209 protein-coding genes, 2 pseudogenes, 3 riboswitches and 1 other annotated feature (2 of these 215 only partly in view) are annotated in these 230686 nt (G+C 41.6%); of the genes and pseudogenes, 37 read left to right on the top strand and 174 right to left on the bottom strand.

The window, feature by feature from the left end; all coding sequences use genetic code 11:
- The 19 genes from xylB to DESACI_RS04925 form a co-directional block, all read right to left on the bottom strand.
- Nucleotides 1–1016: the 5' portion of a xylulokinase gene (xylB, locus tag DESACI_RS05015; RefSeq protein WP_014826085.1), read on the bottom strand. 490 nt of this gene lie to the left of the window's left edge; only the first 1016 of its 1506 coding nucleotides appear in the window; it begins with the start codon at nucleotides 1014–1016; its stop codon lies off the left edge, out of view.
- A gap of 4 nt (nucleotides 1017–1020) precedes the next feature.
- The gene (locus DESACI_RS05010) at nucleotides 1021–2214 is read right to left on the bottom strand and encodes an ROK family transcriptional regulator (protein WP_014826084.1); all 1194 of its coding nucleotides are present in this window, start codon (nucleotides 2212–2214) and stop codon (nucleotides 1021–1023) included.
- Between the two features lie 8 nt (nucleotides 2215–2222).
- A complete protein-coding gene (xylA, locus tag DESACI_RS05005) occupies nucleotides 2223–3545 on the bottom strand; it encodes a xylose isomerase (protein WP_014826083.1) in 1323 nt (440 codons plus the stop codon).
- A gap of 283 nt (nucleotides 3546–3828) precedes the next feature.
- A complete protein-coding gene (locus DESACI_RS05000) occupies nucleotides 3829–4800 on the bottom strand; it encodes an ROK family glucokinase (protein ID WP_014826082.1) in 972 nt (323 codons plus the stop codon).
- Between the two features lie 176 nt (nucleotides 4801–4976).
- Nucleotides 4977–6200, bottom strand: coding sequence for a sugar ABC transporter permease (locus DESACI_RS04995; RefSeq protein WP_014826081.1), 1224 nt, complete (start codon nucleotides 6198–6200; stop codon nucleotides 4977–4979).
- Nucleotides 6197–7696 carry an ATP-binding cassette domain-containing protein gene (locus DESACI_RS04990; RefSeq protein ID WP_041276284.1) on the bottom strand — a complete coding sequence of 500 codons (1500 nt, stop codon included), beginning with the start codon at nucleotides 7694–7696 and terminating at the stop codon, nucleotides 6197–6199. Before DESACI_RS04990 ends, DESACI_RS04995 begins: the two co-directional genes overlap by 4 nt.
- Nucleotides 7697–7815: 119 nt before the next feature.
- Entirely contained in the window at nucleotides 7816–8964 is a 1149-nt protein-coding gene (locus DESACI_RS04985; protein WP_014826079.1) for a sugar ABC transporter substrate-binding protein, read from the bottom strand.
- Between the two features lie 385 nt (nucleotides 8965–9349).
- Complete coding sequence (locus tag DESACI_RS04980; protein WP_041276283.1) at nucleotides 9350–10408, bottom strand: sugar ABC transporter substrate-binding protein; 1059 nt, start codon at nucleotides 10406–10408, stop codon at nucleotides 9350–9352.
- The gene (locus tag DESACI_RS04975) at nucleotides 10395–12005 is read right to left on the bottom strand and encodes a response regulator (protein WP_014826077.1); all 1611 of its coding nucleotides are present in this window, start codon (nucleotides 12003–12005) and stop codon (nucleotides 10395–10397) included. The genes DESACI_RS04980 and DESACI_RS04975 overlap by 14 nt, the downstream gene beginning before the upstream one ends.
- Nucleotides 11998–13551 (bottom strand): sensor histidine kinase, encoded by a 1554-nt coding sequence (locus DESACI_RS04970; protein WP_014826076.1) that lies wholly within the window; start codon nucleotides 13549–13551, stop codon nucleotides 11998–12000. The genes DESACI_RS04975 and DESACI_RS04970 overlap by 8 nt, the downstream gene beginning before the upstream one ends.
- Nucleotides 13548–14573, bottom strand: a complete 1026-nt coding sequence (locus DESACI_RS04965) for a substrate-binding domain-containing protein (RefSeq protein WP_014826075.1) — start codon at nucleotides 14571–14573, stop codon at nucleotides 13548–13550. The genes DESACI_RS04970 and DESACI_RS04965 overlap by 4 nt, the downstream gene beginning before the upstream one ends.
- Before the next feature lie 161 nt (nucleotides 14574–14734).
- Nucleotides 14735–16246, bottom strand: coding sequence for an IS5 family transposase (locus DESACI_RS04960; protein ID WP_049804021.1), 1512 nt, complete (start codon nucleotides 16244–16246; stop codon nucleotides 14735–14737).
- Between the two features lie 416 nt (nucleotides 16247–16662).
- Entirely contained in the window at nucleotides 16663–16998 is a 336-nt protein-coding gene (locus DESACI_RS04955; protein WP_014826074.1) for a MazG-like family protein, read from the bottom strand.
- A 168-nt stretch (nucleotides 16999–17166) separates the two neighbouring features.
- Complete coding sequence (locus DESACI_RS04950; RefSeq protein WP_014826073.1) at nucleotides 17167–19464, bottom strand: xanthine dehydrogenase family protein molybdopterin-binding subunit; 2298 nt, start codon at nucleotides 19462–19464, stop codon at nucleotides 17167–17169.
- A gap of 3 nt (nucleotides 19465–19467) precedes the next feature.
- Entirely contained in the window at nucleotides 19468–19917 is a 450-nt protein-coding gene (locus DESACI_RS04945; protein ID WP_014826072.1) for a (2Fe-2S)-binding protein, read from the bottom strand.
- Complete coding sequence (locus DESACI_RS04940) at nucleotides 19902–20705, bottom strand: FAD binding domain-containing protein (protein ID WP_014826071.1); 804 nt, start codon at nucleotides 20703–20705, stop codon at nucleotides 19902–19904. The genes DESACI_RS04945 and DESACI_RS04940 overlap by 16 nt, the downstream gene beginning before the upstream one ends.
- A 222-nt stretch (nucleotides 20706–20927) precedes the next feature.
- A riboswitch (purine riboswitch) is annotated at nucleotides 20928–21029 on the bottom strand.
- A gap of 191 nt (nucleotides 21030–21220) precedes the next feature.
- A complete protein-coding gene (locus DESACI_RS04935) occupies nucleotides 21221–21889 on the bottom strand; it encodes an SdpI family protein (RefSeq protein WP_014826070.1) in 669 nt (222 codons plus the stop codon).
- Complete coding sequence (locus DESACI_RS04930) at nucleotides 21876–22166, bottom strand: autorepressor SdpR family transcription factor (RefSeq protein WP_014826069.1); 291 nt, start codon at nucleotides 22164–22166, stop codon at nucleotides 21876–21878. Before DESACI_RS04930 ends, DESACI_RS04935 begins: the two co-directional genes overlap by 14 nt.
- Before the next feature lie 239 nt (nucleotides 22167–22405).
- A complete protein-coding gene (locus tag DESACI_RS04925; protein WP_014826068.1) occupies nucleotides 22406–22675 on the bottom strand; it encodes a hypothetical protein in 270 nt (89 codons plus the stop codon).
- Between the two features lie 434 nt (nucleotides 22676–23109).
- Here DESACI_RS04925 and DESACI_RS04920 point away from each other — a divergent pair, with 434 nt between their 5' ends.
- Complete coding sequence (locus DESACI_RS04920; protein ID WP_014826067.1) at nucleotides 23110–23517, top strand: hypothetical protein; 408 nt, start codon at nucleotides 23110–23112, stop codon at nucleotides 23515–23517.
- A gap of 55 nt (nucleotides 23518–23572) precedes the next feature.
- On the opposite strand, the gene DESACI_RS04915 is transcribed toward DESACI_RS04920, so the two are convergent.
- The 7 genes from DESACI_RS04915 to DESACI_RS04885 form a co-directional block, all read right to left on the bottom strand.
- The gene (locus DESACI_RS04915) at nucleotides 23573–24037 is read right to left on the bottom strand and encodes a MarR family winged helix-turn-helix transcriptional regulator (protein WP_014826066.1); all 465 of its coding nucleotides are present in this window, start codon (nucleotides 24035–24037) and stop codon (nucleotides 23573–23575) included.
- A 314-nt stretch (nucleotides 24038–24351) separates the two neighbouring features.
- Entirely contained in the window at nucleotides 24352–25923 is a 1572-nt protein-coding gene (locus DESACI_RS04910) for an ASKHA domain-containing protein (RefSeq protein ID WP_014826065.1), read from the bottom strand.
- 59 nt (nucleotides 25924–25982) lie between these two features.
- Entirely contained in the window at nucleotides 25983–26753 is a 771-nt protein-coding gene (locus DESACI_RS04905; RefSeq protein WP_014826064.1) for an NRDE family protein, read from the bottom strand.
- A gap of 37 nt (nucleotides 26754–26790) precedes the next feature.
- Nucleotides 26791–27663, bottom strand: a complete 873-nt coding sequence (locus DESACI_RS04900; protein WP_014826063.1) for a GNAT family N-acetyltransferase — start codon at nucleotides 27661–27663, stop codon at nucleotides 26791–26793.
- Nucleotides 27664–27750: 87 nt separating this feature from the next.
- Nucleotides 27751–28674: a uroporphyrinogen decarboxylase family protein gene (locus DESACI_RS04895; RefSeq protein WP_014826062.1), complete on the bottom strand. Its 924-nt coding sequence runs from the start codon at nucleotides 28672–28674 to the stop codon at nucleotides 27751–27753.
- Nucleotides 28675–28784: 110 nt separating this feature from the next.
- Nucleotides 28785–29402 carry a DsbA family oxidoreductase gene (locus tag DESACI_RS04890; protein ID WP_014826061.1) on the bottom strand — a complete coding sequence of 206 codons (618 nt, stop codon included), beginning with the start codon at nucleotides 29400–29402 and terminating at the stop codon, nucleotides 28785–28787.
- Nucleotides 29403–29446: 44 nt separating this feature from the next.
- Nucleotides 29447–30076 (bottom strand): hypothetical protein, encoded by a 630-nt coding sequence (locus DESACI_RS04885; protein WP_014826060.1) that lies wholly within the window; start codon nucleotides 30074–30076, stop codon nucleotides 29447–29449.
- A gap of 553 nt (nucleotides 30077–30629) precedes the next feature.
- Here DESACI_RS04885 and aspD point away from each other — a divergent pair.
- Nucleotides 30630–32276, top strand: coding sequence for an aspartate 4-decarboxylase (aspD, locus tag DESACI_RS04880; protein ID WP_014826059.1), 1647 nt, complete (start codon nucleotides 30630–30632; stop codon nucleotides 32274–32276).
- Nucleotides 32277–32416: 140 nt separating this feature from the next.
- Here aspD and DESACI_RS04875 read toward each other — a convergent pair whose 3' ends face one another.
- From DESACI_RS04875 to DESACI_RS23450, 11 genes are all read right to left on the bottom strand, one after another.
- Nucleotides 32417–32761 (bottom strand): hypothetical protein, encoded by a 345-nt coding sequence (locus tag DESACI_RS04875; protein ID WP_014826058.1) that lies wholly within the window; start codon nucleotides 32759–32761, stop codon nucleotides 32417–32419.
- 43 nt (nucleotides 32762–32804) lie between these two features.
- Nucleotides 32805–33263 carry an MFS transporter gene (locus DESACI_RS04870; protein ID WP_049804030.1) on the bottom strand — a complete coding sequence of 153 codons (459 nt, stop codon included), beginning with the start codon at nucleotides 33261–33263 and terminating at the stop codon, nucleotides 32805–32807.
- 167 nt (nucleotides 33264–33430) lie between these two features.
- A complete protein-coding gene (gene aroF, locus DESACI_RS04865; RefSeq protein WP_014826057.1) occupies nucleotides 33431–34567 on the bottom strand; it encodes a 3-deoxy-7-phosphoheptulonate synthase in 1137 nt (378 codons plus the stop codon).
- A gap of 132 nt (nucleotides 34568–34699) precedes the next feature.
- Nucleotides 34700–34950, bottom strand: a binding site (T-box leader).
- Between the two features lie 120 nt (nucleotides 34951–35070).
- Nucleotides 35071–35625, bottom strand: a complete 555-nt coding sequence (locus DESACI_RS04860; protein WP_014826056.1) for a GDSL-type esterase/lipase family protein — start codon at nucleotides 35623–35625, stop codon at nucleotides 35071–35073.
- A gap of 406 nt (nucleotides 35626–36031) precedes the next feature.
- A complete protein-coding gene (locus tag DESACI_RS04855; protein ID WP_014826055.1) occupies nucleotides 36032–36268 on the bottom strand; it encodes an acyl carrier protein in 237 nt (78 codons plus the stop codon).
- Between the two features lie 116 nt (nucleotides 36269–36384).
- Nucleotides 36385–38529, bottom strand: coding sequence for an ATP-dependent helicase (locus DESACI_RS04850; protein ID WP_014826054.1), 2145 nt, complete (start codon nucleotides 38527–38529; stop codon nucleotides 36385–36387).
- 129 nt (nucleotides 38530–38658) lie between these two features.
- On the bottom strand, nucleotides 38659–39813 hold the full coding sequence (locus DESACI_RS04845; RefSeq protein WP_014826053.1) for a TIGR04053 family radical SAM/SPASM domain-containing protein: 1155 nt from the start codon (nucleotides 39811–39813) through the stop codon (nucleotides 38659–38661).
- Between the two features lie 145 nt (nucleotides 39814–39958).
- The gene (locus DESACI_RS04840; protein WP_014826052.1) at nucleotides 39959–40597 is read right to left on the bottom strand and encodes a nitroreductase family protein; all 639 of its coding nucleotides are present in this window, start codon (nucleotides 40595–40597) and stop codon (nucleotides 39959–39961) included.
- Nucleotides 40598–40601: 4 nt separating this feature from the next.
- Nucleotides 40602–41126 carry a MarR family winged helix-turn-helix transcriptional regulator gene (locus DESACI_RS04835; protein WP_014826051.1) on the bottom strand — a complete coding sequence of 175 codons (525 nt, stop codon included), beginning with the start codon at nucleotides 41124–41126 and terminating at the stop codon, nucleotides 40602–40604.
- Nucleotides 41127–41251: 125 nt separating this feature from the next.
- The gene (locus DESACI_RS23455; RefSeq protein WP_174270317.1) at nucleotides 41252–41395 is read right to left on the bottom strand and encodes a hypothetical protein; all 144 of its coding nucleotides are present in this window, start codon (nucleotides 41393–41395) and stop codon (nucleotides 41252–41254) included.
- A gap of 115 nt (nucleotides 41396–41510) precedes the next feature.
- Nucleotides 41511–41789 carry a hypothetical protein gene (locus DESACI_RS23450; protein ID WP_202947866.1) on the bottom strand — a complete coding sequence of 93 codons (279 nt, stop codon included), beginning with the start codon at nucleotides 41787–41789 and terminating at the stop codon, nucleotides 41511–41513.
- A gap of 718 nt (nucleotides 41790–42507) precedes the next feature.
- Between DESACI_RS23450 and DESACI_RS04825 the strand changes: the two genes are divergently transcribed.
- Nucleotides 42508–43335, top strand: coding sequence for a TrmH family RNA methyltransferase (locus DESACI_RS04825; protein WP_014826050.1), 828 nt, complete (start codon nucleotides 42508–42510; stop codon nucleotides 43333–43335).
- 148 nt (nucleotides 43336–43483) lie between these two features.
- Here DESACI_RS04825 and DESACI_RS04820 read toward each other — a convergent pair whose 3' ends face one another.
- Nucleotides 43484–44038 (bottom strand): DUF2284 domain-containing protein, encoded by a 555-nt coding sequence (locus DESACI_RS04820; protein ID WP_242833123.1) that lies wholly within the window; start codon nucleotides 44036–44038, stop codon nucleotides 43484–43486.
- Nucleotides 44039–44342: 304 nt separating this feature from the next.
- Between DESACI_RS04820 and DESACI_RS04815 the strand changes: the two genes are divergently transcribed.
- From DESACI_RS04815 to DESACI_RS04795, 5 genes are all read left to right on the top strand, one after another.
- Complete coding sequence (locus DESACI_RS04815; protein ID WP_014826048.1) at nucleotides 44343–44564, top strand: helix-turn-helix transcriptional regulator; 222 nt, start codon at nucleotides 44343–44345, stop codon at nucleotides 44562–44564.
- The gene (locus DESACI_RS04810; RefSeq protein WP_014826047.1) at nucleotides 44561–44992 is read left to right on the top strand and encodes a hypothetical protein; all 432 of its coding nucleotides are present in this window, start codon (nucleotides 44561–44563) and stop codon (nucleotides 44990–44992) included. Before DESACI_RS04815 ends, DESACI_RS04810 begins: the two co-directional genes overlap by 4 nt.
- 544 nt (nucleotides 44993–45536) lie before the next feature.
- The gene (locus tag DESACI_RS04805) at nucleotides 45537–45836 is read left to right on the top strand and encodes a VOC family protein (protein ID WP_014826046.1); all 300 of its coding nucleotides are present in this window, start codon (nucleotides 45537–45539) and stop codon (nucleotides 45834–45836) included.
- 146 nt (nucleotides 45837–45982) lie between these two features.
- Nucleotides 45983–46669 carry a SanA/YdcF family protein gene (locus DESACI_RS04800; RefSeq protein WP_014826045.1) on the top strand — a complete coding sequence of 229 codons (687 nt, stop codon included), beginning with the start codon at nucleotides 45983–45985 and terminating at the stop codon, nucleotides 46667–46669.
- Nucleotides 46670–46688: 19 nt separating this feature from the next.
- Nucleotides 46689–47330, top strand: a complete 642-nt coding sequence (locus DESACI_RS04795) for an HAD family hydrolase (protein ID WP_014826044.1) — start codon at nucleotides 46689–46691, stop codon at nucleotides 47328–47330.
- A gap of 250 nt (nucleotides 47331–47580) precedes the next feature.
- Here DESACI_RS04795 and DESACI_RS04790 read toward each other — a convergent pair whose 3' ends face one another.
- The 7 genes from DESACI_RS04790 to glgB are packed head-to-tail and all read right to left on the bottom strand — an operon-like array spanning nucleotide 47581 to nucleotide 56887.
- Nucleotides 47581–48324 (bottom strand): MerR family transcriptional regulator, encoded by a 744-nt coding sequence (locus DESACI_RS04790; protein WP_014826043.1) that lies wholly within the window; start codon nucleotides 48322–48324, stop codon nucleotides 47581–47583.
- A 45-nt stretch (nucleotides 48325–48369) separates the two neighbouring features.
- Complete coding sequence (locus DESACI_RS04785) at nucleotides 48370–48681, bottom strand: 4-alpha-glucanotransferase (protein ID WP_041275967.1); 312 nt, start codon at nucleotides 48679–48681, stop codon at nucleotides 48370–48372.
- An 18-nt stretch (nucleotides 48682–48699) separates the two neighbouring features.
- Nucleotides 48700–50130 carry a glycogen synthase GlgA gene (gene glgA / locus DESACI_RS04780; protein WP_014826042.1) on the bottom strand — a complete coding sequence of 477 codons (1431 nt, stop codon included), beginning with the start codon at nucleotides 50128–50130 and terminating at the stop codon, nucleotides 48700–48702.
- A gap of 21 nt (nucleotides 50131–50151) precedes the next feature.
- A complete protein-coding gene (gene glgD, locus DESACI_RS04775) occupies nucleotides 50152–51288 on the bottom strand; it encodes a glucose-1-phosphate adenylyltransferase subunit GlgD (protein WP_014826041.1) in 1137 nt (378 codons plus the stop codon).
- A gap of 24 nt (nucleotides 51289–51312) precedes the next feature.
- Nucleotides 51313–52506: a glucose-1-phosphate adenylyltransferase gene (locus DESACI_RS04770; RefSeq protein WP_014826040.1), complete on the bottom strand. Its 1194-nt coding sequence runs from the start codon at nucleotides 52504–52506 to the stop codon at nucleotides 51313–51315.
- A 44-nt stretch (nucleotides 52507–52550) separates the two neighbouring features.
- Nucleotides 52551–54983, bottom strand: coding sequence for a glycogen/starch/alpha-glucan phosphorylase (locus DESACI_RS04765; protein WP_041275966.1), 2433 nt, complete (start codon nucleotides 54981–54983; stop codon nucleotides 52551–52553).
- Nucleotides 54911–56887: a 1,4-alpha-glucan branching protein GlgB gene (gene glgB, locus DESACI_RS04760; RefSeq protein WP_014826038.1), complete on the bottom strand. Its 1977-nt coding sequence runs from the start codon at nucleotides 56885–56887 to the stop codon at nucleotides 54911–54913. Before glgB ends, DESACI_RS04765 begins: the two co-directional genes overlap by 73 nt.
- Nucleotides 56888–57520: 633 nt before the next feature.
- On the opposite strand from glgB, the gene DESACI_RS04755 reads away from it, so the two are divergent.
- Nucleotides 57521–58816, top strand: coding sequence for a S1C family serine protease (locus DESACI_RS04755; protein WP_014826037.1), 1296 nt, complete (start codon nucleotides 57521–57523; stop codon nucleotides 58814–58816).
- A 382-nt stretch (nucleotides 58817–59198) separates the two neighbouring features.
- On the opposite strand, the gene DESACI_RS04750 is transcribed toward DESACI_RS04755, so the two are convergent.
- Together DESACI_RS04750 and DESACI_RS04745 are read right to left on the bottom strand one after the other, a co-directional pair.
- Nucleotides 59199–60131: an alpha/beta hydrolase gene (locus tag DESACI_RS04750; RefSeq protein ID WP_014826036.1), complete on the bottom strand. Its 933-nt coding sequence runs from the start codon at nucleotides 60129–60131 to the stop codon at nucleotides 59199–59201.
- A gap of 81 nt (nucleotides 60132–60212) precedes the next feature.
- The gene (locus DESACI_RS04745; protein WP_014826035.1) at nucleotides 60213–61748 is read right to left on the bottom strand and encodes a L,D-transpeptidase; all 1536 of its coding nucleotides are present in this window, start codon (nucleotides 61746–61748) and stop codon (nucleotides 60213–60215) included.
- A 157-nt stretch (nucleotides 61749–61905) separates the two neighbouring features.
- Between DESACI_RS04745 and DESACI_RS04740 the strand changes: the two genes are divergently transcribed.
- The 7 genes from DESACI_RS04740 to DESACI_RS04710 all read left to right on the top strand — a co-directional run bounded on the left by DESACI_RS04740 (nucleotide 61906) and on the right by DESACI_RS04710 (nucleotide 68713).
- On the top strand, nucleotides 61906–62658 hold the full coding sequence (locus DESACI_RS04740; protein ID WP_014826034.1) for an ABC transporter ATP-binding protein: 753 nt from the start codon (nucleotides 61906–61908) through the stop codon (nucleotides 62656–62658).
- The gene (locus DESACI_RS04735; RefSeq protein ID WP_014826033.1) at nucleotides 62639–63559 is read left to right on the top strand and encodes a SufB/SufD family protein; all 921 of its coding nucleotides are present in this window, start codon (nucleotides 62639–62641) and stop codon (nucleotides 63557–63559) included. The genes DESACI_RS04740 and DESACI_RS04735 overlap by 20 nt, the downstream gene beginning before the upstream one ends.
- Nucleotides 63560–64074: 515 nt before the next feature.
- Nucleotides 64075–65331, top strand: a complete 1257-nt coding sequence (locus DESACI_RS04730; protein WP_014826032.1) for an ABC transporter substrate-binding protein — start codon at nucleotides 64075–64077, stop codon at nucleotides 65329–65331.
- A gap of 72 nt (nucleotides 65332–65403) precedes the next feature.
- Entirely contained in the window at nucleotides 65404–66282 is an 879-nt protein-coding gene (locus DESACI_RS04725) for a branched-chain amino acid ABC transporter permease (RefSeq protein WP_014826031.1), read from the top strand.
- A gap of 16 nt (nucleotides 66283–66298) precedes the next feature.
- Nucleotides 66299–67297: a branched-chain amino acid ABC transporter permease gene (locus DESACI_RS04720; protein ID WP_014826030.1), complete on the top strand. Its 999-nt coding sequence runs from the start codon at nucleotides 66299–66301 to the stop codon at nucleotides 67295–67297.
- Nucleotides 67284–68027: an ABC transporter ATP-binding protein gene (locus tag DESACI_RS04715; protein WP_014826029.1), complete on the top strand. Its 744-nt coding sequence runs from the start codon at nucleotides 67284–67286 to the stop codon at nucleotides 68025–68027. Before DESACI_RS04720 ends, DESACI_RS04715 begins: the two co-directional genes overlap by 14 nt.
- On the top strand, nucleotides 68021–68713 hold the full coding sequence (locus tag DESACI_RS04710; RefSeq protein WP_014826028.1) for an ABC transporter ATP-binding protein: 693 nt from the start codon (nucleotides 68021–68023) through the stop codon (nucleotides 68711–68713). The genes DESACI_RS04715 and DESACI_RS04710 overlap by 7 nt, the downstream gene beginning before the upstream one ends.
- Nucleotides 68714–68988: 275 nt before the next feature.
- Here the strand turns inward: DESACI_RS04710 and DESACI_RS04705 are convergent, their stop codons facing one another.
- From DESACI_RS04705 to DESACI_RS04685, 5 genes are all read right to left on the bottom strand, one after another.
- Nucleotides 68989–69786, bottom strand: coding sequence for a DUF4405 domain-containing protein (locus DESACI_RS04705; RefSeq protein ID WP_014826027.1), 798 nt, complete (start codon nucleotides 69784–69786; stop codon nucleotides 68989–68991).
- Between the two features lie 694 nt (nucleotides 69787–70480).
- Nucleotides 70481–70849, bottom strand: a complete 369-nt coding sequence (locus DESACI_RS04700; protein ID WP_014826026.1) for a hypothetical protein — start codon at nucleotides 70847–70849, stop codon at nucleotides 70481–70483.
- Nucleotides 70850–71042: 193 nt separating this feature from the next.
- Nucleotides 71043–72329: an NPN-dependent 2-hydroxyacid racemase, LarAH10 family gene (gene larAH10, locus DESACI_RS04695; RefSeq protein WP_014826025.1), complete on the bottom strand. Its 1287-nt coding sequence runs from the start codon at nucleotides 72327–72329 to the stop codon at nucleotides 71043–71045.
- A 65-nt stretch (nucleotides 72330–72394) separates the two neighbouring features.
- On the bottom strand, nucleotides 72395–73678 hold the full coding sequence (locus DESACI_RS04690) for a (Fe-S)-binding protein (RefSeq protein ID WP_014826024.1): 1284 nt from the start codon (nucleotides 73676–73678) through the stop codon (nucleotides 72395–72397).
- A gap of 4 nt (nucleotides 73679–73682) precedes the next feature.
- Nucleotides 73683–75071, bottom strand: coding sequence for an FAD-binding oxidoreductase (locus tag DESACI_RS04685; RefSeq protein WP_014826023.1), 1389 nt, complete (start codon nucleotides 75069–75071; stop codon nucleotides 73683–73685).
- Between the two features lie 267 nt (nucleotides 75072–75338).
- On the opposite strand from DESACI_RS04685, the gene cax reads away from it, so the two are divergent.
- Both cax and DESACI_RS04675 read left to right on the top strand, forming a co-directional pair.
- Nucleotides 75339–76373 (top strand): calcium/proton exchanger, encoded by a 1035-nt coding sequence (cax, locus tag DESACI_RS04680; RefSeq protein ID WP_041275965.1) that lies wholly within the window; start codon nucleotides 75339–75341, stop codon nucleotides 76371–76373.
- 70 nt (nucleotides 76374–76443) lie between these two features.
- The gene (locus DESACI_RS04675; RefSeq protein ID WP_014826021.1) at nucleotides 76444–76857 is read left to right on the top strand and encodes a YidH family protein; all 414 of its coding nucleotides are present in this window, start codon (nucleotides 76444–76446) and stop codon (nucleotides 76855–76857) included.
- Between the two features lie 809 nt (nucleotides 76858–77666).
- On the opposite strand, the gene DESACI_RS23445 is transcribed toward DESACI_RS04675, so the two are convergent.
- Nucleotides 77667–77894 (bottom strand): glutaredoxin family protein, encoded by a 228-nt coding sequence (locus DESACI_RS23445; RefSeq protein WP_014826020.1) that lies wholly within the window; start codon nucleotides 77892–77894, stop codon nucleotides 77667–77669.
- Nucleotides 77895–78494: 600 nt separating this feature from the next.
- Between DESACI_RS23445 and DESACI_RS04670 the strand changes: the two genes are divergently transcribed.
- Entirely contained in the window at nucleotides 78495–79484 is a 990-nt protein-coding gene (locus tag DESACI_RS04670) for a 2-hydroxyacid dehydrogenase (RefSeq protein ID WP_014826019.1), read from the top strand.
- 144 nt (nucleotides 79485–79628) lie between these two features.
- Here DESACI_RS04670 and DESACI_RS04665 read toward each other — a convergent pair whose 3' ends face one another.
- A complete protein-coding gene (locus tag DESACI_RS04665) occupies nucleotides 79629–80978 on the bottom strand; it encodes an MFS transporter (RefSeq protein WP_014826018.1) in 1350 nt (449 codons plus the stop codon).
- A gap of 172 nt (nucleotides 80979–81150) precedes the next feature.
- Between DESACI_RS04665 and DESACI_RS04660 the strand changes: the two genes are divergently transcribed.
- The gene (locus DESACI_RS04660) at nucleotides 81151–81693 is read left to right on the top strand and encodes a transcription repressor NadR (protein ID WP_014826017.1); all 543 of its coding nucleotides are present in this window, start codon (nucleotides 81151–81153) and stop codon (nucleotides 81691–81693) included.
- A 290-nt stretch (nucleotides 81694–81983) separates the two neighbouring features.
- Here DESACI_RS04660 and hprK read toward each other — a convergent pair whose 3' ends face one another.
- The 14 genes from hprK to DESACI_RS04590 form a co-directional block, all read right to left on the bottom strand.
- A complete protein-coding gene (gene hprK / locus DESACI_RS04655) occupies nucleotides 81984–82850 on the bottom strand; it encodes an HPr(Ser) kinase/phosphatase (protein WP_049804029.1) in 867 nt (288 codons plus the stop codon).
- A 104-nt stretch (nucleotides 82851–82954) separates the two neighbouring features.
- The gene (gene ptsP / locus DESACI_RS04650; protein ID WP_014826014.1) at nucleotides 82955–84652 is read right to left on the bottom strand and encodes a phosphoenolpyruvate--protein phosphotransferase; all 1698 of its coding nucleotides are present in this window, start codon (nucleotides 84650–84652) and stop codon (nucleotides 82955–82957) included.
- A gap of 9 nt (nucleotides 84653–84661) precedes the next feature.
- Complete coding sequence (locus tag DESACI_RS04645) at nucleotides 84662–84931, bottom strand: HPr family phosphocarrier protein (protein WP_014826013.1); 270 nt, start codon at nucleotides 84929–84931, stop codon at nucleotides 84662–84664.
- The gene (locus DESACI_RS04640; protein ID WP_014826012.1) at nucleotides 84931–86193 is read right to left on the bottom strand and encodes a zinc-binding dehydrogenase; all 1263 of its coding nucleotides are present in this window, start codon (nucleotides 86191–86193) and stop codon (nucleotides 84931–84933) included. Before DESACI_RS04640 ends, DESACI_RS04645 begins: the two co-directional genes overlap by 1 nt.
- Before the next feature lie 105 nt (nucleotides 86194–86298).
- Nucleotides 86299–87231 carry a 1-phosphofructokinase gene (gene pfkB, locus DESACI_RS04635; RefSeq protein ID WP_014826011.1) on the bottom strand — a complete coding sequence of 311 codons (933 nt, stop codon included), beginning with the start codon at nucleotides 87229–87231 and terminating at the stop codon, nucleotides 86299–86301.
- On the bottom strand, nucleotides 87232–87672 hold the full coding sequence (locus DESACI_RS04630) for a PTS mannitol transporter subunit IIA (protein WP_014826010.1): 441 nt from the start codon (nucleotides 87670–87672) through the stop codon (nucleotides 87232–87234).
- The gene (locus tag DESACI_RS04625) at nucleotides 87669–89714 is read right to left on the bottom strand and encodes a BglG family transcription antiterminator (RefSeq protein ID WP_014826009.1); all 2046 of its coding nucleotides are present in this window, start codon (nucleotides 89712–89714) and stop codon (nucleotides 87669–87671) included. The genes DESACI_RS04630 and DESACI_RS04625 overlap by 4 nt, the downstream gene beginning before the upstream one ends.
- Before the next feature lie 11 nt (nucleotides 89715–89725).
- Entirely contained in the window at nucleotides 89726–91132 is a 1407-nt protein-coding gene (locus DESACI_RS04620; RefSeq protein WP_014826008.1) for a PTS mannitol transporter subunit IIBC, read from the bottom strand.
- Between the two features lie 522 nt (nucleotides 91133–91654).
- A complete protein-coding gene (locus tag DESACI_RS04615; RefSeq protein WP_014826007.1) occupies nucleotides 91655–92830 on the bottom strand; it encodes a DegT/DnrJ/EryC1/StrS family aminotransferase in 1176 nt (391 codons plus the stop codon).
- Nucleotides 92831–92877: 47 nt separating this feature from the next.
- Nucleotides 92878–93996 carry a DegT/DnrJ/EryC1/StrS family aminotransferase gene (locus DESACI_RS04610; RefSeq protein ID WP_014826006.1) on the bottom strand — a complete coding sequence of 373 codons (1119 nt, stop codon included), beginning with the start codon at nucleotides 93994–93996 and terminating at the stop codon, nucleotides 92878–92880.
- A 225-nt stretch (nucleotides 93997–94221) separates the two neighbouring features.
- Nucleotides 94222–94995 (bottom strand): DeoR/GlpR family DNA-binding transcription regulator, encoded by a 774-nt coding sequence (locus tag DESACI_RS04605; RefSeq protein WP_014826005.1) that lies wholly within the window; start codon nucleotides 94993–94995, stop codon nucleotides 94222–94224.
- A 142-nt stretch (nucleotides 94996–95137) separates the two neighbouring features.
- The gene (locus tag DESACI_RS04600; protein ID WP_014826004.1) at nucleotides 95138–96541 is read right to left on the bottom strand and encodes an FMN-binding glutamate synthase family protein; all 1404 of its coding nucleotides are present in this window, start codon (nucleotides 96539–96541) and stop codon (nucleotides 95138–95140) included.
- 24 nt (nucleotides 96542–96565) lie between these two features.
- A complete protein-coding gene (locus tag DESACI_RS04595) occupies nucleotides 96566–97954 on the bottom strand; it encodes a cbb3-type cytochrome c oxidase subunit I (protein ID WP_014826003.1) in 1389 nt (462 codons plus the stop codon).
- Nucleotides 97951–98346, bottom strand: a complete 396-nt coding sequence (locus tag DESACI_RS04590; protein ID WP_014826002.1) for a c-type cytochrome — start codon at nucleotides 98344–98346, stop codon at nucleotides 97951–97953. Before DESACI_RS04590 ends, DESACI_RS04595 begins: the two co-directional genes overlap by 4 nt.
- A gap of 296 nt (nucleotides 98347–98642) precedes the next feature.
- Here DESACI_RS04590 and DESACI_RS04585 point away from each other — a divergent pair, with 296 nt between their 5' ends.
- From DESACI_RS04585 to DESACI_RS25645, 3 genes are all read left to right on the top strand, one after another.
- On the top strand, nucleotides 98643–99818 hold the full coding sequence (locus tag DESACI_RS04585; RefSeq protein WP_014826001.1) for a pyridoxal phosphate-dependent aminotransferase: 1176 nt from the start codon (nucleotides 98643–98645) through the stop codon (nucleotides 99816–99818).
- A 461-nt stretch (nucleotides 99819–100279) separates the two neighbouring features.
- On the top strand, nucleotides 100280–101584 hold the full coding sequence (locus DESACI_RS04580) for an aminotransferase class I/II-fold pyridoxal phosphate-dependent enzyme (RefSeq protein WP_014826000.1): 1305 nt from the start codon (nucleotides 100280–100282) through the stop codon (nucleotides 101582–101584).
- 82 nt (nucleotides 101585–101666) lie between these two features.
- On the top strand, nucleotides 101667–101939 hold the full coding sequence (locus DESACI_RS25645) for a universal stress protein (protein WP_345788490.1): 273 nt from the start codon (nucleotides 101667–101669) through the stop codon (nucleotides 101937–101939).
- A 98-nt stretch (nucleotides 101940–102037) separates the two neighbouring features.
- On the opposite strand, the gene DESACI_RS22965 is transcribed toward DESACI_RS25645, so the two are convergent.
- From DESACI_RS22965 to DESACI_RS04470, 21 genes are all read right to left on the bottom strand, one after another.
- Nucleotides 102038–102937, bottom strand: a complete 900-nt coding sequence (locus DESACI_RS22965) for a hypothetical protein (RefSeq protein ID WP_014825999.1) — start codon at nucleotides 102935–102937, stop codon at nucleotides 102038–102040.
- A 1436-nt stretch (nucleotides 102938–104373) separates the two neighbouring features.
- Nucleotides 104374–105339 carry an MBL fold metallo-hydrolase gene (locus tag DESACI_RS04565; RefSeq protein WP_014825997.1) on the bottom strand — a complete coding sequence of 322 codons (966 nt, stop codon included), beginning with the start codon at nucleotides 105337–105339 and terminating at the stop codon, nucleotides 104374–104376.
- Nucleotides 105340–105394: 55 nt separating this feature from the next.
- Nucleotides 105395–107089: a M3 family oligoendopeptidase gene (locus DESACI_RS04560; protein ID WP_014825996.1), complete on the bottom strand. Its 1695-nt coding sequence runs from the start codon at nucleotides 107087–107089 to the stop codon at nucleotides 105395–105397.
- A 159-nt stretch (nucleotides 107090–107248) separates the two neighbouring features.
- Nucleotides 107249–108610: an IS1182 family transposase gene (locus DESACI_RS04555; protein WP_014825334.1), complete on the bottom strand. Its 1362-nt coding sequence runs from the start codon at nucleotides 108608–108610 to the stop codon at nucleotides 107249–107251.
- Between the two features lie 256 nt (nucleotides 108611–108866).
- Complete coding sequence (locus DESACI_RS04550) at nucleotides 108867–109403, bottom strand: GNAT family N-acetyltransferase (RefSeq protein ID WP_014825995.1); 537 nt, start codon at nucleotides 109401–109403, stop codon at nucleotides 108867–108869.
- A gap of 164 nt (nucleotides 109404–109567) precedes the next feature.
- On the bottom strand, nucleotides 109568–110002 hold the full coding sequence (locus DESACI_RS04545; RefSeq protein ID WP_014825994.1) for an acyl-CoA thioesterase: 435 nt from the start codon (nucleotides 110000–110002) through the stop codon (nucleotides 109568–109570).
- Between the two features lie 119 nt (nucleotides 110003–110121).
- Nucleotides 110122–110787, bottom strand: a complete 666-nt coding sequence (locus DESACI_RS04540) for an NUDIX hydrolase (RefSeq protein WP_014825993.1) — start codon at nucleotides 110785–110787, stop codon at nucleotides 110122–110124.
- Between the two features lie 250 nt (nucleotides 110788–111037).
- The gene (locus DESACI_RS04535) at nucleotides 111038–111325 is read right to left on the bottom strand and encodes a hypothetical protein (protein WP_014825992.1); all 288 of its coding nucleotides are present in this window, start codon (nucleotides 111323–111325) and stop codon (nucleotides 111038–111040) included.
- Between the two features lie 238 nt (nucleotides 111326–111563).
- Complete coding sequence (hisIE, locus tag DESACI_RS04530; protein ID WP_014825991.1) at nucleotides 111564–112235, bottom strand: bifunctional phosphoribosyl-AMP cyclohydrolase/phosphoribosyl-ATP diphosphatase HisIE; 672 nt, start codon at nucleotides 112233–112235, stop codon at nucleotides 111564–111566.
- Between the two features lie 46 nt (nucleotides 112236–112281).
- The gene (gene hisF, locus DESACI_RS04525; RefSeq protein WP_014825990.1) at nucleotides 112282–113046 is read right to left on the bottom strand and encodes an imidazole glycerol phosphate synthase subunit HisF; all 765 of its coding nucleotides are present in this window, start codon (nucleotides 113044–113046) and stop codon (nucleotides 112282–112284) included.
- 1 nt (nucleotide 113047) lies between these two features.
- Entirely contained in the window at nucleotides 113048–113809 is a 762-nt protein-coding gene (gene hisA / locus DESACI_RS04520; RefSeq protein ID WP_014825989.1) for a 1-(5-phosphoribosyl)-5-[(5-phosphoribosylamino)methylideneamino]imidazole-4-carboxamide isomerase, read from the bottom strand.
- Entirely contained in the window at nucleotides 113787–114416 is a 630-nt protein-coding gene (gene hisH / locus DESACI_RS04515; protein ID WP_014825988.1) for an imidazole glycerol phosphate synthase subunit HisH, read from the bottom strand. The genes hisA and hisH overlap by 23 nt, the downstream gene beginning before the upstream one ends.
- Before the next feature lie 32 nt (nucleotides 114417–114448).
- Entirely contained in the window at nucleotides 114449–115033 is a 585-nt protein-coding gene (hisB, locus tag DESACI_RS04510; RefSeq protein ID WP_014825987.1) for an imidazoleglycerol-phosphate dehydratase HisB, read from the bottom strand.
- 95 nt (nucleotides 115034–115128) lie between these two features.
- Nucleotides 115129–116202, bottom strand: a complete 1074-nt coding sequence (hisC, locus tag DESACI_RS04505) for a histidinol-phosphate transaminase (protein WP_014825986.1) — start codon at nucleotides 116200–116202, stop codon at nucleotides 115129–115131.
- A 70-nt stretch (nucleotides 116203–116272) separates the two neighbouring features.
- Nucleotides 116273–117565, bottom strand: coding sequence for a histidinol dehydrogenase (hisD, locus tag DESACI_RS04500; RefSeq protein ID WP_014825985.1), 1293 nt, complete (start codon nucleotides 117563–117565; stop codon nucleotides 116273–116275).
- Nucleotides 117562–118254 carry an ATP phosphoribosyltransferase gene (gene hisG, locus DESACI_RS04495; RefSeq protein ID WP_014825984.1) on the bottom strand — a complete coding sequence of 231 codons (693 nt, stop codon included), beginning with the start codon at nucleotides 118252–118254 and terminating at the stop codon, nucleotides 117562–117564. Before hisG ends, hisD begins: the two co-directional genes overlap by 4 nt.
- A 298-nt stretch (nucleotides 118255–118552) precedes the next feature.
- Nucleotides 118553–119632, bottom strand: coding sequence for a 6-phosphofructokinase (locus DESACI_RS04490; protein WP_014825983.1), 1080 nt, complete (start codon nucleotides 119630–119632; stop codon nucleotides 118553–118555).
- Complete coding sequence (hisZ, locus tag DESACI_RS04485; RefSeq protein WP_014825982.1) at nucleotides 119625–120797, bottom strand: ATP phosphoribosyltransferase regulatory subunit; 1173 nt, start codon at nucleotides 120795–120797, stop codon at nucleotides 119625–119627. The genes DESACI_RS04490 and hisZ overlap by 8 nt, the downstream gene beginning before the upstream one ends.
- Before the next feature lie 81 nt (nucleotides 120798–120878).
- On the bottom strand, nucleotides 120879–121181 hold the full coding sequence (locus DESACI_RS04480) for a YerC/YecD family TrpR-related protein (RefSeq protein ID WP_014825981.1): 303 nt from the start codon (nucleotides 121179–121181) through the stop codon (nucleotides 120879–120881).
- Nucleotides 121182–121284: 103 nt separating this feature from the next.
- The gene (locus tag DESACI_RS04475; RefSeq protein WP_014825980.1) at nucleotides 121285–123243 is read right to left on the bottom strand and encodes a PAS domain S-box protein; all 1959 of its coding nucleotides are present in this window, start codon (nucleotides 123241–123243) and stop codon (nucleotides 121285–121287) included.
- Between the two features lie 288 nt (nucleotides 123244–123531).
- The gene (locus DESACI_RS04470) at nucleotides 123532–123996 is read right to left on the bottom strand and encodes a pyridoxamine 5'-phosphate oxidase family protein (protein WP_014825979.1); all 465 of its coding nucleotides are present in this window, start codon (nucleotides 123994–123996) and stop codon (nucleotides 123532–123534) included.
- Nucleotides 123997–124148: 152 nt separating this feature from the next.
- On the opposite strand from DESACI_RS04470, the gene DESACI_RS04465 reads away from it, so the two are divergent.
- Nucleotides 124149–124853 (top strand): hypothetical protein, encoded by a 705-nt coding sequence (locus DESACI_RS04465; RefSeq protein ID WP_014825978.1) that lies wholly within the window; start codon nucleotides 124149–124151, stop codon nucleotides 124851–124853.
- A 10-nt stretch (nucleotides 124854–124863) separates the two neighbouring features.
- Here DESACI_RS04465 and DESACI_RS04460 read toward each other — a convergent pair whose 3' ends face one another.
- From DESACI_RS04460 to DESACI_RS04435, 7 genes are all read right to left on the bottom strand, one after another.
- The gene (locus DESACI_RS04460; RefSeq protein WP_014825977.1) at nucleotides 124864–125796 is read right to left on the bottom strand and encodes a 3'-5' exoribonuclease YhaM family protein; all 933 of its coding nucleotides are present in this window, start codon (nucleotides 125794–125796) and stop codon (nucleotides 124864–124866) included.
- 71 nt (nucleotides 125797–125867) lie between these two features.
- Nucleotides 125868–126827, bottom strand: coding sequence for a helix-turn-helix transcriptional regulator (locus DESACI_RS04455; RefSeq protein WP_014825976.1), 960 nt, complete (start codon nucleotides 126825–126827; stop codon nucleotides 125868–125870).
- Complete coding sequence (locus DESACI_RS04450) at nucleotides 126814–128010, bottom strand: helix-turn-helix transcriptional regulator (RefSeq protein ID WP_014825975.1); 1197 nt, start codon at nucleotides 128008–128010, stop codon at nucleotides 126814–126816. Before DESACI_RS04450 ends, DESACI_RS04455 begins: the two co-directional genes overlap by 14 nt.
- A gap of 303 nt (nucleotides 128011–128313) precedes the next feature.
- Nucleotides 128314–128922 carry a hypothetical protein gene (locus tag DESACI_RS04445; protein WP_014825974.1) on the bottom strand — a complete coding sequence of 203 codons (609 nt, stop codon included), beginning with the start codon at nucleotides 128920–128922 and terminating at the stop codon, nucleotides 128314–128316.
- 251 nt (nucleotides 128923–129173) lie between these two features.
- Nucleotides 129174–130535 carry an IS1182 family transposase gene (locus tag DESACI_RS04440; protein ID WP_014825334.1) on the bottom strand — a complete coding sequence of 454 codons (1362 nt, stop codon included), beginning with the start codon at nucleotides 130533–130535 and terminating at the stop codon, nucleotides 129174–129176.
- 268 nt (nucleotides 130536–130803) lie between these two features.
- Nucleotides 130804–130944: a hypothetical protein gene (locus DESACI_RS24745; RefSeq protein WP_014825973.1), complete on the bottom strand. Its 141-nt coding sequence runs from the start codon at nucleotides 130942–130944 to the stop codon at nucleotides 130804–130806.
- 353 nt (nucleotides 130945–131297) lie between these two features.
- Complete coding sequence (locus DESACI_RS04435; RefSeq protein ID WP_014825972.1) at nucleotides 131298–132506, bottom strand: S1C family serine protease; 1209 nt, start codon at nucleotides 132504–132506, stop codon at nucleotides 131298–131300.
- Nucleotides 132507–133122: 616 nt separating this feature from the next.
- Here DESACI_RS04435 and DESACI_RS04430 point away from each other — a divergent pair.
- The gene (locus DESACI_RS04430; RefSeq protein WP_014825971.1) at nucleotides 133123–133389 is read left to right on the top strand and encodes a hypothetical protein; all 267 of its coding nucleotides are present in this window, start codon (nucleotides 133123–133125) and stop codon (nucleotides 133387–133389) included.
- A gap of 449 nt (nucleotides 133390–133838) precedes the next feature.
- On the opposite strand, the gene DESACI_RS04425 is transcribed toward DESACI_RS04430, so the two are convergent.
- Together DESACI_RS04425 and DESACI_RS04420 are read right to left on the bottom strand one after the other, a co-directional pair.
- Nucleotides 133839–134807 carry a DUF4825 domain-containing protein gene (locus tag DESACI_RS04425; RefSeq protein WP_014825969.1) on the bottom strand — a complete coding sequence of 323 codons (969 nt, stop codon included), beginning with the start codon at nucleotides 134805–134807 and terminating at the stop codon, nucleotides 133839–133841.
- Between the two features lie 308 nt (nucleotides 134808–135115).
- Nucleotides 135116–135382: a hypothetical protein gene (locus tag DESACI_RS04420; protein WP_014825968.1), complete on the bottom strand. Its 267-nt coding sequence runs from the start codon at nucleotides 135380–135382 to the stop codon at nucleotides 135116–135118.
- A 176-nt stretch (nucleotides 135383–135558) separates the two neighbouring features.
- Here DESACI_RS04420 and DESACI_RS04415 point away from each other — a divergent pair, with 176 nt between their 5' ends.
- On the top strand, nucleotides 135559–136551 hold the full coding sequence (locus DESACI_RS04415) for a DUF3231 family protein (protein ID WP_014825967.1): 993 nt from the start codon (nucleotides 135559–135561) through the stop codon (nucleotides 136549–136551).
- A 165-nt stretch (nucleotides 136552–136716) separates the two neighbouring features.
- Here DESACI_RS04415 and DESACI_RS04410 read toward each other — a convergent pair whose 3' ends face one another.
- The 15 genes from DESACI_RS04410 to DESACI_RS04345 all read right to left on the bottom strand — a co-directional run bounded on the left by DESACI_RS04410 (nucleotide 136717) and on the right by DESACI_RS04345 (nucleotide 154590).
- On the bottom strand, nucleotides 136717–137025 hold the full coding sequence (locus DESACI_RS04410; protein WP_282434168.1) for a GrpB family protein: 309 nt from the start codon (nucleotides 137023–137025) through the stop codon (nucleotides 136717–136719).
- Nucleotides 137026–137287: 262 nt separating this feature from the next.
- Nucleotides 137288–137968: a response regulator gene (locus DESACI_RS04405; protein WP_014825966.1), complete on the bottom strand. Its 681-nt coding sequence runs from the start codon at nucleotides 137966–137968 to the stop codon at nucleotides 137288–137290.
- 116 nt (nucleotides 137969–138084) lie between these two features.
- The gene (locus tag DESACI_RS04400) at nucleotides 138085–139935 is read right to left on the bottom strand and encodes an APC family permease (RefSeq protein ID WP_014825965.1); all 1851 of its coding nucleotides are present in this window, start codon (nucleotides 139933–139935) and stop codon (nucleotides 138085–138087) included.
- Between the two features lie 601 nt (nucleotides 139936–140536).
- On the bottom strand, nucleotides 140537–141226 hold the full coding sequence (locus DESACI_RS04395; protein ID WP_242833121.1) for a response regulator: 690 nt from the start codon (nucleotides 141224–141226) through the stop codon (nucleotides 140537–140539).
- Nucleotides 141213–143918, bottom strand: a complete 2706-nt coding sequence (locus tag DESACI_RS04390) for a sensor histidine kinase (protein ID WP_014825963.1) — start codon at nucleotides 143916–143918, stop codon at nucleotides 141213–141215. The genes DESACI_RS04395 and DESACI_RS04390 overlap by 14 nt, the downstream gene beginning before the upstream one ends.
- Nucleotides 143919–144076: 158 nt before the next feature.
- Nucleotides 144077–144658 (bottom strand): potassium-transporting ATPase subunit KdpC, encoded by a 582-nt coding sequence (gene kdpC, locus DESACI_RS04385; RefSeq protein ID WP_014825962.1) that lies wholly within the window; start codon nucleotides 144656–144658, stop codon nucleotides 144077–144079.
- Between the two features lie 13 nt (nucleotides 144659–144671).
- Nucleotides 144672–146729, bottom strand: a complete 2058-nt coding sequence (gene kdpB / locus DESACI_RS04380) for a potassium-transporting ATPase subunit KdpB (RefSeq protein ID WP_014825961.1) — start codon at nucleotides 146727–146729, stop codon at nucleotides 144672–144674.
- Nucleotides 146730–146763: 34 nt separating this feature from the next.
- A complete protein-coding gene (gene kdpA, locus DESACI_RS04375; RefSeq protein ID WP_014825960.1) occupies nucleotides 146764–148461 on the bottom strand; it encodes a potassium-transporting ATPase subunit KdpA in 1698 nt (565 codons plus the stop codon).
- 74 nt (nucleotides 148462–148535) lie between these two features.
- Nucleotides 148536–148622: a K(+)-transporting ATPase subunit F gene (kdpF, locus tag DESACI_RS25720; protein ID WP_083845542.1), complete on the bottom strand. Its 87-nt coding sequence runs from the start codon at nucleotides 148620–148622 to the stop codon at nucleotides 148536–148538.
- 99 nt (nucleotides 148623–148721) lie between these two features.
- The gene (locus DESACI_RS04370; RefSeq protein WP_014825959.1) at nucleotides 148722–148964 is read right to left on the bottom strand and encodes a hypothetical protein; all 243 of its coding nucleotides are present in this window, start codon (nucleotides 148962–148964) and stop codon (nucleotides 148722–148724) included.
- A gap of 656 nt (nucleotides 148965–149620) precedes the next feature.
- Nucleotides 149621–150553 (bottom strand): bile acid:sodium symporter family protein, encoded by a 933-nt coding sequence (locus DESACI_RS04365; RefSeq protein ID WP_014825958.1) that lies wholly within the window; start codon nucleotides 150551–150553, stop codon nucleotides 149621–149623.
- 136 nt (nucleotides 150554–150689) lie between these two features.
- Nucleotides 150690–151028, bottom strand: a complete 339-nt coding sequence (locus DESACI_RS04360) for a P-II family nitrogen regulator (RefSeq protein ID WP_014825957.1) — start codon at nucleotides 151026–151028, stop codon at nucleotides 150690–150692.
- 85 nt (nucleotides 151029–151113) lie between these two features.
- A complete protein-coding gene (locus DESACI_RS04355) occupies nucleotides 151114–152082 on the bottom strand; it encodes a serine/threonine protein kinase (protein ID WP_014825956.1) in 969 nt (322 codons plus the stop codon).
- The gene (locus tag DESACI_RS04350; protein ID WP_014825955.1) at nucleotides 152069–152875 is read right to left on the bottom strand and encodes a PP2C family protein-serine/threonine phosphatase; all 807 of its coding nucleotides are present in this window, start codon (nucleotides 152873–152875) and stop codon (nucleotides 152069–152071) included. The genes DESACI_RS04355 and DESACI_RS04350 overlap by 14 nt, the downstream gene beginning before the upstream one ends.
- A gap of 191 nt (nucleotides 152876–153066) precedes the next feature.
- Entirely contained in the window at nucleotides 153067–154590 is a 1524-nt protein-coding gene (locus DESACI_RS04345; RefSeq protein WP_014825954.1) for an APC family permease, read from the bottom strand.
- Nucleotides 154591–155289: 699 nt separating this feature from the next.
- On the opposite strand from DESACI_RS04345, the gene DESACI_RS04340 reads away from it, so the two are divergent.
- Complete coding sequence (locus DESACI_RS04340; protein ID WP_041275964.1) at nucleotides 155290–155469, top strand: cell wall-binding repeat-containing protein; 180 nt, start codon at nucleotides 155290–155292, stop codon at nucleotides 155467–155469.
- Nucleotides 155470–155592: 123 nt separating this feature from the next.
- A complete protein-coding gene (locus tag DESACI_RS04335) occupies nucleotides 155593–156324 on the top strand; it encodes a GNAT family N-acetyltransferase (RefSeq protein ID WP_014825953.1) in 732 nt (243 codons plus the stop codon).
- A gap of 80 nt (nucleotides 156325–156404) precedes the next feature.
- Here DESACI_RS04335 and DESACI_RS04330 read toward each other — a convergent pair whose 3' ends face one another.
- The 3 genes from DESACI_RS04330 to DESACI_RS04320 form a co-directional block, all read right to left on the bottom strand.
- Entirely contained in the window at nucleotides 156405–157739 is a 1335-nt protein-coding gene (locus tag DESACI_RS04330) for a cytochrome b (RefSeq protein WP_014825952.1), read from the bottom strand.
- Complete coding sequence (locus DESACI_RS04325; RefSeq protein ID WP_014825951.1) at nucleotides 157736–158194, bottom strand: QcrA and Rieske domain-containing protein; 459 nt, start codon at nucleotides 158192–158194, stop codon at nucleotides 157736–157738. The genes DESACI_RS04330 and DESACI_RS04325 overlap by 4 nt, the downstream gene beginning before the upstream one ends.
- A gap of 315 nt (nucleotides 158195–158509) precedes the next feature.
- A complete protein-coding gene (locus DESACI_RS04320; RefSeq protein WP_014825950.1) occupies nucleotides 158510–159385 on the bottom strand; it encodes a cupredoxin domain-containing protein in 876 nt (291 codons plus the stop codon).
- Nucleotides 159386–159559: 174 nt separating this feature from the next.
- Between DESACI_RS04320 and DESACI_RS04315 the strand changes: the two genes are divergently transcribed.
- A complete protein-coding gene (locus tag DESACI_RS04315) occupies nucleotides 159560–160258 on the top strand; it encodes a response regulator transcription factor (RefSeq protein ID WP_014825949.1) in 699 nt (232 codons plus the stop codon).
- Nucleotides 160255–162012 (top strand): HAMP domain-containing sensor histidine kinase, encoded by a 1758-nt coding sequence (locus tag DESACI_RS04310; RefSeq protein WP_014825948.1) that lies wholly within the window; start codon nucleotides 160255–160257, stop codon nucleotides 162010–162012. The genes DESACI_RS04315 and DESACI_RS04310 overlap by 4 nt, the downstream gene beginning before the upstream one ends.
- A gap of 370 nt (nucleotides 162013–162382) precedes the next feature.
- Here DESACI_RS04310 and DESACI_RS23430 read toward each other — a convergent pair whose 3' ends face one another.
- The gene (locus DESACI_RS23430) at nucleotides 162383–162649 is read right to left on the bottom strand and encodes a manganese catalase family protein (RefSeq protein WP_242833166.1); all 267 of its coding nucleotides are present in this window, start codon (nucleotides 162647–162649) and stop codon (nucleotides 162383–162385) included.
- A gap of 18 nt (nucleotides 162650–162667) precedes the next feature.
- Nucleotides 162668–163105 (bottom strand): annotated as a pseudogene (locus DESACI_RS23965) (citrate lyase subunit alpha); the annotation flags it as partial.
- Nucleotides 163106–163276: 171 nt separating this feature from the next.
- On the opposite strand from DESACI_RS23965, the gene DESACI_RS04300 reads away from it, so the two are divergent.
- A complete protein-coding gene (locus DESACI_RS04300; RefSeq protein WP_014825947.1) occupies nucleotides 163277–164503 on the top strand; it encodes a cell wall-binding repeat-containing protein in 1227 nt (408 codons plus the stop codon).
- A 575-nt stretch (nucleotides 164504–165078) separates the two neighbouring features.
- Nucleotides 165079–165309: a winged helix-turn-helix domain-containing protein gene (locus DESACI_RS04295; protein WP_041275962.1), complete on the top strand. Its 231-nt coding sequence runs from the start codon at nucleotides 165079–165081 to the stop codon at nucleotides 165307–165309.
- Between the two features lie 479 nt (nucleotides 165310–165788).
- On the opposite strand, the gene DESACI_RS04290 is transcribed toward DESACI_RS04295, so the two are convergent.
- From DESACI_RS04290 to DESACI_RS25640, 4 genes are all read right to left on the bottom strand, one after another.
- Nucleotides 165789–167186, bottom strand: coding sequence for an MATE family efflux transporter (locus DESACI_RS04290; RefSeq protein ID WP_014825946.1), 1398 nt, complete (start codon nucleotides 167184–167186; stop codon nucleotides 165789–165791).
- Nucleotides 167179–167907 carry a TetR/AcrR family transcriptional regulator gene (locus DESACI_RS04285; protein WP_014825945.1) on the bottom strand — a complete coding sequence of 243 codons (729 nt, stop codon included), beginning with the start codon at nucleotides 167905–167907 and terminating at the stop codon, nucleotides 167179–167181. The genes DESACI_RS04290 and DESACI_RS04285 overlap by 8 nt, the downstream gene beginning before the upstream one ends.
- A gap of 211 nt (nucleotides 167908–168118) precedes the next feature.
- Nucleotides 168119–168370, bottom strand: coding sequence for an HlyD family secretion protein (locus tag DESACI_RS04280; protein ID WP_041275961.1), 252 nt, complete (start codon nucleotides 168368–168370; stop codon nucleotides 168119–168121).
- 287 nt (nucleotides 168371–168657) lie between these two features.
- Entirely contained in the window at nucleotides 168658–168966 is a 309-nt protein-coding gene (locus DESACI_RS25640; protein ID WP_345788485.1) for a manganese catalase family protein, read from the bottom strand.
- Between the two features lie 965 nt (nucleotides 168967–169931).
- On the opposite strand from DESACI_RS25640, the gene DESACI_RS04270 reads away from it, so the two are divergent.
- On the top strand, nucleotides 169932–170648 hold the full coding sequence (locus DESACI_RS04270; protein ID WP_083845539.1) for a GGDEF domain-containing protein: 717 nt from the start codon (nucleotides 169932–169934) through the stop codon (nucleotides 170646–170648).
- Between the two features lie 89 nt (nucleotides 170649–170737).
- Here DESACI_RS04270 and DESACI_RS25715 read toward each other — a convergent pair.
- From DESACI_RS25715 to DESACI_RS04190, 18 genes and pseudogenes are all read right to left on the bottom strand, one after another.
- Nucleotides 170738–170863: pseudogene (locus DESACI_RS25715) on the bottom strand (ATP-binding protein); the annotation flags it as partial.
- Nucleotides 170864–171295: 432 nt separating this feature from the next.
- Nucleotides 171296–172786 (bottom strand): UbiD family decarboxylase, encoded by a 1491-nt coding sequence (locus DESACI_RS04260; protein WP_014825941.1) that lies wholly within the window; start codon nucleotides 172784–172786, stop codon nucleotides 171296–171298.
- Between the two features lie 45 nt (nucleotides 172787–172831).
- The gene (locus DESACI_RS04255) at nucleotides 172832–173254 is read right to left on the bottom strand and encodes a MarR family winged helix-turn-helix transcriptional regulator (protein ID WP_242833120.1); all 423 of its coding nucleotides are present in this window, start codon (nucleotides 173252–173254) and stop codon (nucleotides 172832–172834) included.
- A 165-nt stretch (nucleotides 173255–173419) separates the two neighbouring features.
- Complete coding sequence (locus DESACI_RS24885) at nucleotides 173420–173644, bottom strand: hypothetical protein (protein ID WP_202947864.1); 225 nt, start codon at nucleotides 173642–173644, stop codon at nucleotides 173420–173422.
- Between the two features lie 9 nt (nucleotides 173645–173653).
- Nucleotides 173654–173800, bottom strand: a complete 147-nt coding sequence (locus tag DESACI_RS25635; protein ID WP_345788484.1) for a hypothetical protein — start codon at nucleotides 173798–173800, stop codon at nucleotides 173654–173656.
- A 47-nt stretch (nucleotides 173801–173847) separates the two neighbouring features.
- Nucleotides 173848–174009: a hypothetical protein gene (locus DESACI_RS24110; RefSeq protein WP_158310145.1), complete on the bottom strand. Its 162-nt coding sequence runs from the start codon at nucleotides 174007–174009 to the stop codon at nucleotides 173848–173850.
- 117 nt (nucleotides 174010–174126) lie between these two features.
- Nucleotides 174127–174681, bottom strand: coding sequence for a manganese catalase family protein (locus tag DESACI_RS04245; protein WP_014825939.1), 555 nt, complete (start codon nucleotides 174679–174681; stop codon nucleotides 174127–174129).
- A 227-nt stretch (nucleotides 174682–174908) separates the two neighbouring features.
- Entirely contained in the window at nucleotides 174909–176177 is a 1269-nt protein-coding gene (gene purD, locus DESACI_RS04240) for a phosphoribosylamine--glycine ligase (protein WP_014825938.1), read from the bottom strand.
- 38 nt (nucleotides 176178–176215) lie between these two features.
- Nucleotides 176216–177757, bottom strand: coding sequence for a bifunctional phosphoribosylaminoimidazolecarboxamide formyltransferase/IMP cyclohydrolase (gene purH / locus DESACI_RS04235; protein WP_014825937.1), 1542 nt, complete (start codon nucleotides 177755–177757; stop codon nucleotides 176216–176218).
- A gap of 17 nt (nucleotides 177758–177774) precedes the next feature.
- Nucleotides 177775–178371, bottom strand: a complete 597-nt coding sequence (gene purN, locus DESACI_RS04230) for a phosphoribosylglycinamide formyltransferase (RefSeq protein WP_014825936.1) — start codon at nucleotides 178369–178371, stop codon at nucleotides 177775–177777.
- Nucleotides 178368–179381, bottom strand: a complete 1014-nt coding sequence (purM, locus tag DESACI_RS04225) for a phosphoribosylformylglycinamidine cyclo-ligase (protein ID WP_014825935.1) — start codon at nucleotides 179379–179381, stop codon at nucleotides 178368–178370. Before purM ends, purN begins: the two co-directional genes overlap by 4 nt.
- Before the next feature lie 33 nt (nucleotides 179382–179414).
- Nucleotides 179415–180815: an amidophosphoribosyltransferase gene (gene purF, locus DESACI_RS04220; protein ID WP_014825934.1), complete on the bottom strand. Its 1401-nt coding sequence runs from the start codon at nucleotides 180813–180815 to the stop codon at nucleotides 179415–179417.
- Between the two features lie 98 nt (nucleotides 180816–180913).
- Nucleotides 180914–181633: a phosphoribosylaminoimidazolesuccinocarboxamide synthase gene (gene purC, locus DESACI_RS04215; RefSeq protein WP_014825933.1), complete on the bottom strand. Its 720-nt coding sequence runs from the start codon at nucleotides 181631–181633 to the stop codon at nucleotides 180914–180916.
- Between the two features lie 197 nt (nucleotides 181634–181830).
- Nucleotides 181831–183126, bottom strand: a complete 1296-nt coding sequence (purB, locus tag DESACI_RS04210) for an adenylosuccinate lyase (protein WP_014825932.1) — start codon at nucleotides 183124–183126, stop codon at nucleotides 181831–181833.
- Nucleotides 183127–183155: 29 nt separating this feature from the next.
- Nucleotides 183156–183653: a 5-(carboxyamino)imidazole ribonucleotide mutase gene (gene purE / locus DESACI_RS04205; RefSeq protein WP_014825931.1), complete on the bottom strand. Its 498-nt coding sequence runs from the start codon at nucleotides 183651–183653 to the stop codon at nucleotides 183156–183158.
- A gap of 151 nt (nucleotides 183654–183804) precedes the next feature.
- Nucleotides 183805–183906: riboswitch (purine riboswitch) on the bottom strand.
- 288 nt (nucleotides 183907–184194) lie between these two features.
- Nucleotides 184195–185019, bottom strand: a complete 825-nt coding sequence (locus DESACI_RS04200; protein WP_014825930.1) for a 3'-5' exonuclease — start codon at nucleotides 185017–185019, stop codon at nucleotides 184195–184197.
- Nucleotides 185020–185157: 138 nt separating this feature from the next.
- Entirely contained in the window at nucleotides 185158–185328 is a 171-nt protein-coding gene (locus DESACI_RS04195) for an aspartyl-phosphate phosphatase Spo0E family protein (RefSeq protein ID WP_014825929.1), read from the bottom strand.
- Between the two features lie 300 nt (nucleotides 185329–185628).
- A complete protein-coding gene (locus DESACI_RS04190) occupies nucleotides 185629–186210 on the bottom strand; it encodes a hypothetical protein (RefSeq protein ID WP_014825928.1) in 582 nt (193 codons plus the stop codon).
- A gap of 270 nt (nucleotides 186211–186480) precedes the next feature.
- On the opposite strand from DESACI_RS04190, the gene DESACI_RS24425 reads away from it, so the two are divergent.
- Nucleotides 186481–186639, top strand: a complete 159-nt coding sequence (locus tag DESACI_RS24425) for a hypothetical protein (protein WP_014825927.1) — start codon at nucleotides 186481–186483, stop codon at nucleotides 186637–186639.
- Between the two features lie 320 nt (nucleotides 186640–186959).
- On the opposite strand, the gene DESACI_RS04185 is transcribed toward DESACI_RS24425, so the two are convergent.
- From DESACI_RS04185 to nudC, 14 genes are all read right to left on the bottom strand, one after another.
- On the bottom strand, nucleotides 186960–187277 hold the full coding sequence (locus DESACI_RS04185; RefSeq protein ID WP_014825925.1) for an SHOCT domain-containing protein: 318 nt from the start codon (nucleotides 187275–187277) through the stop codon (nucleotides 186960–186962).
- 585 nt (nucleotides 187278–187862) lie between these two features.
- Entirely contained in the window at nucleotides 187863–189395 is a 1533-nt protein-coding gene (gene guaA / locus DESACI_RS04180; protein ID WP_014825924.1) for a glutamine-hydrolyzing GMP synthase, read from the bottom strand.
- A gap of 23 nt (nucleotides 189396–189418) precedes the next feature.
- Complete coding sequence (gene hpt, locus DESACI_RS04175) at nucleotides 189419–189961, bottom strand: hypoxanthine phosphoribosyltransferase (protein ID WP_014825923.1); 543 nt, start codon at nucleotides 189959–189961, stop codon at nucleotides 189419–189421.
- 253 nt (nucleotides 189962–190214) lie between these two features.
- Complete coding sequence (locus DESACI_RS04170; protein ID WP_014825922.1) at nucleotides 190215–190877, bottom strand: LolA-like protein; 663 nt, start codon at nucleotides 190875–190877, stop codon at nucleotides 190215–190217.
- Between the two features lie 173 nt (nucleotides 190878–191050).
- Nucleotides 191051–192460, bottom strand: coding sequence for an MFS transporter (locus tag DESACI_RS04165; RefSeq protein WP_014825921.1), 1410 nt, complete (start codon nucleotides 192458–192460; stop codon nucleotides 191051–191053).
- Between the two features lie 467 nt (nucleotides 192461–192927).
- The gene (gene trpA, locus DESACI_RS04160; RefSeq protein WP_014825920.1) at nucleotides 192928–193707 is read right to left on the bottom strand and encodes a tryptophan synthase subunit alpha; all 780 of its coding nucleotides are present in this window, start codon (nucleotides 193705–193707) and stop codon (nucleotides 192928–192930) included.
- Nucleotides 193700–194884, bottom strand: coding sequence for a tryptophan synthase subunit beta (trpB, locus tag DESACI_RS04155; RefSeq protein WP_014825919.1), 1185 nt, complete (start codon nucleotides 194882–194884; stop codon nucleotides 193700–193702). The genes trpA and trpB overlap by 8 nt, the downstream gene beginning before the upstream one ends.
- Nucleotides 194877–195473 (bottom strand): phosphoribosylanthranilate isomerase, encoded by a 597-nt coding sequence (locus DESACI_RS04150; protein ID WP_014825918.1) that lies wholly within the window; start codon nucleotides 195471–195473, stop codon nucleotides 194877–194879. The genes trpB and DESACI_RS04150 overlap by 8 nt, the downstream gene beginning before the upstream one ends.
- Nucleotides 195470–196258: an indole-3-glycerol phosphate synthase TrpC gene (gene trpC / locus DESACI_RS04145; protein ID WP_014825917.1), complete on the bottom strand. Its 789-nt coding sequence runs from the start codon at nucleotides 196256–196258 to the stop codon at nucleotides 195470–195472. The genes DESACI_RS04150 and trpC overlap by 4 nt, the downstream gene beginning before the upstream one ends.
- Nucleotides 196255–197277, bottom strand: a complete 1023-nt coding sequence (gene trpD / locus DESACI_RS04140) for an anthranilate phosphoribosyltransferase (protein WP_014825916.1) — start codon at nucleotides 197275–197277, stop codon at nucleotides 196255–196257. Before trpD ends, trpC begins: the two co-directional genes overlap by 4 nt.
- The gene (locus tag DESACI_RS04135; RefSeq protein ID WP_014825915.1) at nucleotides 197274–197849 is read right to left on the bottom strand and encodes an anthranilate synthase component II; all 576 of its coding nucleotides are present in this window, start codon (nucleotides 197847–197849) and stop codon (nucleotides 197274–197276) included. Before DESACI_RS04135 ends, trpD begins: the two co-directional genes overlap by 4 nt.
- Complete coding sequence (gene trpE / locus DESACI_RS04130; RefSeq protein ID WP_014825914.1) at nucleotides 197849–199318, bottom strand: anthranilate synthase component I; 1470 nt, start codon at nucleotides 199316–199318, stop codon at nucleotides 197849–197851. Before trpE ends, DESACI_RS04135 begins: the two co-directional genes overlap by 1 nt.
- Nucleotides 199319–200099: 781 nt before the next feature.
- Nucleotides 200100–200429, bottom strand: coding sequence for a hypothetical protein (locus DESACI_RS04125; protein ID WP_014825913.1), 330 nt, complete (start codon nucleotides 200427–200429; stop codon nucleotides 200100–200102).
- An 84-nt stretch (nucleotides 200430–200513) separates the two neighbouring features.
- Complete coding sequence (nudC, locus tag DESACI_RS04120; RefSeq protein ID WP_014825912.1) at nucleotides 200514–201329, bottom strand: NAD(+) diphosphatase; 816 nt, start codon at nucleotides 201327–201329, stop codon at nucleotides 200514–200516.
- Nucleotides 201330–201613: 284 nt separating this feature from the next.
- Between nudC and DESACI_RS04115 the strand changes: the two genes are divergently transcribed.
- On the top strand, nucleotides 201614–202201 hold the full coding sequence (locus DESACI_RS04115; RefSeq protein ID WP_014825911.1) for a hypothetical protein: 588 nt from the start codon (nucleotides 201614–201616) through the stop codon (nucleotides 202199–202201).
- A 130-nt stretch (nucleotides 202202–202331) separates the two neighbouring features.
- Here the strand turns inward: DESACI_RS04115 and DESACI_RS24740 are convergent, their stop codons facing one another.
- From DESACI_RS24740 to DESACI_RS04055, 13 genes are all read right to left on the bottom strand, one after another.
- Entirely contained in the window at nucleotides 202332–202493 is a 162-nt protein-coding gene (locus DESACI_RS24740; protein ID WP_014825910.1) for a hypothetical protein, read from the bottom strand.
- A 408-nt stretch (nucleotides 202494–202901) separates the two neighbouring features.
- Nucleotides 202902–203303: a response regulator gene (locus tag DESACI_RS04110; protein WP_014825909.1), complete on the bottom strand. Its 402-nt coding sequence runs from the start codon at nucleotides 203301–203303 to the stop codon at nucleotides 202902–202904.
- 66 nt (nucleotides 203304–203369) lie between these two features.
- Complete coding sequence (locus tag DESACI_RS04105) at nucleotides 203370–203840, bottom strand: chemotaxis protein CheD (RefSeq protein ID WP_014825908.1); 471 nt, start codon at nucleotides 203838–203840, stop codon at nucleotides 203370–203372.
- On the bottom strand, nucleotides 203841–204911 hold the full coding sequence (locus DESACI_RS04100; RefSeq protein WP_014825907.1) for a protein-glutamate methylesterase/protein-glutamine glutaminase: 1071 nt from the start codon (nucleotides 204909–204911) through the stop codon (nucleotides 203841–203843).
- 47 nt (nucleotides 204912–204958) lie between these two features.
- Nucleotides 204959–205771 (bottom strand): CheR family methyltransferase, encoded by an 813-nt coding sequence (locus DESACI_RS04095; protein WP_014825906.1) that lies wholly within the window; start codon nucleotides 205769–205771, stop codon nucleotides 204959–204961.
- 67 nt (nucleotides 205772–205838) lie between these two features.
- A complete protein-coding gene (locus DESACI_RS23415) occupies nucleotides 205839–208358 on the bottom strand; it encodes a HAMP domain-containing methyl-accepting chemotaxis protein (RefSeq protein ID WP_014825905.1) in 2520 nt (839 codons plus the stop codon).
- Between the two features lie 20 nt (nucleotides 208359–208378).
- Nucleotides 208379–208864 (bottom strand): chemotaxis protein CheW, encoded by a 486-nt coding sequence (locus tag DESACI_RS04085; protein ID WP_014825904.1) that lies wholly within the window; start codon nucleotides 208862–208864, stop codon nucleotides 208379–208381.
- A gap of 62 nt (nucleotides 208865–208926) precedes the next feature.
- Nucleotides 208927–211011, bottom strand: a complete 2085-nt coding sequence (locus tag DESACI_RS04080) for a chemotaxis protein CheA (RefSeq protein ID WP_014825903.1) — start codon at nucleotides 211009–211011, stop codon at nucleotides 208927–208929.
- A gap of 88 nt (nucleotides 211012–211099) precedes the next feature.
- Entirely contained in the window at nucleotides 211100–211696 is a 597-nt protein-coding gene (locus tag DESACI_RS04075) for a TetR/AcrR family transcriptional regulator (RefSeq protein WP_014825902.1), read from the bottom strand.
- Nucleotides 211697–212205: 509 nt separating this feature from the next.
- Nucleotides 212206–212562 carry a NifB/NifX family molybdenum-iron cluster-binding protein gene (locus tag DESACI_RS04070; protein ID WP_014825901.1) on the bottom strand — a complete coding sequence of 119 codons (357 nt, stop codon included), beginning with the start codon at nucleotides 212560–212562 and terminating at the stop codon, nucleotides 212206–212208.
- 269 nt (nucleotides 212563–212831) lie between these two features.
- Nucleotides 212832–214973, bottom strand: coding sequence for an ATP-binding protein (locus DESACI_RS22960; RefSeq protein WP_148271375.1), 2142 nt, complete (start codon nucleotides 214971–214973; stop codon nucleotides 212832–212834).
- Nucleotides 214974–215247: 274 nt separating this feature from the next.
- Nucleotides 215248–216279 (bottom strand): ATP-binding protein, encoded by a 1032-nt coding sequence (locus tag DESACI_RS04060; RefSeq protein ID WP_014825898.1) that lies wholly within the window; start codon nucleotides 216277–216279, stop codon nucleotides 215248–215250.
- 285 nt (nucleotides 216280–216564) lie between these two features.
- Nucleotides 216565–216649, bottom strand: a riboswitch (cyclic di-GMP riboswitch).
- Between the two features lie 345 nt (nucleotides 216650–216994).
- Nucleotides 216995–217384 (bottom strand): pyridoxamine 5'-phosphate oxidase family protein, encoded by a 390-nt coding sequence (locus DESACI_RS04055; protein ID WP_014825897.1) that lies wholly within the window; start codon nucleotides 217382–217384, stop codon nucleotides 216995–216997.
- A 124-nt stretch (nucleotides 217385–217508) separates the two neighbouring features.
- Here DESACI_RS04055 and DESACI_RS04050 point away from each other — a divergent pair, with 124 nt between their 5' ends.
- A complete protein-coding gene (locus tag DESACI_RS04050) occupies nucleotides 217509–217862 on the top strand; it encodes a winged helix-turn-helix transcriptional regulator (protein WP_014825896.1) in 354 nt (117 codons plus the stop codon).
- Here DESACI_RS04050 and DESACI_RS04045 read toward each other — a convergent pair.
- The 6 genes from DESACI_RS04045 to DESACI_RS04025 form a co-directional block, all read right to left on the bottom strand.
- On the bottom strand, nucleotides 217835–219040 hold the full coding sequence (locus DESACI_RS04045) for a multidrug efflux MFS transporter (protein ID WP_014825895.1): 1206 nt from the start codon (nucleotides 219038–219040) through the stop codon (nucleotides 217835–217837). The genes DESACI_RS04050 and DESACI_RS04045 overlap by 28 nt on opposite strands.
- 271 nt (nucleotides 219041–219311) lie before the next feature.
- Nucleotides 219312–222383 carry an efflux RND transporter permease subunit gene (locus DESACI_RS04040; RefSeq protein WP_014825894.1) on the bottom strand — a complete coding sequence of 1024 codons (3072 nt, stop codon included), beginning with the start codon at nucleotides 222381–222383 and terminating at the stop codon, nucleotides 219312–219314.
- Nucleotides 222384–222395: 12 nt separating this feature from the next.
- A complete protein-coding gene (locus DESACI_RS04035) occupies nucleotides 222396–223541 on the bottom strand; it encodes an efflux RND transporter periplasmic adaptor subunit (protein ID WP_014825893.1) in 1146 nt (381 codons plus the stop codon).
- 73 nt (nucleotides 223542–223614) lie between these two features.
- The gene (locus tag DESACI_RS04030) at nucleotides 223615–224223 is read right to left on the bottom strand and encodes a TetR/AcrR family transcriptional regulator (protein WP_014825892.1); all 609 of its coding nucleotides are present in this window, start codon (nucleotides 224221–224223) and stop codon (nucleotides 223615–223617) included.
- A gap of 131 nt (nucleotides 224224–224354) precedes the next feature.
- Complete coding sequence (locus tag DESACI_RS25050; RefSeq protein ID WP_242833119.1) at nucleotides 224355–224474, bottom strand: hypothetical protein; 120 nt, start codon at nucleotides 224472–224474, stop codon at nucleotides 224355–224357.
- A gap of 286 nt (nucleotides 224475–224760) precedes the next feature.
- Nucleotides 224761–225252, bottom strand: coding sequence for a hypothetical protein (locus tag DESACI_RS04025; RefSeq protein ID WP_014825891.1), 492 nt, complete (start codon nucleotides 225250–225252; stop codon nucleotides 224761–224763).
- A gap of 517 nt (nucleotides 225253–225769) precedes the next feature.
- On the opposite strand from DESACI_RS04025, the gene sfsA reads away from it, so the two are divergent.
- Complete coding sequence (sfsA, locus tag DESACI_RS04020; RefSeq protein ID WP_014825890.1) at nucleotides 225770–226456, top strand: DNA/RNA nuclease SfsA; 687 nt, start codon at nucleotides 225770–225772, stop codon at nucleotides 226454–226456.
- Between the two features lie 76 nt (nucleotides 226457–226532).
- On the opposite strand, the gene polC is transcribed toward sfsA, so the two are convergent.
- A protein-coding gene (polC, locus tag DESACI_RS04015) for a DNA polymerase III subunit alpha (protein ID WP_014825889.1) crosses the window boundary here: on the bottom strand, nucleotides 226533–230686 show its 3' portion. Its footprint extends 181 nt past the window's final position; only the last 4154 of its 4335 coding nucleotides appear in the window; the start codon falls outside the window, past its right edge; the stop codon is at nucleotides 226533–226535.

Here is a 230686-nt window from a genome sequence, read left to right as displayed (position 1 = left end):
GGTAAAAATAAGAGGCCTTCTCCACCAGGTTTTACCTCAGCCGCTTTTTCCGTTAATACATCGTAAGAATCCCCTGGTGCCAGTTTGTTCCGGAACCATTGTAACGAAGCTCCCGCGGAAAGCATAACCCCCATTAGATGCCATTTATCAGGAACTGCATGGCAGAAGGCATGTAAACTACTATCACTATTGACAGTTAATTGATTCGTCGCTGCAAACACCACTCCTGAAGTCCCCAAGGCAACGGAAAATAAGCCTTCTTCCACAATTCCTGAACCAACGGCGCCGGCCGCTTGGTCTCCGCCACCCCCTGCAACGGGTGTTCCTTCTCGCAAAGATGTTGCTAAAGCAGCCGACTTGCAGACCTGCCCGCTGATTACTGCAGATTCAACGACACGGGGAAACCAATCCTCTGACAGCTCTAAGGCGCTAAGCATTTGCTTTGACCAGTCTCGCTTGGAAACATCTAAGAGAAGTGTACCGGATGCGTCCGAAACCTCGGTGGCCAATTCTCCCGTTAAACAATAACGGATATAATCTTTGGGCAAAAGTACATGTCTGACACGCGAATAAATTTCCGGCTCATGTTTTCGCAACCAAAGAAGCTTTGGTGCCGTGAATCCGGGCAGAGCATGATTACCGGTCCAAGCAACAAGTTTTTCAGCACCGATCATCTCGTTTATCCAATCGCATTCAGCGCCTGTTCTCTGATCGCACCAAAGTATTGCCGGTCGCAAGACTTGGTAATTTTCATCCAAGAGGACAGCCCCGTGCATTTGCCCGGAAAGGCCGATTGCTTTAATCTCATTGCCATCAATCCCGCTCGTGCTTAGAATTTTCTTAATTGCCGACACGGTCGCCAGCCACCATTGCTGGGGATCCTGTTCTGCCCACCCTTCTCTGGGTTGCAGCAGCGGATATTCGATATTAGTTGATACAACTATCTTGCCACTATCTTGCGCAAGAATAACTTTCACACAGGAAGTTCCAACATCTATCCCCATTAAATATGCCACGATCTCACCTCACTTTAATCCTTTCATCATTGAAAAATGACAGTAACGGAAGTAATGACGCACCTAAAATTGAAGCATCTTCCTCAAGCTTCGAGAAAGAAATTTTTGTCTCATTAGTTTTAAATAAGCTATCCGGTTTAAAAACTCTGTTAAGCAAATCTTCAAAATATAAGTCTTTATAGGTAGTAATATTTCCACCTAGAATAAGATAATCGGGATCTAAAAAGAGAATAATGTTTTGAATTCCGATTGCCAAATAATCAAGATATTTATCGAATACCTCTAGCGCAGATGCTTCTTTGCGCCTGATCTTTTCAAATATCGCAGAAATACCAGGCACTATTTCCCCGTTTAACTCCTGATATAAATCTAATAGGCCCCTTTCTGAAGCGTAGACTTCCCAACATCCTTCTCTGCCACAATTACAAGGTTTGCCATTTGCGACAATTGTCATATGTCCGAATTCACCGGCACGCTTAAAAGTGCCCTTATATAAAGAACCTTTAATGACGATTCCGGTTCCGATACCTTTTGTGATTGAAATATACACGAGATTATTTATGTTCTTTACTGCTTCAAGCGATGATTCGGCAAAAGCTGCAGCATTAGCCTCATTTTCTATATAAACAGGCATACTAAGTATTTCGCTAAAGTTTTTGAAACTAACGTTGGTAATACCTAGATTAGGAGCGTTCAGCAACAACATTTTTTCCTCATCAACGGTTCCGGGCAGGGAAAATCCTACACCCAGCACTTTTTCTAAAGATAGATTATTCTTACAAATCATATCTTGAGTGATTTTAAAAACCTGTCGCACAATATAACTGTCTTTACATACCTCAGCAATAGAAAAGCGCTCGTCGGCCAAAATTCTGTTATCGAGATCCGTTAAAATTACTCTGCCTTCCGTCGGGTTAATATCAACTCCAAAAGAATAGCGCGCTTTGGGTTTACATCGAATAATAACCGGTTTTCGTCCACCGGTAGACCCGGCAACTCCAGCCTCTTCTAATAACCCCTCCTCGATTAGTTCATTTACATTACTAATTACCGTGGGTATACTCAACCCTAACTGTTGAGCTATTTCTTGCTTGGTTAACTGTCTCTCAGTGTACAAAAGTTTCAGGATTCGTTTTGCGGTTGAATCTTTAATTGTGTCGTGTCCAATATTACCAAACGAAAAAATTGTTATCACCACTTACTAGCTTAGTTTTGAGCTTGAATAATATAACGATTGAGAATTGATTCCAGAACTTCTTGGCATCCAGATTGGTTCTTAACTGAGTTTGCTAAGGCATACTCTTCTAATTCCGAAAAACCAATTCTGCCTTCACAGATCTTTTGACCAATCCCATAGGTGTAACTGCAATACCTTTCTTCGATAACGTTTTCCAATGCTCTGTTCTTGAGAAGCTTATAGGCAGCTTTTAAGCCAAGGGCAAAGGCGTCCATCCCAGCGATATGCGCTTGGAATATATTTTCAGCGGTAAATGAAGCTCTTCTGACTTTTGCATCGAAATTTAGTCCACCCTTGTGCAGCCCGCCATTTTTTAGGATTTCATACATAGCCAACGTTGTTGTGTAAAGGTTCGTGGGAAACTGATCTGTATCCCAGCCCAACAGTTCGTCACCTTGATTAGCATCGACACTGCCTAAACTTCCGTTAATACGAGCATAATGCAGCTCATGTTGGAAAGTATGCCCCGCTAACGTTGCATGGTTTGCTTCAATATTCACCTTAAAGTCCTTTTCTAAGCCATACTTGCGCAGAAACGCCAAAACTGACGCGACATCAAAGTCATATTGGTGCTTTGTCGGCTCTTTGGGTTTTGGTTCTATCAGGAGCTGTCCTGTAAACCCAATCTTCTTGGCGTAATCTACAGCCATATGAAAAAACCTGGCTAAGTTATCCAATTCTAATCCCATATCTGTGTTGAGCAAGGTCTCATAGCCCTCACGTCCACCCCAAAATACATAGTTCTGACCGTCTAATTCTTTAGTTACTTCCATCGCTTTCTTAACCTGGGCTGCTGCGTAAGCAAAAACATCAGCATTGGATGACGTTGCCGCACCGTGCACATAGCGCGGATGGCTGAAAAGGTTAGCAGTACCCCAAAGAAGTTTAACATGGGAAGTCTGCATTAATTCTTTTACATATAAGGCAATTACATCAAAATTCCGATTGGTCTGGGACAAATTCTCCCCCTCGGGTGCTATATCCCTGTCATGAAAGCAGAAAAAAGGCACACCTAATTTTTCAAAGAATTCAAAAGCACCTGTCATTCTTGATTTTGCTTTATCCATGGGGTCAACGTATTTATCCCAGGGGCGAGAAATAGTGCCATCACCAAAGGGATCAGCTCCGGCAGCATTAAACGTATGCCAAAAGGCTGCTGAAAAGCGCAAATGTTCTTCCATTGTCTTATCGCCAAGTATTTCAGTTGGGTTATAGTACTTGAACGCTAAGGGGTTATTAGAGTCAGGTCCTTCATAATGAATTCGAGGAATTCCTTTGAAAATTTCACTCATCCTATTTTCGCCTCTCCTGTTTTAATTTTCAGTCAAATAATCTGCTTTAAATTATAAACTTATGAGTTAACTTTTTCAATCTATTTTATAAAGTGCATTTATAAAGTTATCAATAACTTTGTGATAGGTAAAAGATAAGCTACAATCCATTCAATTCGTTTTAGTTGTGATATTGTCGTTATACAAAAAACCCTATCTCAACAAATAAAGACGAGATAGGGTTTTTGGAGTTAGTTCTGCTTTCTATCAATAAACAGGATCTAACAAAGTAATTTTGCTGCCGTCATGATTCTAGTAGATCATAATGATGGATCAATGAGGCGGCACCAACAATCCCGGCCTGATTTCCTAATTTAGCCTGTACAATAGAGGTGTTTTCCCGAACTCTTGGTAAGGCAAAGTTGCGAAAGGATTCCGTTAGGGGCTTAAACAGAATTTCTCCAGCGTAGGAAATTCCCCCGCCAATAACAATCAACTCAGGATTAAGCAAATAACACATATTGGCCAAAGCCTTCCCCAAAACTGTTCCAGCATCCGCAATGATTGTCTGACATGTTGGGTCTCCCAGCTTAGCAAGTTCTACAACTGATTTTGCGGTAATGCTATTCCCTTGCTTGGCATATTCTTCTTTTAAGAGCCCTGAAGCTCCCTTCACCTGTTCCAAGGTTTTCAGAACGATAGCTGTGGCGGAAGCTTCAGTTTCCAAGCAGCCCTTTTTTCCGCAATTACAGGGTCTCCCGCCCTGTTCTTTTACAGTAATATGGCCAATCTCTCCCGCGCTTCCGTTAGCTCCGTGATAAATGTCGCCATTAATTATAACGCCCCCGCCGATTCCAGTACCTATTGTTAAACAAATTATATGCGAAGCCCCTTTGCCGGCCCCAGTCCACATTTCTCCCAAAGCCGCTGCATTAGCGTCATTTTCCAGCAGTACGGGGACATCCCATATCCGTTCCAATTCTTCTTTTAAAGGCACCTGATGCCAACCAAGATTAACAACCTCAAAAACAGAACCTGTGGAAAAATCCAGAAAACCTGGTATGCCTATGCCTACGCCCAAGATGTCTCGCCAACTATAGCTGCTTTCTCGTAAGAGTTGTTCAGACATCCGTTCAAAAGCTGCGATCACTTCATGATAGCTCTTATTTTTGGGAGTAGGCCATTCTAAACTTTGGACAATTTGTCCTGAGATATTGACTAGCCCTAACTTAATTGAAGTTCCGCCCAAATCAATCCCCATAATCACGGATTTCATATCAACATCTCCTCGCAGCTTTTCCATTCCGTAAATTTGTATGAATCCAATTTATTTCTGTCCCGCTTCGGAATTCCGCAATTCAAAGGAACTATATTTTTTGAATTGCCTAGCCGACACTCATCGAAGACATGAAATCATAGGAGAAGGCACTGCCATCTGCTACCTCCAAATTATTAGCCATTTGAACGTGATTTGCGAGTCATAATGTCAAATACAACAGCTAAAACTAAGATCAGGCCTTGTATTACATATTGAACAGAACTTCCAAGTCCCATTAAATCCATACCGTTGGTTAGGGATGCCATAACTAAAGCACCTATCAGTGATCCTGAAACTTTACCAACTCCGCCGCTGGCAGAGCATCCGCCGATAAATGCTCCAGCGATTGCCAGAAGCTCAAATCCTGTACCACCTGTTGGTGAAGCGCTTTGCATTCTGGAAGCAAAAAGTATTCCTGCAAGAGCTGTTAAAACTTCCATAATAATAAAGACATAGATTGTAACTTTGGCAACACTAACACCAGAAAGTTCAGCTGCTTCAGGATTACCGCCAATACCATAAATATGACGGCCCAGTGCCGTTTTGTTCAATATTGTCGAGAATATGAAAATAACAACTGCCACAATAACAAGAGTCCAGGAAATACCGCTGTTTATTGCCAAAACAAGTATTAATGCTGAAATCATGGCCGAAATTAAAACAAGTTTTGCAATAAAGAACGGAATTGGCAGAACCTCAAAATGATATCTTTTCTTAGTGTTGCGCTCTTTAATCTGAAAGTAAATAAATAATATTATACCAACGAGACCAATCATGACACTCGAGACGTCGAATCCGGCGATTGTGCCGAAACTTGGTATGAATCCGTTTCCTATTTCATTGAAGAACTTATCAGTGATATTAATAGTCCCGCCAGATTGGGTGGCAAATAAGAGTAACCCGTGGAAAGATATCATACCTGCAAGAGTTACAACAAATGACGGGATCCCCAGTTTAGCAACCAACACGCCGTAAAGTAAACCAATAACCCCACCTAAAGCCAGGATAATAATGATGGCGAGAATAGCCGGGATATTATAACTTGTCATTAGCAGTGCAGCAATGGCCCCTAAAAACCCAGCAAGAAAACCAACCGATAAGTCAATATGACGAATAATGATGACAAGGGTCATACCGGCAGCTAAAACCGCTATATAACCTGTTTGATTTATCAAATTTGATATGTTATTAGGAGAAATGAAGGTACCGCCTGTTAGGACTGTAAATAAAATAAATATTACACCTAAAGCGATAAACATACCATATTCACGTATGTTATTTCTGAAAATTTTACTTAACTCGTTCATAATTAACCCCTTTCCGCCTCTATCGCTTGATGATTCAGTTAATGTTTTCACGCCGTAGCCATTTCCATAATTTTTTCCTCTGTCGCATCTTTAGCGTCTATAACACCGGTTATATTACCATCAGACATAACATAAATCCTATCGCTCATGCCCAATATTTCCGGCAATTCCGAAGAGATCATGATAATGCTCATGCCTCTTTTAACAAGTTCATTCATGATTGTGTATATTTCAAACTTAGCTCCAACGTCGATACCACGAGTCGGCTCGTCTAAAATCAACAAGTTTGGGGCGGAAAACAGCCATTTTGCCAATGAAACTTTCTGTTGATTACCACCGGATAATGTCCCCACAATTTGCTCGATAGACCGAGCTTTCATTTCAACTTCGTTAAATAACTTATTGGCGACATTTACTTCTTCATGTTCATCAATAAAGAAGCCTTTTAATAACTGTTTTAGATTAGCGAGGGTTGTGTTAAATTTTATATCCTGAATTAACACAAGACCATTGACTTTTCTATCCTCGGTGACATAGGCTATTTTTTCTTTAATAGCTTTCTCGGGAGAGTTTAAATTCTTTTTGATTCCATTAAGGTATAAATCACCTTTTAAATCATAATGCTTGGGATTGCCAAAAATGCTGAGAGCCATTTCGGTGCGTCCCGCACCCATAAGTCCGGCAATGCCAACAATCTCCCCCTGATAGACATGAAAATCAATATTGTGAAGTATTTCATTGCCTTTGCTCGGATCAAAGGCAGTCCAATTTTTTAATTCGAAACATATATCTCCGAACTTAAGGTCTTTCCTTTTAGGATAAATATCTTCTATCTCCCTGCCAACCATATGCTTAATGATTTCGCTTTCCTCAACTTTGCGTTCGGTAGCATCAATTGACACAATTGTCTTTCCATCTCTTAATACGGTGATCGTATCTGCGATTGAGATAACTTCTCTTAATTTATGAGAAATCATGATACAAGTAACGCCTTGTTCCTTTAAATCCCTTAAAATCTGCAATAAATTATCACAATCAACTTCACTAAGCGCTGCCGTGGGTTCGTCCAAAATCAAGAGCTTAACATTTTTACTTAAGGATTTTCCTATTTCGACCAGTTGTTGAACTCCCACGCCTACATCTTTGACTTTAGTTTCCGGGTTGATATTGACGCGGATTTTTTTAAGCATTTCTTTTGCTTGAACAATGGTTTCGTTCCAATCAATAAACTGACCCTTTTTTAGTTCATGTCCAAAAAAGATGTTTTCGTAAATTGTAAGTTCTGGTATTAAAGCAAGTTCCTGGTATATTATAGAGATCCCTGCTTTTTCACTATCCGAAATGTTTTTATAATGTTGTTCTTCAGAATTTAAAATAACTTTTCCGCTAAATGTACCTGCTGGATAAACACCGGAGAGAATCTTCATCAATGTTGATTTTCCTGCGCCATTTTCACCGACTAAACAATGAATTTCGCCACGTTTAACTTTGAAGTTGACACCATCTAGTGCTTTAACACCAGGAAATTCTTTCCCTATATTATCCATTTCAAGAATATAATCAATATTTTTCAAAAGATTACTCCTCCTAAATGAAATTTAAAAGGGTAAGATAGCCTGCGGTATCCTACCCTAATAAATTCTTATGTGTTATGATTTTCTGTCGATTATTTTACAGGGCTGACCTTACCGTTTGATACAGTATACATTCCTGAAGAATTGATAGTGCTTTCAGCATTATCTTTGGTAACAATCGTTAAAGGAGCTTTTGTTGAAGGAACATCAGCCTTGCCATTATTGTAGGTTGTTACGATAACTGATGGCTTTGCATTATTTTGAATTGCATCAACGATTTGTTTTACATCGTCAACGAGGACTTTATCTGATTTCCAAACTGTCATGCTTTGTTTGCCATCTAAAATGTATTGCAGTGAAGCTTGGGTGAAGTCTTGACCTGTTGAGTAAATTTGGGTAACTGCTTTATCGGCTCTGAATGTATCTGTGATAGAACGTGACGTGTCATCATTTGGAGCAAGAACGTAACAAGCACCTTTTTGAGCAGCTGTTGCTTTTGCCAGATTAGCTTGTGCTAATGTTTTGGCAGTTGCTGGATCCCAGTTTGTTGTGATTTGACCAATAATTTGAGCTAATTGATCATGTGAAAGTGTTGCTGTATTCTTCAAGGAATTTGCAACACTTGAGTTTTCAATTTCGAACGTGCCATCAGCAATTTTTGGTTGAAGAACGCTCCAAGCACCTTGGAAGAACAGGAAGGCATTGTTATCAGAAAGAGCACCGGCATACAAATACAGATGATTCCCCGTACCTTTAGCATTATCGACTAAATATTTAGCTTGAGCTGCACCAACAGCTACGCTGTCAAAGGTTACGTAATAATTAACATTGGGTGTATTCATGATAAGTCTGTCGTAAGAAACAACTTGGATGCCTTTAGCATGTGCTTCGTTAACTTCAGCCGCGGCTGCTGTGGCATCTTGCGGGCAGATAACAATAACTTTAACGCCCTTGGATATAAGACTTTCAACGTTAGTTTTTTCAGTAGCTGTATCACCGTTGCTGTACAGAATTGTTGCGCCTGGTACTGCTTGTTCAAATTCTTTTTGTGCCATTGGCCATCTTGATTCAGCCTTGGTTGGCAGAACAATACCAACACTTGCCTTTGTGCTTGGGCTGCTGGCGTTCGAGTTGTTTGGAGCTGCACTATTTGTACTTGCGCTATTTCCGCAACCTGCCAATGCTACAGTTGCGAAAATAACTAAACCTGATAGAAGACTTGTTTTTAAATTTCTTTTCACTTTTACTTTCCCCCTATAGTTTTGTTAAATTCGTTTGGGTCCTGCCTTTTACACCTGAACGGTCTCCCCCCGGCAGGGAACTTCCCTCCCTTTAACGTTTCTCTAATATTTATTATTATAACGGGGAGATTATTTCGGCCTCCTTTAAATATTTTTTATACAGTACGAGTCTAAGTTTGATTCATTTGTTTATTTTTAATATTCGTGAAGAGAGTCCTTTTGCCTCTGGTTAATTTTTTTGTATACAGAACAGATTTGTCAAAATTTTTAAAAATATGACCAGTAAATTTTTGCGATTTACTGGTCATATTTAACCTAAGTCTTTAACTTAAGGAAATTCTCTGGGCGAACGCGCCAATAGACTTTTCCGTATTCATTATCTAAATCAACGATAAACATCCTCTCGGTTTTGGTAGCCGTCTTTGAGCACAGTGTCATCCAGGTTGGACCGATTAACTGCGATGGGAGTAATATATTGATATGGCACGAGGTACTTACCGTCCGACACCTTATCATAAACACCGAGAGATTGGTTATTGGCCATTTTCAAAGCCATTCTAATCGCAAGAGCTGCCAGCTTATCGATGGGTTTATAAACCGTCATCAACTGAGTCCCCTGGACAAGGCGCCGGCAGGCGGCCAGATCTGCGTCCTGTCCAACCACCTCAACCTTGCCGGCCAAACGGTATTCGGATAGAGCTTCAATCGCCGCTCCGGCTAGACTGTCGTCTCCTGCCAAGACGGCTTGAATATTCTTATTGGCCTGCAAAAGGTTGTCAATCTTTTTATAAGCTGATTCCGCCAGCCAATCCGGAGTAAAATACTCCGTCAGGATCTTTATTTTACCTTCCTTCTCGCTCTGGCTAAACACACTATCATAACCGTCTTTTATTTGCAGGGAGTTATTATCGTTGGCCGCACCATTAAGAATAACATAGTTTCCTGTAGGCTGGGCAGCCAGGATGGCTTTGGCCATGAGCCTTCCAATCTCTCTGTTATCGAAAGAAAGATAAAGGTCTACCCCTGCATTGAGAACCAAACGGTCATAGGAAATCACTTTAACGCCTGCTTTGTGAGCCATTTGGACAATTTCCGCAGCCTTTTCCATATCATTGGGTACAAGAATCAGGACTTTAATCCCTTTATCGATAAGATATTTCACTTGATCAAGCTGATCCGTATCATCGTTGTTGGCATTTTGGACATATACTTCAGCCCCAGCCTCTTTGGCCTTTGCCTCCAAAATATCCCGGTCATGCACCCAACGTTCTTCCTTCAGCGTCCCTAACGAGATTCCGATCTTAATCTTTGGCTTTTCCGTTTGCGGTTTGGCAACATTAGGGGGTGTGTTATTCCACCAGACCCCATAAACATTGAATCCTGTTAAAGTTATCAGGATAACCAAAACAATATAAATGAAGTAGTCCTTCTTAAGGCGCATCATTTCCTCCACCGCTTAACTCCCGGTACTCTGACGGAGTTAGACCCGTTAACTTTTTGAATATTTTGCTGAAATAATTAGGATCTTTATAACCCACAAAACTGCCGATCTCTTTAACGCTGTTCCTGGAAGTGAGAAGCTGTTTCTGGGCCTGTTGGATTCTTATGCCAGCTAGGTAATCTGTAAACGTTTGTCCCGTACTTTGTTTAAAAAACTTGCTGAAATAGTGATAACTCATATTCATCATTTTAGCAGCTTCATCCAGTTTAAGCTCGGATGAATAATTCTTTTCCATGTATTGAACTATACGCAAGGAAGCCTTAGCCATCTTCTCCTGTTGTATTTTCTTTAGCTTCTGAGTTATTGCCGCCAATCTGCTGCCAAATTCGTTATAAATAAGATGTGGGTCGTCATGCTTAAGGCTCGTAAAAAGTTGTTCTTCCCTTTCGGACTCAAACAGTCCCTGATAAGACAGCGTACGTGTCAGGACAACGGCAAATTCGCTCAAACGCTGCTTATAACCTGTCATTTCCTGAGTCGTTTGCCCTTTATCAAAAAGTTCCTTGTATAGCTCTTGAACCCCGGGACTATCCCCAAGCATTACCCTTTCAATGAGCAGCCGCTCTTTCTGTATCGGATAATAAGCAGCGGTTTTAAGAAAAGGCAAGGTATCGCTTATGTGATAGATTTCCTCTCCTTGCTGGCCTTGGAGTGCGCCGCTTTGGACCGCACGCTCCGCCTCTTCAACCCCCTTTAAAAAATCGCTCAGAGAATAGGCACGTCCTATCCCTATCATATAGGATAAAGGCCCTGCGGCCTTAAGTTCCGACTTGACTGCTTCCGCCAGTTCGATAGCCCGGTTGCGCAGAGCATATTCGTCTGTGCCTTCGGAAACGGGAATGAAAGCGACAATACGATTCAAAGTGGCGCCCCCAACTAAACAAGAAATGCGGCTCTTCAGAGAAAGTCTAAATGCATGGAAAAGAGCATGCCGGTGTATGGAAACCTCGACAGGGTCATTCCCTTTATCATTATCTGCCCCTAGCTGGAGCAAAAACAAATATCCCCGTTTCAGATTCATGGCAAACGTTTCTTCATAAAATACCAGATCCGAAGCGACTTGATTGCCCAGGAGGAGTGAATAAAGGAATTCGTTTTCCAAGTGTACGGACAGCTTGGTGAACTTCTCTTTCATAGCCACCGTCCGCCGGACCGCCTGGAGTTTTTCTTCCAAGAGGCCAAATGCTTTAGTTAATACCTCCAAAACCCGTTCTTTAAGAATAGGCTTCACAAGATAATCCAAAACATTTAACTGAAGGGCCTCTCGGGCATAATTAAAATGGTCATAGGCAGTTATGATTACAAAAATCATATCTTTGTGGCGGGAACGAATTTCCCGAATCGCTTCCATTCCATCCAAGCCCGGCATGCGAATATCCATAAAGATCAAATCCGGTTTAAAGGTTTCTGATTTCTCGATGGCTTCCGAGCCCAAAAAAGCCCCTTCCACTAAGCAGGTATTAGGCAGATAGCGATCAATGATGAAGCGAATCGAGTCCAAGACAATAGGTTCATCATCAACCACAAGTATCTTATGCATCTCTTTCCCTCCCCAGGTCCGATATATATTCCATTCCCTCAGATCTCGATCCTCGATCTTGAGGCAGGTTTAGACGAACTACGGTTCCCCATCCGATTCTTGACTCTATCTCCAGCAGTTGTACTCCCTGATTTTCTCCATAAAAAATCTCCAGACGCTGCCTGACATTATGAAGTCCGATTCCTGTTTGGTTAAGGCCATCCTCTCGCTCGGGCGCACCTTTGCGCAGGTCTTCCAGTCTTTTTTCGGAAATACCTTCCCCATTGTCGATCACCTCAACCTTAGTCAGCCCTTCTTCCTGGTAAACACGCACTTTGAGCAGCCCCTGATAAGTTATGTGTTCCATTCCGTGAATAAAAGCGTTCTCGACCAACGGCTGCATGATTAACACTGGAACGGGCTGATTCAAAACGCCCTCATCGATCTCAAATTCAAATTTGATTCTGTCTTTAAAACGGGCCTTAATAATATTGGCGTAAGTTGAGACATTTTCCACCTCATCCTTAAGGGTTACCGGATTTTCTCCGCCTTTAAGGCTATAGCGAAAAAGTGCCGAAGCTTGGTGTATAAAACTGTACGTCTCTTCTGCTTCCTCCAACATGGCTAATTGAGCGGCATGGTTTAAGGTATTGAAAAAGAAGTGCGGGTTAATTTGGGCCTGCAAGGCTTTGTACTCGGCATCTCTGAGCAAAGACTTCATGCGCAGGTTATGCATCTCCGTTTCTTTCAGGCGGTTTTCCGTCTCGGCCTTTTGCTGCATATTTGTAATATAATTCCGCAGGCTTACTACCATTTGATTGAACGTTTTCGTCAGAATCCCAATTTCATTATTGGGAGTATCTTCTTTCAGCTTAACATCAAAATCCTCATGAGCAATTCGTTGGGCCGCCTCAGCTAATTCCACCACAGGTCTCGTAATCCGGTAGGTAAAAACTAAGATGAGAATTATACTAAGTCCCAGAGCGAAGAGAATAAAACCTGTTCCAAACAACATACTGACTTGAGTATTCTTTTTCATTTTTTGGTATTTCTGGGTTTCATCTTTTAAGGTATTATCCACGAGATTATTCATTACCTTATGAATATAATCCCCTATCTGCTTACTCTGGGCCAGATGGTTCAAGCCCACGGTTATCATATTTCCACGACGGGCATAAACCGCAGTATCTGCCTCCTTGAGGAAAGCTTCCGTCATGTTATGAACATCTTCCAGCTGCAGACTCCGCTCATCGGTACCCACATTAAACTTTCTCTGTTCCATAAGGGCCTGCAGCTTGTTATTCGCACTGTAATAGTTCATCAAAGAGTATGATGATTGCGTCGCCAGATAATCCTCCAGATCTCCTTCCACGTTGATAATAGCCGCATTCAGATTATTTACGTATTCATAGTCTTGAAAAATATTATTAGCTTGTCGATTGATTAAGCCAGCATTGTAATAGGAGTAGATGGAGCTGGAGGCTAAAATAATAACAACAGCCAGGGCAAATAAAACAAGTTGTCTTCTTAATCCGGTCAGATGAAAGTACTTTCGCAAGTCAATCATGTCTGGTCACCCGTAGTCAGCGCGGCTGACTTCTTTTGGTAATTAGCCAGCGTATCCCTGTTTACAATTGTTATGCCGGTATCAATCACGGATGAAGTGTGATTCTTTTCTTTCAGTTCTAGCAAGGCCTTAATGCTGTCGGATCCGATCGTTAACGGATTGCCGGCAACGATACCGTAAATAACACCTCGCTGAATATAGCTTTCAATTTCCGGCGATATACCATAACCAACGATGGTTAATCTTCCGACCTCATTGTCATTGATAACGGTCTGAGCCACACCAACTGAAAACAGAGGATCCACGCTATAGATAGCATTGATGTTTTTCTGCCGAAGAATCGTTTGGGCTATCTCCTCCGTATTGAGAATCCCGGGATTTGCAGTATAAATCTTAACCATTTGGGCATCTGGCGCATCTCTTAAGGTCGTCAAAAATCCATTAAGCATACTATTTTGAGCTGCGGTATCCGTTTGGGCATTTCCGCTCATAATGACCGCCACTCGAGCTCTGCCGCGGGTTCCTTGAATCACTAATTTGGCCGCCTGTTCTCCGATCAGGTAACTATTGGCGCCGATAAAGGCCTGCCGTTTACTGTTCTTGGCATCGGTCTCTAATGTAACAACGGGAATTCCTGCTTCAACCGCTTCATTTATCGCTTGCTCGATCTGAGAATCACCGGAGCCCTGAGTAATAATTCCATCAACCTGGGAAAGCCTGGCGATGTTAAGATAGTCCAAAGTACCGACATTGTCTCCCGGATTTAACTGATTGAACTCAATCGCTACCTTCGAGGAGGCTGCCGCCTGCACTATGCCCTGTTTCACATCAGCCCAAAAGGGATCATTGCTTCCTGGAAAGATAGCGTAAAAATGATAGCGGGGAAGAACTGCATTTTTAGAACCCGTATTTTGCCAATGCATGCTCAGAAGGATGATATTGGCAAAAAACAAACTCATTATAATCCCATAAATAAAACCATTGGCATGCCCCTTAAACAGACCTTTGATAAATCGTCTCATAACATTCTCCCTTTTGCTTTGCCGATGCAACGGACATCCCGATAATAACTACCTCAAGAAGTGATATTCAGAAGTTCCTTTTTAGTCATAAAATTCAACTTAGTCTTTTTTATTATGTCTCTCTTTAGAAAGCATGTCCACCATTAAATTTTAATTAGGGATTACTGAACAGTCCCCATATTTTTAGTTTCTAGGCAACAAACAAAATCTCCCAACTCGAAAAAAGGCGTTTCCCAAAAAAGGTACAAAAGATCCCGGAGGCGCTTCCCCAGGTTCATGATGATGAACTGTAAGCCAATGACCGTCTCACTCGTTTCTTTGAGACGTACCATTATTCGACCTAGTCCATAACGACGTTTTCCTTCACCGAATTTCGCCTCGACTGCATTTCTTAGGCCTGCCTCTTGTTTCTCTAGCCGCCTTTGTTCTAAATGCTCTTTTTTATCCTTCGAGGGTCGACCTAGTTTGGGCCCGTTAAGCCGAATGCCATGTAACTTGCAGTACTGCAGGTTGTCTCGGTTCCGATATATTTTATCGGCAATCACGGATTCAGGATAGTTTCCATGGCGCTCCTTATAGGTTTCTACCGAATCAATCAGGGTGGTGCCCTCATTAAAGGCTTCCCAACTCAACTTCTCGATCCAAGCAAATCCGTTGACGATACTTATGGCAACTTTCGCTCCAAATTCTGTGGCTGCTGTTTTTTTACCCCTCACAATCGGGCGAACATGCGGTTGGCTAATGCTCACGATACGCTCTTCTATAGTGTGGACTCGTTTGTCATACATGGTTTTTTGCTGTTCAAAGAGTGTTTGTATGGTTTCTAAGTCTTTTTGCTGCCGTTTACTGAGTCCTTCTGGGTACTTGGCTGATAGTTTCAAGACGATCTGAAGGTCTCTTGTAACGAAGCTCAGCTGTTTCCGAATGGCCTTGCGGATTTCACGACTTCTGGGTTTCCGATTCTTTTCTAACTTCAGATAGAGTTTACGTGCCTTTTGTCGATAGGTTCTTGGCTTGAGCTCTTTCCCTATTTGATTCTCATGCAAGGTGTCCACCATGGCCTCTAACTTTTCCCGTGCGTCATTTAGTAGAGAAAAATCCGTGGGATATTTCACATCGGCCGGGGTGCATGTGGCATCCAAAATGAGTTTTCCGTGGTTTTGTTGGGGTGGTTGCTCACTGCTTGCTTGATCTTCACGACGATTGTCGTCTGTACAACCTGAACTTGGTGGGGGAGTGTTTTGATCTTTATGATCTTCAGTTTCCGTCTTTGTTTCTCCCTTACATAAGGCTTCGTTCAGTTCAGCAATTACCTTAGCGTCGAGGCGTTTCCGAAAATGGACCATACTCGATGAATCGAACGGTGGAGTGGTTTGAAATTCCTCCAGCCCGATGAAGTATTGCAAATAGGGGTTTTCCATGATTTGTTGGACGGTTTCTTCGTCGGAAAATCCACACTTTTCTTTGATGATGAGGGCACCCAATGCGACACGAACTGGTTTCGCAACATTTCCAGTATGCTTTGGGAAATGAGAAGCATATCGCTCTTCAACAACGTTCCAGGGAATCAAATCGGCCATCTTGACCCAACGGTTATTCGCATCAAGTTTGCCGCCTGCAAAAAATCTGAAGTCTTCGAGTAAGCTAATTTGACCTGTAGGTTTTCGGTACATTTTCGTCCCCCATCTGCAAGGTTTTTCGACCATATTCATCCTTTATCTTGCTTTATTATACCACGAAAATGGCCTTAGTTCCTACTCCCATGCAGGTTTCGAGGTTATTCAGTAATCCCTAATTAATATTAACTATAAATCAGACCTTTAAAATCGGATAAAAAAAAGATAAGCCTCGGAAACCTATTGAAGGACCGCGAGAAACATCAGTTTCAACACGGCCCCACCTCTCTTAGAACAAGGTCTATTCAGTAAGTTTGAACCATAAGTCGTTTTGCTGCTCAGCGGTATGTCTGCCCATCCCATGACTTGGTTTTTCTTCATCAGAACTTGGCAAAGGCCCACTGACTCTAACCTTCTTAGAGGATAGATATAAAAATTGAGAAGTTTTGATGAATACTTCTCTCAAAACTTCTCTAATCACAATAGCCCTTTTGACGCAGCTTCATTATATGCTCTTGCAAAATAGTCTCCAGATTAATTCCATACTGTTCCTCAAGGACAAACATCATCGTAACAGCTGTCTGGGCCACGTCTACCAATTCGCAGGCCACTCTCTGCATAGCTTCTTCTTCCTCGAGGCGTTGTCGTTCACCACTAAGTCCTCTGAATTTGCCGATTGCCTGAGCTAATTCCCCAGATTCCTCCATGATCTTTAACGCTGTACTCTCCAAGGAAGGACTTAAGCGATTCAAGCGAGGTAAGGTTACAGTTTTTGTGGCGAATTGTTCAGCTCTAGGTTTATAATCCATGTCACTCTCGCACCTCCCCTGCTCTCAATCCTATTGAAATATTATACCATTCTTCCGGATTGAACGCATTAACTATACCGGGGGTATCCTTTGTTGGAAATCCTATAAGTTAACTCAGACAGATCCTTACTTCGCTTTGAAGCAGAGGATCTGTCTGAAACAATGTCCTTATTGCTGTTTCTGCATTTCCAAAAAAACCTTCTCCGGAGTGACCGGCAAATGATGGACCTGAACTCCAACGGCGTTATATACTGCATTGACTATTGCAGGTGAAGGGGTATTCGCCACTACTTCGCCTATCGATTTCGCTCCGAAAGGACCCGATGGTTCATAGCTTTCTTCAAAGGCAATGCGTACCCTGCCAACGTCTTTGCGGCAAGGTATTTTGTATTGCATAAACGTATTTGACTCCATCTTGCCCAAGCTGCTATATCTGACCTCTTCATAAAGAGCCATGCCTATGCCTTGGGCAATCCCCCCTTCGGCTTGTATTCTAGCCAAATTAGGATTAATCATTGTCCCGCAATCTACAACGGCAACATAGTCGAGCAAGTCAATTTTACCTGTTTCCAGATCCACTTCCACCTCTGCAAACCCCGCCACATAAGGAGGAGGAGAAACTTCGCTGCCATGGGTGGCCATAGCTGCCAACTGAAGGTTTCCCATTCCCAAAATGGTTTGTTCCGCAATTTTGTCAAAAGTAATCCCTTGATCCCCACTGACTGTTCGCACTGCAAGTTCTTCGAAAACAACGTCTTCTTTAGATACTCCCAAGAACTTTGCACCTTGGGCTAAGATTTTATCTTTTAATTCTTCTGCCGCTTTAATCACTGCAGTTCCGGCTAAATAAGTCGTACTTGAAGCGTAAGAACCGGGATCAAAAGGGGCAGTATCCGTGTCTCCGGCGCTGACAATAATCTTATCCATGGGAACCTCTAAAACCTCAGCGGCCATTTGAGTTAAGATGGTGTCACAGCCTGTGCCCATGTCTGTGGCTCCGATCAACAGAGCGAAATTGCCGTCATCGTTTAAGCGTATCTCAACGGAGGCTGTGCCTAGATTGGCGATGCCCGAACCCTGCATGGTAACAGCCATTCCTATGCCCCTGACCTTTGTTTGGTCAATGACCTGGCGGGGAAATTTTTGCTTCCAGCCGATCATTTCCTGGCCCTTTTTAATGCAGCGGTCTAAAGCCGTGCTTCCCAGTGGAACCCCTTCACCGGTAAGAAAGGTCTCGCCCACTTTGCTTATATTTTTAAGGCGAAGCTCCGCAGGATCCATAGCTAAACGTTCCGCCAGCTTATTAACAGCTGGTTCTAAAGCAAAAGTCCCCTGGGTCGCCCCATATCCCCGAAAAGCCCCGGCAGGCATTTTATTGGTATAAACGGCATTTCCCCGCATTCTTACCGCTCTCGTTTTATTGTACAAAGGAAGCGTATATTCACCGACACAGCTTAAAACTGTGGGAGCATGTTCACCGTAAGCTCCCGTATCCGATAACACTTCAAGGTCAACAGCCCGGATATAACCTTCCGAATCTGCTCCGACTCTTACCTTAATTCTCATGGCATGGCGACTGGTTGTACAGCTAAAGGTTTCTTGCCGGTCATAGATAATCATGGCCGGTTTTCCCGTCCTCAGAGTGACAATTGCAGCAAATACATCACCGGCTCCAGTCTGCTTGCCCCCAAACCCGCCTCCGATTCTTGGCTTTATAACACGTATTTTGCTAGCCGGAATCTGCAGGGCCCTGGCCAATTGTCTCCTGATATGAAAGGGAACCTGGGTTGAACTTAATACCACCAGTCTTCCCATATGATCAAGATTGGTAAAGGAACGGTAAGTTTCCATCATAGCATGAGCTTGAGCCTGAGAATAATAGACATCTTCAACAACGACGGCGCATTCCTTTAAGACTTGGTCTACATCTCCCTCAGCTCTTTCGTGGGTAGAGACAATATTTTTCTCCTTATGCAAACCTATTTCAAAATTACAGCTTAAATCCTCTTCTGGATGAACGACCGACGGATGCCCTATGGCCTCCTCAAAATCCAAAACCGGTTTCATAACCTCATATTCAACCTTGATTAAATTCATAGCTTTCTGGGCTGTTTTCTCGTCCACTGCGGCGATAATGGCAACCTCATCGCCGACATAACGGACCATATCCTCGAGGATTAAACGATCATAAGGTGAGGGTTCAGGATAGGATTGTCCTGCTAAGGTAAAGCGTACTTGGGGGACATCCTTATAGGTGAGTATACATTCCACACCTTTGACCCTCTCTGCTCGAGCAGTATCAATGCTTCTAATTTTAGCAAAAGCATGAGGGCTCCTGAGAACCTTTACCACGAGAGCATGAGCCATAGCCAGGTCTTCCGTATAAGCGGGCTTGCCCATAGCTATAGACATCCCGTCAATCTTAGAAATACTGTGACTCACACTTCTTAAATTATCCGGACGCATACTTTATGCCACCCCCAGAAAGGTTTTTACGGCTCGCAGCTGACCCATATAACCGGTGCAGCGGCATAAGTTTCCCGTCAGATAGTGAATAATATCCTCTTCCGTAGGATTGTCCAGTTCATTTTTCATGGCTAAGACATTCATAATAAAACCTGGGCTGCAAAATCCGCATTGTTCTGCCCCTTCAGCAGTTAGAACACGGGCAAACTCCTCGGCAGCCTGGGTAACTCCCTCAATGGTTGTGATCTTTTTACCTTGAGCTCGTACGGATAAAATGGAACAGGACAAAACCGGTTTGCCGTCCATCCAGACCGTACACAATCCGCAGCAGCTTGTATCACAAGCCTTCTTAACGCTTAAAAAACCATGGGCTCGAAGAGTATCGGCCAAAAACTCGTCACTTTCAACATCCCAAATTACTACTTTATCATTGATCGTTAGTTCGATTTGCATAGTATAACCTCCCTAATTCCTCGTTTAACCAACACTCGGCAAAGAGCCTTGCGGTAATCTGCCGTCCCTCGGGCATTCGTTCCAAAAGATAACTCATCAGCTGCAATGTTCGCCGCTTCTTCGATATCCTGAGCTCTCAGATTTTCTTTGTTCAGAGTCCTCGAGGCACGTTCTGCAATCATTGCCCTTCCTGGTCTGGCCCCAACCGCTATGGTCCATTGATCGTCTAGTTTGGAGACAGCCACATTCAAAACTGCAAAATCACTGGCCGATTTTCTGAAACTGATGAAAGCTGCTATTCGCTGGCTTTTCTTAATTCTTAATTGTACTAATATGTCTTTTTGGCAAGGCCTCTTTAGAAACTCACCCAGGGGCATTCTGCCCTGATGATATAATTCGACCTCAGTATCTAAAACTAACAAGGCCGTAAGGAGATCAGAGAAGCCGTATCTAGAATACACTGAAGCACCTATCGTAACGCCATTCCTGAATTGCACTCCAATAATATTACTTACTGCTTGCGAGAGAATACTATTAAAAGACTCCCGAAGAAGAGGATTCGTTTCCAGTTCCCTCAAAGTGGTCATAGCTCCGATGGCTACAAACCCATTGTCTTCCCTGATATAATCCAGCTTTAGTTTTGATAGGTCAATGCCTGTTCTAATCTGTTTTTTGCTCATCTTTAAAAAAGCGCAGCCGCCAAGAATTGTATTATTTCGTCTCTTCAGCAAAATTTCGTAGGCCTCTTCCAGCCTGTCTGGCTGAGCCATATCAAGTATTGTAAACACTCTGGTCAGTCCTCCCTGAAATCTATTTTCAACAAAAAAATTCCCCAAAACAAAAACTCAGGCGAGCGGTATTCAACTCAAAATTACTGAGAGAAACCTCGCTCGCCTGAGCTTAGCCCAATGACTTAGCGCGCCGGCTCTTCATCTGATGGTAAATAAGTGAAGGTCGTCGTGTAAAATTAAGCCTCTGGATAAGTTCAACTAACTTAACGTTAGTGTCCATTTGCTAGGTACTTCGCTCATAGTCGGACCATTTACGGCAGTCCGGTAGAAACTTGCAGACCCTATCTCTGCGACTATATGAACATATTAAATTATTTTATCCAAGAGCTATTCTACTAGAATTTTGGAAACAGGTCAATACATATTTCGAACGATCCCTGTTCGAAAACAAGAATCGTTCGGTCCTTGGTTGAATAGGTTATAAACTTACAAACGGCTTATAAAATCTTCATAATCCATTCTAATACTTTATCCCAAGCTATGAGAATTCCTTGACAAACAAATGTGGAGATTTAATGATCATTATGAATGCCCAGCTCACGATAGGCCAAATATGAGTACCCAATCGGTACCAAGCAGATAACAGCCAAAACAAAGATCAAACCGCGTCCGTTAAAAGTCATCCCGAGAACCGCCAAAAGGATGTTAACAATACCGCCACATACCCACAACGGGGCTGCCAATCGGTGGGTTTTGCGCCAAACTTCTTCATTGGCGAGAGTCCAAGGCGTTCTAATACCCACAAAATAATTATGCTTAAATCTTCCCATAACATTTCCCAGCAAAATGAAGAGCAAGGAAACCATAACTTGAATTAAAAGCGGTTTATTCATAACCGAACCGGAAGCGATTAACAAACTTATTAGTTCCATGCCCAAGAAAAAAACAACAAGCAAATACTTGAGAAACTGATACGTCGGCTCAAAGGCACGATAATTGTTTCGTTTGGGATCGATAAAAGGAAGGGCCACAAACATAATATATAACGCCAAAATAATTACAGGGATTCCGAACGTACCAAACAATTTACTTCCATAACCATTGACCTGTCCTTGAGTATTCCAATGGATGGGAATCCTATTGGGAAGAGTCGGATAAAAATAAATGCCAATGACAAATCCCAGAACAATGAGAATCAAAATCGGCCAATCTTTTTTTAGCAAACTACTAATGTTCTTCATGCTTAATTCCTCCTTCATTGACATGACCAGCATTAAAAAACCAATTCACAACTTCTTGAAAGACCGTGGTATTTAATGAATAGTATATATTTTGACCCTTACGTTCATCCGTCACTAACTGGGCCTGTTTTAAAGTATTTAGGTGATGCGAAATGCTGGGTTTCGTCATGTTAAATTGTTCTGCGATTTCTCCAGCTGTCATATCATGTTCCTTCAGCAGAAGAATAATCTTCCGTCTCGTGGGATCTGCCAGTGCTTTAAATGGTAGATTAAGCATTACATCACACTCCCTAGATATGTTCCCTTAGAAAAGTTTCTTTAGATGCTTAGATAATTATCTAACTGTTGAAATGTATTATACTCTCTTTTCGCAAAAAGAAAAGAGCTTTTTAACTATCCCGCAAATTAATAAAATAACTTGCATCAGCTATTCCGCTTATAATGCAAGTAATTTTTAACAAGAACTTATTTAAAGGTTTAGTTATCATTTGGTTATCTGCCGATGACTCCTTGAAATTAGAGCAGGCAGCCTAACAAAAGCCGCTGAATCTTAAGATATTTGGCCTCAGCCTCATCCTCATCAATAAACCATTCGATTCCTCGCTCAGCTGATTTAATATTATAGGTATGGATTAAACCACCGGTAAGTATTTCTTTACCCCAAGCCACGAAAAACTGGGCCGGTGAATTTACCGGATTTACTCCCGTGCCGAAATAGATTGGCATACCTTCTATTTCTGTACTTTCAAGAATATTGGCTTTTGTCGTTCCACAAGGATTTTCCATAAAGTCCTCCTTATCATCAGAATCTGAACGAACGCATTGAGCCCTTTAACAGCTCTAGATATCCTAAAGGTAAAACCTTGCTCTAGACAACAGATATCTATAAGATTATTCAATTTAACTGCTCTTTTTCCTTCAATTAATAAAACATCTTCTATTAAGAACGTACGTATTTATGATAAAATTCAATTGAAGCTTAGCTTGAGCCAAGCCTAAACGAAAGTATTTGGCATATCTCTTCCGTTTGAGTAAACTCGTTCAACTAAAGCTGAACCGCAGGGCTTCGACGGGAGACTCTAAAACCATCGAAGAAGACGAAGGATAACCCCACTCAGAGCAGTGAGGGCTTCGATGGGATCAAGTATACTCAAGCAGAAAAGAAAATAGCTTGAAAGTTACGAATGAAACCGATGATCTCAGATAAAAGGGGGATTTGAATGTTCACTCAGGCATACTCACCTGAACAATCTGCCTTTGGCCAACTGGAAAATGGCCGCGATGTCCTTATTCTCTATGTTAAGGAATTCAAAGATAAGATTAGAGCCGTAAATCAAGCCGGTTTATCGAATTATACTTATGATTGGTTTGCGACGGAACATCAAGACGCGTACGTACTTCAAATAGTTTATACGGATGACTTACATATTGCCATACGTTTTAATACCCAACACTTTAAGTTAATAGCCCAGTTAATGGAACCAAAAGATGTCATCCTTACTTTTATCCCTCTCTCCGAACTCATGGAAAATGCGCAAAAAAACTCCTATAACTTTCTTGAATTCGGGGATGTCCTGACATTTAGCCAGTTAACTTTTTCAGTCCCTACTCCTCAATACCAGAACTAAGGCTAAAGGAGATATTTGAGGAAAATTTTTTAGGAAAGCACTCGGGAAAATACTATTAGACAGGAAGGTTACATCGTCGTAAATTCGCTAATAACTCATTATGGGTTTTCATCAATTCTTGGATTTTTTCTTCAGAAATATCTTCTAAGGCTGACATCATTGCTTTATAGGATGAGGCATTCTGACAAGATTTCTGCGCTAACGTTACCCCCTTTGCTGTCAGAGTTAAATTAATCTCCCGGCGATCTTCTTCACTTATTTTTCTTTCAATAAGCTCTGCCTTAACAAGTTCGTCCACATTGACACTGACAGTGCTTTTTGACATTTGCAATTTTTCCGTGATCGCTTTGAGCGTAGCACTGGGTGTAGAATAAATTGTGTTGATGATCCCCATCTGCTGAACTGTTAAACCTAAACTGGAAGCATTTTGCTGAGTAAACCTCACGAGGGTTTTACTAATGGTCATAAAGGATTGAACAACCTCAGCAGCAAGTTTGACGTTTTTATTGGAATAATCCATAAATGCACCTCTCTAATAATAGTTTATGTATAAACTGTTTAGTTGTGGATAGTTTTTATATGAACCATTATATTAAGAGTATGGTACTATGTCAATCACCCACTAACTAGTACAAAGCATCTGGATGTACAAGACACAGAAATTTATGGTTATTGCCATGCCTTATTCCTTCGATCATAATATCTATAAATGAAGAACCGGCAGGCATTGTTAGTGAATCTGACTTAAGAACGATGAACAGTTTAAAAAGCAGCATTTCCAGTTATCGACTTAGGGAGATGCTGCTTTTCTACGTTTATGATTTTTGCTGTTCATTATAACCTATCAAGTCGCTTTTTGACACTTGGATACCGCTCGAGATCCGTGTGAGGAAGGAATTTACTGCTTACGAATTTTTCCATAAAGGAGGAATTTGCATTGAGTTCAAAATAAGTGACTTTGGAAGCGATCGTCTCAGCCTCCCTGCGCTTTGAGCGTGAGATGAGAACCTGTCGTGCTGCTTCGCCCGAACTGTTTCCTAAACGCACGATGGAAGCACGCGGGAGATCAGGATAAAGCCCAATAGTAATAGCTGACTCCACAGGTAAGTATTGGCCAAAGGCTCCTGCTGCATAAAAGTGGCTGATTTCCTGCCAAGGACATCCTACGTTTTCCATCAAAAGATCCGTTGCCGCATTGACGGCCCCTTTCGTAGCCATAAAGTTGTTGATATCAATTTGAGTTACCACAATGTCTTTGCCTATAGCTGACTCCAAAGCCGGGACAATCACGTACTCATCTCTGCCATGGGTAAAGCGGGCTGTGCGGTCAATAATTCCATTCAGAAAAAGCTCAGCCAAGGTATCCACCAAGCCTGAACCGCAGATTCCCCGCGCAGGCATCCCTCCTATCGTCGTATACCGAACTCTGCCGCTCTTTCCATCGATCTCGACATGATCGACTGCTCCGGACTCTGCCCGCATGCCGAAGGAAGTAACCCCGCCTTCCAAGGCTGGTCCGGCAGCTCCGGCACACGCAACAAGCCATTCCTCATTGCCCATAACAATTTCTCCATTCGTGCCAATATCAACAAATAAAGAGACATCGGGCTTCGTATGCATACCACTGACCAAAACCCCGCCGATAACATCTCCGCCTAAGTAACTGCCGATACTCGGAAGACAATATACCGGTGCCAAGGGATGAATTTTCATTCCAAGCTCTCCGGCCGGAATCAAGCCCGGATTGTTGACGATGGGAGTATAGGGAGCACGGCAAAGCGAAGCCGGATCGAGACCAAGGAGAAGGTGAACCATTGTTGTATTGGCTCCAATGGCTGCAGCTGTTATTTGACAGGGCTTTAAAGAAGTCAGACAAACAGTTTCAATTAATTCATTAAGAGTATCCAGAATTAAAGTCTGCAGGTGTTTTAATCCCCCCGGTTCTGCTGCCTGACGAATACGGCTTAAAATGTCCTCACCCAGACTAATTTGCCCGTTGTAATTTGCTGCATGCCCCAGGACCTCCCCATTGCCCAAATTTATTAGATAAACGACTACAGTCGTTGTTCCGATATCCACAGCCAGGCCAAATTGCTGCTGAGTCGTATTCCCCGGTTCAACTTCAATAAGATCCCATCCCAAACCCGTTTCCGCCATAGTTGCTGTAATTTGCCAATCAGCATCGCGGCAGAGGGTTGGAATTTTAGACATTAACGCTAAGGGGACACGTACTGGACGGAAATCACGTTCTAATAACTGGCGGACCTGATCCACAACGGCCCTGTTATCCAAAGAACTAGGAGGTACTAAGGTTAGAAATACTTTCCTCGAAAGTGGTTCAAGGCTGGTGAGAGTCGTTTGCATCTGATCGGCCAGAATAACAGGCTTTTCATATTGGTTTACCATAACCAAACCCCCCATTACTGAATTTTCCGAAAATATAATTCACACTTACCATACGCTCTTCAAGACAGTTTAAACTGATATATTGCTTCATTCCAGGACTTATTATCTCCCCGAAAACTCCTCTCCTGGAAAAGAACGTTATAGTTTCTATCAAGGCAGAGTACTGTGGAAGACCTGGTCCCGTAATCGTTTCCTTCAATAAAAATGGGTGAAAGCATCCTTTCTCGCTCAAGGCTTATCCCTGTATTGGGCAGCTCATGATCTTGAGCCCGCTCTGTATCCGCTAAAATTTCAAAAAGCTTCTGAGGAACGATTTCTTCTTGGGTTAATTCCAGATAATTGACCAAAGCTTGTTTGCTCTTGCGGACTTTGGGCCAGGGTGTATCCAAAAAATGATTGCTAAGACCATAAAGTCCCGGCTTAAGTTCTTGGAATTCCCGTGCTTGGTTACTAAAATACATTAAACAGGAAAGGTTACCTACAAGAAGATTAAACGGATTGTAAAGAGACTGGTTATGCTTGACCTTCTCTATGTATTCTGCAGGTGATTCCTTAGAACTAAGATAATCCCTCACAAGAAATCCCCGGGATTTCGGCTCTCGGATTTGTGAAGATGGATCTCGAAAATTTGTCAGCGCAGCAAACCGGCCTGATCGGGTTATACCCATCCAGGTTCCCATCATTTCCAGATCCCGCCCGGCCAAAATCTCGGGGTCCGAATCCCAAAAGTGTGCAGCCTCTGTCGGTCGATGATAGAATTCGTCCCGATTAGCTGCAAGAACAAGGCGATAATTAGGGTGAATGTCATAAGCGAAAATAATCAGACACATCTTTGCCACCTCCATTCTGCTCAAAGTTAGATCCAACTCAGCAAAAGTCACTTACTTGCTTGCGATAATAGTCATAAGCTACTTCAATGCGAAATCCCATCCTTTGATAAAGAGCAAACGCGCGGTCATTTTCGCTGTCAACCTCCAAGGTGATTTGCTGCTTACCCAGTCTCCATAAGTCTTTGAGAATTAAACCGAGGAGTTCCTTGCCATAACCGAAGCTTCTATATTCGGGCAGAATTCCCAAACCAAAGATTGATGCCTCTTCATCACTTAAATGATTTACCGAAACCATTCCCATAGGTTTATCGCCTAGAATGGCCAGGTACTGATCCCGGCTTTCTGAATTAAGGCAGTTCTCAATAAGACTCCTGGCATCTTCATCATTATCGTCAAAAATCTTGCAGCTGAGCTGAATAATTGTTTCCAGGTCCCGAAGAGTGGACTTAGAAAGGACCAAGCGCTGATTTTCTATATCAGCCTTTCCACCCCTATTCAAACTCATATAATATTCGCTGTGCTCAAATACTGCTTGTAAACGGTTAAGAACCTGTTTCCCCGAATCTGAAGGCCTTTCACAGACAAAAAGAATGTCTGAGATGTTATGGAGGCAAAGTTCTTCGACGGCTTGGAACAACAAAGCCTTAAAATATCCCCTCTTCCGATACTCCGGTCTCGTCATTGCGGAAATTTCGACTTCCTGGTGACTCGGTATGAACATCGATAGCATGCTGATCAGCATCCGGCCCTCATAAAGAAGAAAAATGCTCTGTATCATTTGATTAAAATTTAAGGAAGTATCTAAAAAAACACTTCCCCTAAGCTCGTCATAGTCGTTGCAATCCTTCTCTAGATCAAGAACTTCACTCATAGTTGTCTCGTTTAAACTGCGATATTTTTTGATGATCATATAGTGCTCCTCGTCAAAAAATAATTAGCCCCCACCATTCCGCCCCATTAAACAACTCACAGATTTGAAATTCTTCTTCCGGACGGATCATACCTTAAAATTATTAACAAACTGATAGACTTCCATAACATGTTGAGGAGTTTGACCCATCCCAAGGATTCCTGCACTGCTGCCAAAGATATATCCCCCGCCTTTAGCAGTCACCTCCAGCAAATTCAAGGCTTTTTCTGTTCTGTTCTCTTCTTCAAACCACCCCAAATCGTAGCCGCCCATTAAGCAAGCCGTATTTGCGGTTGCTTTTCTAACCTTGTCAATCTCACTTAACGATGGAAAATCAAGGGAATGTAACCCATCCACACCTAAATTGATAATATCTTCTAAAACCTTCTTTAAATCTCCATCCGCGTGAAAGAAAACCGGAACTTTTTCGCGTTGTAACGTTTCAACCTGTTCTCGAAGAGCAGGAAAAAAATTCATGCGCAAGGCCGTTGGCGAAACAAACGTCCCGCCATTATAGGCGATATCATCAGCAATAATAATCCCGTGAGCACCCAAAGCCAAGGCATTTAACCCTAATTCAATATTGGTGGCTACTCCCGCTTTAACCACTTCCGGTATTGCCGGATCCCCTTGAGCAATGGCTAACAGATAGTTAGTGAATGATGAAAAAAGTTTTGCCGTTCCTTGAAACGGCCCATCTATCAAGGCGAAAATAAAAAAGTCTGTTTCTTTCCGCCAAAGTTTCAACTCTTTCCAGACCTCAAACTTGTCAGCTGGGCTTTCGGTAGCTGTGGAGCCTACAGAAGGTGAGGCTGCGAACGGTTCCGGAGAAAAAGCCAAAGCATCAAGTCCACAAAGTTCACAGGCCTTTACTCTGTCTTCAAATTTTACATTCTCTTTAAGACCCAGTAAATTTCCTACAAAGTTGTCATCGAGATTAAATTCTCCTCTCGGAATACGATCCACTTTCTCAAAGTTAATTGCCGCCATCATTCGTTCAACTTTTGTCACGTGGTCACATCCTCTCAAACAACTACAAGGCTGCAAAGGTCTTTTGCAGCCATTTTCCATGCGGCTTGTTTATTGGTCACTTTCGACGCAAGTCAAGAATCTGATACTTACTATTTTAGTTTCAAATCTCGGGACAGTCCTTCAGCACCCGATTCCGTGCCAAGAAGCAATTTCTCCAAGTCTTCGTAGCTTTGAGCCCCAAAAGCAGTTCGTCCATCAACCATAAAATAAGGTACACCAGGGATTCCTAAAGCTTGTGCTTCACTAATATCTTGTAAAACCGCTTGTTCATACTTCCTCAAGACCAGGACTTCCCTAAATTTCTCAGGATCTAAGCCGATTTCAGCAGCTACTTCAATTAATACCGTTAGGTCGTTAATATCTTTCTGTTCTTGGAATTGAGCAGCAAATACTGCATTGTGATACTCATCACCCTTCCCGCATTCTTCAGCAAATTTAGAACCTTGCAATGCTAAACGGGAATGTTTGCTTTTGTCATTAAAAACCATTTTTACGCCATATTTACGTCCCAGGACTTCAATGCCTGCTTTGGCTTGTTCAATATACTCCGGTGGTTTAGGTGGAATTTCCATACCTTCCGGTCTCAATTCAAAAGATTTCCATATAACTTCTAAATTTCTATCCTTGGCCAACTGGTCAAGGGGGACTTTCCCTATCATACAAAAAGGTCATAAAAAGTCCGAAAAAACTGTAATTCTGTTAGCCATGTTGTCTCTCTCCTTGTTAAGTCTTCAATCTTTAACAGTTAAAATTAAAGTTCCGTATAAAAAGGCAATTGTTCCCCAGTCACTACGGCAATTTTCCAAAGATAATCATTGCCCATATTCTCTCGCCTATCTTCTTGAAATCCCATGCCTTTGAAAATGGCCAGCGTGCTGCGATTGGCGGCATAACCGGATAAGTACCTGGCGCCCTGCTCTTTAGCGAAGATCTGTAAATTATTAAGCACTTGAGCAATAATCTCGTCACTTAAAATATCAAAATCTTCATTTTTGACCAACACGATATCATTGATGAAGATTTCTTGTTTATTGAGTTTGGTAATATGCAGGCTAATCAACTTATCTTCATAGCCCAAGTTGTCCTCCCAAAGAATTTGCGGTAATTTTACTCCCAGCAAATCCTCAAGCTCAGGTTTTGTTTTGTTTGTCTCATAATATTCATGCAGCAGTTCGACTAACCCGAGATTATAGGCCCTTGCTTGAACTGAAATATTGAACTGAGCAGGATACTTCGCTTTTACCTCTTCGTCGCGGAATACCTTGATATCGGGATTCCTGCCTATTTCTGAGGTTATTTTATCCAAAGGAAATATACTGTTAATCTGCTCCTCTGAAGGACTCCACTCTTCAGTATAGATACGTCTTGGTTTTAATGACATTTAAACTTCACGCCTTTCAATCATGATAACTCCGATTATCTGCTCTGATCAACTTTATTAACGGCTTTTTAAATTTGGAGACTGCTCCGCTATTTTTTCTAAAGTAATTCGGTTAAAATCTCAATAATTCCTTCCTTTCCTACAAAAGAAGTTAAATTGGTTATAGAAAACTTTCATTCATCATTGATACCGCTCAGAGGTATGAGGTTTTGATAGTGAAAGAAACACGAACTGGATGTAGTATATCCAGCTCGTCCTCATTCCTAATGATGCATGAAAATTATACCCTAAAGATAGAGTCTGTCCCCCTATGTCCCAGCATCCCCTGCCAAGGTGATACTCCAAAGCTATTTTATCTATATGGGCAATTGACTATCCATATTCAACAAAAAATAAAGGCAGTATAGACGGGGTATAAATGAAGTAATTAGCGCACAGAGTACCATTAAGAGCACAAGAATGTCCGTTATTACTAACGAAGTGCTCCTATAAATACCTATGGTTAACTATATAACCAGTGTAATCAAAAAGCAATTGTAGGACTGGGGAAGGAATGATTACTATTAATAACGATCAAACTCGTCGCGAGATGGAAATTGAGTACGAAAATCTTAGTCCCTTCGAGCTTAAAAACAAATTGATAACTCTTGCTGATAAACACCATGACAAGAGTTTATGGGCAATGCTTAATGCAGGAAGAGGAAACCCTAATTGGATTGCCGCGACACCACGTGAAGCATTTTTCACTCTTGGGCAATATGCAATTGAAGAAACACGTAAAACCTGGCAAGACAAGGATCTCGCAGGAATGCCGCATAAAGAAGGAATTGCTCTTCGCTTTACAGATTATCTTAAGACCCATCAGGATGCACCAGGGATCACGATGCTTGAAAACATCCTGGATTATGGCACCCGCAAGATGAGATTTGACCCAGACGCCTGGATTCACGAGCTGGTGGATGGAATTATCGGGGATAATTATCCAGTACCGGATCGCATGCTCAGGCACCTGGAACAAGTAGTTCACGATTACCTAATCCAGGAAATGTGCGATGGCAGCCCTCCCGCCGGACGCTATGACTTATTCGCTGTAGAAGGCGGGACCGCAGCCATGTGCTATATTTTTGACTCCTTAATTGCTAATAAGCTTTTGTCCAAAGGAGATAAAATTGCCCTTATGGTTCCAACATTTACACCTTATTTGGAGATCCCCCATTTATCCCGCTACCAATTTGAGGTTGTAAAAATCAATGCGTCTGAGATGGACGAAGAAGGCAATCACCTTTGGCAATATCCAAACTCTGAACTCGATCAGCTGAAGGATCAAGCAATTAAAGCACTCTTTACCGTTAATCCCAGCAACCCGCCATCGGTAGCCATCAAGTCCAAATCTAAAGAACATTTAATAGATATTGTTAAAAACCATAATTCCAAGTTAATGATCATTACTGATGATGTTTATGGAACCTTTGTCAATGAATTTCGTTCGCTGATGGCCGATTTACCTTTTAATACTCTGGGAGTTTATTCATTCTCCAAGTATTTTGGAGCCACAGGCTGGCGGTTGGGGGTCATCGCCTTACACCAAAACAATGTCTATGATCAGTTAATACGAGAACTGCCTCCTGATGAAACTAAGGCGCTTGCAGAACGCTATGGAATTATGTCCCTCCATCCGGGAAAGCTTCGCTTTATTGATCGAATGGTTGCAGACAGCCGTCAAGTGGCACTTAATCACACAGCCGGCTTATCCACTCCGCAACAAGTTCAAATGGGACTCTTTGCCCTTTTCTGCTTGCTTGACCGCGAGAACCGTTACAAAAAATTAACCCAAGATATTTGCCGCCGGCGCCAACGACTGTTGTTTGAGGGCTTTGACCGAACATTGCCCGATGATCCCTACAACGCTGCTTATTACAGTCAGATTGACTTATTGATATGGGCAAAGCAAAAATACGGAGATGAATTCGTCGAATACCTTGAGAAAACCTATGAACCCACGGACATTCTTTTCCGGTTGGCAGAAGAATCTTCGATTGTATTGTTAAACGGCAGCGGGTTTGGCGGGCCCGAATGGTCAATTCGGACCTCTTTAGCCAACTTAAACGACGAGGCTTACTGCGAAATCGGAACCACAGTTCAAAAGACCTTTGAGAAGTACGCCAGCACCTGGCGGGAGCAAAGGGAAAGAAAACATTAGGCATCCAGAAAAGCACAAAAATCAGCACTCTCCATTAAAGAGTTGCTGATTTTTTGTATCTCTAACGAGATACCCATGAGACATGTATTTTGGGCTTGCCGGAAGCCCTTAGCTCTTAACGAAGTATAGGCAGGGGAGGTTCACTTTGGATAATGAGCTGTCTCCTTCGCATCCGCTCCTTCGGGCAAATAAATTCTTGTTCGAATCATTCCGGCAAACTCCCCATCCTTGAAGTAGCTGCTATAGGTAATAACCATCCCGAAAGCAACTTTGGTAAAGGATTTTAATTCCCCGGCTTTAAACCGCGCTATAAAGTCGGCAATCTTTTGGCGATTTTCTAGCATGTGACAGTCTAAAGCCCATAAGCCCATAACCGGTTTCCCGTAGAACTGTTCCTCGAATTTATTGGCCCAGATCACATTGAAATCTGCGTCCGTAACTAAAAGTCCCGCAGAAATATCCTTAAAAACCTCACCAAAATCCATTTCCATACACCTCCAACGACCTTGTTTATCTTCTGTTGATTGTTCATTGGCAGATCCGCAAATTAATAGTCTTGATATAAATACCCATGGCAACTCCCAAGGCCCCCGGTTCAATTTCCTCACTCAAGTAAGTCATAGCGATAGCAGGAAGGCCGGCAAGGGCAATCCCTAATATAACCCTAAGAACGAGCAAACCATGAAAACTTGGGGTGACCGCAGTCAAATTTGCCAGAATAGATGCTGCAAACAAGGAACAGATCATCACCGGTTTTCTTCCCCAGGAATCTGATAATGAACTCACAAAAAGCATGCTTACAGCCATGGCTACAGTAGTTAAAGACAAAGAAAGGCTGGCCAAGGTTGGGGAAATATGAAAGTCATTAGAAAGATCCGGCATCAACGGTTGTATATCATACAATATCGCAAAGGTATTAAACCCTCCTGCAAATAATGCCAGAAGGGCTAAATAAAAGGACTTCGTACCTTGTTTTATGTAGTCCACTCTGAAATCTTCTTTCCACAGGCTAACCGAAACAGCCAATTTTTACTCAGGCTTAGTTCAGAAAACTGAACTAAGCCGTTTCACTTATTTTCATAGACCATAAGAACCAACACCGACCAGGTTTTTTTCTTTAAGGAAAAGCAGAGTTGTCTTAAAATTACACTACACTATTTACTCCCAAAATAATAGCATGAGGGATCAAGTCTTTTATCTTGTTCTATTTTACTTTTGATTTGAGTTTGAATCCCATACTCAAATATAATGGGATAAATCTTTTTAACTAATTCTGCTGGAAGATCCAATTCCTCCGCCAGACTCATTAAACGCTGGATTATCTCTTTTTCACGGTTTGCATCCTTGACTCGGTCCAGTCGTTTCTGATCGCTTAACTTCCTGACAATTTGCATACGTTCCGCTAAACCTTCTACAATACTGCGGTCAACCAAGTCGATCTTAGAACGCAGGGCTTCAAGGGAATCATCAGTGCCAAAATCAAAAAACCTCTGGACAGATTGTGCAACCATGCCCAGCTCTTGAGCTAAATTGATAAATTGTTCCGGGGTAAGAGACTGTGGCCCATCACTAACAGCCTCATCCGGGTTAGGGTGCATTTCAATCAACAAACCGTCAGCACCCGCAGCTATAGCAGCTTTCGATAAGGAAGAGATTAAGTCTCTTCTCCCAGCGGCATGACTTGGGTCAATAATGACCGGAAGATGAGAGAGTTCTTTAGCCACACCTACGGCACTCACATCCAGAGTGTTTCTCGTACTGGGTTCATAGGTGCGAATACCCCGTTCACAGAGAATTACTCGAGGATTGCCGGCTGACAAAATATATTCTGCGGCCAGCAACCATTCCTCGATGGTGGCCGACAAACCCCTTTTAAGAATAATGGGTTTGTTAGTCTTGCCTGCTAATTTTAGCAGTTCGAAATTTTGCATGTTGCGGGCACCTATTTGCAAGAGGTCTACTTTATCCACCACTAACTCCAAGCTCCGAGTGTCAACGACTTCGGTGACGCAGAGCAGACCATATTCCTTGGCCGCCTGAACCATATAATTTACGCCTTCCATACCTAAGCCTTGAAAACTATAGGGTGAGGTGCGGGGTTTAAAAACTCCCCCGCGCAGAATTTTTCCGCCTGCTTTCTTAACCACTGCGGCAGACTCTTGCATCTGAATACTTGATTCAACAGCACATGGGCCGCCCATCAAGATAATTTCCTTTCCGCCAATGCTTACCCCGTCCACTTCAATGATGCTTCGTTCTGAGTCAAGTCCTGCCAATTTCAAGTCTTTCATCATCATTTCCTCCCTCAAATTCAAAATTTGCGGGTAATTTCTCTGCACGTTTCAAGCTTCTGCGTCGTTTCAAAAGTTTCACAGAGAACCAAAACCGAGAGTGGACTCAAAAATAAGACGTCTGCCCCTAACAATAAGGACAGACGTAAATCTGCGGTACCACCTTAATTGATGCACCAATTAATGCATCCTCTCATGCAGAGTGCCAACACACCCTTTGCCTCATAACGCGGGCTCAGCGTCGGAAACTACTAAAGCAGCGGCTGCTTTTTCGTTCCGCCCTCAGGGGCCCATTTACTCGCTCCATTACCTGTCGAGATTCCACCTTACCCGACTCTCTGTGAGGTTGGTTTGCGCTTTTACTTCCCCTTCAACGGTTTATACAATCATAGCACTCCAGTCAATAAATTACAAATTAATTTTCTGTTATTTGGCGTTAATTTTATGTTCCTATTATGAGTCTTCTTTAGTTATCCCTCTAATACGAAGAAATATAAGGGAAACTAAACTTTAATAATTTCCCATCTATTCCAGGTTTGAGAAGCAATCTCTCCCATAAAAGCATAACCCCGAATACTTGGATGGACTTCATCTACAAAAAACTCTGCAGCTTGACCCGACTTGATTTTATGTTGAAAAGGTGAAAAAAAGTCAATGATACGTATAGACTTTTTAGTTGCATAGTCTGCGAACCATTTTCTGTAATCCTCCAAAAAACGTTCCTCTTCAGCCATTAATGATGGTGTCGGCATACCTAATATGGGGATAGCACCTTGCTTGTGACACATTTCAATCATTCGCACAAAATTCGAACTAACTTGTTCTAAACTAATTTCCTCATAAGCGTCGTTTGCTCCTCCAAGGATAATGACGTGAGTGGGTGCATAAGAAAGCACATCTCGCTCAAATCGATGAAGCATGCCTTTGGTAAAATCTCCGTTATTGCCTTGATTTATTACCTCACATTTTAATTCTTTGGCCAAGTATTCCACCCAAGATTTCTCCCGGCCAAAAGGGTATCCTTCTGTGATCGAATCACCTATTGCAACTAACTTCACGTTATTACACCTCAAACTTATTACTAAGTCACAACTTTATTCTTTTTTACTTTTTATTTATCAATGGTTTAATACAACCTGGTAAACTAATTTTAAGACTAAGCAAAAATTAAATTTTAGCTTGCTATTATATAAATTAAGTGAGGGATTATTCGTCCCCTTTCAAGGAGAGACTCTACTTCCCCGCAAGGCATTGCCCCCATCTTAAGATAAAATTCCCTAGCCTGGGGACTTGTAACTATGTCAAAAATTAAACGTGCGTATTTCGGTGTATTCGTTCAGTTTTACAGACTATAAGAAATAACCGCAAACCTAGTCGGAGCGGTTATTTCTTTTTTCTGATCATAAATTAAGCCGTCAATAACTGGGAACGGAGGTTATGAAATTACAACGAATTTATTATCGATCAGTAATCGGATAAACCTCTCGCTTTCAGTTTTTCTACAATATCATTGACGGTAACCACATCTGCAAACTCGTCATCAGTAATCGTTATCTCGAATTCATCCTCCAGGTCCCCAATAATCATCGACATATCTACCGAATCAACAAATAAGTCTTCCCGCAAACGGCTCTCCAGGGTTATCTTTCTCTTCTTCTTTTGTAAAATATGATTTAAAGTGAATAGTACTCTGTCTTCCATTTTTAGTCACACTCCTTCTCTCAACGCTTATGTAATATTGTGTGGGTTGATTCAAATTCTAATTCGCCGTTTAAAACGAATAGACCATGGTATGATTTTACAACGGATAGCCCAAATTATATAGCCCAAATCAACCTCTGCTTGGCACAGATATCTTTCATGAACGAACGCTGTGAACCGTTCTTAAAACGAACTACAATTACATTTCCCTCATCGTTAACAATGACTCCCTCTCCAAATGACTTATGTTGTATAACCAACCCTGCAACTAAATCGCTCATAGGGCTTGATACTTCCTGTTGGGTCACCTCTTGAGGGTTTTTACCTTGCATCACAAGATTGACCTCACGGATAAAACGGGAAACTTTCACTCGTTTATGATGATAATAATTCATAGAGCATAAGGTTAACTGGCGTTTAGCTCTGGTCATGCCGACATAGAAAAGACGTCTCTCCTCTTCTAATAATTCGTTCTTTCCACCTTTCTCAGCCTTAATCGTCTCCCGTTCAGGAATAATCCCTTCGACAAGATCAATTAGGTAGACCTGTTCCCATTCTAAACCCTTGGCAGAATGGATGGTTGAAAGGGTCACGGCATTTTTGTGTTTATTTTTATGCGAAGACGTCATCTGCTCTTCAAGATACGTTAAACGATTGGCAAAATCCACAATTGTACATTCATTCTGTGCGATTGAACTCAGAAGATCTAAGAGACTTCCGACATATTCTTCAGAAAAACCTAAGGACTCACATATTCTCTTCATTGCTTTATCATAATCCAGTTGGTTTCTGATATAATGGATCGCCTGAGCAGGTGAAAGAGTATTAAGCTCCTTAAACCACTTTTTGAGGTCTAAGTACTCTGATCTTCCCTTTAAGGTCACTCCCGGTTGTTCAGCCAAGATTTCGAAGATTGAACGATTGATTGGCATTTGCTTCAGTAAATCAAGATGTTGCTTACGTATAGGACAACTCAACTTAGACCAAATTCGCTCCAAAACGGACAAGCTTTTATCGTTAAATGAGAAGCGAAGAAAATTCAACATATCGTTAATGGCCCAGTGGGTGAAAAACCTCTGTTTACCTGATTCACGCATATAAAAGGAAATATTAGCCCGATCTAACGCATCTGCTAAATAAATGGCGGATAAATTATTTCGGTACAAAACCCCTACCTTTGTCAAATCCTTTTGACTCTTGAGTTTCTGAATAATAAATTGATTTTGTTCTCTAATCCCTTCAAATTGCCCAATCCGAAGAGCGTCTCCCTTGGGATTCTCAGTAAACATATCTTTATCAAATCGCAGTTTATTAGAACGAATAAAACCACAGGCAGCGTCCACAATCTGCGGAGTCGAGCGAAAATTTTGCTCCATGCGAAGGATCTTTGCATCGGAGTAAGTCTGTTCAAACTCTAAAAGGTACTTTGGTTCAGCCGCTCGAAACCCAAAAATTGACTGATCATCATCCCCCACTACAAAAATATTGCTCTTGGGTTTAACGATCATTTCGATGATTTTGTGCTGTAGAAGAGACGTATCTTGGCTTTCATCCGTAAGAATATAGTCAAATCGCTTTCGATAACACGCTAAGTACGTCGGATTTTCCATTAACTCTTGAAAGGCAAGGGAAAGCATATCGTCATAATCAATCAGACGCGGCTGGCTGCTTTGCTTATAGTTCTCATAATCCTTATAAATAAGGGAAAAATTCTTAATGTCACAATTTAAAAGCTCTTCAGGTTTGCTTAAGGTATTTTTTACGTAACAAATGCAATTCTGCAACCCTTCCAGCTGCTCATCGGTAATTGCGGAAATATTATGCTTTTCGTAGATTTTACGAAGAACTCCCATCTTGCTATCAGCGCCTGTTTGTTCCTCAATAATTTCAAATCTGGTACCTCTTTGTCGAAAAGCGGTTCGAACTATTTCATAAGCAAAGCTATGAATCGTAGAAAATTGAATTTCCCCACAGCCATTATTTTGACTGCTGACCATTGCCCCAAAATTCGCAACAAACCGTTCACGCATTTCCCTGGCTGCTGCCCGTCCGAAGGTTAGACAAAGAATCCTTCGAGGATCTATGTTTTTGACAAGAATCAAATAGGCTAAACGAACAGTGAGAACCGTCGTCTTGCCTGCACCGGGAACAGCTAAAAGTAAAAGAGGGCCATGGTTATGGACCACAGCCCGTTTTTGCTGTTCAGTTAAATCAAAACCTCTAGCCTTGATCTCTGCAAAGAAATCCTTCTCGCTAATCACCTTATATCTCCCACTATGTATTTGTAACACCTTTAATGCTTCTTGATGCCTTAGAAATTGAATTCATGCACCAAGAATTATATCATATTAAAAACGCCCGCGAAAATCGCAGGCGTTCACACTATAATTCTATTTCTTTCTCATCTTCTCTGGAATATACACGCAGAATGGCTCTGATGCCATATAGTTTCCAGTTGCGCCGTAGGCACGTGCTCTTGACCCACCACAAACTTTGTTGAACTCACAAATACCACATTTACCTTCGTACTTATCTGGCGAACGCAAGTCTTTTAAAATAGGGCTTTCACGGTAGATGTCGCGCAGTCTATTTTCCTTAACGTTACCAACTACTAATGGTAAAAATCCACTTGGTGAAACGTCACCAGTGTGTGATACGAAGATGAAACCATTTCCATCGTTAACTGCTTTTGGTGCTCTTGCTAAACCATCAATGAACTGAGCCATGTCTCGTGTCTTAGTACCTTCGAACGTGATTTCCTCACCTGTAGTACCGTTTTCCTTAGCACGTTGTTGGAATACAACACGACGATAGTGCTGACCTGCAGTTGTTTTTATATCATAAGGCGCAACTTTACTTAACTCGTATAACCACTTGAATACTTCTTCGTGCTCTGCAGCTGTTATGCAATCATCCATTGAAGCACGTCCGGTTGGAATCATCATTATAATGTACCAAACCGAAGTCTTCAACTCTTTCATCAATTCCGCCATTTGCTCCAGTTGGTGTAAATTTGCTTTGTTAATGCAAGTATTGATTTGGTGAGATATACCAATTTCATTTAAATACTTAACTTTCTCGATTGTTAAGTCAAAAGTTCCATCGATTCCACGGAAAGCATCATGCGTCTTAGCATCTGCACCGTCAATTGAGAAACTCCAACGAGAAATCCCAATTTTTTTCGCCATGTCCATGCGCTCTTTTGTTACTTCAACAGTAGCACTGGGGCTCATCGAAACACGCATTCCTTTTTTAATAGCGTAGTCTGCCAATTCAAAAAGGTCTTTTCGAAGCATGCAGTCCCCACCAGTGAAAACTAGCATCGGGTTGTCCATTTCGTAGATTTCATCGATTAGCGCGATACCTTGCTCGTGCGTTAACTCCTCCGGATGCGGATCAGGTTGCGCATCTGCACGACAGTGTTGGCACTTAAGCCCACATGCACGAGTAGTTTCCCAGATTACGATGAAAGGGTTCTTATCGTAGTCAACGTTCATTCCTGGGTGTCCACCCGGATGACCACCCATTTTCACTTTATTTTCCATCTCAAATCACTCAATCCATTTTAGTTTTCCAAATATTGATTTTACACAAAAATCTGGCGAAAGTCCATTGATGGGCTTACCGCTATTATCCAACAAAACTTTCAGTTTGAGTCCATTCCGAAAAAGTTATATCAGAAAAAGATTCTTACAGAAACCAGGTGGTCACGTCATCTATGCTGGAACGTATTGGTTGGGGAGGATTTTGTGCTGGAAATCCAATTGCACATCCGTCTAATCTGTACTCTCCAAACGGGAGACTAAGTAGATTACAAAACTCATTATCTTGCTCCATTTGGGTAGTGATTGTAACTAAATGAAAACCTAACCCTAATGCCGTTGCTTTTAACCACATATTTTCCATGCAATGGGCAAGTGATTTGTGTTGTACATCGGGTATTCCTCTTTTTTCTGCGACCACTATATAATATGGTGCACTTCCAATACCTAAAGGTCCTTGCTGAGCAGTCATTTCCAAACGTTTTAAGAATCCCTGTCCCTGAGCCCGGAGTATTGGATTTGAATTTGTTTGGGCATTAAATTGTTCGGCAAAGACACCAGCCCGATTCTTTACTACGCTTGATAATTGGTTAATAAGTGGATTGTTTCTGGAAACAACAATAAATTTGCGTCCATCCTTACCTGTATTTGCTAAACCTGCAAAGGGAGCTAAAACTCCAGCTTGTATAATGGCTTTAATGTCCTCTTTAGTAGGCATCTCAGAAGTAAACAGACGAATAGAACGGCGAGCTTTAATGATCTCATCAAGATTTTGGTCAATTGACATTTAATCATTCCCCCTGAATTGTATTTGGTAAATTTAATCTTAAGGCATTTAATAAAGACATTAACTCGTTTAACTGACTTTGTTCTAGTCCAGACATAATCGAAGCGTTCAACATATAATGATTGGGCAGAATTTCATTCAATAAATCTAATCCCTTTTGACAAAGATGAACTAAATAACCTCTCTGGTCATTAGGATTAGGGACTTTTTCTATGAAACCTTGAGTTTCAAGACCACTAATAAGTCCTGTCATGGTTGCTCTGGTAACTTCAGCCTTCTGACTCAGCGATGCGGGAGACAGCAAATGATTGTCCTGACGATACAAAAGCATTAAAATTGTAAATCTACCTTCGGACAAACCATGTTTTGCAAAGTTACTCTCAAAAAGTTTAGATATGTCAGAAGCAGTTCTTAATAAAGCAATGCAGCTCTCAACTGATTCTTTATTTAGATTTGGAAAACGTTTTGAAAATTTATCTAATATATCCCGTTGCGGTAGGTCCCTTAAACTAAATCTAAATCCTTCCAAATAATATCCTCCTTTTGTTAGCCACCTTACTATATAGTAAGTCGCCTTACTACCTTTGTAAAGCTATTACTTTTTGCAGTATCTCTTGTGCCACCACTGGCCCCTCTTTTTCTTGATATTTGCCATTAATAGACCTGGACTTTTTTTTGGGCTTTGACTGCCCCTATATCATGTAGAAATGCGACAATTGTGATTATTTCTTCCGTATTTTGTAATACCTTCAGAGTGTGGTCAACTCCGTAAGGAATTTCTACAAAAACTTTTTTCATTTCTTCAAGTATCTTTTTCTTTCCTGAGTCAGCGGAGGGACGGCATCTTCACTGAAGAGTTTAAGAACAATTAGACGTTGGTTGTTAATTTAAGCCCTGGTTTTTTCTCATCTATTTAATCGTTGTTCCACTGGGAAATTTCATCAACGGGCCGGGGCAAACGCCCCTCAAGCCACTTCAAGCAAATGTCTGGTGTGAAGTCTTTTTCTCTGCATTCAATAACCCATGCTAAAAAGTCTTTAGGTCCTCCATTCATATATGGTGGAGGAGAAACGGGCTTAAAAATAGTAGGTAATGGTTCACTGATAGAAATATAATTCAATACATAGCCTAATTCCTGGACTACATGCCATGAAAGTGGATGGTCTATGTCTATATAAATTTTACCCACCATCCATCATCAAAGAGGCCGTACCCTACTGTTCCAGTTATGCCAGGTATGCGAGACAAATATTTTCCTAGTGTTTCAAAGTAAGTATTATTCATTTTCCGCGCCCTCTCAAAGTGTCCGAACAAGAATTAGCGAAAGCAAGGACAAAAAGGTTCGAATGTCGATAATGTTTAATGGTATTATTTTGGAACTGTAGTTAAATCTTCTTGCAATTTCTTCAAAAGGGATTTGACTAATTTCGATTGATAAGATGTATCTGCAGAGGTTACTGGTATAGTAGCTTAGCCAGAACGTTTTTTGGTAAACAACCCTGGAATTTATCTAAAGTTGAAGTAAATTATGGCAGGAATATACAGTTGACATAAGGAATATGAAATTATATTTAGTACATTAAAAGATAACAGATGGGATGTTGGTTATGATGTTATATGGTAGGCTATTGCTTTTACCAAAATTTCTTAATAAAATATTGTTTTCTCGCGGCAGTCAATGCTTACAAGAATTGATTAAACCATGCTGGAGCCACTGTGCATGTAGAAACACACGCTTTGGGGTTACCTATCTAGTGTAGAAAGATGTGTCTTATAAGCAATATAGTGTAGTTAATATTATAGTATATTGATGGTGGTGTAATTCTTACTTACGGTAAAAAAGGATTTTATGTTGCAAAAAAAACAAGGTTGATATGTTACCACTAACCTCGAACATAAAAGGAGATAAGATGTCAAATATCATTGAGATAAGCGATTTTTCATCGTCCAATTTGGATGTCTTTGCTCGCCTGACGGAAACGCAGCTGCGCAACCGGTTGGAGCCGGAGATGGGCATCTTTATTGCGGAGAGTACCAAGGTAATTGGACTTGCCCTCGACGCTGGATGCGAACCTATTTCACTTTTGATGGAGCGCAAATACATTGCAGGGCAGGCGCACGGTATAATCACCCGCTGCGGAGATGTCCCCGTCTATACTGCCGATAGCAACATGCTAGCAGGGCTGACTGGCTTTCAGCTGACCCGCGGTGTGCTGTGTGCCATGCGGCGTCCTCATCTACCCAGCGTTGAGGAGGCGTGTGCCGGTGCAAGTCGAGTGGCTGTGCTTGAAGGTATTGCGGACTCTACCAACGTCGGTGCCATTTTTCGCTCGGCTGCGGCGCTAGGCATCGATACCGTGTTGCTTACCCCCTCATGCTGTGACCCACTGTGCCGGCGTGCGGTGAGGGTGAGCATGGGTACCATCTTCCAAGTGCCATGGGCCCGTATTGGCAGCGAGCCCTCGCAGTGGCCGCAGCAGGGCATGAAGAGTCTGCGCAAGCTGGGTTTTAAGACCGTTGCCATGGCTTTAAATGATAACGCTGTCAGCATAGACGATCCGCAGCTTATGGCAGAGGAAAAGCTTGCTATCGTATTGGGTTCAGAAGGTAATGGACTGGCGCCCTGCACGATTGCTGACTGCGATTACACCGCGTGCATCCCCATGTCCCATAACGTAGACTCTCTGAACGTTGCTGCAGCCAGCGCCGTGGCCTTTTGGCAACTCAGGGTCCGGTAAGCTTTTATATTCACATAATACGTCGTAAAATAAGAACAATGCGAAGTAATAAAGAAAACGGTAAAAAACGTTAATAGGCTCTGTTCCTAAATAATGTTGCTTTAGGGTTGCATTGCACTTTAGACCCAAATACACTTGTAGTAAGGCCCTATTCAGAAAAAAATATCATACTAAAATAAGTTACTGAGTCGGGTCCATTGTTGTAACGAATGCCCACTGAGGGGGCCAGTTTCATCACTAGGATGCCATAGCTCTCAGTTGCCGGGAACATACGCTTCGGAAAGCGGCAGGGATTCTCCGGATAAGTACATTTTGGACAGATAGTACAACCTTCTGTGGAAAGAATTATTGGATTGCTGAATTCCTTACGAAAAATCTCCGCAACTTTTTCAGTAACTGCCTCGTGTGCAATTCTTGCTTCTCGCCAACCAGCCATGTCATACTTCTTTTTTAGCTGAGTCGCTGTTGTAAAAATTAGAACATGCTTATATCCTAGGCATTGCTTTTTGCCGTCTTCGATACTGCCGGTTGCCGGTGGACATGCCCATGAAGTACCATACATTCGACAGGAGTTCTTTTCACATAATCCTCTTACTTCTTGAGAAAATATAACGTCCTCAGCATTAATAAAAGCGTATTCATGAATTTTGAGGGCCTCTTTTACTCCGGATATAATTTCCTCTATTTGCATCGTATAATCCACCTCTCACCTCCAAAAGTCTATTTATTATATCAACAAACCCAATTTTTATATTCTCCATAATTATTCGAATGCCGTAAGACATAGAAGGGCGTCATTTTTCACTGAATATTTTAAGAATAACTAGAAGCTTAAAAATGTTCTAATAAAACCTTATCATCAAGCTGAACAGACTGACATCCTTTCCATCTAGTTCTTAGGGTTGACTTTATGTTTCATACGAAGTATACTTCATGTGAAGTCAGCTTCTTGTGAAGCATACTTCGTGTAGAGCTCCTCATTACTGAATTTAGGGGGGATTCATTAATTGGATAATCGTGTAAGAGAGTTTCGAATTAACCTTGGATTAACTCAGGAACAGTTAGCAGAAAAAGTAGGTGTATCATCTCGAACTATAATTTCTCTAGAAAAAGGAATATATAAGCCATCAATAATGTTAGCTTATAAATTATCGCTTATTTTTAACGAAACTATTGAGTGTATTTTTAAACTTGATGAAAATTTAAAAAAAGAGGAGAAAAAACGATGAAAATGAAGCACTCTGTAGTAAGGCTGTTAATGATAATATTTTTTGGAGGTGCTATTGCTTTATTAATATGGGATGTTATTCACCGTAAATCAGATACGGCATCAATAATAAGCCATATAATTGCATCGCTATTCGTTCTATTTGGAGCTATAGGAGCTTTCACGACTAATACAGATAAAAAATCGAAAAATAATTATAAGAATATAAAATTAGATGAAAGGGATGACCTTATTAAACTAAATTCAGGGAATACAGTAAGTAATATCTTGTTTTGGATATTTGTATCTCTAGAAGCAATATCTATTACCTTGTATACTTTATTTGGAACTAATGAATTCCTTATATTAGTAGTCATATTTGGTCTATTAATACCAATTAAACTCATTTTATCTATTATGTGTTCAATATACTATGAAAAGAGAATTTAGAATGTCTTTCCAAAGCTATCTTTATTTCTCTGTTTGCTAAATCCGTTTTATGATTGTGATAAACTCAAGCCCATAGAGCTTGGGTTTATTGTTTTTTTCCAAACGTTTGCAACAATAATCCGGAAATAAACTTCCGCTAATCCTACTTATGTGATTTTCTCTCTTTCCTGTCATTCTAACACTTTCAGCATTTTTCCTCGATTCCCTTCCCCGGATAATACTCTATGAAAGCTCAAAAGTATAGATCGTCCAATAAGACGTCATGGCTATCTATTCGCCAGATTCTCACCATTAGTAGAGTCGCAAAAACTCTCCCCTGTTACCCTGGTCTTTTAAAAAATTGGCTGGATATTGCAGTAATAGCTCAAAAGTCTTATATTGAACCTTATAACCTTTCTCCTAATGCATATAATCTTCGATCCCATAAAGGAAAAAAGCGGCAAATGAAGAATAATGAGATATGAATTACCAATTATTTAAAGTAGCAATTAATGTAAAACTAATAAAGACCCCCTGCTTAATCTAACCGTTCTATGGAGGTATCATGAAAGTTCACAAGATGGATCATTTTGTTTTAACAGTAGAAGATTCAGAGCGCGCTTGCGAATTTTACTCCGGAGTCTTGGGCATGAAAGTTCTTTCGTTCGGTGAAGGACGAAAAGCACTTTCTTTTGGGGAATATAAAATTAACTTGCATGAAGCTGTGAAAGAGTTTACACCAAATGCCTTAATGCCTACGCCTGGTTCAATAGACGTATGCCTTCTAACGGAAACCCCATTAGATAATGTTATTCAGCACTTGATAGATCACGGAGTTCCGGTCATTGAAGGGCCTGTATTATAAAATGGAGCTTGCAGCACCCTAAATTCAGTTTATATTAACGATCCGGAAGGTAATCTCATTGAAATATCTAATCCGAATTAACAATAATAACTAATATATTTATATTAATGAAAGAAACGATTAATAAGATTGTGGTGAGTGATTAAATGGATTTATTAAAATTAAAAAAGTGGCTGCCAAAACTAGTCATCATTTTTCTTATTATCTCTGGGCTTTTGGGGTGTACGGCTTTGTCCATTAACCATTATGTTGAAGGAGTAGGCTCAAAGTACATCCTTAAGGTTAACGATATTCCTTCCGTCGATGCTATCCTTGTATTAGGAGCTTATGTCGCTCCAGACGGAACTCCCTCGCCAATGCTGGGTGACAGGCTGAGCGAAGGATATGAACTTTACGAACAAGGGAAAGCACCAAAGCTATTAGTAAGCGGGGATCATGGGCGGAAAAATTATGATGAAGTTAATGCCATGAAAACTTATCTCATGAACAAAGGAATACCCGGACGAAATATATTTATGGACCACGCAGGCTTCAGCACCTATGAAAGCATTTATCGAGCCAAGGATATTTTTGAAGTCCGAAAGGTAATCATCGTAACCCAAGAGTATCATCTCATGCGGGCAGTTTTCTTAGCTCGGGCAATGGGACTGGAAGCTTACGGAGTAGCTTCCGACAAACATAATTATGGAGAAGTCATGGCCTATTATAACCTTAGAGAAATCGCCGCACGGAACAAGGACTTCCTTTGGGCTAAAGTATTTAAACCTAAACCAACTTATTTAGGAGATACTATCCCCGTATTCGGCGACGGCGACGCAACAAACGATAAATAGCACCTGAAGGAGTTAACAGATGAAACTAAAAGGATTCATTTTTGATTTAGACGGTACATTGACCAATACATTGCCCGTTTGCTACATTGGATTTCGCAAGGTCTTGCAAAAGTTTTTGGGCCGTGAGTTTACAGATCAAGAAATTACTGCCCTACTTGGACCCTCGGAGGAAGGAGTATTCAAAAAAATTCTTCCAGATAACTGGGAAGTCTGCCTTAAGAGCTACCTTGATGAATACGATAAAGCACACACCGAGTACGCAAAGCCTTTCCCGGGGATAGAAGAAGTATTGGAATTGCTGAGGCAGCGGGGAATTAAGCTTGCTATCGTTTCCGGCAAAGGCCCTGGTAGTATGGATATTTCTTTAAGGCATTCAGGTCTGGGGCAATATTTTGAGTTAGTGCTTACGGGCTCTGAACAAGGTGCAGATAAGCCAACGCACATTAACGAAGTTCTCAGGATCTGGAATTATTCACCTCTCGAGGTTGCTTACATTGGGGATACAGCTTATGATATTATCGCAGCAAAAGATGTTGGCACGTTCTCTGTCGGAGCTGTCTGGGCTAATACAGCACAGGTCCAAAAGGTGATGAACGAGAAACCGTCTGTCTGTTTCACAGATGTAGACTCATTTAATAATTGGATTAAGCAGACAACTTAGGCAATATGACAAAAAGCACCTATCTCTTCAACGTAAACACATCTATTGTAAACTTAACAAGGGGTTGTAAAAATTCAGCTCAAAAAACTGAAGTATGTTCAAATAGCCAAAGGCGTTATCATTTCATTGCTATAGTGGAGTGACAACGCCTTTCTTTAATGATTAGGGAAGCAAAAGTATGCGTCATGACTTGAAGTGTGACGATAAGCTCGTCTGCTTATCGTGTAGCCGACGGTTGCCTGGCTGCCCTCTAGGTTAGGGCAGCATATGATTCGGCAGCAAGGCAAAGATAATAGCAGAGTCCTACCTGCATGTTTTCTAACATATTCCTATGGAATTCATCCTCTAAAAAAAACCTGGTTTGTTTTTTAAAAGAAGTCTTATCCATAGGGGTCCCATGGCAATTTAAAAAGTTAAGATGTTCATCGAATAAATCATATAATCTATGCTCAGTCACCGCCCAGCCATTCTTAAGAGCCTCAGCAATACTTACCAGAAACCGTTGAGCTTCCTTAGCTTTTTCGTTTAAATCTTCAACATTAATTTCTTGTTTCATAAGATCATGATTATACGTCTCTTTAAGGTATTCATTTTGTTCCGAAAGGGCTTTTTCCCATTCTTCACGGTTTAACCCTTGAAACATGACGTTTTTATCCATAATTTCTCCTCTCTTTGCGTGGACGATCGATTCTTCAAGCGTTTTCAGCAAACAATCCAGACGCTGCCTGCGCGCTATAAGCAGTTCTTGTTGTTTTCTTAAACACTCGATTCTGCTCGGTTCATCCTCCAGTGCCTTTTTAATATCTTTGAGGGGAAAATCCAATTCACGATAAAACAAAATTTGCTGCAACCGTTCCAACTCTTGAATTCCATAGAGTCGATAGCCGGCCTCACTGATCTCGTGAGGTTGCAACAAACCTATTTTGTGATAATGATGAAGAGTTTTCACTGTTGATCCTGTCAAATTTGCAATTTCCTGTACCGTGAACAGCATTCATCTCACCTCAAGAATATGATAAAGCCTTACCAAAGGTCAGAGTCAATAGTTATCTCTCCAAAAGCAATGGACATTATGACCTTCCTCTACGATGACAACGTTCTTTGATGTATACCACCCCAGCAAAGTGTCATTGTCATGGGTACCGGAGTAAAAAACAAAATTCATATCACCTTCGGATATAGCATCTTGAATTGACGTAAATTGAAGCACCTTCATACCCAGAAAACCAAAGATCCTTTTAAGGTTATTCACTTCCGGCGTAATAATTCCCAACTCCTCTGCTATGAAAGGAAGCCTTCCGAATTCCTCTGCCAGACTTTCAAAAAAACGTTTTCCAAGTGGGAGTCTCACGCTTGGATAAACCTTTGCCTACATTAACGATTTATAAATATTGATATAAGCGGAGGCTGATGACTCCCAACTGAAATCACGCTTCATAGCATTGTTTTTCAAACGAGCCCAGGCGGTTTTATCTGAATCAAAGATTTCTACAGCCCGCTGCACTGCAAAGAGTAATTCGTGTGCATTATAATTGGCAAAACTAAAACCGTTGCCCTCACCAGTATATTCATTATAGGGAATTACCGTATCCTTTAACCCTCCTGTTTCTCTTACGATGGGAATCGTTCCATAACGCATGGCAATCATTTGGGATATACCGCATGGTTCAAACAAGGAAGGCATTAATAAAATATCAATTCCTGCATAAATCTGGTGAGCTAATTGATCGTCAAATCCATTCTTAAAGACAAACTTATCCCGATATTTCTCGGCAAAGGTTTGTAATTTCTCCTCATATTGACGTTCTCCAGTCCCTAGGATAACTATTTGCACATCAAGCATCAGGATTTCTTCCATTATGAAGCAAAGAAGGTCCAGTCCTTTCTGATCTACTAAACGGCTTACCATCCCCAAAAGAGGACGATTCACTTGTTCGGCAAGCCCTAAACTTCGCTGCAGATTGCCTTTATTCATTTCTTTCGCTTCAGGAGAGGAACGATATGGTACTGCAATCAGGGGATCCGTATCAGGATCATAAACTTGATAATCAATCCCGTTAAGTATGCCAAGCAAAGAATCTTTGCGTTTCTGTAAAATTCCTTCCAGTTTCTCTCCATAAAAAGAATATTGGATTTCCTGAGCGTAGGTTGGACTCACTGTTGTAATCTGGTCAGCATACAAAAGTCCTGCTTTCATAAAGTTGACTCTGCCGTGAAATTCCAGATTCTCTTCTGTAAAATACCTTTGATTCAGTCCGATAACATCCGTCAAGACCTCTTTAGGAAAAATCCCTTGATACTTAAGATTATGAATTGTAAATACCGTCTTAAGCGAATAATAAAGAGGCTCCTTGGCATAAAACTCACTTTTCAATAAGGGAATCAAACCCGTGTGCCAGTCATGACAATGAAGAATATCGGGCTTGAATTCAGGCAGGTGGGTCAGACTTTCTAACACGGCACGTGAAAAAAAAGCATACTGTTCTGCCTCGTCGTACTCACCATAGACACGGGAACGCGTAAAATAATACTCATTGTCAATAAAATAATAACGAATTCCGTTATAAGTGAATTCCTCTAGCCCACAATATTGTCTGCGCCAAGCTAAAGGGACATGGAAGTGATTGATGTAGTAAAACTTTTTACGGAATTCTGCGGGGATAACACTATACTTAGGCATTATGACGCGAACATCAGCACCCTGTCTTTGCAAGGCACCGGGTAATGAGCCTCCGACTTCACCCAGTCCACCCGTCTTGACAAAAGGATCTGCCTCAGCAATAGCGAAAACAATCTTCATCTTATCCCTCTTTTCTCAAGCCTAGACCAAAGACCCTTTGAGGACGACCAATGGAGAATTTTTGTTGCCCTTTAATACATTTCCAGGATGAACTTGAACAAACTTATCCAGGATAACATGATCTAAATTCGAACCCTTAGCAATTTTACAGTTCTGCATAATGATGCAATGGCTTATTGCGGCTCCTGCTTCGACAATCACTCCCCGAGAGAGAATTGAATTTCTTACCTCTCCTTCAATGATGCAACCACTGGAAATTAAAGAATTTGACACGTTCGCCTGAGCGCTATGCTTGGTGGGAGGATTGTCCACAATCTTGGTATGAATTCGATCGTGTCCCATTAATACTTCCCTGCTAACCGCCGGATTAAGTAATTCCATGCTCCGATCAAAGTAATCTTTAACTGAATTTAAGATTCCAAAATAGCCATTAAAAGGAACTCCGATAATTTTTAACGAACTAATATTGTCACGTATAGCCTCGATTAAATTCATCGTTTCAATGGATCGATAACCTTCGACAATTTTCAAAAGGAGTGTTCTCCGGATAATTAACATATCCAGGAAATAATTCCGGCTTCTCTTTGACACCGATCCCGGTTTCTTTTCAATAATATCTTGATCTTGAATTTCTTGAACTTCTTGATTTTCCGTGATAACAAGGCGTTCTCTTCCGAGCATAGCGGAAGAATCTTCGCTTTCTTTATAAATTAACGTAATATCCGCTTTCTTTGTTTTATGAGTTTCTAAGGCTTCATGGTAGTTAATATTAAAAATATGGTTGCAGCCGCTGATAATAATATTTTCCGATAAATCTTTCTGCAGATACTCTATATTCAGCTGTAAATCCTTAAGCCTAAATTTTCCGTTTTCGCCAGATAACCCATGAATTGCCCCAGGTAAAATAAATAATCCTCCTGCTTTTCGATCCAGAAACCAGTCTTTACCGGCCCCCAAATGGTCAAGTATTGACCTATAATAACGAGGGGTAATTAACCCGATAGTCCATAATCCTGAGTTAACCATGCTTGAGAGGGCAAAATCCAGGATACGGTAACGACCGCCAAAGGTGACCGCTGCTAATGCCCTTTCGAAGGTTAACCCTTGCAAATTATCTGAACCGTTATTTCCAAATAGGATGCCAATTGCATTATGCATCTGCTTCCCTCCCCTCAACTGATCTTAGCGAGTAGAATACAGATTACTGCCCGCATTGACGACAGAGCCTTTTCCTACGACATAATGGTCCTCAACCACAGTTATTCCTGCCTGGTGTACAATAGTGTCTTTTTCGATGCCTATGGAACAATAGCTCATAATTTTAGCGTTTTCTCCGATAATAGTTTTATCAATCTTGGAATGGACACTTACCCTGGCATGAGGCAATAAAATTGAATTCTTCACAGAGGAACCTTCACCGACGTAGGCGCCGGGGGCTAGAATCGAATAACTGACGTCTCCTAGCACCACACAACCATTACTAATGAGGCTGTTGCTTATTTTGGCCTTCGGGCCGATAAATTGGGGCGGTAAAATGTCTTCATTGGAAAACACCCTTAGGGCGGGATCAAAGAGATTGATCGCTTCTTCTCCTTCAAGAAATTCCATATTAGCGTTGTAATAACTTTCGATGGTGCCTACATCTCTCCAATAGCCTTGAAAGTTATAGGCATATAATTTTCTGCCTTGTTCAATTTGCTTAGGGATAATATTTTTCCCGAAATCATTTTCGGAGTTCTGATCCAGAGCATCTTCAAACAACGCCTGTTTTAAAACCGGCCAATTAAAAATGTAGATTCCCATGGATGCTAAATTGCTGTCCGGATTCGCTAGCTTTTCAGTGAACTTAATAATCCGCCCGTCCTTATTCGTGGTCACGATTCCAAAACGCGCAACTTCCTCCCAGGGTACTTCAATCGTTGAAATAGTAATCTCTGCACCCTTTTCCTTATGATAATTCAGCATGGAAAGATAATTCATCGTATAAATATGATCCCCTGAGATAATGAGCACATAATCCGGATCATAGAAGTTGATAAAATTTAAATTTTGATATATAGCATTTGCTGTCCCTTTGTACCAACTTAATTCATGTTCGCCTACATAGGGGGGTAAGATATGAACGCCGCCGAAAGGATTATCGAGATTCCAGGCAGAACCCAAGCCAATATACGAATTAAGCAGGAACGGTTTATATTGAGTGAGAACTCCTACGGTATGGATATTAGAATTCGCGCAATTACTTAAACTAAAATCAATAATTCGGTACTTGCCGCAAAAAGATACCGCGGGTTTGGCAATATTACGTGTCAGGCTCCCTAATCTGCTTCCCTGTCCGCCTGCCAAAAGCATGGCAATACACTCTTGCTTTTGCATACTTCTTCACCTTTCTCTCCGCTTCCCGCACCTACAATACTAACTCAAATATAAGAATCAAAACGACGAGTATTAACCTTCCAAATCTGTTTGGCATATTCTCTGATAGTCCGATCACTGGAGAATATGCCTGATTTGGCGATATTGAATAAAGACAAACCCTGCCAATGCTTTTTATCAGTGTAAGAACATTGCAGCTTTTTATAAGCTTCGAGGTAAGTATCGAAATCTCGCAAAACAAAGTAGTCATCATTGTACAGCAGCAGGGAATCAAAAATTACCCTGAATTCTTCACCGGCTGTTTCAAAAAAACCGTTGACCAATTGATCAACACAGAGCCGCAAACTCTGATTTGAATAATAAAGATCTAAGGATTTGTACCCCCCCTCACTGGAATAGCGCAAAACTTCTTCAGCCGCTAAGCCAAAGATAAAAATATTTTTTTCTCCCACAGCTTCTTTGATCTCTACATTTGCTCCATCTAAAGTCCCGATGGTAATGGCGCCATTCATCATAAATTTCATATTCCCGGTACCTGAGGCTTCTTTGCTGGCGGTGGAAATTTGTTCACTGATATCGGCGGCCGGATATACCAACTCTCCTAAAGAAACATTGAAATTCTCCAAAAATACAATTTGCAGTTTTTCCCTAACTCTTGACTCCTTATGAATCTTTTCAGCCAGAGTATTGATGAGTTTAATGATGGTTTTAGCGTAGTGATAACCCGGAGCTGCTTTTCCTCCGAAAATAAAGGTATGAGAGCCTGGCAAAGAATTGGGGTTCTCCAGAAGTTGATTATACAGATGCATTATTTTCAAAATATTAAGCAGCTGCCGTTTATAAGCATGGATTCTTTTGACCTGGACATCAAACATTGACTGAGAATCAAGGTCTGAGCCCTGGTTCTCCTTAACATACTTAACCAATTGAGTTTTATTATGAGATTTTACTTGGGCGAGCTTCTCTAAAAAACTTGCATCCTCCCGATAAATAAGAAGGTTCTCTAACTCCTCAGCGTTTTTCTTCCAACCGGGTCCTATGGCTTCCGTAATAAGAGCGGATAACAAAGGATTCGCCGCTAAAAGAAATCTCCGATGGTTAACACCGTTCGTTTTGTTGTTAAACTTATAGCCAAAAATCCGAAAATAATCGCTGAAGACCCGTTGCTTCAAAATCATGGTATGTAACGAAGCAACACCGTTCACTGACGAACTGCCGATAACCGCTAGGTTAGCCATTTGAATATGACCGTCGGCAATGATCTGGGTGTTTTGGATAAGCTGTACATCGTCTATAAATTGTTTAGCTGTACGTTCTTTAAATCTTCGGTCGATTTCTTCCACAATCATATAAATTCTCGGCAACAGATTCTTAAATAAATTCACCGGCCACTTTTCCAAAGCTTCTGGCATAATCGTATGATTGGTGAAAGAAATTGAATTCACGGTTATATTCCAAGCCTGGTCCCATCCCAAGCCCTCTTCATCAATTAGGATACGCATCAATTCGGGAATACAAAGCACTGGATGAGTATCATTGATATGGATTGAGACCCACCGGGAAAAGTCTCCCAAGGGAAAATTACGTTTTTTAAAGCTGCGCATGATTGACCCTAATCCTGCCGCTACAAAAAAATATTCCTGTTTTAATCTTAACTCCTTGCCTGACCGGCTGCAGTCATCAGGATAGAGAATATAAGATATAGCTTCAACTCCGGATCTTAAACTGACTGCCTGATTAAAATCCCCGCGATTGAAGGAAGCGAAGTCCAATTCATTGCTGACCGGCTCAGCGCTCCATAGTCTAAGATTATTGATATTAGAGGGATTATCATAGCTCATGACAGGGATATCATAAGGAACAGCTAAAACTGGTTCATAGTCTTCATGATAAAAGACTAATTTTCCGTCAGCACATTCCGTTTGAACATTACCTTTAAACTTCACTACAACACTCTTATCTGCCCGTCGTATCTCCCAAGGATAGTCATTTTTCAACCAATTGTCGGCCAGTTCCGTCTGAAAACCATTTCTGATCTTTTGCTCAAACAACCCGTATTTATAGCGAATACCATTGCCATGTCCAGATATCCCCCCAAAAGCCATGGAATCTAAAAAACAAGCCGCTAATCTGCCAAGGCCGCCGTTGCCCAAACCGGGATCAGCTTCCTGCTCCAGCAAGTCGTCAAGATTAATGTGTAATTCGGCTAAACTTTCTCTAACTAGTTCCTCTACTTCCATATTGACCAAGTAATAACGGAGAAGCCTGCCGATCAAAAACTCCATGGAAAAATAATAAACTTGTTTCGTAGATATTGAATTCTTAGTCAAGGCCCGGTTAAAGCTGATCGTTTCTTTCAGCAGCAAAACCAACGTTTTATACTTATCCCACAACGAACTTTCATCTAGGGTAATACCTTCTGATTCGCTGATTTTTGTAAGGTATGCCAGTTTAAAACTTTCCTTGCTCGCAAACATGAAACGCCCCCCCGCCTTAATTTGTATTTATATTGAGGTTTGAATATGACGGTTGCCAACGGAGGAACTTTTATTCTTAAAGAAACAGCCCGACCATGCCACGGCACCTTCTCTGAGGCAATAGGTTTTTTATTCAGACAGTTGGAACCTCCAAAGCTATCCTGATCTGAATTGAAAAGTTCCTGATAGATTCCTCTTTGGGGAATTCCTATACGAAAATCCCTATAACTAACCGGCTGAAAATTGATCACTATAATAAGAAGATCCTTAGGATTCTTCCCTCGGCGACAGAAGGCCAAAATGCTTTGGTTCTTGTTATCCGCATCAATCCACTCAAAACCCGACCATTCCCGCTCATTTTCCCAGAAAGCCTTTTCCCGCTGATAAAGTTTATTTAGCTCTTTAACATAGGCCTGAAACTTTTTGTGCATCTCGTAATCTAAAAGCAGCCAATCTAGTTCCGCATCATAACGCCATTCAATGAACTGGGCTATCTCACCCCCCATAAACATTAACTTTTTTCCAGGGTGCCCCATTTGGTATCCCAGCAAATTTCTTAAACCGGCAAATTTTTGCCAATAGTCCCCAGGCATTTTATTGAGAAGAGACTGTTTCCCGTGAACTACTTCGTCATGAGAAAGGGGCAAGACAAAATTCTCCGAAAAGGCGTAGGTTAAGGAAAAATTCAAGAGGTTATGGCAATCTTTCCGGCAGAAAAAATCTTGCTGCATATAACGCAGGGTATCGTTCATCCACCCCATATTCCATTTGAAGTTATAGCCTAAACCATTGACATAGGTAGGATAAGTTACTAAAGGCCAATCCGTCGCTTCTTCGGCAATCATAAGGATTCCGGGGAAATCCCGAAACACAACTTCATTTAATCTTTGCATAAAGGCAATGGCTTCCAGGTTTTCTCTCCCTCCATTGCTATTGCGTTCCCAACCTTTATCCGGCTTTTCAAAGTCAAGATAAAGCATGCTGCTGACGCCATCCACACGAAGACCGTCAAGGTGGAATTTTTCCAACCAAAAAACTGCATTGGAGATAAGAAAACTCCAGACTTCGGGTTTAGAAAAATTGAAGTTATACGTTCCCCATTTTCCATGTTCATCTTTCTCATAAAGCGAGGACCCATTGAACTTTCCCAAGCCATGACTATCCTTGCAAAAATGTCCGGGAACCCAGTCCAAAATGACCCCAATCCCTGCTTGATGACAACAATCAATAAAATACATAAAATCATGAGGAGTTCCATAGCGGCTTGTACAGGAATAATAGCCGGTTGCCTGATAGCCCCAAGAACCGTCGTAAGGATGCTCCATCAGAGGCATAAGTTCAATATGGGTATAGCCCATCTCCAGAACGTAGCACAACAATTCTTCCGTCAAGTCTGCCCACTGAAAAAAACTTCCATCTGTTTTTCGGCGCCAAGATCCTAAATGAACTTCATAGATAAGCAATGGTTTTTCTTGGGGGCAACTTTTTTCCCGTTGCGAAATCCAGGCTTGATCCTGCCAAGGATATCCCTCCAGGGAGTAAATCCGAGACGCCGTTAACGGCCTATGCTCAGAATAGAAGGCAAAAGGATCTGATTTGAGAAATAAATCACCATTTGGGGTCACGATTTCAAACTTATATAATCCCTTGAGTCGCTTAGGAATAAAAAGAGTCCATACGCCTGTAATTCCGGTTTCCAACATGGCATCCCGTTTTGACTGCCAAAGGTTAAAATCTCCTACAACGCAGACCGCTTTAGCCCCCGGTACCCAAACCACAAAGAAGGTTCCCGTCTTCCCCTTCTGTTCGATGATATGAACCCCAAACTTTGTATAAGCGTTGTAAAGTTCTCCCCTGTTAAACAGGTATATTTCTTCTATATTTAGAAAAGGCAAATTTTCCATAGTTCACAACCCAGCATTGTTTGTTATTAAATGTATTCTACGATTTTAAAAATATTAGTTTTTATAGTAGTTAACAGAAACTTAAGACCCCCCCTTAGTGTCTTTTCAATATCTCCTGATTACTCCCTTATTCACAGTAATTCATTTTCTTTGGATTAGGTAATGGTGTGACCTAACATGATACTTAGCTGGCGCTAATATTATTACGCTATAACTTATTCAAGAAATATATGCCTCATCGCTAAGCTATAAATATTAAACTTAAAATCTATATTCTTCCTAATTAAATCCTAATATTTACACAAATGTAAGTCTATAGATTGTCAATAGCTTGGTAATTTATCCTTTAGATCATTAACATATAAGCGAAAGACAAAAGAAGGCCAAATCCTTATTATTTGGCCTTCTTTTGTCTTTCAGAATCGAGTTTTGCTAAGCATCTTCACACTTTCTCAACGTATACTCCAAAAAAAATTCACATTTTGAACCTTTTTGCTTCACAACTTTGAGTTATCCTTGAGTAGTAATCAACAACGTCGATTTTAAAAACTTATATCTGCAAGGTAATAAAATTTATGACTTATGAACCACTCGGATCGACATATAGCTAATTTTAATTGGGAGGAATTAATCATGGACGAAGAAATCCGCTTAACTAAAACAGATGAGGTGCAGCCTGAAGTGCAGCCTGCAGAAAGCACTAACCTAAATCAAGATACTAACTTAAATCAACCGAACAATTCAAACCAGGAGTATAATTCACGATTTACTCCGCCTCTGTCCGGCAAGAAAAAACTTCCCGGAAGATTTGCTGTTACGGCTGGGCTTTGTGTCATGAGTGCCGTCATTGGAGCACTGAGCGCAGTGGCTGTAGTTCCGGCGATTTATCCTACAAACGCTTTAACTACCACCGCCGCTCCCTCTGCTTCTGCAAAAACAACGAGCTCCATTGCTCAAGTTTCTACTGCTTCTTCCTCAAATCAGACTAATTTTCCCGTTTCTGAAATCGCTAAAGAGGTAGGTCCCGCAGTGGTAGGGGTTTCCAATTTCCAGTCCAGCCAAAGTGTCTTCGGCAGCAATACAAATCTCCAGGAGGCCGGCAGCGGTTCAGGATTTATTATTGATGCCCAAAAAGGATATATTGTTACTAATAATCATGTCATCGATGGGGCACAGAAGATCACCGTGAGCTTAAGCGACGGACGCAATGAAGTGGCAAAGGTCGTGGGAGCTGATCCGCGCACAGATCTTGCTGTTTTACAAATTCCCGACACGAAAAACCTGACTGCAGTCAAGTTAGGAGATTCGAGCAAACTAGAAGTCGGAGAACCCGTTGTGGCCATCGGTAATCCCGGAGGTGCCGAATTTGCCCGTTCTGTGACCGCTGGCGTTGTTTCAGCTACAGACCGTACCCTTGACATCCAAGGAGAGTCCAGTTTTAATCTCATTCAAACGGATGCGGCAATCAATCCTGGAAACAGCGGCGGACCTCTTGTAGATTACCAAGGAAACGTTATCGGCATAAATTCTGCCAAATACGCAGAATCCGGCTTTGAGGGAATGGGCTTCTCAATCCCCATTTCCGATGCTCTGCCCACAATACAACAATTGATTAAGACCGGTGTGGCAACACATCCTGCCCTTTTAGTGACCACAAATGATCAATATCTTTCTTACGCTCAAGACAATAACCTTCCTCTGGGTGCCTATATTTCCAGTGTAACCCCCAATGGTCCTGCTGATAAAGCCGGAATCATCAAAGGTGATGTCATCACAAAGATCAATGATGCCCAAGTTCAAAGTTCTGCGGACCTGGTTCATGAACTCTATAAATATTCTGTGGGCAGTAAAATATCAGTAACCTTCGTGCGTGACGGCAAAACAAAAACCGTTCAAGCAACTCTTGGGGAAATCTCTTCAAATCAATAAGTAAATTAACTGACAACTCTATCCCACCGAAAAAAGTGAGACGGTAAACCCAATTATTGAAGATGGTCTTTTGATGAATGTATACAGCCCAAGGTTATATTTTCTGACAGTATAAAGTAAAGCATGGTACTGTGCCAAAACTTGTTTGCCCGCATTGCATTCCAACTATTGCTTCCCTAATCACTAAAGAAAGGCGTTGTCACTCCACTATAGCAGTGAAATGATAACGCCTTTGGCTATTTTGCCCCACCTTTTGTTTTCCGAGTTAAGTTTTTACACAACCCCTTAAACTTTTCAGCCCTCATGAACGTTCCTCAATTTTCTTCCTATTATTATGTCGCATGTGCTCTGGAAACCCAGACTATATGACCTATAAAGTTTCCTAACGGCAATGCTCATCTAACCAAAGGATGATATCATTCATAACTTCTTCCCGATTGGTCTCATTCAGCATCTCATGACGTCCATCTTTATACAATCTGTAGGTTACATCGTGAAGACCCAATTTCTTATACGTATTGAATAACTTTAAAATTCCCCGACCGTTTTTACCGACAGGATCTTTTTCCCCTGATACTATATAAACCGGCAACTCTTTAGGCACCAAGGCCAGATTAGGCTTATGTTCAATTTCTTTAAGTCCTGTCAGTAAATCCTCAAAGAAGCCTGCAGTAAAAGTTGTTCCGCAGAAAGGGTCTTGGATGAACTTATCTACTTCCGCCGTATCCCTGCTTAACCAATCAAATTTCGTTCGATTAGGTTTAAAACTCTTGTTATAACTCCCTAAGGTCAAATTAGTAAGTTTCTCGCTGCGGGCCTTTCGTCCGTGTTTCTTAGATTCAGCTTTGGCAAGGCATATCCCCAAGGAAAGCAGGATTCCTTGCCTGCCGTTGGAGCCGGATATGATTACCCCCTTTAGCCTCCGGCCATAGAGCATGATATATCTTTGAGTTACGAAAGAACCCATGCTGTGACCAAAGAGAAACAAAGGCAATTCAGGATGATTCTGTTTGATAATCTCACTTAGTTGATAAAGATCTTCAACAAGCCATTTAAACCCTTCCGATTCGGCCAGAATACCAAGATTCTCAACGGTCTTTGCGGTTTTTCCATGGCCGCGATGATCATGGATATAAACAATATAGCCGTGATCCGTCAATTTCTCAGCAAACCTTTCATACCTCGCGCCCGTTTCTGCCATACCATGAGCTATTTGCACGATGCCTCTGGCATTGGTCATTTTATCCGGCATCCATGTATAAACAAAGATTTCTGTTCCTTCTTGGGACTTGAAGGTAAAATTCTGCGAAATCACAAAGATTCCTCCGATCTATTAAACATCAACTCCTTAATTCGCTTTTCTTAATATATTTCCTTCAAAATAATACTTTTTCAATTATCCACCCCAGTGATAAAAATTCGAATCCTCTTCTTTGGCGATGTCAGAATGTCCGTAAAGCGCTAAACAGGGCCTAGGATCACTCTCAAGATTCACTTCCGGCGTCGGGGCCTTGGAAATATTAACTGAAGTATAGAGAGGCGTTAGGGCATAAAGGTCTTCCATTTGAGGATTGTCTAAACGAATGCAGCCTAAAGATACATCCTTACCAATACTATCGGGGGAATTCGTACCATGAATAGCAAAGTTGGGATTCGACAACTCCATACCCCTTGACCCATAGACGTTGTCCGTCTTAGGCACCCATTTATCAGGATTCACAATTTTTTTAGTAATTTGTAATCTTCCTTCAGGAGTTAAATCGTTTTTCCCCAAAGCGACCGTATACTTCCTTATTGGTTCGTCCCCCGACATAACGCAAAGCTCATGGTTTATCTTATTAATACTGATCTCCAGCGGAGCAAAGGGAAGGTTTATACCTTTGGGAATACTGGGTTTAATCGCTTGTTGAACGACAGAAACTAAATCCATATTAGAGGAGACCACGGAAGGGAAAAAAAGCCACCCCGCATCTCCCGAGGGAGAGGTTGTGACGTTATTTTTCATGTTATAAGGGTTTTTCGGCAGCTCTGATAAATAATTATTAGGATAGGCTTGGGTTAAGATCGTCAAATCTTTGGGCATATATCCATTCTTTCTGATAAATTGGTATAAAGCACTTCTAATGACCGTCGTTGCCTCCAACAATTGAGAGTTTTCTTCTGTCTTCAGGTCAGTAATAGGGTCAGAAGGATAGACATAGACTTCGATCTCCTTATCTTCGCCCTCCCAATAAGCAATTCCTACGTCTTTTTGATCTTCGTCCACAGCCACTACCAGCTTACCGGCCTGGGGGTTTTTATCATAATCTCGTTTCATGGTTTCCATAAGCTGATTTACTAGGAGTTGTTTACTTATATTCCGTTTTACCTGAATAGTGATCGGCTCAAAGTCTGTCTGCGGGAGGACTAAATCCTTTTTCTCAACGACTTCATAGGGCAGCAAATATGTATATCGCTGATTCTCAAGATAGGTAGTTGAAGACCTGTTGTAAATTAGGAAAGCTATTAATAATAAGAGTCCGATAATTACAGATAAAAAGAAATATATAAGCGCCTTACTACCCCGAGTTGATTTTTTGTTTAGTACCGTTAATCTTTTTTCAGTCGTTTTAATTTCTTCTTGCATTCTTAAAGTCTCTGCCCTAGCCTTCAAATATCCCTTGCCAAAAGATTTCTTCAGTAAATCAAAAGCCTCATTAATCACTCTGCGATAAGTGCTTAAATATGCTTCCGTATTGGTTATCATGTATTTTTCTAAATTGTTTTTAGCAATTTGCTCAATTTCCAAAGCCACGTGATACATGGCCTCTGCATCTTCTGGTTTTCTTTTTAAGAGTTTACGCCAAAATAACGGATCGCTCTTTGCCAAGAAGTAACCAGGGGATACCGGTATAAGGTTGTCCTTTATCTTGAGTCTGGAAACAGGTTCCAAAAATGCCCCCTCCTCATTCATACGTCACTCATAAACATTATTCAAGAGCTCGTACAATAAGAACTTGGGTTTTTTTTGAAAATAATTACGATATCCTCTACAATATAATGTCGGATTATGTTATTGTTGAACCTAGATAAACTAAGGAGGAATAACAATGCTGGAAATCCAGAATGTGTCTCTGGGCCTCAATGAGGATAAAGGGGTCGAAATCCTCAAAGAGATTAATTTGAAGTTTTTTGAGAAAAAAATATATGTTATTACCGGACCCAATGGTGGGGGGAAATCTTCTCTAGCCAAATTAATTATGGGAGTTTATAACCCTACTGCAGGAAAACTTTTACTTGATGGACAAGATATTACGAACCTGAGTATTACCGAAAGAGCCCGTTTGGGAATAGGATATGCCTTCCAAAATCCACCCCGCTTTAAAGGGATCAAAGTAAAAGAACTCCTTAAAATGGCAGCTTCGCATAACCCCGAAAACATAAATATTTGTGATTTGCTCTTTGATGTAGGGCTATGTGCCCAGGATTATCTCAACAGAGATGTTGATACCAGTCTATCCGGCGGCGAAATGAAACGAATTGAAATCGCCACGGTACTCGCCCGAAACCTTAAGCTGGCGGTGTTTGACGAACCGGAAGCTGGTATTGATTTATGGAGCTTCCAGAAGCTTGCCGAAACATTCAAAAACATTCATCTGAAATACGATACCACAATCGTGATTATCTCTCATCAAGAACGCATTATGGAATTGGCTGATGAAATTATTTTATTGTCTGGCGGAAGGATTAGTGAGCAATCCGAACGTGACACAATTTTAGCCAAAATCCTAAATAACGATTCTTGTCTTTGCGGTTCAAACTGCGCGAAAGGAGTTAATCAAAATGCTCAATGCGCTGGATAAACAAATGTTAGAGAAGGTGGCAGACCTTCATGAAATACCACAGGGAGCTTTCAATATTCGCAAGAATGGTGCTGGCGTTCAGAGAAATACTACCGCCAATATCGACATCGTTACGAAAACGGATAAACCCGGCATTGACGTAATCGTTAAACCGTATACTAAAGGCGAAAGTGTCCATATTCCTGTAATTGTCACTGAAGAATCAATCAATGATGTCGTCTATAACACCTTTGAAATCGGGGAATACTCTGATGTCGTAGTTGTTGCAGGCTGCGGAATTCATAATTGCGGAAGCCACAAGTCCCAACACGACGGAATCCACAATTTCTTTGTCCGCCGCGGAGCAAAACTTAAGTACGTCGAAAAACACTACGGCCAGGGAGAAGGAACCGGTGAACGGGTTCTTAATCCCAAGACAATCATTGAAGCCGAAGAGGGTGCTGTGGTGGAACTTGAAATGGTTCAGATCAAAGGAATCGACCACACAAAAAGAGACACCGAGATTCGGCTTATGGATAAGGCTAAGCTTGTCATCACTGAACGTCTTCTTACTAACAAGGACCAAGATGCGGAGTCTAACATCACCGTTGAATTAATAGGGGCAGATTCTTCGGCCCAGATTATCTCTCGCTCCGTCGCCCAGGACAATTCCAAACAGGAATTTTATTTTGACTTAGTTGGACGCAATAAGGGCCGAGGTCATATTCAATGTGATGCTATCATCATGCACAATGCTCAAGTCCTCTCTACTCCGAAAATTTCCGCCCATCACAGTGAAGCACAATTGATCCATGAAGCCGCCATCGGCCGAATTGAATCAGAACAATTAATTAAGCTGATGTCCCTGGGATTCTCAGAATCGGAAGCAGAGGATACCATCCTTAACGGTTTCCTAAAGTAACCAGCCTTAACTGAATTAATTGCATTATAAGCGGTTGCCCCAAAAACAGGCTGAAGAACTTTTTTAGTTCTCCAGCCTGTTTTTTCTCTAGTTAAGCAGAGCCCTATCCCGCAAATACAGTAGTTGCCCTAGGCTATAAGTGCGTGGGCAGTTTTTCGGGCGCAGTCGCTGGGCTTTTCTGGGCTTTTCTGGGCTTTTCTGGTCCTTTCTTTCTTTTCTTTTCTTTGTTTTGCTCTTTATTGCTTTTAACTATTTGTTTAAGAAGTTGGTTTGAGAAATTAGGGTTTGAGAAATTGTAGTATTACACAGTAAAAAAGTATTGTCTGTTTCAAACTCACCTGTTATAATCTTAACAAGCTTGCTAGCCAAAACTTAACAATTTATTGCAAGTCCCTAGAAGTTCACTGGTAGAAAGGAAGGATGGTAGAACGGAAAATCCGATTGCCTTTTGATCTTTAATAACTAAAAGACAAAGCAATTCTCTAAAGCTGAGAATTAGGATGGAGGAAAATAGTATGGTTAGAATGGTAGGAAAAGCAAGAGGAAAATCCAGCAGTTTAATGCGTATAGGTTCTTTACTGTTAACGACGGCCTTGCTGGTAACAGGGTGTGGAAATACTCCAACCTCATCATCGGGCCAAAAGGCTGTTAAAGTGGGAATCGTCGATACATATACCGGAGGGGCCTCCGTCTATGCCAAAGATTCTTTAGATGGTTTTAAGTTGGCCGTCAAGGAAATTGAGGCTAAAGGCGGACCTAAGATTGATTTTGTAACCCGCGATGATGAGTTTAAACCTGACAAAGCAACAAGCTGGGCAAAAGAGTTAGTTATGCGTGATCAAGTTGACTTCCTGGCAGGAACCACTAATAGCGCAGGCTCTTTAGCTGTTTCTCAATACGCCAAGGAAAACAAAGTTCCGTTCATTGATTGGGGCGGGATGAGTGACAAAGTAACCGGGGCAGACGGTCACCGCTACGTCTTTAGTACTTTGCCCAATACGGCCATTATCGGCAAAGCAGGAGCTGTCCAAATCTCCAAGACACCCTACAAAAAGATTTGGTTTGCCGGCAGCGATTATGAATACGGTCACTCAGTCATTAACAACCTTTGGTCAAACTTGCAAACAATTGATCCGGGTATTCAAAAAATGGGGGAAACTTGGTGGCAGGTCGGTGAAACAGATTTCACCCCTTACATTAACGCCATTCGCAGCAAGAAACCCGATCTTCTCGTGGTAGGCACCGGAGGAGCCGATATGGTGGCCTTTATGAAAGCTGTCAAGGCAACCGGCTTAGTTCAAGATATACCGGTCTGGGCTCATACCTGTTATGACCCTGCAACCTTGAGACCCTTGGGCGACCAGGCCCCCATTGGAGTCTTAGGGACAAATCCCTATCTCTACAACTACCCGGACACTGAGGCCAACAAAGCTTTCGTTGCCGCCTTCAAAAAGGAATACAACCGTGAACCCGCAGCCTTTGCTTTATACGGTTATATGGCCGGCCAGTTCTTAGGCCAGGCCATTGAAAAAGCCGGGAGTACTGACAAAGAAAAGATCATCGATGCCCTGGAAGGCTTAACGATTGATACACCAGTCGGCAAGGCCACTATTCGTAAAGAAGATCATCAGGTGGAGATTCCCATGTCCTATGGGGTCATTGGCAAAGTGGACGGAAAAATCGGTGCCGTAGACCTCCACACGTTAAGTGCCGATGAAATTATGCCTACCCTTGATGATATTCAAAAAGCAAGAGCTAATACGAAGAAATAGAGAGAACGTATTCATGGGTGGTACCGCAAGGTACCGCCCATTTCTCAACCTTAGAAGACAGGGGATAGACACATGGATATAGCAACTCTTTTAAACCAGTTGTTAATAGGCCTCAGCCGAGGAATGATTTTCTTTATCGTCGCCGCGGGACTTACTCTTATCTTCGGAGTTCTGCGGATTACAAATTTTGCTCACGGATCGCTTTATATGCTGGGAGCATTTATCGCATACACCGTCTCGACCTCCTTAGGTCAAGGTCATTATGGCTTCTGGCTGGCTCTGCTTGTCGCTCCCCTTATCGTGATGATTATAAGTCTCATCATAGAACGGGGCTTGCTGCGTTTCATTTATAATCGAGATCACTTAACTCAAATGCTCTTAACCTATTCCCTTGTGCTTATTACCGGCGACGCAGTTAAAATTATTTGGGGAGCCGAATATAAATCCATGAATATCCCGGCAGGGCTAAGAGGTTCTATATCCTTATGGGGGACTTCTCTCCCAGTGTATAATGCTTTCCTGCTGTTCATCGGGCCTCTGGTGGCACTCGGATTATGGTTCTTCTTAGCCAAAACTCATCTGGGCAAAATATGCCGGGCAACGGCAACTGACCGGGAGATGGTAGACATTCTGGGCATCAACAGCACTCGCGTCTTTGCTTTGGTTTTTGCTTTGGGAGGATGGCTGGCAGGATTAGGAGGAACCCTAATTGCTCCTACAACTGCTATTTCTATGGGGATGGATGCTAATATTCTCATTTATGCCTTCTTAATTGTAGTCATTGGTGGCTTAGGTAATATCTGGGGAGCCCTTATCAGTTCAATCATTATAGGAGTCGGGGAGGCCATCGGAGTTTTGTTCATCCCCAGTGTCTCTATTGTTCTTCCTTATATAATCGCAGGAATTCTGCTTATTTTCAGGCCTTCCGGTTTATTGAAATCTGTCTGGTAGAGAAAGGAAACCATGTATGTCAGAAAATAATAGCCCCTTAGTAAAAACAACCCAAAGCAAAATTCCAAACCTTCTGGGTTTTGGACTAGCTATGATTGGAATCATAATTCTCCTCTTTATTCCAACGATGGTTCCACCTTATTATAGTTATTTGTTAGCCACCATTTTCACGACAGCGTTGCTGGCAACTAGCTTGAATCTAGTATTAGGCTACGGAGGACTGCTTCACTTACACCATGGAGTGTTTTACGGCATCGGAGCTTATACTGTCGCTGTCGTTATGACCAAAACCACTTGGCCTTTTGCCGTGGCAGTCATCCTGGGACCTATCCTGGCGGCAGTGGCTGCCTTAGTGATTGGCTGGTTTTGTGTCCGTTTGAGAGGACTATATTTTGGTATGCTCACCTTAGCCTTAGGGCAGTTGGTTTGGGCGATTGTCTACCGCTGGAATGCCCTTACCAACGGCGATAATGGAATTCATGCTGTTCCTGTGCCGGATTTTCTGACGTCAATTAACTCTGTTTATTACACAACTCTTTTGGTTCTGCTCCTTTCGCTGGTTATTCTCTATCTGATCACTAAATCTCCTTTTGGTCTCACTTTGTTGGCAACCCGAGACAATCCGGTGCGCTCGGAAAGCATTGGGATCAATGTCAAACAACATCGTCTCATCGCCTTTGTGATAGCAGGTTTCTTCGCCGGAGTAGCCGGGGTACTTTTTGTACTGATCGAGCGTTCCGTAGCACCCTCCCTCTTGTTCTGGAGTAAGTCAGCCGAAATATTAATTATGTGTCTGATGGGGGGATTGACAGTTTTCCTCGGACCAACATTAGGTGCCGCTATCCTGGTTCTTATCTCCATGATCGTGGGACTTTACACTGAATATTGGCTTTTAGTCCTCGGCTTTCTCTTGCTGATCTTAGTACTATTCTTACCTCAAGGAATTCTCGGTTTTGTTGCTGACAAAATTCAAGGGCAAAGACAGAGAGGAGAAAGTTCTGATGCTCCAAATTGATCAACTAAAAAAATCCTTTGACGGTTATCAAGCCATAGCAAATGCTAACCTTTCTGTTCCCCCGGGAGAAGTCGTTGCTGTCATTGGGCCCAACGGTGCCGGGAAATCCACGCTGTTTAATCTTATTACAGGTCATTTAACTGCCGATTCAGGCTCTATCCGTTTCCAGGATACAGATATCACGAAATGTACCCCTTATCAAATTTGTCACTGTGGTATCGGGAGATCATTTCAGCTTATTAATATATTTTCTAGTTTAACAGTCTTGGAGAACATCCAAACTGCTGTCCTAGCCCGACATCGTCTTGAGCGAAAATTGTTTAAACCGGCCAAAAGACTTCTGAGGGAAGAGACTCTGGAAGTTCTCGCTAGCTTTGGACTTGTAAGATTTAAGGATCAATTATGCAGCTCTCTTTCCTATGGCGACCAAAAGGTTCTGGAGATTGCCATAGCACTTGGAAGCAAGCCAAAACTCCTTCTCTTGGATGAACCTACGGCTGGAATGTCTCCTGATGAAACCCAAAAAATTGTTCATCTCATTAAACGATTGTCTCAGGATGAAGGCCTGACCATACTGCTTACTGAACACGACACAGATCTTGTCTTCGATGTTGCCCAAAAAATCATGGTCCTGCACCAAGGGCAGACCATTGCTCAAGGCCTGCCCGAAGATATACGCAACGATAAATCTGTGCAAAATGCCTATTTGGGGGAAACTGGAGTATGCTAGAAATCAAGGACATTCACAGTTATTACGGTATGAGTCATATTTTATTCGGCTTATCCTTAAACGTCGCTCAAGGAGAAGTGGTAGCTCTTCTGGGTCGAAACGGTGTGGGCAAAACAACCACACTTAAAAGCATCATGGGAATCGTTCCGCCCAAATCAGGTCAAATAACATTTCGCGGTCAGAATATCACTAAAACCCCCACCAATCGTTTGGTTAAATTAGGAATTTGTTATGTTCCTGACAGCCGCAGGATATTCTCCGATCTCTCTGTCCGGGAAAATCTTGAGATTGCTGCCGGCATTCGAACCGGCAGCTGGACCATTGATAAAGTACACGACTTATTCCCGGTACTTAAGAAATATGAAAATCGCCGCGGCGGCAATTTAAGCGGCGGTGAGCAGCAAATGCTCAGTATTGCCCGTGCCTTGCTTGGTAATCCGGACCTTTTGCTTTTAGACGAACCGACAGAAGGACTTGCCCCATTAATTGTCCGAGAGCTTGAAGGGCAAATTTCGGAACTTTGTTCCACAGGGATGTCAATCCTCTTAGCTGAACAGAATCTAAAATCCGCCCTCAAATTAGCAAATCGCTGTTACATCCTTGAACGCGGTCAAGTTCGTTTCGAGGGAACGGTTGAAGCCCTATCCGAAAATGAAGAAATAAGGACAAAATATTTGCTTGTATAATGAATAAAGCAGAGCAGAGGCTACCTTAGACATAGTAAACCGTCACGCTTCTTCTTGAAAAGTGCTGACGGCATACTATGTTGCTTCATTAATCCGAAACACAACTAAATCATTCTTTTGATAAAACTGCTGCCTTATTCTCATCAGACTAATAAAACCAAAACCCTAGCAAAGCTTACAAATTATGTTCCTCAAGCGTCATAATCTAAAATAATAATGACTCTGTCAAAACTATTGCTTGATATCCGAAGACTTCATAGTATATAGTTCTATGCTCAGGTCCTTTTAATGACTTGCTTTTCAAAATAACGTGTGAGTACTGCTATTCCACCAATTACACCTAAATAGGTTATTATCGCACCTGTCGTATTTGCATTTCCGTCCCGTCCTCTATCACCGCTCACGCCCTCCGCGTGCCTATCCCCCCCATGAAGGTTACCGTCAAATGTATTATTCTCATTGAATTGGCCACTAACTTTATTGGTCGGCACTTGTTGTGACGTACTAATGCTCGTTCCTATCTGTGCTATATCGCTGCCAAATTGGCTTGAAAGTAATTGGGTACCCTCAAGCAATATAACCAGGGCTAAGGCGACTTTAACCCCGACAATAATTTTGTTTGATTTTTTCACATTTAATGCCTTTTTAATTATAGTCATTATCCATTGCCCATGAAGTCCAACATGAACTCCAACGATTACAAGGGTTAGATAGGAAAAACCAACATGCAAGCCATGAAACGTTCGTTGATTCGCTAAACCTAACCCGGGAAATAATATTCTTGAGATCATAAGTCCGCTTATGATAGTAAATGCCATCGAGAGCAACAGCAAAACGTTTATGACGCAGCTAAGGCGGGTTTTACTCGGCAAGTTACGATCAAATAATCTTCGTGTAACTTTTCTAACCCATTGCAAGTTAAGCAGGACATGCACCAGAAATATTACCCCTATTCCTAATCCCATTATTTCGTGGAAAGCTAATCCTCCAAAAACGCGTGTATTATAAAGCAATGCGAAGATTAGAGCGATAATAATATCCAGCCCAAATTTAATGTAATCCTTTTTCAGCATAATGAAACTCCCTTACCCTTCACGTATTTCATATCCGAATCAATTCATATGACTAAAAATTGTATTGATAACACCCTATAGATAAAAATTAGTGAATGTCACTACATAGTAGTTTTCTTCATTGAAATAACTAAATATGAAATTGATTCTGTAATAAAATTATAATAATCCAATTACCTGAATTTAATCTGAAAAGCACATGAAGATTCGCTGAAAATCGTCGTGTCTCTACTTAGATAATTGGGGCTTTTGGCAAGGCCCCTGCATTAGAGTCCGATAATGGATTATGAAAAGAACTGCCATATACATTGTGGCAGCTCTCGAATTCTATTTGATAAATGGGCACTTACACCAAGACTATATAAAAATCAAATTTTTAGCTGGCTACTGTATAAATTAATTGAGGGATTATTCGTCCCTTTTCAAGGAGAGACTCTACTTCTCCGCAAGGCATTGCCCCATCTTAACATAAAATTCCTTAGCCTACTATCATACTCGTTTGCTTTAGCACTTCTTATTTTTACCATTTTCCTGAGAACCCCTTTACGATATCATGTGAACGCTGGCATTCCGAGTTATTTCCACCTGTTGCTTTAATCTTACGAGTACCTCATGGTTTAAAATTCTGGAAACTCAGATTGTGACGCTATATAGGAAGAATACATGGTATTCTTAATCGTTTTACTGTATATGTTTAGTTGTCTTCTTTAATTCCATTTTTAATCTTTCTCAAAATATAAATCCAGATTGTAAATAAAATAGTTAGAACAAGAAAAGGTATATCAACTAAATAGTAAGTTATAAATAATTCACCGGTATATGGAAACTTAAAATGATAAATCAAGTCAAGAAGGAACACTACTATTGGTATTATCCACAATTTTGTTAATTGATGGAGAATAAGCACAAGTAAAAATGATAAAACAATGCCCACTAACCAGAACTTTTTAAGGTCAATCGAAAATGCAAGATTTAACCAAGAATATATACCTATCAAAATACCAACCAATAGGATTATCCAAAATATTTTTAGCAGTTTGCAACTTTTTAAAGCTATAAACAACTAAATTATCCCTCCTCCCTATTAAAAAACATTATCCTACTTTCGTTCATGGTTAAATTCGTGCGTCTCGCCAGTGCCATTTTTATTAAGTTCGTAAATCTTTGTGTCAAGTAAAGTCGTGCGCTCCCTTATTCAGAGGCAGCCATGGACGGCGTCCTCTAAATAAAGGGAAATCGAGGAAAATTTAAAAAAATTACTCTCTTATAATAGGGAAAGTGCTTCCTCCATAAGGCATTACATAAACAAGTTCCGGCTTCCGCCCCAATAGCTCTGCAGCCATTTGCCAAGCCGTCTCCGGTAGAGATGCAGGGTGCATCCCCATTCCTCTGACTACATCTTCCTGCAGGGAACTGATTAAAATCACCGGGGTCTTACGACAGATACTTGCCGTTCTCAAACTGACAAAACCCGGCATTATGAAGTCTTGATGAAGCTTAGCACTCATTTCTTCCACATCACCATACTTAAAAAACTCCTCGAAGGGATGGGAACCTATTCCATCGGAACATTCACTGAGCAAAACAATGACACCGCCTTCTTTTACGGCATAAGAAGCATTATCTAAAGCTTTAATTGCTTGGTAAAGCTGAATATCTTTAGGATATCCCCCACAGGAGACAAAAACGACGTCTGCTTTTGCAGCAATTTCAATGCCAAAAATATCTTCAACCACGCGGCATCCGGCAAGATGAGCTTCATAAAGGTCCCCTGCCGCTAAGTAGACAAACTCCTTTTGTTCGTTAACAACCACATTGAGAATAAAATCCACGCCAACTTTACGGGCGATTTCTAACATATCTTCGGAAACCGGATTGCCTTCCATGATTCCCGTCTTAATATTCGGATGCAATCCACTAGTTCCGGCCGCCGCCAGAGCCAAGGCATGGTTTTTCTGAATCATTTCATAACCGCACACTCCTGGGGCAATGGATTTACGCCCGCCGCCAAACCCTGCCAATAAATGGTAGGCTATGCCACCGGTTAAAATCACTTTATCTGCTTCCCACACTCTGCGGTTAACTTTTATAGGAGTCCCTCTTGAGGACAGACCTAAATCTACAAGATCCTGGGCCTGACATTCATGGTCATAGATCGGAACACGAGCTAAAACCATAGCGCCGCAAATGGTCCTATGTTCTTCATCCGATTGCAGGCGATGGTCTCCAGTGGCAGTGACAATGGAAATATCCTGATCCGGAATACCTGCCTCGTTCAGAACATCCAGTAATACTGGCAGAAAAACGTCGGTACGAACCCATAATCGAGTGATGTCGCTCACAATAATAACCACTTTGTCCCCGGAATTAACGACTTCTCTAAGGGGAGCAGTGCCCAGCGGATGAGCTAATACATGGCGAATGCTCTCTTCAATGTTCGTTATAGGCTGGCTTTTTTTAGCCTCAATCTGCTGAATTTTGACCTCAGACGGAAGTTCAAACTTTAACATTTCTTTACCAAAAGCTAGATTTACGAAATTCATCAACGCTCCCCCTTTGAACCTCTGAGCTAGACTTAATTATCCGAACTACGGAGTAACTAAACCTGTCATTCCTTTTTATTTTCTTTAGCTTCATAAGCCATCTCCAAAAGTTGAGCAGTATGCATCACTCTAATGGCAGCCTCTTGTCGATGAAATCCGTCCAAAATGTGCATGCGGCAAGCTGAACATCCCGTAACTAATACTTCCGCACCGGTTTGCCGGATATCTTCGACTTTGTGATTATTAATCTTTGTCGCAAGTTCATAATGAGCTAAACTGAAGGAACCACCGCTGCCGCAGCAAGTGTCCGGTTTCGTCATTTCTATAAATTCTATCCCGGGGATTTGCTTAATAATTTCCCTGGGTTGTTCTCTTACTTTCAATCCACGCACAAGATGACAGGGATCATGATAGGTAACTTTGAGAGGAAGTTCACCTAGGTTTTCTTGATAGTCTTCCATGGGAACCACCAGTTCCGTGAAATCCTTGACCATCTTTCCCAGAAGTTTTGCCTTTTCCGCATAACGTGGGTCATCCTGCAATAACTCTGCATATTCCTCTTTAAGGGCTAAACCACAGGTCCCGCAAGCGACGACCACTCCATCCGCCTTTTCCTTCAAGAGGACGTCAATATTAGCCCGAGCCATTTCTCGCGCCGTTTCGTAATCCCCGTTCATCCGCACCGGGGTTCCGCAGCAATTTTGAAGTCTGGGAATGATAACATCCACTCCCAAACGATTCAGAACGTTAATCACCGCTCTTCCGCTGTCCGTGTATATATAATTAATCATGCATCCGGTGAAAAATGCCACTCTCATCCGTGGATTGGGAACTGTAACAACTTCCGGATACAATGCCTTTAAGGGTTTTGGAGCAAGCGGGGAGAGCAGCCTTCTTTGATCAATCCCCAAGGGCATCCTGGGCAGCATTCCCTGCCCGCCCGGACCTGGGCGAAAAACAAGCTTCTGGAGGATTCTCCCTGTACTCATTCCGGTCTCAAAGATCCACCGGTTTTTAAGTACCCACCGAAAAACCAGCTTTTTAAGAGGAGAAAGCCCTTTTTGGTTCACGATTTCCCTGCGGGCAGCTTCTACTAGCTTGTCAACCTTGACGCCGCTTGGACAGTTAGCTACACAAGCTTTACACATTAAACATAAGGACATCTTGGAAATAAACCCTTCGGTTAAGGAAAGGTCTTTGCTGATAGCCCCTCGTATGAGCTTTACTCTCCCCCTGGCCACAGTAGATTCTGCCTGAAGTTCTCGAAAGACAGGACAAACATTTTGGCAGGAGCCGCAGCGTATGCAGCGGATGACTTCTTGTTCCCAAGTCTCAAATGAACGATCCATCTTCTCACGCTCCAAACATAACGCCAGGATTTAGAATATTGTTCGGGTCTAGAGCAAGCTTAATCCTCCGCTGGACTTCCAGACCTATTTCGCCGGTTTGCAAAGCGATAAATTTAGATTTTGCCCGTCCGATGCCATGCTCTCCGCTTAAGGAACCACCTAATTCTACTGTGAGAACGAAAATTTCTTCAATGGCCTTTTCAACTCTTAACGCTTCCTCCTGATCCATCTCATCGGTTAGAATAGTAGCATGAAGATTTCCATCTCCCGCATGGCCTAGAATGGCAATAATTATATTGTACTTTGCAGCAATTTCTTGGATTCTTCGTACTGCAACCGGAATTTGGCTGCGCGGAACCGTTGCATCTTCCCCGATAATCGTGGGTTTCACCCGAGAAACCGAAGCAAAGGCGGATCGCCGAGCAAGCCATAAGTCTTCCGCCTCTTCCTTCGTGGTGGCGACCCGAATTTGAACCGCTCCAAGGCGGCGGCAAATCTGTTCAATCTTGCCAATCTGTTTAGCCAGAATCTCAGAGTCCCCATCCACTTCGATTAAGAGTACAGCTCCGGCTTCGATGGGAAGCCCCACTTTGGCATACTCTTCAATATTTTTAATGTAGATATTATCCAGTAATTCAAGGGAACAAGGAACCAGACCGCCGGCTATGATTTCCGACACTGTCTCCGAAGCCTGCTCTATCTCAGAGAAAACAGCCATCATAGTGCTCTTGGCCTCAGGCAGGGGAATAAGCTTAACAATAATTTTTGTGACCACACAAAGCGTTCCTTCCGAACCGGTAAAAAGTTTTGTCATATCATAGCCTGTGACATTTTTTATCGTTCTGCCGCCGGTAGTCATGATTTCACCCGTCGGCAAAACCACCTCAAGACCTAGAATATAGTCCCTGGTTACACCGTATTTTACGCCCCGGGGGCCGCCGGCACATTCTGCCACATTCCCTCCCATGGTTGAGACAGCCAAGCTTGCCGGATCAGGGGGGTAAAAGAGGCCGAGTTTTTCCACTTCTCTTTGGAATTGCCCGGTGATTACTCCCGGTTCCACCACAGCAATAAGATTCTTTCTGTCGATCTCCAAGATTTTATTCATTCTCTTCAGAACAAGGACGATGCAGTCACCGATTGAAACGCTTCCTCCGCTGACATTAGTGCCTGCTCCCCGGGGAACTACGGGAATTTTTTCACGATTAGCCAGTGTAAGAATCTTGGAAACTTCTTCGGTTGTCCCCGGATACACCGCGACACCCGCAATATTTTTCATATCAGCTTTTATGAAAGATGCATCATAGGTATAGCAATATAAGTCCTCTAGAGTCGTATAAAGATTTTCTTCTCCTACTATTGCGTTTAGTTCTTGAATGATTTCAGGTTTCAATGTTTTGCCCCCTCTGCTAGGCTCCGGCTCTTCAGCAATATCCTTTATAATTCGCCGTATTCATAAATATTTCTCCATTCGTACTAAATATCCTTTAAAACACTTAATTATTTTACGATCTGTTATATATTATTGTAAATAGGACATTGCACGCAGGAATAAGGTGCTGCATAATGTGCTTGATGAGATATTTACTAACTTGATAAAATATCCTTTTAATAAATGCGTCTATGGCAGACCTTAGAAAACATCGAGGAGGATACCGGTTTGAAGCTTCTTAATTTTTTACTTTTAGCTATCCCTGTCAGTATCTTTTTCCATCTTACCAACAGCTCGCCTGTCTTGGCATTTCTGGCGGCTTGCTTAAGTATTATTCCTCTTTCCGGCTACATGGGAAAAGCCACAGAAGAAATTGCTATTTATGTCGGCCCAAGTATTGGAGGACTATTAAATGCCACCTTCGGAAATGCCGCCGAACTCATTATCACACTCTTTGCCTTAAAATCCGGTCTCGTCGAAGTTGTTAAGGCATCCATAACCGGATCAATTATTGGCAATCTGCTCCTCGTTTTAGGTCTGAGCATGCTGTTGGGAGGTTTCAAATTTAAAACACAGAAGTTCAACAGGGCCGCCGCAGGCATGCACACTTCCATGTTGCTCTTAGCTGTTACCGGCTTGATTATTCCCGCAATTTTTCTCAGTAAACATACCAGTCCTGCTGCCGAACCCTTAAGTCTCGGGGTGGCCGCAGTTTTAATCCTGGTGTATTTACTAAGTTTGCTCTTTTCCCTGCATACTCATAAGGATGTCTTTCGTCCCAGTCAAGAGCATTCAGGTACTCCTCAGTGGACAAAGTTAAAAGCATTGCTTATTCTCCTAACCGCTACCATCCTTGTTGTCATGGAAAGCGAATTTCTGGTGTCGGGAATCGAACCCGTCGTTAACACCCTAGGAATCAGTGAACTTTTTATCGGAGTTATTATAATCCCTATTATCGGCAATGCTGCCGAACATACAACCAGTGTTATGATGGCTCTAAAAAACAAAATGGAAATCAGCTTGGAAATCGCCATCGGGTCCAGCACTCAAATTGCTCTCTTTGTTGCTCCCTTGCTGGTCTTTATTGGCTATTTTATCGGGAAGCCAATCGACCTTCTTTTTACAAGTTATGAGCTCGTTGTCATTATTTTAGGAACTGTGATTACAGCCATTATTAGTATGGATGGCCGCTCAAATTGGCTGGAAGGCGCACAGCTATTGGCATCTTATGTAATTATGGCTTTAGCCTTTCTTTTTGTGTAATAATGAAAACATGCTATATCTGAGCAGCATTTGAAAGATACTTGTGGCAATGACTATAAAGGAGGAAATCATGCTGAAATTGACAAAAGATACCCCCGCTTTAGAACCTAATATTAATCGACGTCTTCATCTTGCCAATGAAAGAACGTTTTTGGCCTGGATTAGAACGAGTATCGCAATTATGGGCTTTGGTTTCGTTGTCGAGCGCTTCGCCTTGTTCCTTAAGCAAATGTCCTATGTTCTCGAAAAGTCAAATATCGATGTCCCCTTACCCCCTTCTCATGGGTATTCATCAATGATTGGGATCTTTTTGGTTGCCCTTGGCTCCTTAATGAGTATCTTAGCCTATCTAAAATATAGGAGTATTGATGCCCAAATCAGTGCCGATACTTATCAGCCATCGTCCTTTCTCAATATTTTACTCAGTATTTCGGTTTTAGCCGTTGGCACATTCTTGATATTCTATTTACTGCAAAGTGTGTAAGGGGGATAAGGGGGGCGGTCCTATTAACACGTTTGTGTTAATAGGACCGTCCCCCTTACACACCCCTTACACATTCCAAAAAAGAGGCCGTTCTTGGCAACGGCCCCACTGATTTTATAAAAATTAAAAGAGTACGTAATGGTCTTATCTAGCACCAATAGAGATAGTTTATCACCTAACAATAATCTTCCGACTAAGGCTAAGCAAGTTCCCACCTAGACTGATGGTTCGTTCGACTAAACAAGGTATCTACTGAGCTAGACACAACCTCACGGCTATACCTAACCGACGCATTCTTATACATGCATATATCTAGTGATATATGATTGTACAAGTTTCAACACCTTGCAAAATCTTAGCTCAACTTTTTCTGATAAGTTGGAACCATAAAACAATCGTTAGACTGCCTTAAAGCTTTTCCCTACCAAAAAAAATCTTCCCGCCGACTATAAACAAGCGTCTTTAGCACCTGACTATAATCTTTGGCCGACTTATATACACCATTTAAGCATATATAAATCTTGGCTCGACCATTACGTACCCTTATGACTGTAGTATGGCCCGAATTCACTGATTTATCCTGGGAAATAGTTCCTGGAAATATGTAAGTTGCGTACTAACCTCACAGACTTAAATAGTACTCTTCCTTGCTGAGAGTATTGATTTAAATATAAACAGTATTTTTTACGCAAAAAAACCATATTCATAAGGTCTTTTTTGAGTCCTCATAATATGGCAATGTCTTTATTTTGAGATGCTGTACTTAAATTAAAAGCTAAGCAACCATTCGCTCTTTCTAAATATCATCTTTAATGGAGCAAGGAGAGAATTTTATTCTTATTGAAGCCAACCACCGTGTCATTACCGACGATAAATGCCGGAACTCCTCGAATGTTCCTTCTTTCCAGCTCGTTCAGGGCCTCCTGATCGGTGCTGATATTTCGTTCTTGATACGAAATATTATGCTGCGAAAGAAACTCCTTCGCCATAGTGCAATAAGGTCAGGTATCGCTGCTAAACATCGTTACATTTTTCATTCGACTTCCTCCTTATTTTTCCTAGACTAAGTATAAGTATTGCATCATGGGTAAATTTTTATCCATGATGCAATACTTAGGTAAATATCTTGTCAGTTCTCAATCGTTCTATCCGGCAACAGTGCAATACTTCGTAATCAGACCGCCTCGTAAGGCCATAACAACAGCTTGAATTCGGGCCAAACGTTTCTCTGACGACAACGTATGCCAGGCAAGTGCAATGGTCCAAATTCAAATATGACTGCACTTGACTGAAGACAGTTTAAGGTTCATGATTTAGACTAGCAACTCATTAAACCTTCGTTCCAGTTCTGTTCGATTAACAGTCTTTTTTAAAACGAACCTCGTTTTAGCCTTAATCCGCGATAGCACGATAGTAGATGCCTTACTGTTTCTTACTGTTTTTCGCTATTTCTAACTCTCCTTTATTCTACCGATGAGCACTTAACTTCATGTAATTTATAGCAAAATAAATTGATGATTTAGACAAGGACTTTCGGGAGACATAAACTTAAGTCTTTAACCAATAATACCTATATCGAAGATTGCTTTTGAAGATATAACTTCCAAATAATGAAATTTTACAACCGGAGGTCTAACATGAATAAATGGAATGTTTACGTAACAAATGAAATTCCCAAACCAGCTTTAGACATGCTGGCAGAACATTGCGACCTTGAAGTAAATCGTCTGGGGAAACCTCTGCCCAAGTCAACTCTTTTAGAGAAAGTTCAAGGACGGGACGCCGTTTTATGTTTGCTGACAGATCAAATCGATAATGAAGTGTTCAAGGCAGCCAGCCAGGCTAAGATTTTTGCCAACTATGCTGTTGGCTATAACAACATCGACATTCCTGCGGCTACCGAACGGGGAATTATGATCTCCAACACACCAGGAGTTCTCACGGATACTACTGCCGAGTTGGCTTGGGCTTTATTATTTTCTGTTGCCCGAAGAGTTGCCGAGTCAGACAAGTACACTCGAATGGGCAAATATGAAGGCTGGGGACCGATGCTGTTTTTAGGACAAGACGTTATGAACAAAACTGTAGGCATCATAGGCCCGGGAAGAATCGGTCTATCCTTTGCTAAAAGAGCTAAAGCCTTTGACATGAAAATACTCTACACCGGCAGAGCACCCAATCCCCAGTTTGAAAAGGAAACCGGCGGGCAGTATGTAAGCTTGAATCAACTTCTCCAAGATTCAGACTATGTTTCGATCCATACCCCCCTTCTTCCCGAAACATTTCATCTCATCGGCGAGAAAGAGTTCAAACAAATGAAAAAGACAGCCATCTTAATTAATACTTCCCGAGGCCCCGTCGTTGATGAGTTAGCCCTTGTCAAAGCGTTACAGACCGGGGAGATCTGGGGAGCAGGCCTGGATGTTTACGAATGGGAGCCAAAATTAGCTGAAGGGTTAAGTGAACTGAACAATGTTACTCTCTGCCCGCATATCGCCAGCGCTACTATAGAAACCCGAACTAAAATGGGCACCATAGCCGCCTCCAACATTCTTACTGCCATGAAAGGTGAACTACCTCCCAACTGTCTGAACCCTGAAGTGTTCAAGTCTAAATTCGACAAATAATATCAGCGGGTTAATCAGCGGGGACGGTCCTTTTAACACACTTTTTGTGTTAGAAGGACCGTCCCCTATGGTTACTATGGTTACATGCTCACCCGATGCTCAGTCTCCTCTGATCAATGATCACCCTTGATCATTCTGGGGAATCTATTCGGAGGCAAGTTCTTCTAATGACTGTCCTTTGGTCTCTTCACCCAGAATTACGACATCCAAAACTACGGCCACTAAAACAAGGGCAAAAAGTATAAACACTGCCTGAGCTCCGTTTTGAAACTTCCCAATCATTTCACCGACGACAATAGGAGCCAAAATGCCCCCTATTCGTCCGAAACCTGCCGCCCAGCCTGAGCCAGTAGCTCTTGTCCGTGTTGGATATAGTTCAGGGGTATAGGTGTAAATAATTCCCCAGGCCCCTAGATTAAAGAAGGACATTAGAGAACCCATGGTAAGAATGACCGCAGCTGTTGTTCCCTGTCCAAAAAAGTAAGCAGTAATAGCCGTTCCCATAACATAGAGGGCAAGAGTTGTTTTGCGTCCGATTTTGTCCACCAAATAGGCGGCACTAAAATAGCCGGGAATCTGGGCAAGAGTCATAATCATAACGTAGCTAAAGCTCTTTGTCAGAGAAAAACCTTTAAGGGCTAACAGTGAGGGCAGCCATGTGAAAATTCCATAGTAAGAAAAGACGATTCCAAACCATAAAAGCCAAAGAAAAACCGTTCGCCTAAAGAGTCCGGCAGAAAACAATTCCGCAAACTTCGCTTGATCAGCCTGAGTCACCGATTCCTTCATCTGCTGAGCATCTGTACCGGGTGATAATTTCTTACTTGAAGTAACATTGCATTCCCGTTCTATTTTAAGCACAATAGCTTCAGCTTCCTGAATTCGTCCTTTGCTTAAAAGGTAGCGGGGCGATTCTGGGATTGACCGCCACAGGTATAGCACATATAAAGCGGGGAGAAAGCCGATAAAGAAAGCAATTGGCCAACCGAACTTGGGAATGATCAGGTAAGAAATTACCGAAGCCAGCAGCCAGCCAAAAGCCCAAAAACTCTCCAGTAAGACAAGAAACTTACCCCGGTGTTTAACCGGTGAAAATTCACTGACTAACGTAACCGCAACTGGCAGCTGCCCGCCAAGTCCAAAACCGACGATGAACCGGAAAACCAGCAAAGAGGTTAAATTCCAAGAAAGTCCACATAATCCTGTGGCAATACTATAAGTCAGCAAAGTAAAGGCAAACACCTTCTTGCGTCCTATCCTATCTGCAATAGTCCCGGAAATAACTGCCCCGATGGCCATGCCAAGGAGTCCGATGCTCCCAATGTTTCCTATTTGTTCCGGGCTCAAATGCCAATCTTTCATCAATACCGGAAGAATAAACGATACAATTCCAGTGTCCATGGAATCAAACATCCATCCTAAACCCGCTGTAATAAGTAGAACATAATGAAACCTTGAAACCGGCAACTGTTCCAGCCGTTCACTAATTTTCATACTACTTCCTCTTCCTCCATAAAATTCGGGACTGCATATACTGCACCCTTATTAAAGCAAACTGCTAAATTTATATTTATTTTGTTTTACCATATCATCTTGTCACGTGTCAAGACACCATTTGACAACTTCTCAGACCTCGTATTAAAATCAGATAGAAGTAGGTGATTAAATGAGCCAAAAAGAGGGTTTATCCGGTCAAGAACGCCGAGATCACTTGTTAAAACTATTAAAAAACAGCAAAGAACCCATCAAAGCAGCCGCCCTAGCAAAACTTACAGGGGTCAGCCGCCAGGTTATTGTTCAAGATATAGCCCTTCTCCGGGCCTCAGAGGAACCGGTGATTGCTACTCCTCACGGTTATCTATATTCTTCAGATTTTGGCCCCAAGGGTCTGCAAAGAATTATATACAGCCGTCATTCACCCTCAGACACTGAGAAAGAATTGAACATCTTAGTGGATCATGGCGTTAGTGTACTCGATGTCGGCGTAGAGCATTCCGTATATGGCAATATTTTTCGTCCCCTCCAACTAAGAAGCCGCTTGGATGTTAAAAAATTCTTGGTCCAAATGTCCGAGAACAATGCTTACTTACTATCTTCGTTAACCGGCGGCCTGCATCTTCATACCATCGAGGCTCCGTCAGAGGAAGTATTGAAACAAGTTTATGAAGCTCTGAAGCAAGAAGGATTTCTAGTTGATATTAAAGAATAAGACATGTGCTTTCATCAGCGATGCCGCCGCTAAGCGGCATAGGGGGCTGATAACACAAAAAACGCCTGTTATAAACATATCATCATGATACGTTTATAATAGGCGTTAATTGTTTAAACCAATATTATCGCTAGGAAACTTAACAAATAGTTTGCCTAATTCATTTTTATCGGGCTTTTGTAGTCACTTTGCCTCTTAAAGTAAACTCCCCCAGTGTAATTTGAATATCACTTGAATACTTAGCGGGCGAGCCTCAGTCGCAGGCAACTGGCTGGGTTGAGCCAATCCTCTCATTTCCGCCTGCTTCTCAGGCGGTTCTGCATAACCGCTACCTCGATGATGGAGGCGAGATGACGGCCTGGGCGAACCGGAATTGTCACTTTGGGGACAGGGATACCTAAAATTGTTGAGGTTTGAGGAGGATCAAGACCCAAGCGGTCATAATACTTCCCTTCTTCCCATTCTTCTAATTCCACGAGAAGATTGATTTCCTTTTCTTCACGAACAGACCCTGCCCCAAAGAGTTTCGTGACATCTAAAATGCCAAGGCCCCTTACTTCGAGAAGATGGCGAATGGATTGCGGTGCTCTGCCATGCAAATTTTCCTCATCAACCCGCTGCACTTCAACGGCATCATCAGCCACTAATAAATGCCCGCCGCGAATTAACTCCAAGGCAGTTTCACTTTTCCCAATGCCGCTGTCTCCGGTAATCAAAACCCCCACGCCAAAAACATCCACCAGAACCCCATGAACCAGAGTTGAAGGCGCCAAGCGATTAGCGAGAAAGCGAATCAGCAAATAATAAAGCTGCGTGGTGGAGCGATCACTGGCCAACAGCGGTATATCTCTTTCCTCCGCTAACTGGATAAATTCCGGGGGAATCGGCAGCCCTCTTGTAACAATGAGGCAGGGTACTTCCCCAATCATAACCTTGGCCAAATTATCATAACGCAGGTGAGGAGAAAGCTCTTCAAACAAGCCCAATTCAGTGCGTCCATAAATCTGAATCCTCTGGGGAGTCAAATAGGTTAGATAACCCACCAGTTCGGCGCTGGGTCGTTTAAGACTGTAGTCAGTAATTTCCTTCTCCAGACCCCTTTTGCCTGCTATGACTCTAAACTCAAATTCCTCCACTAATTGTCTAACCGTTACCAGTTTGATTCTCCTCCCGAGTTCGCAAATATTCCAAGTTCATCCAATCGTGGAACACCACTTCTCTAAGCATGAGTAGTCTCAGTTCCCTGCTATTCCGTTATTTATCAGATTGCCTTATAGGCTTGAAGGGTATTTACAACTTCAGCAGTAGATGCGCAATCCAGAACAGAACTTACCAATCTTTCTTGTTCTTCCTTTGACTGCTCCAGCTTTGCTAAGGCGGTTCGAACTTTAGCTAAAGACCCCGGTGCCATACTTAACTCTTTGATACCGACTGCTTTGAAGAAAGGCGCTAGAAGCGGGTCTCCTCCGGCTTCACCGCAAATCCCTGTCCAAATCCCGTTTTGCAGGGCAGCCTGACTGACTCGGGCGATCATAGCCAAAACTGAGGGATGATAAGGCTGATTGAGCTCAGCCAGTTCAGGGTTTTCCCTGTCTACAGCCAACATATACTGAGTCAAGTCGTTGGTGCCGATTGAGAAAAAATCAACCTTAGGAGCGAATTTGTCCGCCAGCCAGGCTGCCGAAGGAATTTCAATCATCATCCCGACCTGAAGCTCTCCGATCTCATAACCTGCCTGCAAAACTTCCTCTCGCGCTGCCCAAAGGTTTTCCTTGGCTCTTTCAAGTTCCTCTATCGTTGCAATCATGGGAAACATAATCGCCGTTGGTCCTGCTGCAGAGGCTCGCCAAATGGCCCGCAGCTGCTGCCGAAAAAGTTCAGGACGCCGTAAAGTAAGCCGCAGGGCACGAACGCCGAGAAAGGGGTTTTTCTCTTGGGGAAGATGCAAAGCCGGGGCTTTTTTATCTCCCCCGATGTCTAGGGTCCTAATGACCGTCAAATGGGGTGAACAGGCAGCAACGACTTGACGATAGGCTTCCAGCTGCTCTTCTTCACTGGGAAGTTCTTCTCCCATAAACAAAAATTCTGTTCGATATAATCCGATCCCCTGAGCCTTAAACTTCTCGACAAGAGGCAAGTCACCGGGGCTGCCGATATTCGCTGCAAAAATCATTCCCCTAAGCAAGGGACTTTCGCCAGAAATATCGTCGTTCCCTTCGCCGTTATTGGCAAAAGCAACCTGATTCTCGGCAGATGGCCGAGCCCAGCCTTCGTCACCGTCCAATTCAAGCCATTTCTGCTGGGTTAAGGCATCCCAGCCTTCCGCCATGCCGACGAGAGCCGGAATACCATAGGTGCGGGCCAAAATTGCTGCATGAGAAGTTTTCCCACCCTGGCGCACGATAAAACCCAGAACTCTGTCTTTAGGTAAAGCAATGGTTTGGGCTGGGGTCAACTCATCCGCCAAAACCACATAATTTCCCGTTGGGGGGAAGAGATCGGCCGCATCCTCTTGTACATTCTGAAGGCTCTTTAATAGTTGGCCTAAAACATCCTGGACATCGACTGCGCGCTCTTGAAAATAGGGGTCATCAAGACTGCGCAGCATCTGCACTGCTTCGGCCGCTACTTCCTGAAGAGCCTGTTCCGCGCTTAACTGCCCTTTTTCTAAGCGTTGATAAGCTTCGCCAACAAACGAAGGATCGCTGAGTAAGAGTTTGTGGGCCACGAATATTTGAGCTACTTCCTCGCCTTGTTCAGCCTTTACTTTCTCTTCCAGAGCGGTTAAATTCTTTTCGGTCCGGGTTACGGCTTGCTGCAACCGGGCCATTTCCTCGTCCGCCGAACGCACCCCGGAAATTTCCCCTGCAGCATCTGTATGGAATTCCTTCATATACCAGATTGGTCCGGCGGCACGTCCCGCCGAGACCCCAAGTCCGTGCCAAATATTATTTTCCATACGATCAACCTACTTATCTTGAGTTTCAAGATCACTCATTAATTTTTCCAGAGCGGCAACAGCTTCTGCTTCATCCTCGCCCTCAGCAGAAAGCTCAAAAACGCTGCCCGTGGACAGACCTAAGGAAAGAATTCCTAAAATACTTTTGCCGTCCACCACGGAATTTCCGTGCTTAATTTTAATTTTACTGCGGAAACGACTTGCAGTTTGAACCCATAGGGATGCCGGACGAGCGTGAAGCCCTGATTTGTTATTTATCACCAACTCACGGGTCAGCATTATTTATCCCTCCATTTTTCGAGCAAATAACGTTCTGCTTCAGCACACCAAAGTCCTTTATTATTGGCAACAATATCCGCCAGGCAGGCAAAATGCGTATTATTAACTCCCAGCTTGGCAAAATCCTCGATGGCCGTTAATTCCATATTAATATGAGTATAAATTAATTTTTTTCCGCCGGGAATTTTAGGCAGATTCAGAACTGTTTCTGCCACGGCATCCAAACCGCCAACATGTGTGACCATTACGGCAGGATTAATTTTCTTTTCTTCCGTCAATTTCAGCGATTCCAAAAGATCATCCGTATTCCCGCCGGTTGTACCCATGACATGAGTCGAGCCGTAATGGACATTATACAAGTTCAAATGTGCTCCGAATTGAGGATCCGTCGGACCGGCAAAAAAGTTAAGACATCCGTCACGGCCTAAGATCTGATCTCCTTGCTCTACGACAGGTTTAATCGGAGTAAAAACGAAAACGTCATCAAAGCCTGTGTCACCGGTCAAAGCGCGCAACTTCGCCGGAGCGTCGTCCATATCTTTGGTATTGACAAATATTAATTCAACCCCGCATTTTTTTGCTTCCTGTTCCGTGAAGATGGTACGGGCCCGGGAAAGTTTCTCTTCATCGATATCTGTGACAACTAACAATGAGGGACGACGATCCGTATGCAGAGCATAGTCGATAGCGCCTAAGCCCATGGGGCCGGCAGCAGCCAGCATGGCCATTTTACCGCCCTCTACAATTCCCATGCGGTGCTCATAACTGCCCATGCTCGTATGATAGCTGGCATGAAAAGCTCCGATGATGCAAGACATAGGTTCTGCCAAGGAAGCTTCGTAATAGGATTCTCCCGAATAGTTAAGAAAACAGCCGATTTCCATAACCTCCCGGGGAATAACATTATAGGTGGCATCCCCGCCGAAATAGCGGTACGAATAGCCCGGTGACCACATAGATCCTTTGTAATTTAAAGCCGGCTGCAGGGCAAACTTATTCCCTTCCTTAAATTGGCCCTTTAGTTTTTCACCGACCTTGACAATATTGCCTGCAAACTCATGACCCACGATAATTGGATGAACATCAATGTCTTGAGGTACCCGTTTGTGCTTCTTCCCTAAAATTGCCGCTTTATACGTGGACATGCAAACACTGTCTGAGATGACTTCCACCAAAATTTCCTCATCGGTAATCTCCGGGAGTTCAAACTCCTCTAAACGCAGATCATTTTCATCGTATAAGCGCACAGCTTTTGTTTTCATTACATTACTCCTCCTGCTCCTGATGTCAAAATGCATAAACTCCACACTTAAGCAAAGTCTGTTTTTATTCGAACTATCATATCTTATTCTTCTCTTAACTACAACTTAGGTCAACCTGCGATAACGAACCTGATTCAAATAAGCAAGCACTGTATCTAACTCCGGCGGCTGAGTGCCCGGTGTGGTCACTTGAGCCGCACTTGTAGCAATAGCCCAGCGGGCCGCCCGCTGCAGATAATCCTCACCCGGCGGAACCAGGGACAGGGCAGCTACCATAGAATCTCCCGCTCCAACCGTACTTTTGACGTCAACTGATAAGGCTTCGGCCTGAATGACCTGATCCTCATAAGCGAAGAGCGCTCCCTCCGCACCCAGTGAAACTACTAGAACCTCAACCCCTTGGTGCAGTATATTCCGAGCAGCTTTAACCACGTCCTCTAAATTAGGAAGCCTTTGTCCTACCAGTTTTTCCAGCTCGTGGAGATTGGGCTTGACAAGAAAGGGTTTTGCTTTAATCCCTTCACGCAGCAACTCACCGTCGGCGTCTAAAAACGTTTTTCCCCCCAGGGCTTTGGCCCGTTCCAGCCAGCGCCGGTAAATGGAAGGAGTTACATAACTGGGGACACTGCCGGAAAGAACCAAGCTCGTCTCAGAAGTGAAGCCTTGAAATATTTTAGCCTCTATTTGCTCAAGCTCACTTTCAGAGATCACGATTCCCGGCTCGTTGATATCCGTAAAGGTTGAATTCACCGGATCCACAACTTTTAAGTTGACCCGCGTTTCCCCTTGCACGAAAAGAAAATCGTGAACAATCCCTCTGCGCTCCAGTTCTGCTTGAATGAATTCGCCATTTCGCCCGGCCAAAGCACCCAGGGCTATGCTTTCTCCCTTTAATGCTTGAATAACCTTGGAGACGTTAATACCTTTTCCTCCGGCATCCAATTGAAGTTTAGAGATTCGATTGACAGCCCCCAAGCGAAAATCCTGTACTTCAACGGTTTTATCCACTGCAGCGTTCAAGGTGACAGTTTTGATCATTTAATCATCACCACCGGCCAGAATTTCCAGAACTTCCTGTTTGCTTGAAGCTACTTTCAGCTTCGTTACATTCTCTTCCTCTTGACAGACCAAAGCAATGGTCGACAGCAGCTCAAGATGTTCGTCATCTTTGCCGGCAATTCCAATGACAACGTAAGCTGTATTCCCCTCGCCAAAATCGACACCTTCGGGATATTGGAGCATTACCAGGCCGGATTTCACGATATATTGGATATATTCCGGCAGTCCATGAGGAATTGCAACGCCATTTCCCACATACGTTGTTAAACTCTCTTCCCGCTTTTCCATCCCTTCCAGATAGTCATGCTGCACGTAACCGTTCTTTTTCAGAAGTTCACCCGCTCTTAAAATAGCCTCTCTCTTGGACTCAGAAGCCAGGTTTAAAATTATATTGTTTTCGTTAAATATTTCCTGATTCACGACTCTTCCTCCTTGTTTAGGATTTCAACTAATTCGCTGCGTATATCTTTCAAATCTCCGAAACGCAAAACCTCAGCAAAATAATCATTCTCCAGCAAAGCTACGCTGATTTTCCCCAGCAGCTCAAGAATATAATTGCTTTCATCTTTGCGTGCCAGCATTACGAGAAACGTATCAACTTCTTCAGAAGAGTACCCGACTCCTTTGATTTCTATAAAGTCTTTGAGGCGATAAGCACTCACAAACGGACCGGCGGTGTCCTCCGCCCGAAAGTGAATGAGGGCTATATGACGTCCGGGAATAATGACATTCCCTTTTTCTTCTCGTTTGGTGATTAACTCATAGATTCTTTCTTCATCATCCATTAAATGCGTAGCATTTATTTCTTGGGCAATTTCTTTAATGATCTCCTGATAACTTTCAGCCTCCAAAGGTATCAGCTGAAAATTCTGGAGCATGATATTGGCCGTGTTAAAATCTTTTTCTATTTCACCAGGCTCACTGACAGGTAAGGAAGGGTTCTTTTTTAAAGCCCCCTCTTTTCCTGCTCTCGCTAATGTTTCCCTTACTTTTTCGATATCTTCATTAGGCAGAAAAGGAGAGATGACTGTCAGGTCCGGTAGGATTTTAGGCTCGATATTAACCGTTGAAACCACCATGGTATAACCATCTTTGATCTTATCGTGCATATCCCGCAAAGAACAGATATCGATGGTTTCGAATTCAGGAAATTCATTTCTGATTTTGTGATAAAGCATTTTGGCTGTACTCATGCCATTGGGGCAAATGATCAGCATACTGTTTTTTTTCTCATGCTTATTCTGCCGTTCGAGAGCAGCGCCAATATGCATAGTAAGATAGCCAATTTCATTACTAGGAATTGTTAAATTATATTTAGAGAAAACATGCCGACATGCATAAGAAACCGCATTATATAGCTGTTCGTAGTAGTGCCTGATGTCATTGATGATCGGATTTCTGACTTCCAGCCCCATTGTCAAACGGTATAAGGCCGGATTAAGATGCTGGATTAGCCCCTTGAGAAGAGTTTCATCACAAATGATCTCCTGATTAAGTTTTTTTGCCGTCAGATGAATCATTTCGCGAATCAAATCATCCAGTTCGAACCCCAGCCTCTTGGCTTCATCTTCATTCTCAAGTAACTTCCTGTCCCCCTGTAAGTGAATCGCTAAATAGGCAAGTTCACTCTTAGGAAGATTGATATCGTAGTTGTGGAGAATTTCCTCCACTTGAGTCATAAAGCCAAATTCCTCTGAAGTGAGAATATCCTGTACCAGTTGTGCGGGCAATTCAATTGGGTTCTTACTCTCAGCTCGTTTAATGACCAGAAGCAAGTGGATATAAGCGCTGAAAAACTTAAGGTCATTTGTCAGAGACACGTTTTCATAAATTTCATCGATTATTTCTTTGGTTAAGGAGGTTAACTTTTCCCCAAATGTTACTTTAAAAAAGGCTAGTAACAAATAATCTTTGCTGTCTTCATAGAGAAACGTCAATAATTCACTAAGAGGTTTATAATTGTAGATTAAATCAACAAACGCATTGCGCTTAAACCAGTCCGTACCTTTAACTTCCAGGCCATAGCCCCTTTTGCGAACTAACGTCAGGTTTTTTTCCTGCAGCCAGCTTTGAATTTTGTCCAGGTAGAAACCTATAGTTCCTTCAACAACGTTAAATTGATGACTAAAATAAGCCGATTTAATAGGCTCATCCGCCAGTAAGAGCTGAGCTGTGATCAGAACCTGACGCTGCTCTTGGGTAAGAAGCCAGAGAGGAGGGATTTCTTTAAAGCTTTCCCTGACTTTGCCTAAATCCCGTTCAGCTCCGTCGACATAGAGCTTTCCCCCGCTTTCCGAGATTCGCACTTTGTACTGTTTAAGCCAATCATTCAGAGCAGAAGTCTCCCGGGAAATCGTCCTCTCGCTGACGTCAATCTGTTGAGAAAGGCCCTTAAGTGTAAAGGGACCTTTCTCCATAAGATTATTCAATATGAACTTTTGCCGAACAGTTAATTCTTCCACATTCTCACAACCTATTTAATTAAACTGTTGACATACTCCACATACGTTGCTTTATCTAAAAAGTTTTTGACAGTGACAATTTCCGCATTTGGGGCAACCTCAGCAGCACGACTTGCCAGTCCCTCCTGGGTAAAGACAACATCAGCTTCCGCGGGAATCTGGTTGACTGCCGAATGATGCACTTCAATACTTAAACCTGCATCTTTAATTGTTTTCTTGAGAATAGACTCTCCCATAGCCGATGAACCCATACCCGCCTCGCAGGCAAAGATGATCAGCTTTGGCATTTGGGTGGATTTTTGGCCTTTACTTTCAGCTTTCAATTGGGAAACCTTTTGCTGAGCACTGAAAAGATCGTCATCGCTGGCTTCAGTTTTATCCCGTTTTAAAATAACTGAAGCAATCAGGAAGGAAACCACCGCACCGACTGCGATGCCAAGCATAACTGGCAGGAAGCCGCCTTTAGGGGTCATTGTCATTTCGGCAAAAATACTGCCCGGTGAAGGCGTAGCCACTAATCCAGCATGGGTTACTACGAAGGTAAAATCAGCGGCCATGCCTCCGCCGATAACGGCAAGCAATAAGAGGGGTTTCATAAGAACATAAGGGAAATAGATTTCGTGAATACCGCCAAAGAACTGAATGATAATTGCGCCGGGAGCTGATTGTTTAATCATACCCTTGCCAAACATCCAATAGGCGGCTAAGATTCCCAAGCCAGGACCAGGATCTGTTTCCAGGAGGAAGAAGATCGATTTGCCGACTTCTTTAACTTGTTGAATTCCTAAAGGCGAGAGAACCCCGTGATTAATCGCGTTATTTAAAAATAAGATCTTACCGGGTTCGATAAAAATTGCAATCAGGGGAAGTAATCCTGCATTGGTGACAGCAACAGCAGCACCGCCTAAGACATTGGAAAAACCTTGCACAACAGGTTCGATGACAACATAGGCTAGGATCGCAAGTAAGGCACCCAAGATTCCCGCCGAGTAATTGTTAACTAGCATTTCGAAACCAGTAGGCACTTTTCCTTCAACCAATTGGTCAAACTTTTTAATGATCCAGCCGCCAAAGGGTCCCATAATCATACCGCCGAGAAACATTGGAATCGAAGCTCCCACTACGACACCCGTGGTGGCAATGGCCCCGACAACTCCGCCCCGGACACCATAGACGAGTTTGCCGCCCGTATAACCGATTAAGAGGGGCAGCAGATAGGAAATCATCGGGCCGACCATTTTCGCTAAATAAGCATTAGGCCACCATCCCGTTGGAATAACAAAAGCTGTGATCAACCCCCAGGCAATAAAGGCGCCGATATTGGGGATAACCATTCCGGCCAGGAAACCGCCGAACCGCTGGATCTTGGCTTTTGTCTTTCCGCCGCTGTTGACAAAGGAACTTGCATTTGCTGACATGTCCATACCTCCTTTGATTTGTTGAATTCATCTTAAGCCCGGCCACCTGAATTTACAATTCAAAGAAAACCAATCTTGACACCGCATTTTACTGACAATTTTAACAATTATTTTGTTGCCAATTTTCGGAAAATACTGTAAGTCATAATTTCTCGAAATCGACTGCCTCTTCTAGCTATTCCGATAGTCTCTCATAGAGGGTATCGCACTTTTTTGGCTTCAGAGAAACTCGACCAAATCCGCACGGCAAGAGTATATGAAATGAGTTGCAGTGTAGCAATAAGCTTGTCCGCTTATCGTCGTGGTCAGCGGTATGGCAAGGTTGCATTGACGCTAAAGATCTCAAAGGTACTCAGCTTCGCCCACTAGAGTGAACTCATGACCTGGAGAGGCGGTAAAGCTTACAAAGATTTTCATAATATGCTGATGCTGCGCAGCGGCATGGGGGGCTCTTATAGTACAAAAAAGCAGCCTTAATAGGCTGCCCACTTGTAAAATCTATAATTACCTTCGATGATAACTTTATAACGAATCAATACACTCAATGAGTTCTTGGGCAACATATTCCGCATCATCCAGAGACAATTTAGAATAGAGCGGTAAAGAAATCTCATTGGCATACTGAGCATGAGCATTTGGATAATCCTCAATTCTGTATCCCAGGTTCCGGTAGAGTGTAAACATCGGCAGAGGCATAAAATGCACATTGGTGGCAATGTCTTTTTCACCCATCTTTTGGATTAACCGGTCCCTCTTCTCTTCAGTGAAGCCTTTAAGTCTGAGGGTATATAAGTGATGACAGGATGCCATTTCTTCGCTTTTATCAAAGGGAAGGATGGCCCAGTCTTTTTCTCCCAGCACTTTACTATAGACCTGATGAAGTTCTGCCCGTTTTCGTAACATTTCATCATAACGCCTAAGTTGGACCCGGCCAATAGCTGCCATGATATCCGTCATATTGCATTTAAAACCATCGGTTAAGATATCATATTTCCAAGCACCGGCTTGCATTTTAGAGAAAGCATCCTTATTTTGGCCGTGCAAAGAAGTATACTTAAACTCTTTATACAAATCCTCTTTTCCCTGGAAACCATTGTCATTATAGGTAATGGCTCCGCCTTCTGCCGTTGTTAAATTTTTGATGGCATGGAAAGAGAAAACATGAAAATCCATCTGGCCACCGACTTTTTCACCTTTGTACATTGCTCCGAAAGAGTGGGCCGAGTCAGAAATCAGCACAATATCCTGCCGGTTTTTAGCTTTCAGAACGTCCCTGATTGCTTTGTAGTCAACAGGAACCCCGCCTATGTCAACGGTCATAATTGCCTTTGTTTTCGGAGTGATGGCTTCATAGACTTTTTGTTCATCAATCATGAAACTGTCTCTTTTAACATCCACAAAGGTTGGCATAATTCCCCTGTGAATAAGAACATTCGACGTAGCGGTATACGTATAAGGGGTGGTAACTACTTCGTCGCCCCGATCTATGCCCAAAACCTTTAAAATCAGTTCCAAACCTGCTGTGGCGCTATTTAAAGCAACTGCATGCCCAGTCCCGCAGTAATGAGCAAGTTCTTCCTCAAAGAGCCTAGAGTTCGGCCCCGTGGTAATCCATCCGGATCTTAATACTTCAGCCACTGCATTAATTTCTTCTTCTGTTATATCCGGCGGAGAAAAGGGAATCTTCTTCGTTGTCATAATCAAGTTCCTTTCAATTCAATGTTTTGTCACAACCCAATTTGCGATTATTTATAAAAAGATTTAATGGTACTGCAAACAAACTCTACTTCGTCCGCAGTTATTTCCGGATAAATCGGCAAAGCAATAATATTTTCTGATACTCTCTCAGCGATCGGAAAATCCCCTTTGCGATAGCCGAGATAGCTGAAACATGGCTGCAAGTGAAGCGGGCGTGGATAGTAAATGCTGTACCCAATTTCATTTTTAGCTAGATGCTCTGCTAATTGATCGCGACTTTCTGCTAAAATGTTAAAGACATAATATACTTGTTTCTGATCCCCTTTTACTTTAGGAAGAGTTATTGCCTCACAATCGCTGAGGTTTTCAATATATTGCTTGGCAATCTTCTCTCGTTTAGCGATGGCATCATCGATATACTTAAGTTTAACAGACAAGATTGCTGCCTGGAGAGTATCTAAGCGCGAATTGTAACCGATGTAATCATAGTGGTACTTTTTCGACGCCCCGTGTACCCGAAAAAACTTTGCTTTGCGCGCAAGCTCATCATCATTCGTAACCATCATGCCTCCGTCCCCGTATCCCCCCAGAGTTTTGGTAGGGAAAAAGGAAAATACCCCAAAATCACCGATGGTCCCGGCATGGCGATACAGTCCTCCTTTGCCTTTCCATCGCATACCGAAAGCTTCGGCCGCATCTTCCAACACCTTCAGTTGATGTTTCTCGGCAATCTCCATAATTTTGTCCATATCGGCCATCTGATCAAAGAGATGGATAGGAAGAATTCCTACGGTCTGTTGATTAACCTTTTCTTCGATCTTGTTTACGTCCATAGCAAAGGTTTCTTCGTCAATATCTACAAATACGGGACGTCCCTTATGCTTAGTAATGCAGGAGGTAGAAGCAAGAAAGGTAAACGGAGACGTAATAACCTCTTTGCCGTCTTTAAATCCGAGAATATCTGACGCTATAGTCAAAGCATCAGTTCCGGAGGCAACTCCGATCGCATATTTAGCTCCGGTATATTGTTGAATACCCTGTTCCAACTGAGCAACCTGTTCGCCCAGGATAAAATTCCCTTTTTCAATCACCGCCTGAATAGCAGTGTTAAACTCGTCCTTTTTAGCCGAATACTCCCTTTGGGAGGTATAAAAACTCACCTTCATAGTTTAAACCCTCTTTTCCTTTTTAAGATAATTTGAGCAAAAGTGAACTCGTTCAGGAAAACTGAACATCGGAACTTCAGATACAATAATGTCCAGTGGACATTATTGCCGAGCCGCCTTTCCCAATAGGGTTACTTCGCGGCGAAGGAGGACTCTACCCCACCTGAGGTTTACGAAGGACCCACTCCCACATATAGAAGTAGGGGGCTTATAAATTCTCTTCACTTAATACTCCTCATTAGCTATTAAAACTTTTACACCCTTCTGCTGAATTCTTTCAAGCTCTTCATCAGGTGCTTCCCAATCGGTAATAAGAACATCCAGGTCTCTTAAATCTAAGGTTCGGGCAAAGAATTCTGTTCCCACCTTGTCAAAATTCGCCAGACATATTTTTCGCCGGGAAACCTCCGCCACAACCCTCTGAAAAATTGCCCCTTCCGGTGTTGAACTGCTCAGGCCATGACTGGCTGAAATCCCCCCTCCGGTTAAAAAAGCTTTATCAATCCTTAATGTTCTGATAAATTCTGTCGCCAGAGGATCAACAATTCCTTCCTCGCTTTTTATCTTGCCGCAAACAATATAGGGTTCAATGTTGGCAAAGTTTTTTAGTTTTTCAGCAATCAGCAGGGAGTTTGTAATCACTGTAAAATCCCGATCCACCGGCAAATATTTCAGTAATACATAATGAATACTAGCCCCGCCGATAAAGATTGTATCTCCCTGTTCGATGAAAGAAGCGGCAAGTTTAGCTACAGCATTCTGGTGCTCTGTCCCCTCACTAAACCGTATCTTCTCATCCATTGGGAACCGTCTGACCTTTGATAATAGAACGGCTCCTCCATGAGTCCTTTTGAGAAGGCCGTCCTCTTCCATTTGGGTAAGATCTCTGCGGATTGTATCGATGGAAACTTGAAATTCATCCGCAAGTTCTTTGGCGAATACCCTTCTCATGGACTTAATTTTAGAGAGGATTTTATCTCGGCGTTCCTCTGCAAACATATTATGTACCCCTTTTCCATTACCTAAGAAAATAATAGCACTTTTATGCTGTTTTGTTAAGCATTATTTTCAGCTTAATGCCGTTTCTTGCGTGAAAGGAAAGGGTGATTTTTAGGTACAATTCTGTTAGTCCATAGACCACTCAGTAAATTCTTTTGGCACCGGTCACTTCTGCTGTCAAAGTATCCAAGGCTACAAGATCATCCGGCGAAAGTTCTTTTAACGATGATTTTCCCAGGGCACGCATTCCTTCCTCCATTTCCAGAACCATAGAGGTTATGATGTTAACGACGCTGGTTGCCGCCTGATCGATGTTAAGTTTCCCTTTGGCAGGGGAATCGTAAAACACTAGGGTCGTCGGCGGTTCCCAGGGAATTACTTTCTTGACTTGGTCGTGGGTCAGCGCAATGAGGGGAACCGTAGCCATGTAAATAGCATCCGCCCCCAGAGCAATCGCTTTGAGACACTCTCCGGGAGTAAAATACCCCCCAGCCGCAATTAGACTCATTTGCTCACGAACCCCCTGTTGCTGTAAAAACCGCACAGCCCGGCATAAAGCGTAGAAGCTGGGAATGCCAAAATCATCCTGCTTAATGGGGGTTGTGGCATGAGAACCCCCTTGAGCGCCGTCAATAACAACGGCATCAAAACCCAATCGGATTGCAGCGGCTAAATCATCTTCAAGATGACCTGTCGCCATAATTTTCAAGGCAATAGGTATTCCCCTGGCTTGTTTTCGCAACTGTTTCATAAACCCCGGCCAATCACCGTTTTTTTGTACTCCCGGCGGCGCCGGAAAGGCTATAGCCGGCTCGTCGGGTGCCAATCCTGAGAGTTCTTGGGCCCTGCCCTGAAATTCTTTGGCTTCGATACTGACAGTTCCCATGTCAGCGCCTTGACCCATTTGGACCTCCAACATGTCGGCAGCCTCAATCTGCTCTTGAGTCCTGGCCCCCCAAGCCCAACGGGAAATTTGCAGCGTATAGTTCCCTGCTTCTTGTCGTTCTTCCGGCAAGAAGGGACCTTCGCCGGAACAGGTAGATGTTTGCAATGTTTTGGCGGCCCTGGCTAAAGCTCTTTTGGCTTCCTCACTCAAAGCGATTCCGTAAGCCATAGCTCCGATCATAATAGGAATTTTGATAACCATCGGTCTATCAGCTTTGGGACCGATGGTCACCTGCATATTCATCGGCGTATTTTCAGGAAGTGATAAGCGTCCCATGATGTTGGGAGCGAACATCAGATTATCGAACCCTGGGAAATGTTTTGGGGAACCAAGGGGCCTCGTAATAATTTTTCCATGCTGGGCACGGAAACCTATCTCCAGAATATTGAGTACTGATATTCGTTTTCCTGCGGGCCAAACTTCCATGAGGTTCTGCGTGTATTTGTCCGAAAGGAGCCTGTCCATAAAATCGGAGATCTGTTGTCCCACTAGATAACGGATCATCGGTCTAATGACCAAGGGCAGTACCAAAAGCAACTGTAGAACAAGCAGCAAGATTAATAATAACGACCAATAGGAGCTTGGCATTGTAATCTGCATTTTTAAACCCCATTTGAATTGTAATTATTTTTTAACTTTGGTTTGCTTCCACGTTTTGTAAAAAAGCCAAAACAAAAGCAGATCACCAAGGGCGAAAATTCCTCCGCCTAAGGCCCGAATCATTAAATAGGGATTTAGGAGCATCCGAACCTTCTCAAAATTCATGCCCAAATATCGCCAGAGGTAGGTCTCTACCGAGCCGGCAATCAGTAAAGCCACAGCCATGCTGACTAATCCAACATTGAGTAACCCCACCGCTAGAACACCGCTTTTATAGCCTTTATTGGTGGGTTCACTCCCCCAGCTAAGGATGTAATAACACCCTGACAACACCACAAAACCGAGGCTTCCAAATAAAGCCAGGTGCGCGTGGCCTGAAGTAACATAGGTTCCGTGCATATACAGGTTAACCCATGGTATGGTTATAAACAGGCCCAAGAGTGATGCGCCGGTGATATGATAAAAGATACTGCTAAGCAACAGCCAAAGGGTCAGTTTTTCTCGCCTGCTTCTAAGATTTTTAGATTTTAAACCCTTATAAGTCATATGAACTAACAACCCTACGGGAATGACTTCTACGATACTAACTAATGAACCAAGGACTAACCAGATCGCAGGAAACCCAATCCAATAGTAATGATGCCCAGTTCCATATAAGCCGCCGACAACTGCTAATGAAGCCTCAAGATAGAGCCACTGTTCTACTTTGTTGCGATCTGCCAAGCCGGAAACCACATAAAAACCGGCAATAAAACCAGCAGAAGTAAGTTCGAAGGCCATCTCCTCCCATAGGTGAACAATCCAGAACTTTGTTGCTTCATCAGTAATAGGATTATGATAAGTAATCGTATTTGGCAGCATTAAAAGCAAGAGAAAAACTATCCCAACGGTCATCACTGCTGCCGCCGGCGTAACATTCCTTTTATCGATTAACAATGTCCGAACCAGGTTATAAGAAGCTATCGCCAAGGATATGCAGATCCCTAAATAAAGAACAGGCAACCCTTCGAGAAATTCCCGCCCGTTACCTATCTTTAAAGAGAGACTCGCAAAAATTGCCAAACTGAAAACCACTACAATCCAATACTGCCAACGCGCTAAAGGAGGAGAATAGATTTCTCGATTAAGTTCAGCGGTGATGAAAAAGTAGACCATCCCCATCGTACCAATGAGAGGCCAGAGATCAGCCAGACCCAAATGAATTGCTCTGCCGAATTCAAAAGGAATGGGCGACGGTAAATCAGGCATCACCAAATCTAAGGCACCGGCCACTGCCACTACACTTTGCAGGGCAAATAAACTTACAGCCGTTAAACAATATCTGCGGCTGATTTTCTGAGCTAAAAACTGCTGTTTGCGGTTCACGGATTTATGAGTCTTTCCGGCAAATGGTAAGAAATTTAGCAGCTTCATGAGTTCTTCCCCGCCTTTTTCGGTTCCGGTGGCCACCCCAACGTTGGTATAGTGTGAACAAACTCCAGATAGGACACTAGATTTTGGGCATCCCTTTTATCGAGCCCTGGGTGATGAGTGTATTTGTTGGGGGGAATCACCGGCGGCTTGATAAGATAATTGACGAGAAAGGACGGAGTCTCTTGGCCTGTGATATGAGTTAAGTCTTCGCCGGCATATCCTCCATTGCCAAACAGGGAATGGCAGCTAATGCAGTTATGTCTTTGCCAAACAAGCTTACCCGCAACGGCCTGCTCCGGCATAGGAAAAGGAAGTCGAGCCGATATGAGAGTTATCCCTACAAACAAAACTAAGGACAAGCTGCTAAATAATAAAAATGTTCGCAGTTTCAAAATCTTTTCCCTTCCAATTCTGTCCATTTTGATTTATGGTAGTGTTAGCTATTGTTTTAAAAGTATACGGAAGCAATCACTTAACATAGAGTTTGCGAAATGGTTTCTTAAGAAAGCGCGGCAAAGCTCAGGCCAAATAACATAATCCTGCGAATAAGGGGAAACTATACTTCATAGCAAAACCGATGATTCCCTTTAGTCAGGGTGAGTAATAAAGAATTTATAGATACGTATGCCCAAGTAAAACTCCCAAAGGGAACTCTACATAAAAGACCAATTGTAAAGGAGCTATCGTTATGAAATCCGTATTTGCTGAGAGGATGTCTTTGTTAGGTACCGAAACAGCTTTTGAAGTTTTAGCTAGAGCCAAAAATCTTGAAGCTCAGGGGAAAGATATCGTTCATTTGGAAATTGGTGAACCGAATTTTGAGACACCTAAAAACATCATCGATGCGGCTTGTTTTGCCTTAACAAAAGGGTATACCCACTATACTCCTGCTCCAGGTATACCTGAAGTAAGAGAAACCATCGCCGGTTATATCCGGAATCATAAACAGGTGGAAGCTTCATTCGAGAATGTTGTAATAGTGCCCGGCGGAAAGCCCATTATGTTTTTCTCCATTCTGGCAACTGTCAATCCCGATGATGAAGTAATTTATCCAAATCCCGGCTTTCCGATTTATGAATCCGTTATTCGATTTGTCGGCGCAAAACCTGTCCCAATACCCCTGAGGGAAGAAAAACAATTTCGTCTGGATGTCAATGAACTGGCACAGTTGATTACACCTAAAACAAAAATGCTCATCATTAATTCCCCCGGCAATCCAACAGGCGGAGTTCTCACCCATGAGGATGTTGAAGCCATCGCCGACTTAGTGAGAGGCAAAGAAATCCTTGTCTTATCCGATGAAATTTATGATCGAATCATCTATGGGAATACACATCCCCTTTCCATTGCCTCTTTACCAGGCATGAAGGATTGGACAATCATTCTTGACGGATTCTCAAAAACATATGCCATGACAGGCTGGCGTTTAGGTTACGGAGTCATGCACCAGGAGATTGCTGATAAGATTTCTCAGCTTATGGTCAATTCAAATTCCTGTACTTCCGCTTTTACACAAATGGCAGGCAAAGAGGCACTAACCGGGCCCCAAACAGATGTCGACCGGATGGTAGCTGAGTTTAAACGACGCCGCGATATTATGGTAAATGGTTTAAATTCGATCCCCAAAGTAAGCTGTCTGTTGCCGGAAGGTTCTTTTTACGTTTTCCCTAACTTTAAATCTTTCAACAGGAACAGTAAGGAAATTGCGGACTACCTCTTGAACGATGCAGGGGTCGCCTGTTTAGGAGGTACTTCATTTGGTTCTTATGGTGAAGGATACCTTCGATTCTCTTATGCCAATTCTGTGGAAAATATCCAAAAGGCTTTAGAACGAATTGAAACTGCCTTAGGCAAACTGAAATAGCAATCTTTTATTTCTTTCTTTAAATCATATCTTTATGGGATCTCTTCAGAGCCTGTGTGTGAAAGCCTACTGAGCAAACCCAAAGCTGGGACAAATAACCAAGGGCGTTGTCACTTCACCATTATATTGTGAGATGACAACGCCTTTCTTTAATGATTATACAAGCGAAAGCAGATGCGATTTTTTGAAATGCATCAAGCAAACAGAAAAATTGCCATTTTCATTTTTATCCTTGATTTTAGTGGAGGAAACCGACATTTTAGTGTAGAATTTAGTTACCTGCAAATCCATGATTTGCCGCGAAAATATGGGTTAAATATAATATCCTCAAAACTGATTCCCGAAAGAGTATCAAACCAAATTAATTTATTTTAGTTCATACATGATTTTTCAGTCTAAAATAAATCCGTTTACCTGCTTTAGGTAAGTTGATCGGCTGCTTAAGAAAGGGAGAAGAGTTCATGAATGAAATTGCTCAAGAGTTAAATAGCCAAATACAAAAGGAAAATCCCCATGTTTATGACTTATTGTCGGACCTGGGCAAGAATTTATATTTTCCTAAAGGGATCTTGACTCAAACCGCAGAAGCGAAGCAAAAGGCTCATCGTTTTGATGCAACCATCGGAATTGCCACCGAGCATAATCGTCCGATGTTCTTGCCTGTAATTCAGGATACATTACCTGATTATGATCCTAAAAATCTGTATCCCTATGCCCCCCCTGCAGGCAAACCTGAGTTAAGGCAGCTCTGGCGCAAAAAAATGCTAAATGAAAATCCTTCTCTAAAAGATAAAAGCTTCAGTAACCCCATTGTCACAAATGCTCTGACCCATGGTTTAAGCATTGTTGCCGATCTTTTTCTAAATGAAAACGATCCCCTAGTTTTACCTGATAAATTATGGGGTAATTATAATCTTATTTTTGGAGTTCGCAGAGGGGCTAAGAACATCGTCTATCCTTTTTATACCGAGCAGGGAACCTTTAATACTAAAGGCTTAAAAGATGCTCTGCTTTCCCAAAAGGATCATGGTAAAGCCCTCGTACTACTTAACTTCCCAAATAACCCTACTGGTTATACTCCCAGTGAGCAGGAAGCCTCTGAGATTGTAGAAGTACTGAGGGAAGTTGCTCAGCTCGGTATGAATTTAGTGGTTGTTACTGATGACGCCTATTTCGGATTATTTTATGAAAACTCCATTAAGGAATCCATGTTTGCCCGAATTGCTGATCTCCACCCTCGAATATTAGCGATCAAGGTTGATGGAGCCACTAAAGAAGATTTTGTTTGGGGCTTTCGGGTTGGATTTATTACGTTTGCCAGTAAATATCAGACGGTATTAAACGCTTTAGAAAACAAAGCCTTAGGCTGTATTCGGGGAACTATTTCCAGCGCGTCTCATCCATCTCAATCGTTCGTTTTAAATGCCCTTCAATCATCAGAGTTCCAAGCTCAAAGGAATGAAAAATTCGAGCTTTTAAAAAACCGGGCCGTTCAAGTCAAGCAAATCCTCAATCTGGGAATCTATAACGATGCCTGGGACTATTATCCATTTAATTCCGGTTACTTTATGTGTTTAAAACTAAAACAAGGTGTAAAGGCTGAGGCTTTACGTCTGCACCTTCTTGATCAATACGGCGTAGGGGTCATTTCACTGGGCGAGAGTGATGTGCGCGTTGCCTTCTCCTGCGTTGAAGAGCAAGAGTTAAAACAGCTTTTCGACCTCATTTATCAGGGATTTCAAGATATGAAGGCACAACGCTTATAACAATAACTATTGAAGTTGAACTTTTCCATGCAACTCCCACTTCAGAAGCATACCTGGGCTATAATCTTGGTTATGATTTTTTCTGCTGACACCTGAGCAAATAAAAAAGACTGGGGAATTAGTCTTCGAAGCTACTTTAAATGATCAAAAGATAGCAAACATACACTTAATAAAGAAACAAACATCTGGTTCCCCTGCCAAGGCTATCTTAGATGAAATGAAACGAGAGTTTGACTTAGTCGTTATGGGTACTCGAGGGCATGGGGTTCTCACGGGAACTATCATTGGGAGCGTTACTCAGCGAGTATTAGCTCATTCCCATTGTCCCGTTCTGATTATTAATTATCGCGATTGACGAGAACAACCTCTGATAGCACAAGAAGAAAGAGAGAACCCGCCTTTATTGGGTTCTCTCTTCTATAATGGAGACTACTTTAACATACTTATTGCACTCTACTTGTTAAAGACAGAATTCTCTTGGGCTTGAGTAATTGTACCGTTTGCTACGAGAGCATCGACAGCAGTCTTAATTCCGTTGGAAACCCCTTGTTTAAATTCACCACGAGATTTACTTGTCTTCACGGCAGATGTTACCGCATTTTCAACAGCAGTTTCTTGATCTGAAGTGATAGTCCCCGAGGTTACGAGACCATCCAGAACGGTTTTAAATCCGTCGGAAAGGTCCTTCTTAAATTCGCCGTTGGCTGCGCCGGTCTTCATGGCAGCTTGGACTGCGTTTACAAGGGCTGTTTCTTGGTCTGAGGTGATGGTCCCGGCTGTTACTAGCCCATCCAGGGCAGTTTTAACTCCATTCCCAGGACCTCTCTTAAACTCACCTTTAGCTGCGTTCGTCTTCACAGCGGTTGTAACTGCGTTTTCGATGGCTGTTTCTTGATCTGAAGTGATAGTCTCCGAGGTTACGAGACCATCCAGAACGGTTTTAAATCTGTCGGAAAGGTCTTTCCTAAATTCGCCGTTGGCTGCGCCGGTCTTGATGGCAGCTTGAACTGCGTTTACAAGGGCTGTTTCTTGATCTGAGGTGATAGTCCCGGCTGTTACTAGACCATCCAAAACAGTTTTAAATCCGTGGGCCGGGCCTTTCTTAAACTCGCCCTTAGACGCCTTTGTCTTCATGGCTGTTGAAACTGCGTTTTGAATTGCATCTTCTTGAGACTGAGTCAAAGTACCTGAGGAAACTAAGCTATCCAGATGGCTTTTAAAACCACCTTTTTGATGTACGGGACTGCTGTTGGTCGAAGCTGCATATACAGCCGTTGCCGATAGAAGGGTAGTAATAGCAGTAGCTACAACAATAGTTTTCGTTTTGCTCCCTTTCAACATAACAGGAACCAAACACCTCCTTATGTTTTACAATAACTCAATGCTTCCAGGGAAACCGGAGTTATTGCCTGCCTATAATTTACTACTTTTTTACGTCAGAGGTATGTGGTTCCTATGAATAAAGTATGGGAACTTTGTGAAAAAGTTGTCAGGAGACACCGTTAGCGTTATAGCGCCCTAGCCCCTGCTAACTTCAGCCGCTTAAAAAACAACAGTTTACTGAGTTTAATTTCAATTTCCGAATATCCGTTAGCAACTCCGATCCTCGGCGAACAATATATTTTTAAGTTACCTACTTTTTGAACGTTATATTTGAAAATTTCACTGGCTTCAGGTTCTCTTAAATAAATGGTAGGAACGTAACTACCTGTTACGTGCTCTACGGAACAAGCTCATCCACCCAGAGATGGATTGAAATCCAAGTCGATAACGATAGATGTCGTTCTTTCCTCAAGATACTGAAGGGCCTCAATATCAACTTTGACCATCTTCTCACCCCTTTGAATACTTGCCTCATACCTGTCAGACCATACGTTTTCATAACGTTTTCCTAGGCACTAATCTTACCGGCAACATACGCCAGCAACCTTAGATTAAGATTTTTTGCGGCACAAAGGTACATTGGTAATACAATTCGCTAATTACTTGACATACTCCTCCCTCCATGATTTTAAATATCAACGTTAAAATAAGTAAATATGATGAATTGACCATATTCCCCGTCATAAGGACATCATAGAAAATATCATTCGAAAAAAATTAAAACCAGAATTGCTCTCTTTTAATGACGAGAACCATTAATCCAAAAATGTTCCTGTATATGCTTGGCAGGAACAGTTTTCTTAGTCAGTATAAAGAGTCCTTACTTATGCCAAATATATTAGCTTGATAATCGTTAAGCAGGTCCATAGAAAAAGCATGTAACATAAAAAACAACTTATTAACTTTTGGCTCCGCCGAATTAACAAATCCGAACAGAAGACTATACCTATAATTGTTAAAATCAAGTCCAAAAACAAAAACATCGTGTATATCGCTAAAGAATCACCTCTAAGTGAAGCAACCAATAAATCCAAAGCTGCTAATATGAACATAGTCATTAAAAAGACATTTATAAGGACGGTCGGCTTAGCCCTAAGTGCAATAGGCGAATTTATATTTGATGAGCTTACTTTTAAAATTGACATTGTTTCATCTCCTTTTAATTGTTTAATAACTTTACTATACTCCTACCTTTAGACATTCTTTTGTTTTAGGGCCCAATTCATTCAACAAAAAGAGAGCGTCTCAAAACCAGTTGAATGGTTTTATGACGCTCCCCAACAATTCACATGAATATTGTGATCAAGTATAAACAAATCCAGGCAGGCACCCGAAGACTTTCTTCGCACTTGTTAGCATCTGGCGGAGGTGACTGCCTAATAATCTCTTAAAATTTCATACAAAAGTTATTTTAATTGGTAAAAGAACACTCCATCTTCCTCAATTCGCTCAACTTTCCCAGTATGAACAAGATGTTCCAAATGTGACAATGCTTCTCCTGAGGCAAACCACTTCTGCGGGACAGGGAAATCCTCCCATCTATTATAACTCAAATCCCAATGCATAGAAGCCGCCATCTCACTGGTAGTCTTTCTTCCGCTGCGGAGAATATCAAGGATTTCCCGGAGCCGTTCATCATGATGGTTGATGAGCTCTTTAATTCTTGTTTGGTGATTTCTGATAATCTTCCGATGAGCTGTAAAAAGATAATCGATTGGATACTGGCTAACCTTATGTAGACTCTCAAAATAAGTTGCTAAAATATCCTGTTCAAATCCCCAGAAGGTTATATTCGGGGTGATTTCATCAAGAATATGATCGCCGCTGAAAAAGAGCCTATGCCTACGATCATAAAGGCCTATATGGCCTGGGGTGTGTCCTGGTATATCCACCACTTCCAGCTTATAGTCTCCTATTACCAGTTCATCCCCCTCTGATAAAGGTGTAAATTCCAGAGGCTCAACAAGCCTTGTGCCAAACTCTTTGCCAAAACCTGAAGCAGTATCATTTGTAAGCCCGAATATTTTGTTTAGTGTATGAAAGAAAGCGTCTCGCTTTGATGTTTGGTTAAAAAGGCCTCCATCGATCTCACTAAAATAGACAGTTTTTACTCCAAGCTTTTTGAGGACCGGGGCTAAACCTGAATGATCGGTATGCATATGCGTGATTAATAGCTCCGTCTTGCTCAGATCAACATTCAATTCTTGGAGACCTTCCAGCAAGGCGGCCTGGCATTCTTGGGTGTTAAAGCCCGTATCTATGACTAAATTTCTTGTATCAGAAAGCAGGATATAACTATTTATAGCTCTTAAGGGATTTTTAGGTAATGGGATTTCGTTTTTATAAATCCCGGGATAAACTTCCGTAATCAAAATAAAAGCCTCCAATTAATAAAGTATCTTATTTTTCAACTCTAGGGAATTATTCTTATAACCGGCTGTCATCAACTTTATCAAGCCATTCCTCAATGGCTTGGATGACACTCCGAACACATCCATTTTCAAATGGTGAGGTTAAATTTGCTTCTTTGACTAAACCTAAAAAGGATTGGCTGCCGCCTATGCGACACAATTTTAAATAATCTTGCCAAGCAGACTCCCGGCTTTCCCCGGATTTTTTCCAGAACTGAAAAGCGCATATTTGAGCAAGAGTATAATCGATATAGTAGAAGGGAGCACTAAAGATATGGCTTTGTTGATGCCAGTAACTGCCTTGCTCCAGATATTCATTGCCTGCATAATTACGATGGGGAAGATATTTGCTTTCGATTTTTCTCCAAGCTTCTTTTCTCTCTTGGGGAGTTGCTTCAGGTTTTGAATAAATGAAATGCTGAAACTCATCGACAGTTACTCCATAGGGTATAAATAAAAGGGCCTCACTTAAATGAGTAAAGCGATATTTGTCTGCCCCTTCTTTAAAGAACAAGTCCATCCAGGGCCAGGCGAAAAACTCCATGCTCATGGAATGAATTTCACATGATTCATAGGTTGGCCATTGATATTCAGGCAAGGAAAAATTTTGACTGCTATAAACCTGGAAGGCGTGCCCCGCCTCATGGGTCAAAACATCAACGTCTCCTGAGGTCCCATTGAAATTAGAAAAAATAAAAGGCGAACGATATTCGCTAATAAAAGTGCAGTAGCCGCCTCCGGCTTTGCCCTTTTTGCTTACCAAATCCATAAGCTCATGATCTGTCATAAAGGTAAAGAATTCATCAGTCTCGGGAGACAGTTCTTTATACATCCTTCGCCCGTTGTCCAGAATCCATTCCGGATCGCCCTGAGGTTTGGCGTTTCCCTTCGGAAAATTAATCTTTTCGTCATAATACATAAGATTATCTAAGCCAAGCCGCTTCCGCTGCCGTTCACGCAGCTTTGTTGCAACGGGAACAATTTCCTCTGCAACCTGCCGGCGGAAATTAGCCACCATTTCCGGGTTATAATCCGAACGTAACATTCGAGCATAGCCAAGTTCAATATAATTCTCATAGCCAAGTTTTCGGGCAATCTGAGTACGAATTTTAACCAGATCATCATAGATTCTATCTAATGTATCTTCATTTTCGGCAAAAAAAGTGTAACGGGCTTCGTGGGCCCTTTTCCTCATCAACCGGTCTTCCGACTGTTGGAAGGGACCGAGACCGGGCAAGTTGCGTTCTTCGCCCTCAAACATAATACTGGCTGAAGCGATGAGTTTTGTGTATTCAGTGATTAACCTATTCTCAAGCTGTAATTCTTCAATAATCTCCGGCTTAAACGTTTTCAACATTAACTCGGCAATCGTAAATAGCTGTTTGCCCCACTTTTTCACTAAAGAACTGCGAAATGAAGAGTTCACTAAAGCCTGATAGAATTCAGAAATTAACCCTTCGTATATGGGCATCGTTTCATCAAAATACTCTTGTTCCTGTTCATAATATGTATCCATCGTGTCAATGGTATGTCGGATTGAGGCCAGCTGTGACATTGACTCGAATTCCCTGCGTAATGCGTTAATTTCAACCATCGCTGCATCTTGCTCGTCCAAACTCTCAGCTTGCTCAAATTTCTCCAACAGAGAAGAGAACTTAGATTTTATAACCTCTAAGTCAGGCCGATGGTATTTATAATCTTGAAATTTCATGACTAATAACACCTTCCCTCAAGTATGATTATTTATTTTGGCTCAAAAAGAAATATTTTAATTCTCTAGTCAAAATATAAAACAATTGAGTCAATTTCATAATGTTTAATTGTTAAAGCTCAGACCTTCAGAATTTCGTTAGTAACATTTTTTGAAGATTTATGCTGCAGCTATACGTTTGAACTTGTTCAATCGGTCTACGGCTAATTTGCAGAGGGTATAGGTCAGGATAGAAAACTCGAAGTCGATTTTGGCTACGTTTCCTCGATGTCGAATGTTGTTTAACTGAAAGTACTCTTTGAGATAAGCATTAACACGTTCTACGGCTGTTCTCTGTTTATAGAGTTCAAAGTAGCGCCCACTTCCTCTGGCTGGAACGGTGTATTTTCTGGGGTCTGAGGAAACCTTAACCTTGAATACCTTTTGACACTGGTTGTTTTCTTTCAGAGGACACTCTTTGCACTTCTTGGGTTGAGTATATTTCAACGTGTCGTATCGGGAATCATAGCTATCATATCGGTAGGAATGACCTTCTTGACACTTAGGGCAAAAGTATTTGTCCTTGTCTTCGGGTAGTTGTTCATTGCGTGGATTGTAATCAATCAGGGCCCTTGACCCCATGGCTTTTGCTTGTTGGTAAATTGGGCTGTAATCGTAACCAGCATCCAAAAGCGAATAGGAAGGCTTCAGCTGGGGGTGAAGTTCATGAAGAGCCTTGAGTAGAGGAATCGCCATTTTGCCATCATTGACATTTCCCGAGGAAAGTAAGGACTTTAAAATGTATTGGCTTTTACAGTCCACGAGAAGATGACCTTTGAACCCGAACCAAAAGACGTTTTTGCCCTCGGAGTTTTTCTTAATTCCCCAGTGAGGATCTTGCGGGATTTGCTGTTCGATCGTCTTGAAATCAAGAGGAAGTTGAGCTTCAATTTTCTTCTCAAAGAGGGGTCGATTCTCTTCCAGTTCCTGTTGTTCTTTGAGCCATTTCTCCCGTTCCGATTTGGGTTTTCGTCCGCGTTTTTTGGAGGTTTGCTTGACTGGAACCTCTTCGTCTTTCTTTTTCTCAGGTTTACGGTCTCTCGCTTCAATATGAGTAGCATCGATGGCTATAACATCCCCATCGATGAAGCCTTCTTGAAACGCCTGAGAGACTAGTTCATTTTGAATTTTTTCCAAAGCAGAAGAACCCTTGATTTTTTGAATCATTCGAGTATAAGAGGACTCGCTAGGAACTGCATCAGCCATCGTAAAGCCGCAGTCGAAACGGAATTCCAAGCTGTTTTTTAATCGTTTTCGTAAATCTTTGATCGTAGGAATTCGTTCGATCACTCGAATGAATAAAGAATAGATCATGGCTGAATAGTTAAGCGTGGTTGGAGCTCCCAAAAATGCCTTTTTTGAAACCACTCTCAACAAAGGAGTAATATTCAGCGGATCCAATAGAAGCGGATACGATTCTTTCGGTGACATTTCTAAGATTTCTTCCAAGGAAAATAGACGTTCTTGGCGAATACTAAACATTGGGAGTTCTCCTTTCAACCTCTCGGTGTTTGTTTGGTCACTTACACTTTCGAGATTTTGGGGAGGTACTCCTTTTTTTACGGGTAAAAAGCCCGCTTATATCAAGGGGTATGAATTATGAAACTAACTCAATTAACTAGTCATTCGGCAAAATCAAGCCTAGACCTTCCACTCCTAAAAATATATTTCTTTACGTAAACCAAAAGGCTATGTCATATTCGTCATAGCCTTTTTAGATCAGTATTACATAAACTCTTCATTCTTTCATTGTCTCTTCCTCATGACTCCGAAAAGTTTCTCGCAATTTATGCAGTGCTTCGTCACAAACTCTATAGACTGTCCAGTCATCCATTGGAACTGCACCTAACTGTTTATAAAATTCTATGGAAGGCTTGTTCCAGTCTAAACACCACCATTCTAAGCGTCCACATTTACGCTCAATAACCAATTGGGCAAGGAAAGAAAGTATTATTTTGCCCAATCCCTTGCCGCGCATTTCCGGTTTTATATAAAGATCCTCAAGATATATTCCAGGCTTCCCAAGAAATGTAGAAAAGTTATGAAAGAATAAAGCAAAACCTACTGGCTGATTTTTATATTCCCCAATAATAACCTCAGCCATCTTGCGTTGGAACAACGATTCCTTTAGATCTTCCTCTGTTGCTACTACTGCGGAGAGCATTTTTTCATACTCGGCCAGCTCTCTGATGAAACTTAAAATTAGCGGAACATCGTCAATTTCGGCAAATCTTAAAGTAAAGTCATTTAATGTCGTATTTATTATTTGCGACATACCTTATCCCCAATCTATTTTCAATCGATCGTAAGTTCGCAACAGCATGATGCGATGAGCCCTCTTAGTTTCACATGATCTTTAAAACAGTTTTTAAACCGTACAAGTCTGTAGTTTACGGATCTTACGGATATTACAGAGATCATTTATGACACTTTGACACTTTAATTTGTGAACGTTTTTTTCTCAAATTCCTCAATTTGACTTCTAATGGTGGCGGGTATTTCTGCCTTCTGTGCCGCATTGTAATCATACATGACAATTACCCCTTCTCCAGAAGCGGCAACTCCAATCTTTTCGCTGACGATCAGGTGTTCCATCACAAAACTTGACTTACTCATTGATTTTATCTTCGCCCCTACGACGATTTGATCCGGATATTGTAATGGTTTAAGATACTTACATGTCGTCTGAGCCAAGATTGGACCAAGTCCTGTCTCTAGTTTCATATCCATTAAGCCCATTTCACGAAAATACTGAATCCGGGCTATTTCGAAATATCTTAAATAATAGATGTTATTAATATGGCCATAGGAATCCATCTCGCCCCAAGCGATTGGTATGGTTACCTGAACAGGGAAATCTGATAATTGCTCCATTTTTTGAAACACCTCCAAATAATAGTTAGCTTCAATAATCCAGTTACTTCAATACACTTAAAATTCTCTAAAAATACACACGATTCCTGCTTTGTTCACTAATTTTGCCTTCCTGAGGATTAAATTTCCTTAATCTTTCTTACAACATCCCTGATCAGCCGAGCCGTAATCCCCCAAATTGTAACGTCATTGACCTTATAAACATAAATATTGCTTTTCACATTTCCCCACTGTTTATGATAGCGTTCGGGGAGGCCCAATTCCTTGGCAGGAAATGTTACCACTTCTTCGCCTGCTTGATTGAGGTGAGAAGGATGAACTTCAAGGATTACTTGATATACATCAGGTTCATTAGCTTCGAAATGCGAAACAGGTACTGTAAAAATCCGCTCAACTTCCGGGATGTTTATACTTAAGTTCTCTAAGCTTTCTACATCAAGAATACCCAAAAAGGCATCCACTGTTGTTCCAATGGTGGAAATCACGGTATCCAAAGGCCCGATAATTTTTATCCGGTCAGCCGTTATGCCCAGTTCCTCTTCGGTTTCTCGAACGGCTGTTTCCTGATAGTTTTTATCCTTCTTCGGATCAAACTTCCCCCCCGGGAAACAAATCTCACCTGCCTGTCTAATTAAGGCCGCTCTTTTCTCAAAGACAAAATGGTACTGACCATCTATTAACATCAATAGTACTAAGACGGCAGAATTGAAATATTCATCTTTCCCATTAATTCCCGGAACCAAAGGTAACTTTTTCGTTACCCCTTCCAGATTAACTTCATCCATGTTTCCCACTCCTTTTCCAATATAAAAAAACTATATAACCCCCGTCCAACTTATATAATATAGGAACTCTCCATTGGAAACTATCGCCATCGAAGCCCTGATGTTCAGCTTTAGCTGAACAAGTTCACTTTCAGATTAGTCCTTGGGGATTATACAAACAAAGTCAAAAAATAACATATTATAAGAATAAGGCCAGAAGCATTGCCTCTAGCCCTTTTTCCTAACTCTTACAAACTTCGTTCAAACCAAACTACAATCGCACATATTCACCCTGATCATTAAGATACTGGATATCAAAGCAACCATAGTACTCTCCATACATATCAAACGGATCAAAGCCTCTTTTTTTGGTATTATCGTCTGAATACCCAATAAAATAAACTACTTCATCAACATCCCGCATCCGAAATTTATACTGAGGTCCCGCTTCAAATTCCTTAATCAATTGTTCAAACTCTTCCGTACCCTTTTTAGCATCAGAACTAAAATACTCAACAAATTGTTTGTTTTCAACACAATCTTCTGTAATCTTAAACACAACAGCCACCTACGCTTATCTTCAAGTATCAGGACAGACTTCATGTTTCTATTGATAAGTTCTCTTGTGCTGATCTGATTATATAATACTACATTATTCTCTAAATCCCAATCCCTTAAAATCCTTCATAGATTTCCAAAGACTTTTTAGGACAGAGTTTCTTAAAGTTAACACCCCAAAAACAGCTCATTTCCCTCAAAACTTGGCACCGTTTTAATGCCATGGGGTCTAATTATTGTTACTTTCGCCTCTTGTAAAGCTCCTTACTGATCTCTTCAACCTTAACCCCGCGCTCTTCCAACATCACTAAAACATGATAGAACAAATCCGAGACCTCATAGCGAATCTCATCCGGATCTGAGTTTTTAGCCGCAATAATTACCTCAGCACATTCTTCCCCGACCTTCTTGAGAATTTTATCAATCCCTTTTTCAAAGAGGTACGTGGTATAAGCACCTTCCGGCCGCTCAAGATTTCGCGAGTGAATCACCTCAGTCAATAATTCCAAAGTTCTTCCTAAAGGCACGTCGGGTTTCACGTCAGGTTCTCCAACCTTCTTAAAACCATTCTTTTCCAAATCATAGTGAAAGCATGAAAAATGATTTTCATGACACGCCATCCCTGTCTGTCTTACCGTCAAAAGCAGAGCATCTTGATCGCAATCAAATTTAATATCCACAACCTCTTGAAAATGCCCCGAGGTTTCGCCTTTCAGCCAAAGAGCTTGCCTGCTCCTGCTATAATAGCAAGCTTTTCGTTCCTTCATCGTCCTTCTCAAGGATTCCTCATTCATATAGGCAAGCATAAGAACTTCTTTAGTCTCCACATCCTGGGCAATCGCAGGGACAAGCCCATGAGCATCCCAGCGGATTCCTGATAAATCGAGAAGTTCCATTTGATTTTCTTCCATGTTACATCGCTACCTTCCAATTTTATGGGCATGTCACACAAGTCCCCTACCCAAGTCCCCTTACTAAGATTCCCCGATCCGCCAAATACCTTTTTGCCTCTTTTATGCTGTATTCCTTATAATGAAAAATCGAAGCCGCTAAAACAGCATCAGCCTCTCCTAAAGTAAGTCCCTCCGCCAAATGTTCCAGAGTACCCACACCGCCGCTGGCAATCACGGGAAGAGAAACCGCTCTGCTTACAGCTCTTGTCAATTCTAATTCATAACCAGCTTTCGTTCCATCCCGATCCATGGAAGTTAAGAGAATTTCCCCGCCCCCGAGCCTTTCGGCTTCCTCGGCCCATTCTAAAACATCCTTGCCTGTTGGTGTTCTTCCCCCGTGAATATAAACTTCCCATTTTCCCGGAGCTGTACTGCGCGCGTCAATAGCAACAACAATACACTGGCTTCCAAAGGCATAAGCACCTTCTTGGATCAATCTGGGATTCTGCACTGCAGAAGTATTCAAAGATACTTTGTCCGCCCCGGCCCGCAGCATCTTGCGGATATCCTCAATGGTACGCAATCCTCCTCCGATAGTAAAGGGAATAAAAACTTGTTCCGCCGTTCGCCGTACCACATCCACCATGGTCTCTCTTTTATCGGAAGAAGCAGTAATATCTAAAAACACCAGCTCATCTGCACCTTCTCGATCATAGAGGGCGGCAAGCTCCACCGGATCACCGGCATCCCTTAATTGCACAAAGTTAGTGCCTTTGACGACACGTCCGTCATGAACATCTAAACAGGGAATAATTCGTTTGCTTAACATCTCATTCCCCCCTTTTTTCTGTTAACTGCGGCTTATAATTTGCCGCTTCTAAAGCTTCTTTCAGCGTAAAGGCACCGCTATAGAGGGCCTTTCCCGTTATGGCACCCTCAATGGGAATCCCTTTTAAGTGTTCCGTCTGCAGCCGCCTTATGTCTTCTAAGGTCGAAATTCCCCCAGAAGTAATAACATTGATGCCCGTCTCTTGGGCCAACTGAACCGTACTTTCAATGTTAGGCCCGCTAAGCATTCCATCCCGGGCTATATCGGTGAAAACGATGTGTTTAACCCCCACATTCTTCATGGCTTGTGCCAGATCAACAGCCTGCATCTCTGTGGCTTCGGCCCAGCCCTGGACGGCAACCCGCCCCCCTAAGGCATCAATTCCAACAATGATCCGTTCACCATAGCGGCGGGCAGCCTCAGCAACTAATTGCGGGTCTTTGACTGCAATAGTTCCTAAGATAACCCGTTCCACTCCTAATTCCAATAGTTCGGTAATTCGTTCCATCGTTCGAATGCCGCCTCCCACTTGGACCTTCAGGGAAACACTCCCCACGATTTTGCGAATTACCTCATCATTGACCGGCTGCCCGGTAAAGGCCCCATTTAAATCAACAACATGCAAGTGGGAAGCCCCTTGCTTTTTAAAGTTCTCAGCCACCTCAACAGGGTCATCAGCGTAAACCGTGGAGTCTTCCATGCGCCCCTGCAATAAACGCACAGCTTTTCCCTCTTTGAGATCAATTGCTGGAAAGAGCAGCATACTCGTTCACCAACTTTCCGAAATTAGACAGTAACTGAAGCCCCCAAGGACTTGACTTTTCCGGGTGGAACTGAGCTCCCCAAACATTATCTTTGCCGACAACGGCCGGAAAAACAATTCCATAATCGCTGGTACCAAGGATATCCTGCGAATCCTCAGGCAGAACATAAAAGGAATGCACAAAATAAAAGTAGGATTCGCTGGGAATCTCTTCTAACAAGCGCGAAGGTTGAAGCAAAGAAACACTGTTCCACCCCATGTGAGGAACTTTTCTGCCCGGCGGAAATTTAACCACCCGTCCGGCGAGGAGTCCTAAGCCGGCGTGTTCGCCATGTTCTTCTCCAACCTCATAGAGCACCTGCATCCCGAGACAAATTCCCAAAAAGGGGCGGCCGGAACGGGCAAATTCAACGATTGGCTCAATCCATTCCCCCTGCTTCAAGCCTTCCATAGCATCAGCAAAAGCCCCTACTCCCGGCAGGATAACACCATCAACAGTTTGCAAGTCTCGCGGAGCAGTCATAATCTTAGCTTCAAAGCCCACTTTTTCCAAAGCTTTTTCGACACTTCTCAAGTTTCCACGCCCATAATCCACAATTCCTATCACTTTCCATACCTCCCGGAACGCAATTGAGTCTTTTAGAGAACCCCTTTTGTTGAAAGAATACCGCTAAAGCGTGGATTTTCACGCAGAGCCAAACCTAGGGCTCTCCCCACACCTTTAAATACTGCTTCAAGGATATGATGAAGATTTTTTCCGGAAATTTGCCGAATATGCAGCGTTAATCCGCTATGTACAGCGAAGGCCCGAAAGAATTCCTCTGCCATTTCAAAGGGAAACTGGCCGACCATTCCTTCAGAAGGCTTTATATCCCATACTAAATAGGGTCTGTTGGAGAAATCAAGGGCAACTTGAACCAAGGCCTCGTCCATGGGGAGCAGCGTCTCGCCAATCCGTTCAATTCCCGCCTTGTTGCCGCAGGCTTCCTTCAAGGCCTGCCCCAATACAATTCCACAATCTTCAATGGTGTGGTGGGCATCGACTTCCAAATCGCCGCTGGCTTTTAACTCAAGATCGAAATAAGCAAATCGGGCAAAGGCTGTCAGCATATGATTAAAAAAACCAATCCCTGTCTCTGCCTGAGCGTCTCCCGCCCCATCAAGGTTCAGTCGGACACGAATCTCAGTTTCTTTTGTTTTTCGTTCAATAAACGCTTCCCGCATAATGTTCTCCTCTCGAAACCCATGTTAAACAAGACGGATACGAATAATTTCATTAACACCTGTTATTTCATTTCTCAACTTCTTAACCCTAAAACCTAGAGCCGATTAATTTCTGCAACAGCCTTTAAAAACTTCTCATTTTCTTCCGGCAAACCGGCACTGATACGCAAACAACTGCCAAGGACCGGCAGATTGCCCATATTGCGGACAAGAAAACCTCTCTGCAAAAGTTCCTTAACCCAACGATCCGCATCCTTCGGTTGAAAGAGAATAAAATTAGCCTTTGTCGGAAATACCTTAAGCCCAGGAACCAGGGATAACCCTTGATAGAGTTTTTGAATTTCCAACGTAACAATCTCAATTTGCTTATGATATTCCGGCAGATATTCTAAGGCAAGAATCCCGGCCTTCTGACTCAGAGAGTTTACATTAAAGGGGGCCCGGGTACGATTCACTAAGTCGATCGTTCCGGGTTGACCGAGCAAGTACCCCAAACGAAGGCCTGCCATACCAAAAGCCTTGGAAAAAGTCCTCAGGATTACTAAGTTAGGGTAATTCGCCAGCTCAGGAATTAGAGTTTCCCCGGAAAATTCTGCGTAAGCTTCATCAACCACCACAATTTTGCCGCTTTCCCTCACAAGCTTTAAAATATCTTCCCGTGGAAACAGAGAACCTGTTGGATTATTAGGATTACAAATAATCAGCACATGAACATCCGGAGACTGTGCCGCTTTTAACATTTTCTCCACGTCCAAATAAAGGCCCTCCAGCAAAGGAACTTCTAAAACCGCCGTACTTGTCAAACGAGCAGCAATTTGATACATACTGAAGGTCGGCGGATGGATAACCATTGATTTTCCGCCTCCGCCAAAGGTGAGAAGGAGGAGCTGAATTAATTCATCAGAACCGTTGCCAACCAAGATTCCTTCAGGAGATAGCCGTACGTACCCCGCAATTGCCTGTTTCAGCTCTTGTGCCATTCCGTCGGGATAACGGTTAAAAGGTATGTTGGCGGCATATAATTTTTCCCGCATACCCTCCGGCCAAGGAAAAGGGTTTTCATTAGCATCAAGAGTAATGCACTGGGGCATATGATTTGCTTTATAAGGAACGAACTTCCGCACCTCCGGACGCACAAGTTCCTCAATTTGGTTTACCATCATTCCCATAGGAGTATGGCTCCTTCCTTAATCCGTCTTTATGAACTCTTCTCAATTGATACTTGTTCCATTTATGCAATTACAAGGAAAGGTTGCGCTTAACTCGCACTTCAACAGCACGGGCATGAGCTTCCAGACCTTCGCGGCGGGCAAGCAGAGCTATCTGTTGAGCATCTCGCTTGAGAGCTTCTTCGGAATACGAAATAACACTCACCTTCTTCATAAAGGTATCAACATTGAGGGGAGAATAAAATCTGGCTGTTCCGCCGGTAGGTAACACATGATTAGGTCCGGCAAAGTAATCACCCACCGGTTCTGGGGAATACCTGCCTAAAAACACTGCCCCGACGTTTTTCACCTGTCCTAACCAAGAGTAAGGATCTTTGACCACCAGTTCAAAATGCTCAGGGGCAATTTCGTTCGCTAAAGCCAGACCTTCACTCACATCGTTAACCCAAATAGCTGCACCATAGGTTTCCCAAGATGCACGGGCGATTTCCCCCCGCGGCAAATCTTCCAGCTGCCTCTCTACCTCTTTCACGGTTTCCTCCAGAAGATCACGGGATGGTGATACTAAAATCGCGGAGGCAAGACGATCATGCTCGGCCTGAGACAACAGATCAGCGGCTAACTCTTCAGCTTTCCCGCTTTCATCGGCTAAGATCAGTATTTCACTGGGTCCCGCCAGCATATCAATATCCACGGTGCCAAAAACCTGCTTTTTAGCTAAGGTCACGTAAATATTACCCGGTCCGGTAATTTTATCAACCCGGAAGATGCTCTCAGTCCCGTAGGCCAAAGCCGCAATCCCCTGAGCTCCTCCAACTTTATAGATCTCAGTCACTCCTGCCTCTGCGGCAGCTACTAATACTTCAGGCAGCAGCGTACCGTCCGGACGGGGCGGACTGACCATTACAATTTCTTTAACACCCGCAACAACTGCCGGCAACGCATTCATCAGTACCGACGATGGATAGGAAGCTGTGCCGCCGGGCACATAAATCCCAACCCGCTGGAGCGGCAATAAAAGCTGTCCCAAAATGCTTCCATCAGAATCCGGTTCTAACCAAGAGATGCGCTTTTGTTTCTCATGGTAGCGCAGGATGTTCCCCTTTGCCCTGCGTAAAGCCTGCAAAAAATTGTCACCAACGTCACGGTAAGCCCCTTGAAGTTCCTCAGCGGTAACCTTTAACCCCTCATGGCGCAGGTTGACATGATCAAATTTCTCTGTCATCTCATAAAGTGCCTCATCTCCCTTTTCACAAACGCTCTCTAAAATCTCAGCAACACGCAGTTCAAGGGCTTTATCATCTCCATAAGATTTTCGTGTGAGACGTTTTAAATTAATGTCTTTTAAATTCTCTACTTTCACGTACTGCTCCCTCCCTCATTAGCTACTTCATTCATATCATTGCGCAGCTTTCCCGCAATATCCATAATTCTTTCATACTTCATACGATAAGCTACTCTATTAGCGATCAAACGCGAGGTGGCATCAAGTATCGGCGCAACCTCCACCAGATGGTTCTCTCGCAAGGTTTTACCCGTTGATACAATATCAACAATCATTTCTGCCAGACCGACACAGGGAGCAAGTTCAATGTTGCCATGAAGTTTAATGGGATTTACTTGCATGCCTATCTCGCTGAAAAATGTTTCCGCCACTCTCGGGAATTTCGTTGCGACTCTTTGATGGTTCAATCCGCTCAAATCGTACTCCCCGTTAGGAAGTTTCGGCGGAACACTCCCTTCCGGCATAGCTACAACGAAGCGGCAATAGCCAAATTTTAAATCCAGTAATTCAATGACATCTTTATTTTCCTCTAAAAGCGTATCTTTACCGGCGATTCCCAGATCGGCAGCCCCATATTCAACGTAGGTCGGTATATCGGTCGCCCGGCAAATAATAATCTTCACTTTACTCTGGGGAAGATCATAGAAAAGCTTTCTAGAGTCTTCGTTAACATGATCACAATCTATTCCGATACGGCTCAATCGTTGGATCGAGTCGATAAGCAGTTTTCCTTTGGGTAAGGCAATTGTTAAAAAATCATTTTCCACTGGGCTTCCCCTTTCTCCGGCTCTTCATTCTTTAGCGCTTTAGTTTGGTAAAGCGCTAAAATATAATAGTATTATACCAATCATCCTACTTCCTGGCAACACCTTTTATAAAAGTTAAGGAAAACATTATGTTGACCTAAGTTGACCTCGATTGTAAATGTTTTTCCCACCTCTACCATGCTTAGATGTGGAAGTTAGTAGCAGCTTCTATTTGGTTAGTAAAGAGCAGAAAAAGGGTACTGCTAAACGAACACTGAAGTTCTTTTGGCAGCACCCCTTGGCTTATCCAACATCTATTTTAGTCTCCCATTTCAATTCCCATAGCGCGCGCTGCTATCAGGATAGGATCATTAAGAGGTACAAGCTTTAATTGGTCTACCGCTTGATGCAGCGGCACGTGTACAATTTCCCTTCCCTGAAGAGCAACCATTATCCCGAATTTACCCTCCAGGGCAGCATCCACCGCGGCTACACCATAGCGTGTAGCTAATACCCTGTCATAAGAATTGGGGGAACCTCCCCGCTGAAGATGCCCAAGCACCGTTACTCGGGTTTCTAAACCAAAATGCTTTTCCAAATCCTCACCTATTTTAACGCCAATTCCCCCTAATTTAACCGGATCAGTACGTCCTGGAAACAATCGTTCAACGACCATTTCACCGCCGGATGGTTTTGCCCCTTCAGCCACAACAATAATACTAAATTTCTTTCCTTGTTTGGCCCGCTGCTGAACAGAATAGGCGATTCTGGCAAGATTATAGGGAATCTCCGGAATCAAAATGACATCAGCACCTCCTGCAACTCCTGCGTAAAGGGCAATCCATCCGGCGTAACGTCCCATAACTTCAAGAATCATAACCCTATGATGGGATTCTGCAGTGGTATGAAGGCGGTCTAAGGCTTCCTGAGCCGTTTCTACAGCCGTCTGAAAGCCGAAGGTTTGATCTGTAGCCATGAGATCATTATCAATGGTTTTAGGGATTCCAATAACGGGAAACCCCTTGTCCGCAAATTTCAAGGAGATATTCAAACTTCCATCTCCACCGATGGCTAATAAGGCATCGACACCGGCACCCTTGAGATTTCTGAGAACATCCTCGGAACGATCAAGGGGCTGACTTACCCCATTGACTTTAGTCATATACTGAAAGGGATTATCCCGGTTCGTCGTGCCAAGAATCGTGCCTCCCCGCGGCAGAATTCCTGAAACATCGGCCAAACTCAAGGGAACAAAATCACCTTCCACTGCTCCGTGAAAGCCGTCTCTAATTCCCAAAACTTCAAGGCCATACTGGTTTGCGCTTCTGACAACGGCACGAATTACCGCGTTTAACCCCGGGCAATCCCCTCCGCCTGTGAGAACTGCAAGTTTATTCATTCTCTATCACGTCCTCTCCCGCCCGTTGAATTTGGAAAATATTTTTCAACCTGGCGATTTTTTCAGCCGCCTCTCGATCCATCGTTTCCAGAACCATCTCTACCTTTTTGCCCTTTGCTCTCAGTTCTCGAGAGTCGCGGATTATTTGTTTGGGATCAGATCCATACACTAAAATATCCGCTCCTGCAACGGAAGGCAGAGGGAAGAGTTCCAGCATACTGCCTAAGTGTATAGCAAATCCTGTTGCAGGATGAGAAACTCCAAAATCAGAATATAAAGAATCATAGCGTCCGCCCTCAAGCACAGGAAAACCAATCCCAGCCACATACCCTTCAAATACTGCTCCCGTATAATAAGAGAAGCCTCTTAGGATTCCTAAATCAAGAGAAACATACTCCTGAACGCCAAAATCATTCAAATAACGATAAATACGCCTTAAACTCTCCACAGCCTCCCGAATAGTCGAACGCGAACTCCAGTCCAGAACTTCGTCCAAAATTTCTTCGCCTCCCCGAAAATGGGGCAAGCGAAGCAATAAGTCTTGAACACGTTCAGGCAAAGCACTTTGTTGAACTAACCGTTCTACGCCCACCATATCTTTTCGAGCCAAAGCCTCTTCTAATTTCTGCCGGAAACTTTCATCCACTCCCGCTTCTAATAAGAGTCCCGAGAAGATGCCCATATGGCCGAGATTAAATTGGTAATTCTTGAGACCTAAGCCGGCTATGGACTCAACAGCCAAGGCGATCACTTCTGCATCAGCCAGTTCCTGGTCTGCTCCTATCAGTTCAACTCCCACTTGACGGAACTCCCGAAACCTAACCAAAGAATTGCGAAAAACATCAGCACCGTAGCACAAACGAAGAGGAAAATTCGCCCCACGCATACGCGTATTGACCAGACGGGCAATAGGAATCGTCAACTCCGGGCGTAAAGCCAACGTTCGTCCTTCACGATCAAAAAACTTGTAGAGCGAATCAGCCTGTTCAGCATCCGGCTGAACACAAGCTGTGAATTCCAGCGTTGGAGTTAACACTTTCTGGTATGACCACTGCCGGAAAAGGGCGAGAACTTCACTCTCAAGACGATCTTGCAAAGCAATTTCCTCAGGCAGCAGGTCTCTCATCCCCTCAGGAATACGTTGTCCTAAATTCGTTCTAAGCATTGTAGTAGTCTCCTTTATTATGGCGCTAATTATAGGCAATTTTGCTCAGGCTTAAAATCGCTAATTCCTTTATTTCAAACCTTAGTCCTTTTGTTCTTGTAAACGGCTCAAAATTAACTGATATCCGTCCGCTCCAAAATTCAAACAGCGCTTAACTCTGCTGATCGTAGCTGTGCTTACTCCGGTCTCTTTCTCAATGACTGTATATGTCTCATTTCGGTTTAACATCTTAGCTACTTCCAAACGCTGTGCCAGGGCTTTAATTTCAGCGATCGTTGCAATATCTTCAAAAAAGCGGTAACACTCTTCTTTTGTTCTTAACAAGAGTATTGCCTCGAACAAGGCGTCGGTTAAAGGATTTCGCAAACGCTCATCGCTTGACATTAATATACCCACCTCCGTTACTTTCTTCCTTTAATTTATTAAAGCAATGGCACGTTGTCAAGCATCTTTTGATTTTGCCTTGTAAAACTTCGAGGACGAATCCCTACCTTGGAATTTCGTCCTCGTGGTTTTTAACCTTTTTACTTGAAGGAAATTTGATGCTTACAGTCGTTCCCAAAGTATCTGAAGCAAATTCCATAAGGGCATTATGCCGAACTGCAATGTTTTGACATATCGCCAACCCTAAACCCGTGCCTCCCTCTTTGGTAGTCAGAAACGGGGTCCCAAGCCTTTCCAGAACGTAGGGATCGAGGCCCCCGCCCTGATCGGAAATTTTCAGGATTACATAATTATCAGTTTCCAAGGTTATTATCGTTAATACTCCGCCCCGCCCCATGGCCTCAAACCCATTTCTTGCTAAGTTTAAAAGCAATTGTCGAAGTTCATTTTCGTCCCCCTCAATGTCAGAGACAGGCTCCAGCTCCAAGGTGATTTCTTTATCATGATTAAGGGCGTCTGCACTTAGAAGAGGCATAAGAGAATTGACGATTTTAGCTAAATTGACCAGCGTGAAATCCAGAGATTTTTCTCTGGCTAAGCTCAAAAAATCTGTGATAATTAGATTTGCTCGATCTAATTCCTCAATCATTATTTTATAATAATCACTATACTGTTGGGGGATATCCTTAGTGGAAAGAAGCTGCAGAAATCCCCGTACAGTCGTCAATGGGTTCCTTACTTCATGAGCGATACCGGCAGCCATTTCTCCAACCATGTTCAAGCGTTCCAAACGTAAATATTCTCGGTCAGCATTTTTACGTTCAGTTATATCAATAAGCACAGCAAAATACAATCTCGTTCCATCGACATCGGTGTAGGGCTGAGTATAAACTTCATATAACCTATGATTATACAAATATTCACTTCGAGACAAGACTGAATCCCTTGCCCTTGTTTCTTTAGCACAGTCCTGGCATGGAGAAGATGAGCCTGCAACAACTGTATGACAAAATTGCCCTTCACAATCCCCAAAGATCTTCTTAAAGTTATGATTCGCAAAACGTATCTTATTATTTTCTTCAATAATATAAATCAAACCGGGAAAAGCATTAAAAAGTGTATAAAGCCGGAGATGTTCTTCTTCTACAACCTTCCCCAACTTTTTCCTCTCATCTATATAGCGAAAGAAAATCGAAATACCGTTCGCAGTGGGATAAATGCTGCATTCAAGCCAATGTTCCATCAAATTCGAATAAAACTCAAAACGTTTACGTACTCCCTCTACCATAACCTCTTGACATGAGTCCCAAAACATTTGATGATTCCTTTGCCAATCCGCAAAGCCGAAAACAGTACCTACTAGCTTTCCATCCAGGCCGCGCCCGGTAAGCGCTTTAGCAATGGCTTCATTGGCATAAGTTATTACCCATTGATGATTTACCGCAATAAAACCGTCACTTATACTTTCCAAGGTGTTTATCATCTCTTGATTCGCTTTAGCTAAATCCTTTTCGGCTGTTTCTTTGCCAATCATCTCAATTTGTAATTTTTCATTGGTCCGTTCAAGGTCCTCGGTGCGCGATTTAACTAGTTCTTCTAAACTCTCCCGGTATAAGGCTAATTCCTTTTGGTTCTGTTCAAGCTCAGTAACATCCCAAATCGAGACAGAGATTAAACGTCTCCCCTCGATCTCAACTTCATAACTGTCTGTATGAACAGGGAATCGGCTCCCATCTTTGCGAAGATGAACGGTATTATAAGCACTATGCCCGTATAAATGGATTCTTGCCAAAATATCCGGCAGTTCTTTTAGTGACTCCGGAGAGTATACTTCATGGACCGTTCTGCCAAGCAACTCTGTAAGACCATAACCATGCATTTTTGCATAGGTTGGATTAACCTTGAGAATCTCTAAACTTTCGGCGTCACAAACCACCATACCCCAATAACTTTCAGTAAATACTCTATCCCAGATTCCATTGTCCTTCTGAATCGTCGCTAAAGAGGCTTTGAGATCAACAACCTTTTGTTCCAGTTCAATAATCTTTTTGTCACTCGGCATTATTCAAATCACTCTTCTCAAAGAATACTATAGTTAAGTCAGCACTTATAAATAAAATAAATCTAAAAATCTCAGAATGTATTCTATGTTCAAGTGTATTATCCCTTTAAAAGAATCCTTCTAAAATAATGCACGTACAAACAAAATAGAGTAATTTTTGCTATTAATCAGCTCATTAAATTCTTATTCGATAACAATTGTCATTTTAAACAATAAAATATCATTTCAATCGCTTAGGAAATTTCTATAACATTAAATTTAACGATTTTACTTAGAGTTAGGTTTAGCTCAATACCCGGATTTTTTTCCTGTCATTGTAAACACATTTAGTTTAAAAATTGTTATCTTCGCTAAACCTTCTTCTTTAAACGACAGTTCCCGGTCAGTATACTGTTGTAGGATTATTCTTAAGGCTTTTTGCTTTTCTTCAATTTCCTCAATAAATTGCACTTCGCCGAAACCGATAACACTCTGATATCGCATCGTCCAATCACAGGCCAGTTCTCCTGGAACAACCTGACTCTCAACGTCCACTTCAAAACAAGCTTGGGGATTTTCTTTAAGCATTAATAATTTCAGTCCCGCAGGAGCGGAATGAAAATACAAGACACGATTCTCATGATCGTAGCCGAAGCTCATGGGAATAATATAAGGCATATCGTTATAGGACACACCTAAACGGCAAACCTGAGCCTTTCTCATGATTTCATTCATCACTAATTGATCAGTAATTTCCTTGTCTTCTCTACGCATTGTGGTTTCCTCTTTTCAACTTTATTTTAGGACACTGCTTTGACAATATTCTATTTAATACCTTGAAACCCAGGATAGAACCTCGCCAACCACATAAACTATACCATAGAATCCTTTAGCTTTTCGATACTAACAACAGGGGGGGCTCTTCCATGAATCGCCCAGAAAACAAAGGAATACAGGTTGCGGTCCACCCGGAATTCCGACGGACTCTGCTTTCGAACCCAACCTCTGAATCCCTGCGTACTATCTTCGACTGCCAAGTCTTAGACAAAATCTTTGAACGCCCTGAACAATCTCAAGCCGAAGAGATTATTCGCCTATTACCCTATTGGGAACAGCAGGCTTGCCAGGGCAACCAGTTAATAGCAACACTAATTTGCTGTCTAGCCAAGCATTTCCCAAATCTATTCATAGACAATAAATTTTTGAAATCCAATGTTCTGCGTATTCGTATTCTATCTGAAACACCTGGAATTATCTCGTTTCCTTCGGCTGAAGTCCAAGAACATTTACTTAAATTTTTGCTGACAGCTGATGTCTTAGCTGATTTACCTCAATTTGAAGTAATCTCATTTTCGCTGAATGAACTTCAGCCCTTGTCCTCTGATTTAGCGAAGTTTTGCCTAAGTCCTCATAGCCACCGTTATATTCAGAATTTATTCTATCCGGAGCGCTGCGAGGCCATCCTCTCTGTTCTGGCTTATATCGCCAAAAATTACCCACTGCTTCGCATAGCCCAACAAGCCTATGCCCTAATGCTTTCCCTCGATGATTTTGATACCTGGGGAAACCATCCCTTTTGTCTGCGTCTTATAGCCAATCGTTTCTGGGATCATCAAGCAATCGAATGTTGACTTAGGCTTATTATTTTAAAAACAAGAAACGTTCCATGCTGGGAATATAGGGAGACCATTCATTATCGGGATAGTCATTCCTTGCCTGTTCAAACTGATAAAGTTCTGCATCCATGACATCAGCATGGTGAATGACCAAAGCTTCCATTATCTTGGGGCGCTTAGGGGATTGCCATTCGTATTTACCATGATGACTGGAAATGATATGAAGAAGTTTATAACGCAGCTCTTGAGGAAACTCCAAAATCTTTGAGATCTCTCCGACAATAAGTTCCAATCCCAGGATAATATGACCCAAGAGCCTTCCTTCCGTTGTAAATTTAATTCCCCGGTCGTAGGAATATTCCCCCATTTTTCCTACATCATGCAAGAGGGCCCCGGTTATAATCAAATCTTGATCTATGCTCGGAAAATGTCCGGCAATCCCCTGGGCAAGTTCCGCTACTCTGACACTATGCTCCCAAAGGCCCCGAAGATAGGCTTGATGAACTTTTACAGCAGCGGGGGCCTGTCGATAAGCCCTGCCCCATTGGGGATGATCCAAAAACTGTTTGAGCAAACTCTTTAGTTCAGGATTGCTGACCTTGTCCAGAAGGGTCTGCAATCTGTTTTCTAACTCGTTCTCGGAAATTGGAGAACTCGGCAGCAATGCCGTTAAATCTATCTCTTCTTTAGGTATTAAGCATATCTCCTCAATTGTGAGGTCCAAAGTTCCTCGGTATTCAGAAACCGCGCCTCGTATATAAAATATATCATACTCTTCCTTTAACCAATTAAGGACTTGCGGAGGAAACTCCCACATCTTCCCCTGCATGACGCCCGAGCGGTCTTGGCAGGTCAAAGTTAAGAAGGCACCGGGTTTTTGGCGAAAAGGAACCTCTTTCCACTCATTGACAAGGACAGTTCCTTCAAACCGCTCCCCATTCTTACATTCTTTCAGCATTTAGTTCATCCTCTCTAATACGGTCCTTGCTGCTTCAATTGTATCATCTGATTTGGACAGGGGATTGTTAATCAGTAATTCTCCAACGTCTTGCAGATATGTTTAAGAACAAGCTTTCGCAATTCAACAGGTTCCAAGATCTCTGCGGCTGAGCCAAAACCAAGAATCCAGTTTACAAATTCATTGACCCCGATTATATCGTCTTCAAAAATAAGAGATCCATCTTCCTGGAGAGTCAGTTTACTGGTGCGATGGGCAACGTCTTTACGCACCTTAGCTAAAGTTTGCGAACGATTAAGAAAACGCACTTTAACCTTAATAAGTTCACCGTACTCTACTCCCCAACGAGGTCCGAACCACGTCTTCAACGAAAATCCCTCAGGATAGACAAAGAGCGAATTACTCTTACTGACTTTGTTGATATTATTTAGATTATAATTCTTAATTACGTCTCCTTGTCTTGCAACAAGATACCATTTTCGCAAACGCGAATAGTAGACAATTCCTAAGGGATCTACCGTCACGACTCGGCCATTAAATGTAATCAGCAGTTGCTGGCTCGTCTGAATTGCTTTCTCGATGCAGGCAAAGATTTCGCCTTTAATGGGCTCTAGAGGAGTAAAGTCCCCTTTGATGCAGCGATAAGTCTCCTCATTGCCCAGATCAAAACCGGAGAGTATTTTTTGTTTCAAACGTTCTTTTAGGGAGGTTTCTTCTTGAAGAAACTCTAAGGCGCCTAACACCTCGAGGGCTTCTCTAATGTTAAGGTGTACCGGAGTATACTGTTTTCCTGCTGTCCCCAAAAACCACTTAACTTCAGGGTTCAGCAGATCCTCTCCACTCTCATCAGCGCTCTCATCGTGATCCGTATACAAAGGGAAATTCTCAGGAGAAAAAGCCATCACCCTTAAATCTTGCTTCATTGTCCCCCAAGGAACACCGCAGGCTTCCGATAAAGCCTTTCCTGTTAATCCCTCCGGATGGGTTTCAATTAAAGCCATAATCTTTTCAAGACGTTCAATCATGTCCATCCGAATTACCTCCATATAGATGCAAGAGCTGTAATAATTGATCCTTCATTTTTTCCCGAAGCTCTATGGGTTCAAGAACCTCCGCAGTTGAACCAAACCCGCGCAGCCAAACTGCCAATTCATCCAGCCCCTCAACCTGATCGATCATTAAAAGGCTTCCTTCTTCCTCTATCAATTGACAAGACTTTCGCTGAGCGAGTTCCATTCTTACCCGGTTCAATGTGGAAAAATGATCATAAAATCGAATCTTTACGGGTCTGGGTTTCTCATCCCGATAAACTCCCCAAGCATTCCGAAACCAATTTCGCAGGTCAAATCCTGCCACCGGCGTAAATGCTTCTTCCAACCTCTCTACATCCAAAATACGGTTTATTTGATAGGTTTTTATCTTTTGACCAAATTCATCTTGCGCCACAAGATACCAATTGTCCAATACCCAATAATAAACAATCCCTAAAGGGTTTAACTGAAGTTCCCGAGCTGGTTCATCGTCTTTGCGATAAAGAATAGCGACTTTATTCTTACAGCGTGCAGCATCTTCAAGTTCCATACAATATTTGCTTCGGTGGATATCTTGGCTGGGTGTTCTGCCATGCACAAATAGTGTTTCCCGAGTCTTCGCAGTATCTCCTATCCGAAGTCTAAGTTTTGCTTCCAGTGATTTCATATCTTCGGGAATCGGAGCCAAGGCACATCCAAGTTCTAAGGCTCGAAAAAGAAGGATCTTCTCCTGCTCCGAAAGTTGGAGTGGAAGAAGCATATAGTCTGAGTAGACTACATACGCTTCACCGTCACGTTTAATGAATTTCTTTTTCTGGAGATCTTTAACAGCACGTTCCAACGTTTTATAGCTGACTTCTTCTTCATCATGCCGGTTGAATCTCAGATAAAGATCGCTGAGTTGTAGCCCTTGGGAGTTCGCTGTCAAAAGTCGTAAGATTTCCATTTGACGAAGCGTTGTTTTATTTACAGGAGGTACTCCGTTCCAACCTCCTTCCTCTAAATAAAGAGCCCCCGTTTGATCCTGCCTAAAGTTATAGCCGTTATCTTTTAAGTCCTGCAAATCTCGTTGAACTGTCACCAGATTTACTCCCAGTTTCTCCGACAAACTCGAGCTCGTAAAAACCCAGGGTTCTTTGGCTATATGTTTAACAATATCGCGCTGCCGGGTTAACTTATCCAAACAATATTCCCCCTGTCCCTTGAATCATATATTTCTTGAACACTTAACACCTAATAGTTTAAGAAAATATAAGAAAACAATAAGAAATTAAGATTAACAACTTTAATTTGGTGAGGAATCACTCCAATCAGAAACTAATAGAATTATACAAAAGACAGCAAAATTCCTTCTAAATACTTTAGAATAAGCAATGCCTCTTTGAGCAACTTGCCATTAAAGAGTGCACATTAAATACAAAGAGGCCCCCTCGATAGAGTTTCCATACTCACACCGGGGACAGCCTCTAAAAAAATATTGAGCAACTTAATATGACATAATATAAAAACTCGGAGAATCCATTTTTTCTATAGGCTCTCCATAAACCATGTAAATAAACCCTTCTGCATTCGGATTCCGTGTCTTAATAGCACCTTCCTGCTTAATGAGATACACATTGTTGGCGACTCCCATAGATCCTATCGAATAAAAGCGAAGTGTATAATACCTGTAATTCCCCTGGGGAAACATTATCTGATTCTTATCCTTATCGAACTTTGATAAGATTTCGACAGCAGAGTACCCAGAATCCCTCTGATCTCCGGAAATTTCTCCGACATTAAAGTAATTGGTATCTCTGTTGTAAAGCATCAAGTATTTTTTCGGAGTGGAATTTGATGTATCAATAACCTCCATGGTCATCACTCTAATTTCATGAGCTCTATTAAGTCCAAGCTGAAATTCTGTCAGCTTTATTTTCTGGTCTTTACTAAAAGAACTAAGGCCAAATATTTGTTTGTAAATATGCATCATTGAGATATCTTCAAATGGATTGCCGTCAAGATATTGTTTGGCTGACTCCATATTATCATACCTGACAACAACACTGCTCCGCGAATCCTTTAAACCGCCAAATACCAGGATTATTATTACCATAGTTACTATGGCAATCCGTTCAACAACTCGATAAATTGAATGATACTTATTAATTTAAACTCCCCCCTCACCTATAAATCCAGTAGGCATAACTCAAGTGAACATTAACGTTTTCAATCACACCTTCTATGTCTGAATTTCTGTTTTCTTCCCCTTCAATATGACAACTAAATATACTTGAGTCAATTTCATAATGTTTAATTGTTAAAGCTCAGACCTTCAGAATTTCGTTAGTAACATTTTTTGAAGATTTATGCTGCAGCTATACGTTTGAACTTGTTCAATCGGTCTACGGCTAATTTGCAGAGGGTATAGGTCAGGATAGAAAACTCGAAGTCGATTTTGGCTACGTTTCCTCGATGTCGAATGTTGTTTAACTGAAAGTACTCTTTGAGATAAGCATTAACACGTTCTACGGCTGTTCTCTGTTTATAGAGTTCAAAGTAGCGCCCACTTCCTCTGGCTGGAACGGTGTATTTTCTGGGGTCTGAGGAAACCTTAACCTTGAATACCTTTTGACACTGGTTGTTTTCTTTCAGAGGACACTCTTTGCACTTCTTGGGTTGAGTATATTTCAACGTGTCGTATCGGGAATCATAGCTATCATATCGGTAGGAATGACCTTCTTGACACTTAGGGCAAAAGTATTTGTCCTTGTCTTCGGGTAGTTGTTCATTGCGTGGATTGTAATCAATCAGGGCCCTTGACCCCATGGCTTTTGCTTGTTGGTAAATTGGGCTGTAATCGTAACCAGCATCCAAAAGCGAATAGGAAGGCTTCAGCTGGGGGTGAAGTTCATGAAGAGCCTTGAGTAGAGGAATCGCCATTTTGCCATCATTGACATTTCCCGAGGAAAGTAAGGACTTTAAAATGTATTGGCTTTTACAGTCCACGAGAAGATGACCTTTGAACCCGAACCAAAAGACGTTTTTGCCCTCGGAGTTTTTCTTAATTCCCCAGTGAGGATCTTGCGGGATTTGCTGTTCGATCGTCTTGAAATCAAGAGGAAGTTGAGCTTCAATTTTCTTCTCAAAGAGGGGTCGATTCTCTTCCAGTTCCTGTTGTTCTTTGAGCCATTTCTCCCGTTCCGATTTGGGTTTTCGTCCGCGTTTTTTGGAGGTTTGCTTGACTGGAACCTCTTCGTCTTTCTTTTTCTCAGGTTTACGGTCTCTCGCTTCAATATGAGTAGCATCGATGGCTATAACATCCCCATCGATGAAGCCTTCTTGAAACGCCTGAGAGACTAGTTCATTTTGAATTTTTTCCAAAGCAGAAGAACCCTTGATTTTTTGAATCATTCGAGTATAAGAGGACTCGCTAGGAACTGCATCAGCCATCGTAAAGCCGCAGTCGAAACGGAATTCCAAGCTGTTTTTTAATCGTTTTCGTAAATCTTTGATCGTAGGAATTCGTTCGATCACTCGAATGAATAAAGAATAGATCATGGCTGAATAGTTAAGCGTGGTTGGAGCTCCCAAAAATGCCTTTTTTGAAACCACTCTCAACAAAGGAGTAATATTCAGCGGATCCAATAGAAGCGGATACGATTCTTTCGGTGACATTTCTAAGATTTCTTCCAAGGAAAATAGACGTTCTTGGCGAATACTAAACATTGGGAGTTCTCCTTTCAACCTCTCGGTGTTTGTTTGGTCACTTACACTTTCGAGATTTTGGGGAGGTACTCCTTTTTTTACGGGTAAAAAGCCCGCTTATATCAAGGGGTATGAATTATGAAACTAACTCACTTACTTAAAAATAAACATAATGTTCCTTTAGCTGCTCCAATCTGTAAAACGTTAATTAACAGAGGACGCGAGTCTTCTTTCCGCAAAAAACAAAAGCGACCTCAGTAATTTATTAGCTGGAGTCGCTTCAGTATGATTATGCTAACTGATCTAACCACCGATAATATTCATTTTCCAACTGTCCTACAGTAAATTTATTTCTGGCGTCCATTAATTCGGAATTAATTTCACATTTATCGGCATCACGAAGTAGTACTATTCTTATAGGTGCATCCATAAGTCTTCCCTCCTGTTACATGATTTTATTTAGTATGTATAAATAGCTCTAATGGAAAGATCATTCATTCTCTTATTCCAAATGATAGTTTTCAGACATTACTCTATCTCAATTTCTATTATATTCTTGGCGTTAATTGGAATCAATGAATCCGACAATATATGTCATCATCTGTCATAGTGATAATATTAAATAACTATAATATAGGTGATAGTTCTGAGCCTGAAGGTCATCGTAATGTTGCATATGCAGACCAGCAAAATCAAAAATCTAATCATTCGCTTTGAATAATTATTCAAAGTGCAAAATGCCCCCACTTAGAAGTGAGGGCAAAAAAACTTTATTTATAGAAGTTATTGATTTGAGCTAATCTCACCAAGGGTTACTTGAACTTGATTTGTCTGGCCATTGCGGATATATGTCACTGTAACAGCGTCCCCAACCTGATACTGATAAAGATCGTGAACAAGATCAGCGGAATTTTGTACTTCTTGGTTATTAATTTTGGTAATAATGTCCCCTGTTTGCAAACCAGCTTTAGCCGCCGGACCGCCAGGTGAAACAGATGAGATGTAGGCTCCTTGAGGTAGGTTATTATATTGAGCATAATTATCATATTGGTCATTAATTGATACCATCAGCGCCGGATGTTGGGCTGCACCAGTTTTAATTAGCTGTTCAATTGTAGGTAAGGCATCGGAAATAGGAATCGCAAAGCCCATTCCTTCGAATCCGGATTGAGCAAATTTTGCAGAATTAATTCCTATTACATTACCACTATAATCTACGAGTGGCCCGCCACTGTTTCCCGGATTAATCGCCGCATCTGTTTGAATTAGGTTAAAACTGTCTTCTCCTGTTATATCCAGTTGACGATTTGTGGCAGAGATAATACCGGCAGTCTCTGAACGAGCAAATTGTATCCCTCCAGGATTTCCAATAGCTACCACTGGTTCTCCCACCTGGATTTTGGTGGAATCTCCCAGATTGACTTGCGTTAGTTTATCGGCAGAGATCTGCAAGACAGCCAGATCTGTGTGGGGATCCGCTCCGATAAGCTTAGCTTGAACGTTTCGTCCGTCACTTAAATTGACCATTATTTTTTGGGCTCCGTCAATTACATGATTATTTGTCACTATATACCCTTTATGAGCATCAATGATAAAGCCCGATCCGCTGTCTACTTCCTGAGGATTTGAATCTCCAAAAGAATTTTGCGGGGATTGATAGTTCGCAATACCCACAACTGCGGGACCAACTTGCTGAGCGATTTGTTCTGTGGGATAATTTCCGGTTTGATCTGTACCTAATTTAATGGCTGACGGTATTGACGAGCGAGACATTGTGGTTGTGGCTACCATTGAGGTTGGAGTTTTCAGATTGTGATAATAAGAAGGAGCAAAGGCAATTGTCGCCATTCCGCCTCCTACCGCACTGACAAAGCAAAGTCCGGTAATTCCTATTACAATTGATTTTTTGGAGAATTTTTTAGTCCTGTTTAATTGATTGCTTACTGATTGAATAACATTGCCATTTTCAGTTGAATACTTTTCACTTTCCATGACAAAAACCTCCTGCATAAAACTTTTTTCACTTGGTTATAACCAAGTGGTTACCATTTAAGATAACCAAGATATTTGATCAAAGTTTTAACATATTGTGATAGTTTTTTAAAATTTCTGTTAAACTAAATCAAGCAACTATCGGGCAATTTTCCAAGTCAATTTTCTGAAACTTCATGTTTTCCTCTCACAAAAAATAAAGCCTACATGCTTAGCTGTAGACTTCAGGAGCAAAAATGGAGGAGGAAAGTTACATAAAGAATCTGTCATATAAAATCCCTGCCCGCTAATTATAGCAACGACAGGAATTTGTAGATTATTAGGGCTTAGCTATTTAAAACCAGAGCTCTTTAATCACTCCTTTGCCACTTAACGTATAAAGTGCCCAGTCCGTTTTTCTCCTTTTCACTCCAAAACCTGCAAAGAGCCGCCCGAGTTTCCGCTTGAATATCTACCCGCAGCGATTAATTCATTAAGCAATAAAGGTACGTATCAATTCACTTTCACATTCAAGAGACAAGTTACATAGTATGTATTAGAAATCCCACATAAGCATCTCCTTTCTCATCTTATATTGGCTCGAAAAGCCAAAATTAAAATAAAAGGAGATAATGTTATGGCAGGTTTGGGATTTCCCCCTTTTGGCGTCCCCCCTTTCGGAGCACCACCATTTAATGCTATACTATTTGACACTCTACCGATCGGAGCCAGGGTTGTAATTGGTACTGATTCAAGCACATGGGTTGGAAATTACGGCGGCGTTATTGACGGTGTAGTATTTGTAACTAATGCTCGATTATTCTCCAATATCGGAAACCCGATCGATGGAATTCAGTCGGTAGTAAGAATCCCTGTCAGAAGAATAACCTATGTGAGTTATTAAAATTAACCATCCCCGGTAATGAACCGGGGATGGTATATACTTATACTTAATACTCCAGAATATAGTATCTATATGTTATGTTCTCCGAGGCTCATCAGTCGAAAGGCAGTTAATAATTTCGAGGTCTTACTACCTAATTATATTGAATTACAATGCAGTAACGCCAATTTTTGTGCACATTTTCCTACGTAAGCGTCATGGTTTAAGAAGCATAGATAACATTGCTTATTACTTATGGTCCTGTTCCTTCACTTTCAATCCTCCAACCGCTTTTTGGAGTTTTAAAATACTTACGGAAATAAAAATAGATAGTACTATTTTATTTTTCATACTTTAATTCTCCATCAAAAAACATTCAAAAACGATATTCAGTGAAATACAAAGTTCCGTTTTTAACTACCTTGGAATTATTTACTTTAACGGTCCCACCGCATAGTTTTGTAGTCAGGTTATTTCTGTAACGCAGTGAACGTTCTAATGGCATTTTGCTCGGATGCTGCTGTTTTTAAGTCGATATAAGCGATCATTTTTGTTCCATCAAAAGCAAACAGATAAAATGTCGTGTTGTTTGACTTAAAGTTGTTGATATTATAAATAGTAAAATCGATTTTTTTGCCTTTGTATTGACCGAAAAGTTCTTTTTGGTCCGTTAGTTCTCTGATGGGAGGACTCACAGCAAAATCATTCGTAATAATTACCGGGAAGTTAACGCTGCTATTTGGAGTGATTTCACGGTCATCTCCAATCACAGAATAGATCTGCTTATCCCTCTCCATACTTTGTTTTTGTAATTCGCTGTAAGAATCCTCGATATTTTTGATAACTGAAACCTTGTTCAGGAAATTCGCGAAAGAATCTGGGCTGGCCGTAGCCTGTTTCACCGTATCGGCTGTAAAATACTCCATACCGTACCGTTCGCTTAAATTTTCCCGGTTGTAATAAGCCCCGTAAAATTCCCCGTATTGATCATTTAGCCTTAATGAAATTTCGCCAGCGTTGGGAATCAAGCTGAACATCACGGCTGCATTTTTATTCCAGGCGGTCTCAATATCCTCCCTAAACCGATAATTAGCCCGGCTGTCAACCTGATAGTTGACCGTAATCCCATATGGCTCACTGTCCGTTTTCAGTTCAAAGGATTTTATAGGCAGATCCGTATAATTAAGTGCATGAACTATTGCCCCTACATTAGAGTTATTACCGGTATAAGTTCCATGATATTGATATAATTTTTCGGCATAGCCGCCCAGCTGGTCCGAGGTACGTTCAAGCCCCCGGTTGGAGTTTTTTTGTTGATTGTCGGAGCTTTCCTGAATATTGCTACAACCTACTATTGCACTGGCAAAACCTGATAGCGCCAAAACAAATACCAGTGCCCAAATACTTTTCTTTTTAATTCTTCTATTTAATTTTTTCACAATAAAACACTTCTCTTCATCAACATTAAACTCAGATAGGGACAGACTTCAAAAATCCCGTTGGTTCAACGGGCCGTTGCAAACGTTCCTCGTAAAGCATATATGATGCAAAGATTCTCTGGAGCCAATTCTCGTTTAATCCATACTTTTGGCTCAAGATCCCAGCAATAGCCCAAATTTTAGAGTGGCCATCAATCTCTGTTATATTAGCTGATACATTCCTAGACTAAATTTCTAATGGTAAACTTGCCTGAATGTCTGTCGGTATCACCGGTGTGCAATCATTAATAAACTGTTCAAATTCCTCTTTAGTTGTTGGTCTGAGGGTTAGTAATATTGAATTCGGCCAAAATTCCTTTTCCATTAAACCCTTTCATTCTATCCTCTTGGATTAGTTTTATAGCGGATAGTCGATTCTTTTCCTCTGTCTGCTGTTGCCATTGCTCATCATCAAAATGATAAAACTGGCAATAGCATCCAGACCACTCTTTGTTATCCGTAAAAGCTACATTATCAAAAAACTGCAGAAAATCTCCTTTTCGTTCCTCGGATATTGGATATATAGAAACTTTCACTTTTGAACCTCCCAATCATTTTCTATTAGTTATGACACTTCACATCAGTTAATACCCGCTTTTCAATCTTACGTACTTCTTCCCGTGAAACTTTTTGACTGTTTGCTAGTTATTTAAACAAATTTCCTAAATAAAATCTGCCCTTTGAGAAATAATAGGTTCAAAGGAGTGAGATTATGCATGCTGAAATAAGTAAAGAAGCCTTAACAGCCAATGAAATTTATGCTATTTGGTCCGCATTTATGAAAAATAGCATGGAAATTAGATTTCTTGAATATTTTTTGGAGACAACAGAAGATCTTTACATAAGAAAAATCATTCAAAAAATGTTGAATCATCGAAGGAAGGGTATTGAATACATTGCTAATATTCTAGTTCAGGAAAACATTACTGTTCCCTTAGGCCTTACAGATGATGATGTATGCACAGAAGCCCCCAAAATCTTTTCTGATAATTTTATATTGTTTTTCTGTTACGATTTAGTTTTATTCTCAATAAGCGTTTTTTCAAACGCGTTAATTGATTGTGTAAGAAATGATGTTAGAAAGTATTTTCAGACTAGCTTAGAACATAATATTGAGATGCAATATATAATTTTAGAAGTTAAGATATCGAAGGGCGTTCATTTAAGCTTTCCGAAAGTGGCCATAGATAACGAAATTGATTTAGTAGATAAAATGAACTTTTTAAAGGGAATTTTCGGTGATAGTAGGCCTATTAATGTTGGCGAGATTGCTAATTTGTCTAAAATAATAGATCGAGCACAGTTTTCAAAAATGGTTTTTGTTGCTTTTAGTAAAATATCTAAGACACACCACATCTCTCAACATTTTAATAAAGGTAGAGACGAGATTCAAAGAGTTCTAGATGTATTAACTCATATTCTTGACGAAGAAAATATTCCAATGTCATCATCGAGTGAATATCAGATATCCGATATAGAAACGTCTCCATTTTCCGATAAGTTAATGTTATTCTTTGTAAATATGTGTTTAGGTATGTTTTGTTTTACTATGATAACGCAAGCATTAACCTCATGCCTTAGAAATGATTTGATATTGAAGATTTCTAAAATTTCTAGTGACTTAAAGTTCTATTATTTGGATAGTGTGAAATTATCTATTAAAGAAGGGTGGCTTGAAAGACCTCCACAATCAATTAATAGATAACTCTATCTACAACCAGAACTAAATACCGGGTCAATGTCCACTCTAGCCCTAATACTGTGCTAGCTAGCCTTTACAACGAAGTGGCTATTTCTTCTTGAGCTTAGCGGGGCGCGAGGTGGGCGTGGGACGGACGTAAGAACGGCAGGCACAGCGATATCAAGCAGGCTACTCTGTTGCGTTAGCTCGCTCCATAATTTCCTGGATTATAGAAGTTTTAGCGTTTGCGTAGTTCTCCACGTGCCGCCACACATGCTGAGCCAAGTCCCGTTTGACCCGCGCGTATTTGTCACTGTCAATTTTGTTGGCCCGTAACCAATCGCGGAATCGCAGCATTCTTTCGATCTCTGAAGCACCCGCACTGAACACGTGTAGGTTGATGTTTATGTCAGACCCTTTAAACATACGGTGCTCAAACCACTCTGGCTCTCTGATTCTCAGCGTGAAACCGGCTGCCTCTAAGGCCGGTACATACAGTACCTGATCAATTTAAAATTGGTATCTCGGTCCCAAAACCCTTTCCCTACGAATAACCGGACCTAGCATTTTACATAACGTTCTGAGAATTTTCGATAATTACAGGATGTTTAAAGCAATTGATGAAGATATAAATGGCCAGAGGACAATTATAATTTTTCGATAACCCCCCAATTTTTATTGTCATTGTTGGGGCGATCAGATAAATATTTGTCCTCTGTTAAACATTAACATACATTAGTGCACAATAAAATTGGATTCTTTATACTAATCGGTAACCTACCCCGGGTTCAGTTATAATATGACGTGGACTGGATGGCTCCTGCTCTAACTTACGTCTAATCTGCCCGATGATAACTCGTAGATAAGGTATCTTCTTTTCAAATGAAGGTCCCCACACAGTACGCATTAAAGATTTATAGGTAACAACCATCCCAGTGTCAATAGCCAAACTCCTCAGAACTTTATATTCTATAGGGGTGAGCATAATTTCCTTATCGTCAACAAATATTCGTTGATGAGCCAGATCAATCATTAAATCATCAAATTTTAAATGATGTTCTTCGGACTCTGATTTCTGACGCAACGTTTTTCGTATACGTGCTAATAATTCACCTATACCAAACGGTTTGGTCAAATAATCATGAGCTCCTATATCTAAGGCTGTTATCTTATCTTTTTCCTGCTTTTTTACAGACACTATGATCACAGGTACTCGAGACCATTCCCGTAATTTGCGAAGCATATCAAATCCATTTATATCAGGCAACTCTATATCCAAAAGGACTAAATCGGGGTCGAACTTTGCCACTGCATCAAGTCCGTCTTTTCCTGTATCGACATCTTTAACAACATATCCTTGGCCAGTTAGATTTGCCCGCAAGAGCCTTCGAATTTGTGTTTCTTCATCAATAACAAGGATTCGTCTTCCTTCCTTTTTCATATCATTACTCCCTGATTCATAATTGGGATTTTGACTGTGCGTTAATTCGGGAAATTTTTACATTCCTGTTGTAATTCAATTTATAGTAATCATTTCTAATGTGCATTCGAAAGTTTTCATTGAGGAACAATTTTCTTCTGCCGCTCACTGATGTGATAAGGCACACTGGCAATGACATAATTTTTATTGAAAAATAGTACGGATTTTAATACCCACCCAGTTTGATTATGCAAGAAATATTGCCACCATTTATGTGTTATAAATTCCGGAATCAGCACCATAATCAGCTCATGGGGTTGTATCGTTTTTTCAACGCCTTCTAAATACTGAAGAAGAGGTGATAAAAAGGCTCTATAAGGACTAGGAAGCGTAACCAGTGGAATATGGGGATAACGTTCACCCCATCTTGATTTTAATTTCTCAGATTTCTCCTCATCAAGTACAATATGCACAGCTGTAACGTCGCTGCTGATGGAGGTCGCATATTCAATAGTATTAACTACAACTCTCGTAAACGTGGCAACTGGGACAATTACTTTAATGTGTTCAGGATGTTCACAAACTTGACCATCAACACTCAACTCTTTGGCAATTTCAACATAGTGTTTATGGATTTTTAAGAAAGCCAAGACCAATAACGGTATTAAGACAATAACGATCCAAGCACCATTCATGAATTTTTCTGTTGCCAGGATCAAAAGCACAATCCCACTTAAAGTAGCTCCGAATCCATTAACCATGATATTGGTTTTCCAACCAACCTCCTTTATTTTACGCCAATGAACGACCATCCCAACTTGCGATAAGGTAAACGATAGAAAAACTCCAATGGCATAGAGCGGAAGAAGGTTATGGGTATCTCCTCCAAATATAAAAAGCAATAAAGCCGCCAATATTGATAAAGTTACAATTCCATTCGAAAAGACTAACTTATCGCCACGGGCGGAAAATTGCCGCGGTAAATATCCATCTTTCGCTATTAGACTAAAGACTAAAGGAAAATCGTTATAACTCGTGTTAGCAGCCAGAATTAGAATCGCAGCGGTGCTGGCTTGTAGTAAATAGTAGAACCAGCCTCTGCCAGTTAATACGCGGGCAATCTGCGAAATGACCGTTTCATCAGCGTTCGGTGTTACATGGAGAATTTGAGCTAAAAACGTAGTTCCCCCAAAAAGAAAAACAATAATAATTCCCATAGCGACAAGAGTTATCGCAGCATTTCGTGAACGAGGTTCTTTAAAATTAGGGACACCGTTACTTATGGCCTCAACCCCCGTGAGAGCCGTACAACCTGAAGAAAAAGCCTTTGCTAATATCCACAAGGTAATATAGTTTTGAGGCGTTGAGCCTAAGACCGGATTCACTGGAGCCGGGGAAATTGGCAAACCCATGAAATGTTTATAGACGCCAACACCAATCAACGTTAACAGCGAGAAAATGAAAATATAAGTTGGTAACGTAAAAACAGTAGCTGCCTCTTTAATCCCGCGAAGATTAACGACCATTAAGAATAAAACAAAAAATAAACAAAGTGCTACAGTATGAGGCAGCAGGCTTGGAAATGCTGAGGTAATGGCTGCTACACCGGATGCTATACTTACCGAAACTGTTAATATATAATCTATAACCAATGAAGCTCCTGCAATTAAGCCGGCATGCTGGCCCAAATTGTCCTTGGCAACAATATAGGCCCCACCACCCGATGGATAGGCAAAAATTGTTTTGCGATAGGACATAATTAAAGTTGCTAAAAGCAACACAATAACTCCCGAGACTGGAAGTGCATAGGACAGAGCAAAAGCGCCAATAGGGGCAAGTACCCACAGTATTTCTTCTGTGGCATAAGCAACCGAGGATAATGCATCGGAAGAATACACCGCTAATGCTTTAATTTTAGTCAATTTCTCATGGGCTAGTGATGAATTTTCAAGAGGCTTACCAATAATTAAATTCTTAACGCTAAACATATCAATCTCCTTCTCAAATAAAACCTTTAAACTTTAAAAATTAATCCACTTATCTTTCCTATCTTCTATGGACCAATCCTTCCAATTTTAAGAACATTACTTCCAGTTCACTTCCCCCAATAATATAGCCCTATTATAGAGCAAAGGTGCGTAAAAATTATATAAAAATGATGTAAAATTGTAATAAAAATAGCTCTCATAGACATAAATAAAAAATAAAGATTAAATATTTGAATGTAAATTAAAAATAGTGTAAATTAAATTTTAATTAATTATATTTTTTTTAATTTTTAAGAATATTTATTGCTAATCATGAATTAAACAATCATTTTCTTAATGTTCTTTAAATCTTAATTCATTATCCCTCTGGAAAGTAACTCCAGTGTCATATGCACTTCAATAATATTGTATTTCAATAGAATTTTGCCTTAAATGTTTAACCTGCTTTAAGTTCATGCGATATAGTCAAGTTTCGTAATGGGTATTAGTTCGTTAATACATAAAAACGCTCCCCTTCAAGTACCAGGTTTATATTCAACCTGTACTTAAAAGGGGAGCAAATCGCAACCCAGTTATAGATCATTATCTTTGCAAATGAGTCCTACACGATCTTATATCCAACTCCCGGTTCATTGATAATGTGGATTGGTTCCGAAGGATCTTGTTCTAACTTTTTTCTTAACTGCCCTATATAGATTCTTAAATAATGACTATTTGCATCCTTATCAACTCCCCAAATCTTGCTTAAGAGCTGGTGATGTGTCACTATTTTTCCTTTATTTTGGGCTAACATGGTTATTAATTGATACTCTGTTGGCGTAAGTTTAATCTGATTGTCATTGACTCTTACTTCTCTATTCTCTTGATCGATGGTAATATTCCCAAATTTCAAAATCTCTTCATCATTAACATCGCTGCTGTGTCTTAGTGCATTACGAATCCGCGCCAGAAGTTCCCCCATACCAAAGGGCTTAGTAACATAATCATCTGCTCCCAAATCAAAGGCTAATATTTTATCATTTTCATGTTCACGAGCAGTCAGAACAACTACAGGGACCTTCGAGGTTTCTCGCACCTTTGTCAGAACATCGATACCGTCTAAATCAGGAAGCCCTAAATCCAGAACAATTAAATCCGGCTTCATCTGCTTAATCTTACTCAAACCTTCATTGGCATCAATTGCCTCAGATACCTCATAACCATGTACAGATAAGGAAACCTTCAGAAGCCTCTGAATTTGAGGCTCATCATCAATAACCAGAATTCGTTTCCCTTTTTCATTCATTGTCATCGCCTACTTCCACAGGAATTCTTGGGGGTATTTTGCTAAGTGGAATTGTAAAAGAAATCGTAACTCCCCCGATCTCACTATTATTTTCTGCCTGTATTTTTCCGCCATGAAGCTCCACAATTCCTTTTGAGATAGCCAAACCTAAACCTGTACCGCTAATCTGGCGCGGAGAACGGACTCTGTAAAACTTATCAAAAATATGTTCTAAATCCTCTGGTGGAATCGGTAAGCCCCAGTCACGTACCGATACCTCAACTTGTTTTTCATTATTTCTAACGATGATACAAATTCGGCTATCAGGTTTGGAATATTTCATGGCATTATCCAAAAGATTTGTAAGAACTTGCTTAATCAAGATGAAGTCCACATTGACCAACAACTCTTTATTAGAAATCTCACATATTATTTCTCGTTTATTTTCTAAGCCTTCATCAATATGTTTGATTGCCTCTTTAATAATTTCATCAATCTCACACCATTCTTTATTTAACTTAAGCATATCACTTTCTAACCGCGCCATATCAAGTAAATTATTAACCAGCTTATTCATGCGCATAGCGCCAATTTTAATGGTCTCGAGAAGATCCTGCCTTGAGGTTACATCGAAAAGTTTATCATTCTCAATGAGACTTGTTACAGCACCTATCATCGAAGCCAGAGGTGTTCGTAAATCATGAGAGATAGAGTTGAGCAATGCTGTTCGCAGTTTTTCTGATTCGTTTAACAATTGCGCCTCTCTTGCCTTTTCGACCAATGATATTCTCGCTATGGCCAACGCCGTCAAGCTGGCAAAGGCATCCAATAAACGTCTTTTTTCCGCCGACAGATACCTTTCCGAACTTGATTGCTGCACTCCAAGAACACCGCAAATTCCCTGTTCGGAGACCAACGGCAGGTAAAATCCTTTGGCACCCCCGAGGGTATCGGTACCTTTTCCTGCTGTCTGATTGTTTTCAAAAACCCATGTGGCTACTGCCCTTTCATTTTCTTCAAACGCCGTTTCCAGGTTTGAGCAAGACCGCAAAGATAACTGTCCGTTCGTTTCCGGTACTAAGATTACAACCTCACCTCGAATTATATCCGATACTTTTTTTACAACACTTTCGAGTACAAAATCCAAATCAGAGACTGCCGCAATCTCACGGCTTAAGGAATAGAGAGCTGCCGTTTGCGACTCACGCTGCCGGGAATTAATAAGCTGTATTCTTAAGCGGGTTGACAAATTACCCAAATAATAACCAATGAGAATCATAATGGCAAAACTAACAAGGTACCTTAAATCAGCAACTGTAAATGTTAGAACTGGAGGAATGGTAAAAAAGTCATAGGTAATGACGGATACAATAGAGGTGAAAATACCTACCCTTTTTCCGTAACGCCCAGCACTTAAAAGTACGGGAAGTAAATAGAGCATCGCGGTATTAACGAGGCCCAATTCGGAACTTCCTAACCAAGCAACGACTGTTATGACTGCAAGGGATACAAAAGTAGTCAAGTATGGAACAAGATCGTTGGTTTTTTTAACACCAGTTTTCTTATTTTCCCGTTCTTCCTTAGTTTTAGGTCCATCCCCCGGTATAACATGGACGCTGATATTTTGACTTTGTCGCAGAACCTTTTCGACAATTGAGCTAGAAAAGCGTTCCCGAATTTTAAGCTGACCAGGTTTCCCTATGATTATCTGGGTTACGTTACGTTTCTGTGCAACCTCAAGCAGTTCCTCGACAACATCGTTGCCGCTCAAGGATATCGTTTCTGCATCTAACTCTTGAGCTAAATGCAAGCTTTTGGACAATTGGTCCTTTTGGTTTTCATTTTTCAGAGGGTTCGAAGGCGTATCAATGTAGACGACAAGCAGTTCGGCCTTCATTCCTACGGCAATTCGTTTCCCCATTCTAATCAATCGTTCACCAAATGGGCTGGAGCTGATACAAACCATAACCCGTTCACTGGCTGGCCAAGGCCCTTCTATGCCGTGGACCCGCATGTAGGATTCCAACTGCCGGTCCACCCTCTGAGCAGCAAAGCGCATGGATAGTTCTCTCAGGGCATTGATATTCCCGGGGCGAAAAAATTTATCTAACGCATGCTTCGCCTGGTTAGGAACGTATATTTTACCTTCTTCTAAACGCTGAATTAGAGCTTCGGTCGATATATCAATGAGCTGTATTCTAGCATGTTCAAGGATAGAATCAGGAACCGTTTCCCGCACGGTAACTCCCGTTATTTTAGCAACAATGTCATTAAAACTTTCCACATGTTGAATATTTACTGTCGTATAAACGTCGATTCCCGCTGCCAAAAGTTCCTCGACGTCTTGGTAACGTTTTAGATGCCGGGAACTAGGGACATTTGTATGAGCAAGCTCATCCACCAAGACGATCTGAGGATGGATTGATAAGATTTCGTCAAGGTCCATCTCTTTTAAGACTTTACCGTGATACTCAATCTCTTTGGGGGCAATCTGAGGAATCCCCTCCATTAAAGCCATTGTTTCTGGCCGCGCATGCGGTTCAACCCATCCAGCCGACAGTTTAATTCCTTCGGAGAGCCTTTCCCTGGCAACTTCCAGCATGGCATAGGTTTTGCCGACACCGGCAGCCGCGCCTAAGAAAACCGTTAGTTTACCCTTAGCCTCATCTTCTATATCAGCTAAAAGTTCATCAGGACTAACTCGTTTTTTCTCGCTCATGATATCCTCCTTTGAATAAAGAAAACTTGGCTGGCGTGGGCAGAAACCTATCTGCACTTATGCACAGAAAGTATATAACGCTAGTTTATACTTTCTATGCATAAGTGCAAGTAAAGCTAAGCAGTTAAAAGTATAAACACTAACCGCTTAGCTATAATTCATTTCGTCAAGCCGTCAAGATCAAGGTTTAGTCGAAGAACATTTACTCTCGGCTCTCCGAAAATCCCTAATTGCCGTGGGGTTGTATCTTGTTGGACAAGATTTCTGATTGTTGCAGCAGGCAGATTTCTTAATTTTGCTATCCTGGGAACTTGAAGCATAGCTCCTTCCGGAGTTATATCAGGATCTAAGCCGCTTGCCGAAGCAGTCACCAAATCCGAAGGAATCTCCTGGCTCGAGCTTAATCCGTTTTGCCTGCGGATAGTATTTGCCCGATCTGCCACTGCCTTGAGGAGATCCTTATTCGTAGGACCTAAATTAGATCCCCCCGATGCTGTCGCATCATAACCATTTGTTCCGGCAGCCGAAGGTCTTGGTTGGAAGTACTTAGGATCAGATAAATTCTGTCCGATTAACTGTGATCCCACCGCTTTACCATTCTTATATACCAAAGATCCGTTCGCTTGATGTGGAAAAAACAGCTGTGCAAGACCCGTCACGACTAAGGGATAAGCAATTCCTGTCAGAACAATCATTACAAGCAGCATGGCAACACCCTTGATAAATTGCTTTAGCATCATTAACACTCCCTTCTTACGCCCAGCCTAAAGCTGAGATAATCAAATCAATGATTTTAATTCCGATGAATGGGACAATCAAACCACCTAAACCATAGAACAAGAGATTTTTTCTCAGAATAATATTCGCTCCAAGGGGTTCGTATTTCACCCCGCGTAAAGCAAGAGGTACTAGCGCGATGATAATCAAAGCGTTAAAAATCACTGCTGACAGGATGGCACTTTGGGGAGTAGCTAAGTGCATAATATTTAAGATCTTTAATTGAGGATAAGTGGCAAAGAATAAGGCCGGAATGATGGCAAAGTATTTTGCTACATCATTGGCGATACTGAATGTAGTCAGTGAACCTCTCGTCATTAAAAGCTGTTTACCAATTTCCACAACTTCAATCAGTTTTGTAGGGTTACTGTCTAAATCAACCATATTGCCCGCTTCTTTAGCTGCCTGAGTCCCGCTGTTCATGGCTACTCCTACGTCTGCCTGAGCCAGTGCCGGGGCATCATTTGTTCCGTCCCCTGTCATGGCCACGAGATGCCCTTTATTTTGGTAATCTCTAATCAGCTTCAATTTTGCTTCCGGAGTTGCTTCAGCTAAGAAATCATCAACTCCTGCCTCTGCTGCTATGGCAGCCGCTGTAAGCGGATTATCGCCTGTAATCATGACTGTTTTTATGCCCATTTTTCTAAGTTGGGCAAACCGTTCTTTAATACCGCCTTTGACAACGTCCTTAAGATAGATGACTCCTAATGCCTGAGTTCCTTCTGCCACAACTAAAGGGGTACCCCCTTTTTTGGCGATCTCTTCTACTGCAGCAATAACATCGGGATGCATAATCCCGCCTTGCTCTCGAACATAGTTTTCAATGGCATCTGTTGCCCCTTTGCGAATTTCTCGTCCTTCGAAATTAACACCGCTCATTCTCGTTTGGGCACTAAAGGGTATAAATGTGGCGCCTAAACTATTGATATCACGCTCTCTCAAATTGTATTTTTCTTTTGCTAAGATAACAATGCTGCGTCCTTCCGGAGTTTCATCGGCGAGTGAGGAAATTTGAGCTGCGTCTGCCAGTTTTTCCACCGGTACATCCGGTGCCGGGATAAATTCCGTCGCCATTCTGTTACCAAGAGTAATTGTACCTGTCTTATCCAGCAACAAAACATTGACATCGCCGGCAGCCTCTACAGCCCGACCGGACATGGCCAGGACATTTCGTTTTAACAAACGATCCATTCCGGCAATCCCAATGGCGCTGAGCAAACCACCAATAGTTGTGGGAATAAGGCAAACTAACAGAGCGGCTAGAACCGGAACAGCGACGATGGTTCCCGAATAAATAGCATAAGGTTCAAGAGTAGCAACTGCCAGCAGGAAAATAATTGTTAACCCTAAAAGCAAAATGGTTAAGGCAATTTCGTTCGGTGTTTTTTGTCGTTTGGCTCCTTCAACCAAATGAATCATGCGGTCCAGAAAGGTTTCCCCAGGGTTAGCAGTAATTTTAACTTTAATCCAGTCTGATAAAACTTTAGTTCCGCCCGTAACGGAACTGCGGTCACCGCCAGATTCACGAATAACGGGTGCCGATTCTCCCGTGACTGCACTTTCATCAACCGACGCAATGCCTTCAATGACTTCCCCGTCACCGGGAATAACATCCCCTGCTTCTACTAAAACAATGTCCCCTTTACGCAGATCGGGGGCGGGTACATTCACGTGTTTTTCACCGTCAAGCTTTTTAGCTAATGTTTCACTCCTCGTTTTGCGCAGGGCCGAGGCCTGTGCTTTTCCTCGCCCCTCGGCGATAGCTTCGGAAAAATTCGCGAATAAAACCGTTATCCATAACCAAACTGCAATTTGAGCATTAAAACTCAATGTTTCAGCATGGATAAACAAATCCCTAAGCACAAAATAGATGCTTAATACTGCCACGATCTCTACCACAAACATAACCGGATTACGCCACATAATCGAAGGGTTTAATTTCTTGAAAGCATCTTTGCTGGCTTCCAAGATCATTGCTGAGTTAAAACTCCCCGAAGGGGTTTTTTTACCTTCATGGCTCACATTTTCTTGCATGTTGTTGCCTCCAAGTTACAATTAATAGTAAAAGTTATTTCCCAATCATGATTAAATGTTCAACAATTGGACCCAAGGCAAGTGCCGGGAAGAAGGTTAAGGCACTGACTATAATCACAATCCCCGCAAGTAAACCTCCAAAAAGCAGGCCTGTCGTCTGAAACGTACCGGGGCCTTCAGGAATTGCTTTCTTCTTGACCATGCCACCGGCAATTGCTAAGACTGGAAGAATAATTCCAAATCGTCCAAGAAGAATCGCTATCCCAATGGCGATGTTATAAAAGGGCGTATTAGCATTTAGGCCTGCAAAGGCGCTTCCATTGTTCGCTCCAGCAGAAGTAAAAGCATAGAGAATCTCACTTAAACCATGAGGTCCCGGATTTAAGATTGACGAGGTCCCTGCTTTTGTAACACTCGCCAGAGCACTTCCCACCAAAATTGTAACGGCCGGCACAAGAATCGCAATAGTGGCCATTTTTATTTCCCAAGATTCGATTTTTTTGCCCAAATACTCAGGAGTTCGCCCAACCATTAAACCCACTATAAAGACGGTTAAGATTACAAAGATCAGCATACCGTAGAGTCCGGCACCGACACCGCCAAAAACGACTTCCCCTAACATCATTTGCAGCATCGGAATCATACCACCGAGGGGGGTAAGACTATCGTGCATCGCGTTTACCGCTCCACAGGAGGCTGCAGTAGTGATAGTGGCAAAGAGCGCAGAATTCGCAACGCCAAAACGTACTTCTTTGCCTTCCATGGCCGAAGGACCACTGATTCCCAAGGCTGTCACATTTGGATTTCCGTACATTTCACTGGAATAAGTAGCTCCTACAAATATTAAGAACAGTACGAGCATCGTGACAAAGATTACCCTTCCTTGTTTGGGATTGCCAACCATGTGTCCGAAGGTAAAAGGTAAAGCAGCCGGAATAAGCAAGATAAAGAGCATTTCTAAAAAGTTGGATAACGGCGTAGGATTCTCGAAAGGATGGGCCGAATTGGCATTGAAAAAGCCCCCTCCATTGGTTCCAAACATTTTAATGGCCTCTTGGGAAGCCACCGGCCCCATAGCAAGAGTTTGCTTACCGCCGTCAAGAGTTGCCAAATGTAAATACGAACTAAAATTTTGTATAACACCTTGTTGCGTCAGAACAAGCGCTCCAATCACTGATAAAGGAAGTAATATCCATAAGATGGAACGAGTCAGATCTACCCAGAAGTTTCCGATTGTAGATGCGGTTTTTCGCGCCAAACCTCTTGTAAGGGCAATCACCACAACGATACCAGTTGCGGCAGAGACAAAATTTTGGACAGTAAACCCTGCCATCTGTACCATATAACTCATGGTGGATTCACCGGAGTACGCTTGCCAGTTCGTATTCGTTACAAAACTAGCGGCAGTATTAAACGCTAAATCCGGGGACACTGCACCGAACCCTTGAGGATTAAGGGGAAGGTATTTTTGTAGCAACTGAAGTAAAAAAAGAACGAAAAAACCACAGAAGTTGAAAATCAGGAGTGCCCCGGCATAGCTTTTCCAGTCCATCTCGCTTTGTTCATCAGTTCCCGTTAGACGATAGATCAGTTTTTCAAGAGGTCGAAACAGCGGGTCAACCCAAGTATTTTCCTGGCTAAAAACTTTAGCCATATATCGACCCAAAGGAATAGCTAAAACTGTAAGAATTAAAACATAAAATAGTATTTGTACTATATCCATCGTTCTCATCAGTTGTCCTCCATTTTAAAAAGCAATGCGTTGTAATCTTCAACGGGGATTAATAGAAAGTCATTTAAGCTCTCTTATATTTTTTCAGCATTTACAAGTGAGTAACTTAAATAAACCAAAAGACCCACCGTAACTATCCCTCCTAATACTAGGTCCAACATATATATTCCCCCCTATAATTGATGTCTGTTACACCAGATACATAAAAACTTAATTAAAACTGCCTTTAATTTGTTTATATTTCCCCTTTTTACATAGAATTAACTATCGATTTCACGCTGGAAATAAACTTCTTTCACGATAACCTTTTCTGACAACTTGTAATTCCTCATCTCCGGATCATTGTAGTTAGGCGCCGTTTTTTGATGAATCCTCTCCAGAAACCTTATCATTTTTTCTGTCAGCATTTCTTTACCTGTATTAAACCTTAATCTTTCATAAACAATAAACAAGAGAACCGAGGTTAATCCCAAAAGAAGAAATTCTACTGCACTTTTTATCATTCGTATTCCCTTCAATCCACGTTAATAGCTCTTATTCATTAATTCTCACTCAGAATCTTTTTGAATTTAACGTCATTATAGTTCTAATACCTGTAAAATTGTAAGATTTAACAGCATCATAATAGGGTAAATATGATGTAAAAATTTCGTAAAAATATATCCAAACAAAAAAGAACTCGAAACGATAAGTTCTTTTTTGTTTGGATATATTTTAGGCGTAAGGTTATGAGATTTTAGTACTTTGTCAGCCGAAATCTTTAACTACTTTTTTACATTGTGATAAAATTAACAGAAAAACTTCTGAAAAAGGTTGATAGAATATATCTGACGATCACGAATACGTTAAAGATTATGCAAAACAGTTACAAAGGGTTGTAAATGATTACAACTGATTCGGCATAAGAATTTAATATTTTCATAAGGTCATTAATCCCATAATAGCTATTACAACACCAGAGAGTAAGCTCTTTTCCCAATTCTTCTCTGATCACAATAAAGTTGTTTGAACTCATGGAATTAATATCATGGATTCCGTCAAAATCAGCAATGACACATTTTTAAACTGCACATTGCACGTTTTGCATCTTATATAACAGTAATTTGTAAATTAAGGTCTAAGTCAATCTAAACTAATCCTGATTTTTGCTTAGCTCGGTTCAATTCTCTGTATGACTAAAATGCTTCTTTGCGATTTTGGCCATAATCGGTGATGATATCATTTGTACGACAGCATAGAATGCAGAGGGTATAACCAGTGTTGTATTTAATTTCATGGTTTCCACTGCCGCAGATGCAATACCGAATTCTTTAGTACTTACAAGAGATAACAGTGGAAGAAATACATCGTTCTGTTTAGTAAAAGTTTTTGTTAGATATGCCAGGCTAAATCCGAATAAATTAAGTGCTATTTCAGCTAACAGTATTAACAAGGCAAATTGTTTTAATGATATTATTGACTTTGCATTAGATGACACCACTACAAATAAAAGAATTATATAACAGAGCGAAGCTATCCCCGACCATATTTGTTCCTTCTCTTTAACTTTTACAGATTTATAATTTATAAAGATTCCTAATACAACAGGTAGAATAATGATTAAGGCTAATTCAATAATTAGATAAGAGACCGGTATTTTAAAATTGACTCCACCGAACCAGGCGAGAACATTCGGCAAAACGAACGGAGTGAGAGCCATAGCAATGACCAACATCGCAGTTCCAATAGCTGTACTGCCTCCTGCCAAATAAACCATTAGTGGTGCCGAAACATCAGCGGGAAGACTACCCAACAGCAATTGTCCCGTACTTATATCTCCCCACTGCGAAAATAGCTTTCCTATCAATGCTGCGAATATAGCCATAGGAACAAACTGAAGAAATACCCCCCAAACAATTAATAACGGATATTTCTTAATCCTTTTTAAATCCTCAGTATTAATGGTCATACTCACATTTAGAACCATAATTGCTAAGACCGGAGAAACTATCCATTCTAGAGAAGAACCAAGTCCAGGGTAAAAAAGCGAAAATATTCCGATGATAAAAACAAAGAGTAATAAGTGATCTGAGATCCATTTTAATGCTTTCATTTTTAAACACCCCACCCAAAAGGAAAACGCCCACAACTACTTACTATGTAGCTATAGGCGTCTTTGCCCAAATATTTTTCATAGAATTAAATCGCGCATTTCAAAAGGTTAATGTTGTAATTGTAATTTTTAGTAATTATATGACGTCATCTCCAGTTTCTCCTGTTCGGATTCTCATAGCGCTCCCCACTGGATAGGTAAATATTTTTCCATCTCCGATTTTATTGGTTCGTGCACTATCGGCAATTAATTTAACCACATCATCGACAATATTATCTGCGACGATAACTTCAATTTTAATTTTCGGTAAAAGATTAATGTCATACTCATAACCATCAATAACTTCGGTATATCCGTTTTGAAGCCCACATCCTATTACCTCTAAAGCGGTCATACCATGTATTCCGAATTTGCCCAATGCGCTCTTAACGACATCCAATTTATTGGGGCGAAGGTACGCTTCAATTTTTGTCAAAGTAATCACCCTCCTTATTTACTTATTTATAAGATTTCTTCAATACTAAATAATGATCGTGAAATGCTAAATCCAAGTCCTAATATCAGTGAAAAAGTAGGAAGGACAACAAAGCCAGAACAATCCCCACAATAATCGCACCGCCAATAAATAACCAGGGCGAACGTTCATTTGTCATCACTGCAATAAGGGGTGGATTGGGTTTTTTTAACCATTGAAGATCAACATGGTCAGGATTCCGAAGGTCATTGGCCATTTCAAGAGCACTTATATAACGTTCTTCTTTTCTACGCCGTAATGCTCTTTTAATAACAGTTTCAATTCTAGGATCTATTGTAGGAAGGAATCTGCAAAGTTCTCGCGGATCGCTCGTTAAGTGCTGATGCATTATTGAGAGTGGATTATCACCTGTAAAAGGTGGGCTTCCAGCTATTAAATGGTACAGAAGGCATCCGATCGAATATATATCACTTTGGGCACCACCCCGTTCTCCCCTAATTTGTTCAGGGGCCATGTATTCAGGAGTTCCCATTAAGCCGGAGAAGCCTCGCCAAGTGACTCTCGGACCACCTTCCATGAGAGCTATTCCAAAGTCTAGAATTTTGAGGTGCCCATCCGAAGCCAATAATAAATTTTCTGGTTTTAAATCTCGATGAAAAACTCCTTTTTCGTGGCAATGATGTATAGCCTCTAATAAGCTAATTACTAATGTAACCGCCTGCTCAACAGGAAAACTTCCGTTCTCATTTAATATATTAGCAAGATTTTTACCTTCCACATATTTTAATACTAAGTAAGGAGGGCTGCCTTCAGAGCATGCTAAGGCTATCGGTAGATCTGGATGATCCAGCAACTTTCCAATTGATGATTCCCTTCTAAAACGCTCATAAGTGGCAGGATCCCCCAATTGGGTAACGTCTGGGAATTTTAGAACAATTTTTTCGCCGGTTAATTGATCATCTGCCAAGAAAACACAAGCAAATCCGCCTCTCCCTATCTGTTTAAGGAGTTTATAACGGTTCTCAAAGATATCGCCAATTTCAGGAACTAACAATTTGACTATCCTCCATAACTTTAACTGTTAGTATAGTCATATTATCACAACCACCACGTGAATTCACTTCTCGTATTAATCTTTTATGAATTTTACCAAAATTATCATTTTCTTCATTTTCTAAAAGAAATTCTCTTAATTCGTTTTCATTTAGATGCTCTAAAATTCCGTCGGTTATTAGACAAAATACATCACCCGTTTGTATAGTTCCTGTCGACAAATCAATGGGTAATAGCGGACTTTCTCCCAATGCCCTGATAAGCATATGTTTATAAGGATGAGTTTTAGCTTGTTCTTTAGAAACTAAACCCATACGAACTAGCTTCGCAACTAAGCTATGATCCTTCGTTAATTGGGTTAAGGTCTTAGATCTCAGTAAAAAGGCTTTTGAGTCTCCAGCGTGAGCAATAATATATTGATCTTGCCTGAGCAATAATGCAGTAAGAGTACACTGCATATTCGAGAATCCTTTATGTTGTTTAGATAAGTCAAAAATGTGCGTAGCTGCATGAGCAAAGGCCTCTTTTAAACGATTAGGTGGTTTTTTAGAGTAATTTCCGAAATAATATTCTTGCAGAAGAACATTTACCGCCTCAGCACTAGCAACCTCCCCGGCTAGATGCCCTCCTACACCATCCGAAATTACGAAAAGACTTCCGAAAGTTTCTCTTATATTTATATGAGGAGGAATAAAATAGTTAAAGTAATCCTCGTTTCGTGGACGGACCTGACCCTTATTCGTATTTCCTTCCACACTAAAATGAAATTTCTGTATATTACTTTTTATTGACATTGCATCGGCCCCCAAACTAGCAAGGGGGCGCTTGCTAAGCGCCCTGACGCAAGTTTATTAATACCTTTCAAACATGTTAAATTTCTAATACTTTAGTTACTATTTTGCATTTCATGAACTTTCTTTTTAATCAGCTAATCTTGAGTATTTTACAAAATGTGTTCTGCCATTTCCGGCACCATGTAATACATCTATCTTGCAGCATTATGAGAAGTGATAATTTTTCGGCCCAATGAACGGCTGTTAGAAATCAAGTAAAATATTCCTATAACTGTCCAAATTCCTGTAGCAGCAATAGCTTCCAAAGCAGCAATCTTTGTATCGCCACCTCCCAAAATTCCTAGGTAGAATACAGCTATCAGCATCCCTAAATTCGCAATGAAGCCAAGTATTGGCACAATCAAATGGAGCACTTTGTTCTGGGCTGGATGCCGCATAAAGGCTATCAAGCTTATTATGTTAGTCATCCCGTAAATTATAAAGGTCCCGACATTTGAGAATAGAGTTATGGCAGTTAAGTTTCGGACCGAAATTACTCCAAATCCACCTATAAGTGCCGACGCAATTGTTAGTATCCAGACTCCGGCATGAGGGGTAGCATGTTTTGGATGTAACATTCCAAGGATACTTGGAACTTCTTTATCTTTGGACATTGCATAGGTTACTCTGACTCCAGAATTCATACAAGATAGCGTAGAACCAAAGATTGCAATAGCCACAGAAATCGAAACAATGATCATGAGGGCAAAGCCAGAATTGTTCAACAGCACATTTCCAAGATTCTGTACCATATCGCCGATAGGTGCCCCAGATTGTGCAGCTGCATCTAACCCTGTAAATGTTTTATTACCAATCGTTTGTGTATAAGAAGTATTGATCCATGCATTAGCACCAAAATATTCAAAAAGATAAAATATCAGCCCTTGTAAAATAAGGGAAAGAATTACTCCACGGCTTACATGCTTTGGTGACTTAGCTTCTGCCGCTAAGGCTGTAGTCGATTCGAAGCCCACTAATAAAAGAATAGAAATAGTAGCCTGGAACAACACCGCTGAGAAATTATGGGGCATTATGATATCAAGTAAGCTTTTGTGAACAAATTGAACATGCTGAGGATTATTTAGCCGATATATTAAAGCAAGGACGGTAATAAATACCAAGGTTACAATTTGGATAACATTAATCAATATAGCGAAGAGAGTAGAACCATTTATCCCCCGATATGCCACTGCACCAACAATAAAAGCAAACGCAACCGCGATGATAATTTGAACAGGAATTGATAAGGTGACATTTAATTGACCAGCAATATAGGTAACCATGGTGGCAAACATTGCAACCATGACTCCAGGATATACCCAGTAATAAAGATGCGAAAACCACCCTGTTAAAAACTTAGCTATTCTAGAGAAACCAGATACTTTTAATTCCCTATTAAGAAAAGCCTGTTCAGCAAAATAATATGAACTTCCTGTCCCTGCTTCAGGATATAACTCTGCCAATTTTGAATAGGAGATTGCCGTAAGAAAAGCTAAAATTAGAGCAAATACCAGACCTGCAAACATATCTCCTCCTGTTGTATTTCCCGATGTATCGACCTGTGCAGATTGTATTTGATAAGTTAACCATAAAAATGCACCTGGGGCTATTAAAGCCATTGCATTAACGGTTACACCAGTTAGACCCAAAGTCTTCTTCATTTCTGTCTCGGGCATAATCTTAACTCCTTCCCTCAGTAGACTAAATCTCTCTCTAATGCTCAGAGACCACATCAACCCGTAAACAAAGCGAACGATGCGTCAACAAGCAAAACCAACAATTTTGGTGAAATAGTCCATGTTTTCAATAATTTTACATATTGTACGTAATACTTTCCTACGACCTTTGAAACTGGTATACTATAGATGTAACACATGGGAAGAAAATAGCGAACTAACTTTGACGGTTACCGGCCAAGTACCTTAATCAAAATAGTTCATATTTTTTTCCCTTTCATTATGTTATATTAACCATAAGAATCCCTCCCTTATAAAAACAGAAGGCGCTTTAGATTATTAATCTAAAGCGCCATTGCTTTTTGTATTGATGTCAAACATCTTAAATAGATTATAGTTCTTTTAAAATCAGAAATCAATTCCTATTTTATAAGTATACAGTATTAGAAGATCTTGCAGATATTTTTCGGAGTTTCTTAATGATAAACTCATTATCTTATTATTTATACCGGGGTCTAGTCTATTCTTAGTAATCATTCTGAAATTCAAAATATGACTTAAGTCCTATGTGCATTCTCAGGAAACTCTCAGCTTCGTTTACTAGACTATACATGTTATTAATACTACTTATTCTATTAAATACACGAATCCTTCACAAACGAAAACAGGAGGGATCGCTTATAGAATAATAAAATTTGCTTGGCGACAGAGCAACAAGCCCCCATTATCCTGGTAGGCACGACCATGCAGGACTCACTGGCCAGCTTGAACTTTATTAAGAACCATATGACATCTGGTGGAACTGTTACGATTGTCGGGGGAACTGCCGTTGTTCCTCGAAAAGTTGAAGAGAAAAAACAGCCTTGGTTCAGTGACTAAGGCTGTTTCATTACTCTGTTAATTGCTTTTCTTTAGTTTATATCTAAGTAGACCTCATGGACTCTAGAGGTAAAGATGAAAGTTACAGTAACACTAAAAAGGATGCTAATGAGGTAAATCGATATGTTTGAATGCGAATATCATAATTTAAAAATTGAAAGCAATTCCAATCAGGCATTGGTAAATCTTTCAAAGGTTGAAGTCAGACCTTTCCATGAAGATGATATTGTAAAGATAGCAACGATGCATCGTGAAATTTTCCCAGAATATTTTCTTAGCCACCTAGGAGTATCGTTTTTATCGTTGTTTTATAGAGAATTCCTTCATTCTAATCAGAATTGCGGGTATGTTGCTGAGTATAACGATAAATTAATTGGTTTGGTAGCAGGTACGAAACAGTCCGTACAATTTTTTCAACAATTTTATGGACGTAATTTTGCGCGAGTAGCTTTTCTAATACTAAAAGGATTGTTAACTGATAAAGTTGTACGTCGTAGCATTAGAAAAAGAACTACTCATTTTCGATACGCTTGGCAATCATTTTGGCGACCTAAGATAACCTCAATAAGCTCTGGCAAGATTAATTCTTGTCAGCCTTTTTCAATATTATCTTTAGGTGTTAAGCAAGAGTACAGGGGGCTAGGTGTAGCAGAGAAATTGCTCATTGAATATTGTGCACAACTTTACATACAAGAGGTGCAAAAAGTCTCCTTAACAGTACTGCCGCACAACTCCAGGGCTATTGCCTTCTACAATAAATGTGGCTGGTACGAGGAATCTCATAGTACTACCAGTATAAGGTTTAGTTATTCCTTTACACAAATCAATACATTTGATAAGACGAATATGCGATGATTTAAAGAATTTTAAGCAAAGCGTACTTTAGGACGGCTAGATTAGAATCTCAGAGGGATTTATTCACTGTTCAGCAGTCCCTAATCATTCTTGGCTCCGTCCTTAATCCAGTTCTTAATAATTTGAATTTGATCATTACTAAGCGGATTTTGGCCAAGGGGCATTTGAGGTTGTAATTTTCCGGTTATATGTTCGAAGAGCAAGCTGGTTTCCGGATTACCGGGACTTACTTTAGCCACAGCATTTGAATAAGAATCGAATCCCGAATGACACTGAATACAACTATTGCCTAGAATAGGTTTGATATCTTTGACATAACTGGGATGAGTCACTACACCCGTCGAGGCTAGGGTCTTAGGAACCGAATCCATACCCTGATAAGTCAGGAACACGATGCCAATGACTAAGACTGTGGCAATACTCAAGGCGACAGGCCTCTTTTTAGGTTGTTTATTTGGATTACGGTCAAGCCAGGGAAGGCCGAAAAGTACGATGAAAGCTGCCAAAGGAAGACCGACCATAGCGATAATATCCAGTTTGCCGGGGAAGTATTTGAGGAGTTGGTAAACTCCAAAAAAGTACCAGGCGGGTTCTGGAATGTAGTGCGCTTTATTGAGAGGATCGGCGGCGTCTCCAAGTCCTTTGGGATAAATGGCTGCTAAAGCCCAGAGAGCAATGGCGACAATTAATACAGTAACAGCCATGCGAAAAGCAACGTTGGGCCAGAAAGGAAGTGACCTTTTACTGATATCCTCTCCTTTGTTCTTAAGTTCAGTCAGTTCATCTGTCGACTCCATTCCTTGCCGCAGGACAAAAAAGAAATGGGGAGCGAAGGCCAGGAGGATAATGGCAGGTAAAACCAGCATATGAATGGAGTAAAATCGAGTCAGGGTTGCACCGGTAACTTGAACGCCTTCCCGCATTAAGCGAAGCAGGAAATCCCCTATAAGGGGCACATAACCGGCCATGGCAGTTCCCACCGTCGTCGCCCAGTATCCTTCCTGATCCCAGGGAAGAAGGTAACCGGTAAAGGCAAGTCCCAAGGTACCAATCAGCAGAATTACTCCCAAGACCCAGGTGAGTTCGCGCGGACGCTTATAGGCACCGACAAAGAAGACTCTCAATAAATGCAGGACGATAAGCACAACCATAAAATTGGCGCCCCAGGAATGCAGGGAGCGGACAAAGTGGCCAATCGCAGAACTGTCCAGGGCTTTAATACTGTCGTAGGCTTCCTGGGCCGAAGGCTTGTAAACCGTAGCCAATAGAATGCCGGTGACAACCTGGTTTATGAAGGCAAACAAGGTTGCAAAGCCAAGGTAATCCAGAAAATTGCTCTTTTTAGGAACAGGATGTTCGAATAAAGAAGCCATCAGGCTATTTGTTCTCAACCGGTCATCGAGCCATTTTTTCATCCGATTATCCCTCCAACCATGACAGAATCACCTTGAATCTGAATAACCCGTCTGGGCAAGTTCTTGGGTGGAGGGCCACTAAGAACCTGGCCTTTAAGATCATAAACACCGCCATGGCAAGGACATATATATTTTTTGACCGCGTCGACATAGTTTACGCCGCATTGCAGGTGGGTGCAGTGAAAATCCAAAGCCAGCCAACCTTCACTGCCTAAATTAACCACATAAACCCCTTCAGCGGTTGTACTGCCTTTGTAAGTGACAAACTTAGGAGTCCCTTCCTCAAAATCCGATACCCGGCCCACTTCTTGCAAAGGTTCGGCATTTGCCGCCGGAGGATTTAAGAAATCCCCCAATAGTCCAACATAACTTAAACCGATAACCGCGCCGACCGAGCCGGCACCCCAGGCGAGAAATCTCCTTCTGGGTATTCCTTTGCCCTGCTCATTATTCATATATAGCCATTCCTTTCGCACGCTCAGGCACAAAACGTTATAAAAATTTTGCCTATGCGCTATTCTTAAATTTGTCGTGCAAGTACACTACAGAGCACGGGGAGGTGAGTGTGTCACCCAAACCTTTCGGGAAGACCTCATAAATAGCCTTCTTCCTCAATCCTATATAGATAGACCCGCCAGGTGGCGGGTCTATCTATATCCGGTTAAGAGTCCCTCAAGCCGACATACAACATAGAAAAATATTCAGGTATGAAATGTGTTGCTTATTAAAAGTAAGTTTGTTCAACACTGATATTTCGCTATTGCAGACTATTATTGAACATGAACGACACCGGCCATGTAACCGTCATGACTCATAGCCCAGCCATTAGCGTCACTGTCGCACGGAACATCGCAAACCCAGTGGAAGTCACCGGCTTTGTCCGCAGTGATTGTAAAGGTGGTTACAGACGGATCGCCTTTCTTCTTGGATCCAGGGATTTTGACATTCAGGTTGAGATCTTTGACGACAAAATCGTGTGCCCCATCATCGTAGTTGTAAACAGTTACGGTTGTGGTTTGACCTTTGACAAGAGTTAAATCAGCTGGAGAGTAGATATCATGCATTTTGCCATCCGGACCAAGTTTGGTTCCGGGAAGAATGGTCATGGCAACGTTATCCTTGGTAGAAGGAGCAACAACATGAATCGTTCCGGCCATGTAGCCGTCGTTGGCCATAGCCCAGCCTTTATTAGAACCGGGTTTGTTGGGGTTGCCGGCACCATCACAAGGAACATCACAGAGCCAATGGAAATCTCCGGTTTTGTCAGCCGTAACTGTAAAAGTGGTAGTAGAAGGAACTCCTTTTTTAGTTGAACCAGGAATTTTGACATTTAACTTAAGGTCTTTAGCGACAATGTCATGGGCGCCGTCGTCATAATTTAATACCGTAACTTTTGTCGGAACACCTTGCATGATTGTTAAATCAGCGGGAGAGAAAGAATCGTGAATTTTGCCATCAGAACCAAGCTTTAAATCAGGTACGACGGTCATGACTTGATCATCCACTTTGGTAATTTGGGGAGTTTGAGCCGGAGCCTGAGTTGTCGCTGCCGGAGCAGCAGAAGAAGTGGTTGAAGTGGTTCCGCAGGCGGTCAGAACGAGGGAAATTAGCAGGGCCATGGGGGGCAAAAGCAGTGACTTTTTCATGGTATTCAAATTCCTCCTTGATTAATAAATTAAGCTGTGAAAACACTCACTAGGTGATAATATAGGAATTAAATATAGTTTTAATAAAGAATATATGAAGAATATATGAAGAATTAAATGCAATATGTCGTTATACCGGGATTTTGTTTATAATAAAGCCGAGGTGTATTAGTTATGGATTTGTTAAAACCAAGAGTACTTTTGGTTGACGATGAGGCCGGTTTAAGAGAATTGGTACAGGTATACCTGGAAAATTCGGGATTTGAAGTGATTGAAGCGGCAGACGGTTTAAAAGCCGAAGCAGAACTTAAAAATGAAGCATTTGATTTGGTTATCCTTGATGTCATGATGCCTCAACTGGATGGTTTGACTTTGTGCCGCATGATTCGCTCCAGTCAAGTGGACTTGCCGATTTTGCTCCTCACTGCCAAAGGGGAAGAAGCAGACCGTTTACTCGGCTTTGAATATGGGGCTGATGATTATGTAGTAAAACCGTTTAGTCCCAGAGAACTGACCGCGAGAGCCAAAGCGCTTTTGCGGCGCTCAGTGAAATTTCAGCAGACTAATGAGGCCCTTTTGCGCTATCCTAATTTACTTATTGATAATGCGCGCCACTGGGTTGAATGGTTCAATCAAGAAATCATCTTGACTCCCAAAGAATTTAGTCTTTTAATCTTGCTTGCTAAAAAACCCCTGCAGGTTTATTCGCGTGAGCAGATCATGTCTCTGGCCTGGGGTGAAGATTATCTGGCGGAATTGCGTATCGTTGATGTACACGTGAAAAACCTGCGTGAAAAATTCAATAGCATTGCGCCGTTTAACTATTTGCAGACGGTTTGGGGTATAGGGTATAAATTTGAGGTGCCGAGATGATCTTTCGAAGTTTTGCCGGCAAGATCTGGATAGTCATTGTCGCCTGGGTGTTCTTGGTGCTGCTTATTTTCGGCGGAATACTGGCCAAATCCACTCATGATTTTTATTATGGCTATGCAGCAGAAGAAAATGAAGAATTAACGGATACTGCTAACAGCTTAGCATTTTACGTTTCTTCTTTGCAAAATATTCAAAGCGCCGATGACCATTTTGCTTTTCTGGGAAACCTTTTAAAATATGATCTACTGGCTACGAATGCCGACGGAAAGGTTATCCTCGGCACACATCAAATCCGGAATTGGCTTAATTTTGATATGCCAGTTGAAGATATTGCTCAACTCAGAAAAGGACAAGACATTTCCTATGAAGGCAAGGCCGATTATGCAAGCGGGCATATTTTGAAGGTCGCCGCGCCCATCATTAAAGACAATCAGTTTATGGGCGGGATCTTTGTGATTGAGCCCATGACTTATTTAAATGCAGTGAGCATATCGGTAACCAACTCGATTGGCTGGGGCTTGACACTTTCCTTTCTTTTAGCGGTTCCTTTAGGTCTGCTCCTTGCAAAAAGAGTAGCCAGTCCGGTAGTGGAGATGGATCGCGCGATTAAAGATATCGCAACCGGAAATTATTCCCGCCCGTTACCTGCGAATTCTACTGATGAACTGGCATCTCTGGGCCATTCCTTTAATACTTTATCTGATGAAATAAAGCAGAAGATCCATGAAAACGAGCGAGAACGCCAGCAATTAGCCAATATTCTCGGCAGCATTGAGGATGGGGTATTAACCATATCCCCAACCGGACAGGTTATTCTTGCCAACCGAATGACCAAGCGGTTGTTGGAACCGGTTATTGGCGGCGCTTCACTGACTCTTGACAATCTACCGCAATCCTTGAGAACCTTTTTGCTTAATTCAATGCTGGAACCTATTCCTCACCAGGGGGAATTTAGGTTTAAGGATCAGGTTTACAGTGTAGAAACATCACCGCTGATTACGGATCAGGAATGCGGTGGCCTGGTAGCCGTATGGCATAATATTACTAAAGAAAAACAATTAGAGGATTTACGCAGGGATTTTGTTGCAAACGTATCCCATGAATTGCGTACGCCTTTGTCGTATTTGCAGGGCTATTCCGAGGCTCTCCTTGACAATGTAATAACTGATGAAGAAAAAAAACGTTCTTACTTGGAAACAATTCATAATGAAACTTTGCGTATGCGCCGCTTGGTAAATGATTTGCTGGAGTTGAACCGTATTCAGTATGGCGGCGCTCTAGAACTCCCGCATGAAAGAGTTTATATCCACAATGTTTTAGAGGATATTAAACACCAGATTGAACCTGTTTCCGAAATGAAAAACGTAAGAATCAATTTTGAATATGAAGCAAATATTAAACCGATAAATGGCGGCACGGATCGCTTAAAACAAATCATGCTCAATTTGATTGATAATGCCTTGCGTTACTCCCCGGAGGGAGGAGAGATTCTGATCGCTGCTAAAGAAAAGGGTAATAAAGTAAAAATATCGGTGACCGATCAGGGACCAGGCATTCCGGCTGAAGAGCAGGTAATAATTTGGGATAGGTTCAAACAGGGCAGGTATGTTCAGGAGTATGCAAATGGTAGTGGTTTAGGATTGGCCATTGCGAAAAACCTTGTCGAAGCATATGAAGGAGAAGTAGGGTTAAACAGCGAGCTTGGCAAAGGCTCTACATTTTCCGTAAGTTTTCCGGTTTATCAAGAAGATTAATCCATTTCGATTTTTTCGACACAGAGGAGGATGATATATCTCCTTGCAGAAATGCTATTAGGGTTCCTGAGATAACAACATTTTTTATCCCCTCATCGACATAGTTAATTATGATTTTAACTTTAGGATGTTTATGTTTTTTATATGTTTTGTATTATGTCAACCCGCAATTCAGCATGAACCAGGGCCACAAAAATGACGTCTGTACCGCCCACAAAGGTAATAAGATTAAATTCTTAGGCCTAGGCAATTCTTTTAGAAAGTGCCTAAGCCTATTTTTCTCTCTTTCATTCCAAAACCCGCAAACTCATCTTATAGTCATAAATCAATTCATTGAATTCCTCAGGCGACCCGTTTTCTCGAATTAGCACTAGTGCCTTTTGGAGCAAACGTTTATGTACTCTTCTCTGGTAATGAGAAAGTTGATCATTTTTTTCATATGAGGATCTGTGGTTGACTCTAAATGTTGTTGAAAAAGGAGAGCCGCCCGAGTTTCCGCTTGAATATCTACCTGCAGCATAGTGAGATAATCAGTGCTTTGATCAATATACGTTGAAACCCACGGAGCACCTTGAGAATTCACGCACGTAAGCGGCGGTCCGCCTAATTTGGTAATGGCCGCAGCGATCAATTCCATAGGTCCTAATTCCTCCGCCCCTCCTGAAGCACCGCGAATCACTCCGTCAGATCCGGTAATGACATTCACATTAAAATCCAAATCTATTTCCAAAGCACTCAACACAGTGACATCCAATTGGTTGACAGCGCTTCCCGGATTATCAGGGCTCGCATAATACCCAGCAGCAATCTGTTGGTGGAACCTATTATTCTTAAGTGAGGCAACCGCTTTGAGGTCAAAGCCTTGGACATCCAGTAACTTTTTAATAAGTCCTTCCTCATGGAGCTCAACCATCTGTCCGGTAATCCCGCCTAACGCAAAACTAGCTTTGATATTTCTCTCAATCATCTTTTCCCATAAAAATCTAGTCGCAGCAAACGAAGCTCCACCTGAGCCTGTTTGCAGGGCAAAACCGTCTTCGAAATAGCCTGAAGCGACGATCACATCGGCGGCATTCTTAGCGATTAATAAATCGACTCCTAGGTATTCCTTACCTGGATGTATTTCTATGGGATAACTTTCAACTCTGAATTTTATCTTAATAACTAGGAGAAATGACCTATATATTATGGGAGGAATGGCTTATACAATAATAAATTTCTAACCGCTATATTTAATAATAAGAAAAGATTCGGGAGGGAAAACATGAATAAACATTTTAAATTTTCTACTTTAGTCATGATAAGTATCCTACTCCTCTTTACATTAGTCGGAAGTGTTCAAGCCGCTCCCAGATATAATCGATTCGCTGGTCAAGATCGTTTCCAAACGTCCATTTCCATAGCCGGACAAGAATTCCAAGGGCAACAAGTTTCAAATGTTATTCTTGCTTCCGCATATAGTTTCCCAGATGCTTTAGCAGCCAGTTCTCTGTCGACAAAGCTTCAAGCCCCGATTATCTTGGTAGGTACTAACATGCACGATTCACAAGTCAGTTTGGACTTTATTAGAAACCATTTGGCATCTGGAGGAACCGTCACTATTGTTGGTGGAGCAGCCGTTGTTCCTCGAAAAGTTGAAGACTGGTTGTTGAATGCTGGTTATACAGTAACCCGTTTGGGAGGGAACGACCGTTTTGCAACAGATGCGCTTATTGTTAAAAATCTTTCTGTAACCACCGGGACGGCAATTGTCGTTGCCAGCGGTTATGATTTCCCAGATGCGTTAGGGGTTGCTTCTATAGCTGCTAGCAAAGGATGGCCGATTCTTTTAAGCGGACCTAATCAACTGCCTCAAACTGTGAAGGATTTCGTTACCTCGGATCAACCATCGGATATTTATATTGTCGGCGGAAAGTTCATTTTACACGATTCCATTCAAACGGAACTTCAAACCGCTGCACCTAACGCTCAAATTCAGCGGTTTGGCGGTCAGGATAGATTCGATACCCTATCTCAGATCTTGTATAAGTTTTACCCCAATCCAACGCAAATTTATCTAGCTAATGGTTTTGATTTTGCCGACGCTCTTTCTGGAAGTACATTAGCTGCACAAAACAATTCACCTATCTTATTAGTTGATCCTAAAGCAAGAGCGCTGCCCCCTGCAATTCGCGATTATCTCATTACTCTCCGAACGACTGGTGTTACGCCACAAGTTAACGTCCTTGGAGGATCTGTTGGTTTACCAGATTGGGTCGTTAATCGTGTAAATGAAATTCTGGGAGGTGGGAACACAAATACTACAACGACTCCTAGTGCTATTACTGTCCCAACAACCGATCTAACTACTGATTCTTCAAATGACAATGAGGACCAATATGACAATGATTCTTCAAATAACAACGAAGACCAATACAACCAAAAATTCCATCAAAGATCTTATCCCTACCGCGATTACTCCCCATACACATACCCATATTACAACAATTAGCAAAAGTCCAATATACAATCTAGATTAAGCAACTGAGTGCCAATAATTCCTCTTCGTTATAAGATATTATTTTCTTAAATAAAAAGGCTCCCTCCAAACTAAGGAGAGAGCCTTTCGTCATGTCACAGCGCCCGGCAACGTAACTTATTTAAAGTGCTGATGTAGCACTTCCTCATACCCCACAATATTTCCAGTAATTACAGAAGCCTAATTTAACAGTCTCAAGTCACCCACGACACTGTGACTCATTATTTAGCCTTTTTAGCTCGTTTTCCCCTAAACAATAACGATAGGTAAGGATTTGATGTTATCTCCACCTTTTCCTCTGCTCCACACCGTTTATGACAGTTTTCGTCACGCAGCGTTCCATCTAAATATCTGCTTACGCGAAAAGGCCCCCGCCGTTTAGGCAAAGGCCAAGAAAATAGTGTTTTATGGGGCAGCACCTTGAATATATTATTAAAGCATTAATGTTTAATTCGGTAAACTTCTTTTGTCTTACCTCCAGAAAAACTAAATATTGATTCTCAATGAAGTAATATCAACGTGCCTTGAACGGTCAATAAAGATGCCGAATGTACCAGGTAGGGCCTTGGCGGCGGGACGGCACCCGGCTGCTCCAGGAACTGTACGAACAGAACAGCTTTCTGATCCCTTTGGATGATCAGGGCACATGGTTCAGACATCATCATCTCTTTCGGGATTATCTGCGCAAACAGCTCGGAAAAACACTAACTCTGAAGTATCTGCTTTATCGAGAAAAGGTCAATCCTCTTGGAGAATCTAATAGTAGGAATTCTTTATAGAGGGTACTGAAATTTTGTTGCTAGTCGCTTCTGAATTCCTACCAAACCCTTTGGGATTTCTTTTATTATGGCGATTCTGGAAAAATATCGGCCAGTATTTCAGGGAAATTCTCATGCCGCTTTGCGGCACACAACAATCAGAACCTATACTTCAATAACCTCTGACCTTGAAAAATTGAAAACTTGCTATTGGAAGAGAACTACAACAAAGTAGTTATGGAGAACACTGTAAATATTGTATTCCCGTGCACAATATCCTTGAAGATTCAATGGAGATTGTTCTGAGCTTCTTCATTCACAAATTGCCAAGTTAGAACAAATGATTGATGAGAAATGCTTACCTTACCGGGAACTTGTTGACATCATTGATTCGCATCCAGGCATTGACAAAGCCGCGGCTCAATTGGTTCTTACTGAATTAGGGCCTAATATGGAAGTATGCGCCCGAAATAATGACCAATCCGTAAAGCCCTTTTCGGCTAAGACTCAATCACTGGGATTCTCTCAGGTGATTCACATCTAGTATCAAGATGTTTACTCCATCTCCCGGAAAAGTAATAGGCAAGACTTAACATGGTTGTTGTTGCGTAGCTTATGGCTATCACTATCCAAATACCAGCTAAACCAAGGGAAGTATGAGATAAAACCCAGGCTAAAGGAACCCTTATAACACACAAAGAAAAAAATGAGAACAGCATCGTTATGTTTGTCTTACCGGCACCGTTGATGATCCCGTTGGACACAAAGGAAATAGCGAATAATATGTATGAGGAACCGACGATAGCAAGATAATTTGCTCCTATGTCTATTATTTTCTGATCATTGACAAACAGTTTCATGATGCCTCCAGCAAATACTACAACCAATAGGGATATAGTCAAAATCACTGCTGTGTTCAGCATAATTCCCCATTTGAAAATGCCCTTGATTCTTTCAAACTTATTCGCTCCAATATTTTGAGCAGTAAGTGTAGATATTCCCATGAAAACTGCCGTTGCTGGCATTATGGCTATAGTATCAATCCGGCTGGTTACGCCATATGCTGCAATGGCTTTAGCACCAAATTCATTGACAAATATGACTACAAAAGCTGTACTGATGGATATAAGTGACATCTGAATAAAGACGGGGAAACCAAGTTTCACGATTGTAGCGATCATCTTAATATCAAGTTCGAGTCTTTTTAAGTTAATGGGTAACCCTCTATATTTTCTTTTTAGATAAAGAAGCCCTGATATGGTCGCCAAAGCCGTGGAAATCAATGATGCAACAGCAGACCCGTTCAAACCAAGCTTAGGAAATGGGCCAATCCCCGCTATTAGAAGCGGATCAAGAACTGCATTAACAATCGTAGATAAAATCATAAAAATCATGGGAGTTGTCGTGTCACCAATACCCCTCAAAATCGATACTACAAGATTCGATAAGTACATGAAAGCAAAGCCTAAAAGTGAGATTTGCAAATAGCTCGTTGCCTGTTTCAATAATTCTGCAGGTGTTCCCATAATTCTCAGGATACAACCCGATGACAGGAAACCAAATAAGGTCACTAACAGAACAACTACCAATCCAACAGTCCATGAATTATTAACTACCTTTTGGATCATGTTATTGTTATTCGAACCATAAGATCGTGCTATCAGAATAGATGACGCAGTCGTTCCCCCAGAAATCAAAGCTATGAGGAGCATCATAACAGGGAAAACCACAGCAACTGCTCCGACACTTGTACCACCCAGAAGATTACCAACCCATCCAGCATTAATAATGCTATATCCTGTTGTGATTAAATTGCCAAGTAAAATCGGCAGGGAAAAAATCAAGAGTTGCCGTGGAATACTTCCTGTTGTAAAGTTATTCCCAAATTTTTTATCCATCACTGCCTCCTCGTTTCTCTTGAAGTGACTTAAACGATATATACTTGTCAATTCCATTATCTAATTCCTGAAAGATTTCTTCGATATACCTTTGGACATCATTCGGCTGAAAATCAATTTTCAATGCTTGGAGATCATAAACTACTAGTGGATATATATACTTTTTAAGATCTGAATTAGAATCGTTTCTAAGCCAGTAAGTAATAACATGGCTGAATGCTCCTTCTTGAGCAATTGCAGCAACTCTGACATCCGGAATATCAACATCGCCTCTTGTTTTTAAGTATTCTAAAGTGGATTCCATAGATTTACACGATGCCTGCATTAAAGCAGCGTACTTCTTTTCAAAGCGTGGGTTCAAACCCACCGCTTCAATCAGCAGTATCTTGGCTAGCTCTCGATACTTCTGATGAGCCCAGGCCGATGATGCTGCAGCTCGGGAAAATCGTTCAGCAACACTTGCCTCTTTGCCATAGATAGCATAATTGGTAATGTTAGCGATAATTTTATACATTTCATCATAGAGTGTTTCAAATATATCTTCTTTATTTTTAAAATATAGGTAAAATGTACCTACTGAAATTTCTGCATCATCTGTGATATCTTTAACCGATGTTTGGTGATAGCCGCGTTCGGCAAAAACCTTCGCTGCCGTTTTGGTTATGAGCTTCCTCCTCTCATCTTTTCGATCTTCTGTTTTCTTCGACCGTTTGTAAACCATTATGATTTCCTCCTTTATTTCAAGAAATGAATAAGGTTTCATTCATTTCTTGAAAACAATATATCCCGCCCGATGCGATCTGTCAAGAAGAAAATCAAATACAAATGATGCTGACATTTTTTAGACTTTTAGCAATCGAATCATTTATATTAAAATATCAACATTCATTCCCGGCAGTAAAAAATTATTTTATCATCTATAGAAATTTCAACTAATAAATCGGTTTCGCCGTTTTTTGAATCATCGATTTTGATATCCTAGTTATTTTACCTTTAAATATTTCCGACTTGTCAGCTTGAGGAAATATATCCGTTAATGCACCGAGTTTTACATTTTTCATAAATTCTTCGGCAACGTAGGTTTCTACAACTCTACTATCAAAATCCATAATACTCATTAGTGGTTGATTTTGAAATGCCTGGGGGTTTTTAATATCACCGCGCCTGCCACAAGCTCCAAACACCTCTTGTTCCAGCCAAACATTAAATATTCTTCAGTATAGTTCTTTTCTTCTAGCCTTGCGCTAACAATTCCATTCCTTGCAGAAATACCTAAAAATCGGTAGGTTATAAATTGATCCGCAACCAACGAAAAAGAGTCATTGACACTTCATCTCGAAGTTCAATGACTCTTTTAGTCAATATCCTTTTCATTCCAAAACCTGCAAACTCATCTTATACTCATAAATTAATTCATTCAATTCCTCAGGCGACCCGTTTTCCCGGATTAATATTAGTGCCTTTTGAGCAATCATTTATGTACCCCTTCTCTGGTAATTAGAAAGTTGATCATTTTTTTCATGTTAGGATCTGTGGTTGACTCTAAATGTCGCTGATAGAGAAGAGCGGCCCGGGTTTCCGCTTGAATATCTACCTGCAGCATAGCAATATAATCAGTGCTTTGATCAATATACGTTGAAACCCAAGGGGCGCCTTGAGAATTCACACAAGTAAGCGTAGGTCCGCCTAATTTAGTAATGGCCGCAGCGATTAATTCCATATGTCCTAATTCTTCCGCCGCTAATAGCCCAAGTAGATCTCGAACATACCGGTTAGGCATGTTCGAGCATGATTTAAGTACTGAAGAGCTGAGGAAATTTCACTGTCATGTACAAAGGTAACAATATTGTCTAGAGTTCTAGAGATAATACCGGTCAATTCTTTAAGATAACTAAAACAATTGGACTAGCTTGGATTATTATATATCCTGTTGAAAGTATACTTTTTAAGACAATTCTTTCCAAAAGAAGGAAACCACTACATGAACACCTTTACCTATAATGACTTAACATATGACTTTCCGAATGTTCAATTGAGAATTCATTCGGATCGCGGCGTGCAAGTGCGATAAGAAGTCGCTTGATATATTGCGAAAGGCTACCCCATCCATTCGGGGTAACTCTATTGTGACTAGCGTGGATGGTAACGTCCGGATTAGAAAGCTCACAAGACAATGTGGAAGTCCAAGTAGCCTAAAACTGGGAGAACTGCTAGAGTAAGAAAGCTCTGGAGAACGTAAAGTGAATCACTATAGGAATCGTTACGCTGGAGGAAGGAAATAGGCTAAAACGCTTCGACCAAAATGGCAAGGATTCAAGCAAAGGCGATCTGATCAACCAATGCGAATGGATAAAGAACTCCAGGTGTAAAGGTGGCTCCTAAGGCTTTCATAATTATGTATATCAGCTTTGCCTATCTCTCCCCCACCCGATTGCCAGTTAATCTTACCAGAAATATCTCCAAATTTAGTTAGTCTGGATATTTTTACCAGGAACCTCCAGGATAGAGTTACCCAAAACTTGACTTTTATTTTGGAAACCTGAAGGTATTCAGTGTATTTTCAAGAATTGTGATTATTAGCGCTTATAACAATAAATAGTTCCATCCATCTGGAAAAGGTACAATTTGTAAAATGACTGGCGAAAGGGGCCACCTTGTTATGGAAAAGACAACTTATGATTTTTGCCACATCACTGGTTATGATCAGGTGCCCGAAGAAACATATCGTAGCATCTACCTTACAATATCGAACACGCAAAACAATACATAGAGAAGGCAATTAATGAATCACCGCAGACTTTTGAATGGTTAGCCAAAAATAAGACAGGACAACTTTTTTCTGTTGAAATAAATTTGAAAAAAGTATTCATAAATGAAGCTGAACGCATACTGGTAGTTGTTCGCGATATCACCGAGCGAAAAAAGCTCGAACAAGAGTTGCAACGGTTATCCTTCTTAGATGGATTAACCGGTATTGCAAATCGGAGATATTTTGATGAATATCTGAAGAAAGAACTAAAACTATCGGCTCGTAGCGCAGCTCCATTATCCATGATTTTATGCGACATTGATTATTTTAAGGCATATAACGATACATACGGTCACCTGGCAGGAGATACATGTCTTATCAATGTAGCTAATGGCTTACAAAGCGTATTGATGCGCCCGACGGATATTGTCGCACGATACGGTGGAGAGGAATTCGCAGTCATTTTGCCAAGTACAAATGAACATGGCGCTACAGTAGTTGCTGAAAGACTCCGCACTGTCGTTGAATGCCTAAGTATTGATCACTCAGGTTCATTAATAAATCAATACGTTACAATTAGTTTGGGAATTGCCACAATTTATCCTAAACCAGATACTCCGTCTACAACATTGATTGAAATGGCGGACCGAGCTCTATATCAAGCAAAAAACGCGGGCAGAAATCAATCTAAACTAATCGTTTTCCCGAGATAGTGAACTCGTTCAGCTAAATCTGAACTTCGGGGCTGTTCGATCCCTTTACTCACGACAACCTCATCCCCAAACAAATATCTTCATCTCTGTCATGTTAATTCAAATGTAAATATACTTCCGTTTCCTTCAGCACTGGTGAATGATATACTGCCACCCATTAAACCAACTAGTATCTTGGATAACTTAAGGCCCAGGCCAGTTCCTTTAAAGGACTTTGTATAAGAATTGTCAACTTGTGAAACTCCCTAAAAAGTTGATCCTGCAAATGCTTCGGTATGCCTATACCTGTGTCTATAATTTCAAATTTTAAGTAAGAATCTGACTCATGTTTGTAAAAATTGCTTACAAACAGTTTCACACCTCCCGTTAAGGGGTCCTGAACCATTGAGTAATAATCTCTGTACACTGCAAAACGGAGTATATCTCAACTATACTAAAATTAAGTTACATATACTCTCTTTTTTCCTATTTTTGGCTTCATAAAAGTTCACCCGAAATTTCTAACAGGATCAAAACCAAATCAAATATTCATCTACACATCACTTCCTGCTGGTAATTTACCACAAGTGGCTTTTTACTTGGTAAGTATGCCATATCATAAGATAGAATAACCAGATAATGGACATAACGTTGCTGTCAAAAATATTTTATTCTAAGAAACCTGCTTTAATCAACTTATCCATAGCACTTTCCTGAACCCGTTTAGGAAATACACCTTTAAATGAACTTGTAATAGGATAGTCTTCATATTTCATGTCTTCTGGTAGCAAACAGTTATAAATGCATGCTGTTGTCTTAAAAACCTTTTTCTCTTCTTCATCCAAGTATGTGATTAGACCTATTACCCTACTTTCGGGTCTAAAGTAAATTTCTTTAGATTGATGGTTTCGAGAAGCAAATGCCCATACCACTTGGCTTGTATCAGTTGGGTCAATATCGTCATTCACTACAATAATCTTTGGAGAAAGGAAACTTCCCTTGCAAGAATATACAGCATCACCTATTTTTTTCATAAGCTCATTCATATTGCAATTCAACATTTCCTTCCAATTCTTAGGTATAGTTATCACCAACCAAGTACACGCCGATTCGAAAGGCATCCAGGCCATAGTCGCCGGAATTTCATGTTTTCTTAGTGCAGATAATATTTCAGCACAAGCTCCAATTCCCATTACCGGATGATCATCATCTATTGGAGCTCCAGCTACTACAATAGGGTATATAGGATTATCACGATATGTCATGGCTGTTACATGATATATTGGTTTCTCGGATTTTGATTGTTTTATCAGATATCCGGAATATTCTCCCATGGGACCTTCCATGGCTGTTTCACTTGTAGACAATATGCCTTCCAGAACAATTTCTGAGTTAGCCGGTACGAGAATGTCATTAGTTTCAGCTTTAATTAATTCAATTGGTTCTCCATAATAACCACTTATATAATCTGCTTCATTCATCCCCTCTGAAACAAGTGTTGATCCGGCAACAAGAGGAATCATTGGCTCGGTTCCAAAAGCAAGAGCAAATGGAACTTCTTCACCTAAATCTGCCCACATTTTTCGTATCTTACCAAGATGTTGTCCGCCGGCAACCATACCTACCATAGTTTTTTTATCAAAAATCATAATACGAGCGATTGACCAATTAGTCCACTTCTTGTCGGGAGACTGTACAATAATCGTTCCCCAAGTATTTATATAGCGTCCTCCATCACCGTCATGGGCAAATGGTACTGGAAGCTTATATAAATCAACCTCCTCACCTCGTAAGATTTTTTCTTTGCAAGGAGCGTTTGAAACGATTATAGGATCAACTGGTTTACGGCTGTATCCATCTATTAAAGCTTCAATTATTTCTTTGCCAGTTGCTTTAGGAGACAAACCTATAGATAATGCGTAACGTGATAAATACAAATCTTTTTGCCTACTTACTCCAGCTGGAGCTCCTAGTGCTCGAAAACCTTTTTCAACTCCTTTTATATTGTTAAAGAGTGGAGCAGGTGCACAATTTTCATTACACCAACGGATAATTGCACCCATTTCTAAGTTCCAATCAACTTCTTCTTCGATTTCTTTGACTTCTCCAAGTACTTTTAAATTCTCAATATATTCACGAAAACTTTTAATCCGATGCATAAAAGCGCCTCCTAATTTGCTTGTCAAGACAAGTATTTGGATATTTTAATCCTCAAAACCATTTTCTATTATTTTTTTAAGTAGAATCTTCAATATCACTACTTCTTCTTCCGATAGATTTTGAAACATCCTTTCTCTATAAGAACCTACTAATGGCCACAATTTTCCTACCAAACTATGCCCTTTCGTTGTAATAAAAATAAGGTTATTTCTTTTGTCTTTACTGTCTGAGATTTTTCGCACATAGCCTTTTAACTCTAATTTTTTCAATATTCTAGCGACATTTGCTTCATCTTTAAAAGTCTCAGTTGCTAATTGCTTTTGATTTTTACCATCTTCTTCTAAATTCAGCCTGGTAAGTAAAATAAACTGTTCTGGTGTAATTTCATATGGTAATAATACAGAGTAAAGGGTGCTCTTATTTATTCCCGCGGCAATATTTAGCAAATAGCCTAACGAATCATTCAAGTTTATATATATAGATAACATCCTTTCTATTACTTGCCTTGACAAGTAATCTACTCTAATCAATTACTTTTGTCAATCTTCTAATACAACAACCTGAATAATTTTTAACATAATTCCTCCATTCGACTTTAAAGTAAACTTCTTACGAGACAGTCCTGGAGGATTTTAACTAAATCTTCCTATAAGGCAGTGCATAAACTCTTCGATTCTTTCCAATTGTTTAGTTGCTGTCTCAGGCTCATGCAAAGTAACCGCAATATATTCATAGATGGCTCTTAAATCAGTATCGGCTTGTTTAGTTAATACAATCTTGTATGTTATAACCGTAATCTCTATGGATATCCGAAAAAACCTTCTCTGCAGATTTTGTATTTCCCTGAATGAAATCATTATATCCTTTTACAATTCTTCATCAATCTCATTCTCAGTTAAATCTGAAGGTGCTATAGGTTGTAGAGGAGGAAGCTTAACATAAAAAGTAATTCCTCTCTTAATAACTACCTGTTTTAAAAATATTGTTACTGCATTCGACACTGGAATACCCAATTGCCCTAAAACTAATTCTGACTGTTCCTTAAGCCCTGGTTCAAGCCTTACATAGAGATTCCTCCGGTCAATGGGCCGATACTAACACTGTAATCGCCTGGCGATACCGGCTCAAACTCTGACGGTGAGATGGCCGCCGGCATAATAAAACTCGTGCCGCTGATCGCACAATCCGTTGTGCCATCGTTATATTTCAGTGTCCCAAGCATTAACTGCCTACCTCGATCTGGGGCTATGGTCAGATTAATTGCTTTGATCTGCAACCAACCTAAAAAGAGTCATTGACACTTCATCACGAAGTTCAATGACTCTTTTTCGTTATCTCTTTATTCCAAAACCTGCAAACTCATCTTATACTCATAAATTAATTCATTGAATTCCTCAGGCGACCCGTTTTCGCGAATTAACGCTAGTGCCTTTTGGAGCAAACGTTTATGTACCCCTTCTCGAGTAATGAGAAAGTTGATCATTTTTTTCATATTAGGATCTGTGGTTGACTCTAAATGTTGCTGATAAAGAAGAGCGGCCCGGGTTTCCGCTTGAATATCTACCTGCAGCATAGCAATATAATCAGTGCTTTGATCAATATACGTTGAAACCCAAGGGGCGCCTTGAGAATTCACACAAGTAAGCGGAGGTCCGCCTAATTTGGTAATGGCTGCAGCGATTAATTCCATGTGTCCTAATTCTTCCGCCGCTATTAGCCCAAGTAGATCTCGAACATACCGATTAGGCATGTTCGAGCGATGATTTAAGTACTGAAGAGCTGAGGAAATTTCACTGTTTCGTCCGGCGTAATGTTCCAATAACAATTTTGCAAATCCAGGATCCTGCCGTTCCACATGGATCGGGTAAAATAAATGTTTTCGATAATGAAACACCTTCATCCCCCCCTTTTTATCGAACCTTGCCTATATTATATGGGGGGATGCTCCTAGTGGTCACAGAAAAACCTCTAATGAAGACTTGGTATATAGAAAAGTATAGGCGAACGTATCTGCGAGAGATAAACATTTTGCTTTTAAACCTTAAGTTTACTATTCATTAAATAAACTCAGCTTGCGCTGAGTTTATTTAATGGAAAACCTAATTATAGATGTTGGATCTTCTACTCATTATTCAACCCTTTTATGCCGATATCCCGCCGGTAATGTGCCTCGGGAAAATCAATGCTTTCCACAAGGGCATAAGCCTTTTCTCGAGCCTCTTGCAGCGTTTTTCCGGCAGCGGTAACTCCTAAAACGCGACCGCCGGAACTTTCAAGTATTCCATGGTTCATGATGGTACCCGCATGAAAGATCACAGAATCCTGGTCATTGGTCTCCGGCAAGCGGATTGGAATTCCCTTAGGATACTTTGCAGGATAACCAGGGGCAGCCATCACAACACAAACTGCGTCTTCATTTTTCCACTCCAACTTGACTTCAGACAATCTGCCCTCTGTACAAGCCCATAAAACCGGTAAAAGATCGCTTTCCAGGCGTTTCATAACCACCTGTGTTTCCGGGTCTCCGAAGCGAACATTGTATTCCAAGAGCTTCGGACCTTGTTCCGTAAGCATAAGGCCTAGAAAAAGCACTCCCTGGAATGGGGTTCCTAGCTCAGCCATAACCTTTAACGTTGGATTAACAAGGTCTCTCATCACCGTTTCTTCAAGCTCTGTCGTCCAGAAGGGCGGTGGGCTGTAAGTTCCCATTCCTCCGGTATTAAGACCTTGATCGCCGTCTAAGGCACGTTTATGATCCTGGACAGGAACCATCGGGTAAGCAGTATTGCCGTCTGCAAAACAGAGCAAACTGACTTCTGGTCCTTCGAGAAATTCCTCAACCAAAAGTTTCTTTCCTGCTGCTCCAAAGCTTCCATCCATGATCTCATCGACAGCCTGGAGGGCAGTCTCCAAATCCATGGCAACGATGACACCTTTTCCTGCCGCTAAGCCGTCCGCTTTTAAAACACATGGGGCACCAAGGGTCTTAATGTACCTTTTTGCCTGATCCGCCTCATCGAAAACTTCCCACTTGGCGGTGGGAACGTTTGCCTGTTCCATAATCGTTTTGGCAAAGGATTTACTGCCCTCAAGCTGAGCAGCAGCCTTAGTGGGCCCAAAAATTCGCAAGCCTGCCTCTCGGAAAGCATCAACGATTCCTAAACTCAGAGGATCTTCCGGACCAACCAGAGTCAAGTCAATGGATTCTTTCAAAGCGAACTCCACTAGGGCCGGTATGTCTTGAGCCGAAACAGGAACATTCCAAGGTTCTGTCCCGGCATTTCCGGGCGCAACAAAGAGACGTTCCAGCTCCTGGCTCTGGAAAAGCTTCCAGGCTAGAGCGTGTTCTCGCCCACCGTTTCCAATAACTAATACTCGAAGTTTTTTCATGTTTTCACCCCGTCACCCAAAAGTAACCTTTTAGAAAACTAATGTTGAAAATGTCTGCGATGCGTAAAGACCATAATGATATTTAAACGATTCGCCGCTTCAATGACTTCGGCATCATGAATAGATCCTCCGGGTTGAACAATCGCCCGTATCCCTGCTTGGGCAGCAGCTTCAATGGAATCCGGAAAGGGAAAGAAGGCATCCGAGGCTAAATAGGCGCCTTTTACTTTTTCACCCGCTTGATCTATAGCAATCTTAGCCGAGCCTACCCGATTCATTTGTCCGGCTCCAACACCTAAGGTCTGACGATAATCTGTTACAACGATGGCATTTGACTTAACATGTTTGACAACACGCCAAGCAAAATCGAGTGCCTTTAAATCTTCTTCTGTTGGCTTTTGCTGGGTTATGAATTCCCATTCATCAACATGAGTTGTTCCCCGATCCACTTCCTGGACCAGATACCCTCCGTCAATACTTTTCAACATCCAGCGAGAATTTACTTCATTTTCCCCCCTGCCAACTGCAAAAAGACGGAGATTGGCTTTAGCGCTTAAAATTTCCCGTGCCTCAGGACTAAAATCCGGTGCCACGATCACTTCATAGAAGCTTTGCTTAATTGCCTCGGCACAGGTTCCGTCCATGACCCGGTTTAAAGCGATAATTCCGCCATAAGCAGAAACCGGATCCGAAGCCAAAGCACTTTGATAGGCTTCCAAGGGGGTGCTTCCCAAGGCTACACCGCAGGGATTGGTATGTTTGATAATCGCCGCAGCACAGGAATCAAACTCCCGGGCAATTTTCCAGGCAGCATCCATATCCACCCAATTGTTGTAGGAAAGCTCTTTCCCTTGAAGCTGTTCACCTCTTGCCAAACTGCCGGGAGCAGCCTCAGAATTTATATAAAAAGCGGCCTTTTGCTGAGGATTTTCTCCATATCTCAATTCTTGAACTTTGCGGGCGGTAAGGCGCAGCGTTCTGGGAAAACCACCGACGGGTTCAAGCTGCCGTTCTAAATAACTGGCAATCAGACGATCATATTCTGCCGTATGAGCGAAGGCCTCTGCAGCTAATCTTTTGCGCATACCGGCTGAAACAGTTCCATTTTCCCGTAAAACATTTAATATTTCTTCATAGGATTTGGGATTAACGAGTACGGTAACCCTGCCGTGATTTTTAGCAGCGGCCCGAACCATAGTCGGTCCTCCTACATCAATGTTTTCGATGGCCTCCTCAAAACTAACTCCTGATTTAGAGATTGTTTCTCGAAATGGATAGAGATTCACCACAACTAAATCAATAAAACCGATTCCATTTTGCTCCATTTCCTCACGATGCTCTGCAATATCTCGAGCCAGAATTCCCCCATGAATCAAAGGATGGAGGGTCTTCACCCTACCGCCTAAAACTTCAGGAAATCCTGTAACCTCGCTGACATATTTGACGGGGATGTTGGCTTCTTCCAGGACTTTAAAAGTCCCCCCCGTGGAAATGAGTTCAAATCCCAGCTCTGCAAGTCCTTGAGCAAAAGCAACAATTCCTGTCTTGTCCGATACGCTGATAATGGCTCTTCGCTTCATTCTAAACCCTCCAGTTACTATATCCGAACCCGGCGCCCTACTCTTTTTACGCATCCGGAAGCTAAGAGACGGACAGCCTCCGGGTAGAGACGATGTTCTGCTTCTAATATCCTTTGCGCTAAACTGTCTTCTGTATCCTCTGCCAAAACAGGCACTGCCTCCTGCAATATAATCGGTCCGCTGTCTAAACCCTCATCAACGAAATGTACCGTACAACCACTGACCTTGACACCATAGTCCAAAGCCTGCCGCTGGGCATGGAGTCCCGGAAAGGCAGGAAGCAATGACGGATGAATATTTAAGACTGGAATATTAGCCTGTCGAATAAACTGAGGGCCTAAAACCCGCATATAGCCTGCTAAAAGCAGCAGCTCAACTTGGTTTTCTTTCAACCAGATTAAGAGTTCCTCATCTTGAGCTTGACGGTTTGGATAATCGGCTGGAGCAAAAACCTGAGTTGGAATTCCATTGTCCTTCGCCAATTCGAGGGCTGCGGCCTTGGGTTGATCTGAACCCACAGCAACAATCTTAATCGGCAGCTCTCCCCTTTTCTGAGCCTCAAGCAATGCCTTAAGATTGCTCCCTCTCCCGGAAGCTAACACCGCGGTTCTCAATAAGTAACACCTACTCCTGGAGCAACATACCCAATAACATAGCTCAATTCACCCATCTCAGCCAGTCTCTGACGTATCGTCTCTTCATCGTTACTGCTGACAATAATCACAAATCCGATACCCATGTTGAACGTTCGATACATCTCAGGCCAAGCAACATCCCCTATGCGTTGCAGCAAATCGAATATTGCGGGTCGCTGCCAAGACGTCGGATCGATCTTAACCCCTAGACCGGAGGGTAAGATCCTGGGAATATTCTCCGTGAGTCCTCCCCCCGTAATATGTACCATCCCTTTAATTTTCTTCTCGGAAAGGAGTGACAAAATTGTCTTGACATAAATTCGCGTAGGTCTTAGCAGTGTCTCACCTAAAGGTTCTCCCAGCTCGGGCAAAACTTCTTCCAAAGAATAGCTCTCAAATAGTTTTCTTGCTAAAGAATAGCCATTGCTGTGCAGTCCGTTAGAAGGCAAGCCAATGAGGACATCCCCGGCTTGAATAGTCGAACCGTCGATCAATTGATCACGGTTAACGACCCCCACTGAGAATCCTGCAATATCATATTCATTCTCAGCATAGAAGCCCGGCATCTCTGCCGTCTCTCCTCCGATTAAGGCGCAGCCGGCCATTTCACAAGCCCTGGCAACCCCGCCGACGACTTCAGCCACTCTGGCGGGTAAGACCTTTCCTACAGCAAGATAATCGAGGAAAAACAGCGGCTCCGCACCTTGTACCAGGATATCATTAACACACATAGCGACTGCGTCTTGCCCTATGGTATCATGACGGTTCATTTGAAAGGCGAGGCGGAGCTTAGTCCCCACGCCATCGGTTCCTGATACAAGAACGGGATCCGGATACTTTTCCAAATTCAGTTTAAAGAGCCCTCCAAATCCGCCAAGCCCACCTAACACTTCCGGACGAAGCGTTCGTGCAACAGCCGGTTTTATAGATTCGACGGCATCATTTCCAGCTTGTATATCAACACCAGCATCTCGGTAAGAGTATCCCACCTTTGATTCCTCCCTACGTTTCGTCAATCGTTTTCAACCACAAGAGTTTTTCCCCCGGTTCAGGTTTGAAACAGGAATAGGGTAAGCGCCATTAAAACAGGCCAGGCACACCTTCTCCGTTCCAAGGGCTCTCAGCAATCCTTCTTCTGAGATATAATGCAAGGAATCCGCTCCAATATACTGTCGTATTCCGTCTCTATCTAAGCGATTGGCGATCAGCTTTTCCCGTTCAGCCGTGTCTATTCCATAATAACATGGATAAGCCACCGGAGGCGAACTTATTAGAAAATGAACTTCTTTAGCTCCTGCTTTTCTCACCATAGCCACTAGTTTTGAACTCGTGGTCCCACGCACAATGGAATCATCAATCATAACGATTCGTTTATCCTTAAGAACGCTCGTATTCGCATTCAGTTTCAAACGAACGCCCGCTTCTCTCATTTCCTGAGTCGGTTGAATAAATGTTCTCCCGACATAACGATTTTTGATCAGACCCTCCCCAAAGGGCAATCCCAGAGTTGTGGCATATCCCAAAGCCGATGCGGTTCCTGAATCCGGAACTGCAATCACAAGATCAGCGTCGATGGGACATTCACGGGCTAATTCAACCCCCATTTTCCAGCGGCTTTCCGAAACATTTATCTGGTCTATGGTGCTGTCCGGACGGGCAAAGTAGATATATTCAAAGGCACAGGAAGCATTCTTATTCTTAGACAACCCCCGACGGGAGTGCAAGCCTTCCTCATCAATAATGACAATTTCTCCAGGCTCTAAATCCCGGATGAACTCAGCACCTATGGTATCAAGGGCACAGCTCTCTGAGGCCAGACAATATCTTTCGCCTTTTTTTCCGATGCAAAGAGGTCTGACCCCATGGGGGTCTCTTAAACCAAAAAGTTTATCCTCTGCTAAAATTACTACGGCATAAGCCCCGCGCAAATCCATCATGGTCTTGACAATGGCATCCTCGAGAGAATCCCGGCGGTAGCGGGTAATGAGGTTAATAATAACTTCACTGTCTGTCGTTGTTTGAAAGACGGCCCCGTTCACACCTAATTCTTCCCTCAATTCTCTGGCATTGGTTAAATTTCCATTGTGCGCTAAGGCCATCATTCCCTTTTGATAGTGCACAACAAGGGGTTGGGCATTAGCCAATAAACTAGAACCTGTTGTTGAGTAACGAACATGTCCAATAGCCATTTTCCCGTGTAGATTCTTAACAATGTGGTTAGAAAACACTTCCGAGACAAGACCCATTCCTTTATGAATTTCAATCGAATGTCCGTCAGAAACAGCGATCCCGGCGCTTTCCTGCCCGCGATGCTGAAGAGCATAGAGTCCATAATAGGTTAAGCGAGCCACCTCTTGATTGGGAGCATAGATCCCAAAGACGCCACATTCCTCATGTGGTTTGTCCAGGCTTAAATCGAACAATTTTGTCCCCCCTTAAAATAGTGAGACAAAGCGAAAAACCATAAATCTCAGATGCAGATTAAGAGATTTTTCGCCGTCCTCCCCAACAAACAGAATGCTTATTGTCCTGCCAAGACCTCTTTGACCCTTCGAAATACTTCCTGATAAGCTTCTTCAACTTGACCCAGATCTCGGCGAAAACGGTCTTTATCCAGCTTTTCCCGAGTTTTGATGTCCCAATAGCGGCATGTATCCGGAGATATTTCATCACCCAAAATCACTTTGCCATTGTCAATACCAAATTCCAATTTAAAATCAATTAAGTCAATGCCCGCTTTGGCAAGAATATTGCGCAGAATTTCATTGACCTTCAGTCCCATGACTTGTATCTCCTTAGCAATCTCGAGCTTGGCCCATCCCATGGCAGCAACATGTGATTCATTGACCATGGGATCACCTAAAGCGTCATCTTTATAATATAATTCCACGACAGGCTGGGAGAGAATAAACCCTTCTTCTACACCGAGACGTTTGGACAAGCTCCCTGCCACAATATTACGAACAACAACTTCCAGGGGAATCATATCCAATTTCCGCACCAGCATATCCCGCTGCCCTAGCAGGCGAACAAAGTGAGTAGGGATTCCCGCTTTTTCAATTTCCGTAAAGAAAAGTGCTGAAAGTTGGTTATTAACCTCTCCTTTATCAGCAATCTGTCCTTTCTTCTCGCCGTTAAACGCTGTGGCATCATCCTTATACGCCACCCAATAATAATTCTTTTCATCCGTTGCATAGACTTTCTTAGCTTTTCCCTCATACTTTAGTTCTAATTTTTCCATCGTTATTACCCCTTTCCATCGATCAATTTTTTTTGCCGGGCATTACAAGTTGACCCTTTTCTCAACTTGCTCTACTTCGATATGTTATAGTTTTAAAATGCATGGTTTTAGGTATAAGTTCGTTAAGTCATAGGATACCTGGGTCCTTATTAAACTCTTAGATTCTTAGGCTCTTAGATTCCTAGATTCCTAGGTTCCTAAACTAGCCCTAATCGTTCAAAAATGTCCCCAACATGTTTTGTGTGATAGTCATAGTCGAATAGGTTATTAATAAGTTCTTCATCTAAATATTTGCGAATTGCCGAATCCCGACTGATTAAGTTTTTAAATTGTTCTTTGGTGTTCCAAGCCTCCATAGCATTGCGCTGCACCATAGCATAGGCATTTTCGCGGCTTACGCCCTTTTCCACTAAGGCCAGCATCACCCGTTGAGAAAAAATCAATCCCAAGCCTTTGTCTATATTGAACTTCATCTGCTCAGGGAAAACTTGCAAGCGATCAATGAGTTGAACCATTTTATGAAGCATATAATATAAGGCCAAAGTACTGTCCGGTAATATCATCCGTTCAGCCGACGAATGGGAGATATCCCGTTCATGCCATAAGGCTACATTTTCTAAAGCCACTTGAGCATTTGCTCGTACAACCCTGGCCATACCGCAAATCCTTTCCGGAGTGATTGGATTTTTTTTGTGCGGCATGGCTGAAGACCCTTTTTGGCCCTTGCCGAAGGCTTCTTCAACTTCGTGAACATCCGTTCTCTGTAAATTGCGGATTTCGGTAGCCATTTTGTCGAGGGAACTGGCTATCCCCGCCAGAGTCGTCATAAAGTAAGCGTGGCGGTCACGCTGGAGAATTTGGGTGGAAATCAAGGCTGGTTTCAAGTTAAGGGATTGACAGACATGGGCTTCCACTTGGGGATCTACATTAGCAAAAGTCCCCACCGCTCCCGAAATTTTTCCCACCCGCACTTCTTCGCGGGCAATATCGAGGCGTCTTTTCTGGCGTCTGATCTCATCGTACCAGAGGGCAAATTTCAAACCCAAGGTAATAGGTTCAGCATGGATTCCATGAGTACGTCCCATCATCAAAGTATCCCGGTGTTCTATTGCCCTGCGGCGGAGAACCGCCTCCAAGGCCTCCATCTTAGCTAACAGCAAATCCGTTGCTTCAACCATTTGCAAAGACAAAGCCGTATCGAGAACATCCGATGAAGTTAAGCCCAGATGAATATACTTGGCTTCATCGCCCACATTCTCAGCAACGTTGGTTAAAAACGCTAAAACATCATGCTGTGTTACTTCTTCCAAAGCTTGAACCCGTTCCCAAGTGAAAGATGCCCGCTCTCTGATCACCTCAACGGCTTCCTTAGGAATCTTGCCAAGTTTTGCCCAACCTTCGCAGGCAGCAATTTCAATTTTCAACCACAGAGAAAGCCGGTGTTCGTCTGTCCAGATTTCTCCCATCTCAGGAAGTGTGTACCTGTCAATCAAAGCAGAATCTCCTTTCTATTTCCTAACTTTCAATCTTCGTTTAGTTTCTTTTGCAAGGCCTCATCCTTAGCAGCAATATCCTCTGCCATTTTGGCTCGGTAGTTTTTTATCTTCCTTCGCAAGGCATCATCCCCTGCAGCTAAAATTTGTACAGCAAGCAAGGCAGCGTTACGGGCAGCGCCAATCCCAACGGTGGCTACAGGTATTCCGGGAGGCATTTGCACAATAGCATAGAGAGCATCGACGCCATTCAAGGGGCCGCTGTTCATGGGGACACCGATTACTGGCAGTGTCGTTGCCCCCGCTATAACTCCAGGCAAATGGGCTGCTAAACCCGCTCCCGCAATAATTAGTCTGCCTCCTTGATTCTCAAAGCCTTTGACCCAGTCAAGAGTTCGCTCCAAGGTTCTATGAGCTGACGAAATCTTCACTTCAAAATCCAGTTCAAATTGTCTCAGGATCTTGATTGCATCCTCCATCACTTTGTAGTCTGAATCGCTGCCCATAATAACTCCGATCTGATTCAACGAAACCCCTCACTTCCATAAAAAATCAAAGCCCAGGCGAGTAAATTTCCCCCTTAAAAAGAAAGAGTGAAACCTACCCGCCTGGGCTTTTATCCCTTCGGTGTAATTTGATTATGCAATCAAATCTGTACCACTTGGACGATCTCATCGCCCTAGGTACACTTTCGCTCATAGTCAGACCATTTACGGCAGTCTGGTAGAAACTTGCGGACCATATCTCCGCGATTATATGAACTCTTATTTATTTCTTACGTTCATTGTACAGGAAGGGCTTGTAAAGGTCAAGAATAAATTCGAACGTTAATCAGTCTTGCATCCAGAACGTTCGGCTAAATAATTCTTCTATGATCCCTATTATCTCAAACAAGATTACCGATGAAAGAACGGGAATCTCGCAAAACTCAACTCCACTATTAATTGGCAGAAAACGTTGAGCACTCCCAATTTAGAAGTGATTCTCACCATTGGATGAATTAAAGAAGGTCGCGACAGACTTTTAAAAAGCCCATTGCAACCTAATCCGCCAAAGAATCTATTATCCTTACTTAACGCTTTCACCTTTTATATAAATATTATCTTTACAAACAATCGTAAATTCTCCATTTTTATTTATAATTCTAGCAACGTGTCGAATAGGCATTTTGCATTGTTGGCAAAAACCATGAGCAAAATACTTTTTAGATTTGCTAAACTCCTTATCTTTTGCCACATAATTTCCACATTCAGGACAGTAAATATTTGTCTGGCTTAGTAAACCTTTTAGTTCATTAATCTTAAATTCATTTTCTCGCTGTACTTTTTCCCAATTAATAATGGCATCTTTAGAAAAATCATAGACCTTCCTAAAAATATCCACGGTGTATGCAGCATCACTAAGAGCATCATGAAAAGGTAAAGCCTTTTCTATTTCTAAACTATCCACTGCGCTTTCAAGGCTTGGTTGTTGAGGCAACCCCTCATACTTCATATAGATTTTTTGTATGTCGATATATTTATCGAAAAAATTAGCACTGAAACCAAAAAACGAGCAATTTTCCCGCAGTCCTAAGATATCATCCTGCCCCCAAGAGCATAAAACAACTTCACTTCCGATCCAGGCCTCAAAGCTTTCCATGGCTTCCCAAAAAGGTCTTCTTGGGATCACTTTGCTCGTGTTAATGTTCGTCTTTCTCTTTACATAAGGATTCAATCGTTTATAAACATAAGGTTTAACTAACAAGTTGAACTCATCGATCTTCTCTAATTGATCGTTTAATTTTAAAGCACCAATTTGTATTATTTCATTTTTTAAAGCGGGGTTTGCTGAATCCCCTTCTTTAAAAGGAAAAAACATATTAAATTCTAAATCAAAAACCACGTAATTCATTACGCCCCTCCTGCCATGACTCTATTATAATCCCTCCTTCCGATAAACGCACTCACGTAATCTTTCCAAATCAGTTTTTTTTCGAAATTAAAGAGCCATCGGAGCGACGACTCTTTCTTAAGCCTATGTACTTTCATTTTACCAGAAACTTAATTGTTCTACAGAAACAGCCCGTTGGTATTGGTTCAGCAAACCATCCAGTTCTTGACTAATCTCGACAACCTCGCTATCAATCAGCTTACGCGTTTGACCAAATTTGTTGAGTCGTCTTCGAAGAACCTCAATTCTTTTCAAAAGTTTCTTTTCCACTTGGATTCCTCCCGAAAAGTCTTCTTAATAAGAATTGTATTGTTTTTTTGGAGAAATGGCAAGAAGATAATATCCAATATTAGGCAAATATTTGTCGAATATGGAAAACCAAGTTACTAGTAAATAAAATACTCCTCCAAGACGATATCGTCTCATCATTTAACCTATCTGACATTGGGGATATAGAAGTGAACAAGTTCAGCTAAAGCTAAAGCTGAAGCTCGGGGCTTCGGTGACGATAGTCTCCAGTGAAGATTATCACCGAAGCCGCCTATACCCAAAAAGGAATACTACTCTAATTTATTTAGTTAAGGAATCCAATACCTGTTGATAGAATTGCTGTGGATTGAATGTACCTCTATTCTGACCGCTTCTGCGTTGAGTATTGGAGCCATTTGCATTATTCGCATTTTGGCTATTCTGATTGGAACTTTTATTATTTGCGTTTTGATTAGTCCCATTAGAAGGTCTCTGAGGAGGTGTTGCTAAATAGCTCTTCTGTTGATCCGTAAAAACAGCGTTAATAGCGTCTGCCTTTTGTTGTAAGAAATCTTGACTCGGATTACTCGTACTGATCAATGCTTGTAAAATGGGTTTTAGTTTATCTTTCTGATCACTTGTTAGAGGGTTTTGTTGGTTATTTTCTAAACGGCGAATTTCCATAGCAGCCTGTTGAGCAGGATTGAGTGTCCTTTGTCCCTGTGCTGATTGACCTTGCTTTGTTTGCCCTTGACTACTGGACTGAGCTTGAGTTGTTGACGAAGCAGAAGCTGCAGTACTTGAACCACAACCGCTGACTCCTATCAAAGCGGCCAAAAGTAATGCCCCCGTAATCAGTGATGGTTTTTTTAATGCTTTTTTAAATTGAAAGAGTTTCTGCATAAAAATTCATATCCCCCTATTCATGGCAAGTTATGTTTATTTCCTTGGACTTTGGTCAAAACAACAGTCTAGATTTCATTTTAACCATGATTTAGCATACATCGAAATCTTAATGAGAATGTGACCGGTTCCTTAAGATTTTATCAAGATTAACTGAATGTTAGTGCTCCTTGTGACTTTAAAATATGTTAAAAAATCATGTTTAATATTGGATATTTTGGTTAGAGTAACGTGTAAATACTGATCTTTTGATCAAAGGGAGGTTTTATAATGGCTCGCACAGTAGCTGCCTATTGCAGAAAATGTAAAAAGCCCACGGATTTCCATTTGAATTGCGGCGGTTGGGAATGTTGTTCCTGCGGTTCGAATAACCCACTGGGCGGGCATGATGACTCCGAATTTCCTTACAATATTTTTAGAGATTATTAAGCCTTGATTTGGCATAATAACTATATTTTTCAGGTTTTGAGTTAGCTCTAAGCCTTATAGGTTACCTTAAATATAGTCATGGTTGGAATATCATTTGGTCCATAGTATTCAATTTTTGCATGTTTCCGCTGATAAGAGTTCATTATAAGCATCCTCCTTGGGCATGGGGCTTTGCCTCCCTGATCGGAGCAGGCATAATTTACTATTTCAAAATACCTTTTAGCTCGATGAAATGAATGCCCCAATATCATTGCGGTATTTATTAAGGAAAAAACTATGGGAACTACCTCGAGGGTTTTGGCAGTTCCCATGTCTTTCACTCACTCACTTTTATAACCTAAAACTTTTCTTCTTGTCACATAATCCTCAGTATCAATCTCGCCGCGTACAAATCGCTCATTTAACAATTCCAGGGCTTTATCTGAACGTTGGGGCAAAAACAAAGGATGTTTGGTTAAATGTTTGACAATGTATACTATGAACAGAAGTACGGCGATCACAGTAAGAAAATGCAGCCCCATGTTTACTAGAGCATAAATGTTCAGACCATTATTTGCTGCAACGCCACTACCGGCGTTACTGGAGAAAGGAACTCTATTACTGAAGTTCCCCAGACCTCTTCCAACGAAGTGAGTCATAGTTAATTAGTCACCCCCTTTAAATTTCTTAACCCCAGTGTACATAGAAAATAAGGCTTTTGTTTGACGAGAATGTGATTCTTTTATTAAGATTTAAATTGCCTTCCTTCCACCGCGGAACTCCACTGGCCTTGCTTAGATGATTCTACATGCTATTGCGGAAACGACTGCGACGTGGTATAAAAGATTAATTTATTTTCTTTATTCGCGCTGCCTCTATGGCTAGACACTTCGGCATTAAAAGGTTCAATGATAAATGGATCATGTATTGTTGAGCCGGAAATTAAGATTATTAGTGTATTCACGCTACACAATAATAAATACGGCAGACCGAATGTCTTCTCAGAAGAAGACCAAATTACAGTGAGCATCCTTCCAGATCTTACAATAGATTTAAAACCAGTCTTTGAGGGTATTTAATTTATATCTTATATCGTTCTATCTTAAATCTATTTGAGTATTGCCAGACGCTCGGGAATTTTAAATATTCCACTAAATCAAGAAGACGCCATTAAAAAAATAGAGCACTCGACCAAAAACGGTTGAGTGCTCTATTTCTATTATGAAGCTATAATGCCAAAGGCATTATTCCCACTCAATAGTACCCGGCGGCTTCGAGGTAATATCATAAACAACCCGGTTTACCCCACGAACCTCATTGACAATCCGTGACGATATATTATGGAGAAGATCATAAGGAAGTCTCGCCCAATCAGCAGTCATAGCATCTTCACTGGTAACTGCTCTGAGGATAATTGGATATTCATAAGTCCGGCCATCTCCCATTACGCCGACGCTTTTGATGGAGGGGAGAACGGCGAAGCTTTGCCACAGTTCGCGATATAAGCCTGAGCGGCGAATTTCTTCAATAATAATGGCATCTGCTTCTCGCAGAATATCCAGTTTTTCACGGGTTACCTCACCCAGGATACGAATTGCCAGGCCGGGACCCGGGAAAGGTTGACGCCAAACAATTTCTTCACTCAAACCTAGTTCGGTTCCCAGTTCGCGGACTTCGTCTTTGAATAACATGCGCAAGGGCTCAACCAGTTTGAACTGCATATCTTCCGGCAGTCCTCCCACATTGTGATGGCTCTTGATTGTTTCCGCAGTTTCCGTCCCGCTCTCGACGATATCCGGATAGAGCGTTCCCTGGACCAGATAATCGACTTGACCAAGTTTCGCGGCTTCCGTTTCAAATACGCGGATAAACTCATTGCCTATGGTTTTTCGTTTAACCTCAGGCTCAGATACTCCTTCGAGTTTGGCCATAAAACGCTCCCGAGCATCCACAAACACTAAATTAAGCTGAAACTGCTCCGTGAAGACTTTTTTGACTTGTTCTGCTTCGTTCTTGCGCATAAAACCATGATCGACAAAAACGCAGGTCAATTGATCTCCCACGGCTTTGTGAACTAAAGCAGCTGCCACTGAAGAATCGACGCCGCCGCTTAAGGCGCAGAGAACTCGTCCCTTTCCTACTTTAGCCCGGATTTCTGCCACTTGCAGCTCAATGAACGACTCCATGGTCCAATCCCCGGCACAATGACAAACATCAAACAAAAATTGCTCCAGCATTTTTTGACCGTCGGGAGTATGTTTGACTTCCGGGTGAAATTGGACCCCATAAAAATGACGTGCAGAATTCATCATAGCTGCAACCGGCGTATGTCCCGTATGAGCGGCAACCTCAAACCCTTCCGGCAACGACTTAATGGAGTCGCCATGACTCATCCAGCAAGGACGCTCTCCGCCCAAACCGACCCATAAATCCGCTGCTTTATCTACGGTTAGCATGGCTTTCCCATACTCGCTGGCTACAGGGCGTTCCACCGTACCGCCCAATTGCAGGGCCATAAGCTGCATCCCGTAGCAAATTCCCAGGATTGGGATTCCCAGATTATAAATTTCCGGGTCTACTTTTGGGGAATTAGGCTGATTAACGCTGGCAGGTCCTCCGGAAAAGATAATGCCTTTCGGTTGCCGTGCCTTTATGTCTTCAATAGACGTTTTATATGAAACCATCTCTGAATACACATGGGCTTCTCGCACTCGCCTGGCAATGAGTTGATTGTATTGCCCTCCAAAATCAAGAACTAAAACAACTTCCTTTGTCACGTTATTTCATCACCATTTCCTTATTAATTCACTTCATAAGCTTCCTGTTTTAAAACTCCTACGTAGGGTAAATTACGATATTCTTCATTAAAGTCTAAGCCGTAACCCACAACAAATTCATCGGGAATGTCAAACCCATTGTAATCAGGGTAGACTTCAACTTGCCGCCGGGCAGCCTTATCAAGAAGGGTTACCACCTTCACACTCAAAGGGTTTCGCGCTTTGAGATTTTCCTTTAAGTACTTTAAGGTCAGTCCCGTATCCACAATATCCTCAACCACTAGAATATGGACGTCGTCGACACTTCGTTCCAAATCCTTAAGTATCCGTACAACTCCCGATGACTTCGTCGACATGCCATAGCTCGACAATGCCATAAAGTCATAAGCCAGAGGCAGCTTAATCTCGCGAATGAGATCTGCCATAAAGGGAACAGCCCCTTTTAAAATTCCCAAAACTAAAAGCTTCTTACCTTCGTAATCCCTGGTAATCTGAGCACCTAATTCGGCGACACGTTTTGCCAACTCTTCCTTGGAAATCAATACCTTGCCGATATATTCCTCCATTATGGACCCCTCCACATAAAAATTATCAATAAAATATATCAAAAACTATACCAGAGCCTTGTCCATTGTGCAAGTAATCTCCTCTCTCATATATCACTAAGACGAAGTCACTTCAAGGATCGAGGCCTTCAAAAGATACGTTCGTTTCCCGGAAATATTGCTGAGATTAAGTATAAAGACACAAGCCAGGCACCCTAAGGGGTTTCCTGGCTTATGTCTTTGACTCATTTTTACTTATTACTTATCGTTCCTTCTAAATTGTAGGCTTTTGTATAGTAATCTTCTTTCCAATATCCTTAAACTCAAGTGTCATTGTCATGGGGTCGGATTTTGCTTTATTTTTGGCTTCGATAGTCGCTTTCACAAGCATTTTATCCGACTTTCGGATATAAAGCGTATACTGGAAATCGCTCCAATAATCCTCCATCATCTGATTTTGTACACTGGGTTTTAACTGACAGACCCAAACCTTTTCTCCGTTGACCTTCCCTTGTCCGCTAAGCACCACCTCACCAAGTTCTTTCATTTGCAGTGAAGATAGGGGGTTGAGCTCCGCCAGAAAGACCTGTTGTGCTGCCTGGCCATTAGCAAATTTAATCCACTTTTTGCTGAATGGATCTTTACTGAACGTTGAATCTCCGATTTTAACCAACTCAACTTCGCTTCCGGTTAATTCACCTAAAACCCTGGTGTTAGTTCCCTCTTTTTCCCCTTGTACTTGAACAAGAACCCGATCTTTCCCTTCAACCCATTGATGCTGGGTCAAACTGAACCGAAAAGAGGTTGCCGCATTCAGTCGTTCCAAGCCGTGTGTAACCAGCTTAGTGGGGTCTGGCGGCCAATTGAGCCACCCTATTATTCCCCCTAATAACACGATGCTGATCCCAATGAGAAACCATAAGCCCCTTTTCTTCATATCATGCCCCCCTGGCGGAGTTCTTACCTACTATTATGTAATTTCAGCTTGCTCTATTCCTGGGCATGAAGAATTCCTTAAACTAGGGTTCCGATATTAACGTGATCTAAATACTCAGCTCCTAATTAAGGCAATAATGTCTATTTTAAGGGCGCCATATGGAGTTTAGGCAATTAAATACTCTCGTTAATTTTACGAGGAGAGTTAAGACTCTTGCCCCTTGCCAAAGAAGCAAAGGTACCAATCAAACAAAGGATAGTAAAAACAATGAAACTAATTTTCGAACTGTTCATAAAGCTTGTCATATAGTAAGGGGAATCAAGGGGCATATCTTTCATTTCAAAAGAAGTAATAAGGGCCACAATGGTCATACTCAGTGTTTGACCCAGCAGTCTCATTGTCCCCAGAGTGGAGGAAGCTACTCCATAAAGGGGACGTTCAACGGAACTCATGACTGCATTAGTATTGGGTGAAGAAAAAAAAGCAAACCCCAGACCGATGAAAGCCATATTTAGAACAATTAGCTCTATCGATGTGCCCTTTGCCAAAAAAATAAATAAAAATAGTCCTAATGTTGTTATACCCATCCCTAAAGAAGCAAGGATTTGAGAATTGATTTTATCGGACAAACGACCTGCTAACGGAGAAAGCAGCGCCATGATAATAGGCTGAGACAGGAGAATTAAGCCTGACTGAGATATGCCAATGTTCTGGACATTTTGAAGATATAAAGACATCAGGTAAACTAAAGCGAACGTAGCACTATAATTGATAAGAGCAGCAAGATTTGAGAAGGCAAAGGAGCGATTACTAAGAAACAGACCCATAGGCAAAATAGGATACGATCGTTTATTTTCGTAAACAACAAAGACAATCAGGAGAAGCAAACCCAAAGCAAAGGCAATTATATTACTATAACCTGCGGTAATATCGGATAATCCATAAAGAAAGAGCAAAATCCCTATTATCCAAAGAATGCTGCCCCATTTGTCAAGATTTTCATGATCCGTTCCGGTCCATTCGCCGGTCAGTCGAGTTATTGTCAAGCTAAGAACCACTAAAGAAATTAGAAAACTCAAGTGAAATATCCCCCGCCAGCTGATGGTGCTGCATATCAATCCTCCTAAGACAGGCCCTAAAGAGAGTCCGATATAGGTGGCTGCTGCACTTAGCCCCATAGCCTTTCCCCTTTCTTTTGCCGGGACGACAGAGGTTAAGATCGCCATGGAAGTACCAAAAATCATAGCACTGGCAATTCCTTGAAAAACCCTGAAAACAATTAATACTGGGAATGAAAATGCAAATCCACAGCCTAAAGAAGTTACTGCAAAAGCGATCATGCCAATTAGAAATATTCTCTTCCGCCCGAGAAGATCTGCTAAACGGCCAAAGGGCAATAAAAAGGCTGCCGAAGCCAACAGATAGCTGGTGACTACCCAGTTCAGCTGAGATTGATCTACCCCATATTCCATACCTATCTGGGGAATACCAAGATTTATGGCATTACCCAGAAACGGAGTAATAAAGGATGTTATCATGACAATAATCATAGTAACCTTTACAATAGATTGATTCTCTTCCATTTGTAGTCCCTCCCCAACATTTCATCTCTGAAGCGAAAATCATTTGATCTCTTTAGTTGTTTCAACATTATTGGGAAATCTCCTACCAAGCAATGGGGAACATTTTCGCCGAAAGAACCTAGCTAATAACAAATGCAATCGCGTTGAAGGATGGACTTACCCCCACTGAAGCAGAGAACGGGGACCACTCCCACTTCTATAAGTGAAAGTCTCACGATTGATCAAACGTTGCCCCGACTTAAAGAAAAACACCTTTCCAATTCGGTAAAATGGTGTGAGTAAACAGCCATTAATTCCAAACTGAAAGGTGCCGTCTTAGGATTAAACCACAGCTCTCTATTAGCAGTATATCACCACTGCTTCATTAAGTGTGTTCAACCTGAGAGAAACTCTTGGAAACATTTTATTTTCTCTGGATCAAATCATCTCTTTAAAGCACTGGAATCTGGAAAGTTCCCAAATAAACGTTAAACAGCACTTCTCACAGCATCTTTCATGCTCTTAACATAGTCATAAATATAAGGGCCGGCCCCTTCACCATACTTCTCAACTATTTTAACAATTGCGCTGCCCACAATCACGCCATCGGCAATTTTAGCAATTCCCCCTGCTTGTTTTGGTGTATTGATGCCAAAGCCAACTGCCGTAGGAACTGAACTCGATTCCTTTACAACCTCTATGATTGAATGCAAATCTGTTTTAATTTCGCTTCTCATTCCCGTTACACCCATGGAAGATACCACATAGACGAAGCCTGTCGCTTCCCGGGCTATCTGTTTAATCCGTTGTTCTGAGGTGGGGGCAATCAGAGAAATAACATCAACTCCATAGCCTGCAGCGGCTTCAGTCAGTTCACCCTTTTCTTCATAGGGCAGATCAGGAATGATGATACCGTCGACTCCCGCCTCAGAACACCGTTGAAAAAAGCGTGAGTACCCATAATTAAAGACGGGATTTAAATAGGTTAGAAAAACAAGAGGCACCTTTGTCTTTTGGCGCACAGAAACCACCAGATTAAAAATTTTGTCTACCGTAGCCCCTGCTGCAAGAGCGCGAATATTTGCCTCTTGAATAACCGGTCCCTCGGCAATGGGATCAGAAAAGGGAATACCGATTTCCACTAAATCAGCACCGCCCCGAACCATTTCTAAAATATACTCTTCACTCTTCTCTAAAGAAGGGTCTCCGCCGGTGACAAATCCGATAAAGGCTTTTCCGTTTTTAAAGGCCTCTGCGATATTACTCATAAATTCTTACCCCCTTATAGCGCGCAATGGCGGCAACATCTTTATCTCCCCGTCCTGACAAACAGATGATGATGATTTGATCCTTGCTCAAATTTCCGGCAATTTTCTTGGCATGAGCCACCGCATGGGCACTTTCAATTGCACAAATAATTCCTTCTGTTCTGGCAAGATACTCAAAAGCTTCTACCGCCTCGTCATCAGTAATAGGCACATATTCCGCCCTGCCTGAATCGTGAAGATTGGCATGTTCAGGCCCTATTCCCGGATAGTCGAGACCTGCAGATATTGAATAGACCGGGGCAATTTGTCCATGTTCATCCTGACAGAAGTAGGACTTCATGCCATGAAAGACCCCTAATTTTCCTTTGGCGATGGTAGCAGCATGCTTCTCGGTATCAATTCCATGTCCCGCCGCTTCACAGCCAATTAATTTTACGCTTTGGTCACCGATAAAATTATAGAACATCCCCATGGCATTACTGCCGCCGCCAACACAAGCCATCACCACATCAGGCAGCTTGCCCTCAAGTTCCAGAATCTGTTCTCTTGCTTCCTCACTGATCACGCTTTGAAAATCACGAACGATCATGGGGAAGGGGTGGGGCCCCATGACAGAGCCTAGAACATAGTGGGTATCGTGAATACGGGACGTCCACTCGCGCATGGTTTCGTTAACCGCATCCTTTAAAGTCATAGTGCCGCTGGTCACAGCATGAACTTTAGCGCCTAAAAGCTCCATCCGGTAAACGTTAAGAGCCTGCCTGTCTGTGTCTTCCTTACCCATAAAAATCTCACATTCCAAGCCGAGCAAGGCGGCCGCCGTTGCAGTTGCGACACCGTGCTGACCGGCGCCCGTTTCAGCGATAACGCGTGTTTTGCCCATTTTCTTAGCCATTAACGCCTGCCCCAGAACATTATTGATTTTGTGGGAACCGGTATGATTCAGGTCTTCACGTTTCAAATAGATTTTCGCGCCCCCTAAATCCTTGCTCATTTTCCCGGCATAGTAGAGCAGAGATGGCCTTCCCGCATACTCGTTCAGCAACTTCTTAAGCTCGGCCTTGAACTCGGGGTCATCTTTAAAGTGTTCGTAAGATTTTTCCAGATTAATAATTTCGTTCATCAAGGTTTCCGGGATATATTGACCCCCATGAATGCCGTATCTGCCCTTACTCATTTCGCATTCTCCTAACTATTTCTAAAATTTTACCCCTGTCTTTCTTTCCGTCCGTCTCCACTCCGCTGCTTAGATCCACAGCAAAAGGCTTTGCTGCTCGAATTGCCTGCTCTATATTATCTGCCTTCAGTCCCCCGGCCAAGAAAAAGGGTTTCTTTACTTGGCCAACTATACTCCAATCAAAACTTTCTCCAGTCCCGCCGGCTCCGTGATCAAGCAGCAGAAAATCAGCGACGGTATCCTGTTTTTCCTCTATATCTGCGCGGGATATCACCTGAACAGCTCTGATGATCGGCTTTTTAGTCCGTGTTTTTAATTCCCGGATATAAATTTCACTCTCATTCCCATGAAGTTGAGCCATTTCGATAACGCCCTCATTCAAAAGCTTAGCAATCGTGGTTACTGATTCATTAACAAAAACCCCTACAGGCGTAATTACCGAGCTTAGTTTCGGCCGCATGGCCTTGGCCCATTCCGCAGATACCTGACGGCGGCTCTTGGCGAAGACAAAACCGATAAAATCAGGTTTAGCCTCATTGACAAAGTCAATGTCACAGTTTTGAAAAAGTCCGCACAGTTTAATTTTCACTGCTGATTATCCCCTCGCAGAAAGGCAAGCTGTTCCTTTTTTCGATCACTGCGCATTAAACTTTCGCCGATCAGAACAGCATCTGTCTTATTTTCCTTCAAGACCGCCACGTCCTCCGGTGAATTAATGCCGCTTTCCGAGACAAATAAGAAATCTTTCGGCACTAATTTGCGCAGTCTGATACTAGTGGTTATATCAACTTCAAAGGTCTGAAGGTTGCGGTTATTGACCCCGATCACTCTGGCCCCTGCCTTAAGAGCTGATTTAACTTCTTCCTCCGTATGGGCTTCCACGAGGGCGCTCAGCCCCAAACTTTGAGCAATTTCCAGATAGCGTTTCAGAGTATCCGTATCGAGCAGCGTACAAATAAGCAAAATGGCTGAAGCTCCAATGATCTTAGCCTCGTAAATCTGATAACTGTCCACGATAAAGTCTTTGCGCAGAAGAGGGATGCCAACGTCTTGGCGGATCTCCGTAAGGAAGCAGTCTTGTCCTTGAAACCAATAGGGCTCTGTCAGCACAGAAATCGCCGCAGCTCCTGCCGCCTCATAGTCCTTGGCAATCTGTAAATAGGGAAAATCTTGAGCAATAATTCCCTTGGAAGGAGACGCTTTTTTTACCTCACAGATAAAGGATAAACCCTCTGCCCTGAGAGCCTCTTCAAAGGGAAACGCTGTATCAGAATCTAAGGCCTTAGCTTCTGAAATTACTTGCTCTTCCGATTTCTCTCGTTTCAGTTCCGCCACGCGCTCAACGGTTCGCTTCGCTATTTTCTCTAATATCAATGTCCTAACACCTCATTGGAAAGCCTTGCAAATTCTTCAAGCTTTTTAAGGGCTGCCCCGCTGTCGATAAGATCTTGCGCAAGAGGAACAGCTTCTTGGATGGATGCCGCTTTATCGGCCAAATACAAGCAGAGAGCAGCATTAAGAACAACGACTTGACGTTTGGCGCCCTGCTCGGACCCGTTTAATATACAACGAGTTATCTTTGCATTCTCCTTGGCATCCCCTCCAACGAGCTCATTCAAACTGCAATAGTTAAATCCATATTCTTGTGGGTCCAGATAATAGCTTATAAGGTCCCCTTCTTTTATTTCGCAGACCTTTGTCCTGGTTGTAAGAGTTGCCTCGTCCAAGCCGTCACAACCATGAACTACCATACCGCGCTTTACGCCGAGATTGGAAAGAACCCTTGCCAGTGGCTCGACGAGCTTCTCGTCATAGACGCCCATTAACTGACGTTTCGCCCCGGCTGGATTGGCGAGAGGTCCCAGGATATTAAAAATCGTACGCACCCCCATTTCCCGCCGTACAGGAGCACAGTGTTTCATTGAGCTATGGTAAGTTTGGGCAAACATAAAACACAAATTAATCTTTTCTAGAATCTTTCTGCTCTGTGCGGCGGAAATGGAGATATTAATCCCCAACGTTTCCAAAACGTCTGCCGCTCCGCTTTTACTGGATACGCTGCGGTTGCCATGCTTAGCTACGGGTACGCCCGCTGCTGCTACAACAAAAGCCGTTGTTGTCGAGATATTAAACGTCCCCGCCTCGTCACCACCGGTGCCAACAATGTCCATGACATCATGAACTTGATCCAGGTGCAGTGCTTTTTCGCGCATAGCCAGAGCACTGCCGGTAATTTCATCAATGCTCTCGCCCTTCATCCGCAAGGCAGCGAGGAAAGCACCCATCTGGGCATGAGTGGCCGTGCCGTCCATCATTTCCCCCATAACTACCTTAGCTGTCTCAAAGTCCAGATCTTCACCTTTAATTATTCTGTAGATTGCTTCCGTGATCATACTTGTTCCCCCCTCAGAAAATTTTCCATGATGGTCTTACCTTCTGGTGTTAAGATTGATTCCGGATGAAATTGGACTCCATAGACTTCATACTCTTTGTGCTTAACGGCCATAATTTCCCCGTCATCCGTCCGGGCAATGACCTTTAGTTCCGTGGGAATAGTGTCTTCTATGGCGGCTAAGGAATGATAGCGCGCACCTGCTATAGTTTCCGGCAATCCATTAAAAAGAGAACAAGCCGTATCTAATTTTATGGTGGATTGTTTGCCGTGCATCAGCTCTCGGGCATAGGACACTGTAGCTCCAAAGGCTTCGCAGATCGACTGGTGCCCAAGACAAACCCCAAAAACGGGGATTTTGCCTGCGAAATATCGTGAACTCTCAATACATACGCCGGCGTCCGCCGGTTTACCCGGCCCTGGAGAGAGAATAATTGCTTCTGGGGCTAACGCCTCAATTTCTTCTATGCTTAATTCATCATTGCGAATGACCTTTATATCCGGATTGATGGAACCGATAAGTTGATAAAGGTTATAGGAAAAACTATCGTAATTATCGATTAAGAGAATCATCAGTCGATAACCTCCTCAGATAGTTTAAGAGCTTTCATGACAGCCTGAGCTTTGTTGATACATTCTTGATATTCTTTTTCAGGCACACTGTCAGCGACAATACCGGCACCGGAACGGACAAAAATCTTGCCGTTCTTCTTATAAACAATGCGGATAGCAATACAGGTATCTAAGTTGCCGGTAAAATCGATATACCCTATGGCTCCCCCGTAGATGCCTCGCTTGTTATTTTCAAGCTCATTGATAATCTCACAAGCTCTGATTTTAGGGGCGCCGGAAAGAGTACCGGCCGGCAGTACGGCATCAACAGCATCTAAGGCTTTTTTGTCCTCTCTTATTTCCCCTTTAACCGTCGACCCAATGTGCATAACATGGGAGAAACGCTCGATGGACAGATATTTCTCAACCTTAACGGTGCCAAATTTGCTGATTCTGCCCAAGTCATTTCTGCCCAAATCCACCAGCATATTATGCTCGGCCAATTCTTTAGGGTCGGAGAGCAAATCTTTTTCGTTCTGAACGTCCTCTTCAGCAGTTTTTCCTCTTGGTTTAGTTCCCGCCAAAGGAAAGGTGTAGAGTGTAGCATTCTGAAGCTTCACTAAGGTTTCCGGAGAAGCGCCGGCAATTTCCAGATCATTGCTGGAGATATAAAACATATAGGGAGATGGGTTTAACGTTCTCAACACCCGGTAAGTGTTAAGGAGGCTGCCCTCATAATTTGCTTCGAAACGGTTTGACAACACTACTTGAAAGATATCCCCCTCATGAATGTAATGCTTGCCTTTGTTGACCATCTCACAATACTCGTTTTCCTTAAACAACGGACGAAATTCGGAAGTGACTTTACCAGGTTGAGTTTCTCGATAGACTCCGTGTTTAATGAGATCGACCATGCTTTCGATTTCCTTGACAGCCTTGCTGTAGTTTGAAGCTAATCCCTCTGTTCTTACGTTGGCGATAAGAATTATTTTTTGTTTTAAATGATCAAAAGCAATAACCTTGTCAAAGAGCATCAAGTCTACATCTTTAAATCCTTCCTGATCATATGCATCCAGTTTCAGAGAGGGTTCATTGTATTTGATATAATCATAAGAAAAATATCCTACCAAGCCGCCGGTAAAAGGCGGCAAGTAATCAAACTGCGGGCTTTTATGATCGTCAAGGATTTGTTGAATATACTCTCGGGGGTGTTTTGCAGCATGGGAAACAGCTTTCGTCGCTGATTTGATATTGATTGTTCCGTTCAGGCAAGTCACTTCCAGTTTGGGATCAAAACCCAAAAAGGTGTAACGTCCCCAAGTTTCGGAACCCTCAAGACTTTCCAGCAAAAAGCAATGACTGCTGACGCTTTTCAGGATTTTCAGCACTTCGATGGGAGTCCTGATATCCGAGTATATTTCACGGCTAACGGGAATCATGTTGTAATCTGCTGCAATTTCCTTGGCTTCATCTAAACTTGGTCTGTACATAATTACCTCCTTTGAACATCGTTCTTCCGTCTTGAACGGGAGGGCCTCGTCAATAAACGCCAAAAAACCCGTCCAAAGACTATATAGTCAAGGACGGGTTACTATCAATACAATACCCGCGGTGCCACCTTGCTTCACGGAAAAAACTCCGCACGCTTAACAGAATACCATCATATTCCTGGCAACTGACGTATGCCTCCACGTCGCGAAATACTCGGCAATGCCTTTGGTCGCGCCCTCCGTGGTCCATTTAACAATCTGCGTTCTGCCGGTTCACAGCAACTCCGGCTCTCTGAAAGTGCACGATTTGTTTTTATCTCCACATCAACGGTTTTTGGTGAGTTATTTAATTACTATGTATCATACGCATCTTGTAAGTATTTGTCAACCTCAAAATCGGGTCATTCAAAACTAATTCCATTCCCAAATTTTCCCTTGCCATATTGTGCAACTAGCTGTATACCCTATTGGGCTGCGGTTTTGCACTCAGAATTCGTTTATTTTGTTATGTCTAACAAATATTGGGGGTCAGCAGGAAATTATTATAGCCATGAACATCCTTAGGACATGCAGAATAGCATGTATTAGGAATCATCTCACACGTATGTCTATAAAAAGGAAGGAGTGAACTCTATGATTATAACAGCATTGATCATTATTATTGTGTTGTTGTCAATAATCATCTGGGAACTATGGTTGCTGCGTAAAGTTTTAAAACCCCCGGTACCACCTCCATTTCACTTTTAGCTTTAAAGCCTAGGCTCAATTGCCTAGGCTTTATTCAATGGCCAATCTTGGCTAATGCTTGCTTACCATAGTCGATCCCCTTCGTCAGCATAGTTTGTAAATTTGTTACAGTCTGTTCATAGTCCAAGCTTTTAAATTTTTGCGTAATATTACTGAGTCCGCTTTGCACTGAAGATTCTATTTTAGTATTCGAAACGGTACTGTTTTTCAAGAGGTTTCCTTGGCTTATATTCAAAAAAATCAAGAGAACTACGGCCAAAACAACTAAGAGTAGTATTCCTTTGACAATAAAGCGAATAAATTTAGCTGCTACAATCACCCCTATCACTATAGCGGCAATTATCAAGATTGTGTTGCTTGTCATAGAATCCCCCACATTCAAAGGTAATTGAATATCCCTTCACCAATACCATAGTTTAATAACTATATCTTCTATCTTTTGTTTTTGCTAGCTGTTGTCTTGTTTTTGAACATACCAGTCAATTAAACGCCGTGCTATGCTTCCGTTCCCAGGTATCAGCGGAAGGCCTTCCGCTGTATACCATCCAGCATCTAAGATTTCTTTATTATCTATTGTGATATCCCCGCCGGCATACTCAGCTGTAAAACCTACCATTAATGAATCTGGAAAAGGCCAGGGCTGACTCCCGAAATAGTTGATGTTTTTGACTTTAAGGCCTACTTCCTCTTTTATTTCCCGCTCCACGCACTCTTCGAAGGTTTCCCCCGGCTCAACAAAGCCGGCCAATACACTATAGAAACCGCCTTGAAAACGGCTCCCCTTGGCTAACAGAATTTCTCGTCCGCGGGTAACCGCCACGATCATTGCCGGTGAAATCCGCGGATAATTTACGAAACCGCAGGAAGGGCAAACTTTAGCCCTTTCATCGTTCTTATTCACTGTCCGTGCTCCACACTGACCGCAGAATTGATGGGTACGGTCCCAGAACAGTATTTGATAAGCCTTACCCGCCAAAAAAAACGTTTTATCAGGGATCGCACCCAGCAACCGCCTTAGGTTGTGAAATGTCAGACCTTCCGCTTCATCCGTAGTCGGAGCCAGTTCAGCAACCTTGACCAAATGCCCCTCCTCTCCTTCGACAGGCTGAACCCTGATTAAATTTTTCGTTAAATTATACTGTTCAATCTCTGACCATGACCACTGCAGGCTATTATTAAGTGTAAGAATTTTATTTTCTTTGAACAAAAAATAGTCCGCAATTTCTTCATTTTTGGGACTGAAAAAATCAGATCCTAAATACACAGGTCATCCTCTTTTCTATGGAGAAATATTCATAAATTGCTTTCAATTGTCCATCTTTACAATTCCCTATCATTTTGTTACACTAGTCACAATTTTTAAGATTCGTGTCTGAGGGTTGTCACAACAGTAATCAATAGCGGAATAATTTTATCGCACAAAGAAACTACTGCATTAAACCATTATATAGTTTCATATTACCGTCATCAAAGAGCCTTGTCACGTTAAAAGTACTATTATGTTGAAATTTATAATCTCCCTGCTGGGAATTAGAGGTGTTATTACTAATGATAGCGGAGTTCAAAATAATTAACGACCCCTTGCGCCCTAGTATTTGTACAAATCTTTGCTCAGTATGCTGCCGAAATAATGGAAGTGACCGTAAAAAAATAGGCTGCTGTTCTTATGAACCGGAATTTTGCCTTTTTGATTTAGTTTTCTTGTATCTTAACTATCCCGACATCTATGAGCAAATCTTGAAAAAAGGTCAGATAATTAAAGGTTATAATGGAATTATGGTGGAAATGAAAGCCGGTTTAAATCAGTGTCCCTATGTAAGCGGCTCGGGTTGCCTTTTGCCCAAAGACGCTACCACTCCGCTCTGCCGGCTCTATGTTTGCCGCCAAGCGGCTAAGTTCGGACCGTCTTTTATTGAAGAAAAGTTTGATGAGTACTTTTCAAGCAAGGAATATCACCTAAATCAATATTTGAATAGTCACTTGAACAATGAAATGGATTTATCCAGTTCAAAACTCCATGACTTCGTTAAGGAATTCTCTGAACCCATAAATTCCATGATTTCTGAAATTGATCGAAACAACCCACCAATAGAAACGTTCACTCAAGAAATAAACCTTGAAGATTTTAAATTGTAACCAAATGAGCAAGGGGGACGGTCCTTTTGACACAAAAATGTGTCAAAAGGACCGTCCCCCTTGCTCACGAAAGGACTATCACCTCATTTGAAGTGATAGCCATTTCGTGTGAATCAATTTAATCAACTACTTAACCATGACTGGTCTTTAAGTGATGGTTTCTTATGGCAAAGTCACGCTTTCCAGTACTTCTGCGAATTAACTTGAAAATGTTATAACAGGAAGCTGCAATCACCACTGTACAGCAACCGAGGAAAATAACTAGCATGATCATCGAAATCCATGTTAACATAGCCAACGCCTCCTTTAAGTGTTTATCTATGAGATAGTGTTAACATTCACATATTAAATTGCCTTCATCGTCTTATAGTACTTCATCGTCTTATAGTACTTCATCGTCTTATTGTATTTTATCTACTTTTGATTTCACTTCCTTTTAATTTCCTTTTCCCTTGTGTAAATAGTAACATGCTTAAGCCTTGAAAGTCCATAGGATATCTCTATTTTATCGATCAGTTGTTCTAATGACGAACAATGGTCGCTCGGGCCTTCCCTCCGAACGTAAAAAATAAAGAGCATGCCATTTCCTAATAGCAAACTCTTTTACAGTTAACTTATCTTTCTTTGTTATGATACTATCTTTAAAAAGCTATTGAGAATAAATACTCACCCTAAATAACGGAGAAGTATAGATCATTTTCTATTTGTTCTCAATTAATCCGAGCTTTTCAAGAACTTCCAATAGTTTACGACTATCAATCGGTTTAGCTGCATAAGCTTCACATCCGATCTCAAAGGCATTTTTGACGAAATCCGTTCCTTCTAAAGCTGTTGTCATTATTACCTTCACCCGATTTTCTTGAGGGACGCCCCGTTTCACCTCATAATCCCGGATAGCTTTGAGTACTCTAACACCATCAACTTTAGGCATCATAATATCTAAGCAGATAAGATCGTAGGGATTATTTTCCTTAATAGAAATAAGGTAAGCATCTAAAGCTTCTATCCCATCTACGACCATATCTACTTCGCCGTATTGAGAAAGCAGCTTAGACAAAAATTTGCGGCTGGGCATATCGTCCTCAGCAATCAGTATGTTCACGGTCTTCCCCCCCTCAGCAATTTAATTCTACACTAACCCCAACGAAAAATTCAATCCGTTCTTCGTTCATATGGTAATTGGATAAGCAATAACCTTGACATCTCCCTTTTCTGTTGCCATGATTAAGCTCCGACTAATATACCCTCCTGTTTCTTCGAACATCATCGGAATATGCCTTTCGGCAAGAATCTGATGTGCTATACTGACATTTTTCATCCCTATTCGAAAATAATCATCTTCATTGACAGAATAGGCGCCTCCGAAGAGCTTAATAACCAGTTCTTTAACCGAACCGCCATATTCCTTTTGAAATAGGTTTAACAAGAGGGGGATTCCGGTTGTGACATAATAGGCAGGTCTTGCTCTTGCTTCCAAGTCATTATTTGGACTTGGCAAGGCCATATGAATCATTCCGGCGGCCTTGAGCATTGGATGATATACTGTTAGGGCAACGCAAGAAGCCAAAGCATAGGTTTTTAAGCAGTCACCTCTAGTTTGGGAGATCGCGTAATCCCCAATACCGATTACATAATCCATTTAATCACCTTTAACCAAAGAATAAAGCAGCTTTGCTATTAAGGGCAGGGAGGCTTGCTTTTCTACGGCTCCGATTTCATAAGCGACCTTTGGCATACCGTAAACAACAGAGGAACGTTCATCTTGACCAATCGTTCGTGCTCCTTTTCTTCTCATTGCTAAAAGCCCTTTGGCACCATCATAACCCATGCCTGTTAAAATTACACCTATTGCTCTGGGGCCGGCCGCTTTGGCAACGGATTCAAACAATACATCGACGGACGGACGATGCCCATTCACTTTTTCTGTTACAAAACATTCTGCTTTATACCGTTCTCCGACTTTTATTAGCTTTAAGTGTTGATCTCCCGGTGCGATGAGAACAGTTCCAGGTTCAACATAATCACCGGTCTGTGCTTCCTTAACCTTAAAATCTGTTGAATCATCTAGTCGCTCAGCAAAGAGCCGGGAAAAACCGGCGGGAATGTGCTGAGCAATGACAATACCCGGAATATTCAAAGGCATCTCTCTGATAATGCTATAAATAGCCTCCGTTCCTCCTGTCGAAGCCCCTAAAACAATAATCCTTTTAGACAGTTCTTCCTGAGAAAGGAACGTCGAAGACACTACTGTGCGCAAATGGTCGATGGCATTAATACCATGAGTTTCGTGTTTAGTTAATAATTCGGTCTGAATTGACACCTTTGCCGCTGCCCCAGCCTTAATTTTTGCCATCAAATCTTCTAAAAAACGTTCAACATTCTGGGCCGAGTCAATATCAGGTTTAGCAACAAAATCCACAGCCCCGGCACTTAAAGCATCAAACACTGCGCCGCTGGTTGAGCTTACGACCACAACCGGCAAGTTGTATTGCGGAAGAAGGCGACGAATAAACTCGATCCCGTTCATTTTGGGCATTTCAATATCACAAGTCATAACATCAGGTTCATATTTTAAAATTTTATCACGGGCGTCAAAAGGATCTATAGCCTGAGCAACCACTTCTATTTCAGGATCCGAAGATAATCCCCGTGCTAAAATTGTACGAAACAGTAACGAGTCATCAACTACTAGAACTCTTATTCTTCTCACGCGTTAGCCCTCCTTCTGCAGATAAATGCCTTAGCCCTCATCAGTTGCTAGAGCTTTCTATAGACGGCCGGTCTAATATAATGATACTTCGATTCAGAGCGATTAACAGATTCGGAATGACCAATAAAAAGATAGCCATCTTGATTTGTAATATCATAAAATTTCTCGACAAGTTTCTTTTTGGTCTCCATATCAAAATAAATCATGACGTTACGGCAAAAAATCACGTCGAACTTTTTGCGGAAGGGGAACACCTCTTCCATAAGATTAAATTTCCGAAAAATAACTTCCTGCCGGAGAGATTCTGTTAGGCTATATTCATCCGAAGATAGTTTAGAAAAATATTTTAATCGCCAGTTTGGCGGTAAAGAGTCAACTTTATCTTTCGAATAAACACCCTGCAAAGCGCTTTCAAGCACTTGCTGTGATAAATCAGTGGCCAAAATCCTGGCATCCCAATACTTTTTCTGTTCACCTAAAACCTCATCTATAATCATAGCGAGAGTGTATGGTTCTTCACCCGAGGAACACCCTGCGCTCCATATTCGCAGATCCTTGTCTTGCTTGCTTTGTAGTAATTCTGGCAAAACTTCTTCCCTGAAGAAATTAAAATGATCTGTTTCCCGCATAAAGAAAGTATGGTTAGTGGTAATTTTGTTAATCAGCGTTTGGATGGCATGGCCGGTCTTTTCAGTCTTGAGATAATCAATATATTCGGCATAACTTTCAAACTGTTGGTCAACTAGGACTTGACGGAGTCTCCCTTCAACAAGGGGGATTTTCTCTTCTTTCAAATATATCCCATAATTTACATGGATAAGTTCTGCCAATTGTTTGAAATCGCGGATAGAAAGTTTCATTTGCTCATCTCCAGAAAAGGACCTTGAGGAGAGCCCTCAGGCTCTCCATCCTTAAGCCCTTCGTTCATTAATATTTGCCAAACTCACTATCGCTCAAAGTAATTTTGGGTTTTTGAATTGTTGCCTCAGGTTCCCGGGGGACTTGTCCCATTGAATTCTCTCGTTTTCTTTGTCTCATACTCTCAAGCATTTTAATAACTTCAGGATTGAGATCATCTAAATTGTTATATGAGGTTGAGCGTGTTCTTTTTAACTTAAACCGGCTAACTTGTTCCCTTAAAAGTTCTGCTTGACTCGAAAGTTCTTCGCTGGCAGCCGCACTCTCCTCCGAAGTAGCAGAGTTCGTCTGAACCACAGCAGAAACTTGTTGGATTCCTTGGTTAACCTGAGTAACCCCTAAGGCTTGCTCATTAGACGCTGTAGCAATTTCCCCCACAAGGCTCGCAGCTTCCGCAACACCGTTAACGATCTTAATTAAGGCACTGGCAGTATTATTGGCTATCTTTGTTCCGTCCTCAACCTTCTTAATGGAACCTTCAATCAAGAGGGTTGTCTCTTTAGCCGCATTGGCGCTTCGGGTGGCAAGATTGCGAACTTCCTCTGCAACGACTGCAAAACCTTTGCCATGCTGCCCAGCTCGAGCCGCCTCAACAGCGGCATTGAGGGCCAAGGTATTGGTTTGAAAGGCAATCTCATCGATGACCTTAATAATCTTAGAAATATTGCTGGAAGCTTCATTGATGGCATCCATGGCACGAAGCATTTCCTTCATCTGATTGTTGCCTTCAGCGGCATCTTCCTTGGCAGCGAAAGCGAGTTCATTGGCCTTGTTAGCATTGGAAGCATTGAGTTTTGTTTGGGAAGCAATTTCTTCAAGGGAAGCAGTTAATTCTTCAATGGCACTGGCTTGTTCTGTGGACCCCTGGGAAAGCGATTGTGCAGAATCTGAAACTTGCCGGGAACCCGCTGCTACCTGAGTTGACGCATTGTTAATATCACTTAGAACATCATTTAATGCTTGAATAATATTATTCAATGATTTCTTGATTTCAGAAAAGTCTCCCCTATAGTCTCTACTGATTTCTACATCAAGATTGCCGTTGGCCATCTGGGTTAGGACTTGCGAAATCTCGCTGACATAAGAGGCCAGTGTACTTATAGTATCATTGAGAGCATTTTTGATTTTAGCATGATCACCCTTGTAATTCCCCTTAACATTCGTTCCCAGATTCCCCTTAGCCATCTCATCCAATACTGCCGCGGCCTCTTGAATCGGCTCAAGAATCGCGTCAATTAAGCCATTCAGGCCCTGTATTAATTCAGCCCAATCCCCTTGGAACTTCTTGGCGTCAGCCCGCTCATTTAAACGGCCTTCCTTGGATGAAACGATCAGTTTCCTGACTTCCGAACTAACTTCCTTCAAGTTATGACGCAGCGATTCAATATTTTGATTAATGATTGCCTTCTTTCCCGGAAATTTCTCCAGTTCTACGTCAAAGTTCCCCTTCCCGAATTCGGCCACACAGGTTATTGCTTTCATATTTACGCTGATATGTCCCTTAACCATATCATTGACACCGTTTGCCACAGTTCTGTATGCGCCTTTAAAGTTCTCGGCTGAAACAAAGACATCGATGTCACCAAGGTCATGTTCTTTGGACATATGTTCCATTTCATCGAGTAAACTTCGCAGAGTAGTGACAACTTGCTGCAAACTTTTCGAGAGCACATCTTTCTCCGAGCGGATTGTAACTTGAACATTCAGATCTCCAGTGGCAATCCTGTCGGCAGCCTCAGCCTGAGAACGAATATTCTCCACCATTTTGCCAAAAGCGTTTTCAAGAATCCCAAGTTCGTCCTTAGTCGCTGCCGCAAATTTCAGGTCTACCTCCCCAAGAGCAATCTTTTCAGCTCCCTCGGCAAGCCTTCTTATCGGTTTACTAATAATGCGAGAAAGCAGCAACCCGAGAGCAACCGCCAGAAGCATGCAGAAAGCAATAATTCCTATCATAATAGCCACTGTACTTTGAGAATCTTTTCTATATTGATCCGACAATTGCTTTCCTGTAGTGATATTCAAATTTATCTCTTTTTTAATGGCACTGTCCACCAATTGAGTGACAGTGGCACCATCGGTGCTGGAAACGATATAGGCCTGTTGTTCTTGATGATTTGTGGCTAAAGCTGTTTCTTTATCAACAACTGGCAATAACTTGTTCCAAGCATCCTGAAGCTGACTAAAGGCTGCCCGATCCTCTGAAGATTTTAGGTTTGCTTGATATAAGGCCATATTGTCTTCAGCTTGCTTTTCATATATTTTAATGCCCTCTACATATTTTTGCTTGTTGTTTTGATTCGTATCAACCATGAGATCCCGCAAATTAACTCTCATCCGTTGAAATCCATCAGAAACATTCGCCAAATAACTCAGTGATATTCCATGATCAATATACAAGTCAGCATATTCACCATTAGTCTTAAGTAGATCTTGGATACCAACATATCCCACAATTCCTGACAACAAGGCAACAATAATAAATGAGATGAGCAGCTTTGTGCTGATCTTCAAATTATAAAACCATTTCATTCAGAAATTCCTCCTCAAAATTACACATTCTCCAAAGTTTCAAGATCCTGATCATTGAGCAGTTTGTCACAATCTAGCAGGAGTTTAACCTCATTCCCTACCTTACCGATGCCTTTAATATATTTACTCCCGCCTCTGCCGAGATTAGGAGGAGCAACGATCTCTTCTTCAGAGATGGCAATTACTTCAGAAACACTATCCACAATAAGACCGATGGAAATCTCAAAAACATCCACCACAATAACACAGGTTCGGTCATTGTACTCTCGAAAAGGTTTCCGAAAGCGCAATCGCACATCCATTACCGGAATAATCTTACCCCTTAGGTTAACGATACCTTTAATATAATCCGGGAGGTCAGGAACTTCTGTAATCGGTTGAAAACCAATGATCTCGGTCACATACTTAATTTCAATACCATAAAATTCGTTGCCAAGTAAAAAAGTTAGGAACTTCCCCTTCTGAGTGTCTTCTTCCTCAAGAAGCCCTTGGTCTGCTTCAGTCACAATAAACGCTCCTTTCTGCTCTTTCTCCCCTGGGTAATTATGCAGTATAGTTCCTCCTTTACCTAAGCTGAAAGTAATCCTGTGATATCTAAAATTAGACTGATACTGCCGTCACCTAATAAAGTACAGCCGGCAAGTCCCGGAATTGTCTTAAGGTTTTTAATATAGGCCGGTAAGGCTTTGACCACCACTTGCTGCTGGCCTAGCAGTTCATCGGCAAAAAGGCACAAAGTCTTACCCTCTTGCTCCACAATAATGATCATACCCTCTGTAAGTTCAGTCACCTCGGTCTTCACCCGGTAAAATTCATGCAGGCGCAAGACCGGATAACATTGACCTCGCACCATAAGCATCTCCCGTTGATCAGGATCAACAATAATATCTGACAACTTGGGTTTAAACGATTCTTTAATTGAGATGATCGGAATAGTATACCGAGCATTGCCTACCTTTACATTCATGCCATCAATGATCGCTAACGTAAGAGGGATTTTTAACGATATTGCCGTCCCCTCACCAGGGATACTGTTTACGGCAACCGTTCCTCCCACAGCAGAAATATTGCTGGAGACCACATCCATACCAACCCCCCGGCCGGAAAATTCCGTAACAGTCTCATTGGTCGAGAAACCAGGCAGAAAAATCAAATTGTAGATTTCTTTATCTGATAGCTCCTCGGAGTTTTTATGAAGCAAACCGTTTCCTAAAGCTTTAGCGAGTATTTTTTCTTTATTAAAACCTTGACCATCGTCTCGAATTAAGACCAGGACATCACTACCGGCATTTTTGGCTTCTAAAACAATAGTCCCCGTGCGTGGTTTCCCTTTTGCTTCGCGATAACCTGGTTCTTCAATACCATGGTCGATTGAATTACGTATGAGATGCATCAGAGGGTCAGCGATATGTTCAATAATATTTTTATCGACCTCTGTCTCTTCGCCAATTAATTTCAGAGAAACTTCCTTATTTAGCTTCTTACACATATCACGGACAGTACGGTTCATCTTTTGAAAGGTAGCCGCCAGGGGGACCATCCGAACGGACATAACTATGTCCTGAAGTTCAGTTGTGATTTTATTTAGTTGACGGGCAGCTTTTTGAAAGTTTTGCAAGTCAAGCCCTATAAGATCCGGATTTTGCGTTACCATAGCTTCTGCAATCACCATTTCGCCTACGAGATCCATCAACTTATCCAGTTTTGCCACACTGACATTAATAATGCTTTGATGATTTTGCGTATTTAGGGCAGAGCTACCTTTATCAGTTTCTTTCTCCCCTTGATCCCGAGGCACAGGGGATTTTAAGGGACCGTTTTCCAAGAGAACTGCTGCGCTAAGCCCATTTGTAAAGGGACGGAAGGCCGTTTCCGGATCTTCAATTACGTTCAGAGTTAATTCTTTGAGAAATATAGTTTGCCGCAGCAGATCACGAACCTCTTCATAGGTATGATTTGTTTTGATGAAAAGTCTAAAACCCTCTGCTTGGATTTCCTGAATCGATTCATCTTCGTCGATATCCAGCGGTAAATGATAGAACTCTTCCAGTTGTCCCTCTAATTCATTAACAACACCAAAAGCCCTAAGGTTCTCCATACCACAGTCCTCTTCAAAATGAATTGTGGCTTGAAAAAAGTATCCATATTGAATTTCAAGATCGGCTTGTCTGTCTTTGCTGATGTAAAATTGCTGAGTGCTGGGCAATTTGGATTCTTTGCGGGAATTCTCTATGTCAGTTTGTTCACCCTTTATAGAAACTAAAAAGGCATGAAGTTGTTCGATAAGTCGCAAGGCCTCACCGTCTGCTTCATCCCCATTAGTAATCTTTATAAGCTCCACATTAATAAAGTCTAATCCATCAAAAACGAGGTCAAGTATTTCTGAGAAATTGACTCCTTGAGGTTTTTCTTCTCTAAGGAAAAAAAACAAATCTTCCAGCGCATGAGCTAAGGCAGCAATGTTATTAAAGAGCATCATGGCAGAAGAACCTTTTATGGTATGCATTATCCGAAACGTCTCATTTATTTGTTCTGTTGTAAAACTAGCATTCTTCTCTGAACTTATTAAAATCTGTTCAAGCTGCCCAATCAATTGCGTTGTTTCGAAAATAAATAATTCCAGCATGGGTTCATTGATCCTCTGCTTAGCCACCAAATTCATCTCCTTAGTAATTTCGATGAATCGCTATTTACTAAATTTAATTGCCGATTTTGAGGAGCAAAATCTCAAACTATACTTTTTAATGATTAAGGAAAGTGAACCCTTTCAAGATCGAATTAACTGTCTTCATAGTCTCTTCCCGTAAGGAAAAACTGAAATTATTCATTCTCCACTTGAGGCTCATTAAACGGATGATCCCGTCGATAGTGTCTGCTAATGCCTCACTTGATATTTCTCCGGAGATAAGCCCTGCTTCAACTCCTCGATCAACAAGTTCCTGCAAAAAGTTAAGACGGGCGAAAAAGATAGACTTTACCTTCTCATTGAACTCTTTGTCCGAAAATAAATTATCGTAAGTATTTAGAATGGCCGTAATTGGAGGATAATTCTCATAATATGTAACAAAAGTTTCCACAAAGTCTTGAATTGCCTCAACCTCATGAACTTTACGCGCTTTGACTGCAGTAAAAACCGCTTGATCGTACTGCGAGAAGTGATTAAGAATAGCTAGAATAAGTTCACCCTTGCTTTTAAAATGTTTAAAGATAGCCGATTCTGAAATTCCTTCTCTTTTGGCAACTTCACGAGTTGAAAGGCCTTGAAAACCAGCTTCATGAATGATCTGAATTGAAGTTAGAATAATTCCCTCTCTGCGGCTTATCAGTCTAGGTTCCAATCTATTCCCTCCATAGTAAGTTATCACTCTCTTACCTAAGAAACATGATATTCTCCTAATATTCTCTTGTCAATACTATAAAGATATTAGCTATGACATTTATCTACAAGTTTATTTTAGACATTTTGTTGAATTTTGACCTCATTTTCACCATTAACCCAAGGCTTAGAGTCCACCTGTGCTGAGAGCTATAAGCGGAACTAGTATGTAACAAAAAGTTATAATTTCAGCGAGCATAAAGAAAACTTAGCTGGCGCTAAGCCTCCGGCGAAAGCGGCAGGTTAGTTGCACTTATGCCAGAGGACGAAGACACTGTCTTCGCACGTATAAACTCTTCTTGCAGTATTTAACCAAAGGTTATACTTTCAGATAGTATTAAAAAAAGCACCCTCTCCATGACTATGGAGCAGTGCTATTTTTCGTAAAAACAAATGTTTAATCCTGAATGGTTATATAGTGTGCCGGATAACCTTCGGCAGCCTCTTTAGCTGCTTCTTTATTCATTTCCTTCAATTTCCACATTCACCTTGGTGTATATGCTCATGACATACAGCACTATTAGTTTTAAGTGAGCCTTGCAAATACTGTTCGGCAGCTATCTTAGCATGTCCTTTGGCACCGGTTATTACAGATATACCCTTTTCATTGAATATTTCTATGGCTCCGCCACTTATATCGCCCGAAACAATAACACTGACCCCCAAGTCATCTAAGAAGTCGGGTATAAAGCCAGGCTTGTGCCCTGGATTTAAAATAGAATCTATTTGCACAATCTGATTATTTTCAACTTGGAATATGCTAAAACTATGACAATGCCCAAAATGCTCAGCGACCATACCGTTATTACTTGCTACCGCAATTTTCAATGAGGATTCCCCCTTATGCTTTTGGTCATATGCCCCTTTTTGATTTATTATACTTTCTTATGGACATATGTCAATAAAATTATCGCAAGTCTGAGCAGATCATGCTCAATTTTTCTACATTTTTGTAATGCTAACCAAGGAATCATCTACTTGGATCGGCTAATAATACCCTCGCTTCATATCGGAAAAAGAATAGGTACATCTTGTGTTAATTGGCTTAAAAACTTTACCAATAATTTTGGCAGCAAATATATAGTAATTTTCTATTATTATTTCTTTGTGATAAAACGCACAAGAAACGTTGTACCGTTAGGATTGCTTATGAATTCTAAACGAGCATTATGATGGGCCGCAATATTGTAACAAGTACTTAAACCAAGACCTGTTCCTTTCTCTTTCGTCGTAAAAAACGGTGTTCCGATTTTATCCAAATCCCCTGCTTCGATACCCTTACCTTCATCCTTAACAGAGAGTACCACGTGATCATCCTCAAGATACGTTCGGATCGTAACAGTTCCCCCTTCTTCCATGGCCTCTAAACCATTGCGACACAAATTTAACACTAATTGCGAAATCTCTTCTTGGCTTATCAGTATATCCGGAATTTCTCCCGCCACAAACACAATTTGTTTGTTCTGAGAAAAAGAATCCGCCTCCAGTAAAGGAAATAAATGTTTTAATAATTCATTAATATTTTGATAACGGCGCTCTTTCGTTGAATTTCTTGCAAGTGACAAAAAATCCGAAATAATTATATTGGCCCGATCGAGCTCATCGATCATCAGTTGGAACGTGCTCTCCTGAGACTGATACTCTGATTTACTTCCCAGTAACTGGAGATATCCTCGAACCGTTGTCATAGGATTCCTGATTTCATGAGCAATACCGGCAGCCATCTGTCCCACTAAATTCAGGCGCTCAAGGCGTGCCATCTCTGTTTGCAATCGAGATAGTTCCTGCTCAGCTTCTTTGCGTTCTGTTATATCGCATAAATTTCTAATTACAAGCTTAGAACCGTCAATATCATAAAATGGCTGAAGAGTTACTTCGTAAATCCGGTTGTTGTAAAAGAGTTTTTCTCCCCTAATAGGAAGGTCGTTTTCGAAGACATAGTTTATTGAGCAATTGTCACATGGTTTATTTTGGGCGACCACTTCATAACAAGTTTTTCCTTCACTCTCTCCAAAGACAGAATTATGATTTTGATTTGCAAATCGAACCACATAACTTTCCGAGATAACGGACACCAGCCCAGGAAGACTATCAATAACATCATGCAGACGTGTATATTCCCCCATCATCATCTCATGAGCATTTCTTAGTTCATTTTGGATTTGTTTTATTTCCGAGATGTTCTGAAATAATATGACACGTCCTAATTCATCACCAAAGTCATCCAACAAAACTGAAAAAGAACTTAAAACTGGTATCAATGTTCCATTCTGAGTTATTATTTCATTTTCGCTGCGACTCGAAATACCGGTTTTAGACAACATCAAATCGCTTTGGAAAAATTGCTCTGCGAGCTTACCCCTAAGATTACTTTCCTCATATCCTAATAGTTGAAGTGCTCCCTTATTTATACTCGTTATTTTCCCCTCCGGATCAGTAATTATTAACCCCTCATTCATAATTTTCAAAACGTCCAAGACAACACGTTCTGAGGTGAAACTCATCAGTTTTAATTTAATCATTGAGTACCTAATTACCAGGCAAACAAAGAGGATAGAAACTACTGCAAGTTGCGGAAGGTATGTCTTTTTTAAGAGCGGTAATATAATATTCGTTATTGAACCTAGAATTAAGGATGCTAGAAGAGAATAAGCAACTAATTTAGACTGTTTCTTTTCTCTCACCAATTTCGACTTTTTACCCCAATCCAGAATTAGCCAAATACTGACAAGGGCGAATACTACACTGTAAATACCATAATAATAATCCCAAAGCACTCCATTTCTCTTAGGAATTAAAAAAGTCCATCCATAGGAAGCCCGCACAATTTCGTTAGCTGAAGTAGTATGAAGAAAGTAGAGATAAATGGCAATCAAAGAGGGGACAACAAGCGGCAAATGATTCCAAGGTTTCTTTAAATAGGCCTCTCGTTTGGTCAGATAAATAAATAAATACAACACCATGCTAAACAATGTAGACCAAGAAAGAGAAGATAACCTATTAAAAAAATAGGCAGCCTCCTTAGTGCTTGAGGAAGTCATCAAGGCATAACAAAAGGCCCAGAATGCTAAGTTCAAACTTATCGCTAAAAATATTTTATTAATTATATTTTTGCGATCTTTAAAGAATAATGATATTCCCAAAAATAAATAGACACTACTGCAAGTCAGATACAAATAAACTAACGCTATCACCGGCAACCCCACTTTCAGAAACCCATAGAATAAGCAATAAATCATATTCAACATTTTCATGTTAATTTTTGATTAATCATGTCACTATCAATACTATATTCTAGATATACAGCGAAATATGTCGATTTAAGAGAAGCTTCGCAAAAAAACTGCCTAAGAACCCCTCGGTAGTCCGTGGCCAGTACGAAAAAAGAACGATCGTCGGTTTATACCTTCACTCGTTCTTAAGCAATTTTCCTAAAACTGCAGGTTTGCAATCGTTAATCGTGGTAAGTCACGATGGGAAAATCAATCTGCTTAGTTGGCAGATTAATGATTATCAGTGCGATAAACTTGTTACTTCTTTGACTAGCGGAAAACGAACAAAAAAAGTTGTTCCCCTGGGACTGCTCTTAAAGTCAATAGAAGCATTATGACGAAAAGCGATATCGTAACAGATGCTCAGGCCTAATCCTGTTCCGTTCTCTTTTGTCGTAAAAAAAGGTGTACCAATTCTGTCCAATTGTTCTGTTGGGATACCTCCGCCCTCATCCTCAATACATAGGATCACAAATTCGTTCTCAACATATGTCTGAATAGTTAGCGTTCCCCCTGCTTTCATTGCCTCTAAGCTGTTACGACATAAATTAAGCACTAATTGTGAGATTTCATCCGGATTGAGCATAGTATTAGGGGTTTCTCTGGTATTAAATTCTATTTGTTTATCCTGAGAACCTGAGTCTGCCTCAAGCAATGGATATAGATGTCTTAAAATTTTGTTGATATTAAAGTATTGGAGCCCTTTCGTGGAATTTCTTGATATTGCCAAGTAATCCGAGATAATCGAATTGGCTCGATCAAGTTCATTAATCATTAGCTCAAATATCTGACCTTGTAATTGAAACTCCGGTTTAGACCCAAGAAACTGGAGATATCCCCGTACCACCGAAATCGGATTCCTAATTTCATGGGTTATCCCTGCGGCCATTTGGGCCACTAAATTCAGACGTTCTAGATGTGCCATTTCTCGATGCAGGCGAGACAGTTCTTGCTCTCCCTTTTTTCGCTCTGTAATATTGTAAAGGGTTTTTATGACAAGTCTTGTTCCATCAATATCTCTAAATGGCTGATATTTGGCTTCGTAAATTTCTCCGTTATAGAAAGTATCCTCATTTTCCATAGGCCGTCCTTCAACAAACACTTCATTTATCTTACAGTTCTCACAAGGGGTTGTCCTTCCAAACATATTGTAACAGAACTCAACGTGATCCTCACCAAATTCTCTGTTATAATTGCGATTTGCGAAACGAACCTTATAATTTTCTTCCACTACAATGACTATACCCGGCAGACTGTTCAACAAATCGAGCATCCGTTGATGATCCTCTTTGATTGCTTCACTTTTTTTTCTTTGCTCATTATTGATCTTTATTAAGAGACTACCCGTTACCCCCCCCCAAAATAACGAGTATCCAGGAAATTCTTAGTGAATGATTATGAGAATCAAGCCATCTGTCAAAGCAAAAAAGAATAAGTCCAATTAGGAGTCCTAGGACTATAAATTTTCTTTCTTTCATCTTTTTCTCCCTCAATATTATAGGATTCTTCTTATGGCTGGACGAAGATAATCTTCCCAAGTGAAAAGCCTGGTTTATTCATAAAACCAGGCCGGTTGCGCTACTTGTTCCACATGTATAAAGCGCCCAAATTATAATACATGTTTCTAAACTTCCTAATTTGTATTAAATTAGCAAAAAATAAACATTTTTGTTCTAAAACTCTTTATGTGTAGTATAACATAGATATACTGTTCTAATTTGTCACATTATGTAACTAGTGGAAGAAAAAGTTTTGTTTGATTAGTATACGACTTATATTAATACTTTATTTTAGAGAAAAGCATACGCTGCATTAAAAAAAGTTTAATGCAGCGTACTCCATTATTAAATATTAAAGTATAACGGTATTGTAATGGTAAAAGGGATAGTGAAAGGTCTAATATACGATAAATGTAAAGTACATCGGATAAACAAAGAACCTTTTTGTCCCCCTGCATACAGCAGGAACACTATTACATCCCTTTAAGTTTAGAATTTAATGGTTTTGGGCTCAGTTGTCATAAATGTTGCCGTTGCATCTTCAAAATACAGCACCTCAAAAACTCCATCATCAACTTTGTACATTTTTGTAAGTGAAGGATTCTGGTCAAGCATAGCTTGTTTTGCTTCCGGTCTTTTATCAACGATCGCCTTTGCTTCTAAGCGAAACCAGCCGCCATCTTTGTTTAAGGCAGCAATTTCGATTTTAGTGTTCTTTTCAATTTGTTTAAATACGTTCTTTGTATTGTTTGTGCATATATACAGCTTGCCCTCAAATTTTGCTACCGCTCCAAAGGGGCGGTTTCTCGGCTGATCACCATCCATTGTTGCAATAAAGAAAACCTGGTTGTTTTTAAAAAACTCGAATACTGTTTCCATTGATCTTTACTCCTTTCAAGCCATACCTCTATAATGCATTTTATGACGGTAGAATAATTTATACAAGTACGATCTTTTATGATAGTATATTTCATTATTGATACTATTACTACAGGAGGGCCATATGAAAGAGAATGAAAAATTAGTAGGGCGATGTCCCTATGTAACAGCACAAAAAGTATTATCCGGGAAATGGAGTCTCTTAATTTTACATTATATAAGTGAAAAAACTCTGAGATTCAATGAGTTACAGCGTTTAATGCCGGATTTAACACAAGCAACGTTGACAAGGCAGTTGCGGGCACTGGAGGAAAATGGGCTTATCCTTCGCAAGGTCTATCACCAAGTTCCCCCAAAAGTAGAATACTCACTAAGTGACATTGGTATTGAATTTAATGAAGTCCTAGAGAAATTGGAAGTATGGGGTAAAAAATATATACAAAGCCATTTTCAGGCACACCTTGAACCAGATATTTGAAAACTACCTTTGCTTGTATAGTAAACCCAAAGAGCATTTATGAAAAGCAATATACTCGTGGAAAAGAAGACATAATGGAAACCCCAATAGGCGGCCATCTGACCTCCAATTACCGGGCCAGCGACGTTGCCTAAATTTTGAGCTGCATTATTATATCCGAATATTCTTCCTGAAATCGTTTCCGGGATGTTGCTTTTAAGAAGTGAATTAATAGCCGGCAAAAAACCAGCGGTAGCAATACCCATCATAAAGCGCAAAATTATCAGCTGCCAGGCGTTCCGGACATAGGCCTGGGGAATCAAAATTATGGCTGCCGCAAGAAGACAAACAAATAATACGGAATAAGGCCCTATCCTATCGGATAATTTGCCGAGAAAAGGGGCGATCAATACATTAGCTAAACCCACTGCTGAAACAACTGCACCGGAAATAATTGCTATATGGCTTGCATTGTTCATTAATAATTTTACATAAATGGTAACAATGGGCTCGATAGACATGCTTGCTAATTGAAGCATAAAGGAAGTTATAAACATAGCTATGAGTATTTTCGGTTTGTCGATGATCTTCCACACTTCCCGGCCGGACAATCGAGCCGAATTGTTTGGAATAAAATCTTCGCGAACAAATACCCAGGCAATGAGAAACGCCAAAAGCAGAAATCCCCCGGTGATGTAAAAAACATGACGCAAACCGATAATTTCGGACAAAGTACCGCCAACAAGAGGGCCGATCAAGGAGCCTCCTACTGAACCGGAAGTAAGAGTCCCTAAAGCCCAACCCGCGTGTTCTCTTGGAGTTTGAGAAGAAACCAGTGTAATCGCTGCCGGTACGTAGCCGGATATAGCACCCATCAAAAGACGAAGACCGACCAGTTCATAAACATTATGGACGAATCCTATTAAAATCATTATGATTGCCATTCCTAGGCTAGCTCTGAGCAGCATAAGCTTCCTGCCATGTATGTCGGCAAGCTTTCCCCAAAGCGGAGAAACGATAGCGGCAGAGAGCGCTGTGGCACCGAAGGCAACCCCAGACCACTGTTCGACTCTGGCAATATTGTGAACACCCAGTTGTTGAATATAAATGGGAAGAAAGGGAATTACGAGATTCATTCCCGCCATGGTAGCAAAAGATCCGAACCAGCAAATAATTAAGTTTCGTTTCCAGATTGGCATCGTTAATTCCTTTCAGATATCGAAATTTAGCATACTAAAATATTTTAACGTCATTTTAGTAAAGTTACAAATGGTGCACGAAGTAGCTTTAGCCCATTAAGGTTTACTTATGATCAACAGACTAATTATAGACCTGAAAGCCAATCTACTTAGAGTTCACTACCTAAATTACTACTGAACCTATAAACACTGAAAAACCCTTTCAAAGATCTTCGTCTTCGAAAGGGTTTTTTTAGTAAATAATTATTTTTGCATTTATAGAAGATTCACTCTAAGTAGTATGATCTGGAGATACCTCGGTTTTAGTTTTCCGGTGAAACTTCTGCTTCAAATCATCTAACAAGGAATAAACCACGGGGACAATAAAGAGAGTTAAGAGGGTTGAGGTAATTAACCCACCGATAACTGCATGCCCCATTGGCGCACGCATTTCTGCCCCGGATCCGGTTGCCAAAGCAACAGGAATCATACCAAAGATCATAGCAAGGGTGGTCATAAGAATAGGCCTTAACCGGGTGCGGCCTGCTTCCTGCAGGGCCTCCTTAATCCCTAGACCTTCCTTTCTTCTCTGTTTAGTAAAGTCAACAAGAAGAATACCGTTTTTAGCCACTAATCCCATGAGAAGAATAACTCCAATGAGGGACATGATACTTAGCTCGCTTCCGGCGGCATAAAGACCCAGAACAGCACCAATGAGGGCCATAGGCAGAGAAAACATGATCGCAATAGGATCTAAAAAGCTTTCGAACTGCATGGTCATAACCAGGTACATGAAAAGTATCCCCATCAAAAGCGCCATCACTAGACTACTGAAGCCCTCGGACATGACTTCATTCATGCCTCCGACCTTGATAAAAACCCCCTTAGGAATATCCGGATCATTCTGAAACTTTTTTGTATACTCGTTTAAAAAATCTCCCGAGGCCATTCCCTCTACATTGGCAGAAAGCTCGATTTGCCTCATTCTATCGTATCTGTGGATGGTGGAAAGAGAGGTGGCAAGAACTTTATGGGTGATACTTGAAATAGGAACCAGTTGATTGTTTGACCCATTAACATAAATGGCATTAAGATCATCCAACGACTTACGCTGGTCATCTTTTAAAGATACCCTTACATTAAAGCGATCTCCGGCATAATCAAATTTTCCAGCATCGATGCCGTCAAAAAGTGCCCTTATCGTATTGGCTGCAAGGGAAACATCGACTCCAAGATCAGAAGCTTTGTCTCTGTCAACCTCTAATTTAGCTTCCGTTGCACCATTTTTTATATCGAGGCCTACATCTTTGGCATGAGGATCCTCACTCAGCTCCTTTTTGGCTTTCAAGGCAAAATCCTCCAATGTCTGCTGATCGTTGCCCATAATAACAAAGGAGACATCCTTGCTTTCACTGGGGCCAAATGAACCTGCTTGTACTGATAAATCGAGTCCGGGAATTTTACTTAAATCATTCCTGATTTCGGAAGCAAGCTCTTTGGAAGTCTTTTTTCTTTCCTGTTTATCCGTAAGTTTCACATAAGTGGAAATATCATCGGAACTTACGGTGGTATAAAGATGTGTGATTTCAGGATATTTCTTAAGGCTCTTTTCAATTTCCTTAGCCTTTTCTCCTCTTGCCTCAAGGGTCAACCCTGAATCTGTCGTGGCGCTGATGTTAATGGAGCCATTATCGGAGGCGGGTATAAAGCTAAAGCCCAACATAGGAATCATCCGCATACTGGTCACGAAAAGCCCAATAGTAATAACTAAGGTAATAAAGCGATGGCTTAATACTACCTTCAAAAATCCGGCATAAGTCAAACCTAATAAATTAAATTTATCATTAAACCAATCTAAAAAGCTCCCAACAAAGGTCCTTTTGACTTTTTTCTCTGCCTTTAATAAAAGAGAGGCCATCATCGGTACCAGGGTTAACGATATAAAAAGAGAAACAAGCATACTAAAAGCGACAGTGAGACCAAATTCTATAAAATACTTCCCGATGATCCCCGTAACTAAGGCAATAGGTACAAAAACCGCCACCACAGCGAACGTTGTCGCTAAGACTGCTAAGCCAATTTCCGAGGTCCCTTCCAGGGCCGCCTTTATTGGAGGTTTACCCATATGTAAATGCCGGACTATATTTTCAATAACCACGATAGCATCATCAATTAATAAACCTACAGCCAGCGAGAGAGCCATCAGAGACATGGTATTAAGTGAAAAATTCATAGCCTTCATAGCGATAAACGTTGTAATAATTGAGGTCGGAAGAGAAATCCCGCTGATTAACGTGCTTTCCCATTCGTTTAGAAACAGGAATACAATAATGACGGCCAGTATACAACCTTCAAGGATCGTTTTAACGACCTCGTTAACCGAATCACGGATAGAAACAGAATTATCCACAACTACGTCAATGTGTAATCCTTTGGGAAGAAGTCCCTTAATAAGCTCCAATCGTTGTTTCACATTGTCGGCAACTTGAACTGTATTTGCCCCTGATTGTTTGACGACATCGATCCCGATAGCCTCTTTCCCATCATAATAGGAAATACTTTTCATATCTTGTATCCCGTCCGACACTGTCGCAACGTCGCGAACTTTTATTTCCCGGTCTGAACGGTTAGCTACCGTTATATTGTAAAAATCATTCAGTGATTTAACTTTATTGTCGGTTCGCAGTGAAATCTCATTTTGCCCTTGCTTAACCTTCCCGCCCGGTTCTTCCATGTTCCCGCTCAGGATGTTACCTACCATCTCGGCCGGAGTCAGTCCATAAGCTGCTAACTTATCCAGATCCAGCTTGATTTTGATTTCCCTCTCCTCTTCACCATAAACATTAACCGATCCGACGCCGTTTACAGTATATAAGCTCTTAGTAATCACATCATCAACAATTTTGGAAATGGCCCGGTTATCCATTGAACCGCTGACAGCCAACGATAAAATTGGCTGAGCGGAAAAGTCATATTTGGCAATGACCGGCTCATCAATATCGTTGGGAAGACTTTTTCTCACCGAAGAGACCTTGTCCCGAACTTCCTGGGCAGCCACGTCCGGCGATTTTTCCAAGACAAACTCAGTAATAATATTGCAAGATCCTTCACTGATATTCGTATAAACATGCTTTACACCGGATATTTGCCCAATAGCTTCCTCTACCTTCTTAGCGATATTTGTTTCAATTTGGTCTGGGGCAACTCCATTCTCCGTTATGGAAACTGTTACATAAGGAAAATCCGCTTCAGGCATGTCGTTAATGCTTAAACTTTTAAAACAGATAAAACCTACCAGAATGAAGGTCATGATTATAACGGTAATTACGACCGGTCGTTTAACACTAACATTTGTCAATAACATTCCTTAGCCCCCCTATTTCGAAGCCACCGTAACTGAATCACCATCCTGAAGCACGTTCAGGTTTGTTGAGATAATTGCTTCATTGCCTTGAAGTCCTGTTTTAATCTCAGCCTGATTGCTGAATAAGTTCCCTATCGTCACAGTGCGTTTGCGGGCGATTCCATTTTCATTAATAAATACGTAATAGTTGCCATCCTGACCATTAATCAAGGAAACGGGGATAACAAAACTAGGGGCTTTAGTATTATCTATAAATCTCACTTTAGCAGATACCCCCGGCTTTAAGGACTGGTCCTTATTAGCCAATTCGACTTTTACTTTAAATGCCCTTGAGGATGAATCGGCAGACGGGTCAATACTCTTTACAACCCCTTCGTAACTTTGACTTTCATCTTCATTAAGGATCACTTGGGCCTTTTGACCAATTTTAATGTTTTGTATCAGCGCTTGGTCAATCTCAACAACTGCGTCAATTGCCGAAATATCTAATACTTTACCCAAAACACTTCCTTGATTGAGAAACTGTCCGAGACTTACATTTTTTCCATCAATAACACCGGTGATTGGGGCTCGGATGATCGTATTGTCCAAGGTAGTTTGGAGGTTGTCAATATTGGTCTGAGCTGTTTGTATATTCGCCTGATTTGCAGCAACATCAGCCTGAGTACTTTTCAAAGAGGTCTCCGCATTTTCCAGATCAGCCTGGGCGGCGGCACCTTGTTCAACCAATTCTTTAGTCCGGTTATATGTACGTTGAACATTTTCGAGATTTGCCCCCGTTTTTTGTAAAGACGCTTTGGAAACCTCCAATTGACTTTCCGCCGATTTTAATTGGTTTTGAATGTCCTGATCATCTAAAACAACCAGCTCCTCACCTTGTGCAACTTGCTTACCATCATCAAATATAATATTGATAACCTTTCCGCTGTTTTTGGAACTGATAATTCCCTCCTGCTTGGCTTGTAATGTGGCTTTATAAGCTGTCCCTTGATTTTGGCTCAGCTCCGTTGGCTTAATGACTCCTACGCTCAACTTGTTACTTACCACGTTTGTCCCGCCTTGGGTCGCCTTGGCAGCAAAGTTTAACTGCAGTTCTTTGTAACGAAACAGGACAACCCCAACAGCAAAGGCAACGACGATGAGTGCAACTAAAACCATTCTTTTTTACTCATAATTTCACCTTTCTCTTGAAAATAAGTTTCTTACCTTGAAAAAAATCAGATTCCATTCTTCATTTATCCCCAATTCCATGAAGTATAAAGTCAATAATCTTCTCCCTATCCGAATCTTTTTCTTGCCGAATACTGTAAGCGTCCAACGCATGACCTTTATGGCAGCAAAAGGCCGCTATCATATCAGTTGTGAAATTTGCCGCAAATTCAACATCAATTTTCCTGAGAACTCCATCTCTAGCCCCCTTTTCAAAAAGATCCCTTAAGATATCAACATATTTCTCTCTATAACTCATCATTATTTCTTGAAACATTTGCTTTGTTTCGAAAGTCAATTCAAAGAAATCACCGAACATTACAAACTTAAAGAAAAAGTCAACCGCTTCGCTGGTTTCCTGGGTTATTTTTACGATCTCGTTTATTTTAGCTCTCAACGTAATTTTCCCGCTCATTCTGCGAATAACTTCGGCAAAGAAATAACTCGCATTTTCTTTGACTACATGAATGAACAAATCTTCCTTGTTCTGAAAGTATTCATAGAGGGTCCCTTTCCCAAGTCCGGCCTTTGCAGCGATATCTTTCATGCTGGCATTCGTAAAACCATTCTCCCGAAACACCTCAAAAGCCGCACCTAAAATTGTTTCCTCTTTATCTTTTTGTCTTGCCATATTATCCTCCAACCTATACTCCGGGAATCAATCATAAATCTGTAATGCCCGACCGTTCGGTCAATATAAATGACGCTGCAAATTCCCTCGGGAACCCTTAACTATTAATGTATTACTGAACTTATGCTTACTTATAGCTTCTCCGGAGACTCTGCAAACCATTGAATATATCCACATTTGGTACATATGAGTATAGTGGCTGACTTATTAAGCCAATCAAGATTTAGAAACGTGGCTCCGGCAGTATTCAATTGCGCTGAGCCATCTTCAAAGACGTCGTTTTGGCAATGAGGACATATTACTTTAATCTTAGCGACTTCATATTGGCTTGGCCCGAATGATTCTTTAATAGCTTTGGCGCCTTTTTTATTCCTTCTATGAAACCTGACATTTGTTCACCACCTAAACAAAAATAATACTTTCCCAAGGCTCTGGATTATAATCTCTTGCAAGACTCCCCTTTTGGGAAAAGGGAAATCAATTTCGTCATAGCACAACAAATCACAAGTGGTTTGGAGATTGTTCTCAGGGCGATTATTAGCCTTCCAAAAGCTTATTGAATTCTTTTACACTAATAGTCTTGGTTTTTTCTGGCACTCTAAGAAATAAATCATTGAGAATCCCTTTCTGCAAGAAAAATGATATGATACTCAGGATACTAACCATTAGCCAAAATCCCACCATCAACTGCGAAACAATCCTATACGTCAGAGGACCATTATCCAAATATAAATAGAGCAATAATAGGAACCCAATAAAAGTGGACAAATAGTTGATGATCCTATCAAACACATTGGAAAATTCCAGCGATATCAGCGCAAAGGAGTTCTGAAACGAAAATGTTCCTTCAAAGGAAAAGTCCCAAAGTATCGGAAGGTAAGACTTCTTTCCAGAAAAGAATATAACATCTTTCCTGACAGACACTTTGTAGTCAGAAAGCTTATTCTCGCCGCCGAAGTCGACAAGAATCTTTTCAAATTGATCAAGCGGAACAGGAGGAATCTTAAAGTATTTAGTTCTGGTTTCCATGCTTTTTCTCCCTTGGTAAACATTAAACAGTGCTGGCCATTGATGGCCGAGTGTCTCTAAAGCCAAACAAGTGCGATACTCTCCACGGAGACAATCGGGATAGCGAGAAGAGACTACTGCCATGACGATAAGCGCGCGGGCTTATCGCCACACTGCGACTCATAACGCATACCTCTGCAGTGTGGATTGGCCGAATATTACATCTTCGTACTTATGGATGTAAGAATATTATTCAATTCCCTATCTGGCTATTACTCCACGATGGTTGGGGGCATATCAAAAGAAATTCCATCCGAAGATACTAATTCCACAACCTTCCTTTATTTCCTCCCTATGTAATTACTTCCTAATAATAAATTTGTTTTAATTCTCTTTCAATTCGTATGCCAATAAGGCATTGCCAATACTGTAACTAAGTTATTCCCGTATCGATATTCCCTATATTTACTATGCTTGTTAAAATTAAAGCTGGAGCCCCACAAAAGATAAACTGGATTTTTACAAAGGAGTACGAAGAGTGAAATATACATCCATTAAAACTGCCGAATTTATAAGCCGTCCAAATCGATTTACCGCTCATGTAATAGTTGATAATCATGAGGAAATTGTTCATGTTAAAAATACAGGACGATGCCGGGAAATACTGCAAACAGGAACCACAGTCATATTGCAAGAATCCAAAAATGAAAAGCGAAAAACTAAATATTCAATCATAGCTGCCTATAAAGAGGATGTGTTAATCAATATCGATTCGCTGGTTCCCAATATGGTTGTCTACCAAGCCATCAAAGAAAAGAAAATTGAGCACATTCATGATGTTACAAAGCTATCAAGAGAAGTTGTTTACGGCAACTCTAGATTCGATTTGTATTTTGAAGCGAACGACAAGAGAGGGTTTATTGAAGTAAAAGGTGTAACTCTTGAAAATGAAGGTGTTGCCCTCTTCCCTGATGCTCCCACTCAGAGAGGTTGCAAACATATTTATGAAATGATGAACGCAGTGAAAGAAGGTTATGCGGGTTATATTTTCTTTCTTATTCAGTTGAAGGGCGTAAAGTATTTTACTCCCCATGAGATTAGAGATCCGGAATTCACCAAGGCACTACGCTTGGCCATAGCAAATGGAGTGACAGTCCTGGCCTATGATTCTCTAGTCTTCGAAGACGAGATAATCATCGGAGATCCGGTAGAAGTCCGCCTCTAAGAACGTGTTAGGGGGACGGTCCTTTTGACACATTTTGATGTGTCAAAAGGACCGTCCCCCTTTCTCACGTTTTCATTTAGATTGCATCAAATAGACTTAATTGATCACTTTCAGGCAGACCTTTTAAACAGCCAAATCCTCTGAGCAGCTCTATAGCCGAATTCCCGATCTTAGCACGCTTCTTGATATCCTCTACAGAGTTGAAGGGTTTTTCTTGGACAGCGTTAAATACACCTTCCGCAGCAACGGTTCCCATGCCGGATATACTATTGATTGGAGGCCTCAAGCCCTCTTCTTCAACGAGAAATCTTGTGGCGTGGGATTTGTATAAATCAATCGGCAGGAAATTAAAACCCCGTTCGTACATTTCCAAAACCAATTCCAAGTCATCATACATATCTTTATCCTTTGGAGCAGCTTGCTTGCCCAGCATTTCAATTTCTTTCATCTTTGCTTTGACTTTTTCTTTTCCGAAAATCATAAATTCGGCATCAAAGGCCTTAGCTCTGATGGTAAAGTAGGCTGCATAATAGGCCTTAGGTATGTGTACCTTAAACCAAGCAATTCTGAAGGCCATCATGACATAAGCCGCAGCATGAGCTTTAGGGAACATGTATTTAATTTTCCTGCAGGAATCAATATACCATTCCGGCACTTCGTGTTCCCTCATCAAAGCCTCATATTCTGCCCATTTTTCAGGGTCCTTTAATGCCTTTCCTTTACGAACCAGCTCCATGATCTTAAAAGCCGTATTAGGCGGCAAACCCTTTTTAATAAGATAAATCATGATCTCATCTCTGGTACATACTGCTTCGCTTAGGGTAACCGTTCCCGCATCAATTAAATCTTTGGCATTTCCCAGCCATACATCGGTACCATGGGAAAGACCTGATATACAGATTAAATCAGTAAACGTCGAGGGCTTTGTGTCTAAAAGCATTCCTCGTACGAATTTCGTACCAAATTCGGGGATACCAAAGGTTCCAACTTTAGAATTTATCTGCTCCGGTGTTACCCCCAGAACCTCTGTCGATGAGAATATCGACATAGTATCCTTATCATCCATAGGGATCGTTTGAGGGTCAACCCCGGTAATATCTTGAAGCATTCTTATGACTGTTGGATCATCATGGCCTAAAATATCCAGCTTTAAGAGGTTCTGATCGATAGAATGATAGTCAAAATGAGTGGTTATGATATCCGAATTTGGGTCATCAGCAGGATGCTGCACCGGGCAAAACTCAAAGATTTCCCTTCCCTTTGGCACCACTATAATCCCACCTGGGTGCTGCCCTGTAGTTCTCTTAATCCCTGTACAACCCCTGGAAATTCTGATAATTTCAGCCTTGTTTACTGTATGGCTCTTTTCCTCATAATATTTTTTAACATAGCCAAAGGCGGTTTTATCAGCTATGGTGCCAATCGTTCCGGCCTTAAACGTTGTCCCCTTGCCAAAAATAACTTCTGTATATCTATGAGCCTTAGCCTGATATTCCCCGGAAAAATTCAAATCAATATCCGGCTCTTTATCGCCATTAAAACCCAGGAAGGTCTCAAAAGGAATGTCTATACCATCCTTAGCCAAGGTCTCTCCACAAACCGGGCAAACTTTATCCGGCAAGTCAAAGCCGATTTGGCACCCATAATCGGAAAAGTCCGAGTACTTGCAGCTAGGACATCTATAATGAGCAGGCAGAGCATTCACCTCTGTTATACCCGTCATATAGGCAACAACAGAAGAACCTACTGACCCCCGGGAACCAACCAAATAACCATCCTCATTGGATTTCCATACCAACTTTTGTGCAATGATATACATGACAGAAAAGCCATTTTTAATGATAGAATCAAGCTCTTTGTCTAACCGTTTCTGGACAATCTCCGGCAAGGGATCTCCATAGAGCTCGTGAGCTTTATTAAAAGCTATATCCTTGATCGTCTGCTCACAGCCTTCGATATGCGGCGGGCATTTTTCCGCAGAAATGGGACTGATAGATTCACACATATCAGAGATCATATTGGTGTTGGTAACCACCACCTCATAGGCCTTTTGAGTTCCCAAATAGGAAAACTCATCAAGCATTTCGTCGGTGGTTTTTAAATACAAAGGCGCCTGATTATCCGCATCTTTAAAGCCCTGACCTGCTTCCAGGATTCGCCGGTATATCTCATCTTCAGGGTCCATAAAGTGTACATCTCCTGTAGCAACTACAGGCTTGTTTAACTTTTCACCCAAAGCAACAATCTTTCTGTTAATTTTCATCAGATAATCTTTGTCCGGCACCTGCTCAGTTCTTACTAAATAATCATTATTGCCAAGAGGCTGGATCTCTAAATAATCGTACTCCTCCGCAATAGTTTCGATTTCTTCATCGGATTTTCCCAGCAATATTGCCTGATAAAGCTCCCCTTCACTGCAAGCACTGCCCAGGATTAAACCTTCGGAGTATTTTTTATAAAGGCTTTTTAAAATTCGCGGTTTCTTATAAAAATAATCCAAGTGTGAATAGGAAACCAACTTATATAAATTTTTTAATCCTGCATAATCCTTGGCTAATATGATGGCATGATAGGTTTTAAGCTTTTTATATTCTTCTTTCTTGGCCTCTTCATCAGAGCTGAAGCGATCTATATCCATAAGGGTTTCGGTTCCTCTTTGCTTCAGCTTTTCAATCATTACATTAAAGACTTTAACGGTAGTATCCACGTCATCTAAAGCTCTATGAGCAACCTCGACCTTGATCCCAAGGTTCTTAGCAATTCGCCCTAATTTGTACGTTTTAAAATCCGGAAAAAGTTCTTTGGCTAAGGATAGTGTATCAAGATAGGTAAAATCAAAATCATAGCCTAAGTCTTTAGCATTGTACTTTAAGAAGCCAATATCAAATTCAGCATTATGGGCTACTAAAACACTTCCGTCAATAAAATCCAGCATCTTAGGAAATACCTGGTCTATGGTTTCGGCATCCTTTACCATCTCATCGGTAATGTTTGTAACCTCTACGACCCTTGCCGGAATAGGCTTTTCAGGATTGACAAAGCAACTGAATTTATCGGTGACTTTTCCGCCTTGAAGTTTCATGATCCCAATTTCAGTTATTTTTTCAGTTACCGGTGAAAAACCGGTGGTTTCCAAATCCAAGACGCAATAAGTGGTGTCAATACTCTGTCCTTTGGAATTTGTGACAGATGGCCGTTTATCCGGTGCCAGATAGGCTTCTACGCCATAAATAATCTTCATATTCGGATTATCTCTTCCGATGAGTTTGTGGGCCTCAGGAAAAGCCTGAACCACTCCGTGATCCGTTATGGCGATAGATTTCATGCCCCAGCTCATAGCTCTTTTAATTAAGTCCGCGGCACTGGTCATAGCATCCATCTGACTCATTTGGGTGTGGAGGTGAAGCTCTACCCTCTTTACTTCAGTCCTATCCAGTCGCTTAATCTTTTTCAGGCCTTCTGTTTCAATGATAGTATTGGCAATAAGTTCGACTTCCCCGGAAAACTTACTGTAACCGGCATTTCCGGACAGCCTGACCCCCTTGGATTTTTTAAGCCTGGCTAATACCTCGCCGTCTTCACCCGGTTTGAGGAAGGCCTTACAAGTCATAGAGCTTGAACTGTCATATAAATCAAAGGAAATTAGTGTTTTTCCGCTTTTTAATTCTTTAGCTTCTATATTAGACACGTCACCCTCTAACGCTATCCTGCCCTCATCCGGCGTGATGTCGGTGATTTTTATAACGGGTTCTTTTATATTGGCGTTTCTCCCTAATATAAGGTTGGAATTTTCTTTTTTCCCGCCGGTTTCACCAGGTATCTCCCGCTTAATCTCAACATTTTCCTTTGGTACGTTATTGATGAGTGCAGTCCTTACTTCCTTTTGCAGAAGCAACATCTCATTGACATATGTATCCTCTTGCAGCTTTAAGGATTCTTCGATGCTTACATTGTCAACAAAATTTATTTGATAGACCATGCCATAAAGGTTTTTCACAGCCTCTTGGATTAATTTGTCACATCCCTTAGCCTTTAATAGGTAGGATATACCAATATTAAAATTAAACGTAATTGTATTCTCGCCTATCTCATAATCACAATGATTTAAAGCTGATTTTAAGATGGGGCTTTTATCTACTAACATTAATACAATGTTTTTCAGCTCCGCTTCCAGAGGTTTTCTATCGGTTCCCTCATGATACTCAATCGTTATGATTGAATCATTTAAAG

The sequence above is a fragment of the Desulfosporosinus acidiphilus SJ4 genome (assembly GCF_000255115.2).
In the GTDB taxonomy this organism is placed as follows: domain Bacteria; phylum Bacillota; class Desulfitobacteriia; order Desulfitobacteriales; family Desulfitobacteriaceae; genus Desulfosporosinus; species Desulfosporosinus acidiphilus.
Note: the sequence above shows the minus strand (reverse complement) of the source record. Positions and strands in the feature narration are given on the sequence as shown.

What these genes read in the sequence shown, in the direction of transcription:
- xylA (WP_014826083.1), bottom strand. Translation starts at nt 3,545, where the DNA reads ATGAGTGAAATTTTCAAAGGAATTCCTCGAATTCATTATGAAGGACCT.
- DESACI_RS05000 (WP_014826082.1), bottom strand. Translation starts at nt 4,800, where the DNA reads ATGAAATCCGTGATTATGGGGATTGATTTGGGCGGAACTTCAATTAAG.
- DESACI_RS04990 (WP_041276284.1), bottom strand. Translation starts at nt 7,696, where the DNA reads ATGGATAATATAGGGAAAGAATTTCCTGGTGTTAAAGCACTAGATGGT.
- DESACI_RS04980 (WP_041276283.1), bottom strand. Translation starts at nt 10,408, where the DNA reads ATGATGCGCCTTAAGAAGGACTACTTCATTTATATTGTTTTGGTTATC.
- DESACI_RS04975 (WP_014826077.1), bottom strand. Translation starts at nt 12,005, where the DNA reads ATGCATAAGATACTTGTGGTTGATGATGAACCTATTGTCTTGGACTCG.
- DESACI_RS04970 (WP_014826076.1), bottom strand. Translation starts at nt 13,551, where the DNA reads ATGATTGACTTGCGAAAGTACTTTCATCTGACCGGATTAAGAAGACAA.
- DESACI_RS04965 (WP_014826075.1), bottom strand. Translation starts at nt 14,573, where the DNA reads ATGAGACGATTTATCAAAGGTCTGTTTAAGGGGCATGCCAATGGTTTT.
- DESACI_RS04960 (WP_049804021.1), bottom strand. Translation starts at nt 16,246, where the DNA reads ATGTACCGAAAACCTACAGGTCAAATTAGCTTACTCGAAGACTTCAGA.
- DESACI_RS04955 (WP_014826074.1), bottom strand. Translation starts at nt 16,998, where the DNA reads ATGGATTATAAACCTAGAGCTGAACAATTCGCCACAAAAACTGTAACC.
- DESACI_RS04950 (WP_014826073.1), bottom strand. Translation starts at nt 19,464, where the DNA reads ATGCGTCCGGATAATTTAAGAAGTGTGAGTCACAGTATTTCTAAGATT.
- DESACI_RS04945 (WP_014826072.1), bottom strand. Translation starts at nt 19,917, where the DNA reads ATGCAAATCGAACTAACGATCAATGATAAAGTAGTAATTTGGGATGTT.
- DESACI_RS04935 (WP_014826070.1), bottom strand. Translation starts at nt 21,889, where the DNA reads ATGAAGAACATTAGTAGTTTGCTAAAAAAAGATTGGCCGATTTTGATT.
- DESACI_RS04930 (WP_014826069.1), bottom strand. Translation starts at nt 22,166, where the DNA reads ATGCTTAATCTACCATTTAAAGCACTGGCAGATCCCACGAGACGGAAG.
- DESACI_RS04925 (WP_014826068.1), bottom strand. Translation starts at nt 22,675, where the DNA reads ATGGAAAATCCTTGTGGAACGACAAAAGCCAATATTCTTGAAAGTACA.
- DESACI_RS04920 (WP_014826067.1), top strand. Translation starts at nt 23,110, where the DNA reads ATGTTCACTCAGGCATACTCACCTGAACAATCTGCCTTTGGCCAACTG.
- DESACI_RS04915 (WP_014826066.1), bottom strand. Translation starts at nt 24,037, where the DNA reads ATGGATTATTCCAATAAAAACGTCAAACTTGCTGCTGAGGTTGTTCAA.
- DESACI_RS04910 (WP_014826065.1), bottom strand. Translation starts at nt 25,923, where the DNA reads ATGGTAAACCAATATGAAAAGCCTGTTATTCTGGCCGATCAGATGCAA.
- DESACI_RS04905 (WP_014826064.1), bottom strand. Translation starts at nt 26,753, where the DNA reads ATGTGTCTGATTATTTTCGCTTATGACATTCACCCTAATTATCGCCTT.
- DESACI_RS04900 (WP_014826063.1), bottom strand. Translation starts at nt 27,663, where the DNA reads ATGATCATCAAAAAATATCGCAGTTTAAACGAGACAACTATGAGTGAA.
- DESACI_RS04885 (WP_014826060.1), bottom strand. Translation starts at nt 30,076, where the DNA reads ATGTCATTAAAACCAAGACGTATCTATACTGAAGAGTGGAGTCCTTCA.
- aspD (WP_014826059.1), top strand. Translation starts at nt 30,630, where the DNA reads ATGATTACTATTAATAACGATCAAACTCGTCGCGAGATGGAAATTGAG.
- DESACI_RS04875 (WP_014826058.1), bottom strand. Translation starts at nt 32,761, where the DNA reads ATGGATTTTGGTGAGGTTTTTAAGGATATTTCTGCGGGACTTTTAGTT.
- aroF (WP_014826057.1), bottom strand. Translation starts at nt 34,567, where the DNA reads ATGAAAGACTTGAAATTGGCAGGACTTGACTCAGAACGAAGCATCATT.
- DESACI_RS04855 (WP_014826055.1), bottom strand. Translation starts at nt 36,268, where the DNA reads ATGGAAGACAGAGTACTATTCACTTTAAATCATATTTTACAAAAGAAG.
- DESACI_RS04845 (WP_014826053.1), bottom strand. Translation starts at nt 39,813, where the DNA reads ATGGAAAATAAAGTGAAAATGGGTGGTCATCCGGGTGGACACCCAGGA.
- DESACI_RS04840 (WP_014826052.1), bottom strand. Translation starts at nt 40,597, where the DNA reads ATGTCAATTGACCAAAATCTTGATGAGATCATTAAAGCTCGCCGTTCT.
- DESACI_RS23455 (WP_174270317.1), bottom strand. Translation starts at nt 41,395, where the DNA reads ATGAAAAAAGTTTTTGTAGAAATTCCTTACGGAGTTGACCACACTCTG.
- DESACI_RS23450 (WP_202947866.1), bottom strand. Translation starts at nt 41,789, where the DNA reads ATGGTGGGTAAAATTTATATAGACATAGACCATCCACTTTCATGGCAT.
- DESACI_RS04825 (WP_014826050.1), top strand. Translation starts at nt 42,508, where the DNA reads ATGTCAAATATCATTGAGATAAGCGATTTTTCATCGTCCAATTTGGAT.
- DESACI_RS04810 (WP_014826047.1), top strand. Translation starts at nt 44,561, where the DNA reads ATGAAAATGAAGCACTCTGTAGTAAGGCTGTTAATGATAATATTTTTT.
- DESACI_RS04805 (WP_014826046.1), top strand. Translation starts at nt 45,537, where the DNA reads ATGAAAGTTCACAAGATGGATCATTTTGTTTTAACAGTAGAAGATTCA.
- DESACI_RS04800 (WP_014826045.1), top strand. Translation starts at nt 45,983, where the DNA reads ATGGATTTATTAAAATTAAAAAAGTGGCTGCCAAAACTAGTCATCATT.
- DESACI_RS04795 (WP_014826044.1), top strand. Translation starts at nt 46,689, where the DNA reads ATGAAACTAAAAGGATTCATTTTTGATTTAGACGGTACATTGACCAAT.
- DESACI_RS04790 (WP_014826043.1), bottom strand. Translation starts at nt 48,324, where the DNA reads ATGCTGTTCACGGTACAGGAAATTGCAAATTTGACAGGATCAACAGTG.
- glgA (WP_014826042.1), bottom strand. Translation starts at nt 50,130, where the DNA reads ATGAAGATTGTTTTCGCTATTGCTGAGGCAGATCCTTTTGTCAAGACG.
- glgD (WP_014826041.1), bottom strand. Translation starts at nt 51,288, where the DNA reads ATGCATAATGCAATTGGCATCCTATTTGGAAATAACGGTTCAGATAAT.
- DESACI_RS04770 (WP_014826040.1), bottom strand. Translation starts at nt 52,506, where the DNA reads ATGCAAAAGCAAGAGTGTATTGCCATGCTTTTGGCAGGCGGACAGGGA.
- DESACI_RS04765 (WP_041275966.1), bottom strand. Translation starts at nt 54,983, where the DNA reads ATGTTTGCGAGCAAGGAAAGTTTTAAACTGGCATACCTTACAAAAATC.
- glgB (WP_014826038.1), bottom strand. Translation starts at nt 56,887, where the DNA reads ATGGAAAATTTGCCTTTTCTAAATATAGAAGAAATATACCTGTTTAAC.
- DESACI_RS04755 (WP_014826037.1), top strand. Translation starts at nt 57,521, where the DNA reads ATGGACGAAGAAATCCGCTTAACTAAAACAGATGAGGTGCAGCCTGAA.
- DESACI_RS04740 (WP_014826034.1), top strand. Translation starts at nt 61,906, where the DNA reads ATGCTGGAAATCCAGAATGTGTCTCTGGGCCTCAATGAGGATAAAGGG.
- DESACI_RS04735 (WP_014826033.1), top strand. Translation starts at nt 62,639, where the DNA reads ATGCTCAATGCGCTGGATAAACAAATGTTAGAGAAGGTGGCAGACCTT.
- DESACI_RS04730 (WP_014826032.1), top strand. Translation starts at nt 64,075, where the DNA reads ATGGTTAGAATGGTAGGAAAAGCAAGAGGAAAATCCAGCAGTTTAATG.
- DESACI_RS04725 (WP_014826031.1), top strand. Translation starts at nt 65,404, where the DNA reads ATGGATATAGCAACTCTTTTAAACCAGTTGTTAATAGGCCTCAGCCGA.
- DESACI_RS04720 (WP_014826030.1), top strand. Translation starts at nt 66,299, where the DNA reads ATGTCAGAAAATAATAGCCCCTTAGTAAAAACAACCCAAAGCAAAATT.
- DESACI_RS04715 (WP_014826029.1), top strand. Translation starts at nt 67,284, where the DNA reads ATGCTCCAAATTGATCAACTAAAAAAATCCTTTGACGGTTATCAAGCC.
- DESACI_RS04710 (WP_014826028.1), top strand. Translation starts at nt 68,021, where the DNA reads ATGCTAGAAATCAAGGACATTCACAGTTATTACGGTATGAGTCATATT.
- DESACI_RS04705 (WP_014826027.1), bottom strand. Translation starts at nt 69,786, where the DNA reads ATGCTGAAAAAGGATTACATTAAATTTGGGCTGGATATTATTATCGCT.
- larAH10 (WP_014826025.1), bottom strand. Translation starts at nt 72,329, where the DNA reads ATGAATTTCGTAAATCTAGCTTTTGGTAAAGAAATGTTAAAGTTTGAA.
- DESACI_RS04690 (WP_014826024.1), bottom strand. Translation starts at nt 73,678, where the DNA reads ATGGATCGTTCATTTGAGACTTGGGAACAAGAAGTCATCCGCTGCATA.
- DESACI_RS04675 (WP_014826021.1), top strand. Translation starts at nt 76,444, where the DNA reads ATGCTGAAATTGACAAAAGATACCCCCGCTTTAGAACCTAATATTAAT.
- DESACI_RS04670 (WP_014826019.1), top strand. Translation starts at nt 78,495, where the DNA reads ATGAATAAATGGAATGTTTACGTAACAAATGAAATTCCCAAACCAGCT.
- DESACI_RS04665 (WP_014826018.1), bottom strand. Translation starts at nt 80,978, where the DNA reads ATGAAAATTAGTGAACGGCTGGAACAGTTGCCGGTTTCAAGGTTTCAT.
- DESACI_RS04660 (WP_014826017.1), top strand. Translation starts at nt 81,151, where the DNA reads ATGAGCCAAAAAGAGGGTTTATCCGGTCAAGAACGCCGAGATCACTTG.
- ptsP (WP_014826014.1), bottom strand. Translation starts at nt 84,652, where the DNA reads ATGGAAAATAATATTTGGCACGGACTTGGGGTCTCGGCGGGACGTGCC.
- DESACI_RS04645 (WP_014826013.1), bottom strand. Translation starts at nt 84,931, where the DNA reads ATGCTGACCCGTGAGTTGGTGATAAATAACAAATCAGGGCTTCACGCT.
- DESACI_RS04640 (WP_014826012.1), bottom strand. Translation starts at nt 86,193, where the DNA reads ATGAAAACAAAAGCTGTGCGCTTATACGATGAAAATGATCTGCGTTTA.
- pfkB (WP_014826011.1), bottom strand. Translation starts at nt 87,231, where the DNA reads ATGATCAAAACTGTCACCTTGAACGCTGCAGTGGATAAAACCGTTGAA.
- DESACI_RS04620 (WP_014826008.1), bottom strand. Translation starts at nt 91,132, where the DNA reads ATGTCAGCAAATGCAAGTTCCTTTGTCAACAGCGGCGGAAAGACAAAA.
- DESACI_RS04615 (WP_014826007.1), bottom strand. Translation starts at nt 92,830, where the DNA reads ATGACAACGAAGAAGATTCCCTTTTCTCCGCCGGATATAACAGAAGAA.
- DESACI_RS04610 (WP_014826006.1), bottom strand. Translation starts at nt 93,996, where the DNA reads ATGAAGGTGAGTTTTTATACCTCCCAAAGGGAGTATTCGGCTAAAAAG.
- DESACI_RS04605 (WP_014826005.1), bottom strand. Translation starts at nt 94,995, where the DNA reads ATGTTTGCAGAGGAACGCCGAGATAAAATCCTCTCTAAAATTAAGTCC.
- DESACI_RS04600 (WP_014826004.1), bottom strand. Translation starts at nt 96,541, where the DNA reads ATGCAGATTACAATGCCAAGCTCCTATTGGTCGTTATTATTAATCTTG.
- DESACI_RS04595 (WP_014826003.1), bottom strand. Translation starts at nt 97,954, where the DNA reads ATGAAGCTGCTAAATTTCTTACCATTTGCCGGAAAGACTCATAAATCC.
- DESACI_RS04585 (WP_014826001.1), top strand. Translation starts at nt 98,643, where the DNA reads ATGAAATCCGTATTTGCTGAGAGGATGTCTTTGTTAGGTACCGAAACA.
- DESACI_RS04580 (WP_014826000.1), top strand. Translation starts at nt 100,280, where the DNA reads ATGAATGAAATTGCTCAAGAGTTAAATAGCCAAATACAAAAGGAAAAT.
- DESACI_RS04560 (WP_014825996.1), bottom strand. Translation starts at nt 107,089, where the DNA reads ATGAAATTTCAAGATTATAAATACCATCGGCCTGACTTAGAGGTTATA.
- DESACI_RS04555 (WP_014825334.1), bottom strand. Translation starts at nt 108,610, where the DNA reads ATGTTTAGTATTCGCCAAGAACGTCTATTTTCCTTGGAAGAAATCTTA.
- DESACI_RS04550 (WP_014825995.1), bottom strand. Translation starts at nt 109,403, where the DNA reads ATGTCGCAAATAATAAATACGACATTAAATGACTTTACTTTAAGATTT.
- DESACI_RS04545 (WP_014825994.1), bottom strand. Translation starts at nt 110,002, where the DNA reads ATGGAGCAATTATCAGATTTCCCTGTTCAGGTAACCATACCAATCGCT.
- DESACI_RS04540 (WP_014825993.1), bottom strand. Translation starts at nt 110,787, where the DNA reads ATGGATGAAGTTAATCTGGAAGGGGTAACGAAAAAGTTACCTTTGGTT.
- hisIE (WP_014825991.1), bottom strand. Translation starts at nt 112,235, where the DNA reads ATGGAAGAAAATCAAATGGAACTTCTCGATTTATCAGGAATCCGCTGG.
- hisF (WP_014825990.1), bottom strand. Translation starts at nt 113,046, where the DNA reads ATGTTAAGCAAACGAATTATTCCCTGTTTAGATGTTCATGACGGACGT.
- hisA (WP_014825989.1), bottom strand. Translation starts at nt 113,809, where the DNA reads ATGCTGCTCTTTCCAGCAATTGATCTCAAAGAGGGAAAAGCTGTGCGT.
- hisB (WP_014825987.1), bottom strand. Translation starts at nt 115,033, where the DNA reads ATGCGGGAAGCGTTTATTGAACGAAAAACAAAAGAAACTGAGATTCGT.
- hisC (WP_014825986.1), bottom strand. Translation starts at nt 116,202, where the DNA reads ATGGGAATGATGGTAAACCAAATTGAGGAACTTGTGCGTCCGGAGGTG.
- DESACI_RS04490 (WP_014825983.1), bottom strand. Translation starts at nt 119,632, where the DNA reads ATGAATAAACTTGCAGTTCTCACAGGCGGAGGGGATTGCCCGGGGTTA.
- hisZ (WP_014825982.1), bottom strand. Translation starts at nt 120,797, where the DNA reads ATGCTTAGAACGAATTTAGGACAACGTATTCCTGAGGGGATGAGAGAC.
- DESACI_RS04480 (WP_014825981.1), bottom strand. Translation starts at nt 121,181, where the DNA reads ATGTCAAGCGATGAGCGTTTGCGAAATCCTTTAACCGACGCCTTGTTC.
- DESACI_RS04475 (WP_014825980.1), bottom strand. Translation starts at nt 123,243, where the DNA reads ATGCCGAGTGACAAAAAGATTATTGAACTGGAACAAAAGGTTGTTGAT.
- DESACI_RS04470 (WP_014825979.1), bottom strand. Translation starts at nt 123,996, where the DNA reads ATGCGTAGAGAAGACAAGGAAATTACTGATCAATTAGTGATGAATGAA.
- DESACI_RS04465 (WP_014825978.1), top strand. Translation starts at nt 124,149, where the DNA reads ATGAATCGCCCAGAAAACAAAGGAATACAGGTTGCGGTCCACCCGGAA.
- DESACI_RS04460 (WP_014825977.1), bottom strand. Translation starts at nt 125,796, where the DNA reads ATGCTGAAAGAATGTAAGAATGGGGAGCGGTTTGAAGGAACTGTCCTT.
- DESACI_RS04455 (WP_014825976.1), bottom strand. Translation starts at nt 126,827, where the DNA reads ATGGACATGATTGAACGTCTTGAAAAGATTATGGCTTTAATTGAAACC.
- DESACI_RS04445 (WP_014825974.1), bottom strand. Translation starts at nt 128,922, where the DNA reads ATGGTAATAATAATCCTGGTATTTGGCGGTTTAAAGGATTCGCGGAGC.
- DESACI_RS04440 (WP_014825334.1), bottom strand. Translation starts at nt 130,535, where the DNA reads ATGTTTAGTATTCGCCAAGAACGTCTATTTTCCTTGGAAGAAATCTTA.
- DESACI_RS24745 (WP_014825973.1), bottom strand. Translation starts at nt 130,944, where the DNA reads ATGGATGCACCTATAAGAATAGTACTACTTCGTGATGCCGATAAATGT.
- DESACI_RS04435 (WP_014825972.1), bottom strand. Translation starts at nt 132,506, where the DNA reads ATGGAAAGTGAAAAGTATTCAACTGAAAATGGCAATGTTATTCAATCA.
- DESACI_RS04430 (WP_014825971.1), top strand. Translation starts at nt 133,123, where the DNA reads ATGGCAGGTTTGGGATTTCCCCCTTTTGGCGTCCCCCCTTTCGGAGCA.
- DESACI_RS04415 (WP_014825967.1), top strand. Translation starts at nt 135,559, where the DNA reads ATGCATGCTGAAATAAGTAAAGAAGCCTTAACAGCCAATGAAATTTAT.
- DESACI_RS04405 (WP_014825966.1), bottom strand. Translation starts at nt 137,968, where the DNA reads ATGAAAAAGGAAGGAAGACGAATCCTTGTTATTGATGAAGAAACACAA.
- DESACI_RS04400 (WP_014825965.1), bottom strand. Translation starts at nt 139,935, where the DNA reads ATGTTTAGCGTTAAGAATTTAATTATTGGTAAGCCTCTTGAAAATTCA.
- DESACI_RS04395 (WP_242833121.1), bottom strand. Translation starts at nt 141,226, where the DNA reads ATGACAATGAATGAAAAAGGGAAACGAATTCTGGTTATTGATGATGAG.
- DESACI_RS04390 (WP_014825963.1), bottom strand. Translation starts at nt 143,918, where the DNA reads ATGAGCGAGAAAAAACGAGTTAGTCCTGATGAACTTTTAGCTGATATA.
- kdpC (WP_014825962.1), bottom strand. Translation starts at nt 144,658, where the DNA reads ATGATGCTAAAGCAATTTATCAAGGGTGTTGCCATGCTGCTTGTAATG.
- kdpB (WP_014825961.1), bottom strand. Translation starts at nt 146,729, where the DNA reads ATGCAAGAAAATGTGAGCCATGAAGGTAAAAAAACCCCTTCGGGGAGT.
- kdpA (WP_014825960.1), bottom strand. Translation starts at nt 148,461, where the DNA reads ATGAGAACGATGGATATAGTACAAATACTATTTTATGTTTTAATTCTT.
- kdpF (WP_083845542.1), bottom strand. Translation starts at nt 148,622, where the DNA reads ATGTTGGACCTAGTATTAGGAGGGATAGTTACGGTGGGTCTTTTGGTT.
- DESACI_RS04370 (WP_014825959.1), bottom strand. Translation starts at nt 148,964, where the DNA reads ATGATAAAAAGTGCAGTAGAATTTCTTCTTTTGGGATTAACCTCGGTT.
- DESACI_RS04365 (WP_014825958.1), bottom strand. Translation starts at nt 150,553, where the DNA reads ATGAAAGCATTAAAATGGATCTCAGATCACTTATTACTCTTTGTTTTT.
- DESACI_RS04350 (WP_014825955.1), bottom strand. Translation starts at nt 152,875, where the DNA reads ATGTCAATAAAAAGTAATATACAGAAATTTCATTTTAGTGTGGAAGGA.
- DESACI_RS04345 (WP_014825954.1), bottom strand. Translation starts at nt 154,590, where the DNA reads ATGCCCGAGACAGAAATGAAGAAGACTTTGGGTCTAACTGGTGTAACC.
- DESACI_RS04335 (WP_014825953.1), top strand. Translation starts at nt 155,593, where the DNA reads ATGTTTGAATGCGAATATCATAATTTAAAAATTGAAAGCAATTCCAAT.
- DESACI_RS04330 (WP_014825952.1), bottom strand. Translation starts at nt 157,739, where the DNA reads ATGAAAAAATGGCTCGATGACCGGTTGAGAACAAATAGCCTGATGGCT.
- DESACI_RS04325 (WP_014825951.1), bottom strand. Translation starts at nt 158,194, where the DNA reads ATGAATAATGAGCAGGGCAAAGGAATACCCAGAAGGAGATTTCTCGCC.
- DESACI_RS04320 (WP_014825950.1), bottom strand. Translation starts at nt 159,385, where the DNA reads ATGAAAAAGTCACTGCTTTTGCCCCCCATGGCCCTGCTAATTTCCCTC.
- DESACI_RS04315 (WP_014825949.1), top strand. Translation starts at nt 159,560, where the DNA reads ATGGATTTGTTAAAACCAAGAGTACTTTTGGTTGACGATGAGGCCGGT.
- DESACI_RS04310 (WP_014825948.1), top strand. Translation starts at nt 160,255, where the DNA reads ATGATCTTTCGAAGTTTTGCCGGCAAGATCTGGATAGTCATTGTCGCC.
- DESACI_RS23430 (WP_242833166.1), bottom strand. Translation starts at nt 162,649, where the DNA reads ATGGAATTGATCGCTGCGGCCATTACCAAATTAGGCGGACCGCCGCTT.
- DESACI_RS04300 (WP_014825947.1), top strand. Translation starts at nt 163,277, where the DNA reads ATGAATAAACATTTTAAATTTTCTACTTTAGTCATGATAAGTATCCTA.
- DESACI_RS04295 (WP_041275962.1), top strand. Translation starts at nt 165,079, where the DNA reads ATGTACCAGGTAGGGCCTTGGCGGCGGGACGGCACCCGGCTGCTCCAG.
- DESACI_RS04290 (WP_014825946.1), bottom strand. Translation starts at nt 167,186, where the DNA reads ATGGATAAAAAATTTGGGAATAACTTTACAACAGGAAGTATTCCACGG.
- DESACI_RS04285 (WP_014825945.1), bottom strand. Translation starts at nt 167,907, where the DNA reads ATGGTTTACAAACGGTCGAAGAAAACAGAAGATCGAAAAGATGAGAGG.
- DESACI_RS25640 (WP_345788485.1), bottom strand. Translation starts at nt 168,966, where the DNA reads ATGCCTAACCGGTATGTTCGAGATCTACTTGGGCTATTAGCGGCGGAA.
- DESACI_RS04260 (WP_014825941.1), bottom strand. Translation starts at nt 172,786, where the DNA reads ATGCATCGGATTAAAAGTTTTCGTGAATATATTGAGAATTTAAAAGTA.
- DESACI_RS24885 (WP_202947864.1), bottom strand. Translation starts at nt 173,644, where the DNA reads ATGATTTCATTCAGGGAAATACAAAATCTGCAGAGAAGGTTTTTTCGG.
- DESACI_RS24110 (WP_158310145.1), bottom strand. Translation starts at nt 174,009, where the DNA reads ATGCTTGGGACACTGAAATATAACGATGGCACAACGGATTGTGCGATC.
- purD (WP_014825938.1), bottom strand. Translation starts at nt 176,177, where the DNA reads ATGAAAAAACTTCGAGTATTAGTTATTGGAAACGGTGGGCGAGAACAC.
- purH (WP_014825937.1), bottom strand. Translation starts at nt 177,757, where the DNA reads ATGAAGCGAAGAGCCATTATCAGCGTATCGGACAAGACAGGAATTGTT.
- purC (WP_014825933.1), bottom strand. Translation starts at nt 181,633, where the DNA reads ATGGAAAAATTAGAACTAAAGTATGAGGGAAAAGCTAAGAAAGTCTAT.
- DESACI_RS04200 (WP_014825930.1), bottom strand. Translation starts at nt 185,019, where the DNA reads ATGAATTACGTGGTTTTTGATTTAGAATTTAATATGTTTTTTCCTTTT.
- DESACI_RS04190 (WP_014825928.1), bottom strand. Translation starts at nt 186,210, where the DNA reads ATGCAGAAACTCTTTCAATTTAAAAAAGCATTAAAAAAACCATCACTG.
- DESACI_RS24425 (WP_014825927.1), top strand. Translation starts at nt 186,481, where the DNA reads ATGGCTCGCACAGTAGCTGCCTATTGCAGAAAATGTAAAAAGCCCACG.
- DESACI_RS04185 (WP_014825925.1), bottom strand. Translation starts at nt 187,277, where the DNA reads ATGACTCACTTCGTTGGAAGAGGTCTGGGGAACTTCAGTAATAGAGTT.
- hpt (WP_014825923.1), bottom strand. Translation starts at nt 189,961, where the DNA reads ATGGAGGAATATATCGGCAAGGTATTGATTTCCAAGGAAGAGTTGGCA.
- DESACI_RS04170 (WP_014825922.1), bottom strand. Translation starts at nt 190,877, where the DNA reads ATGAAGAAAAGGGGCTTATGGTTTCTCATTGGGATCAGCATCGTGTTA.
- DESACI_RS04165 (WP_014825921.1), bottom strand. Translation starts at nt 192,460, where the DNA reads ATGGAAGAGAATCAATCTATTGTAAAGGTTACTATGATTATTGTCATG.
- trpA (WP_014825920.1), bottom strand. Translation starts at nt 193,707, where the DNA reads ATGAGTAATATCGCAGAGGCCTTTAAAAACGGAAAAGCCTTTATCGGA.
- trpB (WP_014825919.1), bottom strand. Translation starts at nt 194,884, where the DNA reads ATGAGTAAGGGCAGATACGGCATTCATGGGGGTCAATATATCCCGGAA.
- trpD (WP_014825916.1), bottom strand. Translation starts at nt 197,277, where the DNA reads ATGATCACGGAAGCAATCTACAGAATAATTAAAGGTGAAGATCTGGAC.
- DESACI_RS04135 (WP_014825915.1), bottom strand. Translation starts at nt 197,849, where the DNA reads ATGATTCTCTTAATCGATAATTACGATAGTTTTTCCTATAACCTTTAT.
- trpE (WP_014825914.1), bottom strand. Translation starts at nt 199,318, where the DNA reads ATGTACAGACCAAGTTTAGATGAAGCCAAGGAAATTGCAGCAGATTAC.
- DESACI_RS04125 (WP_014825913.1), bottom strand. Translation starts at nt 200,429, where the DNA reads ATGACAAGCAACACAATCTTGATAATTGCCGCTATAGTGATAGGGGTG.
- DESACI_RS04115 (WP_014825911.1), top strand. Translation starts at nt 201,614, where the DNA reads ATGATAGCGGAGTTCAAAATAATTAACGACCCCTTGCGCCCTAGTATT.
- DESACI_RS24740 (WP_014825910.1), bottom strand. Translation starts at nt 202,493, where the DNA reads ATGTTAACATGGATTTCGATGATCATGCTAGTTATTTTCCTCGGTTGC.
- DESACI_RS04105 (WP_014825908.1), bottom strand. Translation starts at nt 203,840, where the DNA reads ATGGATTATGTAATCGGTATTGGGGATTACGCGATCTCCCAAACTAGA.
- DESACI_RS04095 (WP_014825906.1), bottom strand. Translation starts at nt 205,771, where the DNA reads ATGAAACTTTCTATCCGCGATTTCAAACAATTGGCAGAACTTATCCAT.
- DESACI_RS23415 (WP_014825905.1), bottom strand. Translation starts at nt 208,358, where the DNA reads ATGAAATGGTTTTATAATTTGAAGATCAGCACAAAGCTGCTCATCTCA.
- DESACI_RS22960 (WP_148271375.1), bottom strand. Translation starts at nt 214,973, where the DNA reads ATGATTTATTGCTTATTCTATGGGTTTCTGAAAGTGGGGTTGCCGGTG.
- DESACI_RS04060 (WP_014825898.1), bottom strand. Translation starts at nt 216,279, where the DNA reads ATGCTCGATTTGTTGAACAGTCTGCCGGGTATAGTCATTGTAGTGGAA.
- DESACI_RS04055 (WP_014825897.1), bottom strand. Translation starts at nt 217,384, where the DNA reads ATGGAAACAGTATTCGAGTTTTTTAAAAACAACCAGGTTTTCTTTATT.
- DESACI_RS04050 (WP_014825896.1), top strand. Translation starts at nt 217,509, where the DNA reads ATGAAAGAGAATGAAAAATTAGTAGGGCGATGTCCCTATGTAACAGCA.
- DESACI_RS04045 (WP_014825895.1), bottom strand. Translation starts at nt 219,040, where the DNA reads ATGCCAATCTGGAAACGAAACTTAATTATTTGCTGGTTCGGATCTTTT.
- DESACI_RS04040 (WP_014825894.1), bottom strand. Translation starts at nt 222,383, where the DNA reads ATGTTATTGACAAATGTTAGTGTTAAACGACCGGTCGTAATTACCGTT.
- DESACI_RS04035 (WP_014825893.1), bottom strand. Translation starts at nt 223,541, where the DNA reads ATGGTTTTAGTTGCACTCATCGTCGTTGCCTTTGCTGTTGGGGTTGTC.
- DESACI_RS04030 (WP_014825892.1), bottom strand. Translation starts at nt 224,223, where the DNA reads ATGGCAAGACAAAAAGATAAAGAGGAAACAATTTTAGGTGCGGCTTTT.
- DESACI_RS04025 (WP_014825891.1), bottom strand. Translation starts at nt 225,252, where the DNA reads ATGGAAACCAGAACTAAATACTTTAAGATTCCTCCTGTTCCGCTTGAT.